We start from the raw sequence: 196,213 nt of genomic DNA, 5'->3' as shown, positions 1-196,213 counted from the left end.
GTCGAAATGGCTGCCCTCCTTGACCTGATCGGCGGGGGCGAGGTTGATCAGCAGCCGCTTGGCAGGCAGGGACAGGCCCATGGCGGAGAGCGCCGCCCGCACCCGTTCCCGCGCCTCCGCCACCGCCTTGTCGGGCAGGCCCACCACCTGGAAGGCCGGCAGGCCGCTGGCAGCCTGAGCCTGCACCTCGACCGGCACGGCCTGGATGCCCGAAAAGGCAAAGCTGCGAATGCGGACAACGCCCATGAAAACCCTACTCGTGTCGAACTTGCAACGATAAGCGTCGAACGGCGGCTTTGTCCACCTCCTGTCGGGAGGCTGCCCGGCTCAAGCTTCGCTTGTCGCGAGAGGTACAAGTCGCTAACCGGCGAGATCGCCCCGGGTCCGGGGTCGTGAAGCGGGAGCAAGGATGATGGGGTATCGGGTCGCGGTCGTAGGCGCCACAGGGGCTGTGGGACGCGAGATGCTCAAAACGCTCGCCGAACGGAATTTCCCCATCAGCGACATCGCGGCGGTGGCCTCCGGCCGCTCCTCAGGGGTCGAGATTTCTTTCGGCGAAGACCGCGTCCTCAAGACGCACAACCTGGAGAAGTTCGACTTCCGAGGCTGGGACATCGCCCTCTTCAGCCCAGGTGCATCGGTCTCGGCTGTCCATGCACCGCGCGCCGCCGCCGCCGGCTGCCTGGTCATCGACAACACGAGCCAGTTCCGCATGGACCCGGACGTGCCGCTGGTCGTGCCGGAGGTCAACCCCGGCGCACTTGCCGGCTGGCGGAAGAAAGGCATCATCGCCAATCCGAACTGCTCGACCATTCAGATGGTCCTCGCCCTGAAGCCGCTCCACGACGAGTTCAGGATCAAGCGCGTTTCCGTCGCGACCTATCAGTCGGTTTCGGGTGCGGGCAAGGAAGGCATGGACGAGCTGTTCAGCAACAGCCGGGCGCTGTTCGTGAACGACCCCGTCACGCCACAGCAGTTCACCAAGAACATCGCCTACAACGTCATCCCCCACATCGACGTGTTCATGGACGACGGCTCCACCAAAGAGGAGTGGAAGATGGTCGTGGAGACGAAGAAAATCCTCGACCCGTCGATCGCCGTCATCGCCACCTGCGTGCGCGTGCCGGTCTTCATCGGCCATGCGCTGGCGCTTCACGTCGAGTTCGAGAACGCGCTGACGGCCGGCGAGGCGCGGGCGACGCTCCGCGATGCGCCGGGCATCACCGTCCTGGATGTGCGCGAGGATGGCGGCTACGCCACGCCCGCCGAGATCGCCGGCGAGGACGATGTCTTCGTCAGCCGCGTCCGGAAGGACCCGACGGTGCCGAACGGCATCGCCTTCTGGTGCGTGGCGGACAACCTGCGCAAAGGCGCGGCGCTCAATGCGGTGCAGATCGCGGAGACGCTCGTGGCGCAGAACCTGCTGGCGGAGCCTCAGGCCGCCTGACGACCTACCGAAGCGCGAGGCCCCCGAGCTTCGCCTTCGGAATGTTCCGCCAGACGAGCGCGGCCACCACGACGGCCAAGCCATCCAGCGTGACCCAGAAGGACGGCCGCGGACCCTGCGGTCCCCAATGCCAGTTCGCCGCCAGCACCCGGGACGCGGGAACAAAGGTCGCGAGATCGTACCAGGCGTATTCCAGCGCGATCGTCCCGGCGCCTGCCACCAGTGCGAGAACCAGCAGCCCCGCGACCGTCCGCTCCGCGGCAGGAGGCAGTCCGCGCCAGAGCATCAGCCACAGGAACAGCCCTGTCGGCAGAACCGCCAGCGTCACGTCGATCTTCTGCGTCAGGAAGAAATGCCACAGCGACAACACCGCGATCGGATAGATGAGCTGGTGCAGCAGCTTCCAGCGCTTCCCGAGACTGCGGATCGAGGCATCGGTCGAGGTAATGGCGAGCACCACGAAACCCGCCACCGCGATGAAGCCGATGGTCAGGTAGAAGCGATGGATGATCTCTCCGACGACGAAGGGCAGGTTGAAACCCTCCATGGCGCCGTAGAAGATGAGATGCGCGACGGTGTAGGCGGCGGCGGTGAGGCCGAGCATCCGCCGCACCTGGATGAGTTTGGGCAGCGCGAATATGGAGCGGGCCGGGCTCACCGCGAGCGAAAGCAGCAGGAACCACACCGCCCAGACGCCGGTCATCAGCATCGCCTGATTGAGCGGGCGGCTGGTGAAGTCGCCCAGGCACCACTGGCCGGTCATATAGACGCCGGGCAGGACGCAGCCGCCGAGCACCAGGGTCTTCCAGGCCGAGAACCTGCCCGAACGATCCCTCCAGGGGGCGGTGAACCATCCAGCCGGTCCTGTCCGCCGGACAACCGACGCGCCGGGGGAACGCCGCGCGGCCGAAGGTGTCGCAGGCACGCTCGGGAGGCTCATGGGTTCGCTACTCCTGCAAGTCCGGGGATCAGGGCCCGGAACAGACTAGGCGGCAGATCGACCTCCTGCAGGCCGGCCGGCGGTCGGAACAGGGAGGGCGGCAGCGGCGCGTAGCTCACGGCGGTGGCCTGCAGATGACCCGAAGGGATCTGGCCGTGATCGTCGGGCCGGTCGCCCTGCCCCGCGCCCTCCAGAACAACGCCGTCACGGGTCACGCAGGCGTCTCCGCTTCCCGACGGCCCGACGACGTTCCAGACGGTACAGCCCTCGCCCGCTATCATGCGGTGCCCGGCGCGGGTGAACCGCAGCCCCGAATCAGGACCCAGCCGGCGATGCAGCATCCCCGCCGAAGAGACGACGAAGATCAGCCCTTTACCCGGCGAGACGAGCATCACCTGCTCGGTGGCCCGGTTCAGCAACAGATAATCCGATCCCTGGCCGAGTTGCAGGCGCGCGACCTGCTGGGCGGGATCGGCAAATGCCTGGATTTGCATCGGACCCGTCGCCGTGGACGAGAGATCATAGGTTATGGCAACCGGCCGCTGAGGCTCGATCGTCGGGAAGTCCTGCGCCCGGGCGCCTGACGAGACACCCAGCGGGGCAAGCACCGCCAGCGCCAGACCCGCCCAGATTTTGCTCGCGATCGTCATCCGCTCTCCTCGCGCATCTCTTCGACAGTATCCCGCCAATCGTTACCGACCTCGTCTCCGATCCAGACCGCCGGGGCATCGATGGCGTCCGCGAGGCTCCGGCGGTAGACCGCGCGCGGGACCTCCCGCGTGCCGAACTGAGCCAGATGCGTGGTGACGAACTGCGTATCGAGCAGCGTGAACCCGCCCATCCGCAGCCGCGCCACGAGATGCACGAGCGCCACCTTGGAGGCGTCCCTTGCCCGGGAGAACATGCTTTCCCCGAAGAACGCGCCGCCGATGGCGAGCCCATACAGGCCGCCTACAAGCTCCGTGCCGTTCCAGCACTCGATACTATGAGCATGCCCAAGCTCATGCAGCTCGACGAAAAGACGTTCGATGGTCGGGTTGATCCAGGTTTCCGCACGGCGTGGTCCGGACTCGGCGCAGGCGGCTATCACTACTTCGAAGGCCGCGTCCGAGGTGACACGGTAACGGTCCGAAAGCACCGTCCGCGCGAGCCGGCGCGGCAGGTGGAATGTGTCCAGCGGCAGCACGCCCCGCAATTCCGGGTCGAGCCAGTAGAGGCGAAAACCCTCCCGCGTTTCCGCCATCGGGAACAGGCCGGCGCGGTAGGCCCGGAGGAGAAGTTCAGGCGTGATATCCATCTGCTGACGCGGCATGCGGCGCATGTAGGGCTGGTCTCTCCCGGGTAAACAGTGCGGCGCGCCAGCATTCGGCCTTGTGTAGCGGCAGATCGTCATTGGCTGATCCCGACGATGCATCGCTACTGGCTGACCCAGACGATGCGGTGCATCCAGACGATCGCCTCCGTCCCTAGCCTTATATCGCCGCGTGCCGGGTTAAGCGACCGCGCATCGACGCCGCGCGGCGACCGGCGCACGACCTGGCGCACCATGACGCGCCCCTTCCGGTCCTTCAGAACGACGCGGTCGCCGCGCCTGACCGGCGCCAGCGGCGAGACGATCAGCATGTCCCCGTCCCGGTAGACGGGTTCGAGCGCGTCGCCGCTGACCTCGATCGCGAAGGCGTGGGGGTCGGACACCTCGGGCAGGCCGGCCTCGTCCCAATCCTTGCCGGAGGGATAACCCGAGTCGTCGAAAAAGCCGGGCAGCGCCGCCTGCGTCATCGCGATCATCGGCAGTCGCCGCGTCGTCGGCCGGCCGCCGGCGGGCAAGGCGCGGGCGCCGCTTACCAGGCTCGCGAACTCCTCCAGCGTCGCGTCCGCGGCCCCCAGAACCTTGGACACGCTCTCCGTGCTCGGCCACCTTGCGCGGCCATCCGGCGTCGATCGTTTCGATATATTAAAGGTTGTCGCGTTGAGGCCCGCCCGGCGCGCAAGGCCGGAGGCCGAGAGACCACGCTCCGCCGCGAGTGTGTCGATCGCGCGCCAAATATCTTCGTGCCGCATCAGGTTTCCATCGAATTCAAGGCCAAGGCGGGAGCAACAACCAAAAATGGGAATCTATCCCTATTTTTATTGCTAATTTGAATCTATTGCGTTAATGGAATTGATACCGAAATGGAAGTTGCGCGCCATTTCGCGGGATCACCTTGATCTCTGCGGAGCAGCCGACGACGACCGTCGGCACCCTTCGGGACCCCCAGACACGGATGTTTTCATGATCCAGAAAGAGAGAACGACAGGCCCTGCCAGCGGGCGGCAGCCCGTCGCCGGGCCCATCCCGCCGAGCCCGCGCGGCGTCTTCCGCGCACCCGGGCGCGGTGCGGCGCCAGCCCTTCGCGGCAGCGCGTCCGGCGGCCCGCACAGGCGCGGCCGGCCGTTCGCAGACGCCGAAGCCTGCATTATCTGGATGGTCCAGGCCCTGACGGCAGAGGCCGAGGACGCGCCGCGAAAGGCCGGGACGCGTCAGACAGCCGCTGCGATCTGCTCGCCGGCGGAAGTCGTGAAGTGCCTCGACACGCTCTATCGCCGGCGGCGAATCGACCTTCATCACGTCCGCATCCTGCGCCTCTGGGGCCACCGTGGCCGCGCCCCCGATGCCGCCAATCCGATGGAAAAGGCCGAAGGGCGCGTATGGAGAGAGGCGCTGGACCGGCTCGACTGGCCGCTTCGGTCGCTAGGCATAATTTCCTGATGCACACCACAGAGGACTTTAGTCCTCTACCACAAGGTGAGAGAACGACGATGTCTTTTGCACTCCGCAATCTATGCGTTCTGGCCTATGCGAACGGCTTCACGCTGTGGCACTATAAAGCAGGGGCCGACGCGTTGGATAATGTCTCGGAACAGGGCTTTTTCGCCGACGCGGCCGACATGCTCTCGGCCGGAGACATGATCATGATCTCCGCCCAGGACGGCGGCCGTATCGCCGGCGTCGCGGTGGCACAGGGAAAGCCCACGCTTACCGACATACATCTTTGAACGGGCATCTTTTCAGGTTGACGAGGCCTCGCGCGAGCAGACAACGCAATAGCGCGAGGCCGGGTGCCGCAAACGAACGCATCACGCTCTAACGATTGATGAAGAACCCGGAGGCATGACGAGCGGCGTCAGCCGGCCGGTCAGAGAACGACCACACCGGTGTGCTTCGCTTTCCGTTCGGGTTCCACATGGATGGTGACGATCAACCCCTCCATCTCCCGCATCAGCGCCGTCTCGATGCGATCGCAGATGTCATGCGCCTCATCCACGCGCATCGCGCTCGGCACGACGAGGTGGAATTGCAGAAACGTCAGCCGCCCCGCCTGCCGCGTGCGCAGGTCGTGCGCCTCGAGAGCGCCGTCGGCATGCAGGCTGACGGTCCGGCGGATGCGATCCAATGTTTCGTCATCCGGCGCGGCGTCCATCAGGCCGCTCAGCGATGAGCGCAGCATGCGGAGGCCGGTCCAGAGGATGTAGGCCGCCGTCGCCACTGCGAGCGCCGAGTCGAGCCACAGCGTGCCGGTCAGCAGCACGAGGACGAGGCCGAGCAGAATGCCCACCGAGGTCACCACGTCGGTGCCGAGATGGCGCGCATCCGCGAGCAATGCAGGAGACCGGAGGCGACGCCCCTGGCTCAGCAGGAGCCACGCCCAGCCGCCGTTCAGGATGGTCGCCGAGACGTTGAGCGCCATGCCACGGACCGGCGCGTCGAGCTGATGACCCAGCCGGAAGTTGAGCCAGACGTGGTGCAGGATCGACCCGGCCGCGAGGATGATGAGCACTGCCTCGACCACGGCCGAGAAAAACTCTGCCTTGTCATGGCCGTAGGGATGGTCGTGGTCCGCGGGCTTGGCCGCGATGCGGAGTGTCCAGAACGCAACGGCCGCGGTCGCGACGTTGACGACCGTCTCCAACGCATCCGAGTAGAGCGCGGCACTGCCCGTGATCCACCAGCCGCCCGCCTTGAGCGCCAGCACGATCAGGCCGACCACGATGCTGCCCGCCGCAAGGCTGAGTGCCGGCGGGCGCAGGCCGGCCGAAAGGTTGGACGGGACGTCTTCGTCGATCATCCTGAGGGCCGTTGCCGTTTCGGGTTCGTGCGGACGCCTGGGGGAGCCATTCTGGCGCCGCACCGACCCTTTATTCGCGCCGGAGCACGCGATCAACCATGAAGGCCGACAACCCACCCGCCACGAAATCCCGCTTTAACGCGGCTTCATCATATTCCGTGCTGACCCACTCCAGAAATGGGATGCGCCCTTCGGCCTGTTCGGCGTAGCGGTGAAAGAACGCGTCGAGAATGCCGGTGCGGGCCCGGCGCCAATGGCCGAACCGCCAGGAGAGCTGGCGCAAGGCGTCCTGGCTCGTGCCGCCGTTGAACATGAGGAACAGCCCTGCCGCGAGGCCAGCCCGATCTGCCCCAGACTTGCAGTGCATGACCGCCGGCTCATCCAGGTTCTGGCAAATATCGGCGAAACGCAGGATGCGGTCCCGGTGCGGAGCACCACGGCTCTCGAACGCCATGTCGATGTGGCGCAACCCGAGGCGATCCGCCGCCTCGCGCGACAGAGCGTCGGACCCGCAGAACCGCCGCCCGCGGAGATTGATGATGGTTCTGATCCCGAGCCGGCGCTTCGCTGCCGCCAGCCGCCAGGCCTGCGGATGGTTGCAGCGATACATGCGCCCCGGCACGACCTCCGCCCAGTTCGACCAGACGAGGCGGAACACGCCGTGGTCGACAAGAAGCGAGTCGGACCATGCGGCCGCCCGCCCCTTCGCGGTGCCGAGGCTACCCCTGAACATGATGAGCGGCCAGGGCGGTCAGCCCTGGCGCTGCACCATCAGCTTCTTGATCTCGCCGATGGCCTGCGCCGGATTGAGCCCCTTCGGGCAGGTCTCGGCGCAATTCATGATCGTGTGGCACCGGTAGAGCTTGAACGGGTCCTGCAACGCGTCCAGCCGCTCGCCCGTATGCTCGTCGCGGCTGTCGGCGATCCAGCGGTAGGCGGCCAGCAGCACGGCCGGGCCAAGGTATTTGTCGCCATTCCACCAGTAGCTCGGGCAGCTCGTGGTGCAGCAGAAGCACAGGATGCACTCCCACATGCCGTCGAGCTTCGACCGCTCCTCGACGCTCTGAAGGCGCTCGCCATCGGGGGGCGGCGGCGTCTCCGACTGCAGCCAGGGCTCGATGCTGCGATACTGCGCGTAAGCCTGACTGAGATCCGGCACCAGATCCTTGATGACGGCCATATGCGGCAGCGGGTTGATCCGCACCGCGGCCTTCACCTCCTCGATGGGCTTGAGGCAGGCGAGCGTGTTGGTGCCGTCGATGTTCATCGAGCAGCTGCCGCAGATGCCTTCGCGGCAGGAGCGGCGGAAGGTCAGCGTGCCGTCGACCTCGTTCTTGATCTTGATGAGAGCGTCCAGAACCATCGGTCCGCAGGCGTCGAGATCGATCTCGTAGATATCGGTGTGCGGGTTGAGTTCGTCGTCCGGGTTCCAGCGGTAGATGTGGAACTCGCGCACGCGTTTCGCGCCGGCCGGCGCCCGGTAGCGCTTGCCGGCGACGACCTTGCTGTTCTTTGGCAGGGTAAAGGTTGCCATATCAGGCTCCGATATTCGGGAGGCGTCTTAGTGAACGCGCTCAGTAAACGCGCTTCTGGGGCGGAAAGACCGAGACCTCGTTGGTCAGGGTCTGCATCTTCACCGGGCGGTAGCCGAGCTTGACGTTGCCGTTGGCGTCGCACCACGCGAGCGTGTGCTTCATCCACTCGGCGTCGTCCCGGTTCGGGTAGTCGTCATGCGCGTGGGCGCCACGGCTTTCCAGCCGCGCCTCGGCGCCGACCATCGTCGTCATGGCGTTACCCATCAGGTTCTGCAGCTCCAGAGCCTCGACGAGATCCGAGTTCCAGATCAGGCTGCGGTCGGCGACGCCCATATCCGACATTCCGTCCCAGGCGCGCCGCACCTTGGCGACGCCCTCCTTGAGGCTCGCCGAGCTGCGGAACACGGCGGCGTGCGACTGCATGGCCCGCTGCAGATCGACCCGCAGCTCGGAGACGCGCGTGTCGCCCTTGGCGTGACGCGTCGCATCGAAGCGGTCGAGCGAGGCCTCGCCGGCCTTCGGCGGCAGCGGCGCCTGGGAGGCTCCGGGCTGAATGATCTCGGCGGCGCGCTGGGCGGCGGCGCGACCGAAGACCACGAGGTCGAGCAGCGAATTCGTCCCAAGGCGGTTGGCGCCATGCACGGACACGCTGGCGCATTCGCCGACGGCCATCAGCCCACGCACGACGCGATCGGGGTCCGCCGCGGTCGGCGAGAGCACCTCGCCGTGGTAGTTCGTCGGGATGCCGCCCATGTTGTAGTGCACGGTCGGCAGCACCGGGATCGGCTCCTTGGTCACATCGACGCCCGAGAAGACGCGGGCGGTCTCGGAGATGCCGGGTAGCCGCTCATGGAGAAGCTCGGCGCCGAGATGCTCGAGGTGCAGCATGATGTGGTCCTTGTTCGGACCGCAGCCGCGCCCTTCGTTGATCTCGATGGTCATGGAGCGGGAAACGACATCGCGGCTCGCCAGATCCTTGGCGGTCGGCGCATAGCGCTCCATGAAACGTTCGCCAGCGGCATTGGTAAGATAGCCGCCCTCGCCGCGCGCGCCTTCGGTGATGAGGCAGCCGGCGCTGAAAATCCCCGTCGGATGGAACTGCACGAACTCCATGTCCTGCATGGGCAGGCCGGCGCGGATCGCCATGCCGTTGCCATCGCCGGTGCAGGTATGGGCGGAGGTGCAGCTCTGATAGGCGCGCCCGTAGCCGCCGGTGGCGAGCACCACGCTCTGGGCACGGAAGCGGTGGATGAGGCCGTCCTCGAGGCTCCAGGCGGTCACGCCGCGGCAGGTGCCGTCCTCGTCCATGATAAGGTCGAGGGCGATGAACTCGACGAAGAACTCGACCTCATGCTTGAGGCTCTGCTGGTAGAGCGTGTGCAGGATGGCGTGGCCGGTGCGATCGGCGGCGGCGCAGGCTCGCATGGCGGGGCGCTTGCCGTATTCCTGCATGTGGCCGCCGAAGGGCCGCTGGTAGATGCGGCCATCTTCCGTGCGGCTGAAGGGCACGCCGAAATGCTCGAGTTCGTAAATTGCCGGGATGGCGTTGCGGCACATGTATTCGATGGCGTCCTGGTCGCCGAGCCAGTCCGACCCCTTCACGGTGTCGTACATATGCCAGCGCCAGTCGTCCTCGCCCATGTTGCCGAGCGCGGCGCCGATGCCTCCCTGGGCCGCGACCGTGTGGCTGCGGGTGGGGAAGACCTTGGTGATGCAGGCGGTTTTGAGGCCGGCGGCGCCCATGCCGAGCGTCGCGCGCAGGCCGGCGCCGCCGGCGCCCACCACGACCACGTCATAGGTGTGGTCGACGACGTTGTAGGCACCGAGCGACGGCTTGGAGATCGCGTTCATCGTGGCGCCCTTTTCAGATGGCGAGTTTCAGCACGGCGAGCAGTGCCGCGAGGCCCAGCAGGTATAGAACTGCCTTCATTGTCAGGATGGCAGCGAGCCGCGGCATCTCCTCATGGATATAGTCGTCCATGATCACCTGCAGCCCGAGGATCGTGTGATGGAAGGAGGCGAGGATCAGAGCGATGAGCAGCACCGCCACCAGGGGATGGGAAATCCAGTGCGCGATCGCAGGCTGCGGATGCCCGGCGAGCGAGAGCACCGAGAAGACAAACCATAGCGTCAGGGGGATGAGCGCCACCGAGGTGACGCGCTCGGCCCACCAGTGGTGGACGCCGGTCTTGGCGGCACCAAGGCCCTTGACGCGGCCGAGTTGCGTCTGCCGCATCGTGACGGAGAGCTTTTCGTTCTGTGCCATGACGGAGATCCTCAGAGCCAGACGGCCAGGCCGATGATCCAGCTGATCACGGTCAGGACTACCGTCGCCGCGACGGTGATGAGCGCGGTCTGGTGCGAGGTCTTGACCCCGTAGCCGTAGCCGGCGTCCCAGACGAGATGGCGGATGCCGGCGCAGAAATGATACCAGAGCGCCACCGTCCAGCCGAACATCATGATGAGGCCGATGGGCGAGCCGATGAAGCCCTGGGCCGAGGCGAAAGCTTTCGGGCCGGTGGCGGCGGCGACGAGCCACCACACCATCAGGATCAGCCCGACCGAGATCGCGATGCCGGTGGCGCGGTTCAGGATCGACGTGACGGTGCTGACCTGCGGCTTGTAGATCTGCAGATGCGGCGAGAGAGGGCGGCGGACGAGCGAGCCGTCGCTACGCTTGCCGATAATCAATGCATCGCGCACGTCTGGCATAAGCGGTTCCAGTGGATTGTCAGGACTAATTAACCGGATGCGCGGGAGCGAAACAGAATCGCGGTTACGGCTCCGGAGGCGGTTTTGTCTCTCTTGGAGCTTCTGTAATCTGGCGATGGCGGACGGTCAACGCAGGTGCAGCATCAAGAATGCGAGGTCAGCCCAGCCCAGAGAACGCGGCAAACCTGCATCCGTTTCGCGATCGGGAAGTCCGCGCGGCTAGCCCGCGACTTGGGCCAGCCAATCCTGCAGGTTGTAGTAGTTGCTGATGCGCGCCACGCGGCCGTCTCGCAACGTGAAGAAGGCGCCCGCCGGCAGAACGTAGGTCTGGCCGCGGGCTTCGGGCAGGCCCTCGTCCGTCGCGAGATACTCGCCGACAACGGTGAACTCCGCCGCGCCCCGGTCGGGTGCCGGGCCGGTCAGGATCACGATATCCTCCAGCCGCTCCCGGTAGCAGCGCGTCATGTGGTCGACGAAACGTCCGAACGCTGCTTTGCCTGTCTGGCGCTCGCCCTGGTTGATGTCATGCGCCACATCCTCGGTCAGGAGATCGAGGAAGGCTGCCTTATCTCCCGCGTTGAAGGCTGCGTAATAGGCCGCGATCACCGCCGCCGCGTCGCTCATACCGCTGTCTCCGCTCTCTGCCTTGCAGCCTTGCTAAGCCGGCCGCGCCTTGCCCGAAGCCGGCGGGCACCGTAATGGAAGGCCCCCTTTGGCGAGCCCTCGGAAGCGCATGAACCTGACTTCGACAAGCCAGCGCAAGCCCCTGAGCTTTCAGGGGATCATTCTGCGGCTGCATGAGTATTGGGCCGCGCAAGGCTGCGTCATCCTCCAGCCCTACGACGTGGAGATGGGCGCCGGCACCTTTCACCCTGCCACGACCCTGCGCGCGCTGGGTAACAAGGCGTGGAAGACCGCCTATGTGCAGCCGAGCCGCCGCCCGACCGACGGCCGCTACGGCGAGAACCCCAACCGGCTGCAGCACTATTACCAGTATCAGGTGCTCATCAAACCGAGCCCGGCCGACGCCCAGGCGCTGCTGCTCGGCAGCTACGCCGCCATCGGGATCGATGTGAACGCGCACGACATCCGCTTCGTCGAGGACGATTGGGAGAGCCCGACGCTCGGCGCCTGGGGCCTCGGCTGGGAAGTCTGGTGCGATGGCATGGAGGTGACGCAGTTCACCTACTTCCAGCAGGTCGGCGGCATCACCTGCGCCCTGCCGAGCATGGAACTCACCTACGGGCTGGAGCGGCTGGCGATGTACGTGCAAGGGGTCGAAAACGTCTACGACCTCGACTTCAACGGCCAGGGCGTGAGCTACGGCGATGTGTTCCTCCGCGCCGAGCGCGACTACAGCGCCCATAACTTCGAGGTCGCGGATACCGGGATGCTGGCGCGGCACTTCGCCGATGCCGAGCACGAGTGCGGCCGGCTACTGGATGCGAAGCTGGCCCAGCCGGCCTATGACCAGTGCATCAAGGCGAGCCATCTGTTCAACCTGCTCGATGCGCGGGGCGTCATCAGCGTGACCGAACGCGCCGCCTATATCGGCCGGGTGCGGGTGCTGGCGCGCGGCTGCTGCGAGGCGTGGCTCGCCGGGGAGCAGGCGTGATGGCCGACCTTCTGCTAGAACTCTTCTCCGAGGAAATCCCCGCCCGCATGCAGGCACAGGCGGCAGACAACCTCGCCCGCCTTCTCGCCGAGGCGCTGGCGCCGCTGAAGCCTGACAACGCCCGCACGCTGTACGGGCCTCGCCGCATAGCCTGGATGGGCGAGGTTGCAGCCGAAGTGCCGGCCTCCACCGTCAGCGAGCGCGGACCTAAACTCGCCGCGCCCGAACAGGCGCTCGCGGGGTTCCTGCGCAAGCACGGCGCGACGCGGGACGATCTGCGGGAGGATGCCGGCTACTGGCTGCTGGAAAAGACGGTCGCCGGCCGCCCGGCCGGTGCGCTGATCGCCGAGGCGATCCCCGCACTCCTGCGGCGCTTTCCCTGGCCGAAGTCGATGCGCTGGGGCGGCACCAGCGCCTTTACCTGGGTGCGCCCGCTGCGCCGCATCCTCTGTGTGCTCGACGGCGCGGTCGTGCCATTCACCCTGGCGAGCGGCGACGATGACGGGCACGGGCTCGTCAGCGGCGACCTCACCGAAGGCCACCGCTTCATGGCGCCGGGCGAGATCCGCATTACGTCCTCGGCCCAATATGAGGGATCCTTGAGGGATCGCTGCGTGATCGCTGATGCGTCCGAGCGTCGCGCGCTGATCGCCGAGGGCATTGGCGCGCGAGCGGCCTCCGCAGGTTACTCGGTCGTGCCGGACGACGGGCTGCTCGACGAGGTGGCGGGTCTGGTCGAATGGCCGGTGGCGCTGCTCGGGCGGATCGACGACCGTTTCATGGATTTGCCGCCGGAAGTCCGGCAGGTCTCCATGCGCATCAACCAGCGCTACTTCGCGCTCACGGACGCCGCGGGGAAACCCGCGCCCGCCTTCGTCTTCGCGGCCAACATCGCGGCGGCGGATAAGGGCGCGGCGATTGTCGCCGGCAATGAGCGGGTGCTGCGGGCGCGGCTATCGGATGCGCGGCATTTTTGGGATCTCGACCGGCGCGAGACCTTGGAGAGCCGCGTGGAGGCGCTGAAGAAGGTCACCTTCCACGCCAAACTCGGCACACAACACGACCGCGTTGGAAGGCTGGCGCGCCTTGCCGATCATGTCGCGAAGTCGCTGGACGCCGATTGGCGGCTTGCCTTCCATGCCGCGACCCTCGCCAAGGCCGACCTCACGACCGGCATGGTCGGCGAGTTTCCCGAGATTCAGGGCGTCATGGGCGGCTACTACGCACTGCATGACGGCGAGCATCCGGAGGTCGCGGCGGCCATCCGCGATCACTACGCGCCCAAAGGCCCGAGCGACGCAGTACCGGCCGCCCCGGTCTCGATCGCAGTCGCCCTTGCCGACAAGATCGACCTGCTCGCGCAGTTCTTCGCGATCGACGAGAAGCCGACGGGCTCGGGCGACCCCTACGCCTTGCGGCGGGCGGCCCTCGGCATCATCCGCATTATTCGTGAGAACGGCCTTCGCCTGCCCCTGCGCCCGGAAATTCACTCCGCCCTCAGCGACACGAACGCGGACGAAGGCCGCAAGATCGCCGTGCGGGACGACGTTCTCGCCTTCATCGTCGAGCGTCTGCGCGTCCAGCTCCGTACCGAGGGCCGCCGGCATGACGTGCTCGCAGCCGCCTTCGCCGCCGCCAACGACGACGACCTCACCCGCCTCCTCCACCGCGCCGATGCCGTCGAGGCGTTGCTTGGAACCGCCGAAGGCGCGGACCTGCTCGCCGCCTACCGCCGCGCCACCAACATCCTGCGCATCGAGGAACGCAAAGGCCCGCCCGACACTGGCGAGGTCGATGCCGCGCTGTTGGAGGAACCCGCCGAGAAAACCCTCAACACAGTTCTCGCAGACGCCGATACTGCCGTCACAAAAGCACTCGCGGACGAAGATTATGCCGCCGCCATGACAAGACTTGCTGCCATACGGCCCGCGGTCGACAGTTTCTTCGATGACGTGACCGTTAATTCCGAGACGGCAGCTTTAAGAATTAATCGCCTGAGACTGCTGAAGCGGCTACGGTCGTTGACGGATCGCGCCGCCGACTTCTCGCGGCTAGAAACAACGGGAACCGCCTGATGAACGAAGTAACGACCAAGTGGGTTTATAACTTCGGCGCCGGCCACAACGAAGGCAGGTCCGAGATGCGCAATCTTCTCGGCGGCAAGGGCGCCAACCTCGCGGAGATGGCGACCATCGGCCTGCCCGTGCCGCCCGGCTTCACCATCACCACCGATCTCTGCACCGCCTTCTACAAGAACGGCAGCCGCTATCCGGACGACCTCGACGCGCAGGTCCGCGAGGCCCTCACCCGGGTCGAGGAAGCCGTCGGCCTGAAGTTCGGCGATGCCGAGAAGCCGCTGCTCGTCTCCGTGCGCTCCGGCGCCCGCGTCTCGATGCCCGGCATGATGGACACCGTCCTCAACCTCGGCCTGAACGACGAGACGGTCATCGGACTGGTTGCCGCCTCCGGTGACGAGCGCTTCGCCTGGGACAGCTATCGCCGCTTCATCCAGATGTTCGGCAGCGTCGTGCTCGGCGTCGACCACCATCGCTTCGAGGAAATCATCGAGCAGGCCAAGATCGACAGCGGCGTCATCGAGGATACGGAGCTTACCGCCCATCAGTGGCAGGAGGTCGTCGAGGCCTACCAGTCGCTGGTGCTCAACGAGACCGGCAAGCCGTTCCCGCAGTCGCCGACCGAGCAGCTGTGGAGCGCCATCGGCGCCGTCTTCGGCAGCTGGATGAACACCCGCGCCATCACCTATCGCCGCCTGCACGACATCCCCTCCGAGTGGGGCACGGCGGTCAACGTCCAGGCGATGGTCTTCGGCAACATGGGAACCGACTGCGCGACGGGCGTGTGCTTCACCCGCGACCCTTCGACCGGCGAGAACGTCTTCTACGGCGAGTTCCTGGTCAACGCGCAGGGCGAGGATGTCGTCGCCGGCATCCGCACGCCGCAACCGCTGTCCCGCGCCCGCGCCAAGCCCGGCGAGGTCAGCATGGAGGAGGCGCTGCCCGAGGCCTATGCCGAGCTGCTGACAGTCCGCGAGACCTTGGAGAACCACTACAAGGACATGCAGGACATCGAGTTCACCGTGCAGAGCAACAAGCTCTACATGCTGCAGACCCGAAGCGGGAAACGCACCGCGCCCGCGTCGCTTCGCATTGCCGTCGAGATGGCCGAGGCCGGGCTCATCACCCGCGAGGAAGCGATCACGCGCATCAACCCGGCCTCGCTCGACCAGCTGCTCCACCCGATGCTCGACCCGACCGCCAAGCGCACCCTGATCTCGCGCGGCCTGCCGGCGAGCCCCGGCGCCGCCTCCGGCCTCGTCGTCTTCTCCGCAGACGAGGCGGAGATGCGGTCGCAGAAGGGCGAGGCGGTCATCCTCGTGCGCGTCGAAACGAGCCCGGAGGATATCCATGGCATGCACGCGGCGCGCGGCATTCTCACCACGCGCGGGGGCATGACGAGCCACGCGGCGGTGGTGGCGCGCGGCATGGGCCGTCCCTGCGTCTCCGGCGCCGGCGGGGTTGGGGTCGATTACGGCGCGCAGACGCTCTCGGCCGGCGGAAAGACCATCCAGGCCGGCGAGGTCATCACCATCGACGGCGCGACCGGCGAGATTTTCGCCGGCTACGTGGCAATGATCGAGCCCAAGGTGTCCGGCCACTTCGGCGTCATGATGAGCTGGGCTGACGACGTGCGGACGCTCGCGGTACGCTCCAATGCCGAGACGCCGCTCGACGCCGAGACGGCCAAGCGCTTCGGCGCCGAAGGCATCGGCCTCTGCCGCACCGAGCACATGTTCTTCGACCCGACCCGTATCGGCGCCGTGCGCCAGATGATCATGGCGTCGGACGAGGAAGGACGGCGTTCGGCGCTCGAGAAGCTGCTCCCGTTCCAGCGTGAGGACTTCGTCGCGCTATTCCGGATCATGGCGGGCTTGCCCGTGACGATCCGCCTGCTCGACCCGCCGCTGCACGAGTTCCTGCCGCATGGCGAGCATGAGCTGGCGGAGGTCGCCTCGGCGCTCGGCGTCGACATGGCGACGATGCACCGCCGCGCGGCGGATCTCTCCGAAGCCAACCCGATGCTCGGCCATCGCGGCTGCCGCCTCGGCATAACCTACCCGGAAATCTACGAGATGCAGGCGCAGGCGATCTTCGAGGCGGCGATCCTCGTCGCCGAGGAGACCGGGGCCGCGCCGGTACCCGAAATCATGATCCCGCTGGTGGCGTCCAAGCGCGAGCTGGAGATCACCCGGGCTCAGGTCGACCGCATTGCGAAACAGGTGTTCGAGGCGAAGGGTCGCCGGGTCGAGTATCAGGTCGGCACCATGATCGAACTGCCGCGCGCCGCCCTGCTCGCGGACAAGATCGCCGAGGTGGGCGACTTCTTCAGCTTCGGCACCAACGACCTGACGCAGACCACCTACGGCCTCTCGCGGGACGATGCGGGCAAGTTCCTGCCCAAATACATCGAGAGCGGGATCTTTGAGAAAGACCCGTTCATCTCGCTCGACCGCGACGGCGTTGGCCTGCTGGTGCAGATCGCCGCCGAGAAGGGCCGGCAGACCAAGCCGAAGCTCAAGCTCGGCATCTGCGGCGAGCATGGCGGCGATCCCTCGAGCATCGCCTTCTGCCAGAGCATCGGGCTCGACTACGTGTCCTGCAGCCCGTACCGGGTGCCGGTCGCAAGGCTGGCGGCGGCTCAGGCGGCAATCGGTTCGCGTGCGGACCGAACTGCCTGAACTAAGGCGTCAATCATGGCGGCGAGGGCCATTTTCTGAGCATTTTTAAGGTGCTTCCTAGCATGATCGAGAGGGTGGCTGGCCGTTCTGGCTTGTCCACCCAATCTCCCGATCGCCGCGAAGGAGCCGCCGTTTCATGAGCCAGGCACTTAACCAGGGTTCTCTGTTGTCTCCGCACGGCGGGCAGCCGTTGATCTCGGTCGTCGTGCCGGTGCGGAACGAGGCTCCCAACATTCTCCCACTCATCGGGGAGATCCGCGCGGCACTCACCGACATCTCCTTTGAAATCGTCTATGTCGACGACGGCAGCACGGACGAGACGCCGCAACGGCTGCGTCAGGCGCTCGCCGAAGGCGCGCCTCTGCGCATCATCCGCCACAAGGCGAGCTGCGGCCAAAGCGCTGGCGTCATCACCGGCGTGAAGCATGCTCGCGGCACCTGGATCGCGACACTCGACGGCGACGGCCAGAACGATCCTGCCTCGATCCCCGGGATGCTCGCTCGTGGCCAGGCTGAGGAGCGCGTCGGTCCCCAGCCGATCCTCATGGCCGGTTGGCGGCAGAAGCGTCGCGACACCTCCGCCAAGCGTTGGGGCTCGCGCATCGCGAACAAGGTGCGCGCGTCGATCCTGAAGGATGCGACGCCAGATACCGGCTGCGGCCTTAAAGTCTTCCGGCGCGATGCCTTCCAGGACATTCCGCACTTCGATCACATGCACCGGTTCCTGCCGGCGCTGTTCATCCGCCAGGGCGGCCGCGTCATCTCCATGCCGGTGAATCACCGGCCGCGCATGGAGGGCCAGTCGAACTACAACAACTGGCAGAGACTGCGGGTTGGAATAGTTGACCTCGCGGGCATGTATTGGCTTCAGCGCCGCTGGCGCGGGCCGGAAATCGATGGTCAGATCATCGAGCCGCCGGTCGCCGCGATCGAGCGTCGCCTCTCCGAGGGGCTGGTGATTGAAGGCGATGTCGTGACTGCAGGAGGCAAGCCGTGAGCGCTGTTTCAACCCAATCCGCTGCCCGGCCCCGGGCTCAGGAGCCTTGGCGCCTGTTCGTCAAGCCTCTCGGCCTGCTGCTCGGCCTCGTTATCGCGGGCGTCGTGCTCAAGACGCTGGCAGGCGGCGTTCAGGGCGGGCTTCTCGCACAATACGTGATGGGTCACGGCATCGAAGGCGAGGCCTTCTTCGTCGCTGCCGGGGCGTTGCTGTGCGCCGCGGGTCTGCCGCGGCAGGCGGTCGCCTTCGCCGGCGGCTATGCCTTCGGCTTGAAGCTCGGCATCACCCTGGCGATGGTGGCGCAGATCCTCGGCTGCGTGACGGACTTCTTCTGGGCGCGAGCCTTTGCACGGGATTGGGTGCAGGGACGCATCGGCGCCCGGCTGGCCCGAATGGACGCCCAGTTGAGCGCGCAGCCTTTTATGGCGTCTCTCACGCTGCGTCTGCTGCCGGTGGGCAACAACGTGTTGCTAAGCCTGCTCGCCGGTCTGTCCTCGGTGAGCGCGCCGGCCTTCCTGGTGGCGTCGGCCATCGGTTACGTGCCGCAGACATTGGTCTTCGCGCTGCTCGGCAGTGGCGTGCAGGTCTCCCACACGGAGCAGATTGTGCTCGGTGGGGTGCTGTTCGTGGCCTCCGCCCTGTTGGGCGTCGTCCTCATGCGGCGCTGGAAACCAGCCGGGCAGTCTTCAGAGATCAAGACGGCGTAGTACATCCTCGACGGGCATGCCCTCCGCTCGCAGTTGACGCAGGCTGAGGGCGCCGTCCCGCTTCGAGAGCTTGGCGCCGGAGGCGTCCGTCAGCAGCGCATGATGCGCGTAGCGGGGCGCGCTCCACTTCATCATTGTCTGCAACAGACGATGAATGTGGGTAGCGGCCCGAAGCTCTTCTCCTCGCGTCACCAGCGTGACCCCCTGCACCCAGTCGTCATGCGTCACGCAGAGGTGGTAGCTGCCTCGACAGTCCTTGCGGGCTAGCACCACATCCCCGAATGCCTCCGGGTCGCAGCCTATCAGCCCCCGTCCCTCTTCCTCGTAATCCAGCGGCCCGGCGATCTCTGCCGCATGCGCCATGCGTAGCCTCCAGCAATGCGGTTCGCCCGCCGCTATGCGGGACAGCGCGTGGTCCCTCGATAAAAGGGAGCAGGTGCCGGGATAGACCGGACCGTCGGGACCATGGGGGGCGATGCCGGACCGGGCGATCTCCGACCGGGTGCAGAAGCACGGGTAGAGCAGATCACGCGCGCGCAGCTTGTCCAGGACCGCGGCATAATCGGCCAGATGGTCGCTTTGGCGGCGGACCGGCCCGTCCCCGACAATGCCGAGCCAAGCCATGTCCGCCATGATGGCGGCTTCGAACTCAGGACGGCACCGGGTAGCGTCGATGTTCTCGATCCGCAGGAGGAAGCGCCCGCCAGCCTCGGCGGCGCGGCGGGAGGCGATCAGGGCAGCGCGGGCGTGGCCCAGGTGGAGATAGCCGGTGGGGCTCGGCGCGAATCGCGTCACGATGGTGTGGGCTTGGGTCACGGCGGAACTGCTGTAGCATCGGCGCCTTGATGAAGCACGAGGCCAACGCATGCAGACTTTGAACGGACCGCGTTTTGGCCCGACAGCGCCCGGAGCGCCAAAACAGCTCGTGATCATCTGCCACGGCGTGGGCGCCAACGGCCAGGACCTCATCGCCGTGGGGCCGATGCTGGCGGCCGCCTTGCCGCATGCGGTGTTCGCGGCGCCGGACGGACCCGAGTCCTACGACATGATCCCTCCCGGCGATCCCACTGCAGGCCGGCAATGGTTCAGCCTGAAGGATTGGCGGCCCGAGGCGATGGCGGCCGGGGTCCGCGCCGCCTGCGCCGCGCTCGATCATTATATCGATGCGACGCTGACGGAGCTCGGCATTCCCCCGACCGAGTATGTGCTGGCGGGCTTCAGCCAGGGGGCGATGATGGCGCTGTTCACGGGGCTTCGCCGCCCTGTGCCACCGCGCGCCATCCTCGCCTATTCGGGCATGCTACTGGCACCTGCCGAGTTGCGGGACGAGATCGCCAACCGGGCGCGGGTTCTGCTCGTCCATGGCGCGAAGGATGAGGTGGTTCCGGCCGAGGCGTCGAGCGTCGCCGCCGATCTGTTGCGGTCCCTGGACGTGCCGGTGGAACTGCTGATGCGGCCGCAACTGGGGCACAGCATCGATCCAGAGGGGCTTACAGCGGGCGCGCGCGTGCTGCGGGAGGCCTTCGCGGCGACATGACGAGCGATGACCGAAGCGGCGGCCTGCATGAATCCCCGATGACACCGTCGCCGGGATGCTTGCCGAGCCGCGCGGGCTTTGCAATAGTCAAGACAGGAATTCAGCGGCGCTCCATATCTGGTTGAGTCAGTGGCGTTTCCTAACCTGATATGGTCGCTCGTTAAGGAGCGGCGATTGGCTTATGGCTCCCAGCCTGTTCACGCCACCAGCCCGGGATGGCAACCCGGCGCCGGTTCGGCAAATGCTCGGCCCGCGAGGGTAGTCCGGTGAGCCATATCTCAGCCGGCCTTCAAACTCTCGTGCTGAATGCGGATATGCAGCCGCTGAGCTGGGGTCCGCTATCGGTCTGGCCGTGGCAGGATGCGCTGGTGGCGGTTCTGCAGGACCGGGTGAGCCCGGTCATCAACTACGAGGCCGAAGTACACTCCGCCAACCAGTCCTTCCCCATCCCCTCGGTCGTCGCGCTGAAGCGCTACCATAAGCGCAAGCATGTCGCCTTCACGCGCTACCACGTATTTCTGCGCGACGGCTTCCGGTGCCAATACTGCGGCGAGACGCTGACGGCGAAGGAGCTGACCTTCGACCATGTGGTTCCGCGCTGCCGCGGGGGCACCACGGTGTGGCACAACGTCGTCACCTGCTGCCAGCGGGACAACCTGTTCAAGGGCAGCAAGTCATTGCGGGAGAGCGGGCTGCGGCTGCTGCGCTCGCCTTACGAGCCTAGCCCGCACCAGATCGACGAGTTCGCCAAGCGCCACTCGACGCGGGACAACCTGCACAAGACCTGGCTCGACTTCCTCTATTGGGATGCCGATCTGGAAGCCTAGCCGAGGCTCCGCAACAGGGCGGTCACGTCGCCCAGCCTCTCGACGAAATCGGACGGCGTCAGCGCGAGCGCGCCCTGGAAGGGGTAATTCAACAGGGCGACCAGGGCCAGGATGGCGCTGACGCAGATGGCGAAGGTCGTCACGAAAAGGGTCAGCCAGGAATAGCGCTCGATGCTGGAGAAGGCGACGAAGACCATCAGGACGAGGCTGAAGCCGATGAGCACGACCCACAGGATCGCCGGCAGGCCGTTCCGGGCCTGATACAGGCGCACTTCCCGCTCGGCATGGGCGGTGGACAGCAACTCCAGCAACTGGCCCTTCACGGGCGTGTCCGCTTCACTCGCGATCGGCAGCCGGGCCGCGGTCTGCATGAGTTCCGTGAGGGTGAGGATGGCTTTCCGGCTGCCGCGATGGTGGTCGCGCATCTCCGGCCAGTCGTTCGCGATGACATCGCGAAGGTAGGTACCCTCCAGATCCAGCATCGCGCGGGCCTCGGCCGTAGGCAGCGTGCTCTCGATCATCGAGGCCGCGTGCAGGGCGCCGCATTCGAGGTCGATCGCCTGCTGGGCCTCGCCATACTCGCTATATGCCTCGCTGAAGACGAAGGCGAGCAGCACTGCGAACAGCACGCCAAGCTGGAGAAAGACCGTCGTGCCGACCTCCTGATGGCGGCGGCGGGTATCGATATGGATGAGGTGGTGAACGAGATAGCTAAGGACAATCGCGCCCGCCGCGCTGAGGACGACGCTGAGGATGAAGGCGATGTAGCTCACGAGGGGCGGGGGACAGGGCGGGAGGTCACCCGGCCCAGCCCGGATCGAGACTGATCCATTGGGTGTCGTCCGAGCCCTGCACCAGCAGCAGCACCTGATTGCGGCGGGCCGCGCGCAGTGCCGCGATCCGCGAGAGGACATCGCCGATGCGCCCGACCGGAGCGCCGCCCAGCTCCAGGATCACGTCGCCGGCGGCCAGGCCCTGCCGAGCGGCGACGCTGTTGGGAGCAACCGCGGTAATCACGACGCCCTGCGTGCCGGAAGGGAGATCGAACTTGCTCTGCAGGCCGGGCGTGACGTTGGAGAGCGTCAGGCCTAGCCCGGCGACCGAGGCCGGCGCGGGTGGCGCCGGCGCCGCCGCGGGTTTGGGCGCCGGGGCGGCTGCAGGTTCGGCGGGCTCGTCGGCAATCGTCAGGGTCGCGCGGCCGGGGTGTCCGGAGCGCCAGTAATCGACCACGGCCGCATCGCCGACTCCGCTATCCTCGACCATGCGAGGGAACGCCTTCATGTCGGGCACGAGGCGGCCGTTGAAGCCCAGGATGATGTCCCCGGGCTGCAGATGCGCCTGCGCCGCCGGGCCGCCGGGAGCGACGGTGCCGACCATCGCACCGACGGCATCCGGCATGCCAAGCGCCGAGGCGATGTCCGGCGTCACGTTCTGCACCTGCACGCCCATCCACCCGCGGCGCGGCTTGCCGTAGAGGCGCAGCTGATCGACGACCGCCTCGACCTCGTCCGAGGGGATCGCGAAGCCGATGCCGACCGAACCGCCGGACGGCGAGTAGATGGCGGTGTTGACGCCGACGACCTCGCCGCTCATGTCGAACAGCGGGCCGCCGGAATTCCCGCGGTTGATGGCGGCGTCCGTCTGGATGTAGTCGCTCGCCCCGTCCTCATCGAGATCCCGCCCGCGGGCGCTGACGATGCCCGCGGTCACCGTGCCGCCCAGGCCGTAGGGATTGCCGATGGCGATCACCCAGTCGCCGATCCGCGCCGAGCGCGACGCGCCGAAATGCACCGCCGTCAGGGGATGCGCGGGATGGACGCGCAGCAGCGCGATGTCGTTCACCGTGTCGCGGCCGACGAGCGTCGCCGGCAGCGAGGTGCCATCCGCCAGGATCACGCTCATGGTCTCGGCGCCGTCGATGACGTGGTTGTTGGTGACGACGAGGCCCGAGGCGTCGATGATGAAGCCGGACCCGAGGCTTTGCATCTGGGTGCCGCCGCCGCTGGCATCGGGTGAGCCGGGCCCCTCGGCGCTGCTGAGGAAGGACTGGAAGTTCCGGTCGACCGGCGGCAGCGAGCCTGAGACGCCAGTCGACGCCGTCTGCCCGCCGGGCGCTGCGCCGGTTTGGGCGCCGGGTGTCGCTCCGCCGCCGGTGGTGTTGCCTTCGTTGTCGGCGCTGGCGCTCGCGGCGCTCTCGGTGCTGGCGATATTGACGACGGATGGCAGCAGCTGCGCCGCCAGATCGGCGAAGCCCGCCGGCGCGTCATGCGCCACCGCGGCAGCGGTCGGCGCCATGAGAGCGAAAGCAGAGGCGAGCAGAAGTAAACGCATGGGTTCTAGCTGGCTCTTCCAATGGACATTGGCAGCATGAAAAGGGATTGTGCCCATGCGAGCGCTCGATCACAAGCACGACGAGCAGCAGAACGCGGCGGACGTTTTCCCTCGTCCTGTTCAACCGGCGGAAGCATCCAGCATGTCCCAGTCAGACGACACGATAGCGCTTGCGGTGCGCCGCCTGCTGGCCGGCTTCCAGGCCGAGGATGCCGCCGGCGAAACCTTGGGCAGCGCGACCCTTGAGGGCGTGCTGGTGCGGGACGGGCTGGTGCAGGTGACGCTCGGCGTCGACCGCGCCCGGGCGGATGCGCTCGAACCCGCCCGCCGCGCGGCCGAGGGCGCCATTGCCCGCCTGCCCGGCGTCGCCAACGCGACGATCGTGCTGACCGCCCATCGCGCCTCCGCTGCTCCGGTGGCCACTCCCCAGCCGGCGCCTCCTCAGCCGGCCTCTCATCAAGCGGCTGCGCGGCCTCCGGCGCCGAAGCCGATGCCGATCCCGGGCGTTGCGCATGTCATGGCGGTCGCCTCCGGCAAGGGCGGCGTCGGCAAATCCACGGTCTCGGTCAATCTTGCGGTGGCGCTGGCCCGTCTGGGGCTCCGGGTCGGACTGATGGACGCCGACATCTATGGGCCGAGCCTGCCCCGCATGCTGGGCGAGCACCGACGGCCGGAGGTGCGCGGCGACCGGATGATCCCGGTCGAGGCCTGGGGGCTCCGGGCGATGTCCATGGGTCTGCTGGTGGAGGAGGACAGCGCGATGATCTGGCGCGGCCCGATGATCATGGGCGCCGTGCAGCAGTTCCTTGGCCAGGTGAATTGGGGCGAACTCGACGTGCTGGTGGTCGATCTGCCCCCCGGCACGGGCGACATTCAGCTGACGCTGTCCCAGCGGGTCCAGGTATCGGGCGCCGTCATCGTCTCGACGCCTCAGGATATCGCCCTCATCGACGCGCGCCGCGCCGTCCGGATGTTCGAGAAGGTGGAGATTCCCGTCTTCGGCGTCATCGAGAATATGAGCGTCTTCTGCTGTCCGAACTGCGGGCACCGCTCTGAGATCTTCGGTCACGGGGGCGCCCGCGCCGAAGCGCAGCGCCTCGGCCATGTGTTCCTCGGCGAAATTCCATTGTTGCTCGATGTCCGGTCGACTTCGGATGCCGGAACGCCGATCGTGGCCGCGGCCCCAATGAGCGAAGGCGCGCGCGCCTTCATGGCCATCGCCGAAACCTTGGCGAAACAGCTGAAGAAAAAGCATTGACCTGCCTGCGGTAAGGCTAAATGGGCCGCTTCGGCGCCGACGCGGCTTCATATCTTGCCCGAAGAACAGAGCGATCCCGGCGCTTGCTGTTCCCGGCGATCGAGTAAGTCATGGCTACAGCGTTACTGTTAAAGAAAGCATAACGTAACGCTTGTATTATAGACGGATGATGTCGGAGGCGTCTTTTGTTCCATGGCAGGAGGCCTCGCGGCAGCTGCAGACGGCTCGTTGCATCTCATACCGAGGCGCGGGAACAGCGATTGCGTAAAATCACCGAACAGACCCTTGCATTTTAAGCCGTTTCACTTCAAGTAATAGTTCAGCGAATCGACCAATTGCCTCGCGTTACATGTTTGTAATTTGCAGGGCACCAATTGTGTTTTTCCGGTTCCTTTTGATAGAGTACAGATGTCTTCCCAAAACCCAAATCTCGACCAGCCTCTAGAGCCCACGGACACCGCGGAAGCGCGTATGCGTCTTGCGCTGGGCCTTGGCACGCGTCCGGCCGGTTCCGGGCAACCCTCCTCCGCCGCGTCCGGCGCGGCGCCGGCATCCCATGACAGCGTCCGGCAACGCCGTCGTTTCGCGCAGGACGGCGATGTGCCCGTCGTCATGCTCCACCGTGGGCGGGACAATGATGCGGGCGGCGAAAACAAGGTCGCCGCCTTGACCGCGGATTTGCGGGAGGAACGTTCGGCGCGGCAGAAATCCGAACGGGCGCTGGACGAGGCGAACGTTTTGATCAGTTCCCTCAAGACCAAACTTAAACATGCCGAAATGTCTCTCGAGGAGAAGTCGCTGCACGAGGGCGAAGCGCGCGCCCAGTGGGACGCACTTCTGGCCGCGGAGCGCGAGGCTCGCCAGCAGGCCGAAACGCGAGCCGCGGAAGCGACGCTTGCTCTATCCATGCTGGAGAGGAAGGTCGAGGCCGCGGCTGCCCCGAAGCCTGTTCCGGCTGTCGCCGCTGAGCCCGCAGCGGCTCCGGCGGCTGATCTTTTCGGCGATACGGAGGTCTCGGCTGCCGCGCCGGTGCCGCAGAAACGACGGATGACCAGGAAGCCTGTCCCCGAGCCTGAGGTCGAGGTCGTCGCGGCAACCGTGAAGCCTCAGCAGGGACGGCGCCAGGTCGCTGAGCAGCCGGCTGTGGAGCCGGTAGTTCCGGCGGATGACGACGAGGACAAGCCGATCGAGTGGTGGCTGCCGAGTTTCCGTGCGGCTCGCAAGACGCCTGTCCGCCGGAAGCGCACGCCGAACTGAACAGCCGACGGCGCTGGCAACAAAGATTGGCGGCTCAAGCATCCGTTAAGTTATACTGACGAATGCCTCCGGCCTCATTCACACCCGATACCGAGCGCTTGCTTGATCAGGCCGAAGCCTTCTGTGAGCGGCGGCAGTTGCGGCTGACGGACCAGCGGCGTCTCGTTCTCGGCCTCATTCTGGATAACCCGCGTCCGTCGGGCGCCTATGACCTTCTCGACCGGCTGCGGGTAGATGGCCGTCCGGCTGCCCCGCCGACCGTCTACCGGGCGCTCGAATTCCTCACCGCACAGGGTCTGGTGCATAAGATCGAGCGCCTCTCGGCTTTCGTCGGCTGCTCCCACATGCTCGACCGCTGCGGACCCGATCATGCGCATCATGGCCTCGACGCCACCCAATTCCTCATCTGCACGTCCTGCAGCCGTGTCTTCGAGATGGGCGACAGCCGCATTCGCGTGGCAATCGACCAGGCGGCCGCAGCGAGGGGTTTCAGGCCCAAAGCCGCCACGGTCGAGGTGGAAGGCGTCTGCGCCGATTGCGTGGCAGATGCCGCACGGGCTCACCCCGCCGCCGCCGTTTCCTGATTCGCATTCGCGCGGAAATTCGGCCATAGACCGGCCATGAACGACACTGTGATACCGGCAGACGCCGCCCCGGATTACCGCAATACCGTCTTCCTGCCGCGCACCGCCTTCCCCATGAAAGGCGATCTGCCGAAGCGGGAACCGGCGACGCTGGCCGGCTGGGAGAAGCGGGACCTCTGGGACCACGTGCGGAAAAGCTCCGCCGGGCGCACGCCTTTCGTGCTGCATGACGGGCCTCCGTATGCGAACGGCAACCTCCATCTTGGCCATGCGCTGAACAAGGTGCTCAAGGACGCGATCAACCGCGCGCACCAGATGGCTGGGTTCGACGCTCATTTCATCCCCGGCTGGGACTGCCACGGCCTGCCGATCGAATGGAAGATCGAGGAGGAATATCGCAAGTCCGGCCGTAACAAGGACGAGGTGCCGGTCCTCCAGTTTCGTGCCGAGTGCCGCGCCTATGCCGAGAAGTGGCTCGCCATCCAGCGCGACGAGTTCATCCGCCTCGGCGTCATGGGCGACTGGGCCAACCGCTACGCGACCATGGACTTCACCTCCGAGGCCGCCATCGCCGGCGAGATCGGGCGGTTCCTGATGAACGGCGCGCTCTATCGCGGCCTCAGGCCGGTGCTGTGGAGCCCGGTCGAGAAGACGGCGCTCGCCGAGGCCGAGGTCGAGTATCACGACCTCAAGAGCGTCACCATCTGGGTGCGCTTCCCGGTCGTCTCAGGCGGCCCGGCTGAAATCGCCGATGCTTCGATCGTCATCTGGACGACGACGCCCTGGACGATGCCGGCCAACCGCGCCATCGCCTACGGTCCGGACATCGACTACCTTCTGATCGAGGTGAACGGCGCCGGCGAAGGCTCGCGGGCCCGCGCGGGCGAACGTGTCATGGTGGCGGAGGCGCTGCTCGCGCCCTTCGTGGCCGAGACCGGGATCACCGGCCATCGCGTGGTGGGGCGTTTCACGGGCACAGAACTGGCCGGAACCATCACGGCGCATCCGCTGCGCGGCCAGGGCTACGACTACGACGTGCCGCTGCTGCCCGGTGAGTTCGTGACGACGGAGGCCGGCACCGGCTTCGTCCATACCGCGCCGAGCCACGGCGAGGACGACTTCATTCTCGGCCGCGCGCATGGGCTGGAAGTGCCGGAGACGGTCGGCGACGATGGCACCTACAATTCCTGGGTGCCGCTGTTCGCCGGACTCCACGTCTTCAAAGCCGCGGAGCCCGTCTGCGCCGCGCTGGAAGCGGCCGGCGGGTTGTTGCACCGGAACGTGCTCGTGCACTCCTACCCGCACTCGTGGCGGTCCAAGGCACCGCTGATCTTCCGCGCGACGCCGCAATGGTTCATCCGCATGGACGGGCCGGAGGATATCCGCGGCCGCGCTCTGCAAGCGATCGCCGAGACGCGGTTCATCCCGGAGCAAGGCCGCAACCGCATCGCGAGCATGGTCGCCGCGCGGCCCGACTGGTGCGTGAGCCGCCAGCGCGCCTGGGGCGTGCCGATCCCCATCTTCGTCGACCGCCGCACCGGCGAGCCGCTGCGTGATCCGGCGGTGATGGAGCGCGTTGTGGCGCTCTTCAAGGCCGAGGGCGCCGATGCCTGGTACTCCCGTCCGGCTTCCGACTTCCTCGGCAACGGCTACGACCCCGCGCAGTACGAGCAGGTGCGCGACATCATCGACGTGTGGTTCGAAAGCGGCTCGACCCATGCCTTCGTGCTCGAGGCGCGCGGCATGCCCTGGCCTGCCGACCTCTACCTGGAAGGTTCCGACCAGCATCGCGGCTGGTTCCACTCCTCGCTGCTGGAAGCCGTCGGCACACGCGGGCGGGCGCCCTTCAAGGCCGTGCTCACCCATGGTTTCCTGGTCGACGAGCAGGGCCGGAAGATGTCGAAGTCGCTCGGCAATGGTGTCGAGCCACAGGACGTCATCGCCAAGCTCGGCGCCGATATCCTTCGCCTCTGGGTGATGTCGTCCGACGCGCGGGACGATCTCGGCATCGGGCCGGAAATCCTGCGCCAGCAGGGTGAGCTGTATCGCCGGTTACGCAATACGCTGCGTTGGATTCTGGGCAGCCTCGATGGATTTTCCGAGGCCGAGGTGCTGCCGGTAGCCGAACTGCCCGAACTGGATCGCTGGGTGCTGCATCGCCTGTCGGAACTCGACGAGCAGTTGCGCGTCGCGGTCGAGAGCCACGATTGGAACGGCGTCTATCCGGCGATCCACCATTTCTGCTCGACGGATCTCTCCGCCTTCTACTTCGACATTCGCAAGGACGCGCTCTACTGCGACCGGCCTGACAGCCTGCGCCGCCGCGGGGCGCGCACGGTGCTCGACCAGCTGCATCGCTGCCTGACGACCTGGCTGGCGCCCGTTCTGGTCTTCACCGCCGAGGAGGCCTGGGCTGCCCGCTTCGGTGCCGAGACCAGCGTCCATGAGCAGCAGTTCCCCGCCATTCCGTCCGAGTGGCGGGACGAGGCTCTGGCCGAGAAATGGGCGCGGGTCCGCGAAATTCGCCGTCTCGGCACGACGAAGCTCGAAGCCATGCGGCAGGCCGGCCAGATCGGCTCGTCGCTCCAGGCCGAGGTGACGCTGTTCTTCCGCGAGGGCGAGGACCGGCTGCTGTCGCCGGCTGACTGGGCCGACAACCTCATCGTCTCGAGCGTTGACTTCGGCACCTCCGATGCCGCGTTGACGGCGGACGCCGCCGTGGCTGGGGGCGAGAAATGCGCCCGCTGCTGGCGCGTGCTGCCCGAGGTCGATCCTGGCACGAAACTCTGTCTCCGCTGCACCGACGCCATAGACTCCGGGCTCGTCGGCCAGCCGGCGGCACGCGGGTGATGGTCGTCCGGAAGCCGCTGGCCCTCGCCGGCCTGCTCACCGCCGTCCTCGTGCTGGTGGCCGATCAGGCGAGCAAGTGGTGGATCCTGCACGGCCTGCACCTCGAGGAGGTCGGGCAGATCGTGCTGCTGCCCGTGCTTAACTTCACCATGGTCTGGAATCGCGGCGTGACCTTCGGGCTGCTGACCGGAGATAGCCCCGCCGCGCATCTGGCCCTCGCCGTATTCGCGGTCGCCGTGGTGGTTGTGCTGGCCGTCTGGCTCGCGCGGACCACGCGGCTCGCAATCGCCATCCCGGTGGGTGCGATTGCCGGCGGTGCTCTTGGCAATGTCGCCGACCGGCTGCATTACGGCGCCGTCGTCGATTTCATCCAGGCGCACGCCTTTGGCTATTCGTGGTATGTGTTCAATGTGGCCGATGCCGCCATCGTGTGCGGCGTCGCCGCGCTGGTCATCGACAATCTGTTGCCCGGGCGGTCCGAACAGGCCGCGCTCCGGGCCAAGCATCGCGGCTGAGGGACGAATGTCGAGGATGATGACGATGCGGCGGGCGCTTCTCGTGGCGCCGCTGGTGCTGGCCCCGCTGGGACTGTCGGCTTGCAGCAATGGCACGATGCAGACGCTCGGGCTCCAGCGCGACCCGCCGGACGAGTTCCGGGTCACCACCCAGCCGGCGCTTGCGATGCCGCCAGACCTCAATGCGGCTGCGTCCGCGTTGCCCGCGCCTGTTCCCGGCGCTCCAAGGCCGCAGGATGTCGCCGTGCCGCAGCAGGCCGAGGACGCCATGCTCGGCGGTGCGGCGCTGGAAGGGGGCACGCCGTCGACCGTCGGCGACCAGGCATTCCTGCAACAGGCAGGTCCGCCGCCGCCGCCCAGCATCCGCCAGGAGGTCAACACGCTCGCCGCGCGCGATGCCCGCAGCCAGACCCTCGGCAACCGGATGAACCCCTTCGGCGTGTCGGTGGCGAAACCCGCCTTGGTCGATGCCAGCCTGGAGCGTCAGCGGCTGCAGAAGAACGCGGCGCTCGGCATAAGCCCGGCCGCCGGCAGCACGCCCATCGTCAAACCGAAGAGCAACGGGCCGCTCGGCAACCTGCTCGACAGCATCTTCTGACGGATCTTCACATGTCGAACTTCGCGATCTACCCAAGCCTCGCCGGGCGCCGTGTGCTGGTGACCGGAGGCGCCTCCGGCATCGGCGCCGGTATCGTCGAGCACTTCATCGCCCAGGGCAGTCACGTCGGCTTTCTGGACCTGGACGGAGCCGCCGCCGACAGCCTGCTCGCGCGTCAGCCGGCGGACGCCGTGGTGCAGTTCGAGCGTGTCGATCTGCGCGACATCCCGGCGCTGCGCGCGGCGATCCAGTCCCTGCGCGAGAAACTTGGCGGCGGCTTCGATGTCCTTGTCAACAACGCCGCCCGCGACGACCGGCACGCGATCGATGACGTGACGCCCGAATACTGGGACGACCGGATGAACACCAATCTCCGTCACCAGTTCTTCTGCGCGCAGGCTGTGAAGCCCGACATGGTTGCGGCCGGCGGCGGCTCGATCATCAACATGAGTTCGAACAGCTTTCTGCTGGCGACCGGAAACATGCCGGCCTACACCGCGGCGAAATCCGCCGTCATCGGTCTCACCCGCGGCCTTGCGCGTGATCTCGGACCGCACCACATCCGCGCCAACGTGGTTTATCCCGGTTGGATCATCACCCAGCGCCAGCTCGACCTGTGGATGACGCCGGAAGCCGAGGCCAAACGCGCCGCGGGACAGTGCATTCCTGATCGGCTCTACGAAGCCGACGTGGCGCGCATGGTGCTTTGGCTGGCGGCCGATGACAGCCGCCTCGTCACGGCACGTGAGTTTATCGTGGATGGAGGCTGGTACTAGCCTCCATCTCTCCAGAGGAGGTTAGCATGGAACATCGACGTCTCGGCCGGTCCGGCTTCACAGTGCCGGTCCTCAGCCTCGGAACCGGTACGTTCGGAGGCAGCAACGAGTTCTTCAAGGCCTGGGGCAGCACGGACGTCGCCGAGGCCTCGCGCCTCGTGGACATCTGCCTGGAGGCGGGCCTCACCATGTTCGACAGTGCCGATGTCTACTCGGCCGGCGCCGCCGAAGAAATCTTGGGTCAGGCCATCAAGGGCCGCCGCGACAAGGTGATTATCTCCACCAAGGCGACGTTCCGCGCCGGCGATGAGCCGAACAACGTCGGCTCCTCGCGCTACCACCTTATCCAGGCCTGCGAAGGCTCGCTGAAGCGGCTCGGCACCGATTACATCGACCTCTTCCAGCTCCATGGCTATGACGCCGTCACGCCGGTTGAGGAGACGCTCTCGGCGCTCGACGACCTCGTGCGCGCCGGTAAGATCCGCTACGTCGGCGTCTCCAATTTCTCCGGCTGGCACCTGATGAAGTCGCTGGCGGTGGCCGAGAAATACAACCTGCCGCGCTATGTTGCGAACCAGACCTACTATTCGCTGATCGGTCGCGACTACGAATGGGAGCTGATGCCGCTCGGGGTCGAGCAGGGCGTGGGCGCCGTCGTCTGGAGCCCGCTCGGCTGGGGGCGGCTGACCGGCAAGATCCGGCGCGGGCAACCGCTGCCTGAGGGTTCGCGCCTCCACAAGACCGCCGAAATGGGGCCGCCGGTGCCGGATGAGCACGTCTATACCGTGGTCGAGGCGATCGATGAGGTTGCCGAGGAGACCGGCAAGACCGTGCCGCAGGTCGCCCTCAACTGGCTGCTGCAGCGCCCGACCGTCGCCAACGTCATTGTCGGCGCGCGGAACGAGGAGCAACTCCGGGCGAACCTCGGCGCGGTCGGCTGGAACCTGACGCCCGAGCAGGTGGCGAAACTTGATAAGGCAAGCGCCGTCACCCTGCCCTATCCCTACTGGCACCAGCGCGGTTTCACGGAGCGTAATCCGGCGCCGGTCTGATCATGCGTCAGGCACTGCATCGCCTGACGATTGCGACGCGCGGCCGCGGGCTGGTGGAGTTCACTGGCCCCGTGCTCGCGTGGGTCGCCGATCAGGGCATCGGCACCGGGCTGTTGACGCTGTGGTGCGCGCACACCTCGGCCTCACTGGCGGTAACGGAAAACGCGAGCCCCGAAGTTCTCGACGACATTCTTGCCGGCTTCGAGCGGCTGGTACCCGAGGGCGCCGGTTACGCGCATTCGCTCGAGGGACCGGACGACATGCCCTCGCATATCCGCACACTGCTCACCGGCCCCCAACTCACCATCCCAGTCGCGGATGGTCGCCCGACGCTCGGGACCTGGCAGGGGATTTTCCTCTTCGAGCACCGCAGCCGCCCGCATCGGCGGGAGGTCGTGCTGCACCTTCTCGGCGAAGACGGCTAACTCAGGCAGGTCAAGCCAAGACGTTGCGGTCCGCTGACTGCAACCGCATCATCTGCCGTTCCGTTTCGGTTATGTAATCACGAGCGAGCGGAGCAGCCGTTTGCTCCCTCGTGATCTGAATCTGGAAGTTCACGTGATCCTGATGACGAAAGGCAAGTTCCGACGCTGCAAGGTAGAACTCGAACATCCGGCAAAAGCGCTCGTCGTAAAGTGCGGCGATCGCGTCACGATTTGCAGCAAAACGTCGCCGCCAATGCCGAAGAGTCTCCGCATAGTGCAGGCGGAGAACTTCGATATCCGTAACAACGAGCCCGGAGCGCTCGATCGGCGTCATCATTTCGGAAAGTGCCGGCGAGTAGCCGCCCGGAAAGATATACTTCGCGATCCAGGGGTTGGTGGTGCCCGGTCCGTCGGTGCGGCCGATCGTGTGTATCAGCGCCAGGCCGTCCGGTTTCAATGCCTGCTTCACCACCTTGAAGAAGGTTCCATAATGATTGATCCCGACGTGCTCGAACATGCCGACGGACACCACGCGATCGAAAGTTTCGCGCACCGCACGGTAATCCAGCAGTTCGAATTTGACACGGTCCGAGAGGCCCTCCGCCTCGGCCCGGGCGCGCGCCTCCGCCAGTTGCTCGGTCGAAAGCGTGATGCCCGTGACCCGCGCGCCGTAATCCCGCGCCAGCGTCAGCGCCATCCCGCCCCAGCCGCAGCCGATGTCGAGCACGGTGAGATCGGGCCGGTCGAGCTTCAGCTTCGCCGCGATATGGTGCTTCTTGGCGATCTGGGCCTCTTCCAGCGTCTCGTCCCCGCGCGGGAAGTAGGCGCAGGAGTACTGGCGGTCGCGGTCGAGGAAAAGACTGTAGAGCCTGCCACTCAGATCGTAATGGTGGGCGACATTGCGACGCGCCCGAACCGCGGAGTTGATCTGGCGGAGGCGCCTGATCATCGTGCCCGCCACGATGCGCCCTTGCATCGTCGGCAACGCAGCCATGCCAACGGCTTTTAGATTTGATAAGAGAACGTCGAGCGCCTGGTAGATGCTGCAATCCTGCGGAACGAGCGTCTCGGCCATATAGGCTTCCCCGACGGCCAGCCCCGGATTGAGCACGATTGCGCGGACCGTCTTGTCATCGGTCAGCCTGATCGTCGGAACCTCGGCATTCGCACGCTGCGCGTCAGGACCGTAAACAGTTGTCTCGCCATTCGGCCAGATCACGCCCAGGGCACCGCTCTGGATCATGCGTTTCAGAAGACGATCAAGGATCTGTCGCATTGTCATTCTCTCGTCCGACGACGCGGGCCGCCGCAAAGCCACGCCCGCAGCTTACATTACCGACTCGATAATATGCTGGGACGAACTGTGCAAGCCGCGGGCCTGTGGACCGCTTTGCATGAAACATCAAAAAGCCGGTAGAAACAGAGTTCTACCGGCTTCTGCAACGATCTTGAACGGTCGGATCGCGTCGTGGGATCAGGCGGTATCGCCCGCCTCATCGGTGCCGAACAACTCGGCGGCTGTCGGTTCCGGCTCCTCGCCGGCAGCGCGGCCGACGGCCTCGCCACGGAGCTGCTTCTCGGCTTCCTCGGTGCTGCGCGCCACGTTGACCGAGACGAGCATGACGACCTCGGGGTGCAGAACCACACGCACCTGGCGGACACCGAGCGTCTTGATCGGGTGATCGAGCTCGACCTGCCCGCGGTCGATCTGCAGGCCGCCGGCGGTGGCGCCGTCCGCGATGTCGCGGCTGGACACCGAGCCGTAGAGGCTGCCTGAGTCACCGGCCTGGCGAATGAGCGTGACCGTAAGGCCATGCACGCGCTCGGCGATGCGCTCGGCTTCCTCCCGACGCTTGAGGTTCTGGGCTTCCAGGACCACGCGCTCCTGCTCGAACCGCGCGGCATTGTCTTTCGTCGCGCGCAGAGCCTTCTTCTGCGGCAGAAGGAAGTTGCGGGCGTAACCCGGCTTCACGCGCACGCGGTCGCCCATCTGGCCGAGCTTCGGAACCCGCTGCAGCAGGATCAGTTCAATGGCTGCCATGATCGGTCTCCCTCAGCTCAGAACGTAGGGGAGCAGCGCCAGGAAGCGGGCGCGCTTGATGGCCCGCGCCAGCTCGCGCTGCTTGCGGGCGGATACCGCCGTGATGCGCGACGGCACGATCTTGCCGCGCTCGCTCAGGAAGCGGGAGAGCAGGCGCACGTCCTTGTAGTCGATCTTGGGCGCGTTCGGGCCCGAGAAGGGGCAGGACTTCTTGCGCCGGTAGAACGGGCGGCGCGCGCCGACGGCGGCGCGGCGGGCAGCGGGGTTGACGTCCGTGCTGTCAGACATGATCAGATTTCCTCCTGCAGACCGCGCAGGCGGTCATCGTCATCGTCCCGGCCACCACGGAACTCCTCGCGGGCGCGGAACTCCTCCCGGTCGTCGTAGCGGCGGCGGCCGCTGTCGAAGCGCCCGGCGGGCTTCGGCCCGCGGAAGCCGCGATCATCGGATTTGCGCGCCAGAACGGCCGAGGGAACCTCGTCGATCTCGTCGACGCGGATGGTGAGGAAGCGGAGCACGTCCTCGTTCAAACGGAGCTGGCGCTCCATCTCGGTCAGCGCCGGCGCCTCGATATCGAGGCCGAGGAGCAGGTAGTGGCCCTTCCGGTTCTTTTTGATGCGGTAGGCCAGGCTGCGCAGGCCCCAGTACTCGCGCTTGCGCACGGTGGCGCCATCGGCTTCGACCTGGGCGACCACCGTGTCCGTCAGGGTGTCGACCTGCTGCTGGGTGATCTCGCTGCGTCCTATGACGACGCACTCATATAATGGCATGCTGTTCCCTCCGGATGTATCGGCCCGGAACTGCGGGGCCGGACACTCCGGGCGCAGGCGGGCACAGCCGGGGGAATGCCGCCCCCCGGCAGGGAGCGCGCAAAAGCGCAGATCCTGGGTGGTTTCGCAAGGCAAACCTGACCTGCAACGAACGGATCGGGCGTCATCCGGTTTTCGCAGGTGCAGCGTGCGGTGCTTGCGCTGGAACCTCGTCCGGGCGTAAGGCTCCGTATCGCCGGGTTACAGGCTGACACGCGTGACCGTTCCGCGCCGCATGAACGCGGCGAGGCCCGTCCGCCTTCTTGGGATGCCGATGGTCGAAGCTCACGCAAACTGCATTTGCCGCTGTGCTTCCATGTCGACCGCCGGCTCCCCGATCCCAACGGGCCTCGGCCGATAGAACGCATCTCATGAACAGCAGTACGGCAACGCCCGCACCCACCCCCGCAGATGCGACGACCCCGAACGCGACGACGACAACGACGGCTGGGGCCGCCGCCGCGCCCGCGCGTCACCGGGACCATGTGACGCTCCCACTTCTCCTTGGGGTGCTCGGCGTCGTCTACGGCGATATCGGCACAAGTCCGCTCTACGCGCTGAGCACCTGCCTCACCTTCTTCGGCCGGGCCGGAATGACCGAGACGACGGTCCTCGGCCTTCTGTCGATGATCTTCTGGTCGCTCGTCTCGGTGGTCACCTTCAAATACGTGGCCTTCGTCATGCGGGCGGATAATCACGGCGAGGGCGGCATCCTGACCATGATGGTGCTGGCCCAGCGGGTATGCCGCCGCCCGCAGGTGGCCTCGGCCGTCGTGCTCGTGGCCATCGTCGGTGCTTGCCTCTTCTTCGGCGACGGCATGATAACGCCGGCCATTTCCGTGCTTTCGGCCGTCGAGGGGCTGGAGGTCATCTCACCGGTCTTGAAGCCGGCTGTGCTGCCGTTTTCTGTGGTCGTGATCGGTCTGCTCTTCGCCTTCCAGTATCGGGGGACGGCCACGATCGGCCGTGTCTTCGGCCCGATCATGGCGTTGTGGTTCAGCTCGATCGGCATTCTCGGCGTGATCCAGATCATCCTCAACCCGATCGTTCTGCGTGCGCTGTCGCCAAGCTACATCGTCATATTCGCGATCCAGCACCGGTTCACGACCTTCATCATCCTGGGTTCGGTCGTGCTCGCGGTCACCGGGGCCGAGGCGCTTTACGCCGACATGGGCCACTTCGGGCGCAAGCCCATCCAGCGCTCCTGGACCTTCTTCGTGCTCCCGGCGCTCGCTCTGAACTATTTCGGCCAGGGCGCGTTGGTGCTGCGGGACCCGAATACGCTCGACAACCCGTTCTTTCTGGTCTGCCCGCCCTGGCTGCGGCTGCCGATGGTGTTTCTGGCGACCGCCTCCACGGTCATCGCCAGCCAGGCCATGATATCAGGCGCGTATTCGGTGGCCCGGCAGTGCGTGCAGCTGGGCTTCATCCCCCGCATGATCGTCCGCCACACGAGCGAGACCGAGGAAGGGCAGATTTACCTGCCACAGATCAACACGCTGCTGTTGATCGGCGTGCTGATCCTGGTGCTGGCCTTTAAAAGCAGCGCCTCACTCGCCTCGGCCTACGGTGTCGCCGTGACCGGCACCTTCACCTGCACCTCGATACTCGCGGCCCTCGTCTACCGGCGGCAGTTCAAGTGGTCCCGCCCCGCCACGATCTGCGTCTTCGGCCTGTTCTTCCTGGTCGATCTGGCGTTCTTCACCTCCAACCTTCTGAAGGTGCCTGATGGCGGCTGGGTGCCGCTCGCGGTCGGCCTCGTGCTGATGGCGGTGATGACCTCCTGGAAGCGTGGGCGCGAGCTTATGTTCCAACGCTGGAAGCAGGACAGCCTGCCGCTGAACTCCTTCCTGGCGCGGCTGCCCGCCTCGCGCATCATCCGCGTGCCCGGAACAGCGGTGTTCCTCACCGGCAACGGCGCCTACGTGCCGAACGCGTTGCTTCACAACCTCAAGCACAACAAGGTGCTGCACGAGCGGGTGTTCCTCGTCACCGTGCAGACGGCGGACGTGCCGGAGGTGGCGGCGGGGCAGCGCGTCGAGGTGGAGGAGCTGGCGCCTCAGGTGAACCGTGTCACGGTCAAGTACGGTTTCAAGGAAAGCCCCAATATTCCGCGCGCGCTGGAAGAGATGCGGGTGCTGGGCGTGCCGTTCGAGCCGATGCAGACGAGCTACTTCCTCGGCCGCGAGGTCATCGTGCCGGCCTTGGTGCCAAAGCTGTCGTTCTGGCGCCTCTGGTTGTTCCTGGTGCTGTCGCGCAACTCGGTGGCGGCGACGGAGTTCTTCCGCATCCCGAGCGACCGTGTGGTCGAGCTGGGCGTGCGCATCGCGATCTAGACGAATCTCGCGTCTAGTCCACCAGAACCGGCGCCTCGGGCTCATCCAGTTCGGTCGCCGTGGCCCGGCCCTCGAACGCCGCCGCAATCAGCGCCCGCGTGTAATCCTGCTGCGGGTCCGAGAAGATCTGCTCGGTGGTGCCCTGCTCCACGACCCGCCCCCGCCGCAGCACGATGATGCGATGTGCCAACGCCCGCACGATCCGCAGATCGTGGCTGATGAAGAGATACGCCAATCCATGATCCGCCTGCAGCCGCCGCAGCAGATCCACGATCTGCGTCTGCACTGAGCGGTCGAGCGCGCTCGTGGGCTCGTCCAGCACCACGAAGCGCGGCTCGAGCACCATGGCGCGCGCGATCGCGATGCGCTGCCGCTGGCCGCCGCTGAACTCGTGCGGATAGCGCTCGAGCGCGTTCTGCGGCAGGCCGACCTCGTCCAGCGCCGCAACGACCCGCGCATGCCGCTGCTCGCGCGACAGCTGCCGGAAATGCACGCGCAAGCCTTCGGCCACGATTTCCGCCACCGTCATCCGGGGCGACAGGCTCCCATAAGGGTCCTGGAACACGATCTGCATGTCGGCACGGAGCGCCCGCAGCTTGCGCTCGGTCATCCGCGCGATGTTCTGGCCCTTGAAGTGGATCTCGCCCTGAGCCTGCTCCAGCCCCAGCATGGCGAACCCCATGCTGGTCTTGCCCGAGCCGCTCTCGCCGACAAGGCCGACGGTCTCGCCTTCCCGCACGGTCACCGACACCCCATCGACGGCCGCGACATGCCCCACCGACCGACGCATGACCCCGCGGCGGATGGCGAAGTGCACGCGAAGATTGTCCGCGGCGATGACCGGCTTTGCCCCCGCGGGCACCGGCGACGGTCCGCCCTTGGGTTCCGAGGCCAGCAGCATCCGCGTGTAGGGATGCGCCGGACGGGCGAAGATCTGGGCCGCCGGGCCGGTCTCGACGATCCGCCCGTTCTTCATCACGGCGACCCGGTCGGCGTGCTGACGAACGACCCCCAGGTCATGGGTGATGAGCAGCAGCCCCAGCCCATGCGCTGCCTTCTGCGCATCGAGGAGCGCCAGGATCTGGGCCTCGATGGTCACGTCGAGCGCCGTCGTCGGTTCGTCCGCGATCAGCAGCGGCGGGTCGTTCGCGAGCGCCATCGCGATCATCACCCGCTGGCGTTGTCCGCCCGAGAGCTGGTGCGGGAAGGCGTCCATCCGATGCTCGACATCGGCGAAGCCCGCCTGCTCCAGCAGCATCACCGCGCGTCCCCGCAAAGCATCGCGGCTGAGGCCGGCCTTGGTGTGCAGCCGCACGGCCTCGGCCACCTGCCGCCCGATGCGGTGCAGCGGGTTGAGGCTCGTCATCGGCTCCTGGAAGATCATGCCCGCCTTGCCGCCGCGCAGCAGCCGAAGCTCCGGCTCGCGCATCGCCGTCACCTCCTCGCCGTCGATCTCGATCCGGCCGGAGGTGATCTTCGCATCCGGAGAGAGCAGCCGGAGGAGTGCCAGGGCGACCGTCGACTTGCCGGAGCCGCTCTCGCCCACCAGCGCCAGGGTCTCGCGGCGCTCCAGGGTGAAGGAGACATCCTGCACGACCGGCCGGCCACCGAAAGATACGGTCAGGCCCTCAACGACAACCAGGCTCATCGGAATCCTGTCTTCCGTGGATTGAAGGCATCCCGCACCGCCTCGCCGATAAAGATGAGCAGGATGAGCAACCCTCCCAGCACGACGAAGGCGGTGATGGCAAGCCACGGCGCCTGCAGATTGTCGCGTCCCTGAGAGACGAGTTCGCCGAGCGATGGCGAGCCCGGCGGCAGGCCGAAGCCGAGGAAGTCGAGGCTCGCCAGGATCGTCACCGACCCTGAGAGCGTGAACGGCAGGAAGGTGAGCGTCGCCACCATCGCGTTGGGCAGAATGTGCCGCCGCATGACCGAGAAGTCGGAGACGCCGAGCGCCTTGGCGGCTCGAACATAATCGAGCGTGCGGCCGCGCAGGAACTCGGCGCGCACGACGCCCGTCAGGTTGATCCAGTTGAACAGCAGCAGGAACAGCAGCAGGACCCAGAAGGACGGTGCGATGATCGAGGACAGGATGATGAGCATGAACAGGTCGGGCAGGCCGGACCAGATCTCGATGAAGCGCTGGAACAGCAGGTCGGTCAGCCCGCCGTAATAGCCCTGCACCGCGCCGGCGAGGATGCCGATGGCGGAGGCGAGCGCCGTCAGCGTGAAGCCGAAGAGCACCGATATCCGGAAACCGTAGATGACACGCGCCAGCACGTCCCGCGCCTGATCGTCGGTGCCCAGCCAGTTGCGCCAGCTTGGCGGCGAGGGCGCCGGGCCGCCGAGATTGTCGACCGTCGTGTCATAGCTGAAGGGGATGAGCGGCCAGATCATCCAGCCGTGGGCGCGGATGGCGGCGGCGACATCGGGGTCCGAATAGTCGGCCTCGGTCGGCATGAAGTCCGGCCCGAAGCGGTCCTCGCTGTAATCGTGCAGGATGGGGAACAGGTAATGGCCGTCGAAGCGGATGACGAGGGGCCGGTCATTGGCGACGAGGCCTGCGAACAGGCTCGCGCCGAACAGCACCAGAAAGATCCAGAGCGCATAGAAGCCGCGCCGGTGCGAACGGAAGGCCGCGAGCCGCCGGCGGTTGAGCGGCGATATCCATGGCCGCCGCTGGGTGGGCTCAGCGTCCACGCCGCTATCGCCGGGCGCTGAAGTCGATGCGCGGATCGACGACCGTGTAGAGGATGTCGCCCACGATCTGCATGATCAGGCCGAGCAGCGAGAACACGTACAACGTCCCGAACATGACCGGATAGTCGCGTTGCAGAGCCGCCTGGAAGCCGAGCTGCCCCATGCCGTTGAGCGAGAAGATGATCTCGATCAGCAGGGCCGAGGTAAAGAGGATGCTGATGAAGGCGGCCGGAAAGCCGGCTACGATCAGCAGCATGGCATTGCGGAAAACGTGGCCGTACAGCACCCGCTGGTTGCTGGCGCCCTTGGCGCGCGCCGTGAGCACGTATTGCTTGCCGATCTCCTCCAGAAAGCAGTTCTTCGTCAGCATCGTAAGGCTCGCGAAGCCGCCCACCACCATCGCGACCGTCGGCAGCACCATGTGCCACGCGTAGTCCAGCGCGCGGTCGGGCCAGGGCCAGGAGGCCGAGCCTACCGTCGTCAACCCCCGCAGCGGGAACCATTGGACGACGGTGCCGCCAGCAAAGAGCACGATGAGCATGATGGCGAAGAGGAAGCCGGGGATGGCGTAGCCGATCAGCACGACGAGGCTCGTCGCCAGGTCGAAACGGGTGCCGTCCTTCGTGGCCTTGGCGATCCCGAGCGGGATGGACACCATATAGATGAGCAGCGTCGACCATAGGCCGAGCGAGACGCTGACGGGCACGCGCTGGATGATGAGGGTCCAGACCGGCTGGCCGAGGAAGAAGCTCTTTCCAAGGTTGAGGGTCAGGTAACCCTTGAGCATCAGCCAGAAGCGGGTCAGCGGCGGCTTGTCGAAGCCGAACATGTGGCGCATTTCGGCCACCATGTGCGGATCGATGCCCTGCTCGCCGCGGTAGAGGCCTGCCGAGGGCATCGCCGCTTCGTTGCCTCCGCCGCCGAGGCCCATGGAGCCGCCATGGCCCTTCAGCTGGGCGATTTCCTCCTCCACCGGGCCGCCGGGGGCGAGTTGCACCACGATGAAGTTGATCGCGATGATGCCGAACAGCGTCGGGATGATGAGCAGCAGCCGGCGCAGGAGGTAAGCGGCCAAGGTCTAGCGGCTCATGAAGGCGGTTTTCGTCTCAAACCTCATTCGAGTGATGCCGCTGAGTGTCCGTCGCCCGCGCCAGCGTCTCGTCGACCCACCAGCTATCGATGTCGAAGCCTGCCCGCATCGGCGTCGCCGGGTAGCCGAACACGTTCCAGAAGGCGAGGCGATAGGCGCCAAGGTACCATTGCGGCACGACATACCAGCCCCAGAGCAGCACGCGGTCGAGCGCATGAACCGCGGCGTAAAGCTGATCCCGGTCGGTTGCCGCCACGACTTTCGCGATCAGCGCATCGACGACCGGGCTCGACACGCCCATGAGGTTGTTGCTGCCGGTGAGCTTGGCGGCGGCGGAGCCCCAGTAATCCCGCTGCTCGCTGCCCGGAACGTCCGATTCCGGAAACAGCACCACCGTCATGTCGAAGTCGAAATCGTCCATCCGCTGCTGATATTCCGATGGATCGATAACGCGGACGGTGACATTGACGCCGAGGCGCTTGAGGTCCTGCGCGTAGGGCAGCGTCACACGCTCGAAGGACGGGTCATTCAACAGGATCTCGAACGTCAGCGGCTGGCCCGCGGCGTTCTTCAGCTGGCGGTCCTTCACCGTCCAGCCGGCCTGTTCCAGGATGTGCAGCGCCGCGATCAGGGCGGGGCGGTTGTTGCCCGAGCCGTCATTCACCGGCAGGGCGAAAGGCTTGGTGAACAGCTCTGCGGGGAGCTGGGCGCGATAGGGTTCGAGCAGCGCGAGTTCGGCCCCGGTGGGCACGCCCGAACTCGCAAGATCACTGTTGCTGAAGTAGCTCGTGGTGCGCTGGTAGCTGCCGTAGAACAGCACCTTGTTCGCCCACTCGAAGTCGAAGGCCCAGGCCATGGCCTGACGGACCCGGGGGTCCGAGAACACCGGCCGCCGGCTGTTCATGCCGAAGCCCTGCATCCCGACCGGCAGCCGGTCCTTGAAGACCTGCTTGCGGACGAGCCCCTTCTGCACCGCCGGGAAGTCATAGCCGGTCGCCCAGTTCTTCGAGATGTTCTCGTTCCGGAAGTCGATGTCGCCGGCCTTGAAGGCTTCCATGGCGACCGAGGGATCGCCGAAGTACTCGTAGGTGATGCGGTCGAAATTGTAGAAGCCGCGGCATACCGGCAGGTCGGCCGCCCAGTAATCCGGCCGGCGACGGTAGGAGACCGAGCGGTTGAGCGCCGAGCTTTCCACCTTGTAGGGGCCGGAACCGATCGGCGCTTCGATCAACGGGGCGGTGAAGTCGCGACCCTTCCACCAGGCCTGCGGCAGCACCGCGAGCTGGCCGAGGATGAGCGGCATCTCTCGCGGAGCACCGGCATGAAGCTTGAAGACGACCTGGCGGTCACTCACCGCAGCAGGCGCCGCGACCGCCGCATAATACTGCTGAAAATACGGCTGACCCTTGGTGCAGAAGGTCTGGAAGCTCCAGACCACGTCGCTCGCCAGCACTGGCGAGCCATCGGAGAACTTCGCCTCCGGATGCAGGGTGAAGGTCACGCTGCCGTGGTCGGGCGCCACCTCGACGCTCTCGGCGAGCAGACCGTAGGCGACCGCAGCCTCATTATCGGACTGCCGCATGAGCGTGTCCCAGAGGTAGTTCGCGCCGGCCGCCGGGCTTCCGCGGATGATGAAGGGGTTGAAGCTGTCGAAGCCGCCGATCTCGCTGAAGGTCACCGCGCCGCCTTTAGGCGCATTCGCGTTAACGTAGGGGAAGGACTGGAACCCCGCCGGAAGTGCCGGCAGACCGGTGACACCGACGCCGTAGCCTCCCTTCGGCACTGCCTGAGCGCGCGCAGTTAAAGGCGAGGTCAACAGCCCAGCCGTCGCGCCGAGGAAGATCCGTCGCTTCATCCATACTCCCTTGCAACGTTCGACGTTACATGGGGCGCATTAATGCGGGTTTCCGGCGCGGACCGAAAGCCCCCCTGGATGGCCGTGGCCTGACGGTTTATTCAGGCCAGAAGGCGGACGGCTTCGTCGAGGAGGTTGGGGTCCCCCAGCGCGAGGATGTCGCCTGGTCCCTCGAGCCGCAACGGATTGCCCGCCCAATCGGTGACGCTGCCGCCAGCGCCCTCGATCACGGGCACGAGCGCCGCCCAGTCCCATGGCTTGAGCCCGCTCTCGACGATCACGTCGATCTGCCCCAGGGCCAGCAGGCCGAAGCCGTAGCAATCTCCGCCCCAGCTCGTCCGGCGGACAGCCGCGCGCAGCCTGTCGAAGCCGGGCCGCGTCTCCGCGGTGAAGATGTCGGGGCTGGTGCAGGAAAGCTCCGCCTGCCCGAGCGATCCGCAAGGCCGGCAGCCCGCCTTTCCGCCCAACGGCCCGGTGAACACCGTCGGGCGGCCAGCGACGCCCACCCAACGCTCGCGCGTGATCGGCTGGTCGATGACGCCGATAAGCGGCGTCTCATCCTCGACAAGCGCGATCAGCGTGCCGAAGGTGGTGCGCCCGGTGATGAAGGCGCGCGTGCCGTCGATCGGGTCGAGCACCCAGCGAAGGCCCTCGCCCGCGCCGGTCGCACCGAATTCCTCGCCGATGATGCCATGGCCGGGGCAACGCTCGCCGAGCACTGCCCGCATCGCCTGTTCGGCGGCGCGATCGGCGAGCGTCACCGGGCTGTCGTCGGATTTGTCGTCTGCCGTCAGACCCGTGCGGAAATAAGGGCGGACGGCTTCTGCCGCCGCATCGGCAGCGGCCAGCGCGACATCGAGGTAGTCCGTCGGGGCGCTCATGATGCGGGCTCTATTCAGGGATTGGCAGCGGCCGGCAGCGGCACAGGCTTGTCCGAGAGGGTGCGGAGGTAGGCTATCACATCGGCCCGCGTTGGGGTGTCCTGGATGCCGGCATAGGACATCAGGGTGCCGGGCGCGAATGCCGCCGGATCGAAAAGCCAATGGTTGAGACGCTCGTAGGTCCAGATGCCCCCGGCTTTCCTGAGCGCGGCCGAGTAGTCATAGCCGGGGCTCTCGGCCACGCGGGCCCCGACCACGCCGTAAAGGCTGGGCCCCACCATCGCAGGCGCGCCGGCTTCGAAGGCGTGGCAGGCCCCGCACTCCTGCGCGACCGTCGATTGGCCAAGGGCCACGTTGGCGCCCGCGAGCAACGGCAGGATGCTCGGGACGCCGGTCGCGGGTGCGGGTGCGCCGTTGGTCGCGTCCTGATCGGCGGCGGCGTTTCTTTTCACTTCAATGGGGTGGATCAGCACGTCCACCGCGAAACCAGCGATCATGACCACCACGCCGGCAGCCAGTGTCGCGACGAAGGCCTTGTTGCCTGCGATGCTCGCCATGCGCCTTCCCAGGGTCTTCACCTTAATGGTGGGATGATCACCGCAAAGGTGCCGAAGTGGCCGCCGCGCGCCGCGGTCGGCTCGCCGGAACTTGCCCGCACCATAGGGAATGGCTACCCCTGCATCAACCCGCCGCCACGGCGGCGCTATTCGCGACACGCAGGGGCAAGCTTCGATGAGCATGGGCACGATCGCGTTCCAAGGCGTGCCGGGCGCCTACTCGCACCTCGCCTGCCGCTCCGCATTCCCTGATATGACGCCGCTGCCCTGCGAGACCTTTGAAGCCGCCATCGAGGCGGTGCGGGATGATCGCGCCGCGCTTGCCATGCTGGCCTGCGAGAACAGCCTCGCCGGACGGGTGCCGGACATCCACGCGCTGCTGCCGGATAGCGGCCTCTCCATCGTCGGCGAGCATTTCGAGCGGATCGAGCATTGCCTGCTGGCGGTTCCGGGCGCCCGCCTCGGCGGCATCCGGCGCGTCCACAGCCATGCCGTGGCGCTCGGCCAGGTGCGGCGCCTGCTCCGCGAACACAACATGACGCCAGTGGTCGAGGCCGACACCGCCGGCAGCGCCGCCCTCGTCGCCCAATGGGGCCGGAGCGAGGATGCGGCCATCGCCTCATCCCTGGCTGCGGAACTCTACGGGCTCGACATCCTGCTGCGGAACGTGGAGGACGCGGCGCATAACACGACGCGGTTCTATATCGCTGCCCGCGAGCCCCGGCTGCCGCCACCGGACACCGCCGGCCTGATGACGACCTTCGTGTTCCGGGTTCGCAACGTGCCGGCGGCGCTCTACAAGGCCCTGGGCGGCTTCGCCACCAACGGCATCAACATGACGAAGCTGGAGAGCTACATGGTCGGCGGGCAGTTCACCGCCACCCAGTTCCTTTGCGATGTCGAGGGCCACCCCGAACACCCCGACCTCCGCCGGGCGCTGGAGGAACTGGCGTTCTTCTCCCGCGAGATCAGAATCTTGGGCGTCTATCCGGCGGCGCGGTTCCGGCTGGCGCAGAACATGGCGGAGTAGGCACGATGCGCGTGGTGCAGCTGCTGGCGGCGGACCCGGCGGATTTTGAAACTCACCCGGTCGAGGAGCTCGACCTCTCGCTGACGGGCATCGCCGGCGACCGCCATGCCGGCGCGAGCCACCCCGCCAATGCGCGAACGCCCTGGCATCCTCGCGGCACGCCGATCGCCAATACCCGGCAGCTCTCCTTCGTCTCCGTCGAGGAATGCGCCGACGTGGCCGTGCTGCTCGGTGTGCCCGAGGTCGATCCCGGCTTGCTTGGCGCCAACCTGGTGCTGGAAGGCTTCCCCAAGCTGAGCTTTCTGCCGCCGGCGACCCGGCTGCAGTTTCCCTCAGGTGCCACGATCTTCGTGACCGAGCAGAACGCCCCCTGCATCCATCCGGCGCGCAAGCTCGCCGAAGCATTCGGACAGCCTCGGCTGGCGGCACTGTTTCCGAAAGCCGCCATCGGACGGCGCGGCCTGGTAGGACTGGTCGAGCGGGATGGCCTGGTGCGGAGGGGCGATGCTGTGCGGGTCATCGCGCCCCCCGGAGCGGTCAGCCAGCGGCAGCCCCTGCCCGCAGCGGCGCTGCTGTAGCCGCCTCTGGCCGCCTCGCCTCGTTGGGCGCCTGCGTGGGCTCGTAGCGCTCCACACGCCGCGCCACCAAGGAACCGAGGCGACGGAACGGCTCCTCGATGCAGAACCAGGTCACCGTTCCCATCGCGAGCACGATGACAAGCACCATCAGCGTCCAGACAATGCCGTTGAGGTGGTGGCCGAAGGGGAGCCGGCTCGCCGGGAAGTGCGGCCAGACGAGGCCGATGACTTCCTCATGGAGAAGATAGACCGAGAACGAGATCCTGCCGAGCCAGAGGCACCAGCGGGCATTGAGACCCCACGCCACGATGCCGCGTTCGTAGGACAGGCCGAGGATGAGCACCGCCGCGAACAGCGGGATGAAGGTGCCGTCCCCGATGCTGGCAGAGAGCACGACGCCGGCAACCCCGGCGATCTCGAGCAGGCTGGCGAGCGCGGCCGAGGGGACTGGGCAGCGCTCGCTTGCCAGCCGCAGCGCCATGCCGAGGGCGAACCCGACGACGCCTCGGGCAATGGCGCCGTCTCCCCAGACATAGAGATCGTACGTCTGCAGGTGCCGCTCGATACCGGCACAGACGAGGATGATGGCGATGAGGATCGGGAGCGCCGCGTGCCGCACGCGCATGATGACGATCGGGAACAACAGGTAGCAGACCAGCTCCATGGAGATGGACCAGCTCACGGCGTTCCACATCAGACGGTGATAGACGAAGGGCTGCAGGAGCAGAGCGCAGACCGGCAGCCATCGCAGCTGCTGCGCCTCGTTATGGACCCCGAAGCGGAGGTAGGCGTCGATCCAGACCACGAGCATTCCCGCCAGCACGGCCAGATGCATCGGGTAGACCCGGAAGACCCGGCGGATCAGGAAGGCCCCAACCCCTCGCCATTCGATGCCGCGATAGACGGCGGTGAGGATGAACCCGCTGAGGATGAAGAAGATGTCGACGCCTGCGTAGCCGTAATGGGCGAGCCCGGGCCATAGGCTATAGCCGACATCCGCCATGCCAAGCTGGAAATGCATGGCGACGACCCAGAGGGCGGCGAAGCCACGGATGGAGGTGAGCGCAACACTTTCCTGCCGCATGGCGCGGTTTGACGCCTAGCCGCCGGTGCCGTCAATGGAGTATGAGGCGCAACGAAAAAAGGCGGCGCACCCTATGGCGCGCCGCCTTTTCTTACACCCGGAACCCAGGGTTACGCGGCGGCAGGCGCGGCGCCGATCAGTTCCACACGACCGCCAGCCTTCTCGATTGCGGCCACTGCCGCCACCGAGGCGCCGGACACGGAAACCGTCAGCGCCCGGGTGACTTCGCCGCGAGCCAGCAGCCGCACGCCGTCGACCTTGCCGGTGCCGATCAGGCCCGCGGCCTTCAGGCTCGCCTCCGTGATCGTCTGCGCCGCATCGAGCTTGCCCGCTTCGACAGCCTTCTCAAGCACGTCGAGGTTCAACGGCGCGTAGACCTTGCGGAAAATGTTGCGGAAGCCGCGCTTCGGCAGACGACGATAGATCGGCAGCTGGCCGCCTTCGAAGCCGTTCAGCGACACGCCCTCACGCGCCTTCTGGCCCTTCACGCCCTTACCGGACGTCTTGCCCTTGCCGGAGCCGATGCCGCGGCCGAGACGCTTGGACTTGGGCCGCGCACCCGCGTTGTCGCGCAGTTCATTGAGCTTCATGGTTCAATCCTCAAGCGCTGACCTGCGTCAGGCTTTCTCCTCAACCTTGATCAGATGAGCGACCTTCCGGATCATGCCGCGCACCGAAGGCGTGTCCTCGAGCGTCCGCACGCGGCCGATCTTGTTCAGGCCGAGCCCGACCAACGTCGCCTGCTGGCCGGGCTTCTGCCCGTTTCCGGAGGCGATCTGCGTTACGGTGACGGTGTTTTCAGCCGGCATCTGCCAGTTCCCCCCCAACCACTTCGCCGGGCGCTTCGCCCACGGCGTCGCGCTTGCCCAGGATGTCCGACACCTTCTTGCCCCTGCGGGCGGCGACGGAGCGCGGGCTCGCGCAGTTCTGCAGAGCGTCGAATGTCGCCTTGATCATGTTGTGCGGGTTGCGGCTGCCCATGGACTTCGCCACGACATCGCCGATCCCGAGCGTCTCGAGCACGGCGCGCATCGGGCCGCCGGCGATGATGCCGGTGCCGGCCGGCGCCGCGCGCAGGATGACCGAACCCGCGCCGTAATGGCCGAGACTGTCATGATGCAGCGTGCGGCCTTCCTTCATCGGCACCCGGATCAGGCCGCGCTTGGCCCGCTCGGTCGCCTTGCGGATCGCCTCGGGCACTTCGCGCGCCTTGCCGGCGCCGAAGCCGACCCGGCCCTTCTGGTCGCCCACCACCACCAGGGCTGCGAAGGCGAAGCGCCGGCCGCCCTTCACCACCTTGGCGACGCGGTTGATGGTCACCAGCTTGTCGATGAACTCGTCATTGTGTTCGCGCTCGCGCTCACGCCCGCCGCGGCCACCCTCTCTCGGTTCCCGTGCCATTGCCTGGTTCCCCTTAGAAGGCCAGACCGCCCTCTCGGGCGGCCTCGGCCAAGGCTTTCACGCGACCGTGGTAAAGATAGGAGCCACGGTCGAACACAACTTCTTTGATGCCCGCCGCCAGCGCCCGCTCGGCAACCAGCTTGCCCACCGCGGATGCGGCATCCTTGTCGGCGCCGGTCTTAAGGTCGGTCTTGAGCGACTTGTCGAGGCTCGACGCCGCGGCGACCGTGCGGCCAGCCGCATCGTCGATGACCTGAGCGTAGATATGCTTGCTCGACCGGAACACCGACAGCCGCACCCGGCCACCGGACTTCTGGCGCAGCTGGTAGCGCAGACGCGCTTGCCGGCGCTCCCGGAGATCCTGGTTCCCGCTCATCACTTCTTCTTACCTTCTTTCCGACGGATGGTCTCGTCGGTGTATTTCACGCCCTTGCCCTTGTAGGGCTCGGGGGGACGCTTCGACCGGATCTCAGCGGCGACCTGGCCGACCAGACGCTTGTCGACACCCTCGACCTTGATCAGGGTCGGCCGCTCGCAGGTGATCTTGATCCCCTCGGGGATCGGGTAGATCACATCGTGCGAATAGCCGAGGTTGATGACGAGGTTCTTGCCCTGCACCGCAGCGCGATAACCCGTGCCCGTCACTTCCATCGACCGCGAGAAGCCGATCGACACACCCTGGACCATCGACGCGACGAGGGCGCGCGTGGTGCCCCACATCTGACGGCTCGGCGTCGCCTTCGACTTCGGGATGACCGTAACGCGGCCATCGGCGACCGTCGTGTCGACGAGGTCGGTCAACGCGAGCGTCAGCTGCCCTAACTTGCCGCGAGCGGTGAGGATGTTGTTGGCGATGGCGACCTCGACCCCGGCGGGGATCGTGACCGGATACTTGCCTACACGTGACATTGCCCCAGCCTCCTCAGAACACGCGGCAGAGGACTTCGCCGCCAACATTGGCAGCGCGAGCCTCCTGATCGCTCATCACGCCGCGCGGCGTGGACAGGATCGAGACGCCGAGGCCGCTATAGACCCGCGGCAGCTCCTTGATCTTCGAATAGACGCGCCGGCCGGGGCGGGAGATGCGCGTGATCTCCTTGATGACCGGCTGGCCCTCGTTGTACTTCAGCTCGATGCGGAGCTGCGAGACGCCCGGCCGCAATTCCTCGGACGAGAAACCGCGGATGTAGCCCTCACGCTTCAGCACATCGAGCACGTTGGCGCGCAGGCGCGAGCCGGGTGCGACGCAAGACGTATGGTTGGACCGCTGCGCATTCCGGATGCGGGTCAGCATATCCCCCAAGGGATCGGACATGGACATGGAAGATCCCCTTTCCTACCAGCTCGCCTTGACCATGCCCGGGATCTGCCCGGAGCTGGCGAGGTCGCGCAACGCGATGCGGCTCAACCGGAACTTCCGGTAGTTCGCGCGTGCCCGGCCGGAAATCTCACAACGCAGCTTCACCCGCGTCGGCGAACCGTTCCGCGGGAGCTGAGCCAGTTTCACCGAAGCCTCGAACCGATCTTCCACCGGAAGCTCGCGGTCCTTGATGATCGACTTCAGCGCCGTCCGCTTGGCCTTGTCGCGCACCACCATTTGCATGCGCCTGGCGTTGCGGTTGACCTGGGAAGTTTTGGCCATCCTGTTTTACCCTCCGGAACCTATCGGCCGTCCACAGAGTGGATGCCGCGGTTTTCCAAATCTCGACGAGTTAAGCTCAGTTCGCGAACGGAATGTAGAAGCCCTTGAGAAGGGCCTTCGCTTCCGCATCGGTCTTGGCGGTGGTCACGAACACAATGTCCATGCCCCGGATCGCGTCGACCTTGTCGTAGATGATTTCCGGGAAAATGATCTGCTCCTTGACGCCCATGGCGAAATTGCCACGACCATCGAAGCCTTTGCCCGTCACGCCGCGGAAGTCCCGCACGCGCGGCAGCGCGATCGTCACCAGCCGGTCGAGAAACTCATACATCCGCGCCGAGCGCAGCGTGACCTTGCAACCGATCGGCAGACCCTTGCGGATCTTGAAGCCCGCGATCGCCTTCTTGGCGACGGTCTTCACCGGCTTCTGGCCGCTGATCAGCATCATTTCGGCAACCGCCGAATCGAGCTTCTTCTGGTCCGCGGCGGCTTCGCCGACGCCCATGTTCAGCACGATTTTCTCGAGGCGCGGCACCTGCATGGTGTTCGTGTAGCTGAACTCCTTCTGCAGCGTGGCGCGCACAACCTCGTTGTAATGCGCCTGTAGCCGTGGCCTAGCCGTCACGTCGTCGCTCACCCCTGCCTCCTCAGCTTTCGATGACAGCGCCGGTCTTCCGGACAACGCGGACTTTCGTCCCGTTCTCCAGAATCCGGAACGCCACCCGGGTCGGCTGATCGCTTTTCGGGTCGATCAGCATAAGATTGGACAGGTCGATCGCGCGCTCTTGCCGGATCAAACCGCCCTGCTGGCCCATGCCCGACGGCTTCTGGTGCTTCACGGCAATCCCGACGCCCTCGACCACGGCCCGGTTCAGCTTCGGCATAACCTGGCGAACCTCGCCCCGCTTGCCCTTGTCCGAACCCGCGATGACGACAACGCGGTCGCCCTTACGAATACGCGCAGCCATGATCAGATGACCTCCGGCGCGAGGCTGATGATCTTCATGAACTTGCGGGCGCGCAACTCGCGCACGACGGGCCCGAAGATGCGTGTGCCGATCGGCTCGTTCTGCTTGTTGATCAGAACGGCGGCGTTGCGGTCGAAGCGGATGGCGCTGCCGTCGGACCGGCGCACCGGGAACGAGGTGCGCACGATGACCGCCTGATGCACATCGCCCTTCTTGACCTTCCCACGGGGAATGGCGTCCTTCACGGCGACCACGATGACATCGCCGACCGAGGCGGTCTTCCGCTTCGAGCCGCCGATCACCTTGATGCACTGAACGCGACGAGCACCGGAATTGTCGGCCACGTCGAGATTGCTCTCTGCACTAATCATTGGACGCTCCTAGACCTGAGCCGAAGATGAAGCCGGCTCGGCAACGGGCGTTTCGACCGGCGAGCCAGTCTCGGCGCCAGTTGTCGCATCAAGCTCCGGGAACAGGTTCTGGCCGTTCCGCTCGATCACCATCCACGCCTTGCGCTTGCTGATCGGGGGGCATTCCTCGATCCGCACCACGTCGCCCGTCTTGCAGATGTTGTCGCCATCGTGCGCGGCATACTTCTTCGAACGCCGGATGAACTTCTTGTAGAGGGGGTGCATCACGCGACGTTCGACCAAAACCGTGCAGGTCTTGTCCATCTTGTCGCTGACCACTCGCCCTGACAGGACGCGCCTTGACATCGCCCTTATCTCCTCAGGACTTGGCGGAAGCGCGTGCGCGCTCCGCAATAATCGTCTTCACGCGGGCGATCTCGCGACGCACCACGCGCACACGGCCGACGCTCTCGTTCTGGCCTGTCGCCCGCTGGAACCGCAGGTTGAACTGCTCACGCCGCAGATCGACCAGCGAGGCCTCCAGCTCGTCCGGGCTCTTCGCCCGCACATCCGCCGCCTTGTTCACAGCCATGATCACGCCTCCCCGATTCGGGTGACGAACTTGGTCTTGATCGGCAGCTTGGCGGCGCCGAGCGTCAGCGCTTCCTGCGCGATCTCGGTCGAGACGCCATCGATCTCGAACATGATGCGGCCTGGCTTCACCCGAGCCACCCAGAACTCGGGGCTGCCCTTGCCGGAGCCCATGCGGACTTCGGCCGGCTTCACCGACACCGGAACATCCGGGAAAATGCGGATCCACACGCGGCCGGCGCGCTTCATGTGGCGCGTGATGGCCCGGCGAGCGGACTCGATCTGACGCGCGGTGATGCGCTCCGGCTCCATGGCCTTGAGGCCGAAGGCGCCGAAGTTCAGCTGCGTGTTACCCTTGGCAAGGCCGTGGATACGGCCCTTATGCGCCTTGCGGTATTTGGTGCGCTTGGGTGAAAGCATTGTCTCTGTCCAATCCTTACCGCTGCGGCGCCTGTTCGGCGGCCTTGCGGTCCTGCGCCATCGGGTCGTGAGCCAGGATCTCGCCCTTGAAGATCCAGACCTTCACGCCGCAGGTGCCATAGGTCGTTTTCGCCGTTGCGACCCCGTAATCGATATCCGCGCGCAGCGTGTGCAACGGCACCCGGCCCTCGCGATACCACTCCATCCGCGCGATTTCCGCGCCGCCCAGACGGCCGCCGCAATTGATGCGGATGCCCTGTGCGCCGAGACGCATCGCGGACTGCACGGCGCGCTTCATGGCGCGACGGAAAGCCACCCGACGCTCGAGCTGCTGAGCGATGTTCTCGGCGACGAGCGTCGCGTCGATTTCCGGCTTGCGGATCTCCATGATGTTCAGCGAGACCTCGGCCTTCGCCATGGCCGTCAGATCCTTGCGCAGAACCTCGATGTCCTGGCCCTTCTTGCCGATCACCACGCCAGGGCGGGCGGCATAGATCGTCACGCGCGGCTTCTTCGCAGGACGCTCGATCACCACGCGGGAAACGCCCGCACCGGAGAGCTTCTTGCGTAGATGCGTGCGCAGCTTGAGATCCTCATGCAGCAGCTTCGCGTAGTCCTTCCCGGCGAACCAGCGGCTCTCCCAGGTGCGGTTGATCCCGAGGCGAAGGCCGATCGGATTGACTTTGTGACCCATGATTACACGGCCTCCTGCTCGGCGTTCGGCGTTTCCTGCGCGTGCTCGGCGACGATGTCCTGAGCGCGCTCCGCCACGACGATCTTGAGGTGGCTGAACCACTTCTCGATGCGGGACGCGCGGCCCCGGCCACGCGCATGGAAGCGGCGCATGACGATGGAACGCCCGACTTCGGCCCGCGTCACCACCAGCCGATCGACATCGAGCTGATGGTTGTTCTCGGCATTCGCAATCGCGCTCTGCAGCGCCTTACGAACGTCCTGCGCGATGCGCTTCTTGCTGAACGTCAGCTGAGCGACCGCGAGCGACGCCGGCTTGTTGCGGATCAGGCCCGCCACGAGGTTCAGCTTGCGCGGGCTGACGCGGATGTTGCTGACCATGGCCTGCGCCTCGGTCTCGGCCAGCTTGCGCGGATGTTTCGGCTTGCTCATCGGATCAGCCCCGCTTCGCCTTCTTGTCGGCCGAGTGGCCGGTGAAGGTCCGTGTCGGCGAGAATTCGCCGAACTTGTGACCAACCATGTTCTCGTTCACCTGAACGGGCAGGAACTTGTGCCCGTTGTAAACACCGAAGGTGAGGCCGATGAACTGCGGCAAAATCGTCGACCTGCGCGACCAGATCTTGATGATCTCGTTGCGGCCCGAGGCCCGTGCGGCCTCGGCCTTGTTCAGGAGGTACCCGTCTACAAACGGGCCTTTCCAAACGGAGCGTGACATGATCTCAGCCCTTGCTCTTATTGCGCCGGCGGATGATGAGCTTGTCCGTCCGCTTGTTGACGCGAGTCTTGTAGCCCTTGGTCGGCTTGCCCCACGGCGTGACCGGATGACGGCCACCTGAAGTCCGGCCCTCGCCGCCACCATGCGGGTGATCGACCGGGTTCATGACGACGCCGCGGTTATGCGGGCGACGGCCGAGCCAGCGTGAACGACCGGCCTTGCCGATGTGAATGTTCGAGTTGTCGGGGTTCGAAACCGCCCCGATCGTCGCCATGCACTCGGCGCGCACGACGCGCAACTCGCCAGACATCAGCTTGACCTGAGCATAGCCCGAGTCTTTGCCGACCAGCTGCGCGAAGGTGCCGGCGGACCGGGCAACCTTGGCGCCCGCGCCCGGCTTCATCTCGATGTTGTGGATGATGGTGCCGACGGGGATCCCCGCCAGCGTCATCGCGTTGCCCGGCTTGATGTCCACGCGCACGCCCGACACCACCGTATCGCCAACCGCGAGGCGCTGCGGCGCGATGATGTACGAGAGCTCACCGTCCTGATACTTGATCAGCGCGATGAACGCCGTGCGGTTCGGGTCGTATTCGAGCCGCTCGACCTTCGCCAGCACATCGAACTTCCGGCGCTTGAAGTCCACCACGCGATACGTCTGCTTGTGTCCGCCGCCCCGGAACCGCACCGTGGTGCGGCCGTGGTTGTTGCGGCCACCGGAAGACGACTTGCCCTCGGTGAGGCCCTTGACCGGCTTGCCCTTCCACAACCCGTCACGCGACACCAGAACGGTGCCGCGGAGGCTCGGGGTAACGGGATTGAATTGCTTAAGCGCCATAATCTATCCCCACAGCCTCAGGAGAGGCTCGTCGTGAAGTCGATCGACTGGCCGTCCGCCAGTTGCACGATCGCCTTCTTGACATCAGCACGCACGCCGGGCCGGCCACGGAAACGCTTGGTCTTGCCCTTCGTGATCATCGTGTTCACGCCCAGAACCGTCACGCCGAACAGCTTCTCGACCGCTACCTTGATCTCCGGCTTCGTCGCGCCGATGGCGACCCGGAAGGAGAACTGACTGCGCTCGCTGAGCGCGGTCGCCTTCTCGGTGATGACCGGGCTGCGAATGACTTCGTAGAGCGACTCTTGAGACATCTTCTCGGCGCGCTTCCGCGCGTTGAAACCGGGGGTGCTCATGCCGCGTTCTCCACAGCCGGGCCGCTCTTGACCGAAGAGGTAGCCGAAAGCCGCGTCTTGAGGCCTTCCAAACCGGCCGAGGTGATGACCAGCAAGTCATGGCGCAAAATGTCGTAGACGTTGGCGCCGATCGTCGGCAGCACGTCCACACCGTGAATGTTCCGGCTCGCCCGCAGGAACATCGGGTCGACCGCCGAATCGACGATCAGCGCCGAGGTCCAGCCGAGCACGCGCAGCTTGGCGTTGAGGTCCTTCGTCTTCTCGACGCCGCCGGCGCTGTCGATGACGACGAGCTTGCCTTCTGCCCGCTTCTGCGAGAGCGCCGAGATCAGACCCAGGCGACGCACCTTCTTGGGCAGGTCGTAGCCATGGTCGCGCACGACCGGGCCATGCACCACACCACCCGTGCGATACTGCGGCGCGCGCAGGCTGCCCTGACGAGCGTTACCCGTGCCCTTCTGGCGATACGGCTTCTTCGTCGTGCCGGAAACCTCGGACAGACCCTTGGTCTTGTGCGTGCCGGCGCGGCTGCGAGCCTGCTGCCAATGCACCACACGAGCCATGATGTCCGCCCGCGGCTCGGCGCCGAAGATCTCATCCGCGAGTTCGACCGAGCCGGCCGAACCATTGTCGAGGGTTCTGATATCAATCTGCATCGTAGCGATCCTCAGCCGGCCAGCGCGGCGGGATAGGCGGCATCCGCCGGGCGCGTCTTCTTGATGGCGTCGCGCACCAGGACGAAACCACCGACGGCCCCGGGCACCGAGCCCTTCACCATGATGATCCCGCGCTCGGCATCCACGCCCGCGACCTCGAGGTTGAGGGTCGTGATGCGCTCCTGCCCGAGATGACCGGCCATCTTCTTGTTCTTGAATGTCTTGCCCGGATCCTGACGGTTACCCGTCGACCCCAGGCTGCGATGGCTTACGGAGACGCCGTGGCTCGCTTCGAGACCGGAGAAGTTCCAGCGCTTCATGCCGCCGGCGAAGCCCTTGCCCTTGGACGTGCCGCAAACGTCGATCTTCTGCCCGACCAGGAAATGCTCGGCGGAGATCACCGCGCCCGGCTCCAGCAGGGCGTCGGCGGCGACGCGGAACTCCACGGTCTTCTTCGGCGGCTCGACCTTGGTCTTGGCGAAGTGGCCGCGGTTAGGCTGGGTCACGTTCTTCACCTTGGCGAGGCCCCAGCCGAGCTGAACCGCCGTATAACCATCGGTCTCCTGCGTACGGGTGGACACCACCCGCACCTGGTCGAGGTGCAGAACAGTGACGGGAACATGGCTCCCGTCGTCCTTGAAAAGCCGGGACATGCCCAGCTTCTTGGCGATCACTCCGGTGCGCATAGACACGGTCTTTCCAGCCTCAGATCTTGATCTCGACATCGACGCCCGACGCAAGGTCGAGCTTCATCAGAGCGTCCACCGTCTGCGGTGTCGGCTCGACGATGTCGAGAAGGCGGCGATGGGTCCGGATTTCGAACTGCTCGCGGCTCTTCTTGTCGACGTGGGGCGAACGGTTCACGGTGAACCGCTCGATATGGGTCGGCAGCGGAATCGGGCCGCGAACCCGGGCACCTGTACGCTTCGCCGTGTTTACGATCTCCTTGGTGCTGGCATCCAGCACGCGGTGATCATACGCCTTCAGGCGAATGCGGATGTTTTGATTGTCCATCGTCAGGCTTCCAGTTTCGCGGCTTCAATCTCGTTCGTCGGTGTTTACGCGACGACCTGTGCCACCACGCCGGCGCCGACGGTGCGGCCACCTTCGCGAATGGCGAAGCGCAGGCCGTCATCCATGGCGATCGGCGCGATCAGCTCCACATCCATCGACACGTTGTCGCCCGGCATCACCATCTCGGTGCCGGCCGGCAGCGTCACCACGCCCGTCACGTCCGTCGTGCGGAAGTAGAACTGCGGGCGGTAGTTGGTGAAGAACGGCGTGTGACGGCCGCCCTCTTCCTTCGTCAGGATGTAGGACTCGGCCTTGAACTTCGTGTGCGGCGTGATCGAGCCGGGAGCCGCCAGAACCTGGCCGCGCTCGACATCCTCACGCTTCGTGCCACGCAGCAGCGCACCGATGTTGTCGCCGGCCTGACCCTGGTCGAGCAGCTTGCGGAACATCTCGACGCCCGTGCAGATCGTCTTCACGGTGTTCTTGATGCCCACGATCTCGACTTCGTCGCCGACCTTCAGAATGCCGCGCTCGATACGGCCGGTCACGACCGTGCCACGACCCGAGATCGAGAACACGTCTTCGATCGGCATCAGGAACGGACGGTCGATCGGACGATCCGGCTGCGGGATGTAGGTGTCGACCGTCTCCATCAGCTTCAGGATCGCCTGCTCGCCGATCTCGGGGGTCTTGTCCTCGAGTGCGGCCAGAGCGGAACCCTGGGTGATGGGGATATCGTCGCCGGGGAACTGGTAGGACTTCAGAAGCTCACGAACCTCGAGTTCGACAAGCTCCAGCAGCTCCGGATCGTCGACCATGTCGACCTTGTTCATGAAGACCACCAGGGCCGGCACACCAACCTGGCGGGCGAGCAGGATGTGCTCGCGCGTCTGCGGCATCGGGCCGTCGGCGGCCGACACGACCAGGATCGCGCCGTCCATCTGGGCGGCGCCCGTGATCATGTTCTTCACGTAGTCGGCGTGGCCGGGGCAATCGACGTGCGCGTAATGGCGCGCCTTGGTTTCGTACTCGACATGCGCGGTCGAGATCGTGATGCCACGGGCCCGTTCCTCGGGTGCCTTGTCGATCTGGTCATAGGCCGTGAAGGTCGCGCCACCGGACTTCGCCAGCACCTTCGTGATGGCCGCCGTTAGCGAGGTCTTCCCATGGTCGACGTGACCGATGGTGCCGATGTTGCAGTGAGGTTTGTTACGCTCAAATTTGGCCTTGGCCATCGTCTTCTCTCCGTGAGCCGACTTGCTACCGACGTGTTAAAGTCTGACCCGATCCCAGGTCAGGCTCGGTGTTACCAGCGGTAATGGCTGAAAGCCTTGTTGGCTTCGGCCATCCGATGAGTATCTTCGCGCTTCTTCACGGCGGCGCCGCGATTGTTCACGGCATCCAACAACTCGTTGGACAGCCGGTCTTCCAAAGTGTGCTCGCCGCGCTTGCGCGCCGAGTCGATGATCCAGCGGATCGCCAGAGCCTGGCGCCGCTCCGTGCGTACTTCGACAGGCACCTGGTAGGTGGCACCACCGACGCGACGCGACCGCACCTCGACGGTGGGTTTCACATTGTCCAGCGCTTCGTGGAACATCCGCACCGGATCGGCGCCGGACCCGCCACGCCGCTTCAGCGTGTCGAGGGCACCGTAGACGATGCTTTCCGCGATGGACTTCTTACCATCATACATCAAAACGTTCATAAAACGAGTGATGACGATGTCGCCGAACTTTGCGTCCGGCAGGATTTCGCGTTTAACCGCGCGGTGACGACGACTCATTGCCCAGCCCCTTACTTCGGACGCTTCGCGCCGTAGAGCGACCGGCGCTGACGGCGCTTGGCAATGCCCTGGGTATCGAGCACGCCGCGCAGAATGTGATAGCGCACGCCGGGAAGATCCTTCACTCGCCCGCCGCGGATCAGCACGACGCTGTGCTCCTGCAGGTTGTGGCCTTCACCCGGAATGTAGCTCACGACTTCATAGCCGTTGGTCAGGCGCACCTTCGCCACCTTGCGAAGCGCCGAGTTCGGCTTCTTTGGCGTGGTGGTGTAGACGCGCGTGCAGACGCCGCGCTTCTGCGGGCAGCCCTGCAACGCGGGCACCTTGTTGCGAGCCTTGTTGGGTTCGCGCCCTTTAGCAATCAACTGGTTGATCGTCGGCATAGACCTCGTTTCCGATCTTCACATCCCGCCAAGGCCGACCAGCATTCGCACCAAAGGCCGCAAGACGGAGGCTTGTCCCCGCGAGCGGTCTTCTTCCTTGCAGCGGTCTGAGCCACGGGCGAAACTTTGCCCAGGCGGCACCGCAGCAGCGGATGATACGAATACGGGCCTGAACCCAGACAAGCAGTCCGGGGTCCGGCCGAGGGCGCGATACCTACGGGCGGGGTCCGCCTGAGTCAAGCGCGGAGCCAGCATTCCCGGCAGCCAAAGCCTCCATGCGCCGGGCAGGTGATATGCAGGACGTGATATGCATCGGTCCATGATGCTGGGAAGGCTCGGCGCGCTTGCGTTCGGCCCCGGAGGTGCGCCTCGCGGTAAGCTGCGCTATGGCAGGGTTGGGCGAAGAACGGCCTTTGAAGGAGATGGAGCGCATGGACCTGCCCCAGCCGGACGACCAGGCGTCCACGGCCGCCGGGGCGGCTGAGCCCCCCGCGGCAGCGCCAGCCCCGGCCGCCCCGCAGGAGCAGCCCGACGGCAACATGCTTGCTCATATAAGTATGCGCGGCAACGTCATGGGCCGCGCCGGTGCCTGGGTGGGGGAACCCGGCAGCGGGCTCGCCATCGAGGCGCTCCTGCTCGCCCCGGCCGCGCCAGGGCCGCCGCAACTGTCGCCCGCGCCCGAGTGCCAGCTGATCTATCAGCACGGGCTCAAGACGCCCTGGATGGCCGGCGGCGCGCCTGCCGGCAGTTCCGGCTTCGCCCTTGCCTGCCGGGGCATCCGCTTCCGCCTCAGCCCGGAGACCGCCGCGTTCTTCGACTGCCGCTACGACATCGCCTTCACCGACGGCACCCGGCAAGACGACGTGCCCGGCGCCACCGTCGCGCTGTCGCCCTCGGGCGCGGCCGTCGAGGCAATCCGGCTGCACATCATCCAGCGCGCGCCCACGCCCCTGGTCGTGCTGAACGACCTTTCCGCCGAGCCGGCTCCGGGGGAGAGCGACACCCTGGGACCGGACCCGACCGTGCGGCTCCGCCTTCTGTCGCCGGCCTTCGCCACCCGCAAGCCGGACATCCGGAACGCCGCCTCGATCCCGGCCGGCTCGTGGGAGTCGATGGCGGTTTCCTTCAACCGCCGCGTCTTCGGGGGGCGGAACGTCACCTTCCGCGTGATCGACGACGCGATCGTCGCCGGAGAGGGCATCGTCTTCGACCACGACCTGAACCTCGTGAGCGGGACGAGCCGTCTGATGGACGACGATGCCGTGCAGCGCTTCCGGGAGATGGCTCAGGCAACTCCCCTGCGCCGGATTGCCGGCCTGAGCGTGCTCTGCAAGACGGCCAACCCGAACAATTACGGCCACTTCCTGATGGAGATGTTTCCGAAGGCCTGGCTCACGTCACAGCTGCTGAGCGACCGGCCAGCCACCTACATCGTCCACCAGACCAACATCCTGAAGGTAACCCAGGACGCCCTCACCGGCATTGGCATCAATCCCTTCGCCATCTCCGTCACCGACCACGTGCCGGTGCGGTGCGCGCAGCTCATCGTCATCGACGGCCTCACCTCGCACGGGATCTATCAGTCGCCGATCTGCGCCCAGGCGCTGACGGAGCTGGCGGCGAGCGTTCCCCCCGCCCCCTACCCGAAGGTGTTCGTCAGCCGCCACTCGCGGGACCGCCCCCTGCTCAACCAGGAGGCTGCCGAGACCGCCCTCAGGGACAGGGGCTTCGCCATCGTCGACCCCGCGGTGATGACCTTGACGGAGCAGATCTCGCTGTTCAAGGGCGCCAGCACGGTGGTCGGGCCGCTCGGCGCGGCGCTCACCAACATCGCCTTCTGCCCCAGGGGCAGCAAGATCGTGGCCCTCACCTCCCAAAGCTTCCCGGATACCTTTTTCTGGTTTCTCAGCCAGCATCGCGACCACGATTACAGCGAGGTGCGCTGCCAGAACGCCGCGGGCAACCCGGACGAGGTTGGCTCCTGGCACGCCGGCTTCACGCTGGCCGACGAAGACCTCGCCTTCCTCGCCACACTCTGAACCCAGTCCCGAGAGAACCAGTCCCGAGAGAACCATGTCCGCAGGGAGATAGGCAGGCGGGACACTAGGTCCGGGGGAGTTCCTGTTCCACCAGCGCCGCCCAGACCGACGCGCCGATCGGCAGGATCTCGTCGTTGAAGTCGTAGCGCGGATGATGCACAGGCACCGCGCCGCGATCCTGACCTGCCTGGCCGATGCGGACGAAACAACCCGGCACCGCGAGCGCCATGTAGCTGAAATCCTCTGCGCCCATCACCGGCGGCCGCTCGCGGATGATCTTCGCCTCGCCCAGAACGCGCGCCGCGGCCGTCGCCGCCCGCTCGGCGGCCAGTCCGTCATTGACCACGCATGGGTAGCCGCGTTCGTATTCCACCACCGCTTCCGCGCCGTGGGCGCGGGCAGTGACGGTCGCGATCTCGGTCAGCAGGCGCTGCATCTCCTCCCGCACATGCGGCTGCAGCGTACGCACGGTGCCATTGAGGGACGCCCGCTCGGGGATCACGTTATCGGTTGTGCCGGCATGGAACTGGCAGATCGAGAGCACGGCCGCTTCGAGCGGATTGGTGCGGCGCGAGACGACGCTCTGCAGCGCGAGCACGATATGGGAGCCGATGACGACGGGGTCGATGGCGCCCTGCGGCCGGGCGGCATGTCCGCCCGTGCCATGTATGTGGATCCAGAACTGGTCGGCCGCGGCATTAACCGGCCCCGCGACGGCGGCTAGCTGGCCCACCGGCAGGGTCGTGTCGTTGTGCGCGCCGAAGACCATGTCGCAGGGAAAGCGCTCGAACAGCCCTTCCTCCACCATGACCCGGCCGCCGCCCGGGCCTTCCTCAGCCGGCTGGAAGATGAAGTGGACGGTGCCGTCGAAGTTGCGCGTCTCGGCGAGGTAGCGCGCCGCCCCCAGCAGCATCGTCGTATGCCCGTCATGGCCGCAGGCGTGCATCCGGCCTGGGTTTTGTGATGCGTAGGGCAGACCCGTCGCCTCCTCGATCGGAAGCGCATCCATGTCCGCGCGGATGCCGATGGCACGTTGGCTGCTGCCGCAGCGCAGCGTGCCGACGATCCCGGTCTTGGCGATGCCGCGCGTGACCTCGATACCCCATTCCGCGAGCTTCGCGGCGACCACGTCGCTCGTCCGATTCTCCTGGAATCCAAGTTCAGGATGCGCGTGGAGGTCGCGGCGCCATTCCGTCAGATCATCCGCGTAGCCGGCGATACGGTTGTGGACAGGCATCGGTCGCTCCCTGAAAGTGTGTTGTCAACGTTATGCCGGCTCCGACGCTATGTCAGCCCACACCGCGCGAACCGGAGTGCAATTAGATGTAAACTCGAACCGAATCGGATAGTTGTTTCGGCTAATTATCGGAAATGGTAACGACTGCGTGTGATTGAGAATACTGAGGTATATCAACCATGATTGCAAACGCGTTTATGTGATAAGTTTGCCACAGAGGACAGTGTTTATGTGATCTTCTTGTTGCAGTAGAAGCGCAACGCTATTAATCGAAAGGTCGTTGAGGAGCGTTGCAGCCACAAGACAGGCGGCGCGGGAAACATAAAACTCGGCTAAGAGGAGATCGATATGAAAAGACTGCTGTTGGGCTGCGCGGCAACGCTCACGGGCATGATCGGCTATGCCGCCATCGATGCCGCCATGGCGCAGACAGCGCCGGAATCACCCGGCTCGATCACCGTCCGGTTGAACGGTCGCGTGAACTGGTACGCCGGTGTTGAGGCGTCCTCGGTCGATAGCAATAGTTCGACCGGCAACAAAACCAGCACTGACAACTTCCTCGGCTACCTCCGCCTCTATCCGGGCTTTGACGGTGTCGCCTCCAACGGCCTGCACTACGGCGCCGCCGCCGAAATCCGCATCAACGGCGGCCAGAGCGCCGGTAACGAGACGCTCTATGTCTTCCAGGCCTACGGCTACTTCGGGCTGCCGCAGATCGGCCAGATCAGCTTCGGCCAGGAAAACGGCCCCTCGGTCATCTTTGAAACCGGCACCTTCGAAGGCTTCAACGACGGCGGCTGGAACGGCGACATCGAGGGTATGATCCCGACGGTTGCGAACCCGGTCTATCCGTTCCCGGACAGCGGCTCGCAGTACGATCAGGCGACCAGCAAGATCGTCTACCTCTCGCCGACGCTCGCCGGCTTCCAGTTCGCCTTCGGCTTCACGCCGAACCAGACCGCCGAGAACTACACCGACGCACCCACCTCGGTCACGACGCCCATCATCGGCGGCCAGCCGCGCAACCTGCTCGACATCGGCGGCCAGTACACCAAGACCTTCGGACCCCTCGGCGTGCAGATCGGCGCCGACTACACCAACGCCGGCCAGGTTGCCTACAACGGCGGCCCGACCACCTCCGTGACCGCCTACAAGGATCTGAGCATCCTCTCCGGCGGCGCCACGGTGACGGTCGCGGGCTTCACCTTCGGCGGCAACTCCTCCTACGGCGCGTTCAACATGGCCGACGGCGACACCTTCACCCTCGAGCCCGATGCCGGCACCAAAGCCCTCGGCTGGCTGGTCGGCGGTCAGTACACCGCAGGACCGTTGGTCTTCGGCGCGAGCTTCTTCCGCTTCACCGACACCGGCGATCTGCCGGGCGGCGTCGATGCTGGAAGCGGCGCCACCATTACCCCAGCCGGCCTCAGCACCGGTCAGCAGCAGAACGACGGCGTGGCGGCAGGCGCCACCTACACCCTCGTGCCGGGCGTGAGCCTCTTCGCCGACTACCTGTACGGCCTGCGCCAGCAGGGCGGCTACGACTTCGAGACCGGCGACGCCGGCACCGCCCACAACTACGTGCAGTCGCAGCTCTTCGGCGTCGGCACGCAGATCCAGTGGTAAGCGCTTAACGACGACCGGCTACACATCGGGGGGAGAAGCCACACGGCTTCTCCCCCTTTGCTTTTGCGCCGCGCCGCGCCGTGCGGCCTCGGCGCGCTAAAGCTTGTAGGCCTTCTTCGCCAGGTTGTAGGCGAGGTCGATGGCAAGCTCATGCGCCTCGTCCTCGTCGAGCCGGTGCTCGGCCACGAGATTGCCGAGGAAGCCGCAATCGATCCGGCGCGCCATGTCGTGCCGCGCGGGGATCGAGAGATAGGCCCGCGTATCGTCGTTGAAACCGACGGTGTTGGCGAAGCCGGCCGTCTCGGTCGTGAGTTCGCGGAAGCGCCTCATCCCATCCGGGCTATCGAAGAACCACCACGGCGGCCCCAGGCGCAGGCACGGATAATGCCCGGCCAGCGGCGCCAGTTCGCGGCCATAGCTCGTCTCGTCCAGCGTGAACAACACCAGCGTGAGGCGCGGATCGTTGCCGAGCGCATCCAGCAGCGGCTTGAGGGCGTGGACGTAATCCGTCGCGGTCGGGATGTCGGCGCCCATATCGGGACCGAAGCGCCGGAAAAGGGCCGGGTTGTGGTTGCGGAAGGAGCCGGGATGGAGCTGCATCACCAGCCCGTCCTCGATGCTCATGCGGGCCATCTCGGTGAGCATCTGGGCGCGGAACATCTCGCATTGGGCCGGCGTCGCCTCGCCGCCGATCACCGCCTCGAACAGCGTGCTCGCATCTGCCTCGGCAAGATCGGCCGTGCGCGCGCTCGGGTGGCCATGATCGGTCGCGGTGGCGCCCATCGCCTTGAAGAAGTTCCGGCGGATGCGGTGCGCCCCCAGATAGCCTTGCCAGGTCATGGGCGAGCCGGTGAGCGCCGCGAGACGGGCGACGTTGTCGCGAAAGCCGGCGCGTTCGGGATCGACCGTGAAATCCGGCCGGTAGCAGGGTAGAACGCGGCCCCGCCACCCCGAGCCCACGATCGCCGCGTGGGCGGCCAGATCGCTCAACGCGCTGTCGGTCGTCGCGATCGCCTCCAGGTTGAAGCGCTCGTAGAGAGCGCGCGGCCGGAACTCGGGACGCGGCAGGGCCTCGGCGATCCGGTCATAGAGGCGGTCGGCATTGGCCTCGCACAGGCGCTCCTCGATGCCGAACAGGTCCTCGAGCGACTGCTCGAACCAGATCCGGGTCGGGGTGCCCCGGAACAGGCCGAAGTGCCGGGCGAACAGGCGCCAGATCGCCCGGGTGTCGGCCTCCGCCGCGGCGCCGCCGGGCACGCCGTCCCGCGCCGGTATGCCGAGCGTCTCCAACGCCACGCCCTGCGAGTAGAGCATGCGGAAGATGTAGTGGTCGGGCTGGACGAAGAGCGTCGCCGGGTCCGGGAAGGCGGCATCGTCGGCATACCAGGCCGGATCGGTATGACCGTGCGGCGAGATCAGGGGCAGGTTCGCCACCGCCTCGTACAGGCGGCGGGCGATGGCGCGCGCGCCGGGGTCGATCGGCAGCAGCCTGTCCGGGTGAAGAGCCATGATCGTCGTCTCCTTCGTCATGCTGCCGGGACGATCGGCGCGGACGCCCGGCCGGCAGTTCGCCAGCGGTCAGCCGTCACGCCCCACCGCCGACCTGTCAAGGCGGCAGGCGGCGAAGACCGTCCGAAGGCGTAGAACGCCACCTCAAAGGGATAAGGCACGGGCCTCTTCGCATAAGGCGACAGCCTCAAGGCGACAACGGTACATTCACGACAGTTGAGCCACACCCTGTGGCGAACGAGCACCGATCCAAATTGAAGGACGCCCGCGGTGACAGATTGCCTCATTATCGGAGCCGGACCATACGGCTTGTCTTTGGCAGCGCATCTTTCCGGGCGCGGCCTCGACTTCAGGATCGCCGGCACGCCGATGGGCGCCTGGATCTCGACGATGCCGGATGGAATGTACCTCAAATCCGAGGGCTTCGCCACCACACTGTTCGAGCCGCGTGGCGAGTTCACGCTCGGGGCCTACTGCGCCGCGGAAGGCATTCCCTACGCGGATACCGGCGTGCCGGTAAAGAAATCCACCTTCGTGGCCTACGGCCTCGCATTCCAGCGCCAGTTCGTGCCGTCGCTGGAAGAACGCACGGCCGTCGCGGTCACCCGTCGCGGTGATGGCTTCATCACGGAGTTCGCCGACGGTGGACGCATCACCTCGCGCCGCGTCATCTCGGCGGTCGGCGTCGAGCGCTACGCGCAGCTCCCCGCTCCCGTGCAGACGCTGCCATCGACGTTGTGCAGCCACAGCTCGAAGCACAGCAGCTTCGCGCAGTTCGCCGGGCAGAATGTCGTTGTCATCGGCGGCGGTTCTTCGGCCATGGATGCCGCCGCGGCGCTCCGCCGGCGTGGAGCCCATGTTTCGGTCGTCGCACGGCGCAGCTCGGTTCGTTTCCAGAGCCCACTTGGAAAGCGCACGCTGCGCGACAAGATCCGCGCGCCGATGACGGTGCTCGGGCCGGGATGGAAGTCGGTTCTCTGCACCCGCGCACCGCTGTTGTTTCATCATATGCCGGACAACTTCCGGACCCAGGTGGTGACGCGCTACCTCGGCCCGGCGCCGGCCTGGTTCGTCCGTGACGAAGTCGAGGGGCAGGTGCCGATCATCACCGACACCACCGTCGTCGGCGCGGAGGCCCAGGAGGGCCGCGCTCTGCTGACGTTGCGCCGCCATGACGGCACGATGAGCACGATGGTCGCCGATCACGTGATCTGCGCCACCGGCTTCAAGATCGCCGTGGACCGCACCCCCTTCCTCGACCGTCAGCTGGCAGCCGAGATCGCGCATGTCGATGGCGCGCCGAAGCTGTCGCGCAACTTCGAGAGCTCGGTGCCCGGGCTGCACTTCGTCGGCCCCGCCGCCGCCAACAGCTTCGGGCCCATGCTGCGCTTCATGGCGGGCGCCGGTTTCGCCTCGCGCCGTCTGTCGCGGCACCTTGCGGCGACGCAGGCTTCCCGGTCGAGCCGCCGTCCCGCCGCCGTTCCGGCAGATGCCCGCGTTGTGGACGCCTGAGGAATGAACGGGATGCCCAGCCTCGACGACACCGCGCCGCGGAAGCGCGAGCCTCGCATTCTGTTCGTGGCTCTGGTCAACGACATCGGAACGGATCGCTTGCCCGCGGCGCTCGCCCGCGCGGGTGCTGCCTGCGGCGTGCTCGCGCCGCCGGAGTTCTACTGCGCGGCGCCCCGTGGGGTGCGTCGCTGGTTCCCCTTGCCTGCGAACCGCAGTCTGTGGCTCGCGGTGCCCTTCCTCCGTCCGCGGCTGGAGAGCGCGAGCCGCGAGTGGAACGCCGACCTCATCGTGCCTCTCGACAACATCGCGGCGCAGTGCCTGCGCGTTCTCGCCGTGTCCTCGTCGGTCACGCCACAGCTGCGGCTATTGCTGGAGCGGTCGTTCGGCTCGCCGACCGGTTACGACGCGGTGGTGAGCCGTTCGGGCCTGATGCAGGTTGCCAGCCAGCTCGGCGTGCACCTGCCCCACTTCTGCGTCTCCTGGGATACGCCGGAGCTGCTCGCGCGTGCTCAAGCATGGGGCTTTCCGGTCGTTCTGAAATGCGAGAACACCTGCGGCGGCCACGGCGTCACCATTGCCAGGACGGCCGACGAGTTGCGTTCGGCAGTGGCCAGCCTCCAGTCCGGCTCCGTCGTCCGCCGGGCGCGCCGCGGGATGGGGCGCGCCTTGTGGCGCGTGTCCGGCTTCGGCGGAACCAATGGCGCGCCGCCCCTGCTGCAGAGCTTCATGCCGGGCGTCCCGGCGATGCGGACGGTTGCCACCTGGCAAGGGCAGGTGCTCGACGGCGTCAGCTTCGTGGCCGAGCAGACGCATCCCGGTCCGACCGGACCCAGCACGATGGTGCGCTACGTCGAGAACCCCGAGATGGCGGATACGGCGCGGCGCCTCGTCGCGGCCCTCGGATGTTCGGGCTTCATGAGCTTCGACTTCATGCTCGATGAGTCGACCGGACGTGCGGCGCTCATCGAGGCCAATCCGCGGCCCATCGGCACGAGCTATCTCGGGCGCCTCTTTGGACACGATCCCTGTGCACCGCTCATCGCCTGCCTCACCGGCGAGCCCGCGGCTCCGGTGCAGCCCCCTGCGCGAAAGCCCGAGGTCATCGCGCTGTTTCCGAAGGAGATCGAACGCGACCCGAAGAACCTCCGCCGGCTCCGCCGGGATGGCATGCATCATGACGTGCCGTTGGACGAACCGGCGGTCATCGCGATGTATCTCGCGCGGCTGGGCCGCATCCACCCGAAGGACCTGCCCGCAATCAAAGAGGCGGTGGAAGCGATGACGTCGGAGACCCGCATGAACACGGAGGTCGCCGACAAGGGGCGCGCACCGCGACGCTCCCTGATTGGGACGTTCGTGCGCCAGTAAGCCAGTTCCGGGGGGCGCCAGGAACGATCAGCCGAGGGCGCGGGCGCGCGTCCCCGAAGCTTCACTTGCCTAGCTTCGGTTGCATCCTCCATGTTTCGATGGCGGATGTCGACAAGGGGCTGGCCATCGATGAGCAACGAACAGACCGTCCTCGGCCATGCAACCGTGGCCAGCATCCGCGAGGAGCTTCTCGACAGCTACGACGAAGAGCTTGAGATGGAGATGGATGAGGCGCGGCTTGACCGGCTGGCGCGCTCATCGTCCGAGGATGCTCCCGTTGGCGCCGGCATGGACCGCAGGCTCTACTTCCGGGAGCTGTTCCGGCTTCAGACCGAACTTGTCAAGCTGCAGGATTGGGTCTCCCACAACAAGCTCAAGGTCGTCGTCATCTTCGAGGGCCGGGATTCCGCCGGCAAGGGCGGTGTCATCAAGCGCATCACGCAGCGGCTCAATCCGCGCGTCTGCCGCGTCGTCGCCCTGCCCGCGCCCAACGAGCGCGAACGGACCCAATGGTATTTCCAACGCTACGTCGCGAACCTGCCCGCCGGCGGCGAAATGGTTCTGTTCGACCGCAGCTGGTACAACCGCGCCGGCGTCGAGCGCGTCATGGGGTTCTGCACCGAGCAGGATGTCGAGGAGTTCTTCCGCAGTGTGCCCGAGTTCGAACGCATGCTGGTCCGGTCGGGCATCATCCTGATCAAGTACTGGTTCTCGATCACGGATGACGAGCAGCAGTTGCGGTTCGAGATGCGCATCCATGATCCGATGAAGCAGTGGAAGCTCAGCCCGATGGATCTGGAATCGCGCCGCCGGTGGGAGCAGTACACCAAGGCGAAGGAGGCGATGCTGGACGCGACCCACATCCCGGAAGCGCCGTGGTGGGTTGTCGAGGCCGTGGACAAGAAGCGCGCCCGGCTCAACTGCATCCATCACCTGCTCAACCAGATCCCCTACGGAGAGGTGCAGCACGACACGATCATCCTACCCGATCGCGTGCGCAACCCGACTACATCCGCGGGCCGATCCCGCCGGAGATGTTCGTCCCGGCGATCTATTGATCTGTCACTGGCTTACGGCAGAAACGGGTCCTCGTCGCGCGGCCAGTATGGCCCGGACCGTTTCGTATAAACAATTTCCGTGTAGTTCTGCGAGAGCGCCCCAGGCGAGGACGCATACAGGATCTCGCTCGCAATCGGGGCGAAGCCCGCATGGAAATGCTGGATCGACTTCACCACGATGATGCGCAGGGTCGTGGGGTCGAGGCCCAGCGCCGCCATGCCCTCGGGGTGAAAGGTCTGCGTGCGCAGGCTGATGAGCACGAGGTCGATCCCGCCAGCCCGCACCCAGGCCGAAGGGCCCATCGCGACAGGCGCCGTGCCGAAACGCTGCGTCACCTGCTCCGCGAGCCCCATCACGGTGACGCGCAGATCCACGGGCTCGCCCGAGGCCACGCCGCATTTGCCGCCGATGCGAAGGTCGAGCGTCGCCCCAAGCCCCGCCTCGAAACAGAAGCGCACCGCGATCGGGTCCCAGAAATAGCCCAGCATGATGCCGGCGATCCCACGCTCGCAGACCGCTCGCAGAAAGAATGTCGCGTCGCCCGGCGCGCCGCCGCCCGGATTGTCGGCGACATCGGCAATCACCACCGGACCGGCACCCGCCTCCACCGTCAGGTCCAGCGCGACCTCCAAGGCAGCGTCGACGGTGAGAAAAACCGGCGCCGCCTCCTTCCGCAGCGCGAACAGGGCCTCGCCGTAATGCCGCGCCACGGCGGCCGCGCGATCATGGTCGCCATCGGCGACGGCCAGCATCTTCACGCCGACATCCGCCACGTCGCCCCAGGGGAAGCCGTGCGCCAGCGACAGCGACAGGATGCCGTCCCGCCCTTCATGGGCGATCATGTGGTCGACGAAGCCGCGCATCGGCTGGGCCGTCGGCCGGAACGACCCGATCATCCGGCAGTCGAAGGCGGCCATCACCGGCTTCGTCCGCCCCATCACCGCGTCCGCGATCAACGTGAACAGATGCTCGGCGCGCTCGGGGATGTCGATATGCGGATATTCCTTGTAGGCGACGAGCACGGTCGCCGCCCGCATCATGGCATCGGTGAGGTGGCAGTGGAGATCGAGTTCCGCGCCGACCGGCACATCGGGCCCGACGATGGCGCGGACGGCGGCGAGCAGGTCGCCTTCGCAGTCGTCGTAGCCGTCGGCGACCATCGCGCCATGGAGCCCGAGCAGCACGGTATCGACCGGCATGGCATGGGTGAGGTCGCGGAGGATTTCGTCGCGAAACGCCTCGTAGACGGTCCGCGCGGTAATCCCGCCGGGCTCGGCATAGGCGCAGAGGCTTTCCGCCACATCCCAATCCAGGGCCTCGGCGCGGCGGCGCCAGACATAGAGCTGGGCCGAACAGTAGTTTTCCGGCAGGGAGGTGGCGTTGCCGTGGGCGACGAACCCTTCCGCGAAGGCGAGGGCGCCGGTCGGCAGCGGGGCGAAGGTATTGGTTTCGGTGTCGAGGGCGGCCATGAAGATCTTCATGACCGTTTCCCTACCCGGCCCCTACTTGCCGTAGAAGACCGTGAAGCTCGTTTTCTCGATCGTCGCGAAGTGCAGATAGTAGCCCACCTGGGCGCTCGGTGCATCCGCGGTTAGGGGCAGAGACGGTTCCTTCAGCGCGTGCAGCGTGAAGATGTAGCGATGCGGCTTGTCGCCTTCCGGCGGACAGGGGCCGCCGTAGCCCGCGGTCCCGAAATCCGTGCGCGCCTCCACGGCGCCCGAGGGCAACCCGGATTTGATCGGATGGCTTGCGCCCTCGGGGATGGAGGAGGCCGTGGGCGGGATGTTCACCACGGTCCAGTGCCACCAGCCGCTGCCCGTCGGTGCATCGGGGTCATAGACCGTCAGGGCGAAGCTCTTCGTCTCGCTCGGTGCGCCAGACCAGTGCAGCTCCGGCGAGAGGTTACCGCCCGTGCAGCCGAAGCTCGAGAAGACGTGCTTTTCCGGAACGGTTCCACCATCCTGTAGGCTGCTGCTGGAGAGCGTAAAGGCCATGAACGACTAATCCTTCTTCGCAGGTGCACAAGAAGGTGATGTCATGCGGGAGCATAGGCAGCGTCAAGGGAAGGTAGCGGCAGCTGGGTCTGGCTCTCGCCTTTTTCATGGGCCAGCAGCCATGCTTTCCGGGCCAGTCCCCCACCATACCCGGTGAGCGCCGAGTTCGCGCCGATCACCCGGTGACAGGGCACCACGATCGCGACCGGATTGGCGCCATTGGCCAGCCCGACGGCGCGGCTCGCTCCCGGCCGGCCGATTGCGGCGGCAAGCGCCCCATAGCTTTGGGTCGCGCCGGGACGGATACGCCGCACCGAGGACCAGACCTGACGTTGGAAGGGGGTGCCGCCGGTCGCGACGGCGACCCGGTCCAACGCTGCCCAGTCGCCCGCGAAAAACGCGTCGAGAGGAGCCCGGATGGCGGTCGGTGCCGGCGCTTCGGTCAGGACGACCGACCCGTAATGCAGCCGCAGCAGCCGGTGCATGCGCGGCTCGTAATCCCAGAAATCGAGCGCGCGGAGCGTGTCGCCCTCGAAGACGAGCAGGATCTCGCCGAGCGGCGAGGCGAAGCGGTCAAGCGACAGGGTCATCTGCAATACTTTCGATCTTCTGGGCGGAGTTGCCGGCGAGACCGAGCGCCACCATCCAGAGATGCATGACGGCGTAGGCGCGCCAGGGGCGCCAGTGTTCGGCACGGGCCATCAACTGCCGGTCGGTCAGGCCGAGCGCGCGCTGCAGGCCGACATCGCGCGGCGGGAAGGCGTCCGGCTCGCGCAGCGCGAACAGCGCGATGCACTGCGCGGTCCAGGGTCCGATGCCCGGCACGGCGCAGAGACGGCGCACGGACGCCTCCAGCCCTTCGCCGCGCTCCAGCAGATCGGGCGCATCGGCCACGGCGCGGGCAAGGTTGACGATCGCGGCCGCCCGCGCCCGCGGCATGTTGAGGTGGAGGCTCAACTCATCCGCCTCCGCCACCAGCCGTGCGGGCGACGGAAACAGGCCGGTCAGCCCAGGAATTGCTGTCTCCACCGGTGTGCCGAACAGCGCCACCAGCTTGCCTGCGAGGCGGCTGCCTGCAGCCACGCTCACCTGTTGCCCGAGGATCACCCGCACGGCCAATTCAAAGCCGTTCCAGGCGCCGGGCACGCGCAGGCCGGGGCGCGCGGCGATCAGCGGCGCGAGGCCGGGGTCGGCCGCCAGCACATCGTCGACCGGGCCAGGATCGGCGGCGAGATCGAAGATGCGCCGGAGGTTGGCGACGATCCGCGGCAGGAAGCGGAGTGCGGGAAAGTCTATCTGCGCCGCGAGGCTATCGCCGCCTCCGGGTGACACCACGACGGTGCCGCGATGGCCGCCGAGGGTGATGATCCGCGCATAGGCCTCGTCCGTCACCACTTCCACGCCTGGAATGGCATGGGCTTTGAGAACGGCGACGATCCCCGGCCAGTCGTACGGCGGACGGTAAGGCAGGCTGAGGGTGAGTCCGCGCTGATCTCGCGGCCGCGCGGCAGAACGACGCATCCCGCTTGGCGGCTTGCCGTAGAGCGTCAGGAAGACGTGGTTGAAGCGCCTCAGGCTGTCGAAGCCAGCCGCGAGCGCCACCTCGGTCAGCGGCAGTTCGGTTTCCACCACCAACTGCCGGGCGAGCAGATGGCGACGCGTCTGCATCACGGCCTTCGGGCTGGCGCCCAGATGAGCGGCGAAGAGGCGTCGGAGCTGACGCTCGCCGACACCCAGCCGTTCAGCGAGGCCCGATCCATCGAGACTGGGTCCGTCGGGGTCCTGGCCCTCGGCGATGATGGCCATCGCCCGCTCGACAAGGGGATGGCCCACCGTGGAAGAGGGCGCCCGTTCTGGCCGGCAGCGGAGGCAGGAGCGGAATCCGGCCACCTCGGCGGCGGCGGCGCTGGGGTAGAAGGTGACGTTGCCCGGCTTCGGGGTCTGCGCCGGGCAGACCGGCCGGCAATAGATGCCGGTGGTGCGGACGCCGGTAAAGAAGCGCCCATCGAAACGCACGTCGCGCGTCAGCAGCGCGCGATAGCAAATCTCCGGGTCGAGCGGGCCTGACAACGGGTGCATGGCGGCATCATGCCATCACCGGCACCGCCCCGCTCGCCGTTTTCGGACATCGCTGCCCCGGCCGGCTACAGCAGACGGCCGACCGCCGTTCCAGGCTCCACCACAGTATTCTGTTCCGCGAGAATGGTGAGAACCCCAACGCCAGGGGACATGATCTCATGCAGCGAGCTTTCGATCCGCACCTCGGCGATGCGCTCGCCGACGGTGACTGTCGTGCCGTCATCCACCAGCCAGCGTTCCAGGATGCCCTCGGGAAGCATGCTGTTCTGCCAAAGGTCCTCGTCGAGATGGATCATGGTCATGGCGCTCTCCTTCAGGAAGCCGAGAGGAAGCTAGATCGTTCCGGCTGGGAATACTTTGATCAGGATCAACCGCCTGCCTCCACGCTTTTGACCGCTGCCGCGAGGCGGCCGACGGCCTCCACGATTTCCGCCTCGTTCATGCTGGCGAAACCGAGCCGGGCGCCGTTGGTCGGCGCATGCCCGCCGGAGAAGAACGCCGCCCCCGGCAGGAAGCCGACCCCACGCGCTTCGCTCGCCGCCGCGATCGCCACCGGATCGAGACCTTCGGCAAAACGCACCCAGATCGCGAGGCCGCCCTCCGGCCGCGAGAACTCGACGGCCGAACCGAGCTGGGTCCGCAGGGCCTCGGACAGACAATCCCGTCGCGCCGCATAGACCCGCAGCACCTTGCGCGTGTGGCTTTTGACCGCGCCGCTCACCATGAGGTCGGCGGCCGCCATTTCCGTCACCGGATCGCCTTGCCGGTCGATCATCATGATTTCGCCGGCAGCACGCAGGGTTACGGCTTCGGCCGCCACGAGGTAGCCGATCCGCAGGCTGGGCGAGAGCAGCTTCGACAGCGAGCCGATGTAGAGCAGCTTGCCCCAGCCGCTGAGGCTGGCGATCGGCAGCATCGGGCGATGGGCGAAGTGGAACTCGTGGTCGTAGTCGTCCTCGACCACCGCGAAACCGAACTGCTCGGCGAGCGCCAGCAGCCGGATGCGCCGCTCCGGGGGCAGCAGAACGGTTGTCGGGAACTGATGATGCGGCGTCACATAGACGGCGCGCACCCGCTGGCGGCGGCACAACGCCTCCAGCTCATCGACGCGCATGCCCTGGTCGTCCATGCCGACGCTGATGATCCTGGCGCCTGCCGCGCGGAACGCCTCCCGCGCCGGCGGATAGGTCAGGCTCTCCACCACCACCGCGTCACCGGGCTCCGCCACCAGACGCGCCGACAGGTAAATGCCCATCTGGCTGCCGCGGGTCAGGCAGATATTCTCGGGTCCGCATTCCAGGCCACGGTCGAGCTTCAGCATTTCGGCCACAGCCTGGCGCAGGCCGAGGCTGCCGCGAGGATCGCCGTAGCCGAGCCGGTTGTGGCGTGACGCGTCGAGCAGAACGCGCCGGTATGTTCGCGCGAGAAGCTCCGCCGGCATCAGCCGCGTATCGGGCGCGCCGTCATCGAAGATCAGCTGGCCCGGACGCGGCAGCATCAGCGGCAGATCGGGCAGCGTGCGGCGCAGGGTGAACTCCGGCGCTTGGCCGGCAGGCACCGGCATGTTCGGCGGCGGCACCGCGTCGATCACCGGCAAGCGCGCCGAAACGAAGGTTCCCCGCGTCGGCTCGGCCGTCAGCCAGCCTTGGGCGACCATTTCATCATAGGCCTGCTCAACCGTCTTTCGATTGACGTTGAGGCGGGTCGCAAGGTTGCGGGTGCCGGGTAAAGCGCTTCCCGAAGCGAGCCGTCCCTTTCGGATCGCTTCAATCACCGCATGGGTGATCTGGAGATAGGCCGGCGTCGGACCGTCGCGGTCGATGGAGATTTGCAGATGCCAGGGCCGTAACATGGAGACCTTCTGCTGGACCAGCCAGCTTCCGAAAACTGGATGTTCCTTACCATCCACTAGCACAATAAGTTGTTCATCAGAATTTAAGGGGCAAAGATCCCGCTTCTACCAGGGCAGGCTTCGCTAGCGTCACCCGGCGTCATCTTCACAAGCAAGGTCCGCGTTCACGCGGCCGGCCAGGTAAGGGATGTCGCCCATGGTATCGCCAATACCCGCAATGCGGGCGCTGAAGGCCAACTGTCTCGGTCCCTACGAGCTGCTCGCGCAGAACATCGCCCTGATCTCCCCGACCATGACCGCCGCGCTGATCATTCCGGTCATGTTTTCAAACACCGGGAACTGGAGCTGGCTGTCCTACGCGCTCGGCACCGTCATGCTGTTGTTCGTGGCCTTCAGCCTCAACCAGTTCGCATCGCGCTCGGCCAGTTCCGGCTCGATGTACGGCTATATCCGCAAGGGTCTCGGGAACAGCGCGGGCGGCCTCGGCGGCTGGTCGCTGATCTGGGCCTACATCGGCATTTCCATCGCCGGCGCCACCGGCTTCGCGATCTTCGCCGGCACGCTGCTCACGATGATGGGCATGCACGTATCGCCCATCGTCCTCTTTGCCCTCTGCGTCTTGATCTCCGGCTATTGCGCCTGGAAGAACGTTGCCCTGTCGGCGAAGGTCATGCTTATCTTCGAGGGCGTCTCGATGACGCTCATCACGCTGCTCTGCCTCGTGGCGCTCGCCCGGCACGGCTTCACCCTCGATCCGGCGCAGGTCGACACCAAGCATCTGCCGTTTTCGAGCCTCGGCCTCGGCGTCGTCGTCGCCATCTTCAGCCTTGTCGGGTTTGAGTCTGCAACGGCTTTCGGCGACGAAGCGCGCGATCCGCTGAAATCCATTCCGCGTGCCGTCTGGCTAAGCCTCGTCCTCGCCGGCATCTTCTTCGTGTTCGTCACCTACGTGATGGTGCAGACGACACACGGCTACAAGACGACGCTCGACCAGATCGACGCGCCGCTCAACGTCATGGCGCAGCTCGTTCATCTGCCGTTCCTGCAGGCGCCGCTGTCAGCCTGTGCGATGATCAGCTTCTTCGCGCTCAACCTCTCCTGCCTCAATGCTGGTGGACGGGTCATCTACAGCATGGGCCGTCAGGGGCTGTTCCATCGTTCGACCGCCGAAAGCCACCACCGGAACGAAACACCGCACGTCGCGGTGCTCATCATGGGTGGCTTGTCGTTCCTCCTGCCGACGATCTGCGTGTTGCGCGGCATGGCGCCGCTCGATGTCTTCAACGACGCCGGAACGATGGCCGCCTTCGGCTTCCTCGTGCCCTATATCCTCGTGTCCATCGCTGCTCCGGTCTATCTGAAGGCGATCGGCGAGATGAAGCCCTGGCACCTCGGCCTCGCCGCCGTCTCGCTGCTGCTGCTCGCCGTGCCCACCATCGGCAGCGTCTATCCGGTGCCGCCCGCGCCGGTGAAATACTTCCCCTATCTCTTCCTCGCCTACCTCATCGTCGGCGGCGTCTGGATCAGATTCCGTCACAGCCGCCTGCCCGAGACCGCTGGCTTCGCGTCGATGGGGCCCCAAGATGCCTGACGGCGTCCTTACCATCCGTCTCGGCGAGGCGGAGGGCGCCAGCGTCAAGGCCGAGTGTGGGGAGACGCTGCTCGCCGCCCTCATGCGGGCTGAGACCGGCATCCGCCACATCTGCGGCGGACGCTGCGCCTGCGGCACCTGCCGCATCGCCATCGCACCGGACTGGATCGGTCGCCTGCCCGCGCCCTCCCGCAACGAGGCGCGCCTGCTGGGGGTGCTGCCGGGCGGGACACCCGCCCACCGGCTCGCCTGCCAGATCACGCTCGACGAGCAAACCGACGGCCTCGCCTTCCGTCTCGATACGCCGGTCAACCGGCGGACGGCTGCTTCGCCTTCAACCAAAGCAATGGAGACCAATCCATGAACGACCTGATCGACAACCAAGCGGCGCTGGAGGCGGTGGGTCCCGCCTTCGCCCGCGAGACGATGCTCAAGGTTCGCGGCATGACGCGCGCGACGATCCACGCCATCGCCTCCCGCGTTCGGCCCGGCATGGTCGAGGAAGATGCCGTCGAGATGGCGCGCGACATCCTCGCCGAGCAGGACATGGTGCGCGGCTGGCACGACATCTACGTCCGCTTCGGCACCAACACGCTGAAGACTTTTGGCGCGGCGTCGGACCCCGGCATCGTGCTGAAGGACACCGACATTTTCCTGATCGACATCGGCCCGGTCTGGGGCGAGTGGGAGGGCGATGGCGGCGACACCTTCACCGTCGGCGACAATCCCGACATGGCCCGTTGCGCGCGCGACGCGAAGACGTTGTTCCACATCGTCCGCCGCAAGTGGGAGAGCGACAAGTCGAGCGGCAAGGTGCTGTATGACTTTGCAACCGCCGAGGCGCGCGCGCTGGGCTGGGAGCTCAACCTCGATCTTTCCGGCCACCGGCTCTCGGACTTTCCGCACGCGGCGGTCTATGACGGGCCGATGATGGATGTCGAGTTCACGCCCTCGCCGCTGCTGTGGGTGCTGGAAATCCACATCCGCCACCCGACCGATGGCTACGGCGCCTTCTATGAGGACATGCTGCTCGACGACAGCTACTTCCCCGATCTCGCCGCCGCCGCTTGATATAGGGCCGGAAAGCGACGAGTTGCCGGCCGGCAACTCGTTCGCAGGTACTGTCGTTCCGGCCGGAACCTCCTGCTATCGTTATCTAACAAGAATGACTTCGCGAATCAGTGGTGATGCGCGTGTGTTGTGGCCGCGGCAGGTTGAGCCGCCGCGCCGGATTTGGCTCCATGATGAGCGCAGCAATGGGCGTGTTGCATCTGCATCGGGTTCCGCTTCGCCAGGATGACCAGCCCGACCGCTATCAGCCCGAAGATGAGGTTGAGCCAGAAGGTATAATTGATCGAAAAATGAACCATCGTGGCCTGCATGTTCGGGTGGTGGCGCGGTATCCAGCCGAGCGCGCCCCAGGCGAGTTCCATGATGAGCGCTGACACAACCATCGTCGCGTAGAAGACGCCGCCGATATAGGCGGCCATTTTCCAGCCGTAGGTGCGCCGGTAGACGTCCAGCAGCGGCAGCACGATGAGGTCGGCGAACAGGAAGGCGAGCACGCCGCCGAAGCTCACGCCCGAGCCCCAGAGCACCGCCGCCATCGGCACATTCCCGATCGAGCAGACGAAGGACAGCATCGCGACGATCGGCCCGAGCAGCGCGTTCGCCGGCACCTGGATCCATGGGCTGGCCCCTTTGACGAACAGCGCCTGCCAGACGCCGTCCGGCACGAAGGCACCGAGCGCCCCGGCGATCACGAAGCCCAGCACGACATCTTTCCACAGCATCGACCAGTCCATGACGAAGCCGTGCGCTACCTGCACCCAGGTCTCCTGCCGGGCGAGTTTCTGCCAGACTGTGCCTGACGCCTCGGCCATGTCGCCGTGGTCGTGCCCGCCGCCGCCCGCCTCGGGGAAGTGGCGCGCCTCCTCGACGAGCCGGCGCGGATAGGTCGCCCGGACGATCAGGCTCATGACGAGGATGAGCACGATGCCCCCGACCCATTCGCCGGCCATGAACTGCCAGCCCATGAGCAGCAACAGGACGATCCCGAGTTCGACGACCAGATTGGTGGAAGCGAGCAGGAAGGCGAGGCTCGGGACGAGCGCCGCGCCCTTCTTGAACAGGGTGCGGCTGACCGAGGCCGAGGCGTAGGAGCAGCTTGAACTGGCGGCGCCCGCTAGCGTGGCGATGACGACCTCTCGGAGGCCGTTGCGTCCCAGCGCCGCGCCCATCGCCTTTTTCGAGACGACGGCCTGGAGGATGGCGGAGATGGCGAAGCCGAGCACGAGGCTCCACCCCACCTGCCAGGCCATGCCGAAGGCGAGGAGCAGCGCATGCCAGATATGGGTCACAGCGTCGGTCATGGTCGCGATCCCTATCGAGATACCCACAACCTAAACCTTCCCATACTGGCAAGGTCCAGGCGCAACATGGGGATGACGACGCTCAGCCGCTATGTCATTCCTGAGGCCGCAGCACGACCCGTCCGGAGGCGCCCGCGGCGACCTTGGCATAGGCCGCCCGCGCGTCCCCCAGCCCGCAGGTCTCGCAGATCGGCGCCGCGCAATAATCCCCCGCCAGGAACCCCGGCGTTAGTTCATCCAGCACCTCGGCAGACGCGGTGAGATCGCGCTTCAGTGTATCGACGCCGAACAGCCGGCTCTCGTTGTGGTAGAAATCGGCGAGGTCGAAGCTCACCTCGCGCTGGCCGGTCGCGGAGATCGCCACCAACCTGCCACGCAAAGCGAGGCTGTTGACCGCGCTGCGAAACATCATCCCGCCGACCAGATCGAACACGACATCGGCGCCGCGCCCATTGGTCGCCGCCCGAACCGCAGCAGGCAGGTCGTCCGCGCCGATGATGAGCGTTTCGGCGATCGCGTGGATCGGCGCGTCGGGCGATGGCATTTTCCGGTTGACGCCGACGACACGCGCTCCGCGCCGCCGGGCGATCTGCGCCGCCGCGCTGCCGACACCACCGCCGGCGCCGATCAGCAGCACCGTTTCACCGGCGGTCAGGCTCGCCGCCTCCAGACCGCACCAGGCCGCCAGGTAGTTGACGCCGACGGATGCCGCTTCGTCGAAACCGAGGGTCTCGGGCTTCCGCCGGAGGCTCGCCACCGGAACCGCGATGAGTTCGGCATGGCTGCCGTCGCGGGTGAAGCCGGTATCGCCGCCGGTGCCCCAGACCTCGGCGCCGATCCAGCCGGCGGGCCCCGCCTCCACCACGCCGGCGAAATCCCGGCCCGGGATGCGCGGCAACGTCGTCTGGTGCATGGCGCCGGCGACGTTCTTCACGTCGCTCGGGTTGATCGACGCCGCCATTACCCGCACCAGAGCCGCATCGGGGTCGCTGACCGGCGCCGGAACCTCGACGAGGTTCAGCAATGAGGGACCGCCGAAAGCCTCAAACTGAATTGCCCGCACGTTCGTCTCCACCGCCTCGTTCATGTCCATCGCGGCTGGCCGGCGGCTCAGCCCATCAAGAGGTCAGACCTTGAGCGGCGCCACCCCCACCAGGGACGCAAGGCCCGGAAAAACCTCGGGCGCGCCGGCCGCCAACGCGTGCCCGCGCCACATGCCGTCATTGGCCAGGAAGTCGCTGACGACGCCGCCAGCCGCCTCAATCATCGCCAGCGCGGCGAGGCAGTCCCAGCTGTTGATGTACTGCTCGATGTAACCGATGAGCCGCCCGCAAGCGACATCGCACAGCATCAGCGCGCCGGAGCCGCTGCGGACGAACATGCCGCCTTGATCCAGCAGGGTGGCCAGCAAAGGCAGGAACTCGCCCGGAGGTGTGCGGCTGGAGTAGCCGAGCCCGACCAGCCCATCTGTCATCCGTGCGGCAGGGCGCACCGCGATGGGCGCGCCGTTAAGGGTTGCGCCATGACCACGGCGGGCGATGAAAAGCTCTCGCCTCGCCGGTGCCGCGACGAAGCCCAGCTCCGTCCGCCCGTCCAGCACGAAGGCGATCGACACGCACCAGTTGTGCATGTTGCTCACGAAGGGCTGAGTGCCGTCGATCGGGTCCACCACCCAGATGCCGCGCGCGCCAGCCACCGCGTCCGTCCGCCCGGTTTCCTCGCCGAGGAAGGCATCCTCCGGGAACGCCGCCGCGAGACGGTCGCGGATGAGGATCTCGGTGTTCAGGTCCGCCTCGCTGGCCATGTCCTGCGGACCCTTGCTCTTGATCGTGAGGCTGCCGAGCCGCTGGAAGTAGCTCATCGCCAACTCGCCAGCCTCGGAGACGAGGCGGGTGCCGAGGTCGAAGCGCGCATCGAGATCGAAGGAGGCCATGAGGGTCCGCTTTCCATCGTTGAAAATGCCGTGGTGCCCTATGCCGCCCCTGCGGCTCTTTGTCACCTGACCCCATGGCGTCGCAGCTTGAGCGGCCGCTGGCCATCGGCTAGGCACAGGCATGGCCGACATCACGCAATTCCTGCCGCACGCCACCATTCATCTACACCGCCACGACCTGCCGCCGGACCTCGACCTCGGACCCGTCATCGCCGTCGATACCGAAACCATGGGGCTCGATCCGCGCCGGGACCGCCTCTGCCTGATCCAGCTTTCCGCCGGGGACGCGACCGCGCATCTGGTGCAACTCATCCCGCCCTCGCTCGGCGGCCAGGGCTATGACTGCCCCAACCTCAAGGCGCTGCTGGCCGACACCGCGCGCCTCAAGCTCATGCACTACGCCCGCTTCGATGTCGCGATGCTGTTCCACGCGCTGGGCATCCGCGCGACCCCCGTCGTCTGCACCAAGATCGCCGCCAAGCTCGTGCGGACCTTCACCGAGCGCCACGGGCTGCGCGATCTATGCCGCGAACTCCTCGGCGTCGAGATCTCCAAGCAGCAGCAGACCAGCGACTGGGGCGCGCCGGAGCTTTCCGCCGACCAGCTTGCCTACGCGGCCTCGGACGTGCTGCATCTCCATGCCTTATGGGCGCGGCTGGAGGCCCTGCTGATCCGGGAAAACCGTCTCGCCATCGCCCAGGCGTGCTTCGACTTCCTGCCTGCCCGCTGCGAACTCGACCTGCTCGGCTATGATGCACCCGACATCTTCGCCCACCAGGGCTAACATCTCTGAGGACTGTGTTCAGTCATGACCCTAGCGGATTACGAGGCTTTCGACGCCGCGCCGGTAGCGAGCGACCCCTTCACCCACATCGTGGTGGAGAACTTCATCCCGCCGGCGGCCCTCGCCGAGGTCGTCCGGGGTCTGCCCAAGCTGGATAAAGGCGGCTCCTTCCCCATCGGCTCGCTGCGGCTCGGGACCGAGGCTCAGGCGCTCATGAAGGAGCTCGAGGGGCCGAGGTTTCGCGAGGCCGTCGCCCGCAAGTTCGATCTCGACCTCGAGGGTGCGCCGACGATGGTGACGCTGCGCGGCGCCTCCCGCGAGAAGGATGGGCGCATCCATTGCGACAGCCACACCAAGCGGGTGACGATCCTGCTCTACCTGAATCCTGAGACCGAGGCCTGGGCGCGGCGCGAGGGCTGCCTGCGCCTGTTGCGCGGGCCGGACGACATCGAGGACTTTGCCGTGGAGGTGCCGCCCGTGAACGGCACGTTGCTGGTGTTCCCCAACGGTCCCACCACCTGGCATGGCCACAAGCAGTTCGTCGGCGCGCGCTACGTGATCCAGCTCAACTACATGACGACCGACGGGACTGCCCGCTCCGAGATGCGCCGCCACAAGGTCTCGGCCTTCGTGAAGCGCCTCACCATGGCATCCTGACCGATGGCGGACGAAAGCCCGATCCGGAACCTGCGCGAGACGGTTCTCTCGGACGAGAAGTACCTGCTGCGCCGGCTCGAGTTCGAGCAGCGCCGCCGCGACGGCGGCTGGCAGCCCCTGCGGCGCGAGCTCTACGACCACGGCAACGCCGCGGCGATCCTGCCCTATGATCCGGCTCGTGGCACGGTGCTCCTGGTCCGGCAGATCCGGTTCGTGACCTACCTCAACGGCTATCCGCATCCGTTGCTGGAAGTCTGCGCCGGCATGCTGGACCAGGACGACCCCAAGACGGCCATCATCCGCGAGGCCGAGGAGGAGATGGGCTACCGCATTTCCAACCCGCGCCACGTCTTCGACGCCTTCATGAGCCCGGGCTGCTTCAGCGAGCGGCTGTCCTTCTTCGTCGCGACCTACAGCGCCGAGGACCACATCGGCCGCGGCGGCGGCTTGGCTGACGAAGGCGAGGATATCGAGGTCGTCGAGCTGACGCTGGACGAGGCCGTCGCCATGATCGGGGAGGGTCGCATCGTCGACGCCAAGACCATGCTGCTGCTGCAATGGGCCAAGCTACACGGCATCTCGGCCTGAGCCTTACTCTCCGGCGATGCGGACGGCGCGGGCGGTGCCTTCGTCTCCGGCGAAGATGGCCGCAAGGCTGGCGAGCATCGGCTCGGCCTCTTCCATGAAGCGCCAGGGCGGGTTGACCACCAGCAGGCCGCAGCCGTTCAGCCGGTCGGCGTCGGTCGGCTCGCGCAGCAGCAGTTCCACCGCCACCACGTCGCGGATGCCGGCCTCGGCCACCGCCGCGTGAAAGGCGCGAGCCGGCGCGCGGTGCTTGATGGGATACCAGACGACCAAAATTCCTGAGGGGAACCTGATGCATCCCTGACGAAGCGCCTCCGTCAGGCGGGCAAACTCGTCGGGCGCTTCATAGGGTGGATCGATGAGCACAAGCGCCCGGCGTTCGCGCGGCGGCAGGAAGGCCCGGATCGCCTCATAGCCGTCGCGAAGATGAACCGAGACCTGGGGATGGCCACGCATGAGAGCGCGCAGCCCGGCCTGATCCTCGGGATGCAGTTCGCAGCAGACGAGCCGGTCCTCTGGGCGCAACAGCGCCTCGATCAGTGCGGGCGAACCGGGGTAGAGCCCACTGCCGAACAGATCCGGGCGGTCAACCAGTCCGAGGTAGTCGCCGATCCCCTCCGGCATCGAGAGACCCGCATCGCGCGCCGCCAGCAACCGGCCGATGCCGCCGCGCCACTCGCCCGTGCGCGAGGCTTGGTCGCCGCCGAGGTCGTAGCGGCCGAGGCCGGCATGGGTGTCGAGCGCCATGAACCCCGCCGGCTTCCGGGCGAGCGCCCGCAGCATCCAGACCAGCAGCACATGCTTCATGCAGTCGGCGAAGTTGCCGGCATGGAAGGCGTGGCGGTAGTTCAACGGGCCTACAGTCGGGAGACGGCGGTCGCTTCCTCGATCGCCGGAAGTTCGCTCAGGCGGGCGACCACCGCCTCGGCGCTGCCCAGCACCTCATAGAGACCACGGGCATGATCAGGCGCGAAACCCTGGGCGATCAAGGCCTCGATCAAGGCCAGGAACGGCCCGGCCCAGCCGCCCGCGTCGCAGATGATGATGGGCTTGGAATGCAGGTCGAGCTGCCGCCAGGTGATCATCTCGAAGGTCTCGTCCAGCGTGCCGAGGCCGCCCGGCAGCGTCACGAAGGCATCCGAGAGCTCGAACATCCGGCGCTTGCGGCTATGCATGCTGTCCGTCACAATCATTTCGGAGACGGAAGTATGAGCGATTTCCCTCCGCGCAAGGAAATCCGGGATGATGCCGATGACTTCACCGCCTTCGCCGAGCGCGCCATCGGCGACGGCGCCCATCATGCCGATGCTGCCGCCGCCGAAGATCACCGTGATCCCGGCTCGCGCCAGCCCCCGGCCGAGCGCGAGTGCGGTTTCGCGGCAGACGGGGTCAAGGCCAGATGCCGCACCCCCGAAAACAGTGACCGCTTTGATCGCCGGCATCGCACTTGTCCTTTGCATGATTGAGGTCCGACAGGCGGCTGCCCATCAAGACGAGAATGCCGCCTCTGCGAAGGGGGTTTCTATGGCCTTGGTGGCAGGGCCACCCTCGGGATGCAACCCTCGCACACCGGAAGAGAGACATCCGATAACGTAAAGACCGAGCAAGCCTCACAGGATCGTGGTATTTAGATTCTCTTAAGTTATGGCTTCGCAAGAAAGTCGGGATGCAGAACTAATGACCCAGGCTACTCAGCCAAATCCGGCTCCTGCGGCGCGCGGCGGACGATCCTTCGCCGTGCTGGCGCTCGTGGTGGTCTGTGCGGCAGCGGCAGGCGCCGGCTACTTCTTCGAGGCCGACCATGCGGAGCCCGTTGTCGGGCACCCGGCGCAAACTCCGGCCGCCAGTGCCGTTCAGGCGCCGCCCGCGCATCCCGTGGCGGTCGCGGCCAAACCTCCACCGTCCGCCCCGGCTGTTCAGAAAGTCCAGGAAGCGGCCTTGCATCCGGCACAGGCGGTTCCGGCAGCGCCCGTCAAGCTGGCGGCGACCCAGGCCGCCGCGCCTCCCAAGCCAGCCCCCAAGCCGGCCCCCAAGCCGGCGGTCTCCCACACGGCCGCGCCGAACGTCGATGTTGTGCGCGTCGACAAGGACGGCGCGCTGGTGATGGCCGGCCAGGCCCAGCCGGGCGAAACGCTCACCATCCACAGCGGCGTGACGATCCTCGGCACCACGACGACCGACACCAACGGGCAGTGGGTGTTCCTGCCCAACGCCGGGTTGCCCTCCGGCGTCCATCAGCTTTCGGTCGGCGACGCGAAGGCGGCGGCCGGCGACAAGGCCGCGCAGACGACGGTTCTTCTCAGCCTGCCAGGCCAGCCGGCGAAAGCTGCGGCGGTCGCAGGCGTTCCCGGCGCGCAGCTCAAGTCGGGCCCGATGGTGGTTCTGACCCAGGGCGATGGGCCGCCTCGCCTGCTTCTGGCGCCGCCCGGCAGCCACCCCGGGCCGGTCGGGCTCGACATCGTCCAGTATGACGATCAGGGCCGCATCCGCTTCACCGGCCATGCGGCCTCGGCCCGGACGGTTCGGCTCTATGTGAACAACCACGCGGTCGGCGACGCGGTGGCGGACGCCCAAGGCGTCTGGACGCTGGCGCCCCCCTCGGACATGCCTCCGGGCATCTACAAGCTGCGCACGGATGAGCTGGCGGCCAGCGGTGCGGTGGTGGCGCGCAGCGAGGTGCCCTTCGCCCGCGCCAGCCTCACCAGCGCCCTGGCGCCGGGGCAGGCTGTGGTGCAGCCGGGCGATTGCCTCTGGACCATCGCCCGTCACAGCTACGGTCGGGGCGTTACCTACACGGCAATCTTCGCGGCGAACCGGAGCCAGATCCGCGACCCGCGCCGCATCTACCCGGGCCAGGTGTTCCATATGCCGACGGCGGCCGAAGCCTCCCAGGCGCCGCTCCCTCCCGCGCTGGCGCGGCTTTATCGCCACCCGTACAAAAGCCGGCTGCGGCACGGCGAGAGGCACATGAGCGGGGCGTAAGCCTTCCAGAGGGGCCGGGCGCCAATGGGTGAGACGAGCCCGCCGGATCGGAGCGCGCCCGTGCAGGGGAGACAAGCCGGGGGTAGACCTGATAACACCCCGCCATCATGGCTCATGGCAGTGCTTTCCGTTACGTCCTCTCTCCGCCGCATCCGGCGGCAAGGCCTTTTCTGGTCATCGGCGCGATCCTGGTCCTGGCCGGGCTCATCTTCGCCAGCTGGATCGCCTGGATCGGCGTCGTCTTCATCCTGTTCTGTCTCTACTTCTTCCGCGACCCCGAGCGCTTCCCGCCGCCGCGCCCCGGGGCGCTCCTCGCCCCGGCCGACGGACATATCGTCAGCATCGCCCTTGCCGCCCCGCCGCCTGAACTCGGCCTCGGCATCATGCCGCGCTGGCGCGTCGCGATCTTCCTCTCGGTGCTCGACGTGCACGTGAACCGCATGCCGGCGGACGGCACGGTGACGCGCATCGCCTACCGGCACGGCAAGTTCCTGAGCGCGAACCTCGACAAGGCCTCCGACGAGAACGAGCGCAACGCGCTCGCCATCCGGCTGCCGGATGGGCGGGAGATCGCCGTCGTGCAGATCGCCGGCCTCATCGCGCGCCGCATCCTCTGCGACGTGAAGGAAGGCGACCATGTTCAGGCGGGAAGCCGCTTCGGCATCATCCGCTTCGGCAGCCGCACCGACATCTACCTGCCCGCCGGCGTTCTGCCCCTGGTCACCGAAGGACAGACCATGATCGGCGGCGAGAGCGTGATCGCCGAACTCTCGGGCGAGCCGGAGCCGGAGCCGCCCGTCAGGCCGGAGCCCCCGACCGTCGCCGATCCCACGCCCTCGCCCCTGGCCGAGCCCGATGCCGACGTGAAGCCGCCGTCGGCGCTGGATCCGACGATGGGGGCGGAGCCCGACCCCGGGATGATATGAGCGAGCCGCGCGCCGCCGGTGCGCCGGATGGCCGCATCTGGCCGGCCCGGCGCCGACGCCGCCTCAAGCGCCCAGCCCACCGCCCGCGCTTCAAGGGCCCGTCCTTCAACCGGGTCCTGCCCAATCTGCTCACCATGCTGGGGCTCTGCGCCGGGCTGACCGGCATGCGCTTCGGGCTCGACGGCCGCTTCGACGCCGCCGTCATCGCGATCGCGGTCGCCGCCGTCATCGACGGGCTCGACGGGCGGATCGCGCGCCTGCTGAAAGCGACCTCGCGTTTCGGCGCCGAGTTCGACAGCCTCGCGGACTTCCTATGCTTCGGCGTCGCGCCCGCCTTTCTGCTCTACCTGTGGTCGCTGCGGCTCTATGGCGGCGTCGGTTTCATCCCGTCGCTCATGTTCGCCGTCTGCATGGCGCTGCGCCTCGCGCGCTTCAACGCGGCGCTGGATGCGACGCCCGTCGCCACCTATACGGCAGGCTTCTTTACCGGCGTTCCAGCCCCCGCCGGGGCGCTGCTCGCGCTGTTTCCCATCTTCGTCGGGCTGGAGGCGCGGTCGCTCGCCCTGCCCTGGCTCGAGACGCTCTCGCATTCGCCGGCCATCGTGGCGCTGGTGGTGATCGGCACCGCCATCCTGCTCGTCTCCACCGTGCCGGTCTGGAGTTTCAAGAACTTCAAGGTCCCGGCCGAGGTCGTGCTGCCCCTGCTGCTCGGCACCGGCGCCTTCGCCGCGATCCTGCTGGCCGAGCCCTGGGCCGCTCTGGCGGCGGCCGGCATTCTCTACGTCGCCATGCTGCCTTTCAGCACCCGCAGCTTCCGCCGGCTGCGGCAGGAGGCCGAGGTCATGCGCGGCGAAGACGTGGCCGACGGCCCGTAACGTCAGCCGTCGAACGTCGGCGGCAGGTTGAAGGGCGTGATGACCTGAACGGCGGAGAGCGTGGCCTCGACCTCTCGCAGCGCGCCATGGGCGTGCATGATGTGGCGGCAGGCGATACGCATATCCTGCCGCAGGTCGTGGTGCAGCACGGCGCGGATGCGGCCTTCCTTCAGCAGCAGGGCGTTATCCGCGTCAAGGTCGTGCGCGATGAAGACCATGCACACGCGGCCGGCCTCCGCGAAGGCGGCCAGCACCGCCGTGTTGCCGCCGCCGATCGAATACGCGCCCACGATCATGCGGTCCTCCATGAGCGCCTGACGAGCGAGCGCGACGGTCTCCCGGTCCATGCCGTGGCCCTCGCTGATCTCGACGATGCCGATATTCGGGTGCCGCCGCCGCAGCGCCTGCCGGAACCCCGCCTCGCGTTCCTCCTCGCCCCGGAACCGGCTGCTGCTGATCGTGACGAGGACACGGCAGCGCAACGTCCCGAGCCAGGCTCCGATGAGATAGGCGGCGGTCTCACCGGCTGCCCGGTTGTCGATCCCGACATAGGCCCGCCTGCCGGAATGCGGCAGGTCGGTCGCGATCGTCACGACGGGAATGCCCGCCTCGACCAGGCGGCCCACGGCCGCCACCACCTCGGGCACGTCGGGTGCCTTGAGGATGACGCCGTGGCTGCCCGTCTCCCGGATCTGGTCGAGCGCCTGCGCCATCGCCTGAGCGGGCAGCGTCTCCCAAAGGTGGAAACGAGACCGGAAAACCGCCGGCTCGAGCGTCGGCAACTCGGCTTCCAGGGCGGCGCGCACCTCGTTGGTAAAGCGCACCGGCGCCTCCATCACCAGGTCGATGATGAACTTGCGCCCGGTCAGCGCGCGCTGACGGTTCTGCGTCTCCAGTTCGCGGATGGCTTCGGCGACGCGCTGCTGCGTGAGCGTCCGCACGCCGGGACGGCCATTCATCACCCGATCAACGGTTGCCACGCTGAGGCCGGCCTGGAGAGCGATCTCCTTAATCAGGAAGTCTCGGGACATGAGAGATCGTTACGGGAGTCGCTGCATCATGGCGAGGGGGACCGCGCGCGAATCAGGAAGAAAGCACTTCTTTTTTGAAGGAGGAGGGAAGATCTTCATTCCAAGGGCGGCGCGGAACGGCCCGGCGGCTTGATGTATTTCTGATGGGTTTCTGATCTTCCAGCGTCCCTCGGCCGCTCTATGCTGAGCCCACAATCAAAATCGGGAGCAACGATCATGAAGACCGACAACATCACCCAGCGGCGCGGGGATCGGGTTTATCTCGCAGCCGACCGCGTCTGGCTCGACGACCTCAGAGCCTGCACCTACACCGAGACGGTGCTGGGGGACTACCCGTTTGCCGCCGAGGTCGTCTCCCGCGTCCTCATCTACGATTGCGACGCCGTGCGCCTCGCCATCGCGACCCCAGACGGCCGCCGAGCATTGCTGGCGGAATGGGCCGAGGCCCTGATGACGGGCCCGGGCATCATCGTGCTCCGCCGCGCATTCGCCGATCTCGCCCCCGTCGATGCCGCGAGCGAGGTGTTTCGCACCATCATCGACGAACAGCACGCGACGAACACCGGCGGCGGCGATCATTTTGCCAAGGCGGGGGCCAACGACCGGATTTGGAACGCGCTCGAGAAACTGTGCCTGCGCGCCCCGGAGGTCTTTGCCGCATACTACAGCAACGAGATCCTGGCGGCGGTCAGCGAGGCTTGGCTCGGTCCGGCCTACCAGTTCACCTCACAGGTGAATGTCGTGAACCCCGGCGGCGACGCGCAATCGCCGCACCGCGACTACCACCTCGGCTTCATGACCCCGACGGAGATGGCACGGTATCCGGCCCATGTTCACAGGCTGTCGCCGGTTCTGACATTGCAGGGGGCGGTCGCCCACTGCGACATGCCGGTGGAAACCGGCCCGACCCTCTATCTGCCCTACTCCCAGGCCTACGAGCCCGGTTATCTGGCTGTCACCACCCCTGAATTCCGCGACTATTTCCAGACGCACCATGTGCAGCTGCCGCTGGCCAAAGGCGACGCCGCCTTCTTCAACCCGGCGCTGTTCCACGCGGCCGGCACCAACCGTTCGGCCGATGTGCGGCGCATGGCAAACCTGCTCCAGGTTTCGTCCGCTTTCGGACGCGCCATGGAGAGCGTCGACCGCACCCGGATGAGCACAGCGCTCTATCCTGTGCTCAAGGCGATGCTGGCAGACGGACGGATGACGATGGAACGCGCGGCCGATGCGGTGGCTGCTTGTGCGGAGGGGTATGCGTTCCCGACCAATCTCGATCTCGACCCGCCCATCGGGGGCCTCGCCCCGCCAAGCCAACAAGCACTGATGCTCGGCGCGTTACGAGATGGCATCCGGGACGAAAATTTCGGTTTCGCGCTGGCGGCGCAACATAAAAAGCGCCTGACGTAGGATCGGCAAACGAACCGGCGGCGAGCTTGCGCTCGTCACCGGCTGGTTTAACTTTAGGTCAGCGGCTCTTCTTGTAGAGCTTTGTCGCGATGTCGAAGATTTCCTCGGGCGCGTAGTCGGGTGCGAAGGCACCGTAATTACCGAGAAGCTCCGGAATCTTGCCGCCTTCAGGATGACCGTCGACGACCTCGAGCTTGCCCGGCGGATCGCCCGGCAGCGCCACCTCGTCGTTGGACCAGATGCCTGCCATCTCCGAGTAATCGTGTGGGCTGAACTTGTACAGGCGGCGATGGCTGCCTTCGTTCAGATACTTCTGGCACTCGGGAACGCGGTCGAGATTAATGTTCGGCGTCGGCAGCATCTTCTCGATCTCGACGCCCGTCAGCTTCTTGAGGGCGAGCGCATAGGCATGGGCATGCACGGAACCGCGCACGAGCAGGTAGCCGCAAACCTCGCGACCGGTGGGCTCCGTCATCGTCTCGTACACGCGCAGCTTGTGAATCCGGGCGCCGCATTCAAGGTGGAAATTGTGCAGAAGGTCGATGATCAGGTTACCGGTCGTGGTGACCATGTCCATGTTCCAGGACGCGGCATTGCTGTTCATCGGCATCGAGCCGCCGCCGTTGCTCAGGAAACTGCCCGCGAGACGGACATCCTGCATATCCTCGAAGGGAGCCTTGGATATGTCAACGTCAGGCGTCGGGTCGCCGGGGCCATTGTTCAGCATGGAGATGCCGGTGCTGACCAGTTCGACATGCCCAAGTTCTTCGGCAAAGATGCTCGACACAAGGCTGTAGAACGGCTTCAGCTTGGTCTTGTTGCGAAAGTTGAAGCTCTGGAACATGTAGTTGCCGAGCGTCGACATCTCACCGTATTTGCCGCCAAGCAGCTCCTGAAGTGCCGCGGCCGCGTTGGGCTCCGGCTTCTTCGGTTCCGGAAGTTCCGCCTGTAGCTTATCGATGCGCATGAACATTAGCGATCTGCCTTGTTGTTGTTGAGCACCGGTGATGCAGCTTCGGCGCGAAGAAAGGCGGTAGCCGGGCTGCTGCCGTGACGCTCAGCCGGGAAGCTAGTCCAAACGCGTTCAAAATAATCGCGATGGCGTCATCACGTCTTGATGAGGGTGAACACGGAACTGAGTACATCTCAACCGGGCGCGGATCCCATCACGCAGACTGAAGTGCGACCTCACCATCGTCCATTCCGTTCCAATAGTGTACGCGGGTCGCGTGAACATGGATCATGACGATGCCGGTCGTGTCGATCCCGTCCTTGAACCATACATCGAGATCTTTAACCCAATGTTCTTTGAACGCCTGCTTGTCGCGAACGAGTTCCGCACGGCCTTCGACGGAGATGAACACCGGCGGCTTGCCGAGAAGTCCCTTGCTGCCAACGAAAGACAAGCCGACCCGCGCATCGCGCTCGATATCCGCAACGGTATGCGCGTGCTCCCAGGTGAAGAAATACGAATCGCCCTTGAATTCCACGTCGCCGTTGTTGCTCATCGGACGCGCGGCTATATCCCCGCTCTCGGCCCGCGTGGAGAGCATCGCAAAATCGATTTCGCCCATCGCCTTCGAGACGTCAGCCAAGGTCATCTCACTCATGCACGCTGCTCCTGATAATTCTGGTCACGCCATTGCGAGCGTTTGTCTTTCCACATCTGGTATGTGTTGCGGCATGAGCAGCGGCGCCTATCCGATTGTTGACCCCGGCCGATGATGGCGCGCCGGTCCGGCAACCGTTAGGCAGCCATATAACTAGAGGACGCCTCATGAAGAGCTTCACGAAAATTCTCCGCAGCGCCCTCGTCTCCGGGACCGTCGCCAGCCTCACGTCGACCGTGGCCCTGGCGGTTGTGGCCCGGATGGAGGGCCGCAGCGCGCTTCAGCCGATCAATGCGACCAGCCACTGGCTCCACGGCCCGCAGGCCGCCGCCTTCCAGGGTGCCGACCTGAAGCGGACGGGGACCGGCTACGCGACGCATCACGCCGCGACCATCTTCTGGGCGCTGTTCTTCGCACGCTGGGTCGCGCTGGACGGGACGGTGAAAGTGTTGCCGCTGGCGAGGGACGCTGTCCTCATGGCGGCGATCGCCGCCGCCGTCGATTACGGCGCGACGCCCAAGCGCTTCACGCCCGGCTGGGAACTTGTCCTGTCCAAGCAGGCGATGGCGGCCGTCTATCTCGCGATGGCCGCCGGGTTCGCCGCCGGAACGCTACTCGACCAGAAACTGGCCGATAACGAAGCTTAGGCGAGCGTCTCGGAGAACAGCTCCTGCAAAGACGCCCAGGAGCGCGCATCGGCCTCCGCGCTGTAGCGGATGGCGTCCGGCATGTTGCGCTTCGCCGCCATCTGGTTGGTGAAGCTATGGACGGTCTTGCCGTAGAGATGCATCTGCCAATCGACGCCGGCGTCGCGCATCTCGGCTTCGAACTCCGCGCGCTGCTCAGGCGGGATCAGCGGGTCATCGGCGCCGATGCACACCAGCACACGCGCCTTGATGTTGCGCGCGTCCGTCTTCGGCGCCGTGGTGGCGAGGCCGCTATGGAAGCCGACGACCGCCGCCAAGCCGGCCCCCGAGCGTGCCAGCTCAAGCGACATGGTGCCGCCGAAGCAGAAGCCGATGGCCGCGATCCGCGACGCGTCGACCTCGGCGCGCGCCGTCAGCGCCTGCAACGCGCCGGCCGCGCGGGCGCGCGTCTTGGACGGGTCCGCGTACATGGGCTGGAGAAGACCGATCGCCTGTTGCAGGTCATCGACCAACTCGCGGTTGCCGTGCAGATCGCAGGCCAGGGCCACATAGCCGAGAGCCGCCAGACGTTCGGCCCGCGAAATCGCATGCTCGCCGAGGCCGAATGCCTCCGGGAACACCAGCACGCCGGCGCGCGGCTCGGCCGCGGGCTCGAAGAACAGCTCGCTCTTCATCGTGAGATTGTCGGCCTGATACGTCAGCGTTTCGTGCTGCATGGCGGTTATCCCAGAGTTTGATGAGGAGGTTGGACCACCTCCCCGAACCCTCCGCAAGGCCCAGGCGCGTTAAATGGCATGACAATGTTGCTCACAGGCCTGCCTCGCACGCCCCTGGACTTACGCCAGTAACGAGTGCCGGTTCTCGCTCCAGATGAATGTCGTTGAACTGAATATTTCGCCGTAAGCCGGTTCAGGAAGAAGAGCCAAGTATGCGGTTCGAGTTCGGACAGACAGTTCTAGCGCTCCGTGCCACTGTCGAGGCCGGACAGCTGCGCGAGGACCTGATAGACGACCGCTGAGTCCATCGCACCCTTGCCCTGAGCCCGCGCCGTCTCGAGCATCTCCAACGCCGCGGCCCCTACGGGCGCCGGGGCACCCAGGCTGTCGGCAAGACGCAGCGCCGTCGACAGATCCTTGTGCATGTTGTCCGTCGAGAAATGGGGTGAGAAATCTCCCGCGATCATGCGAGCCCCGCGCGTCTCCATGGCCCCGGTGCGAGCGCCACCGACACTCGTGATCTGCCGCACGCAGTCGGGGTCGATCCCGGCCTTGCGGGCGAGCACCAGCGCCTCCGCCACCGCCTCGATGGCCACGCCGAGGATGAGGTTGTTGACGAGCTTGAGCGTCGAGCCCGCGCCCGACGGACCGGCATGGACGATGACCGCCGACAGCGCCTCGAGCACAGGGCGAACGCGGTCAAGCACCGCCGCATCCCCGCCGACCATGATGCCGAGCTTGGCCGCGCGGGCGACGTTCGGGTTGCCGGTCACCGGAGCGTCGAGCAAGGCCACGCCCCGCGCCGCCGCCCGTTCGGCGAGGGAGCGCGACATCTCGGGCGCGATCGAGCCCATGTCGATGAGGATCGTCCCGTTCCTCGCGTGGTCGAGCACGCCATCAGGTCCGCAGATCACCGCCTCGGAGGCTGCCGCGTCCGTCACCATCATCATCACGATGTCCGAACCGCGGGCGAGATCGCCGATGGTTTCGGCACGGCTGGCCCCGGCCTCGACCGCCGCCGCCAGCTTCGGCTCCGAGCGGTTCCAGACAGTGACCGCAAATCCGCCGTTCAGGAGGTTGAGCACGATGGGCGTTCCCATCAAACCAAGCCCAATGAAACCGATGCGCATGATCTCTCCCCTCCGTTGATCTTGTTCGGTGCAGACCAATTGAAGCCAATTTGGTGCACGCGAGACATGCGGCCTGTCAATAGGCGGCCGAAGCCGATCACTCGCCGAACATGTATGACCGGACGTAGAGAATATGCTCGCGCATCTGAGTGCGCGCGGCGTCCCGGTCGCGGTCCTGCAGGCTCGCCACGATCGTCGTATGCTGGTTGTGGAGGGCGCGGCGGTGCTCCGGCGTCATGCTCCGCGCCTTGAGCTGTCCCCACTCGCCACGGGTGCGTACGACCGCGAGCGCGCGCGCCATTGCAACGATGGTCTGGTTGTGGGTTGCCTGCGCAATCGCCTCGTGCAGCGCACCGTCCCAATGCTCGAACTCCTCGACGTTCGCGGCTGCGGCCCCACCTTTCAGGCAAGCGGCCAGGCGTTCAAAATCGAGCGGGGTGGCGCGAGCGACCGCGAGCGGCGCCATCTCCGGCTCGAAGATCAGCCGGCATTCGACGACGCTGGCGGGGCTGAGCGAACCGGCGCTCGGCAGGAAGGCGTCTTCCGCCGACAGCCCGCTCCCGGCCTTGAAGGTGCCGCGCCCGACGTGGCGGACGATGAGCTTCTCCTGCTCCAGCACCTGCAGCGCACGCCGCACGGTATTGCGCGCCACGCCGTAGGTTTCGCCGAGTTCGCGCTCCGTCGGCAGCTTGTCGCCCACCCGCCAGCGCGATGAGCCGATCTCGCGCCCGAGCAGCTTTCGCAGGCTCTCGGCATCGCCACGCGCCGGCCCCTCGGTCGGAGGAGCAGCCTCGCTATCATGTGTGTCGGACGTCATGGCGCGGACTTGACACCGCTAAGCCAATGACTGCAACTTGGTTCTCGATTGGGAGCGTAAACAAGAATATTGGTCTAGAATTGGATCACCAATGAAATTGGCTACTATCTTGCACCAAGGGCGTCCGACGGTTTCGATCGTCGATACACATGACGATCTCTATTGGCCGCTCAACGAGGCAGTCTCGGGGTTGCCCGAGCGGATCGCGTTCGACATGGTTGCGGCAATCGCACATTTTGGACCGGTGGCTGCCTCCGCCGCGCCCGCGGCGGGGGGTCACACCCTGCAAGGCGCGCGCGTGCTGGCGCCGATCCCCAACCCGCCGCACAACATCATGTGCGTCGGCAAAAACTACCATGCTCACGCCCATGAGTTCACCAGGAGCGGCTTCGATGCGGGGGCAAAGCCCGAGGACGCGATCCCCGAGCACCCGATCATCTTCACCAAGCCGTCGAGTTCCATCACCGGCCCGGGCGACGACATCCCGCTGTGGCCGGGCGTCGATGCGGCGGTCGATTATGAAGCCGAACTCGCGGTCGTCATCGGCCGCGGCGGGCGCATGATCTCGCGCGAGGACGCGCTGCGCCATGTCTTCGGCTACACCATCCTCAACGACGTGACGGCGCGTGACCTCCAGCACCGGCACAAGCAGTGGTTTCTCGGCAAGGGCATCGACGGCTTCGGCCCGATGGGCCCCTGGATCGTGACGAAGGACGAGGTCGACGGCAGCAAGCTGGCGATCCGTTGCCGTGTCAACGGCGAGATCCGCCAGGATTCCAACACCGCCGACCTCATCTTCGACGTGCCCGCGCTGATCGAGGCGATCTCGAAGAGCGTCACCTTGTCGCCGGGCGACGTCATCGCCACGGGCACGCCGGTCGGCGTCGGCATCGGCTTCGATCCGCCGAAGTTCCTGGCGGACGGCGACGTGGTGGAAGTCGAGATCGAAGGGATCGGCATTCTCCGCAATGTCGTGCGGCGGGCAGCCGTCACGGCGCCCAGCCTGGATCAGATGGCAGCACAATAGGGAGATACGGCCATGGCGTTTGGCAACGGTCGTTTTTACGAAGAATTCGGCAATCAGGGCGAGACGCTTGTCCTGGTTCACGGCCTCGGCGGCAGCACCAATACCTGGTATCCGCAGACGCAGATACTGAAGCGCGACCTGAAGATCGTGGCCTATGACTTGCCCGGCTCTGGCCGCACTCCGGTCCGCGACGACGTGACGATCGATAGCCTCGTCGCCGACCTGCACGAGGTGGTGGAGCAGTCCGGCAGCGGACGGGTGCATCTCGGCGGTCATTCGCTCGGCACCATCATCTGCCAGCACTATGCCGCGCGTCATCCGGACAAGGTGGCGAGCCTGGCACTGGTCGGCGCGTTTCCCGAACCGCCCGAGCCCGCTCGCAAGGCCCTGAAGGACCGCGCCGCGAAAGTTCGCGCCGAAGGCATGGCATCGATCGCCGACGCCATCGTGACGGCGGGCACCTCGGACGACACCAAGGCGAACAACCTCGTTGCGGCGTCATTCGTGCGGGAAAGCATCATGGCGCAGCCGGCGGAAGGTTATGCCCGCGCCTGCGAGGCGCTCTCCGCACTCACACGCGCCGATCTCTCGAAGTGGCATGGGCCGGCGCTGCTGCTCACCGGCGACCAGGATCGCACGTCGCCGCCCGATACCGGTTCGGCGCTGGCGGCGAGCATCGAGGGTTCCGAGTTCCGCGTGCTGGACGGCTGTGGGCACTGGGCAACGATCGAGCGGGCGAAACAAGTCAACTACGCGCTCACCCTGTTCTACTCGCGGCAGCGTGCCGCCAAGGCGGCATAGGCGGCTGTGGCTCGGGTATTCATCTGCACGACCTGCAACCGTTACGATCCGCCCGCGGCGGGCGAGGATGCGCCCGGGCTGCAACTCGCGCGGGCGATGAAGCGCGCGGCGGCCGCAAACGGCAGCACCGTCGCAGTCCGGATGGTGGAGTGCCTCAACACGTGCCCGCAGCCCTGCGCGGCGACATTGCGGGAGCCGGGCAAGATCGTCATCCGCTTCGGGCAGCTGGGCCTCGACGATGCGCCGGCTCTGCTAGCCGCCGCCGAAACCTATGCGCGGACGGCAAACGGCGAGATTGCCGAAAGCGCGATGCCTGAGCGTCTTCGGCGAAAAGTCACCGGGCTTGTAACGCTTGGTGTTCCGGAAGCGGCATCTGTGTAGGATAATCAGGACCTGACCTGAACGTCAGGACATCGGCGACGGCACCAATAGAATTGGCCGCGCAAGAAACGGGAGACGACAATGGCGAAAACGCTGTTCAAGAACGTGATGATCTTCGAAGGGACCGGCAAGACGCTGGTGCCCGGTGAAGTGCTGGTGCAGGGCAACCGCATCCAGGCGGTATCCGGCCCCGGCGAGAGCCTCAATGCCGAAGGCGCTCAGGTGCTGGACGCCGGCGGTGCGACGCTCATGCCCGGCATGGTCAATACCCACGCCCATCTGACCTACAACAACGGAACATCCGTTGCCGCGCTGACCGCCATGCCGGTCGAAGAGCATGTGCTGATGACCATGCATCATGCGAAGCTCGCGCTCGACATGGGGTTCACGGCGGTGATGGGCGCAGCCTCCGCCAAGCCGCGCCTCGACATCGTCATCCGGAACGAGATCAACGCCGGCAAGATCCCCGGCCCGCGCATGCTGGCGGGTTCGCCCGAACTGACCGTGACCGGCGGCCTTGCCGACGATAACCAGCTCGATGCGAAACACCCGTCGATCTCGATCATCTGCGATGGCGCCGAGGAGTTCCGCAAGACCGTGCGGATGCTCATCCGCGAGGGCGTGGATGTCATCAAGTTCAACAATTCCGGCGACAGCTTCTGCTATCCCCGGATGGCCGCCTACGACAACCCGATGACGGATGCCGAGGTCGCCGCGATCTGCGACACCGCCAACAACATCGGCAAGCGGCTTGCGGCGCATGCCCACGCGGACAGTTCCGTGCGGCAGTGCATCAAGCACGGCGTCGAGTTCATCTTCCACGCCAGCTTCGCCACCGACGAGACCATCGAGATGCTGGAGCGCGTGAAGGACAAGCACTACATCTCGCCCGCCATCGCCGCCCGGTACAACACCACCTACGAGGCGAAGGATTGGGGCATCACCACCGATGTCGCCGAGATGATCGGCAACAAGCGCGAGCTTGAAGAAGGCATCAAGGTGATGAAGAAGATGCACGCCGCTGGCATCAAGGTCGTGCCGTTCGGCGATTACGGCTTTGCCTGGCTGCCGCACGGCACCGAGGCGCGCGACCTCGAGCACTTCGTCAACCTGTTCGGCTTCGAGCCGTGGGAAGCGCTGCGCTCCGCCACCGCCTATGGCGGCGAGGCCTGGGTCGGCAAGTCGGGCGAGAAGATGGGGCGCATCGCGCCGGGTTACCTCGCCGACATCCTGCTGGTGGACGGCAACCCGCTGCTCGACCTCAGCCTGCTGCAGGACCGGCACTCCCTGCTCGCGATCATGAAGGACGGGCAGTTCCATAAGTCGTTCCAGGGGCGGGTCGCGGCGGACCGGCAGATGGCGGCGGACTGACGTTCGCAGCCTCAACACAACAACAAGAAAAACAACCGGAGGATCGGACGGCTAATGGATCGGAGACAGTTTCTGGGTGGAATGGCGGCGGTCGGCGCCGGTGCGGCGGGCCTCGGCTCGGCGCTGCCGGCGCAAGCCGCGGATGTCGTGATCGGCCTGTCGAACGGCTATTTCGGGTCTGAGTGGCGCGACCAGATGGTGGCCGGAGCGCAGGCTCAGTTCGATATGTACAAGAGCGAGGGGAAGGCGTCCAAGCTCATCGTCCAGCAGGCGGGCGCAGACATCAACCAGCAGATCCAGGATGTCCGCAACATGATCCTGCAGGGGGTTTCCGTCATCACGATGGACCCCAACTCCGGCACCGCGCTCGATAGCGTCATCAACGAGGCGAAGCGGTCCGGCATTCCGGTGATTGCGTTCGACCAGGCGGTGAAGAACCCCTACGCGCTCAGCATCACGGTGAACCACTACACCTGGGCGACCCGCTACGCGGACTGGGTCGCCAAGACGCTGAACGGCAAAGGTAAAGTCGTCGTCATGGACGGCATTCCCGGCAATCCCGCAGCCGAGACCCGCCGCCGCGCCGCGCACGATGTCTTCGCCAAGTATCCGGGCATCGAGATCGTCTGGTCCGGCTATGGCTACTGGGACCAGGCGAAGGCGCAGAACGTGATGGCGACGGTCATCGCCGCGCAACCGCAGATCGACGGCGCATTCGTCGAGGACAGCATGGGCCTCGGCGTGCTGCGCGCCTTCCAGAACGCGCGCCGGCCGATCCCGGTGATGACGGCGGAGGCGCAGAAGGCGTTCCTGCTCGCCTGGAAGAAGGAACTTGCCGGGGGCACCAACATGCAGGCGTTCGCCCAGCCCAATCCGCCCGACATCAGCCGCAATGCCATCGGCGTGGCTGTGCGTCTCGCGGCGGGCCGCAAGCTCAAGCCGCAACCGGACAACACGGTCTACTATCCGATCCACTTGGAGGTGACCCGCGACAACCTCGACCAGACGCTGGCGGGCATGAAGGACAAGCCCGACAGCTACTTCCTGGCCGAGTGGTTCTCGGAACAGCAGCTTGACGCTCTCTTCACCTGACATGCTGGTGGCGACGGCGGCCGAGCCCAAAACGCTCGGCACCTCGACGCCCGCGCTGATCCAGGTGCGTGGCGTCACCAAACGCTTCGGCGGGGTCGTGGCGCTCGACGGCGTCGATCTGACCCTGGCGCCCGGCCGTGTGCTCGGGCTGCTCGGCGCCAATGGATCGGGGAAGAGCACGCTGTCGCGCATCATCGCCGGCGAGGTGACGCCCGATGCCGGCACGATGGAGATGGAGGGCGCGGTGCTCCGCCATGCCTCGCCGCACGCGGCGGCCCGGCGCGGCATCATCATCGCCCATCAGCACCCGAGCCTCGCGCCCGACATGCCGGTGTGGGAGAACATCTTCCTCGGCGCAGAGCTGTGCCTTGCCGGCGGCTTCATCGACCGCGCGGAGGCCCGTCGCCGGGCAGGCGCGCTGCTCGCAGAACTCGGCAGCAGCATGGACATCGGCAGCCCGGCCGGAAGGCTGTCGGCTGCCGGGCAGCAGCTCGTCGAGATCGCCCGCGCGCTCGCCCGGAACCCGCGCCTGCTGATCCTGGACGAGCCAACGGCCGCGCTCGCATCCGCCGAGGTCGCGAAGCTCTTCGCCGCCATCCGCCGCCTGACCGCACAGGGCATCGGCATCATCTTCATCTCCCACCGGCTCGCCGAGATCGAGGAGATCTGCGACGACATCCTGGTGATGCGAAACGGGCGGACGGCCGGCGCCTGGACGACCTCCGGGCGGCTGGACGAGGCGCGCATTCTCTCGCTGATGACTGGCGACCCCGACGCCGTGTTGCGCCCCATGGCGCGGCGCACGATCGGCGAGACGGTGCTCAAGCTGCAGGGGTTGCGATCAGGAACTGCCGTGCGCGGCGTCGACCTGGAATTGCGTCGCAGCGAGATCGTCGGCCTCGCCGGTTTGCAGGGCCAGGGTCAGGCCGAGCTGCTGGAGGCGATTGCCGGGCATCGGCGGATCGAAAGCGGCACGCTCTGGCATCGGGACGGTGCGGTGACGCCGTCTCTTCCGCGCGACATGATCCAGCGCGGCGTGTGCCTGGTGCCGGACGACCGGCTGCGCCAGGGCCTGTTCAGCGGCGAGAGCGTCGGCGAAAACCTGGGCTACGTGAAGATCGCGCTCACGAAACGACCCTGGACGCTGCCGCTGGCGGACCTCGGACGGCTGGCGGCTGATGCCATCCGCAGGCTGCTCATCAAGACCGAGGGCCCAAACCAGCTTGTGTCGGCGCTCAGTGGCGGCAACCAGCAGAAGGTCGTCATCGGCAAATGGCTGGCGACGGAGATCGAGGTCCTGCTGCTCAGTGACCCGACCAAAGGCGTCGACATCCATGCCCGCTCGGAGATCTATTCCATCATCGGCGAACTGGCGGCGGCCGGCACGACGGCGCTCATCTTCGCCTCCGAGATCCAGGAGCTGCTGCTGCATTGCGACCGCATCCTGGTCATGTACGAGGGCCGCATCGTCGCCGACCTGAGCGGCGAGGCGATGACCGAGCCGCGCATCATGGCGGCGGCGTTCGGCCGGGCGCGCGGCCCTGGAAACCGCGTTATGATGCGGGCGCTGCGACACGCCGGGATCATCCCGAGCCTGCTCATGCTGGTGGTGGTGATCGCGCTCAATGCCCGGTTGCAACCGCACTTCTTCGGGTTGCCCTCGGTCGAGGACAACATCGCGACCTTCACGCCGACGATCCTCATCTGCCTCGCGCAGGCGGTGATCGTGCTGAGCCGCGAACTCGACCTTTCGGTCGGCGCGGGGGTTTCGCTCATCAACTGCTTCCTGGCGACGGTGCCCTCCAGCGCGGTCGGCGGCCCCTGGGGGCTCATGGGCTGCGCGTTGCTGCTGGCCCTGGCGCTGGGCGCGGTCAACGGCGTCATCGTCACCGTCTTCGGATTGCCCTCGCTCATCGCGACCTTCGCCACGGGCGCTGTCTGGTATGGGCTGGCGCTCGCCCTCATGCCGCAGCCGGGCGGGCAGATCGACGAGGTCATCGGCAACTTCTACTCGGACACCGTGTTCGGCCTGCCGGTGCCCTTGCTGATCGTGGTCTTCGGATTGCTGCTCTGGACGGTGCTCGGGCGGCATCGGCTGGGCCGGCGGATCGTGGCCGTCGGCAGCAACCCCGTCGCCGCCTTCCAGGCCGGCATCGGCGTGGCACGGGTTAAGTTCACCGCCTACCTCGTCGGCTGGCTGCTGGTGGGGCTCGGCGCCATCTCGATCTCGGCGCAGACCCTGTCGGGCGATGCGGGCGTCGGCACCGCCTATACGCTGACCTCGGTCGCGGCGGTCGTCATCGGCGGCATCTCGCTTGGCGGTGGGCGCGGCACGCCCTGGGGCGCGCTCATCGGCGCGCTGGTGCTCGGCGTCGTCACCAACGTCATCTACTTCGCCGGCATCCCCAGCATCTGGCAGGAGTTCTTCAAGGGGCTCGTGATCGTGGCGGCGCTTGGCTTCATGGTGCTCGAACAAAGACGGACGGCCATCGCATGAGAAGCTTTGCTCTCGGGCGTCCGGCGCTGCTGCTGGGGCTGACCATCGCCCTGCTGGTGGTGGGCGAACTCGTGCTGCCGGGCTTCGTGGGCTACGGCCAGATCGGCAACCAGCTCAAGATCGCCTCGTTCCTCGGGCTGTTCGGCCTGTGCCAGACCGTCGTCATCGCGGCTGGTGGCCAGGGGCTGGACCTCTCGGTCGGCGCGGTCGCGACGTTGGGCGGCATTCTCGGCGCTGGCCTGATGGCCGGCAGCAACCTGATGACGCCGCTCGGCGGATTGGCGGCTGTGGGCGCCGGCCTCGGCGTCGGCTTTCTCAACGGCATGGGCGTCGCCGTGCTCGGCGTCCCACCGCTGGTGGCGACCCTCGCGCTCTCCAGCGTCGTCGATGGCGCGCTTATCGTCGGCGTCTCGCTCGCCCATCCGGCGGATAATGCGAGCCCGGCGCTGGTGGCCTTGGCCGGCCGCGGCTTCGCCGGCGTGCCCAGCGTAGCCCTGCTGTGGGCGGCGGTCGCGGCCATCGCGATCTGGCTGCTGTCGCGCTCGGCCTGGGGGCGGCAGCTCTGCCGCACCGGGGCCAATCCGGTCACCGCCCGGTTGAGCGGCACCAACACGGTGCGCGTCCGCGTCGTCGCCTACATGCTGAGCGGCGCGGTGGCCGCCCTCGGCGGATTTCTCCTCACCGGCTACGTCGGGCAGGCGTTCCTGGGGTTGGGCAACGCCTATGTGCTGACGAGCATCGTCGTCGCCGCCATCGGCGGGGTCACGCTGGCTGGGGGAAAAGCGCCCTACGGCAGCGTCGCCTGCGCCGCGATCCTGATGACAGTCCTGGTGAGCCTGCTGACGGCGATCAACATGGGCGAGAGCGGCCGCCAGATCATCTTCGGCCTGACCCTGCTGGTGTTCCTGATGATCGACCGCCGCCTCGCGACGTAGGTCCGGACCTGCCATCACCGCCCTGTGATTAAATGGTCATCGAACCCGGCTTGCGTAGTGGAGGCAGCCTCCGCGATGCTGTAAGCGGGTCACGTCCTTGTACCCCCGCCGCCGCCAGGGCCTCGTCTCGCGCGGCGCGCTTCCAGTTTCAGATCAGGAGGCTCCATGAGCCTGACCATCGCCCTCACCGTCAACGGCGTCCAACACGAGGTCGCGCTCGAAGATCCACGCGTCACGTTGCTCGACCTGCTGCGCGAGCGCCTCGACCTCCCCGGCACCAAAAAAGGCTGCGACCGCGGCCAATGCGGCGCCTGCACCGTCCTCCTCGACGGGCGGCGCGTGAACTCGTGCCTCGCGCTCGCCGTCAGCCACGACGGGGCGGAGATCGTGACAATCGAGGGCCTCGCCACCGAGGATGAGCTGCACCCGGTCCAGGCCGCGTTCATCGCCTGCGACGGCTTCCAGTGCGGTTTCTGCACGCCCGGGCAGATCATGAGCGCCGTCGGCCTGATCCAGGAAGGGCATGCTGGAGACGACCCCGAGCGCATTCGCGAACTCATGAGCGGCAACCTGTGCCGTTGCGGCGCCTATGCGGGCATCACCGAGGCGGTGCTCGAAGCGACGCACACCCTCGAGCAGTCGGACCGGAAGCAAGCGGCATGAAGACCTTCGAATACATCCGGCCGGCCACGATCGCCGAAGCGATCGCCGCCGCCGCCCATCCGGGCGCCAGCTACCTCGCCGCCGGAACGAACATCGTCGACCTCATGAAGGGCAACGTGCTGCGCCCCGGCCGGCTTGTGGACGTGACCCGCCTGCCCGGCCTCGACAGCATCGACCACCTCGACGACGGCGCCGTCCGCATCGGGGCCTTGGTCAGCAACGCCGACCTCGCCTACGACACCGAGTTCGCCCGCCGCTTCCCGTCCGTCGCGGAGGCGCTGCTGTCGGGCGCCTCGGCGCAGCTGCGGAACGCCGCGACCGTCGGCGGCAACCTGCTCCAGCGCACCCGCTGCGCCTACTTCTACGACCCCGCGAGCGCCTGCAACAAACGGAGCCCCGGCGCCGGTTGCGATGCTCATGGCGGCGAGAACCGCCAGCACGCCATCCTCGGCTGGAGCGAGGCTTGCATCGCCACCCAGCCGTCGGACTTCTGCGTGCCGCTCGCGGCGCTCGGCGCCATCGTCGAAATCGAGGGCGCCAACGGACGCCGCGAGGTGCCCTTGGAAGCGCTGCACCGCCTTCCCGAGCAGTCGCCCGAACGCGACACCGTGCTCGAACCCGGCGAACTGATCGTCGCCGTCCGGCTGCCGGCGGAGGCCGCAGCCTTCGCGCCCCATGCGCGCTACCTCAAGGTGCGGGACCGCACCTCCTACGCCTTCGCCATCGTGTCGGCGGCGGCGCATCTCCGCATGGATGGCGGCCGGATCGCCGAGGCCCGGATCGCGCTCGGCGGCGTTGCCCATAAGCCGTGGCGGGCGTTCGAAGCCGAGGCGGCGCTCGCCGGGGCAACCCCTGGACGCGACGCCTACACGCGGGCTGCCGAGGCGGCGCTTGCCGCTGCCCGGCCCTCCGGCGACAACGCCTTCAAGATCGAGCTGGCACGCCGGATCATCGTTCGCGCCCTCGCGCTCGCGGCCGCCGGCACGCCGGATCGCATGCCGGCGCTGCCGGCTTCGCCCTTTGCCATTTCCACCGGAGCGTCCGTCCATGTCTGACACCAACACGACCCGGATGCCCGCCAATATCCGCCATGGTTCCAGCATCGGGCAGCCGCTGACCCGGCGCGACGGCCTGCTCAAGGTTACCGGCCGCGCCCGCTACGCCGCCGACAACCACCCGCCCGGCATGCTGTATGCCGTCTGCGCCGTCAGCACGATCTCGCGCGGGCGCGTCACGGCGCTCGACGTGGCGGCAGCCAAAGCTCATCCCGGCGTGGTCGAGGTGATGACCCCGGCCAACCGTCCGGCCGTCGCCCATGATCCGGACGAAAAAAGCGGCATGTTCGACTTCAAGCTCGACCTGCTGCAATCGGACCACGTCCGCTACGCCAACCAGCCGATCGCCGTCGTGATTGCCGAGACGTTCGAAGCGGCTGTCGAGGGCGCGACCCTGCTCGCCCCACGCTACGAGATCGAGACACCGAGGGTCGGGCTGGATGCGGGCGAGAGCTTCGCGCCGCCGGTGGTGGGCGTCGGCCTGCCCACCGAGACGCATCATGGCGACATCGGCGCTGGCCTCGCGGGCGCCGCCCATCGCATCGACGCGACCTACGAGACGCCGGCCCAGTACCACAACCAGTTGGAGCCGCATGCCGTCGTCGCTGTATGGGACGGCGACAACGTCGTGATCGACACGCCCACCCAGGGCCTCGGGATCATGCAGGACCGCATCGCGCGCCTGCTCGATATTCCGCACGAGAACATTCACATCCGCTCGCCATTCCTCGGCGGCGGGTTCGGCGGCAAGGGCCTGGTCGCCGGGCCGCAGCTGCTCGGCATCATCGCCGCCCGCATGGTCGGCCGCCCGGTGAAGCTCGTGCTGCCGCGCGACCAGATGTTCGGAATGGTCGGCCACCGTGCGCCGACGCGGCAGAAGCTGCGCCTGGGCAGCGACGCGGACGGCCACCTCACCGCGATCGAGCACCATACCCATACCGCGAGCAGCACCTACGACGACTTCTATGAGGCGGCGGCCGAGATCGCGCATGTCCTCTATGCGAGCCCGAACATAGCGACCGCCCATACCGCCGTGCGTCTCGACACCGGGACGCCCACCTTCATGCGCGCGCCGGGAGAGGCGCCGGGCAGCCTCGCGCTGGAATCGGCGATCGACGAGATGGCGGAAGCCTGCGGCATGGACCCGCTCGCCTTCCGCCTCGCCAACTACGCCGAGACCGACCCGATCTCCGGCAAGCCCTACTCGTCGAAAGCGCTGCGGGAATGCTACGCGCAGGGCGCGGCGCGCTTCGGCTGGGCCGGCCGGCCGCTCGCATCCCGGCAGACGCGCGACGAGAACGGCCTGCTGGTCGGCTGGGGCATGGGCACCGCGACTTATCCCGCGCACATGTTCCAGGGCAAGGCGCGCGCCGTCATCCGTCGCGACGGCTCCGGCCTGGTCGAGACCGGGGCGCATGACATGGGCCAGGGCGCCTGGACGGCACTGGCGCAGATCGCCGCCGACGGCCTCGCGCTGCCGATGGATCGGCTCGAATTCCGCGCCGGCTCGTCCGACCTGCCGGATGCCGGCATCGCGGGCGGCTCCGGCCACACGGCGACCGTCGGCATGGCCATTCATAACGCTGGCGCCGCCGTCATTGCCCGCCTCGCAGAACTCGCGATGCGCGACGAGCGCTCGCCTCTGTTCGGCGCCGGCAATGCGGGTTTGGCAGCCCGCGACGGGCGCCTGCACCGCCTCGACGACGAATCCCGCAGCGAGAGCTACAGCGAAATCCTCGCGCGGGCGGGTCTCGACGAGGTGGACGGAAGCGGCACCGGCGCCGCCGACGAGGCGACGCACGAAGCGTATGCGATGCATGCGCACGGCGCCGTTTTCGCGGAGGTCAAGGTGGACCCGGATCTCGGCCAGATACGCGTGAGCCGCATGGTGGGGGCATTCGCCGCCGGCCGGATCATCAACCCGCATCTGGTACGCAGCCAGTACTACGGCGGCATGATCTGGGGCATCTCCTTCGCACTCCACGAGCGCGCGATCATCGACCCGCGCACGGGCCGGCCGATGAACACCAACCTCGCCGAGTATCAGGTGCCGGTGAATGCCGACGTGCCCTCGCTCGAGGCGATCATCGTCGATGAGGTGGACCCGCACGTGAACGCGCTCGGGATCAAGGGCGTGGGCGAGATCGGCATCACGGGGAGCGCCGGCGCCATCGCCAACGCGGTCTACCACGCAACCGGAATCCGGGTGCGGCAGTTCCCGATTTCGCTGGACCGGACGATGTCCGCCGCCGCCTGAACGCGGAGACGCCCCCAGCGGTGCGGGGGGCGTCTCGCTGCTTCTACCCCATGAATTTCGGCAGGTTGTTTGCGCCGTCATCTGGGGCGGAGCGCTTCACTGAGGGTGAGCACCATCCGCCGTCATTGAAGCTTAACAGACAGTAACCATAGCAACCCGATAATCACATTCCTGTTCGAAGCGGTGACCCAGCTTCTCAGGAGTTGTTGCTATGGTCAGGAACAATCACCTAACGGCGGCGCTTTTGTCTGCCACGATGCTCGCCACCCTCGTGCTTCGTCCGCACGAGGCTGCGGCGCAGTCGGCCGCGCAGCTGCAGGCGATCGAAAGCCAGATCAACGCCCTGCAGGCCGAGATCCGGGCGATGAAGGTGCAGATGGCCCGGCGCGACAGCGCCTTGAGGCAGGCGCAGGCCGAGGCAGCGGAAGCGCGCAGCCAGGCCCGCCTTGCCGCTGTGCATACGCAGCAGATTGAGACGACGGTATCGCATGCTCCGGCCCCGACGATCGTGTATGCGGCGCCGCCCCCGGCCGCCCCGGCGCCGCCGCCGCTGCCCACCGGGTCCTTCCGCCTCGGTGCCGTCACCGTGACCCTGGGCGGCTTTGCGGCGGCCGAAGGCGTCTACAGGTCGCGCAACGAAGCGGCGAGCATCGACACGAACTTCAACACGGGCATTCCGCTTCGGAACTCGCCCAACTATCACGTCCCGGAATACCGCGAGACGGCGCAGCAGAGCCGCTTTTCCGTGCTGACGCAGGCAAAGCTCGACGATTCAGAGAAGCTCACAGGCTACCTGGAAACCGACTTCCTGAGCGCCGGTTCGTCATCGAACTCGAACCAGAGCAACAGCTACACGCTCCGGCTGCGCCAGTTCTGGGGCGAATACGACAACAGCTACCTGGGACTGCACTTCGTCGGCGGTCAGGGCTGGAGTTTGGCGACACTGTACAGCAAAGGCCTGCTGCCGCGCAGCGAGAACGTCCCGCTCACGATCGATGCGCAATATGTGGTGGGTTTCGACTGGGCGCGACAGACCGAATTCCGGGTCGTCAAAGACTTCGACAACCAGAAATACTGGCTCGGTTTCTCGGCCGAGGAACCGCAAACCACCTTCAGCGGCAATGCCGGCCCCAACTGTCTGACCGGCGCCGCGGCGCCCACCGCCATCGGCGGTTCCGACCTCGAATACACCGCCTGCGGCGGTTCCAACGTCAACTCCATCCAGGCCTACAGCGATAACAGCGCGCCCGATCTTATCGCCAAGTTCGCGGCCGACCCCGGCTTCGGGCACTACGAGGTCTATGGGCTTCTGAGCTTCCTCGGTGGCCGGGTCTCCAACCCCGCCAGCGGGACGGGTACCAACTACAACACGACCGGTGAGGGTGTCGGGGCCGGCATGATCCTGCCCGTCATCCGGAACAAGCTGAACTTCCAGGTCAGCGGCCTCATCGGCGACGGTGTCGGGAGATACGGCACCGCACAGCTTCCTGACGCGACATTCAACACGACCGGAAAGATCGAGCCGATCCCGGCCTACTCGATCATGGGCGGATTTGTTGCCCACGCAACGCCCAAGCTCGATCTTTACACCTATGGCGGCGCGGAAGGGGCGAAGGCGAAATACTATACCACCGGCACCACCACCAGCGGCTATGGGAACCCCAACGTCAACCTGTCAGGTTGCGCGCTCGAACTTGGAACGTGCAACGCCACCACCTCCGCGGTGGTCGAGGCTACGATCGGCGCCTGGTATCGCTTCATCAAGGGCAGCTTCGGGACATTGGAATTCGGCGCGCAGTACGAACACATCCAGCGCAACACCTTCGCGGGTGTCGGTTCAACCAAGGGCAGCACTGTCAGCCCGTCGGCGGATGAGAATGCCGTGCTGATCAGCTTTCGCTACTTGCCGTTCAACTAGCCGTCCGAGCCAGCGTCTGGCGCTCTCTGTTCCGCTTCGCCGATTGAGAATGCGGCGTGGACGAGCGCCAGATGACTGAGCGCCTGGGGCAGGTTGCCAAGCATCTCGCCCGATCGCGCATCGATCATTTCGGTGAGCAACCCGAGGTTGGTGCCGCAACGCTCCAGCATTCCGTCCATCTGGCGCCGGGCGGAAGCCAGATCGCCGAGCAGGGCAAACGCTTCAACCAGCCAGAAGCCGCAGGCGGTGAAGGTGCCTTCCTCGCGCTCCATGCCGGAGTAGCGATAGACCAACGGTCCTCTCGCGAGTTCCTGGACAACGGCGTCACGCGTGGCCGCAAGCCGGTCGCGCCGCTCGAAGCCGAAACGCGTCGCGAGCAGCAGCGCCGCATCGAGGCGCTCCGTGCCGGGATGCATGGTGTAGGACTGCTTCGCATCGGACCAGCAGTTCGCATCGACCCAGTCGCGGATGCGGTCGCGCTCGCGGCGCCAGCGACCGGCGTGCTGCACGTCGATCTGATGCTTCTCCGCGAGGCGGACACCACGGTCGAGCGCCGTCCAGCAGCCCATCTTGGACATCGTGTAGTGCTCGACCTCATCGAGTTCCCAGATGCCGGCGTCCTTCTGCATCCACATGTCGGCGCAACGATCGACGAGCTCGCCGAGCAGGCGGCGCGTCAGCAGATCGAGGACGTGACCGCTTTCGACAAACAACGCCGCCGTTTCGAGAATGTCGCCGAAGGTGCCGAGCTGAAGCTGGTCCCGCGCCTTGTTGCCGAGCAGCACGTCCCGGCTGCCGCGATATCCTGGAAGGTCGAGCGTCTCCTGGGCGGGAGCCACGTCGCCGTCCAGCCGGTACATCGTGTGAAGCGGCATGCCGTGCCGGCGGATCGTGCCCATGAGCCAGGAGAACGCCGCCTTGGCCTCCTCGGTCGCGCCGACCCGCAGGAACGCCTTGATCGTGTAGGCCACATCGCGCACCCAGGCGTAGCGGTAATCGTAGTTCTTGGTTCCGCCCAGCCGCTCCGGCAGGGAGTTGGTCGCGGCAGCGGCGGTGGCCCCGCTTGGCGAGAACAGCAGCAGCTTGAGCGCCAAGGCGCTGCGGCGCACCGTGCTGGCATAGGGCCCGTCGATCTTGAGGTTGCGCGCCCATTCCTGCCAGGAGGCGCTGGACCGGTCGAGCCGGGCGTCGATGTCCGCCAGAGGCGGCAGGATGAGGGGCTCGTTCCCCGAGGCGAGAATAGCGACGAGGCTGCGCGAGCCCGGCGAGGTCACCAGACTGCAGACGAGGTGGCGGTCGTCCCGCGTGACCCGCTCCACGTCGTCCGTCGCCCGGAACGCCGCGATGACGCCGTCGATATGCAGCACGTCGCCGTGCGGGCTGTCTTCGCGCCACGGGTTGCCGTGCCCCAGCCGGTGACCGGGCCGGCATTCGATGCGAAACTCGACCTCGCCCTCAAGGCCTTCGATGCGACGGGCCAACTCGCTCCATGGCAACCGGCCGGAGATGCCGCTGTTCAGCCCATCCGTCAGCCGTGCGCGGCCCGAGGCCGTGGTGAAGGTCTGGACGAGCACGTTGCTGTCGGGGAGATAATCTCGCGCGACCTCGAACGCGTCCACGGGCGTCACGGAAAAGCGGCCGCCTTCCCATGGGTCGAGGAGGCGGTCGAAGAACGGAACGCTGTCCATGTGGGGGACGCACCACCAGTCGATCGAGCCATCGGCGCCGACGATCGCGACCGACCGCCCGTCGCCGATCGCCGCATACCGGTCGAGCGGCAACTCCCCATCGAGGCGTGCACCGCTCATTCCGCGCACATGGCTTCTGCGGTGGCTCTCATCCGGCGGCTCTCCATCCGGCTAGTCAGTATTGGAGTGGCGACCCCGCATACAAGGCCCGACGCTCTAAACGTCCCGGCGGCGAAGCAGGTAATCGAGGCCGCCAACCCGGTACCACCGGTAGCCGTATGGCTCGAGCAGAATGCAGTGGCGCCCGTCGTCGCCCGGCTCGCTGTTGTTGTCCGACAACAAATTGACCAGCAGACTGTCGTGGGTGCCTTCGGCGCCGGGGGTCAGTCTGATCTCGAGCGGCATATCGCTGAAGTTGTGGATGAACAGCGCCGCGTTGCCGCGCCAGTCATAGCGGATCGCCAGCACATCGTTCCGGCCTGTCCGCAGGATGGTGGGAATGCCCCAGCCGACCTCCGGCACCTCCTTCCGCATCCGCAAGATGCGCTCCATCCAGTTCAGCAACGAGTCCGGGTTCCGCCGCTGCTCGGCCACGTTGACGTGCGCGAAACCGTAGGGCCCATCGTGGATCGGCGGCAGCACCGGTGTGTCGCTCAGGGTAAAGCCGCCTTGGCGCTCGACCGACCATTGCATCGGGGTGCGGGCGCAATTGCGCTCGGGCAGCGACAGATCGTCGCCCATTCCTATTTCGTCTCCATAACGAATGACCGGCGTGCCCGGCAATGTGACCATGAGGCTGTAGGCCATTTCCAGCCGGCGGCGATCGCCCTGCAGCATCGGGGCCAGGCGCCGCCGGATGCCGCGTCCGTAGAGCTGCATGGTCTTGTCGGGGCCGAAGGCCGCGAACACCGCCTCGCGCTGCGCCTCCGTGAGGCGGCCTAGATCGAGTTCGTCGTTGTTGCGCAGGAACTGCCCCCACTGCGCCGTCGCCGGACGCGCCTCGGTCGCCTTGAGAGCCTTCGCCAGAAGCCGGGTGTCGGCGGTCGCCAGAGCATGGAACAGGTGCTGGTTGACCTGGAAGTTGAACATCATCTGCATGCGCTCGCCGGTCTTGCCGAAATAATTCATGTCGGTGTCCGGCAGGACGTTCGCCTCGCCGAGGATGACGGCGTCGCCGCGCCGCCACTGAAGAAACTCGCGCAAGGCCCGCAGCATTTCGTATTGCTCGTGCTGGCCGTGCACGTCGGCGCCCTTGCGGGAGATCACGAAGGGCACTGCATCCATGCGAAAGCCCGAGACGCCGAGCTGCAGCCAGAACCCCATGATGCGAAGGATCTCGGCCAGCACCTCCGGGTTCGCGGTGTCGAGGTCGGGCTGGAAATCGTAGAAGCGGTGGAAGTACCAGGCTTTCGCGACCGGGTCCCGCGTCCAGGTGGATGTCTGCACACCGGGGAAAACGATGCCGTCGGCGGCGTCCGCGGGCTCCTTGTCCGCCCACACATACCAGTCGCGGTAGCGGGATTTCGGATCGGCGCGCGCCTGCTGGAACCACGGGTGCTGGTCGGAGGTGTGGTTGACCACGAGGTCGATCAGCACGCGGATGCCGCGCTGCTCGCAGCCATGGGTGAACTCCACGAAGTCGCCGAGCGTGCCGTAGCGTGGATCGACACCGTAATAGTCGGCGACATCGTAGCCGTCGTCACGCCGCGGCGAAGGCTGGAAGGGCATGAGCCAGATGGCGGTGACGCCGAGGCCCTGCAGATAGTCGAGGCGTCGGATGAGGCCCTTGAAGTCGCCGATGCCGTCGCCGTCCGCATCCATGAACGTATCGACCGACAAATTATAGATGACGGCGTTCTTGTACCAAAGATCGTTGATCATCCGCTCGTACCCGCCATCTCTAAGGATCACATCCGGTTGGTAACTAACATGGGATTGGCGTGGTGGCAGAGCGGGATCGTCTATCAGGTCTATCCGCGCTCCTTTCAGGACGCCAACGGGGACGGGGTCGGCGATCTGCGCGGCGTTGCGCGGCGGCTCGGCCATCTGCAGGCGCTGGGCGTCGATGCGCTGTGGCTCTCGCCCATCTACCCCTCGCCGATGGCCGATTTCGGCTACGACATTGCCGATTACACCGGCATCGACCCGCTGTTCGGCACCATGGAGGATTTCGACGCGCTGATCGCGCAAGCGCATGGCCTCGGGTTGAGGCTCATCCTCGACTTCGTGCCGAACCACACCTCGGACCGGCACCCCTGGTTCCTCGAGAGCGCATCGAGCCTTAGGAGCCCGAAGCGTGACTGGTATCTGTGGCGCGACCCGGCACCTGACGGCGGGCCGCCCAACAACTGGCTGAGCAACTTCGGCGGCCCCGGCTGGACGCTGAACGAGCGCACCGGCCAATACTACTACCACTCGTTTCTGCCGCAGCAGCCGGACCTCAACTGGCGGAACCCCGCCGTCGTCGCCGCCATGCACGACGCCTTGCGCTTCTGGCTCAAGCGCGGCGTCGACGGGTTTCGCGTCGATGTCATGTGGATGATGATCAAGGACGACCGGTTTCGCGACAATCCGCCGAACCCGGACTACCACCCTGGCGGCTCGTCGCACGACCGGCTGCTGCCGCTCTACACCGCCGACCGGCCGGAGGTGCACGAGGTGGTCGCCGGCCTCCGCTCGGTGCTCGACGAGTTCGGGGACCGCGTGCTCATCGGCGAGATCTATCTGCCGATCGACCGGCTGGTGACCTACTACGGGCCGCATCTCAACGAGGCGCAGCTGCCCTTCAACTTCCAGCTGCTGCTCATGAGCGGCTGGAGCGCCGAGACGATCGCGCGGATCATCACGGATTATGAGGGCGCGTTGCCGCCGGGCGGCTGGCCGAACTGGGTGCTCGGCAACCACGACCGGCCCCGCATCGCGAGCCGGATCGGGCGCGCCCAAGCCCGGATGGCGGCGATGCTGCTGCTGACCCTGCGCGGCACGCCGACGATCTATTACGGCGAGGAGATCGGCATGGCGGATGTGGCCATTCCGCCCGATGAGGTGCAGGACCCAGCCGAGAAGCGCGAGCCCGGCAAGGGGCTTGGCCGTGATCCGGAGCGGACGCCGATGCCCTGGGACGCCTCCGCCGGCCACGGCTTCACCACCGCCAAGCCTTGGCTGCCGTTCGGCGCGCAGGAGGCGGATGTGGTGGCCGAGGCCGCCGATCCGCAGTCCATGCTGAACCTCTATCGCGGCTTGATCGCTCTCCGGAAGACGAGCCCCGCGCTGCTGCACGGAGAGACGGAGGGGGTGCATGTCGAAGGCACGGTGCTGTCCTATGAGCGCCGGGCGCCGGAGCAGCACCTTGCGGTCCACCTCAACCTCGGCGAGGCGGCGCAGACGGTCACGGTGAAGCCCGGCCGCATCCTTTTCTCCAGCGGCCTCCATCACGATGCCGTTGCCTCGCCGCTGACATTGGCGGCGGCGGAAGGCGTGGTGGTCGTCATCGAGAAGCTTTGACCGAAGGTGAAGGTTGTTCGCGTTGGAGGGTCCTGGTGGCGACCGCATGTAGCGGTCCCGGCTGGCATCGATGTCAGCCACCTCAAGCGGAACAGAGCGCATGACCCAGGATCCGACGACCCTTTACAAGCAGCCCCCGTTCCCGGTGCAGCAGCAGAGCTTCCCCGGGAAGCGTGCCGAGATGAACCCGAAGCCGGATACCGGCGAGGACAGCTACCAGGGGCATGGCCGTCTGACCGGCAAGGCGGCGCTCATCACCGGCGGCGATAGCGGCATCGGCCGTGCCGTCGCCATCGCTTTCGCCCGCGAGGGCGCGGATGTCGCCATCGCTTATCTTGCCGCCGAGGAAGCCGATGCGCGCGAGGTCGAGGCGCTCATCACCAAGGCCGGGCGGCGCGCCCTGCTGCTGCCGACCGACATCTCGAAGTCGGCCGACGCGCGCGCCATCGTCGAGCAGACGGTCAAGGCGTTCGGCAAGCTGGATGTGCTGGTCAACAACGCGGCCTACCAGGCGCCGACGCCGTCGCTGGAGGAAACCAAGGACGAGGATTGGGAGGCGATGTTCGCCACCAACGTCCATGGCACCTTCTATGTGACGAAGGCGGCGGTCGGGGTGATGCAGCCCGGCGGCTCGATCATCAACACGGCCTCGGTCAACACGAAGCACCCGACGCCGAGCCTGTTCGGCTACTCGGCGACCAAGGGCGCCATCGGCAACATGACCGTTTCGTTCGCGCAGCTGCTTGCCGAAAAGGGCTTGCGCGTCAACGCCGTCCTGCCCGGCCCGATCTGGACGCCGTTCATTCCGGCTGGAATGGAGGAGGACGCCATCAAGAACTTCGGCTCGCAGACGCCGTACGGACGCCCCGGCCAGCCGGTCGAGGTGGCGCCGCCCTATGTCATGCTGGCCTCGGACGAAGCGAGCTACATCTCGGGCGCGCTGATCACCGTCGCCGGCGGCATGCCGATTTTCTAAGGCGAGGGAGGGGGCGGAGCGCCGCCCCCTTCGGAAGGCTAGGCGGCGACGATCTCGATACCGGCAAAGAAGAACGAGATCTCCGTCGCGGCGTTCTCGAGGCTGTCAGACCCGTGCACCGTGTTGGCCTCGATGCTCTCGGCGAACAGGGCGCGGACGGTGCCGGCCGCCGCCTTCTTGGGGTCCGTCGCGCCCATCAGGTCGCGATGCTTAAGCACCGCATTGTCGCCCGACAGAACCTGCGCCACGACCGGCCCGGAAATCATGTAGCCGACGAGGTCGTTGAAGAAGCCGCGCTCCTTGTGCACCGCATAGAATGCCTCGGCCTCGGCGCGGGTGAGCAGGATGCGCTTCTGCGCCAGGATAGACAGGCCGGCCTCCTCGAAGATCTTGTTGATGCTGCCCGTCAGGTTGCGGCGGGTGGCGTCAGGCTTCAGGATGGACAGCGTGCGCTCGATAGCCATGATGGCGTTTCTTTCTTTGAAGGGACGGTGCGCGCGCCTTTAGAGGCTCCGCCCCGGTCGGGCAAGTTCCGCCCGCACGCTTTTCCCGCTAAATGACGCCTCATGAGCCTTCTCACCATCCGCAACCTCTCGATCTCCATCAAAGGCCGCCCGCTGCTGGAGAACGCCGAGCTGAGCGTCGATCCCGGCCGCCGGATCGGCCTCATCGGCCGTAACGGGGCCGGCAAGTCCACTTTGCTGCGCGCCATCTCGGGCGACCTCATCCCCGATGGCGGCGACATCCGCCTTGCCGCCCGCGCCCGCATGGGCGCCGTCGCGCAGGAAGCGCCGGGCGGCGACCTCACGCCCCTCGCCGTGGTCCTCGCCGCCGACCGCGAGCGCACGGATCTGCTGGCCGAGGCCGACGCGCCGGACACCGATCCCATCCGCCTCGCCGAGGTCCATGAGCGCCTCCGCACCATCGGCGCCGAGAGCGCACCCGCCCGCGCCGGGGCCATCTTGGGCGGCCTCGGCTTCAGCCGGGAGAAGCAGGACGCGCCGATGAGTTCCTTCTCGGGCGGCTGGCGGATGCGCGTGGCGCTGGCCGCCGCGCTGTTCGGCAATCCGGACCTGTTGCTGCTCGACGAGCCGACGAACCATCTCGACCTCGAAGCGTCGCTCTGGCTGGAGGGGTGGCTCGCGAAGTTCCCGGGTGCCGCGCTGATCGTTTCGCATGACCGCGGGTTGCTCGATAAATCCGTCGAAGCCATCGCTCATCTCGACCGCGGCAAGATCGCGCTGAGCACCGGAGGTTTCGCCGAGTTCCTGCGCCTGCGGGCCGAGCGCACCGCCCAGCAGCGCCGCATGGTCGAGAAGGTGACCGCCGAGCGCGAGCACATGCAGGCCTTCGTGGACCGGTTCCGGGCCAAGGCCTCGAAGGCGCGGCAGGCGCAGAGCCGGTTGAAGGCGCTCGAACGGCTGCCCCCGCTCGAGACCATCATCGAAGACGCGCCGACGCGCTTCGAGTTCCCCGAGCCGAAGCAGTTGGCGCCGCCGATCCTGACGCTCGATCGCGTTTCGGCGGGCTATGGCGGCAGGACGGTGCTGCGGAACATTTCGCTCAGCCTCGACATGGACGACCGGGTGGCGCTGCTTGGCGCCAATGGCAACGGCAAGTCGACGCTGGCGAAGATCATCGGCGGCACGCTTGCACCCATGGGCGGCGAGATGCGGCGGGCGCCCGGCCTGAAGGTCGGCTACTTCGCCCAGGATCAGGCCGAGCGGCTGGTGCCGGACGAGAGCCCCATCGACCACATGGCACGCGCGCTGCCCCGGGCGCTGCCGCCGCAGGTGCGCGCGCAGCTCGCGCGGTTCGGGCTGGATGCCGCGCGGGCGGAGACGAAGGTCTCGGAGCTTTCGGGCGGCGAGAAGGGCCGCCTGCTGCTGGCGCTCGCCACGCGGGACGCGCCGCATCTGCTCATCCTCGACGAGCCGACCAACCACCTCGACATCGACGCCAAGGAGGCACTGATCCGGGCGCTCGCCGACTATACGGGTGCGGTGCTGCTGATCACCCACGATCCGCATCTGGTGGAGTTGGTGGCGGACCGGCTGTGGCTGGTCGCCGATGGCACGGCCACTGCCTTCGACGGCGACATGGACGAGTACCGCGCCCGGCTTTCGGGCATCATCGCGGCGCAATCTGCCCGGCCCGAGGCGGCAGCCGTCAGCCGGCAGGACGACCGGCGCGAGCGGGCGGAGGCGCGGGCGGCGCTCGCGCCCTTGCGGCGGATCGCGCAGGAGGCCGAGAAGCGCATCGCCAAGCTCACCGCCGAGCGGGCGCGGGTGGAGGCGATCCTCGCCGACCCGGATTTCTACGCGACCCGCAGCGGCGCCGATGTGACGAAGGGGCAGATGCGGCTGGCGGCGCTGACCCGCGACATCGAGGCCGCGGAGGAGGAATGGCTGGAAGCCTCCGGCGCGCTGGAAGCGGCGCAGTGACACGCGTAAATCAATACTTCACATAAAGATATCTGCATGTCCTTTCGCTCCCTCTATCGTCACGGCTTCGCGCGTGTCGCCGCATGCACGATCGACAGCCACCTCGCGGACCCCGCGGCCAACGTCCGGGCCATCCTGGACGAGGCCCGCCTCTGCCACGAGGCCGGCGCCGTGCTCGCGGTGTTCCCGGAACTGTGCGTCTCCGGCTACGCGATCGACGATCTGCTCATGCAGGACGTGCTGCTCGACGCGGTCGAGGACGCGCTGCTCGCGCTGACCGAGGCCTCGCGGGACCTGCTGCCGATCCTGCTCGTCGGCGCGCCGCTGCGCGTCGGGAGCCGGCTGTTCAACACCGCCGTCGCCATCCATGGCGGCAGCATCCTCGGCGTCGTGCCCAAGATCCACCTGCCGAACTACCGCGAGTTCTACGAAAAACGCCACTTCGCCTCCGGGATGGGCGTCGAGGGCGGCGAGATCGCGCTGGGTGATGACGAGGACATCCCCTTCGGTACGGACATCATCTTCGAGGCCGAGGACCTGCCCGGCTTCGCGCTCCACGTCGAAATTTGCGAGGATGTCTGGGTGCCCGTCCCGCCCAGTTCGCACGGCGCGCTCGCGGGCGCGACGGTGCTGGCCAATCTCTCGGCCAGCAACATCACCATCGGCAAGGCGGACACGCGCACGCTGTTGTCGGCCTCGCAGTCGGCGCGCTGCCTCTCCGCCTATCTCTACGCCGCCGCCGGCGCGGGGGAATCGACGACCGATGTCGCCTGGGACGGTCAGGCCTCGATCTTCGAACTCGGCGAGACGCTGGCCGAGACCGATCGTTTCCCGCTCGCGGCGCAACGCGCGATCGCCGATATCGACCTCGACCGTCTGCGGCAGGAACGCCTTCGGATGGGCAGTTTCGACGACAATGGCCGCGCCATCGGGCTCGACACCGAGAGCTTCCGCCGGGTGGTGCTGCGGCTGGACCCGCCGGAAAGCGATCTCGGGCTGCGGCGGCCGTTGCAGCGTTTCCCCTTCGTGCCGAGTGACCCCGCGCGGCTCCACCAGGATTGCTACGAGGGCTACAACATCCAGATCGCGGGCCTCGTGCAACGGCTGCGCGGCATCGGCGGCCAGCGGATGGTGATCGGCGTTTCGGGCGGCCTCGATTCCACGCACGCGCTGATCGTCGCCGCGCGCGCCGCCGACCGGCTCGGGCTGCCCCGCCGCAACATCCTCGCCTTCACCCTGCCCGGCTTCGCCACCAGCGACGAGACCAAGGCCAACGCCATCCGCCTCATGGAGGCGCTGGAGGTGACGTGGCGCGAACTCGATATCCGTCCCGCTGCCCGGCAGATGCTGGCGGATATGGACCATCCCTTCGGGCGCGGCGAGCCGGTCTATGACGTGACGTTCGAGAATGTGCAGGCGGGATTGCGAACCGACTACCTGTTCCGCCTCGCCAACCAGAATGATGCCATCGTGATCGGCACTGGGGATTTGTCCGAACTGGCGCTCGGCTGGTGCACCTATGGCGTCGGCGACCAGATGTCGCACTACAACGTCAACGGCGGCATTCCGAAGACCCTCATCCAGCACCTCATCCGCTGGGTGATAAGCTCAGGCCAGTTTTCACCCGAAGTCGGCACGACGCTCGACGCCATCCTGGCGACCGAGATTTCACCGGAACTGGTGCCGGCGGGCGAGGGCGAGAAGCCGCAGAGCACCGAGGCGAAGATCGGCCCCTATGCGCTGCAGGATTTCACCCTGTTCCATGTCCTGCGGTATGGCTTCCGCCCATCGAAGATCGCCTTCATGGCGCTGCTGGCCTGGGAGGATGCGACGCACGGCGACTGGCCGCCGGGGTTCCCGGAGGATCGGCGGCAGGAATACACCCTCGCCGAGATCAAGCATTGGATGGCCGTTTTCCTGAGGCGGTTCTTCGCATTCAGCCAGTTCAAGCGCTCGGCCATGCCGAACGGCCCCAAGGTCAGCGCAGGCGGCAGCCTCTCGCCTCGCGGGGACTGGCGCGCCCCCTCGGACGGCAACGCCGCCGCCTGGCTGCGCGAGCTTGAGACTGCGGTCCCGGACAGCCCTGGAGAGTCCAAACTATTGCCTTAGCGGGCATTGTCTGGTGGAAGACGCTCATGGACCAGCGCAAAGATTTGACCGGCCTTCGCGTTCTCGTCCTCGAGGATGAGGCTCTGCTGTCCATGCTCCTGGAAGACGTTCTGGGCGAACTCGGCTGCGCGCTCGTCGGCCCCTACGGGCACACGGAGGAGGCACTGACCTTCCTGAAGGCGCACCCCGACGAGGTCGATTTCGGCGTCCTCGATGTCAATGTCGCCGGCCAGCGCAGCGACGGAGTGGCCGCGGAGTTCGACCGGCTCGGCCTGCCTTTCGTCTTCAGCACCGGCTATGATGAGTCCGCACTCGATCAGCGTTGGCGCAGCAAGCCTTGCCTCCGCAAGCCGTTCCGCCCGGCCGATCTCGAACGCATCCTGCGCGAGGTCTCGCCGCCACGGAGAGGTAGCCTGCCCGGCTAGTCCTCCTCGTCGTGAGTGCGGCGCACCAGCACCTCACGCTTGCCGACATGGTTCGCCGGGCCGACGATCCCTTCCTTCTCCATTTGCTCGATCAACCGCGCCGCGCGGTTGTAGCCGATCTGCAGGTGCCGCTGGATGAAGCTGGTGCTCGCCTTGCCCTCGCGCGCCACCAGCGCGACCGCTTGATCGAACAATCCCTTCTCGCCTTCGCTGGCGCCGGGCATCGACGCGATCGGGTTGCCGCCGCCCGACGCGTCTTCGGTGGCCTCCGTGACCTCGTCCATATAGTTCGGCTCGCCCTGCGCGCGGAGGAAGGCAACCGCGTCCTCGACCTCGCGGTCGGTCACGAAGGGTCCGTGCACACGGGTGATGCGCCCGCCGCCCGCCATGTAGAGCATGTCGCCCTGGCCCAGCAGCTGCTCGGAGCCCTGCTCGCCGAGGATCGTGCGGCTGTCGAACTTGCTGATGACCTGGAAACTGATGCGCGTCGGGAAGTTCGCCTTGATGGTGCCGGTGATGACATCCACCGACGGCCGCTGCGTCGCCATGATGACGTGGATGCCGGCGGCGCGCGCCATCTGCGCCAGCCGCTGCACCGCCGCCTCGATATCCTTTCCCGCGACCATCATGAGGTCGGCCATCTCGTCGATGATGACGACGAGGAACGGCAGCGGCTCGAGCGCCAGCGGCTGCTCCTCGAAGATCGGGCGGCCGGTCTCGGCGTCGAAGCCCGTCTGCACGCGCCGCGTGACCACCTCGCCGCGTGCCCGCGCTTCCGCCACCCGCTCGTTGTAGCCGCCGATGTTGCGGACGCTGAGCTGGCTCATGGCGCGATACCGCCGCTCCATCTCCCGCACCGTCCACTTCAACGCCGTGACCGCCTTGGCAGGCTCGGTCACCACGGGCGCCATCAGATGCGGAATGCCGTCGTAGACGGACAGTTCGAGCATCTTCGGGTCGATCAGGATGAGGCGGCAATCCTCCGGCGAGAGGCGGAACAGCAGCGACAGGATCATCGCGTTGATGCCGACGGACTTGCCGGAGCCGGTCGTGCCGGCCACCAGCAGATGCGGCATCCGGGCGAGGTCGACGATGACAGGCGCCCCGCTGATGTCCTTGCCGAGCGCCAGCGGCAGACGGCCCGCGTGGCTGCCCCACTCCTCGACCTGCAGCAGCTCGCGCAGGAACACCGTCTCGCGCTTGGCGTTCGGCACCTCGATGCCGATGACGTTGCGGCCTGGGACGGTCGCGATGCGGACGGCGGTGACGGAGAGGCTGCGCGCCACGTCGTCGGCGAGGCCGATCACGCGCGCCGAGCGGATGCCGGGGGCCGGCTCCAGCTCATAGAGCGTCACGACGGGACCGGGACGGATCTCGACGATGCTGCCCTGGACACCATAGTCGGAGAGCACCGTCTCCAGCAGGCGGGCGTTGGCCTGCAGGACCTCGGCGCTGACCCCCACCTCGTGCTGCGCGGGCGGGTCGAGGAGCAGGGAGATCGGCGGCAGTCGCCAGCCGACCGGTTGCGGCGACGGCGCCTCGGGGCGGGTCGCAGGCCGCGGTCCCTTCTGCACGCGGATGCGCGCCTCGGCTGTGGCGCCTGCGTTAGGGGCCGCCAGACCCGCAGCGCCGGAGGCGGGCCCAGCCACGGGACCGGCGACGCTGGGCTCGCGCCGCATCTCAGTGCCGGCTGCGGGCGCCATGTCCTCCTCCGGGTCCATTGGCGGAAGATTGAATATCGGGTGCGGCGTCGGCTCAGGCGCGTGGGGAGCGCGACCCCAGTCCGGCAGGCGCGCAAAGAGCCCCGAGAAGCGCCCCCCCAACCGATGGGTCACGCCGTCCATGCCGAAGGCGAGGCGGCGCCCGGCGCGCCCGGACAGCACCGCGGCGCCCAGCGCGCCGGTGCGTGCCCGGCTGCCGGCGGTACGCCATTCCAGCGCCGTCAACCCGAAGCCGAAGGCGGCCAGCCCGATGCCGGCGATCATCTCCACCACCCAGCCCAGAGCCGTGCCGAGCGGCCCGAAGGCGGCATGCGCACTCCCGACAATGAGGTTGCCCATGCCGAAGCCGACGGCGCCACCCCAGCCGGCGGCGAGCCACGCGGAACTGCCGCCGAGCGGCACCGGCAGGCCGGCGAGGCCGCCCGCCAGCAGCGGCATGGCGAGCGCCAGCGCGAGCAGACGCACCATGACATGGGTCAGCCGACGTTGCTCGGCGATGCGCCAGCCCCAAAGCAGCATGACGCCGACCGGCAACAGGCCGATCACGCCGAAACCCTGCCACGAGAGGTCGGCGACAATGGCCCCCGTGGAACCGGCGAGGTTCCGCACGACGGTGCCCGCAGTATCGAAGGATGCGTCGGAGGGGTGATACGAGGCCAGCGCCACGCCGAGGCCGATCCCGGCCAGACCCAGCAGCAGGCCGGCGAGCGACGCCAGCCGGCGACGAACCAGCGCCATCATGGTGGGAGAAATCAGCCGGCGCGCTTCGGCGATGGCAGCCATCGGAGTCCCTTTCGATACCGGTTACGCAAACCGGCCGGGCAACCTCTGGGGCGTGCGCGACCTGGCGGGTCCGGCCTCGTGCCCGAGTCGATCCCGTTTTATGTTAGCCGATGGCCGCGTCTGCGCGCGAACCGGACGGGGGCAAAGCCGCCCGCCCAGACGCCTGACCCCCGGACGCCTGACGCCTCAGAAGATGCTGCCGATGCCGTGCGCGATGTTGCCGAAGAACCCGTGGCCCTGCACGGCCGCCGGAGCCGTCGCGCTCTGCTGTGCCACGACGGTCTGGCCCGAGGCGGTCGTCGTCGTCACGGCCTGCACCAGGGTCGGCTGATAGACCGGACGATGCGGCACACCGCAAATGTCGTAGTCAATCGGCTGCAGCATCGGCTTGTCGTTGGCGAACGTCATCAGATCCTTGGGGGACTTCAGCGCCAGAACCTGGTCGAACAGCCCTACATTGGCCTGGCAGAACTGCGTTCCCTCTCGAATGCCGGCCTCGGACTGCGTGTTCGCGAGTTGGGTGATGTAGTCGTCGTGCTCGGAGCGCCAGCTGCGACCGTAATGACGCAGGAAGTAGCTGTTGAGGGCTGTGTCCTCGTGCTGCAGCGTCGGCCGGAAGGTGAGCACGAAGTCGTTGTAGCGGTCCCGCGTGTCGCAGGAGAGCGCCGTCACCATCAGCTGGCTCTTGAGACCGGCGATGTTGATCGCTGTTCCCTCATAGGGTTTGAGGCAGGTGGCCGACGCGATGCCGGGCGCGATAAGCGCGGCGGCGACCAGGGTGGCGACAAAGCGGCTCATGGTGAACTCCGGGCCATAAAAGCAGACTTGGGGCAGTCGGTGACGCGGGAAGACGAACGGCGATGCGTGTGAGGTAAAGCCGGTATTCCACGGATTTGCAAATAAATTTCAGCCACCGCACACAGTTTACGTTCTGTTATGACAAGGTGGCCGCCACCTGTCCGATCCTCGGCTGACACTGGCAGGCCTTCGATAAACCGCTTATAGCCGGAACGGCGTCAAATCAGCGCAGGGGTGGCGATTATTCCACAGGATCTCTTCTCGGACTGCGATCCAGGCGCCTTCATATGCGAGCTCTCACCAGGCCGGGTCGGCGATAACGGAGCGGCGCAGACGGTGCGGGACCGGATTTGCGCCATCGGGCTGGAAGGGCTTCGCGCCCGCGCCACAGCCGCCGAGAACGACCTCATGAGCCTGGGGGTCACCTTCACCGTCTATTCCGACGCCAACGCCATCGACCGCATTCTTCCGTTCGACTGCATCCCGCGGATCATCACCGCGGCCGAGTGGCGAAAGCTGGAGACGGGGGTGCAGCAGCGCGTCGCGGCGATCAACTGCTTTCTCCATGACATCTACCATGAGCGGCACATCATCCGTGACGGCATCATTCCCGTCGACCTCGTGCTCGGGAACCCGAACTACCGTCCGGAGATGGAGGGTTTCCCGGTCCGCTTCGGCACCTACGTCCATATCTGCGGCATCGACATCATCCGCGACCAGCAGGGCGACTTCCGCGTGCTGGAGGACAATGCCCGCACGCCCTCCGGCGTCTCCTACGTCGTCGAGAACCGGCATCTCATGCGCCGCGCCTTTCCCGATCTTCTCGCCGGCATGTCGCTCATGCCCGTGGACGACTACGGTCGCAGGCTGCGCGAGGCGCTGACCGAGATCGCCCCGGAAGGAGTGCTCGACCCGCAGGTCGTCCTGCTCTCGCCGGGCATCTACAATTCGGCTTATTTCGAGCACGTCTTCCTGGCGCGCGAGATGGGCGTGCCGCTGGTCGAAGGCGCCGACCTCACGGTCGAGGACGACCGCGTCTACATGCGCACGACGGCCGGCCTCCGCGCCGTGCACTCCATCTATCGCCGGCTGGGCGACGATTTTCTCGACCCGACGGTCTTCCGGCCCGACAGCCTGCTCGGCGTCCCCGGGCTCATCCGAGCCTGGCGCCAAGGCAATGTGGCGATCGCCAATGCGGTCGGCACCGGCGTCGCCGACGACAAGGCGGTCTATGCCTACATGCCGCGGATCATAAAATACTACCTCGACCAGGAACCGATCATCGCCAACGTCGAGACCCATATCTGCCGCGAGGCGGAGGGGCTTGCCTACACCCTCGACCACCTGCCCGAACTGGTGACCAAGCCGGTCGGCGAGTCTGGCGGCTACGGCATCACCATCGGACCGCGCGCCAGCCAGGGCGAGTTGGAAGCCTCCCGCGCCGCACTGATCGCCAACCCCGCGAACTGGATCAGCCAGCCGATGATCGGGCTGTCGGTCGGGCCGACGCTCTGCGACGAAGGGATCAGGCCGCGCCATCTCGATCTGCGGCCTTTCGCGGTCACCGGACGCAGCACCTGGGTGTTGCCGGGCGGCCTCTCCCGCGTGGCCCTCAAATCCGGCAGCCTGATCGTCAACTCCTCGCAGGGCGGCGGCTCGAAGGATACCTGGGTGCTGGCCGAAGAGACCCGGCGATGAACGCGCAGGCGCCCCTCCTCGCCCGCTATGCAGAGAGTTTGTTCTGGATGGCGCGCTACATGGAGCGCCTGGAGAACCTCGCCCGCCTCATCGACGTGACCCAGACCTTCGAGAGCCCCGGCCTGGAGAACGAGGCCTGGGACGCGCTGGTGCGGATTCACGCGGACGAGACGCATTTCGCGGAAGCCTACGGCGCGCCGGGCCCCGACAACGTGAAACGCTACTACCTGCTCGACACGGTGAACCCGAATTCCATCCGCGGATCCATAGAAGGCGCGCGGATGAATGCGCGGACGCTGCGGCCTCTCATCAGCACGGAGATGTGGAAGCACCTCAACGTCTTCCACCGCGACCTGCTCGAGGTGCAGGAACACGAGCTCTACGGCGACAGCCTGTCCCGCCTCTGCACCCGGATCAAGGAGGGCGTTCAGGCCCATACCGGCATCACCGAGGGCACGCTGTTCCGCGACCAGGGCTGGCACTTCTACGAGATGGGCCGGCTGATCGAGCGCGCCGACCAGACCACCCGGCTGCTCGACATCAAGTTCCACCGCCTGGCGCCGAACGGCCAGGAGGAGAAGCGGCTGGAGGAGCGCACGCAATGGGGCGGCATCCTGCGCGCCGTCGCGGGCTACCACGCCTTCCGGCGTATCGCCCCCGTGGATTTCGGCCCGGAGGATGTCGTCGCATTCCTGCTCGCCGACCCCTGCTTTCCTCGAAGCGTCCACCTCTGCCTGAGCCAGACGGAATGGCACCTGACCCAGCTGCGCACCAGTTACGGGCTGCGCGGCACCCGCAAGCCGCTGGAGCAGATCGAGGATATGCGGGCGGCGCTGCTCGACCGCTCGGCCGAGAAGGTCATCGAGTCTGGGCTGCACGAGTTCCTCGACGGTATGCAGCGGGACCTCATCACGCTGGCCGGGGAAATCGGCACCGCGTTCTTCCGCGATTGGCGCCCCAACGCGCTGCCGCCCGCGGCAACGCAGAGCCAGGGACAGACGGTGGGCACGCTGCCCGAGGTCGGACCCGCTATCGCGCCATAAGGCTGCAAAAGAGAAAGCGCCGCGCTTCTTTGTGAAAAAAGAAGCAAAAACTTTCCTTCCCTGGTCCGTGTCTTGTCGGCCAAGCCAAAACCCCCTTTATGGCGCCCATGATCCCTGTTTCCCTCGACCCGCGGGCGCTGACGGTCGCCCTGGCCGGACACGGCTCCGCCGCCCTCCGGCGCTGGCGCCTGCTCCAGGAAGCCGGCGCCGCCTCGGCGATCTGCTACGTGGACGAGCCCGACCCGGCGCTGGAAGCCGAAGCCGGCAGCCGCTATCGGTCCGGCGTTCCCGACGACGCGGCCCTCGCCGCCATCGATGTGCTCTGGGTCGTCGGCATCCCGGACGATAAGGCCGGCGCGTTGGCCGCGCAGGCGAGGCGCCACAAGGTCCTGGTCAATGTCGAAGACCGGCGGGAGCATTGCTTCTTCCACAATACCGCAGAACTTCGGCGTGGGTCATTATTGCTGACCGTTTCCACCGGAGGACGTAGCCCCGGCCTCGCTCAGCGCATTCGCGCGCATCTGGCGCAGGAATTCGGTCCCGAATGGGCCGACCGGCTGCAGGCGCTCGGCGATAAGCGGGATGAGTGGCGCCAAGGCGGAGACGACCTGCCGGCGCTGGCAGCCAAGACCGAGACCTTTGTGAAGCAGAACGGCTGGCTCGCTGAGCCTGCGCCGCACCGAGAGTGACAGTTTCCACCATGCCAAGCCTGCCCCTGTTGCCGAACTCCGCCCCGTTCCGGCCCGAGGAGATCGCCGCGCTCAACGGCGTCATCACCAAGACCTCGCCCGAGCAACGGGCCTGGCTGAGCGGGTTTCTGGCTGGCTTCCAGGCCGCCACATCGGGCACCCAGGCGGCAGTGGCCCCGGCCGCCCCGCCCGCCAAGAAGGCGCCGCTGCTGATCCTGTTCGCGACGGAATCCGGCAACGCCGAGACGCTGGCTGCGTCGACGAGAAAGGCGGCGCAGAAGATGGGCTTCGCCGCCCGCACCGCGGATGTCGGCACCATCACGGTCGCCGAGGCGGCGAAGGCCGAGAACCTGCTGATGATCGCCAGCACCTGGGGCGAGGGCGACCCGCCGCAACGCGCCGCCGACTTCTACAACGCCATCCTCGCCCCCGATGCGCCGCGCTTCGACAAGACGCGCTTCAGCGTGCTGGCGCTCGGCGACCGGGCCTATGTCAACTTCTGCTCCACCGGCCACACCTTCGACGAGCGGTTCGCCGCCCTCGGCGGCCGTCGCCTCGCACCGATGGTGGAGTGCGATGTCGACTATGCCGCCCCCGCCAATGCCTGGATCAAGTCGACGCTCGAACTCCTCAGACAGGAGACCGAGGCCGATGAGGGCGCCGTCATCCACGTCGATTTCGCCCGCAGCGTGGCGGCCCAGCCCGCCGATGAGGACGATGAGGACGCCGAACCCGCCTACACCCGCCACCGTCCCTTCGAGGCGTCGATCAACGAACTCATCAACCTCAACGGCAGCGGCTCATCGGCCGAGACCTACCATGTCGAGCTGTCGCTGGAGGGGTCGGGCCTTGCCCATGAGCCGGGCGACGCGCTCGGCATCGTGCCGGAGAACGACCCATCGCTCGTCGAGGACATCCTCACCCTCACGGGGCTCTCGGGCGACAACGATGTGCGCACGACGCTGAGCGGGGAGCAGGACATCACGACGCTCACCCGGCCGCAGATCGAGGCTTACGCCAAGCTCGCCGACAGCAACGAGCTGAAGACGCTGGCGGCGGACCCTGACGCGCTCAAGGAGTGGCTGCCGGGCCGGCAGGTGATCGACCTGTTCGAGACCGCGCCGATGAAGCTCGACGCCGCCACGCTCACGGGCCTGCTGCGGCCCCTGCCCGGCCGGCTCTATTCGATCGCCTCGAGCCGGGCCTTCGCCGAGGATGAGGCGCATCTGCTCATCTCCGCCGTGCGGTATGAGACGCACGGCCGCCGCCGGACCGGTGTCGCCTCGGTCGATATGGCCGAGCGCCGTAAAGCCGGGGGGACGGTAAAGGTCTATCTCAAGCCGAACCCGCATTTCCGCCTGCCCGCCGACCCGGATCGCGCGGTCATCATGATCGGGCCGGGGACGGGCGTCGCGCCGTTCCGCGCCTTCATGCAGCAGCGCGAGGCGACGGGCGCCACGGGACGGAACTGGCTGTTCTTCGGCAACCGCCACTTCACCCACGACTTCCTGTACCAGCTCGAATGGCAGGACTGGAAGAACAGCGGGCTGCTGACCCGGATCGACACCGCCTTCTCCCGCGACCAGCGCGAGAAGGTCTACGTCCAGCACCGGATCTGGGAGCAGCGGCGCGAACTCTTCGCCTGGATCCAAGATGGTGCCGCCGTCTACGTCTGCGGCGACGCCAATGCGATGGCCAAAGACGTGAACACGGCGCTGGTGCGCGTCATCGCCGATCAGGCTGGCCTTGAAGAGAGTGCCGCGGCGGCCAAGCTCGACGAGATGCGCCGCGATGGCCGCTATTTGCGTGATGTGTATTGAGGGGTTTTTGACGTGTCGGACACATCAGAGAAGAAGCTATCCCGCAACGAGCACATCAAGGCCGAGAGCCACGGCCTGCGCGGCGGCATCGCCGAGGGCCTGGGCGAGGTCATCACCGGCCAGCTCGACGAGGACGACACCCAGCTCACGAAGTTCCACGGCATCTATCAGCAGGACGACCGCGACCTTAGGCCCGAGCGCGGCCGGAAGAAAATGGAGAAGGCGTTCAGCTTCATGGCCCGCGTGCGGGTGCCCGGCGGGCAGATGACGCCGGCGCAGTGGCTGGCGCTGGACGACATCGCCGAGGAACGCGCCAACGGCACGCTGCGCATCACGACGCGACAGGCGATCCAGTTCCACGGCATCATCAAGAGCAACCTGCGGCCGGCCATCAACAGCATCAACAAGGCGCTGCTGGACACGCTGGCCGCCTGCGGGGACGTGAACCGCAACGTGATGTGCGCGGTCAACCCGTATGAGACGGCGCAGCATGCGGCGGCGCTGAAGCTGGCCGAGGATCTCAGCGACCACCTCTCGCCGCGCACCACCGCCTATCACGAGATCTGGGTCGACGGCGAAAACGTCGTCGATACGTCGCGTGACGCGGGTGAGGAAGACGAGCCGATCTATGGCCGCACCTACCTGCCGCGAAAGTTCAAGATCACGGTCGCCGTTCCGCCGCAGAACGATGTCGATGTCTACGCCCACGACCTCTCCTTCGTGGCCATCCTTCAAGACGAGCAGATCATCGGCTGGGACGTGCTGGTCGGCGGCGGCATGGGCATGACCCACGGTGAGACCGATACCTTCCCACGCACCGCGGACCATCTTGGCTCCTGCACGCCCGAACAGGCGGTCGATGTGGCGGAGAAGGTCCTGATCGTGCAGCGCGACTATGGCGACCGCTCGGTGCGGAAGCATGCGCGGCTCAAATACACGATCGAGACGCACGGGATCGACTGGTTCAGGCGCGAGGTCGAGCAGCGGCTGGGTTACACGCTCGGGCTGGCGCATGTGCCGGTCTTTACCGGGCGCGGGGACCGCTACGGCTGGGTCGAGGGCGATAACGGCGCATGGCATGTGACGCTGTTCATCGAGAGCGGGCGCATCAAGGACTGGACCACGAAGCGCATCCAGAGCGGCATGCGCGCGATCGCCCGGATGCTGGATGGCGGCGTCATCATCCTGACGCCGAACCAGAACCTCACCATCGCCAACATTTCGGCCGCGCAGAAGCCGGTGGTCGAGGCGCTGCTCGCCGAGCATGACATGGCGACCACGGCCGATACCGGCCTTCGCCGCAACGCCATGGCCTGCGTGGCACTACCGACCTGCGGGCTCGCCCTTGCCGAAAGCGAGCGTTACATGCCCGAGTTGCTGACGGTGCTCGAAGGTGAACTCGCGGGCGCGGGTCTGCGGGAGGACGAGATCGTCATCCGCATGACGGGCTGCCCCAATGGCTGCGCGCGGCCCTATCTCGCCGAGATCGCCTTTGTCGGTCGCGGTCCGGGGACGTACAACCTCTACCTCGGCGGCAGCTTCAACGGGGACCGGCTGAACAAGCTGTACCGGGCCGATGTCGGGCAGGACGCCATTGTAGCGGCACTTGGGCCATTGTTCCGCGACTACGCCGGGCAGCGCCAGCCAGGCGAGCGTTTCGGCGATTTCGTGATCCGCACCGGGCATGTTGCGGCAACGACGGCGGGCAACACCTTCCATCAGGATGTCGCGGCTTAAGTTCACGCCCGAGGATGGCGCTGAGCCATGCACTGACGTGGCTCGTCGTGCTGGTGGCGACAGCCGGCGTCATCATTCGCCCATGGCGGCTGCCCGAAGCGGTTTGGGCCGTCAGTGGCGCGGTGCTCCTCGTCGTCGCGGGCCTTCTGCCGTGGCGGAACGCGCTCCAGGCCGTCGGACGCGGAACCGACGTCTACCTGTTCCTCACCGGCATGATGCTGCTGAGCGAGGTCGCCCGGCGCGAGGGCCTGTTCGACTGGCTGGCCGCCTTCGCCGTGCGCCGATCCGGTGGGTCCGCGCGACGGCTGTTTCTGCTCATCTACGCGGTCGGCACCGTGGTGACCGCCTTCCTGTCGAACGACGCGACCGCGGTGGTGATGACGCCGGCAGTCTTTGCCGCCGCCAAGCGGGCGCAGGCCAATCCGCTGCCCTACCTCTTCGTCTGCGCGTTCATCGCGAATGCGGCGAGCTTTCTGCTGCCGATCTCCAACCCCGCCAACCTCGTGCTGTACGGCAATCACATGCCGCCGCTGGGGCTTTGGCTCGGTCATTTCCTGTTGCCGTCGGTGCTCTCGATCGGTGCGACACTCGGCGCGTTGCTGGTGATCGAGCGGCGCCACCTGTCCGGGAGCGTCGACGCCGAAGTCGAACAGCCGGAGCTTTCCCGAGGCGGCTTGGCGGCGGCGATCGGGATCGGCGTGACCGCAATCGTGCTGCTCGCGGCGTCAGCGGCTGACGTCCAGCTCGGTCTGCCGACGGCGCTGGCGGGCGGGGCCACCGCCATCTTCGTTCTGTGGCGCAAGCGCGAGGCGCCGTGGGAGACGCTGCAGGGCATCTCCTGGCTGGTGCTGCCCCTGGTCGCGGGCCTGTTCGTGCTGGTCGAGGGTCTGCGTCACACCGGCGTGCTGACGCTGCTCGCGAACCGGATGCACGCGGAGGCGCAGCACGCGGCGCAGGCCACGGCCTGGGGCGCGGGCATCGTGATCGCGCTGGTCTGCAACATCATGAACAACCTGCCGGCGGGGCTCATCGCGAGTTCCACCGTCACCACCGCACATCTGCCTCGGACGGTGACCGACGCCCTTCTGGTGGGGGTCGATCTGGGGCCAAATTTGTCGATTACGGGCTCGCTGGCGACGATCCTGTGGCTGACGGCGATCCGCCGGGAGGGCGAGGACGTGACGTTCGCCGCCTTCCTCGCGCGCGGCGCCATCGTCATGCCGCCGGCCCTGCTGCTGGCTCTGGCGGGATTGCTAGCGCGCTGAACGTCTCGCCGCGGTCAGCGTGTTCCGCAGCAGACAGGCGATCGTCATCGGCCCGACACCGCCCGGCACCGGCGTGATGCGTCCGGCAACCGTGAGCGCCTCGGCAAAGGCCACGTCGCCGACCAACCGCGTATTGTTGCCCTCGGTGGCGACCCGGTTGATGCCGACATCGAGGACCGTCGCGCCCGGCTTGATCCAGTCGCCGCGCACCAGCTCGGGTTGACCGACTGCCGCCACCAGAATGTCGGCCCGCCGGCACTCGTCGGGGAAGTTTCGGGTGCGGGAATGCGCGATGGTAACCGTGCAGCTCTCCCGCAGCAGCAGCGCCGCCATCGGCTTGCCGACGATGTTGGAACGGCCGAGAACCACGGCGCGCGCGCCGGAAAGGTCGCCGAGTTCCGCCTTCAGCATGAGCAGACAGCCCAAAGGCGTGCAGGGCACGAGGCCGGGCAGGCCCGCCGCCAGCCGCCCGGCGTTGATGACATGGAAACCGTCCACGTCCTTGTCCGGCGAGACAGCATCGAGAACACGCGCGGTGTCGATGTGTCCCGGCAGCGGCAGCTGCACCAGAATGCCATGCACCGCGGGATCGTCGTTCAGCTCGGCCACCAACGCCAGCAGCGCCGTCTCGGCGGTATCCTCCGGGAGACGATACTCGAACGAGGCCATGCCGGCCTCTTTCGTCCTGCGCGCCTTGTTGCGCACATAGACCTGGCTCGCGGCGTCCTCGCCTACCAGCACCACGGCCAGCCCCGGCACGATGCCCATGGCGGCCAATGCCGCCGTCTCCGTCGCGACCTCGGCCAGAATGCCGGCCGCGAAGGCCCGGCCGTCGATGATCCGTGCCGTCATCGCCTCTATTCCGTGAAGACGACGGTCTTGCCGCCGTTGAGGATGACGCGCCCGTCGAGGTGGTAGCGGACGGCGCGGGCCAGCACCCGCCGCTCGATGTCGCGGCCCTTGCGCACCAGACTTTCGGGCGTGTCGGCGTGGCTGATCCGCTCGACGTCCTGCTCGATGATCGGACCTTCATCGAGATCGCTGGTGACGTAGTGGGCGGTGGCGCCGATCAGCTTCACCCCGCGCTCATACGCCTGGTGGTAGGGCTTGGCGCCCTTGAAGCCCGGCAGGAACGAGTGGTGGATGTTGATGCATCGGCCACTCAGCTTGGCCGTCAGCCCGTCCGAGAGCACCTGCATGTAGCGGGCGAGCACGACGAGATCCGTATCCGTCGCCCGCACCAGATCCCAAAGCTCGGCCTCCTGCTCCATCTTGGTCTGGCGCGTCATCGGCAGATGGTGGAAGCGCAGGCCGGAGAAGTCGACGTTGGCGTAGGTCTCGCGCGGGTGGTTGGCGACGATGGCGGTGATGTCCATAGGCAACTCGCCGATCCGCCAGCGGTAAAGGAGATCGACCATGCAATGATCGAACTTCGAGACGAGGATCATCACCCGCCGTTTTTCCCGCCGGTCGCGGAGCGCCCACTCCATGCCGAACCGCTCGGCGATGGGGGCGAACCGGGCGCGGAACTGCTCGGCATAGGCGGCGGTCTCAGCCGCCTCGGCCACGAAGACCACGCGCATGAAGAAGCGGCTGCTCTGCAGATCGTCGAACTGCTGGGCCTCGAGGATGTTGCCTCCGGCCTCGAACAGGAACGAGGTCACCGCGGCGACGATGCCCGGCCGGTCGGGCGATGCGATCGTCAAAATGTATTGCGGCTGAAGGCTGGATGGCGGGGCCATGGGGACTTTCTTCGGGGTAGACGGGCAGGCGGCGCAGGATGCGCGTTGGCCGACGGCCTTGTGCGGATGGATGCGACCCGCGGCTTGCCTATTTGCGCCCGGAGATCACTCCGCTGGCTCGTCACCGGGGCTTGCGCCGCGCAGGATGGCGGCCGGGTCGATCATGTGCCGGTGCTCGAACTTCGCCTGGAGATAGGCCCGGTTCGCATCCGTGACATAAACGCCGGTGCGGCGGACCTCGGCCACGTCGATGCCCGCGGCGGTCAACTGCGCCACCTTGTCCGGGTTGTTCGTCATGAGCCGGATGCGCTCGACGCCCAACGCCTGCAGCATCCGCGCGCCGACGGTGTAGTTCCGGGCGTCCTCCGGCAGGTTCAGCCAGCGGTTCGCGGTGTAGGTGTCGATGCCCTTGTCCTGCAGCCGGTAGGCGTCGAGCTTGGCGTAGAGGCCGATGCCGCGGCCCTCCTGCCGCAGATAGAGCAGGATGCCGCCCTCCTCCGAGAGCAGCTCGATCGCCTCATGCAGCTGCCGGCCGCAGTCGCAGCGGGCCGAGGCGAAGATGTCGCCGGTGAGGCATTCGGAATGCAGCCGCACCAGAACCGGGCGGGACGCGTCCGGGTGGCGGCCGGCGAAGCGGATCGCGACGTGCTCGAGGCCATCCAGCCCGTCGAAGCCGACGAACTCGGCAGGGACGCCCGCAGGGCCGATCGGGATCATCACGGGCATCCGGGGATGGCAGTCCAGCATCGGCTCCGTCGGTGAAGGGATAGGCTGCAGATGGGTCATGCAGAGGTTCCAGAAGACACGGCGGATACGGGTTCGGCGCCTATTTCACGCTCAGGAGGAGGCGTTAAAAGTTCATACGTTTCCAGCACGTCCTCTGCATACTCCTGCCGCGACAAAAGACGCAGTCGAAATGCGTCTGCCAGCCTTTCGACGCCAAGGCCCTCTATCGCCGGCAGCCCGCCATCGCCCAGCAGCAACGGGGCGCGGTGCCAGGCCAGCCGATCCACGAGACCTGCTCTCAGCAGGGCGCCCGCCATGCGACCGCCGCCCTCGCTCAGAATGGACGTCAACCCGATTTCGCTCAATCGTTTCAGGGCTGCGACGAGATCGATACGTCCGGACGGCTCGGTCTGGGTATGAAGAATGGTGACGCCCGCCTCACGCAGCAAGCGCGCGGTCTCGGCCGGGGCATCGGGGCTTGCGAGCAGGATGAGAGCATGCGTCCGCGCCGCCCGCACGATCTGGCTGCCGAGCGGCGTGCGGAGCTGGCTGTCGGCCACCACGCGCCAGCGCGGGCGGTCGCCCAGACCGGGAAGCCCGCAACGCAGACCGGGATCGTCGGCGAGAACTGTGCCGATGCCGACGAGGATGGCGTCATGCTCCGCGCGCATCTGCTGGACCACGCCGCGCGCCGCCGGGCCGGTGATCCAGCGGCTCTCACCGGTTCTGGTGGCGATGCAGCCGTCGAGCGTCACCCCGAGCTTCAGCGTCACCCAGGGCAGCCCCTGCGTCACGCTTTTCACAAAACCGGCGAGGATGGCGGCGGCTTCCTCGGCCATGAGGCCGGTCTCGACCTGAAGGCCGGCAGCCCGCAGCCGGGCGATGCCGCGCCCCTGGACGCGCGGATCGGGGTCATGCGCATGGGCGACGACCACCCGCACCACGCCTGCCGCGATCAGCGCATCGGCGCAGGGCGGCGTGCGCCCGTGATGCGCGCAGGGTTCGAGCGTGACGTAGGCGGTAGCGCCGCGCGCCGCCTCGCCCGCATTGGCGAGAGCCACGACCTCGGCATGCGGCCGGCCGCCCGGCTGCGTCGCGCCGCGCCCGACGATGCGGTCACCCGACGCGATCACGCAGCCGACGGCGGGATTGGGCGCCGTGATGCCGAGAGCCGCGCGCGCCAGAGCGAGCGCCTCGGCCATCAGCAGCCGGTCCGTGGTCTCGTTCATACGACAGGTTCGGCAGCGTGCGGCGCCAAAGCGGGCATGAGCAGCGTTGCGCGACCGCAGGCGAAGCCGAGGTAGCCGCCGGCGATGACGTCGCCGAGGAAATGGTAGGTGTCTGCGACGAGCCCCGCCGCAGTGAGCACGACGAGCAGCGCCCACAGCCAGCGCAGCCCCGGCGCCCGCCACCAGAGGACGCCGGCGACCGCGCCGATCGCGGCGGTATGGCCGGAGGGGAAGGATGCCCAGCCCTCGCCGCCGTGGAAGGGCGAGAAGCCGTAGGCGCCGTTGCCGACCAGCGACGGGTTGCTGCCGAGCCAGGGCTCCGGCCAGGTGCGGCCGAAGGCGAATTTCAGCGCCGCCTTGGCAGAGCCCGCGATGACGACGGCCACGGAACAGGCGACGATGGACCAGCCCAGGCGCCCCGGCCGCCAGCCGAACCAGCCGGCCAGAGCGGCAACGATCAAGGCGGGCCCCGCAAGCGACTTGGGGATTTGGCCGATGCCGGCCAGGGGCAGCAGCCAATGGCTGCGATGGAAAAGCCCGTGCATGAACAGCGCGAGCGGCCGGTCGACGAAGGCGATGGAGACGACGACCAGCACGACGCACGACAGCAGGGCGATCACCAACCCCGACGGCCGGGCGATGCCGAGCCGTGCGACCTCAGCGGTCATCCCTTGTTGCGCATCAGGCGGGCCTTGTCCCGCTGCCAATCCCTCGCCGCGACGGCGTGGCGCTTGTCGGCCTTCTGCCGGCCCTCGCCGACGCCGAGCAGCACCTTGGCGCGCCCGCGATCGTTGAAGTGGATCTGCAGGGGCACGAGGGTGACGCCGTTGCGCGCCACCTGGCCCGACAGCTGGTTGATCTGCTTGTGCTTGAGCAGCAGCTTGCGCGGCGCCCTCGGCTCGAACCGCGACAGCACGCCCGCCTGATATTCGGGGATGTAGGCGTTGAACAGCCACAACTCGCCGTCGCGCTCGCCGGCCCATGCCTCGGTGAGGGTCGCGCGGCCATGCCGCAGGGACTTCACCTCCGCGCCCTTGAGGACGATGCCCGCCTCGACCGTCTCCTTGATCGTGTAGTCGAAGCGCGCCTTGCGGTTCTGGGAGGCGATGCCGTGCGAGATCAGTCCGGACTTGGATTTGGTTTCTGCCATGTCAGTTGAGGAGACCGACCTCTACCATCGCCGCACGGACCTGCGTGCGGGTTGCCTGGCTCACCGGGGCCAGGGGCAGGCGGCAATCGGCCTCGCCGAAGCCCAGCAGATGGGCGGCGTATTTCACCGGTCCGGGATTGGTCTCGACGAACATCGCGTCATGCAGCGGCACCAGGCGGTGCTGGATGGCGATGGCCTCGGCCACGTCGTCGCGCTGCCAGGCCGTATGCATCGCGCTGAGCAGGCGGGGCGCCACATTGCCGGTGACGCTGATGCAGCCGACGCCGCCGGAGGCGAGGTGGGCCACCGCCGTGTGGTCCTCGCCGGACAGCTGGCAGAAATTCTCCCCGCAGGCGCGGCGGACATGGAGCGGGCGCGAGAGGTTGGCGGTCGCATCCTTCACGCCGACGATGTTGGGGTGCTTCGCCAGCCGGGCCATGGTCTCGGTAGTGACATCCACCACGCTGCGGCCCGGCACGTTGTAGACGATGATGGGAATGTCGGCGCTGTCCGCTATCGTCTTGTAATGCAGGTAGAGACCCTCCTGGGTCGGCTTGTTGTAATAGGGCGTGACCACGAGAGCCGCATCGGCCCCGGCCCGCCGGGCATGGCGGGCGAGATCGATCGCCTCCGCCGTGCTGTTGGAACCGGCCCCCGCAATCACCGGCACGCGGCCACGAGCGACGGCGATGGTGATCTCGACCACCCGCCGGTGCTCCTCATGGCTGAGCGTCGGCGACTCGCCGGTGGTGCCGACAGGAACCAGCCCATGCGTGCCCTCGGCGATCTGCCAGTCGACGAAACGCTCCAGGGCGGGCTCATCGACCGTGCCGTCGGCCCGCATCGGGGTAATCAGGGCGACAAGCGAGCCCTTGAACATGGTCGTATCCTCGGCTGAGCGGGTGCGGCGATCGGGCGCGTTGAACGGTGGAAGGTAGGACCGGCGGCGGCGGGTCGCAAGCCGCTAGCGGACGCCCCTCCTGCAACGGAGGAACAAGTGGGAACGCCCACGACATGAATTAGCCCAGCGTGGGTGGATCGTGCTCTTTGCGAACCGCCTCCATTGGGCGATGATGGCCTGACACAAAAGGATTAGGCCGGCTGTGACGAGACTTCTGGTAGCCCTCGCCTTCGTCTCCCTGTCGCTCCTCCTCCCTTCCGCCGCCGAAGCTCAAGCTCCAGTTGAAACCCCGATGGACGCGGTCGCGGCCCGTGACTGGGCGCAGGCGAATGCCATGGCGGCGCAATACGCCGATCCCGTCGCGGCTAAACTCGTCACCTACTATCGTCTGCTTACCCGCGGCGAAGCGAGCGCCGCCGAGATAGGCGCCTTCATGCAGAACAGTCCCGACTGGCCCCAGCAGGGCCTGCTGGAGACCCGCTGGGAACAGGCGCTGACGGATGAGCCGGATCAGCCGACGGCGCTCGCGCAGTGCAAATGGCGCCTGCCGGTGGGCGCGCCGGCGTTGCTCCGCTGCGCCGACGCCTTCACCGCGGCCCAGGACACGAAGGACGCCGCCGAGGCTGCGCGACGTGCCTGGACCGGCACGGGCATCACCGATGAGGCGGATGTCGGCGTCTTCCTCGGCCAGTGGGGCAGCACGCTGCAACCCGCGGACGAATGGGCGCGATTCGTGGCGCTCGCGCGGGAGGCGTCGCCGGCGGCGGAGGCCCAGATCACCCGCCTCTCGTCCGCCGATCAGCCCGAGGCCCAGGTGTGGGTGGCGCTCAACGCAAATAATCCGGACGGCGAGGCCCTGTTGGCGGCCCTGCCCGCCGCGCGCCAGCAGGATCCCGGGCTGTTCCTGGCGGCCGTGCGCTTCCTGCGCCACAACGCCAGCGACCCGGATGCCTATGCCTTCTGGCTGAGCCGCGGGAACGCCGCCATGGCCGCCGGACTGCCGGTGCAGCAGCATGCGCTATGGAGCGAGGCGGCCCACCTCGCCCGCGCTCTGGTGACCGACAACGACCTCGCCCAGGCCTACACCCTCGCCGACCTCATCAAACCGCCCGCCCCCGCCGATCGGGGCGACGAGGAGTTCCTCGCCGGCTTCATCGCGCTGCGCATGCTGCATGACACGGGAAAGGCCGAGCCGCATTTCCGCACGCTCGCCAGCCTGTCCTCCGCCGTCATTACCCAGGCGCGCGCCCACTACTGGCTCGCCCACACGCTGGCAGCCGAGGGCCGCACCATGCAGGCGGCAGCCGAATACCGGATTGCCGCCGGTTGGCCGACCACCTTCTATGGGCAGCTGGCGGCATTGGCCCTCGGCGACACTCCCGCCGCGCTGAACGCCCGCATCCTGGCGGCGCCCGCACCGGGCTGGAGCACCACCGACGCGCTGGACTTCGCAGGCCGCGAAGTGGCGCGCGCCGCCGCCTACCTCGTGGCGTGGAACGAGCCCCGCCGCGCCGGCACCTTCCTGCTCGACATCGGGACCATCGCGCCCGACCCCGCCGATCTGGCGATGACGGCCGATCTCGCGCTCGGGCTGCAAACGCCGGCCGCCGCCGTCGGCATCGCCCGCTTCGCCGGACTGCACGGCACGATGCTGGTGGCCGACGGATGGCCGACGCCATTCCAGCCGCCGGCCAGCGCCGGCGTCGAACCCGCGGTCGCGCTCGGCCTCATCCGGCAGGAGAGCAGCTTCGATGTCGCGGCCGAAAGTCCGTCGGGCGCGCTCGGCCTCATGCAGCTGATGCCCGCCACGGCGCGGCTCGTGGCGCAGCAGCAGGGCGTCGCCCTCTCGGAAGGACAGCTCACGCAGGACCCGGATTTGAACATGACGCTGGGGAGCGTCTATTTCTCGGGGCTTCTGGCGCAGTTCGACAACTGCCTGCCGCTGGCCATCGCGAGTTACAACGCCGGGCCGAACCGGGTCGAACAATGGCTCGCGCAGAACGGGGACTTCCGCGCGCCCGGCGGCCCCGACGTGCTCGACTGGATCGAGCTCATTCCTTTCGACGAGACGCGCAACTATGTGGAGCGCGTCATCGAGGGCATTGGCATCTACCGCGCCAAGGAAGGGCAGGCCGTGACATATCCGCTGCAGCCGTGGCTGCACTGACCACTGGCCGCCCGCAGGGTGTCGCCGCCGGCCGGACGATCGCGAGCGCCTGCGGCATCGGTTTCTTTCCGTGGGCGCCCGGCACGGCGGCCTCGGCGGTGGCGCTTCTCGTCGGCGCGGCCCTCCTTCGGTACGGCGGCCACGGGGTTTTGGCACTGGCGGCGGTCATCGCGGCGGTAGGCGGCGTGTTGGCCATCCGCGCCGCCCGGGCGAACGACGACCCAGGTTGGGTCGTGATCGACGAGGTCGCCGGGCAATGGATCACCCTGCTCGGGCTCGCCCATCTTAGCTTGATCGGAGTGGCCGCCGCCTTCGCCCTGTTCCGGCTGCTCGACATCACCAAGCCGGGGCCGATCGGCTGGGCGGACCGCGTTAACTCCGCCTTCGGCATCATGGGCGATGACGTCATTGCGGGCGCAGCCGGGGCCGTGATCCTCTGGGCGCTGCTGCTCTGGAAACCCATGCTCTTTGGATGAGGAGGCGGTTTTGTTCCCACAGGAGATGCTGGCGGAAGCCGAAGCGGTGCTCGCTGGCGCCCGCGCGCGAGGCTGGCGCATCACGACCGCCGAGAGTTGTACCGGCGGCCTCATCGCCGGGCTGCTGACGGCGATCGGCGGCTCCTCCGATGTCGTCGACGGCGGAGCGGTGACCTATTCCAATGCCGCCAAGACACGAATGCTCGGCGTGCCGCCCGAGCTGATCGCGAGCGAGGGCGCGGTCAGCGAGGCTGTCGCGCGGGCCATGGCGGAAGGCGCACGCCGCTCGGCCGAGGTGGACCTCGCCATCTCCGTGACCGGCGTGGCGGGGCCCGGCGGCGGAACGGCGACGAAGCCTGTGGGGCTGATCTGGTTCGGCGTCGCGTCACCTACCCAGACCATTGCGAAGTCGCGGAACTTCCCCGGCGGCCGCACGTCCATCCGCATGGCGACGGTGCGCCACGCCATGGCGCTGCTGCGCGCCGAGCTTGCCGAAAAGACCCGTTACGCCTGAAGCCGGAAGCGCGTCCTACCCCAGCATCGCCTGCCTGACCTTCTCCGCCGTCAACGGTAGATCGCGCATACGAAGGCCCGTCGCATCCGCGAGGGCGTTGGCGATCGCGGCGGGGGTCGGGCCCATGCCGGCCTCGCCGGTGCCGAGAAACGGCTGCCCAGGCCGGTTGATGACATGCACCTCGACGCTGTCCGGCACGTTGTCGAACCGCATGATGGGATAGCTGCTCCAGTCCCGGCTGGTGATCTCGGTCTCGCTCCAGGTGACGGATTCGTAGAGAGTCCAGCTCGAGGCCTGCATGATGCAGCCCTGGATCTGGTTCTGGATGCCGTCTGGGTTGACGGCATTGCCCGCGTCGACGGCGGCGACGGCCCGGACGATGCGGATCTGTCCCGTGTCGGAGTTCACCGCGACCTCCACGGCGACGGCGCAGAGGGCCTTGATCGTCTCGTAGACCACAAACCCGAACCCCTTGCCGTGGCCGGGTGGCAGCGTCTGCGTGTCGGACCAGCCGAACTTCTCGGCTGCCATCTCCACCACGTCGCGGGACCGCTGGGCCGGCAGATGCCTGAGCCTGAACGCCACCGGGTCTGTTTTGGCCGCGAGCGCCAGCTCATCCATGAAGCTTTCGACTGCAAAAACGTTCATGTAGCCGCCGAGGGAGCGCAGCGCCGACACCCGGAGCGGCATCTCCGGGATGTAGTGGTAGATGATGTTCGTGTTCGGCAGCGCGTAGGTAGGGACGGCGTTGCGATCGCCGCCGCCGCTCGGCAGCGGGATCTGCGCGCCCTGCGAAGGCCCCGCCGGCGCCGGGAGATACCAGGCCGGCATCAGGTTGGCGGCCTTCCCCGAGGGGCGGGTCATGAAGGTCATGCTCCACAGCTCGTAGTCCCAGCCGGCGATCATGCCGCTGGCGTCGAGCGTGCCACGCACCTCGGCGATCATCGGCGAGCCGTAGGGCTCCCAGCCATGCTCGTCCTCGCGCATCCACTGCACCCGCACCGGGCGGCGGGGGAGCGCCATCGCGACGATGGCGGCATCGGCGCCCACGTCGTCTGCCCCATTGTGGCCGTAGCAGCCGGAGCCCTCGACGAAGACGCAATCCACCTGGTCCTGCGGCATCCCAAGCATGTCGGCGATCGTGTTCCGAAGCGGGTAAACGCCCTGAGTGTGGGTCCAGACAGTGAGGCGCTGGCCGTCGTATCGGCCAACCGCGCAGGACGGCCCGATGGAGGCGTGCATCATGTAGGGCCGCGTGTAGCGCGCCTGGATGACATCGCCACCGGTGATCGCGCCGCCGCCGCGGTGATCGAGCACCTTCGTATCCGCCTTCATGGTTTGGAGGCGCGGAACGATCGTGTTCATGTCGGGCAGGATGTCCGGCACTCGCCATTGCGCCGCCTGCTGCAACGCGCGCATCGCCACGACCGCCTGATATTCCCCCTCGGCGATGACGGCGAGATAGTTGTTCTGGCGCACCACCTTGATGACGCCCGGCATTCTCTCGATGGTGGAGGTGTCGACGCTAACCAGAGTCGAGCCGTAATTGGGCGGGCGCACGATCCGCGCGTGAACCATGTTGTCCAGGCGCATGTCCTGGACGTAGATGGGCTCGCCGGTGAGCTTGCGCGGGATATCGAGCCTCGGCACGTTCTTGCCGACGATCCGGTATCGTTCGGGCGGGATGAGGCTTGGCTGATTGCTCGCCTGCACATGCAGCGAGCGGCCCTTCACAAGATCGCCGTAGGCGCGGCGCTGGCCTTGGGGGGCGGTGACGATGCCGTTCTCCGCCCTCAGCTGGGATACGGCCACGCCGAGGTCGGTCGACGCCCATCCCAACAGGATCTCGCGCACCTGAGCGGCAGCGTGGAAAATCGCGGTGCCGCTCGCCATCATCGAGTCGCTGCCTGCGGTGTAGCCCTCGTTCAGCATCCGTGTGGTCGACGCCATCAGCATCGTGATCGATGATCGCTCAACCGCAAGCTGTTCGGCGGCGCATTGCATGAGCGCGGTCTCCACGCCTTGGCCCAGCTCCGCCTTGCCGGAATAGACCGTCACCGCGCCGTGCTCGTCGATGCCGATCCAGGAGTCGAGATACGGGTACAGCTTCAGGTCCCCGAACGGTGGGCCTTTGGGCGGCGCCGCTTGCGCATGAGCATGGCCGCCGAGCAGCGAGAAGCTCACGAGAAGGCCGCTGCCGGCCAGGAAGCCGCGCCGTGACAGCGCCGCCGTCGGGCCGTTGGGGTTCGCCGCGGGGGTTCTCACGCGGCAACCTCTCCGGCTGCTCGCCGGATCGCTTTTATGATGCGCATGTGAGTGCCGCACCGGCAGAGGTTCGGCTGCATCCAGTCCCTGATTTCCTGGTCGGTCGGCGACCGGTTCCGCCGGAGCAGAGCCTCGCTGCGCATGATCATGCCCGGAATGCAGTAGCCGCATTGCGCCGCCTGCTCCTCGATGAAGGCCTTCTGCACGATGCCCGGCTGGTCCGCGGTGCCCAGGCCCTCGAGCGTTGTGATCGACCGGCCTTCGAGCACGGAGATCGGCACGACGCAGGAGAACACCGGGTCGTCGTCGACGATGACGGTGCACGCGCCGCACTGGCCGAGCCCGCACCCGAACTTGGCGCCGTTGAGCCTGAGTTCGTTGCGCAACACGTAGAGCAAAGGAGTTGTCGGATCGGTGCCGATCCGGTGCGTCACACCGTTGACAGTGAGCGTGATCACCGCTGTGCCTCCTTCTCGATGCGCGCGACAGCATCGCCGACCTTGGTCCAGGCCGGCTCATCGGTGAAATGATGACGCACATACTGCGCGAGCAGCACGATCTGCGATGGGGTCAGCACCCCTGCGAAGGGCGGCATCCATCGCTCTTCCGCGCCCGGCGGCGGCTGCACGCCGTGCAGCACGATCTGGATGAAGTTATCCGGGTCGGGGGCATGCGTGACGCTGCTGAGCCCCGACGTGACAGGCCGGTAGAACGGCTGGTTGCCACCGAGGAAATGGCAGGAAGCGCAGGCGCCCGCGTAGATCGCCTCGCCGCTGGTTGCCGGACCTTGCAGGCTCATCTGCTGAGCGGTTGCAGGGCGGTAGGCAACCCTGTCGGCTGCGGCGACGGCCTCAGCCGTTTTGCCAGGCGAAGGTGGCGGCTCGAAGGAACCGATGTAGGTCGCCAACGCATCGAGATCGGATCTCGGCAGGCGTTGCAGATTTTCGGTGACGTTCTGCATTGGACCCGCCGCAAGGCCGTGGTTCTGTACAAAGCCGTTGCCGAAGTAGGTTGCCAGCTCATCCTCGGTCCAGGGAGCGGGTGCCGGGGAGCCGTGGTTCAGGGCCGGTGCGAGCCAGCCATCGCTATGACCGCCGGCATATTGCGCCGAGGCGATTTCTGCCCCGAAGGCATTGTGCGGCGTGTGGCAGGCGGCGCAGTGGCCGAGACCCTCGGCAATGTAGGCGCCACGGTTCCACGCGGCGCTCTGTTTCGGCTCCGGTTGAAAACGACCCTCATGCAGAAACAACAGGTTCCAGCCTGCGAGAACCAGGCGGATGTTGAGCGGGAACGGAAGCTGCGGAGCCGGCACCCGATGGTTCGCCGGAGCACGCGTCATCAGATACGCATAGAGCGCAGCGACATCGTCGTCGCTGACCAGGGTGAAGTGGTTGTAGGGGAAAGCGGGATAGAGGTGCTCGCCGTTCCGGGCGATGCCCCTGTGCATGGCTCTGCGGAACGCCGCTTCCGACCAACTGCCGATGCCCGTCTGCATATCGGGCGTTATGTTGCTGCCGTAAATGGTCCCGAACGGGGTCGCCACCGGATAGCCGCCCGCGAACGGAGCTCCACCCGGCGCGGTATGGCACTCCGCGCAGTAGCCGGTGGACGCAATCAGCGCGCCCTTCGCCACAGTCGCCTTGCTGAAGGCGGACGGCGGCGGCGGCGGCGCCGCGTCGATCGCCGGCTGACTGGCCCAGGCGAAAAAGCCGCCCGCGCCAAGCAAGACCACCAGAAGCGCAAGTCCGAAGAGGCGGACAGGCGTGAAGAGCATGCATCCTCCGCCGTCCCGGCTAGGTCATTGTTCGGGAGCCCAGCCTCAGGCGGCGCGGTAGCGCTCGAGCCAATGGGCATAGGGAGCGGGCAACGTCCAGGCCGCCTTCTCCACGCCAAGCGCCCGCGCGGCCAGGTAAGGCCAGTGCGGATCTTCCAGCAACGGCCGCCCGAGCATCACGATATCCACCTTGTCATCCCGTACCAGCCCATCGGCTTGCTCGGGTTGAGACACGTACCAGCTTGTGGAAGCAGCGATGCCGACCTCATGCTTTATGCGCGACGCGATTGGCGCCATGAACGCCGGCCCCCAGGGGATCTTCGCTTCCGGCGTCGAAAATCCGATGCTCACATCGATAAGGTCCAGCCCGCGCTGCTTCATCTCCCGGATCAGACCGATGCTGTCCTCGAGCGTCTGATCGTTGCCGTCGAACTCGGTCACGCCGAAGCGCGCGGTCAACGGCAGGTTCTGCGGCCAGACGCGGCGAACCGCGTCTACAGTCTCAAGGATAAAGCGGCCGCGGTTCTCGACGCTGCCGCCGTAGTCGTCGTCGCGCTGGTTCGAGTAGGCGGACCAGAAGCTTTGGCCGAGGTAGCCGTGCGCCATATGCAGCTCGAGCCACTGGAACCCCACATCCCGGGCGCGCTCCGCCGCCGCCACGAAATCCCGCTGGACGCGCGCGATGTCGTCTTTTGTCATCGCGTGTGGAACCTTGGGAAGATTGGCGCCGAACGGAATGGCCGAAGGCGCGATCGTCTCCCACGCGCCAGGTTGACCGGCGAGAATATGATCGTCGCCTTCCCAAGGACGGTTTGCGCTCGCCTTGCGTCCCGCATGGGCAATCTGGATGCCAGGAACGGCCCCGGTCGCCTTCATGGCTGCAACAATCGGCGCGAAGGCCGCGGCGTGGGCGTCGCTCCAGATGCCCGTGCAACCGGGCGTGATGCGCCCTTCGGGCGAAACCGCAGTGGCCTCGACGATCACCAGACCCGATCCGCCGCGAGCAAGACTGTTCAGATGCACATGGTGCCAGTCGTTGATGATGCCGTCATCGGCGGAATACTGGCACATCGGGGACACCGCGATGCGGTTCTTGAGGGTGACCGACTTGAGCGTGAAGGGGTCGAAAAGCGATGCCATGAAGCCAATCCATCCAAAGGGGCAGACGCCCGGCGTCTGCCGTGTGAGGACCGTTGTTCCACTTTGGTCGAACATTCGCAACCTGCGGGTCCCTGTCCGCAGTCAACAGTTGCGTGTGCTCCCGCCGTCCCGGCTAACCGGCAGATCCTCGGCCGAGGCCATCCTGGGCTGCCCAATCCTCGGCAAGCAGGCGCCCCTCCTGCTGCCAGAATTCCCGATCCGCGAGCAGCACGCGGGTCGCGGCGTTTTCAAGGTGGGCATGGGCCGCAGCGCGAGCCTCCTCTGGGTTCTGGCGCCGGATGGCGTCGAAGATGAGCCGGTGCTCCTCCGCCACATCGGACGCGAAGTTGCGGCTCCGCGCTTCGTTGGCGCGCGTCAGGCGGATCGCTGCGCGCATCGGCTCCGTGAACAGCCGCACGAACTGGTTCCAGTAGGCATTCGAGGTGGCACGGCCAATCGAGAGGTGGAAGCTGAGATCTTCCTCGACGCCCGGATTAGGCTCGTCAGTCGACCGGCTGATCGCCAGCATCGCCTCGTGAATCTCTTGGCATTGCTGTTCCGTGCGCCGTTCGGCGGCCAGGGCAGCCATCTCGGCCTCGATCGCGCGCCTCACCTCAAGAAAGCCAAGCAGCCCGTCGATGGAGCGCGGGATGGAAAGCGCGCCATCCTGCAACACCTTGACCGCGCGCACCCGCGCGGCGGCGCCCTTCCGCGTCTCGATCAGGCCGTCCGCCTTCAACCGTGTGACCGCCTCGCGGACAACGGTGCGGCTGACCTGGAAGTTGGCGGCGAGAGCTTGCTCTGACGGCAGCTTGGACCCGACCGGGAAATGGCCGCGCCCGATACGTGCGCGCAACGCTTCGGCCAGTTGTTCCGTGCGGCTGCGCGATCGCATGGTGTCGTCCTTCCTCCCCATTGGCGCCGGACGGTTGTTACTTCAAGTCGCCCGCGAGCTTAGCTCCTTTTCGCGTCTGAACGGCAAGTCTGTTCGGTGCCGGCGCGCCAGAGGCGTCGATTACAAGACCGGACGGATGACGGCGGGAACATTTGCGTCAATCACTGTCCGTCATTCAAATTGCTCTTGCGCCCTCAGCCGGAGCCGCTAACGTGTCATACAACTTGCATCTGGCCTAGACCAGAACGGAGGAAAGCAGACTGTCGGATGGTTGGTATCGTCGCGGCGCCACCCGTCCAGAATGTTCGATCTGAGTGAGATGTTGCGCTGCCGTGTCTTCGCGCGTTCGCACGCGACAGACGTCCGTCGGCCGGATGAACGAGCCTGAAGTGACACTCAAAATAAAAGGCGACGATGGAGGATGGTGATGAGCACCAGTCGGCGTGGCAGACGGAGCCGGCGGCCGCTTCGGTAGAGGGCAAGAAGTTGGGCTACAGGACAATCCTGCTGACGCAGGACTTCATTACGATTAAAGAACTACGGGACGCTCAACAGCTTATCGTTGAGCAGGTTGGGGGCGGCGTATCGAATGTTGCCGATCAACTATTTCCGCTGGGAGCCTCTGTGGCTGCACATTGCTAAGATGTTCGACATGGACGTGGCGTATCCCGTGCCGGCGCCGCTGCAAGTATGGCCTCCAGCCGATCGACTAAAAAACGCGCGTGTCCTGGCCGTTCGGCGATTTAATTCTCAACAGCGGCTTCGACAATATCTCGAGCACGGGATAGCCCACTTGCGCGCGCCTGCCGGAACTGACAACAACAGGAAAATCAGAGGGGGATGACGTCATGAGACTGTACAAGAAACTCGCATCGGCTGCGGCAATGCTGGCGCTGATGAGTGTGCCGGCCCTGGCCCAGAGCTATTCCTGGCCCAACAACATCCCGCCTGACGCGAAAGCGCTCCTGGCGCCGTTGCCTCTGACGCCGACGGGCCAGGTCGTGCCTGGCTTTCCAAAGGGCGCACCGGCCTCGTCTCCGGACGTGTTGCAGTTCACGCCCGATCAGATCGCCAAGCTCAAGGCCGGCAATTTCACCGCCGGCATCGTCATGCATACGATGGCCGCAGGCTGGCCGTTGCTGCAGGTCCAAGGCATCAAGCAAACTCTTGCCGGATTCGGCATCAAGGTCGTTGCGGTCACGGATGCGAAGTTCCAGCCGGGAACGCAGATCGGCGACCTCGAGGAAATGGTCGCGCGCAAGCCGAGCGTGATCTTCTCGATCCCGATCGATCCGAAGAGCGAAGCCGCGGCTTATGAGAAGGCGGCGGCGGCCGGCATCAAGCTCGTGTTCATGGACAACGTCCCCGTCGGCATGGCGCCCGGCAAGGACTACGTTTCGGTGACTGCCTCGGACAACGAGAAGAACGCCTATTTTGCGGCGAAGCAGCTCGCTGACTCCATGGGCGGGAAAGGTGAAGTCGGCGTCATCACCCTCGTCTACGACTACTACTACTCGGTGTACGTGCGGAAGGTGGGTGCCTTGAAGGCCTTCGCCGAATATCCCGGCATCAAGGTCGACGGTGTCGGCACATTCGCAAGCCCGGAGGCTGCCTACAGCGTCGCAACCGCCATGATGACGGCACATCCCAAGCTCAAGGGCTTCTTCGTGGCCTGGGACACGCCTGCCGAGCAGGTCGTGGCCGCGGCGGAAACACTTGGCCGCCATGTCACCATCACGACCAACGACCTCGCGCCGGACAGCGCCTTGTTCGTGGCGCGCGGCCAGTTCCTGGCAGTGGGGGCGCAACGTCCCTTCGACCAGGGCGTGGCCGAAGCGAAGTCCGCCGCGATGGCGTTGCTGGGCGAGAAGGTGCCTCCCTACATCGAAGTGCCGACGCTCCGCGTGAAGAAGCTGGACCTGCTGAGTGCACTGCAGATTGTCACGCATGAACCGCCGCCGCACAACGTGATCGCCGCCTGCGCGGGAAAGTGCTTCTGACGGGCGGTCGTAGCCTCATCATCCCCGGGAGCACGGCGTGCCACTGATCGAGATGCGCGGCATCAGCAAAAGCTTCGGGCAGAACCGCGTTCTGTCCGAAGTGGATTTCTCGCTGGACGCCGGCGAGGTGCACGCGCTCCTCGGCGAGAACGGAGCCGGAAAGTCGACGCTCATGAAAATACTCATGGGCGTCCATCGCCAGGATGCCGGCACAATCGCGCTCGATGGTCAGTCGATCGCCGGGGGATCGGTTGGAGAGCACCTGAGCCGGGGGATCGCGATGATCTTCCAGGAGCTCAGCCTGGTGCCCAACGGCACCGTCGCCGACAACATCTTCCTCGGGCGCGAGCCGAAGGGGTTCGGCTGGAGCGTTCGCCGGCGAGCGATGCGCCGCGAGGCCGCGAAGCTGATCGCGCTCTATGGCTTCCCGCTCGACCTGGATGCGGAAGTCGGGCGTCTGCCCTTCGCGCAACGGCAGATGGTGGAGATTCTGAAGGCGGTCGCGCGCGGGGCACGTGTCCTCATCATGGATGAGCCGACATCCTCTCTCACCGTCAGCGAAGAGGTCGTGCTGGTGCGGATCATCACCGAACTCAAATCGCGTGGGATCGGCATCATCTATATCAGCCACCGGATGGCCGAGATCTTCTCCATCAGCGACCGGATCAGCCTCATCAAGGATGGCCGGCTGATCGGGCCGATGCGCCCTGCGGAAACATCGGTGTCCCACATCTCGGCCCTGATGTCGCGCAGCACCGCGATCGCCGAAGCACGGGGCGCTACTGCCGCGAAAGCCGGCACCGCGGCGCTCGAGGTACGCGGCCTGAACACCGGGCGGAAACTGCGGGACCTGAACTTCACGGTGGCTGCCGGAGAGGTGGTGGGGATCGCGGGCCTCGTCGGCAGCGGCCGCTCGACGCTTGCGAAGGCGCTGGTGGGCCTCATCCCGGACCGTGTCGGCGAGGTCAGGGTCGAGGGCCGCATCGTGCCGCCCGGCAATCCCGCGCATGCCGTGCAGGCGGGCCTGGCTCTGGTGCCGGAGGATCGGCGGCGCGAAGGTCTGGTGCTGGACCAGGGTCTGGCCGCGAACATCTCGCTGCCCAACCTCAAGCGGCTGCGCGTGGGCGGCAACTGGCCCGCCTACTCCCGCACCAAGGCCGACGGTCTGTTCACCCGCTTCCGCAGCGCTCTCGCCATCAACGCGCGTGGACCGCGCCAGGCGGCGTCCGAGTTGAGCGGCGGCAACCAGCAAAAAGTTGTCTTCGCAAAGTGGCTCGCCACCGCGCCGAGGGTACTCGTCCTCGACGAGCCGACCTCGGGCGTCGATGTCAACGCCAAGGCCGAGATGCGCGCGCTCATGCGGCGAACCGCGGCGGGGGGCGTCGGCGTGTTGTTGATCTCTTCCGAACTCGAGGAACTGGCGACGACCGCCGACCGTATCCTGCTGATGATCGACGGGCGTATCACGCGCGAAGTGGAGCCGGGTCTGGACGAAGCCGGATTACGGGCGCTGCTCCAAGAAGAACTCACAGCCTCAAAGAATCCGGTGATTGCATGACTAGCCAAGGCTCAAAGCTACTCGGGCTGCTGCGCGACTACATTACCTACGTCATCTTCCTCGGGGTCACGATCTTCTTTGCGATCTTCGCGCCGAACTTCGCAACCATGGCGACTGTCAGCGCCATTCTGCGCATCACCGCCATCGTCTCCGTCATCGCGATCGGTATGACCTTTGTCATCATCTCGGCCGAGATCGATCTTTCGGTCGGGTCGGTCGCCAGCTTTTCGGGCATGATCCTGGCGCTGCTCCTTGATGCGGGCGTGCCGGCATGGCCGAGCGCCCTGCTGACGCTCGCCATGGGCGCCGCGATCGGCGCCATCAACGGATTGCTGGTGACGCGCCTGCGGATACCGTCGTTCCTGGTGACCCTCGGCATGCTCAGCGTCTTCTCGGGCGCGGCCCTCACCGTCACCAACACGATGCCCGTGCCGATCGTGAGCGACGGCATCAACAACGCGTTGTGGAACGGTAGTTTCCTGACGGTTGCCTCGCCCGTCTGGTGGACGCTGCTGGTTGTGCTGTCCGGCTTTTACCTCCTGCATGTCTCGCTCTTCGGGCGCCGTGTGCTGGCCGTCGGCGGCAATGCGCTGGCTGCGAACTTCTCCGGCATCAACGTGAACAGGACGAAAGTCTGGGCCTTCGTCCTGAGCGGCACCACGGCGGCGCTCGCCGGCATGATGCTCGCCGCCCGCAGCACCGCCGGCAATCCGAGCCTTGGTTCGGGCCTGGAGCTCGATGTCATCGCAGCGGTCATCATCGGGGGCACCAGCCTGTTCGGCGGCTACGGCACCATCATCGGGTCGGTGATCGGCGCCATCTTCATCGGCATCATCGGGTTCGGGCTTCTGGTGATGGGGTTCTCGACGAGCGTGCAGGAGATCATCAAGGGCGCCATCATCATCTTCGCGGTGTCGGTCAACCGACGATAAAGGGACTTGGGGGAAATCAATGGCCGCAATGAGCGAGAAACTCGCCTATCACGCAAACTGCTGGGGACCGCTGGGCGGACATCCGGTCGGTGTCACCTCGGTCAAGGACCTGTTCTACGTGACCTTCGGCGACATGCGTCGCGCCTTCGCCGACATCGCCGCCGCCGGATATCAGGCGGTCGAGGTGTTCGACGGCAATCTGCTGGAGCACGCCGGCGACATCGGCCAATTCCGCCGCCTGTTGTCCGATCATGGTCTGTCCCTGCTCTCCGTCTATAGCGGCGGCAACTTCATCTATCCCGACATTCTGGACGACGAGTTCTGGCGGATCGAAAAGGCGGCTGCTTTGGCGGCCGAAGCGGGCGCGGTGCATCTCGTCGTCGGCGGCGGTGCGAAACGCGCCGGCGGCGTGCGGGACGGCGACTACGAGCGGCTTGGCGCGGCGCTCGACCGGGTGGCGGATGTCGCCGCAAAACATGGTCTCTCCGCGCATTACCATCCGCATCTCACGACGATGGCCGAAACGCCGGACGAGATACGCCACGTGTTCGCCCATACGCGAATCGGCTTCTGCCCCGACACGGCGCATCTGGCGGCCGCTGGCGGCGACCCGGCGGCGCTGATCGAGGAGCACTACGACCGCGTCACCTACGTGCATCTGAAGGGCTGGCAGCGCGACCCCTTCGCGTTCACCCCGATCGATCGCGGCGATCTCGATCTACGGCCGACGCTCGAGGTTCTGGATGCGCGCGGGTTCGACGGCTGGATTGCGGTCGAGCTGGACTTCTGGCCCGATCCGCTGGACGGCGCCCGCGCCAGCCGCGCCTGGCTCCAGCAACATTCCAAAGTCTCCTGAAGAGGATCACGCTCATGCAGCGTCTCAATGTCGGCATGATTGGCGGCGGCTTCATGGGGAAAGCCCATGCCCTGGCCTATGCCGCGATGCCGATGTTCTTCTGGCCAGCGCCCGCCATTCCCGTGCGGCACACGATCGCCGATGTCAGCGATGAGCTGGCGACGGACGCCGCCAACCGGCTCGGTTTCGCCAAGGGCGTTTCCGACTGGCGTCGCGTCATCGACGACCCCGAGATCCACATCGTCGATATCGTGACACCCAACAACAGCCACGCGGAGATCGCCATCGCCGCCGCGCAGGCCGGGAAGCATATCATCTGCGAGAAGCCACTGGCGCGGACGGCGACCGAGGCGAAGACTATGCTGGATGCAGTGGAAGCCGCCGGCGTCATCCACATGGTCGCCTTCAACTATCGCCATACTCCCGCGGTGGCGCTCGCGCGAAAGATCATCGAGGACGGACGTATCGGCACCGTCCTCAACTTCCGTGGCACCTACCTGCAGGATTGGTCCGCCGATCCTGCAGGCCCGCTGTCCTGGCGGTTCCAGAAGAAGATCGCGGGCTCCGGCGCGGTCGGCGACATCGCAACGCACGTCATCGACATGGCCCGCTACCTCGTGGGCGAGATCGCTGCCGTCAACGCCGTCACGCGCACCTACATCACCGAACGCCCGATGCAGAACAGCGCTACCGACAAGCTGGGCGCCGCAACAAGGCTCTCGGGAGTTCCGACCGCGCCCGTCGATGTCGACGACGAGGTGATCACGCTCCTCCGCTTCGAGGATGGAGCCGTCGGTTCACTGGAGGCGACGCGCAACGCCTATGGCCGCAACAACTACCTGACCTTCGAGATCCACGGCAGCACGGGTTCGATCGTCTTCAACTACGAGCGGCGAGACGAGCTGCAGGTGATGTTCGCCGAGGACCCGGCCGATCTCCGCGGGTTCCGTACGATCTATACGGGGCCGGCGCATCCGCATGGTGAGGGCCTATGGCCGATCCCGGCACTCGGCATCGGCTACGGCGAGACCAAGATCATCGAGTGCCATCTGTTCATGAAGGCGATCGCGGAGGGGCGGCAGCCATCCCCGAACTTCCGCGACGGCTACCTCAACGAACTGGTGGCCGATGCGATCCTGCATTCGGCCGACGCGCACGCCTGGGTCGACATCCAAGGCTGAACCACCGGGCGTGGTGAAAGGTCAGGCGTCCTGCAATAGGTAGACGTCCGCCTGGGCCATGATGTGCGTGACCTTCTCACGGAACTCGTTGAGCGCGGCGCCCTCGTTATGGGCGTCGAGCGCCGCCTGATCCTGCCATTTCTCGATCACGACCACGGCGTCGGCGCCGAATTTGGCCGGGGAGTGATCGAGGTCGATCACCGCCTGATACTCGATGCAGCCGGGCTCCCTGTGGACGGCGGGCACGATCGACTTGAAGGCCGCGAGCAAGGCGGCGCGGTGGCCCATCTTGGCGGTGAGAACTGCGACGATATGAATCATGGTGCGTCCCTCGGTGCTGGTGGCCGCACCTTCTCCCGGGACATCGTCGCTGTCTACCGCGCCGACCACCGGGGCAGCATGCGTTGCAGCACGTGATCGTGCAGGATGTAGCGATGCGCCAGAGCGATCGCCGCATGTCCACCCGCCAGTATTATTATGATCCAGGCGACCTTGTCGTGCAGGTAGGCGATTTCGTGATGGGCGGTCTTGCCGATGACGAGCGGGGACGGGATGCCGAAAAGCCCGAAGAACCCGATTGGTCCCTCGGCCCAGCGGAACAGGAAGCCGAGCACGATCTGGACCGCGAGCAAGCCATAGAGGCCGTAATGCACGGCCAGCGCTGCGACATGCTGCAAACCGCCGACTACGGGCGCCACCCGGCGGGCGCCCGTGTTGCGCCAGACCAGCCGCACCAGAAATACGGCGGCGAGCATCAGCCCGAGCGAAATATGGATCGACTGCATGCCGTGGCGCAGCGGCGTGCCGCGCGGCAGGAAGCCCCAGGTCTCGGCCAAGGCAAACAGCGTGACCACCAGCAGCGCCGTGATCCAGTGCAGCGACATCGCCAGCCCGTCATACCCGACGGGAAGTCCGGCCGCCTCCCGAGAGGCTTTAACATCGACAGTCGCCATCGGTGTCTCCTGAACCGCACCCGGAACGTGGGGGCCGGCCCTCGACCGGCAAGGTGGGAGGCTTACTCTCGTCCGTCGAGCGTCAGCAGGCTGCGGTAGAGGTCGGGCCGCCTGTCCCGGAACAGGCCCCAGCCAGCGCGCAGCCGGGCAATTGCATCCAGATCGAAAGTTGCGGTGAGGACCGCCTCGGTTACGAGGTCGGCCTCGGCCAGAATTTCCCCGGTCGGGCCGGTGATGAAGGAACTGCCCCAGAAGCTCTTGGAGGTGCCCTGGCGGCCCTCTTCCACGCCGATGCGGTTGGCGGCGATGACCGGCATGATATTGGCCGCCGCATGACCCTGCATCACGCGCCGCCAATGAGCGATCTGGTCCGCAGCCGCTTCGTCCGGCGCGCAGCCGATGGTCGACGGATAGAGCAGGATCTCCGCGCCTTTCAACGCCATGATGCGCGCCGTCTCCGGGAACCACTGGTCCCAGCCGATGCCGACGCCGATGCGTCCCACCGCCGTGTCCCAGGCGCGGAATCCGCTATCGCCCGGCGAGAAGTAGAACTTCTCGGAAAAGCCGGGCTCGTCCGGGATGTGGCTTTTCCGGTAAGTGCCGAGCATGGCGCCGTCGGCGTCGATGACCACGACGCTGCTGTAAAAGGCAGGTCCCGACCGCTCGAAGAAGCTGACCGGCAACACCACGCCGAGTTCGCGCGCCAGATCGGCGAACCGGGAGAGCAGCGGGTGGTTCTGAAAAGGCGCGGCCAGATCGAAGAAGGACACCAGCTGGTCCTGGCAGAAGTAGGGGGCCGCGAACAACTGGCTCAGCACGATCAGGCGGGCGCCGCGCCCATGCGCCTCCCGCACCAGCCGCTCCGCCCGGTCAAGATTGGCCGGAAGTTCCCAGGATGCACTCATCTGCGTCGCCGCAACCGTCACCTCGCGCATCGGCCTTCCCCGTCGTTTTGCGATCGAGATAGCCTAGCAGAGCCGCCCGGAAGGGCATGAGGCTTTTGTAGCGTTCCATCTCTACCGGGACGCCGCGCACGGCGGCGGCCAGCCTGCCAGCCTCGCCCGGCACGGCGACAACCTCGGCCAGCGGCGTCACATGCGTGCGGATACCGAAGACCACCACGCCGCTCTCCGGCAGCAGGCGGAAGGTCTGCCGCTCCACCCGCAGCCACAGCGCCTCACCGGCATTCTCGGGTGTGATGCCGGGGTCGAACTCGCCGCGTCCGTGGCCGGTCGGCTGGAACAGGGTCGGGTCTTCATGGACCGACCAGTTGTAGCGCACCGCGAGCCGGCCGGGCTTGATCGCGCCCATGAAGCGATCCACCGGCCGGCCGAGCGTCTCGGCATAGGTCGGCACCGGCTTATGGATCGCCAGCAGCGGGCGGCCGATCTTCTCCGCAAGCCGCCAACGGCTGGGAAAGCAGAGGATGGCAGCGATCAGAACCGGCCCCTCGGGCCCGGGGCGGAGGAGGCAGAAATCCTCGGCCACCCAGGCGCAGATCGTCGCCAGCGGATGCTCCGCCGGATCGGTGTCCGGTGGCGCCCATCCGGGCCAGTGGGTAGTGAGGTGAGCCGCCAGCATGGCGCGAAGCTCGCCGCAGGCGGCCCCGGCGCCTGGCGTGTCGGCGAGGATATCGGCGCGACGCTTGGCCAGTAGCCGCACGCGCTCGGCGATCTGCGGGCGACTTTGGGCGTCACGCTCGAGCCAGGCCGCTTCGGGGATCGCGGTCAGGCCCAGCGCCATCCGCTGCGGACCAGCCTCGTAGGGCAGATGGAGAGCCGGCGGCGGGAGCACGTCGTCAAGCATGCCCAGCCGTCGCGCCCTCGAGCGGAAAATGGCAGGCGACGCTGTGCTGATCCTCCAGAGGCCGCAGCAGCGGCACCTCGACCTGGCACCGCAACTGCGCGATCGGGCAGCGCGTATGGAAGCGGCAGCCGGGCGGCGGGTTGGTCGGGCTTGGCGGCTCGCCGCGCAGGATCGTCCGCGCCTTGATGTTGCCCTGAGGGTCGGGCTCCGGCACCGCCGAGATGAGCGCCGCCGTGTAGGGGTGGGCCGGGCGGTGCAGCACCCGGTCGGTCTCGCCCAGTTCCACGATGCTGCCGAGATACATCACCGCCGTCCGGCTCGCGATCTGCCGCACCACGCTCAGGTCGTGGGCGATGAAGACGTAGGTGAGGCCGAGCTTCTGCTGCAGGTCCATGAACAGGTTGACGATCTGCGCCTGCACCGAGACATCCAGCGCCGAGACCGGCTCATCCGCGACGATCAGGCTCGGGGCCAGAGCGATGGCCCGCGCGATTCCGATGCGCTGGCGCTGGCCGCCCGAGAACTCGTGCGGGAAGCGCGTGAGGAACTCGGGGGCAAGGTTGACCAACTCCATCAGCTCCTGAAGCCGCCCCTGCACCTCCCGCTCGCTGCGCTTGCCGTGGACGCGCAGCGGATCCGCGATGAGGTCGCCTACGCGGCGGCGCGGGTTGAGCGAGGCATAGGGGTCCTGGAACACCATCTGCATGTCGGCGCGCAGCGGCCGCAGCTCGCGCTGGCTGAGCCGCGTGATGTCGCGCCCCTGGAAGACGATGCGCCCATCGTTCACCTCGTAGAGCCTCAGCAGGGTGCGGCCGAGGGTCGATTTGCCGCAGCCGGATTCCCCGACAAGGCCGACGGTTTCGCCGGGGAAGACATCGAGCGAGACATTCGTCAGCGCCTGGACCTGCTGGATGCCGCCGGCGCGGAAGCGGCTGCCGACCTGGAAGGTCTTCGTCACACCCGTCGCCTGCAACATGGGCTGCTGCCCGCTCATGCGGCGGCGCCTTTCGCCTGGATCGCCCGCTCGCGGGGCCAGTCGGGCAACCCGTTCTCGGCGAGGTAGCAGGAGGCCTCCTGCTCGCCATTGCGGAACAGCGGCGGCCGCGTGCCGCAGGGCTCGTAGCGGAACTCGCAACGCGGCTGAAAGGGGCAGCCGGCGGGACGGCCCATGGGCGTCGGCGGGCTGCCGGGGATCGAAGGCAGCCGATGCGGCCTCACCCCATGCATCGGCGGAATGGAGTTGAGGAGGCCGAGCGTGTAGGGATGGCTCGGCTGGGCCAGCACCGGCCCCTTCGGCCCGCGCTCGGCGATGATACCCGCATACATGACCATCACGCGGTCGGAGACCGTCGCCACCACGCCCATGTCGTGAGTGATGAGAATGACCGACGAGCCGAAATCGCGCCGCAGCCGCTGGATGAGTTCGAGGATCTGCGCCTGCACGGTCACGTCCAGCGCCGTCGTCGGCTCGTCGGCGATGAGCAGCGACGGGTTGCAGGACAATGCCATGGCGATCATCGCGCGCTGGCGCATGCCGCCCGAAAGCTGATGCGGGTAACGCTGCGCCGCGCGCGCCGGAGCGGGAATGCCCATCTCGCCGAGCAGTTCGACCGCGCGCGCCCGCGCCGCCTTGTGCGAGAGCCTCTGATGCGCGCGCAACTGCTCCTCGATCTGCCAGCCGATGGTGTAGACCGGCGTCATCGCCGTCATCGGGTCCTGGAAGATCATCGCGATCTCGCGCCCGCGCAGATCGCGCATCTCGCGAGCGTTCAGTTCGAGAAGGTTCCGGCCCTTGTAGGTGATCGTCCCGGTGATGATCGCGTTGGGGTCCGTGATGAGCCGCATGACGGCAAGCGAGGTCATGCTTTTGCCCGAGCCGGATTCTCCGACGATGCTGAGGATCTCGCGTTGCCCGACCGTAAAGGAGACGTTCTCCAGAATCCGGATGGTGCCGCGTTCCGACCGGAAGGAAACGCAGAGGTCGCGCACGTCGAGCAGCGTGTCGGTCGTGGTTGCGCCGCCTGTGGCGGAAGCGGGAGTTTCAGCGGGCATCGCGCACCCTCGGGTCAAGCCAGGCGTAAGCGATGTCGACGATCGCGTTGGCGACGACGACGAAGAACGATGAATACATGACTGTCGCCATGATGAAGGGCAGGTCGAGGTTCTGCAGCGCCTCATAGGTCAGACGGCCGACGCCCGGCAGGTCGAACACCACCTCCGTCAACAGCGCGCCACCGCCGACAAGCGCACCGAAATCGAGCCCGAACATCGAGACGAAGGTGATGAGCGAGGTGCGGAGCGCATGGCGGAACATGATCCGGGATTCCGACAGGCCCTTGGCGCGCGCGGTGCGGATGAAGTCCTCCTGGTAGGCCTCGACGAGGTTGGCGCGCAGCACACGGCCGTAAAGCCCGATGTAGAGAATGGCGAGTACGACCCAGGGGATCACCAGGCTCTTGAACCACAGCCACGGGTTCTGGGTGAGCGGCGTGTAGCCAAGCCCGGGCACCCAGTGAAACAGCCAGGTGTCGTGGAAGCGCGATTGGGTGATGAGGTTCGCGACCGAGCCCACCCAGAAGACCGGCATGGATACGCCGACGAGGCCGAGCAGCATCAAGCCACGGTCGATGACGGTGCCGCGCGTGGCCGCCGCGGTCACGCCGACCCAGATGCCGAAGATCACCCAGATGATGGCGGCGCCGAGAACGAGCGAGAGCGTCACCGGCGTCGCCTCGATGACCGCCGGAATGACCTTCTGACCGCGATTGACGAAGGAGGTGAGGTCCCGCGAGATGAACAGCTTCTCCATCACCTTGAGGTATTGGATCGGCAAGGGCTGATCGAGGCCGAAGGAATGGCGCACCTGGGCGAGCGTCTCGGGCGTCGCGTTGCGGCCGGCGATGCGCGCCGCCGGATCGGAGCCCGGGGTCGCGAAGAAGATCAGGAACACGACGATGCTGATGCCGAGCATGACGAAGATCATTTCGGCGAGCCGGCGAAGGGTGGGAAGCAGCATTGTGCCTCAGCCCTTCCGCACGCGCAGCTTGGCGCGCGGATCGAAGGCGTCGCGCACGCCGTCCCCCAGGAAGTTCAGCGCCAGCACGGTGACGATGATGGCAAGGCCGGGCGCGATCGCCACCATCGGCTGTGTGTAGAGCAGGTCCTCGCCGTCCTGGATGATGGTGCCCCAGCTTGCCGCCGGCGGCTGCACGCCGATCGACAGGAACGACAGCGCGGACTCGGTCAGCATGTTGAGCGCCATCATGAGGGGGGCAAAAACAATCAGCGTGGTCGTCACGTTGGGCAGGATGTCCCGCAGCAGAACGCGGCCCGCGGGCACGCCGAGGCAGCGGGCGGCGAGCACGAAGTCGCTGCGGCTGAGCGACAGCACCTGTCCGCGGATCGGGCGCGCGACATAAGGCACATAGACAATGCCGATGATGGCGATCGGGATGAGCAGGCTGTTCGATGGGATGTTGATCGGCCCGATCTGCAGCCCCTTGGCGATCAGCACGATCGAAAGCGAGATCGCGAGCAGATAGATCGGAAACGCCCAGAGCACGTCGAGCAGTCGCGCGAGCACGATGTCCACCCAGCCGCCAAGGAAGCCGGCGACCGTGCCGACAATGGCCGCGAGCACGAGGCAGATGACCGTCGCGACAAAGGAGATGAGCAGCGAGTTGCGGCCGCCATAGAGCATGCGGGCCATGACGTCGCGCCCCTGGTCGTCGGCGCCGAGAAAATATTTGCTGTGCCAGGTCGGCCCGATAGGCGTCACGCCGAGGCCGAGGCCCGCGGTGTCGGCCTGCATGATGTCGAGCGTGTTCGGCCCGATGGTGATCTGGCCGTCGAGATTGGATTGGAACGGGTCGCTTTGCGACATGTGGGTGGCATACCAGGGTGCCGCGATGCAGGCGAGAATGATGAGGACGAGCACCACGACGGCGGTCATTGCCGTGCGGTCCCGCCGCAGCTTGCGCAGGCCGGCCTGCCAGGGACCTTCCGCAGGGGCAGCACGCGAAGCCGTCGTCGCCGGATCAGGTTCGCCCATGCCGCCACCGGAGAGGTCGGCCGGGGCCAGGGTATCGATCGCCTGATCAGACATCGCGCATGGCCATCCTGGTGCAAGAGAGTGTTGATGAGATCATTCGTATTGGGCCTCAAAACGGCCGGCGGTGGAGGGCGACGCCGCCGCTCCACCTTCTGCTATCCGCCCGAACCGGGCGTCGTCATGACAAGTCGCCGTCAGAACCTACTGAACCCAAACCTGAGAGAAAATCATCTTGAACTGGTCGCTGAAGGTGTAGTTGCCGAGGCGTGCCGATACGAAGTCGAGGTTTTTCGGCGTGAACATGGTGACCCAGGGCGCCTGGTCGGTCAGCTCATGGTCGAGCACCGCCCATTCGGTTGCCGCCGCCGCCGGATCGGTCACCGCCGTCACCAGGTTCTTCTGGATCTGCGCGTCGATGCTCTTGTCGCAGAAGCCGGAGATGTTGATCGAGGCGTCGGAACCCGGATGGAAGGAGCCGCAGCTCAGCAGCACGTTGATGAAGTCAGAGGCCGCGGGATAGTCCTGATACCACTGGCTGACGCTGATCTGGACGTTGTTCTTGGTGTTCTGGATGTAGGTGAACTGGATGTTCGCCGAGATCACCTTCAACGTGGCCTGGAAGCCGAGCCCGTTCAGCACGCTGACGAGATAGGTTCCGAGCTGCGGATCGACGTTCTGGTCGTCGGCAATGACCGTGACCTTCTGGCCGGCCTGCCCGGAGGACGCCATGAGCGACTTGGCCTTGGCCATGTCGGGCGCCGTCCACTTCGTGCCCGGGTTCATCGTGTACGGGCAGTAGGGCTTGTAGCCGGGGAAGCCGGGCGGCAGCACCTGGCAGTTCGGCACGGCGAGCCGCGGCCCACCATAGATGTTGACCGCGGACCGGCGATTGAAGGCGTAGTTCACCGCGAGCCGCGCATCCTTGTTGTTGAAGGGCGCCATGTTGACGTTCATCGGCGCGTAGAAAATCGCGAACAGCGGCTCGATATGAATCTGGTTCGGGTATTTCTTGCTCATCTCCACCAGGCGGTCCGCCGGCGGGCTGTCGAACATCCAATCCTGCTCGCCATTCTCGATGGCAGAGACTTCGTCCTCGGGCTTCGTGCCGAAGGTGTAATCGATCTCATCGGCGTAGCCCGCAGGCTGCGCCGTCTCGCTCCACTGCTTGAAATACGGGTTCCGCTTCAGGATCATTTCCTTCTGCGGGTCGTTGGTGACGATCATATAGGGGCCGGTGGCCGGGGCCGGGGTGGTGCCGAGGTCCTTGGCCGGGGTGCTTGCCGGCACAATGTCGCCGAACGGCACGGCCAGCTTGTCGAAGAACTCGGAGTCCGGCTGCTTCAGGTGGAAGGTCACGGTATTGGCCGCATCGTCGGCGACAACGCCACCGGCGAGGGTGCAGGTCGCCGGCGTCTTGAGGCACGCGTCGGAGCCCACGATCACGTTGTACCAGGAAGCCGCGTTCGGGCTGCTGACCTTGAACAGCCGCTGATACGTTGCGACGACATCCTCGGGCGTCACATCCTTGCCGGTCGAGAACTTGATGCCCTTCCGCAGCGTGAAGACGTAGGTCTTGCCGCCATCTTCCGGTTTCGGGACCTCGGTCGCGAGGTCCGCGACGATCGAGTTGGAAGCGGCACCCTTGGTGTGATCGAAGGCGACGAGGCCGTCATTCGTGACGAAGAGGACCTGCCAAAACTCCGCTGTATAGTTGATGCCGGGGTCCACCGTGCCCGCGGCCGAAGTCGAGGTCAGTTTCAGCGTGCCGCCCATGTGGTCGGCCGCCAGTGCCGCGCCCGGCTGCGCGAGGGCAAGGCCGGTCGTCGCCAGCAGCGCCACGGCAGAGGATTGAAGCCATCGTTTCAAGGTCATGGTCGTCTCTCCGGTCTTTTCGGTCGCGGGTTTCAGGCGTGGTCTCTCCGCATCGAGAAATTCGGCGACGGCCGCGAGGCACGCCCCCTTTCCACGAGATGCGGCATGTGGCTGGATTGCTCGAAGATGTTCCAGCGTACATTCGGGACGCAACGGGCGCGCAGAGGATCGCGTTTCAATCCTACTGCACCCAAACCTTGCTGAAGATCATGTGGAACTGGTCGCTGTACACATAGTTCCCGAGCCGCGCCGAGACGAAGTCCAGCTGCTTTGGCGTGAACATGGTGACCCAGGGGGCCTGGTCGGTCAGTTCATGGTCGAGAACCGCCCATTCGGCATTCGCCGCTGCGGGATCGGTGACCGCGGTCACCAGATTTTTCTGGATCTGCGCGTCGATGCTCTTGTCGCAGAAGCCGGAGATGTTGATCGAGGCGTCGGAACCCGGATGGAAGGAGCCGCAGCTCAGCAGCACGTTGATGAAGTCAGAGGGGGCAGGATAGTCCTGATACCAGTCGGTCACGCTGATCTGGACGTTGTTCTTGGTGTTCTGGATGTAGGTGAACTGGATGTTCCCCGAGATCACCTTCAGCGTCGCCTGGAAGCCGAGCCCGTTGAGAACGCTGGTAAGGTAGGTGCCCAGCTGCGACAGACTGCTGCGGTCGCTGGCGATGACAGTCACCTTCTGACCCGCCTGACCGGACGCCGCCATCAGCGCCTTCGCCTTGGCCATGTCAGGCGCCGTCCAGGTCGTGCCAGGGTTTTTCGTGTAGGGGCAGTAGGCCTTGTAGCCGGGGAAGCCGGGCGGCAGCACCTGGCAGTTCGGCACGGCCAGCCGCGGCCCACCATAGATGTTGACCGCGGAGCGGCGGTTGAAGGCGTAGTTCACCGCGAGCCGCGCATCCTTGTTGTTGAAGGGCGCCATGTTGACGTTCATCGGCGCATAGAAAATCGCGAACAGCGGCTCGATATGGATCAGCTTCGCGTATCGCTGGCTCATCTGGCCAAGGCGGTCGGTCGGCGGATTGTCGAACATGAAGTCCTGCTCGCCATTCTCGACGGCCGAGACCTCATCCTCGGGGGTCAGGCCAAAGCTGTAGTCGATCTCGTCGACATGCCCGGCCGGCTGGGCCTCGGCACTCCATTGTTTGAAATCGGGGTTTCGCTTCAGGATCATGTCCTTCTGCGGATCGTAGCTGGTGATCATGTAGGGGCCGGTGGCCGGGGCCGGCACGGTGCCAAGGTCCTTGGCCGGGGTGTCGGCCGGAAGAATGTCGGCGAAGGGCACGGCCAGCTTGTCGAAGAATTCGGCGTCGGGCTGGGCAAGGTGGAAGGTGACCGTATAGGCCTTGTCGTCCGCCACCACGCCGCCCGCCAGCGCGCATGTCGCGGGCGTCTTGAGGCATGCGTCGGAGCCCACGATCACGTTGTACCAGGAAGCGGCGTTCGGGCTGCTGATCTTGAACAGGCGCTGGAAGGTTGCCACGACATCGTCCGGCGTCACCTCCTTTCCATTCGAGAACTTGATGCCGCGACGCAGCTGGAACACGTAGGTCTTGCCCCCATCCTCGGGCTTCGGCACCGCCGTCGCAAGATCGGGCACGATCGTGTTCGAGGCGGCGCCCGAAGTGTGGTCGAAGGCCAGCAGGCCGTCGTTGGTGACGAAGAGGACCTGCCAGAACTGCACAGTATAGTTGATGCCCGGGTCATCCGTGCCGGTGGCGGTCGCGGAGGTCAGCTTGAGCGTGCCGCCCGTATGGTCCGCCGCCTGAGCCGTGCCAGGCGTGCCGAACGCTGCGAGACCCGTCGCGGCCAGCAGCGCCATGGCGGATGTCTGGAGCCATCGTCGCAGGGTCATGGTCGTCTCTCCTGTCAGCTTCAATCGAGGGTTCACTGGCAATCAGCCGGCATCGAGAAATTCGGCGACGGCTGCGAGGCACGCCTCCTTTTCCTCGACATGCGGCATGTGGCTGGATTGCTCGAAGATTTTCCAGCGCACATCTGGGATATGATCGGCGTAGGGCTGCACGCAGAGCGGCGTCGCCTCATCGAAATGGCCGGAAACGAGCAGCGTCGGAACAGTAATGGCGTGCAGCCGGCTCTCGATCGTCCAGTCCTTCATCGTGCCGATGACATGGAACTCGGTCGGGCCGTTCATCGTCCGATAGACGGTCGGGTCGTCGATCATGGCCTGATCCGTCCGCAGAACCTCGTCCGGTTTCGGCACCAGCCGGCAGACATGACGCCGCTCGTAGACCTTCGCCGCATCGAAGTATTCCTGGTCGAAGGTACCTGCGTCTTCGTGACGCTGCAAAACCTCCTGGATGTCGGGCGGCAGATCGCGGCGCAGTCGGTTCGCTTCCGCGACCCAGGTTTTGAACGAAGCCGGCGAGTCGGCGATGACGAGGCGGCGCAATCCGGCGGGCTGGCGCACGGCATGTTCGGCGGCGAGCATGCCGCCCCATGACTGGCCGACGATGTCGTAGCGCCCGGCGATACCGAGGTGGTTCAGAAGCCGGTCGAGTTCGTCGAGGAACAGCGACACGGTCCAGAACTCGGCGCCCTTGTCCCGCAGATGGGTGGAGCGGCCATTGCCGATCTGGTCATAGTGGATGACGGCGCGGCCTGTTGCCGCGAGGTCCTTGAAGCTATCGACGTAGTCGTGGGTGCAACCGGGCCCGCCATGCAGCACGACAAGAGGAGGCTTGGCGGCGGTCACATCACCGGTAATCTTGTACCAGGTGCGGCCGAACGCGCCCTCGACGTAGCCTTCGGTACAAGCCATGAGCCCTCTATTCATCCGCGACGCCTAAGACCACGATTGGTGCAAGACCTGTTCCACAAGCTGCTAGGCTCTGGCAAGTCGGGTATCTTCGAAAAGACGGTCGCGGCCGGTTGTCCCAGCCCGCTGCAAAAGACGAAGTTCGACGCCATCTGCCGAACAGCAATTCTCGAAAGGTCGCGCGATCCATGGAACAGAGACAGCTCGGCCTATCCGAGATCGTCGTCCCGCCGCTCGTTTTCGGCGGCAACGTCTTCGACTGGTCAGCCGACAAGGCGACCTCTTTCAAGCTGCTCGACGCGCTGGTCGAGGCCGGACTCACCGCCATCGACACCGCCGATGTGTATTCGAGGTGGGCGCCCGGCCATCAGGGCGGCGAGTCTGAAACGGTCATCGGCGAGTGGCTGGCCTCCCGCGGCGGCCGGGACAAGGTCGTCATCATGACCAAGGTCGGCATGGACATGCCCGAGGGCGGCGGGCTCTCCGCCGCCTGGATCAAGACCTCGGTTGATCACTCGCTGAAGCGGCTGCAGACGGACGTGATCGACCTCTACCAGTCCCACAAGGATGACGAGAAGACGCCGCTGGAGGAGACGCTCGGCGCTTATGCCGACCTCATCAAGGCTGGCAAGGTGCGGGCGATCGGCGCTTCCAACTACACGGCGCCGCGCCTGAAGGAGGCTTTGGCCGTGAGCGACGCGCATGGCCTGCCCCGCTACGTTTCGCTGCAGCCGCACTACAACCTGGTGGAGCGGCCGCTGTTCGAGGATGGGCTGGAGGCCGTCTGTGTTTCGGAAAAGCTGGGCGTGATCCCCTACTTCTCGCTGGCGGCGGGGTTTCTCAGCGGCAAGTACCGGTCCGAGGCCGATCTCGGCAAGAGCGCGCAGCGCGGCCAGGGCGTGGCGAAGTATCTGACCGGCCGGGGCCCCAAGGTGCTGGCGGCGCTGGATACCGTGGCGGCGGAGACGCGAACGACACCCGCTCAGGTGGCGCTGGCTTGGCTGATCGCACGGCCCTCGATCACGGCGCCCATCGCGAGCGCCTCGCGGATGGAGCAGATGGACGATCTGGTGAAGGCATGCTCGTTGAGCCTGTCGCATGCGCAGCTCGCGGAGCTGGACTCCGCAAGCGCGTAAGCTCCGGCGCCCGCGGACCTGCGTTCGCGGGCGAACCTTCTTGACTCCCGACAACCCTCGGCGCAGAAGCCGCCTCCTCTGATCCGTCGCTCCGCGAGTGTTCGCGCAGCGGCGCGATATCGTTTTGGAAGCCCGGATGTTCGAAAGCCTCTCCAACCGCCTCTCCTCGACCTTCGATCGCCTCCGTGGCCGCGGAGCGCTGACCGAGACCGAAGTGCTGGAAGCCATGCGCGAAGTGCGGCTGGCATTGCTGGAGGCCGACGTCGCGCTGCCGGTGGTGAAGGAGTTCGTCACCAAGGTCCGCGACCGCGCCGTGGGCGCGGAGGTGACGCGCTCCGTCGCGCCCGGCCAGCAGGTCGTCAAGATCGTCAACGACGTGCTCATCGAGAGCCTCGGCGGCGAAGGTGCCGTTCCGCTCAACCTCAACGTTCCCGCCCCTGTTCCCATCCTCATGGTCGGGCTCCAGGGCTCCGGCAAGACCACCACCGCCGGCAAGATCGGCCTCATGCTGCGGACGAAGGAACGCCGCCGCATCCTGCTCGCCAGCCTCGATACACAGCGCCCGGCGGCGCAGTTGCAGCTCGCCCAACTCGCGGAACGCGCGGGCGTCAGCAGCCTGCCCATCGTCCAGGGCCAGACGCCGGTGCAGATCGCGCATCGCGCCATGGAAACCGGACGGCGCGAAGGCTTCGACATCGTCATCCTCGATACCGCCGGCCGCCTCTCGATCGACGAAGTCCTCATGGACGAGGTCCGCGAAATCCGCGACGCGACCAACCCCGCCGAGACGCTGCTCGTCGTCGACGCGATGACCGGCCAGGACGCGGTGAACACCGCCCGCGCCTTCAACGACGCGCTCGGCGTGACCGGCATCGTCATGACCCGCATGGATGGCGATGCGCGCGGGGGCGCCGCACTCTCGATGCGCTTCATCACCGGGGCGCCCATCAAGCTCACCGGCTCGGGCGAGAAGCTGGACGCGCTGGAGCCCTTTCATCCGGAGCGGGTCGCCGGCCGCATCCTCGGCATGGGCGACATCGTCGGCCTCGTCGAGCGCGCCTCCGAGACGATCGACCGCGAGGACGCCGAGAAGCTCGCGGCCAAGATGGCCAAGGGTAAGTTCGACCTCGAGGACTATGCCTCGCAGCTTCGCCAGATCACCAAGATGGGCAGCCTGTCGGGGATCATGGGCATGCTGCCGGGCATGGGGAAGATCAAGGACCAGCTGGCAGGCGCGAACCTCGACAACACGGTGCTCAAGCGTCAGGCGGCCATCATCGGCTCGATGACGGTGAAGGAGCGGCGCGACCCCGACATCATCAAGGCGAGCCGCAAGAAGCGCATTGCCTCCGGATCGGGCGTCACGGTGCAAGAGGTCAATCAGCTGCTCAAGCAGTTCGACCAGATGACCACGATGATGAAGCGCATGAACAAGATGGGCCAGAAGGGCATGATGCGTGGCGGCCTCGCCTCGCTGATGGGCCAGATGGGCGGCCCCGGCGGCGGCGGCAGACCGGGCGGACCCGGCGGCCGGCGGCCCTTTTAACGTATTTCCAACAGACACGACGGAGACCAGCAGACCATGTCTTTGAAGATCAGGCTTGCCCGCGCCGGCGCCCACAAGCGCCCGTTCTACCACATCGTGATCGCGGACAGCCGCAGCCCCCGCGACGGCCGTTTCATCGAGAAGGTCGGCAGCTACAACCCGATGCTGCCGCAGGAACATGCCGACCGCATCCGCCTCGAGAACGAGCGCATCACCCATTGGCTGAACCATGGCGCGGTGGCGACCGACCGCGTCGCCCGCTTCCTCGGCCATGCCGGTCTGGCGCCGATGCCCGCCTATCGCGAGCAGCCCGTGCAGTCCCTGCCGAAGAAGAAGGCGCAGGAGCGCGCCAAAGCCAATGCGACCGCCACCGCCTGAAGCAGCTGACACTTGCCCGACGAGCGCATCCTGATGGGCGTGATCGGCCGGCCGCACGGCGTGCGGGGGCTGGTCCACGTCCAGAGTTTCACGGCCGATCCCGAAGCCCTCGCCGAGTATGGGGTGCTGGAGGACGAGCGCGGCCGGAAATTCACGCTGCACTGGCAGAGCGAGGGCATCGCCCGGATCGCCGAGCGCATCGGCGGTCGCGACGTGCCGCTAGCCGACCGCACCGCCGCCGAGGCGCTGACGAACACCCGCCTCTATGTGCCGCGCGCCGCGCTGCCCGCCGCCGAGGAGGATGAATACTACCTCACGGACCTCATCGGGCTGCGGGCGGAAAACGCGGCGGGCGAGGTGCTTGGGCATGTCGCCATCGTGCATGACTACGGGGCCGGGACGAGCCTTGAGATCGCCTTGGAGCGAGCCGGACCGGCGCTGATACTGCCATTCACCGCTCGCGCGGTGCCCGTGGTGGACGTGGCCGGCGGCCGGATCGTGGTCGACCCGCCGGAGACGACGGACGGCGAACCACAGGCGGGTGTAGAAGGCATGGAGGCGCGGCCATGACCTGGCACGCCACCATCCTCACCTTGTTTCCCGGCATGTTCCCGGGCCCGCTTGGCGCGTCGCTCGCCGGGCGGGCGCTGGAAGACGGGCTCTGGCGCCTCGACACGCATGACATCCGCGACCACGGCCTTGGCCGCCACCGCAACGTCGACGACACGCCGTTCGGCGGCGGCGCCGGCATGGTGATGCGCCCCGATGTGATTGCCACGGCCTTGGCTGCCGCACGCGCGCCCGAGGATACCCGGCCACTTATATATCTGACGCCGCGCGGCAAACTGCTGACCCAGGCGGACGCCGCCCGCTGGGCCGCCGGGCCGGGCCTCGTCCTGCTCTGCGGTCGCTACGAGGGACTGGATCAGCGCCTGATCGATGCCAGCGGCGCCGAGGAGATCAGTGTCGGCGATTACGTGCTCTCAGGCGGAGAGCCCGCGGCGCTGGTGCTGCTGGACGCCTGCCTGCGGCTGCTCCCCGGCGTGATGGGCGGGGTGGACTCCGCCAGCGAGGAGAGCTTCGCCGACGGGCTGCTCGAATATCCCCATTACACGCGCCCGGCCGAGTGGCAGGGCCGCACCGTGCCGCCGGTCCTGCTCTCCGGCGATCATGCCGCCATTCGCGCCTGGCGTCAGGCACAGGCCGAGGATGCCACGCGTCTGCGTCGCCCGGACCTCTGGGCCACCCATCTCTCCGCACGCATGGCTGGGCGTAGCACGCCCGGCGATCCGCGCGGATCTGTTGCAACGTCTTCGGCCGAACCGTAAAAGCCGCTTCACGAGAGGATTTCCCATGAACCTTATGCAAACCATCGAGGCCGAGCAGGTCGCTCGTCTCGTCGCCAATCGAGCGGTCCCGGAGTTCGAGGCTGGCGACACGCTGCGCGTCTCCGTCCGTGTGGTGGAGGGTGAGCGCACCCGGACCCAGGCCTTCGAGGGCGTTTGCATCGCGCGTTCGAACAAGGGCCTGAACAGCAACTTCACCGTCCGCAAGATCAGCTATGGCGAGGGCGTCGAGCGCGTGTTCCCGCTCTACGCGCCGAGCATCGCCGAAATCCTCGTCGTTCGCCGTGGCAAGGTGCGGCGCGCGAAGCTCTATTATCTGCGCGATCGCAGCGGCAAGTCGGCCCGTATCGCCGAGCGCCCGCGCGACCTGACGGCGGTCGAGACCAAAGGCCAGCCGGCTCCTGCTACGGCCCCCTCGGAAGAGGCCGGCGCCGAAGCGAACTGAGAACTTCACCGGCCTGCCGTTTCGGTAGGCCGGGTTTGACTTGAAGGTCCTGGCGGATAACGGCGCACTCACCCATCTTGGTCCGGCTGTGCCGTGTGGCGCAGCCGTTCCCCTCAGCCGGGACCGATCTTGGAACCGTTCTCTGGGAGAGCCATGATGTCTGCCATCCGCGCGCGCACGCTGTTCGACAAGATCTGGGACGATCATGTCGTCGAGCGGCTCGAGGATGAGACCTGCCTCCTCTACATCGACCGCCACCTCGTCCATGAGGTGACCAGCCCGCAGGCTTTCGAGGGTCTGCGCGCCTCTGGCCGCCGCGTGCGTGCGCCCAGGCGACCATCGCCGTCGTCGACCACAACGTTCCGACCAGCGACCGCCGCAACGGCATCAAGGAGCCGGAAAGCCGCCTTCAGGTCGAGACGCTGGAGGAGAACGTCGCCGAGTTCGGCGTGCCCTTCTTCCCGGTGCTCGATGCGCGCCAGGGCATCGTCCATATCATCGGCCCGGAGCAGGGCATCAGCCTGCCCGGCATGACGATCGTCTGTGGCGATAGCCACACCTCCACCCACGGCGCGATGGGCGCGCTGGCCTTCGGCATCGGCACCTCCGAGGTCGAGCATGTGCTGGCGACGCAGACGCTGCTGCAGAAGCCGGCCAAGAACATGCTGGTCGAGGTCAACGGCACGCTGCCGCCGGGCTGCACGGCGAAGGACGTGGTGCTCGCAATCATCGGCCGCATCGGCACCGCGGGCGGCAACGGCCACGTCATCGAATATGCGGGCTCCGTGATCCGGGCGCTCGACATGGCGGGGCGCCTGACCGTCTGCAACATGTCGATCGAGGGCGGCGCACGCGCGGGCCTGATCGCTCCCGACGAAACGACGTTCGCCTACATCGAGGGCCGCCCCTATGCGCCGAAAGGCGAGGATTTCGACCGCGCCGTCGCCTACTGGAAGACGCTCCCCTCCGACCCTGGCGCGCATTACGACACCGTGGTCCGCATCGACGGCTCCGAGATCGCGCCGATGGTGACCTGGGGCACGAGCCCCGAGGCGGTGCTGCCCATCACCGGTTCGGTCCCCGATCCCGCCGATGTCGCCGACGAAGCCGCGCGCGGCCAGATGCAGCGGATGCTCGACTATATGGGCCTGACCGCCGGGACCAAGCTGACCGACATCCCCGTCGATGTCGTCTTTGTCGGCAGCTGCACCAACGCGCGCATCGAGGATCTCCGCGCTGCCGCCGCCGTCGCCCGGGGACGGCGCGTCGCCGACAACGTCCGCGCGCTCATCGTGCCCGGCTCCGGTCTCGTCAAGCTGCAGGCCGAGGCGGAAGGGTTGGCGCAGATCTTCCTCGACGCCGGCTTCGAGTGGCGCGAGCCCGGCTGCTCCATGTGTCTGGCCATGAACCCGGACAAGCTGATGCCCGGCCAGCGCTGCGCCAGCACCTCCAACCGCAACTTCGAGGGGCGGCAAGGCCAGGGCGGCCGCACGCATCTCGTCTCGCCCGCCATGGCCGCCGCCGCCGCCGTGACCGGGCGCCTCACCGACATCCGGGAGCTGGTGTGATGCGGGCCTTCACCGAACTGACGGCCATCGCGGCGCCACTGCCGCTCGCGAATGTCGACACCGACAAGATCATCCCGGCGCGGTTCCTCAAAACGATCAAACGCAGCGGCCTCGGCAAGTCGCTGTTCGCGGGGCTGCGCTATGACGACCAGGGTGGGGAGCGCCCGGAGTTCGTGCTCAACCGCGAGCCGTTCCGTGGGGCTGAGATCCTCGTGGCGCATGAAAACTTCGGCTGCGGGTCCTCGCGCGAACATGCGCCCTGGGCCTTGCTCGACTTCGGTATCCGTTGCGTCATCGCCCCCAGCTTCGCCGATATCTTCCACGGCAACTGCTTCAAGAACGGCATCCTCCCCATCGTGCTGCCGCGCGCCGTCTGCGATCAACTCATGGAAGACGCGCGCCTCGGCGCCAACGCCCGCATCACCGTCGATCTGGGGCGGCAAGTGGTCGTGCGACCGAGCGGCGAGGAGATCCCGTTCACGGTCGACCCTTTCCGCCGCCACATGCTGCTGAACGGCCTCGACGAGATCGGCCAGACCATGCAGCGCACCGCCGCCATCGATAGCTACGAGACGGCGCGGACCGCCAAACCGTGGCTGCCGTCGATCGCGGTCTGATTTCTCCGTAAGAGGCGATCATCATGCCTGCCAACAAGAAGCTGCTCATGCTGCCCGGCGACGGCATCGGCCCCGAAGTCATGGCCGAAGTCTCCACCGTCCTGGAGTGGCTCGACCGGAAGAACATCGCCAGCTTCGACATCGCGCAGGGGCTCGTCGGCGGGGCCGCGATCGACGCCGAGGATACTCCGATCACGCCGGAGACCGTGGCCCGCGCGAAAGCCAGCGACGCGGTGCTGTTCGGCGCCGTGGGCGGCCCGAAATGGGACAAGCTCGGCTTCGCCATGCGGCCGGAGATCGCCATCCTCACGCTGCGCCGCGAACTCGGGCTGTTTGCCAACCTGCGGCCGGCGACCGTGCTCGACCCGCTCATCGACGCGAGCACTCTCAAGCCGGATGTCGTGCGAGGGCTCGACATCATGATCGTGCGGGAGAGCACGGGCGGGATTTACTTCGGCGAGCCGCGTGGTGTGGAGACGCTGCCAGACGGCCAGCAGCGCGGCGTCAATACTGAGGTCTACACGACGAGCGAGATCGAGCGCGTGGCGCGGGTTGCCTTCGACCTCGCGCGTCAACGGCAGGGCCGGGTATGCAGCGTCGAGAAGGCTAACGTGATGGAGAGCGGGCTGCTCTGGCGGCAGGTGGTGACGGCGCTCGGCGCTAGAGACTATCCGGATGTCGTGCTGTCGCACATGTACGCCGACAACTGCGGCATGCAGCTCGTACGCAATCCGAGGCAGTTCGACGTGATCGTCACCGGCAACCTGTTCGGCGACCTGCTGTCCGATCTGGCTTCGATGCTGACCGGCAGCCTTGGGATGCTGCCCTCGGCGACACTCGGCGCGCCGGATGCGTCTGGGCGGCGCCTGGCGCTCTATGAGCCGATCCATGGGTCGGCGCCCGACATCGCCGGACAGGGTGTGGCGAACCCCCTCGCCCAGACGCTGAGCCTCGCGATGCTGCTCCGCTACTCCTTCGACATGAAGGAGGAGGCGGCGCTGATTGAGGGCGCCTGCCTCGCCACCTTGGAACGTGGGCTGCGCACGCCCGATATCATGCAGCCGGGCATGACGCGCGTGACGACCAAGGAGATGGGTGCGGCGGTCATGCGCGAGCTGGAGCGTCTGGCGGCCTGATCTGCGTGCGGTGAGGGTCCCGGCGCCGGAAGCGGGGGTTGCGGCCTTCCGCGCATTTCGCTACATCCCCGCCTCGGCGTTGCACCCGTAGCTCAATTGGATAGAGCACCAGACTACGAATCTGGGGGTTAGGAGTTCGAGTCTCTTCGGGTGCGCCAAACTGCCGATTTAGTGGTCCTCGGCAGGTCGGCCCGGTGGCGCCACTAATCCAGCGGATGCCGGCTGAGATCGGGGCGGAAAGCCTCGGACATCCTCATGCTCTCAACCACATTAGCACCGCGCTGATCGGTCGGCCTCGCGCGATCGCAGGCGATAGCACTCACTACCTTGTTGTTTAACACAGACGGTAGACAGCTCATGTTATGTTGCCGCGACACAAACATGATTGTTTGCGATCCTGAGGCAACTGACAAGGGTAAGAGACTTGACCTCACGCGATGAAGAACTCCGTCAGCTGAGCGAGGACTTGTTCAGAGCGAGAGTGTCACGCCACCTGTACATCAGCGAGAGCACGGTCGACAACTTTGTCGCAGAATTCGAAGGCGGAAACTTTGTCTATAGCTCCCATTTGTCGGGTGCGATCCGCATGGGCGTACATTCGTATGTTAACCCAGGATGTCGCTTGAGACACGTCAACGTCGGTCGATACTGTTCGATTGCTGATCGTGTCGTGCTCTCACCTGAACAGCACTCGATCCGGATGGTGTCGTCTCACCCGCACATGATCGTAAAAAGCTCTGCACCTGACACGAGCTTGAAGCATGCCGAGACAAAAGTGGGGCATGATGTTTGGCTCGGCGTTGGAGCCGTTGTCATGTCCGGCGTCACCATTGGCCACGGAGCCGTTGTCGGAGCCGCTTCAATCGTTACGAGTTCTGTCCCCCCCTATGCCGTGGTTGTCGGGAGCCCTGCCCGCGTAATCAGGTTGCGGTTTCCTGAGAAGATCGTCGAGCAACTGTTGTCTCTTGAGTGGTGGAATTACTCGATGAGCAACCTGAAGCCTATGGATCTGACGGACGTCGAAGCGTTCATTGAGCATATCCAAACTATGATTGCCCAGGGAGATCTAGCACCGCTGGTTATCCATCCAGCGCACTTGCGATACAGCGGCAAAGGGCGATTAGACAACTTCTCTTCGGTAGTGACTACCGGCTGACAAGTTCTCGAGGACCTGAACCTCATTTGACAAAATTGCCCTCAGGCCATTGCGGGCACTTCCGAGACACCGATGAATGCAAGTAGCTTCTCGCTCAGTTTTAGCTCGTTCTCCTCAAACAGCAGACAGTACTGCTTCGCCAGCCTGACACGGACTTCATCATAGCTCTCCAGAGCACCAAGGCATCGGTCAGCCAACTGCCCATAGGACGAAGCACGAAGGAAGGTTGGGAGAGCGATATGTGGAACGCTCAACGTTTCGGCCAGCTCTTTAGTCCGTTCATCATGAACGACAACGAGCCCCGGAACACGCCCTTGGATCGCCACGATATTCCCGTGCAGCCGCATCCCGACGGAGAAGTCATAAAGCCGCATTTCATCCAGCCAATGCTCTAGCGAAAAATACGCTCTGATCTTCTGTCTCGCGAATTCAAGTGGCGTCTGAGTTCCGTCCCAGCCAAAGCCTAGCCGCAAAGTCTCTTTATCCCTTTCACTGAAGCTCTCGTTCCTCGTCTTCCTAGCTAGTTCGATATAATCAAGCGGCGATTGAACGAACATCTTCGTGCTTGCAACCGTACCCTCAAGCTCCTTGAACTTTTCGATGACTGGCGCCTGATGGGCAACGTCCATCAACTCAAGATGGACCGCAACGTCGCCCACAGCCGGCCTGCTATGGAGCGTGTCCCTTCCCAGGTTCGGATCCAAGTTTATGAAGTTCGACGGGCATCCTATGATGCGAAAATTGTCTATACCGACGCTGGATAGATAACGCGCCGCCGATTGTCCACGAACCCCAAAACTTACGCTCTTTTCAGAGATAAGATGAAGAAAACGAAGTGTAGAGGGGTGAAGATCAAACTCAAGCGCTCCAACAGGACCCTGAACGCCGATGCTCACCGCCGAAACAGGCACTTGCAGCTGTTCGATACCTGCACATAGACGATCAAGATTGATATATGGATTGATCATGTTGGCGCAGACCAAAAAAGCGAAGTCAAAGTTTTCATTTACGTAGGCAGGATCGAAATCCCAGTCCATCCACTCCTTTTCCGCAACAAGGTGCCCATCAACCGCGTTGATAAACGCGAGGTTGCCGGTGTTGTTGCCCACCGCCTGGAACAAATCGAAAGCTTCTCTATCGTACACGTTCCCGATGATCGGAGCCTTCGAAATCACAGCAATCTTCATCGTAACCCCAAGCTCTAGGCATCTGTGAAAGAGCAGCGTTGGTAGCTGTCATTGAACCTAAGCCAACATCCACCGTCGAACATCTATCACCGCAGTCAGCGGCCGATACTCATGTCAGCCAAGGCGAGAGTATCATTAGCCAAAGGTGTTCTTGATGCCCTGGCGTGCGTGAGCTCAAGATGAGCAGCTCTCGCGCCTCTCAGGCGCGCCTCGTTTTCCGCCATCCGTCGTTCTATGACTGTCTCCTCGACCCCGTGAGACCTTCCCCAGGCGATATCATGCATGTTTGACCTCCGGAGTTGATCCTCAAACGGCTCCCCGGAAAAGACGTCATAGCCAAACTCTCTTGCAAAAAACAGAGCCTCGGTCTTCGACCGTTCCTCCCATGCCTGTGAGGCGTAGTCGTGGGAATGGTAGACGACGGAAGCCGGCGCATAGACGCGTTCATGACCGGCTTCTACGATCAAGTTCGCCCAAACCTGATCTTCCCCAAATTCGATATCGGGATACGGGATTTTCTCCCATACCGTACGACGGAGGCAAGAGTTGTTGTCGCTGAAAAAATGCAGAAACTGTCGCCATCCGGTGTCTCCGGAAGACCATTTTGCTGGATCCGTGAACTTGGATACGGCCAAGGGGTATTTCAAAAAGCCCTGGAAGTGGTTTTGTAGATCGCGCTGCGTGTAGGGGGACGCGTCGGGCCACGCAAGATGGCGACCAAATGCTCCTCCGGCCTGCGGGCAGCGCTCCATGATGGCGACCATGTTGTAGAGCCAGGAATCGTCAACCGGCAGAGCATCCTGCGTAAGAAAGAGCACGTACTGGCCCGCTCCGAGTTCTGCGCAGAGGTTCCTTGTACGTCCGTGACCAAACTGGTTCTGCGGGATCTGTCTGAAAATCACATCCGACGCACCGCGAAGGAAGTCTGTGCTGCCGTCATCCGAACTACTATCCACCACAACTATTTCATACGGCCAAGGTGAGGACTGGCTTCTGACACGCTCGACCACAGACTGTAGAAGCGAGCCGCCATTGAATGTCGGGATGCAGACCGTCGCCTTGGCCTTCTGGTTCACATAGCGCCGTGTGGGTTGCTTCGTCTCTTTATGTCCCTTTTCACGCAACCGCTCGAGAAACGCCGCCTCAATTGTCAAACTTGATGATTCCCAGGAGAACTGGCGCACCCAATTCAGAGCTTTGGCCGCCTGTGCTTGTCGCCCCAACGGATCGGAAAGCAGCAAACGGATGTCTTCGGCTACCTTAAGAGGACTTGGTCCCGAAAAGGTCACAACCTCAGGTGGAAAGATGCTGCGCGTACTTTCTACGTCCAGTTCCACGACAGCCAGCCCGGAAGCCATCATCTCCTTGGGAACAAGAGAGTAGTTAGTCGCCGAAAAACAAATACCGATGTCGCATTGCCGGTAGAGTTCAGCAAGCTGAGTGGCCTCAAGAATACCATGTGACGTGCAGGAGAAACTTGCTTCGACATGCTCCAGGTCGGCACCGAACAAATCGGCATGAAACTCGAAGCCCTGGTGGGCGAGATATTGCAGTGCGACGAAAGCCAGTTCCACTGCCCGTCGAGCCGTGGTGACGCGACTATAGACGGCTATTCGTGGAATTCCGGCTTGGCGCTGATATCCTTCGACGGCGGGAGCGTAGATCGTGCTATCGAAGGCTAGAGAAAAAGCCCTTGCCCAGCGATGATATTTATCCCGCATAACCTGCGCCAACCAAGGACTGGCGCATACGCATGCGAAATCACACGTCCGGTAGGACTCCTCAATCACGAGCGAGTAGCTTCCCGTGGAGTAGAAGTTCGACTCAAGGTCCTGCACGAAGTAGAACCTCTCGCGGAACCATCTGGCATTGCCGACCGCCGCCACCGTGTGCCACGATGTTGCTATAATGATATCACCGCGCGCGTGCTGGAAACTCTCGTCGAGAAGTTTGACCTCCGCCGTTATAACCTGAAAGTCCTTTATTATCGAGTCGGCCGCCTCCGCTGCGGACTTATGCTGATCTGGATTGTGAAGCCAGATCGAACACTTGTGCCCAAACATCTCGAGGTGGCGAATAACGCGGAAGATCGTCATGTGCCCGCCGCTCCCGGGCGAAAAATCGGGAATAACCCAATGTATGTCGAGTCTCTTGCAGTCGAAACGCCCGCCTACCGTTGCTAGGTCTCGCGGGGGATAGACCATCAGATCAAGCAACGATCTATCAACGAGCGACGCGCGCTTGTTGAGGATTAGATTCCTTGGTCCGTCGGCGGCGGCAGGCCACACCCGCCGCTTCTGGGCTCGACCCATCGTCAGATAATGAAAAAAAGGGTTCCCCTGCACATCCTTGTGGAACTTTCGATAGTAATTCACTGAAAACCAAGGGGCTGGATCTCGACCTTCCTTCCAGCCAAAGGTGCAGAAATGATCGAGAGGATCCAAATTATTGGCGCCGATGTCCGGATATGTATTCAGGTAATAATCGCGATCGAATTCTTCGCCAACAACAGTGACTTCATCCACGCCGCCGAAGGTGGTGACGGCTGTTGGGATGGCCTCGGCACCTTCTTGTCTGCTCGTGGTGAGGTAGTGAAAGAAGGGGTTGATCTGATCTTTAGCTAAATCTGGGTGGCGTTTCGCATATGCCTTCGTATCGAACCAAGCGGCGGGGTTCCGGCCTTCCTTCCAACCATACAAACAAAAATGGAGGAGGGGATCAACCAGCGTCGCATCTATGTCGTCGTAGGTCTTGAGATAGTAGTCTTTATCGAACTCCCTCTCGATTGCCTGGATGTTCTCATCCACCAGCTCGGCACGAGCAGGAACAGACGTAGATGCAGGCGCCAATGAACGACCTTCGTCGCGCCCCTCGCAGATGTAGTGAAGGAAGGGGTTAAGCCCACTTCGCTCCACGTCTGGATTGGCTTGCTGATAAGCCTTCGTGGAGAACCAGATTGTCGGATCCCGTCCCTCCGACCAGCCCGTCACACAGTAATGCTCCGCTGCAGGAATGCCTTGTTGAGCAACATCCGGGTAGGCGGCGTAATAGAAGTGTTCATCGAACTCGGGTTGGAGACGCGCCAGCTCGCCCGATAGACCGCAAGCAAGTGCAGGCAGCGCGATGCGGCCCGATTCGCGACCTTTTGTGAGGTAGTGAACAAATGGATTGATGTCAGTCGTTCTGACGCTTGGGTTCGCGCCGAGATAACGCCTGGTTGAAAACCACACGGCGGGGTCACGCCCCTCTTTCCAACCGATCCGGCAGAAGTGCTCGAGGAGATCGATGTTGTCGGCGACTATGTCCGGGTAGGCAGAACTGTAGAACGAAACATCAAACTCGGGTGCCACGACACGTAGATCGTGCGCGCCTGGACCTTGAAGAGAGCAAAGGCAGATCCGGTTTTCGTTGATGCCCATAGTGAGGTAATGGACGAATGGGTTCTGACCGGCCGACGCAACATCTGGATACCAATTCAGGTATCGCTCCACCGAGAACCAAGGCGCCGGATCGCGGCCCTCGCGCCAGCCAACCTCACAAAAGTGCTGCACGAGGTCCGCCGGACCGTCTGCGTTGTTATCCCAACCATCCCGATAGAACGATGCATCAAACCTTGGGGATACAACCGCGACTTCATCCTCAAGCGACTGAATTATCGAGCTTTCCATGCGACTCATCACGGCTCAGTTAGGGGTAGGTCTACATACCTTTGATCTACCTACTATGGATCCCTAGTGTTTGCCAGTAGTTCCGAACGACGTAGTGCACCTTGCACTAACGCTGGTGTGGCGTGGCGCGCTGCCATAGCCACCTCCGGCCGTACTGCCCGTCCAGCTCACAACCATGTCGTCGTGAAATGGCCCAGCCAAAGGCGGATCAGGTGAGCTCGTTCGTCCAGAACCAGATGATCCCGCTGACGATAAAAATCGCTGCCGGGGTTAGGAGGATGAGTGTTGCAGCGTCCATCGGTCGGAATCCTGTCTCGGGGCGGAGTTTGCGCCGAGCCATGAGTTAGTGTGCTGCCTGAGGAAGCTAACCCGCAGCAGGCGCATAGATGGGACGAAGTTCGGGGAGAGCAGCCACTGTCGTCGGTGCGGCGAGCGGCGAGACGCCAGCGCAGTATCGGGTCGCAGCGCCGGCTGAGAACGGCGTCATTACAGCGAGTGAGCGGCGGCGATCCTTAGGCACTTTATCTTCGGAGGCCTGCCTTTGCCCATGCCGCAACGTGCGTAAGCTCATCGGAACGCCGCGGTTAGGGAGGATCGCCTTGTGTTGGGCCGCCCTGCCCAAACTGGAGGAATGGCCTCTCCCGAGAGTGCTTCTTACCTGTGCCGCATGTCGCCGCAGAGCAACCCGGCGTCGTGAATAACATCCATGCGTGCCTCCCGTTGAATGAAATATGTTGCTCCGGCTTCCGGTCTCGGCACTAATTCATCTGCGCGACGCAAGCGCTGAGACTGGGCCGTGCTACGCACTGCCCGGAGCAGAATGAGCCCGAAATCATGAGCCTGGACACTATGCGTGGCCTCTAGGAGAACCCCCCCGAGCCGCACGGCCTTGTACAACTCCGGCATCGGGCTTTGGCCAGGCTTGTCCCTCGGTAGCAAGCGTCTCATCGCCGTCGGCGCTGCTCTTCTGCTGGCGATGGTGGCGGCGGTCGGAGTGGCCGTCTGGAACATGCGTGTGGTCGCGCTGGAGGATGCGCGGCAGAACGACGCCAAGCTTGGCACCGCAATTGCCGAACAGACGGCGCGAGCGATCCAGGCGGTCGACCTCATTCTTCTGCAGTTGCGTGCGCAGGTGGCGCAGCAAGGCAATGCGTCGGAAGCAGCATTCAGACACGCTCTGCAGACGCAAACCTTCCAGCAGGAGCTCAGCCGGCTGCAGCACTCCCTGCCCCAGTCGGATGCCTTTTCCGTCATCGACGCTCAGGGACGCCTCGTCAACTTCTCTCGCCGCTGGCCGGTGCCGCGGATCGACGTGTCCGACCGCGTCTACTTCAAGTTTTTACGGGATCATGACGAGTCGGCTGCCCTGGTCACGTCGGTGATGCGCAACCGGCTGACCGGCGCCTGGACCTTCTACGTCGTGCGAAGGTTGGACGACGCCCATGGGCAGTTCCGCGGGATGGTGCTCGGCGCGGTCGATCTGAGCTACTTTCAGGACTTCTACCAGGCGCTCTCGGGCGGCGGAGATCTCGGCGTTGCCTTGTTCTCCCGGGACGGCGGCCTGGTGACCAGCGTGCCCAGAGACGCGCCGGTCGGTCACCAACTTCGTCCGCACAACGTCGCCTGGGACAGGATCGTCGCCAGCGGTCATGCCGGCTTCTTCGAGACGAAGGGTGTTCTGCGGCCCGGAGAGCGTTTGGTCTCGGTCAACCCGCTGCGGGACTACCCCCTCGTGGTCGATGTCGCCGTTTCCAAATCCAGTTCCTTGGCTCATTGGCGCCAGGAGGCGGTGCTCGCGGCTGTCGGCACCGCCTGCGCGGCGCTCTGCATCGCGCTTCTGCTACGCGCTCTGACTTGGCAGTTGCGTCGGTTGGAACGCTCCGAAACCTCGCTCGCGGAACGCAACGCCAATCTGGAGGCGGCCCGGCACAGGATGGAGAGCCAGGCCGAGGCCTTGCGGGCGAGCGAAGCGCATCTGGCCGAGAAGTCGGCTGCGCTCACAATGACCCTGGACAACATCAGTCAGGGCATCTGCATGGTGGATGCCCGCGGCCGCGTCGGCGTCTGGAACGCGCGTGCGCTGGAGTTGCTCGATCTGCCTGCCGACCTCATCGCATCCCGGCCATCTTTCGAGGCCGTCCTCGCCTATCAGCGGGCGACGAACGAGTTCGTCGTTGAGGGCGTGCCGGTCGGCGTGCTGGAGGCCGTCGACGCCCGGATGTCGGTCATCTACGAGCGGATGCGGCCGAATGGCACGATCCTGGAGATCCAGAACATTCCGCTCGCGGATGGCGGGAACGTTGTCACCTATGCCGATGTCACGGCGCGGCGACGCTACGAGGACAAGATCCGGCATCTCGCGCACCACGATCCTCTGACCGATCTCGCCAACAGAACCCTGTTGCAGCAGCGTCTGGCCGAGGGCATAGCGCGGGCCCAGGCTCAGGCGGCGCAACTGGCGCTCCTCTACCTCGATCTCGACGGCTTCAAGATCATCAACGACACGCGCGGTCACGGCACTGGCGACGCGCTGCTGGTGCAGGTGGCCCAGCGGCTGATGATGGCGGTGAACGAGGGAGAAACAATGGCGCGGACGGGCGGTGATGAATTTGCGATCGCCGTGCCGGTGGACGGACTGGCACGATCTCCCGCCGCTCTCGCCCGCGATATCATCACCCGGATCCAGACGCCGTTCGAGATCGGCGGCACGCTGTGCCGCGTTGGCGTATCGGTCGGCATCGCGCAGTATCCGGATCATGCCGACGATGCGAGCGATCTGCTCCGCAACGCGGATATCGCCCTCTACAAGGCCAAATCCGACGGCACCGGTCAGTTCTGCATCTTCGACAGCGGGCTGGAGGCGCGGCAACGGCGGCTGTTCGCGCTTGAGCAAGACCTCCGTTTCGCTCTGGAACGCAATGAACTTTCTGTTGTGTATCAACCGATCATCGAAACGCAATCGGGATACACGGCGGGATGCGAAGCGCTGTTGCGCTGGCACCATCCTCGTCATGGACAAATCTCGCCGGCCGAGTTCATCCCGCTGGCGGAGCGGCTCCGGCTGATCGTGCCCATCGGCTGCTGGGTGCTGGAGCAGGCTTGCGGCGAGGCCGCCTCCTGGCCGGAGACGACGCATGTGGCAGTCAACCTGTCCCCGGTCCAGATGAACCACGACACACTGATCGCCGATGCGAAGGGCATCCTCGAGCGGACAGGCCTTGCGCCCGAGCGCCTTGTTCTAGAGGTCACGGAGGGTCTCCTGCTGGAAGAGAGCAGCACCGTGCTCAGCACAATGCAGGCGCTCCGCGCGCTCGGTATCCGGTTCAGCCTGGATGATTTCGGCACCGGGCACTCGGGGCTCGGCTACCTCCGCCGCTTCCCGTTCGACATCATCAAGATCGACAAGCTATTCGTGCAGGACATGGTGGATCAGCCGGACGCCGAGGCCATCGTCGGCGCGCTGCTGGCCGTCAGCACGGCCCTCAACCTCGATGTCATCGCCGAGGGGGTGGAAACCGAGGCACAGCTGGCCGCTTTGCGCCGGAGACGGTGCCGCCATGTTCAGGGCTACCTGCTGGGGCGGCCGGTGACGGCGGCCGAGATCCGCCCTCGCATGATGGGAAGCCGCATTACGCGGCTGCAGCCAAAGGCGCTGCGGGGCTGAGCGCAACGAATGCCAGGCGCCGCCTTGCAGAATGCGCTGCCAATAATGTTTCCTTAATGGAACGCTCTATACACGCGACGGTAATCTCCGGCCGGTAAACGTCCTTGGCCGCGGGCCCGGTAGCCCCTTGGCCGGAAGAAACGCGTGTTTGCGATAGGATCGTTGCGTGAAAAATACGCCAATTCTCGTCAAGTTCCTCCTGATCATGAGTATCTTTGGCGTCTTCGCCGTCGGGGTGGCTATTTATGCAACCTCGCGCATGCGGATGATCGATACGTCCTACAGTGCCCTAATGATGGGTAGCGATCGAGCCGCGTTTTCGGTGGTTCGCGCAAACCGGTTCTTTCAGCAGGCGCGGGCTGGAGTTGCGGAAGAGACGATCGCCAACACCAGCGACATGAACAAGGCGGCGGACGCAGTTTTGTCGACGAGCACCAAGAAGTTCGCGGCTGCTCTGGACGACGCGAGCTCGGCGATGCCGGCGCAAGCGCCGGAATTCACGACGCTCAAGGCAAGCGCATTCAACGTGCTTAATAATCTTTGTGCGAAAGCGCGATCCATGGGCGAGAGCGCGAGTACGATCGCCGGCGATCTTGCCGCTCAGAGTGAGTATCTGAATCATTGCTCGCCACTATTTGGAGCAGTCTCCACCGCTCTCGCCAGCGAGGCCGATACGATTTCGAGCGAGGCGCGTCAGAGCGACGATCAACTCACCTCGATTACCGACAGAACCATCCTCATCACCTATGGCGGCATCATCGGCGGTCTCATTTTGGTGCTTGGCATCGGGTTCGTAGCGATCCGGCGTTGGGTAGTGGCGCCGGTTCAGCAGCTCGAGCTACGCATGACCCGGTTGGCCAAAGGCGACTTTCAGGTCGACGTGCCGGGCGGAGAGCGCCGGGATGAGATCGGCGGCATGGCTCGCGCCGTGCTGGTGTTCAAGGAGTCCGGGCTCGAGAAGATCAAGGCGCAGGCTGAGGTGGAGGCGCTCGCGGCCCGCGTGGAGGCCGAGCGCAGCGCCGCGCGCGCCACACTCGAACAGGCGGCGCTGGAAGTACGGTTCGCCATGGAGGCTGTTGCCTCTGGCCTGGAACGGCTTGCGGACGGCGATCTCGTGTTTCGCCTCGAGGAGAAATTCGCCGGCGGCTACGAGAAGCTGCGCGGCGACTTCAACGTCGCGGTGGAAAAACTGCAAGACACCATGAGGTCGATCGCCGCGACCACTCAGGGCGTGCACTCGGGAGCGACCGAAATCAATCAGGCCTCGGACGATCTGTCGAGGCGCACGGAGCAGCAGGCCGCGAGCCTGGAGGAAACCGCCGCGGCTCTCGACGAGATTACCGCGACCGTTCGCAGAACTGCCGAGGGCGCCAAGGAAGCGCGGGATGTCGCCGGCGCCGCGAAAGACGAAGCCGAGCGGTCCGGCGCGGTCGTGAAGGATACCGTGGCGGCGATGGCGAGCATCGAGGGTTCATCGCGGCAGATCTCGAACATCATCGGAGTGATCGACGAGATTGCCTTCCAGACCAATCTGCTTGCGCTCAATGCCGGAGTCGAGGCAGCGCGCGCAGGTGATGCAGGACGAGGCTTCGCCGTCGTCGCCACTGAAGTACGCGCGCTGGCGCAGCGCTCGGCCGATGCCGCCAAGGAGATCAAGGCGCTCATCTCCGCCTCCGGCAAGCAGGTGGATTCCGGGGTGAAACTCGTGGGGGAGACGGGATTGGCGCTCGGCCGGATCGTCGAACAGATCAACCGGCTGAGCACGCTGGTGACGGACATCGCGGGGTCTACGCAGGAGCAGTCCACCGGCCTCAGCCAGGTCAACTCCGCCGTCAACCAGATGGACAAGGTGACCCAGCAGAACGCTGCCATGGTCGAACAGGCGACGGCCGCCAGCCACGGCCTGTCCAGCGAGGCCGAAGCACTCGCTCGGCTGATCGGGCAGTTCCAGATCGAAGCGGGCGCCTCGGCGAGCGCTCCGCGAAGGGCAGGAGCCGGCAAACCTGCCAGCAAGCTGGCGCTGGTTTAGATCGCCTCAGTCAGCTTCTCAGCGAGGCCATGTCGATGACGAAGCGGTAGCGTACGTCGGCCCGCTCCAGCCGGACAAAAGCCTCGTTGATCTGCTCCATGCGGATCATCTCGCAATCCGGCAGGATGTTCCGCTCCGCGCAGAAGTCGAGCATCTCCTGCGTCTCGGCGATCCCGCCGATGGGGGAGCCGGAGATGCGGCGGCGGCCCGTGAGGAGCGGCAGGCTGCTGAACTCGCCCATGGGCCCGAGTTGCCCTACCAGAACCAGCGTGCCGTCGATATCGAGCAGCGGCATGTAGGCGTCGACATCGTGGCGGACGGGCACGGTGTCGATGATGAGGTCGAGGCTCGACGCCGCGGCCTGCATGGCGGCCGGATCCGAGGAGACGAGGAGCCGCGTGGCGCCGAGTGCGAGGGCGTCGGCCTCCTTGTCCGGACTGCGGCTGAGGACCGTGACCTCCGCCCCCATGCCGGCGGCGAGCTTGACCGCCATATGCCCGAGGCCGCCGAGGCCAATGACCCCGACGCGGCTGCCCGGACCGGCCTTCCAGGTGCGCAGCGGGGAGTAGGTGGTGATGCCGGCGCAGAGCAATGGCGCAACACGGGCGAGGTCGAGGCCCGAGGGCACGCGCAGCGCGAACTCCTCGCGCACCACGAGATGCTTCGAGTATCCGCCGAAGGTCGGCTCCTTCGTTATCCGGTCGCGGTCGTTATAGGTCTGGGTGCAGGCGAAGCGGCAAAGCTGCTCCTCGCCCCGGCGGCACTGATCGCAGTCGAGGCAGCTGTCGACCATGCAGCCGACGGCCACCGTGTCGCCCGGCCGGTAGCGGGTGACCGCCGGCCCCACCTCCGTCACGCGGCCGACGATCTCATGGCCGGGGACGAGCGGGTAGCTGCTCCACCCCCAATCGTTGCGGGCCTGATGAAGGTCCGAGTGGCAGATGCCGCAATAGAGCACCTCCATCGCGACATCGTTCGGGCGCAATGACCGGCGATCGAAATCAAACGGAGCGAGCGGCGCTTCGGGCGACTGGGCGACATAGCCGAAGGTTTTCATGGCGGGGGATTATCCGGACAGGGTGAAGCGGCGACGACACTTCTACCGTGCGCGGAAGGTTGTGATTAGCTAATAGATTAAGCACGAACCTATGAGGTGCGCTCACCAATGCTGCGCGAGAACGCGAACGACCTCCTCGCCTTCCTGTCCGTCGCTCGTGAAGGAAGCTTTACGCGGGCGGCGGCGAAGCTGGGCGTTTCGCAATCCGCGCTGAGCCACGCGGTTCGCGGGCTGGAGGAGAGGCTCGGGCTGCGGGTGCTGACGAGGACAACGCGCAGCGTCTCGCCGACAGCGGCGGGCGAGCGCCTGATCGAGCGCATCGGGCCGCGGTTCGAGGAAATCGAGGATGAGTTGGCGGCGCTCAGTGCGCTACGCGACCAGCCTGCGGGCACGATCCGCATCACGACGGGCGAACATGCGGCGGCGACGATCCTCTCGCCGGTCCTGCAGCGCCTGCTGCCGGCCTACCCGAAGATCAGCGTCGAGGTCGCAGTCGACAACGAGTTCAAGGATATCGTCGCCGAGCGCTACGACGCGGGCATCCGGCTCGGGGAGCAGGTGGAGCGGGATATGGTGGCGGTGTGCATCGGGCCGGACCAGCGGATGGCCGTGGTCGCCGCGCCATCCTACTTCGCGGCGCACCCCCAGCCCGTCCGGCCGCAGGATCTGACCCAGCACAACTGCATCAATTTCCGGCTGCCGACCCGGGGCGGACTCTACGTGTGGGAGTTCGAGCGCGACGGCCGCGCGCTGAAGGTGCGGGTTGAGGGGCAGCTCGTCTTCAACACGCTCGCCCCTACCCTGGAGGCGAGCCGAGCGGGCATGGCAATTGCCTACGTGCCTGAGGACGTGGTGGCGGCGGATCTGGCAGCCGGGCGGCTCGTGCGGGTGCTGGAGGATTGGTGTGCGCCATTTCCGGGCTACCACCTCTACTACCCAAGCCGCCGGCAGACCTCGCCCGCCTTCGCGCTCCTCGCCGAGGCGCTGCGACATCGGGAATGACGACGCCATCGCCTCATTGTTCGGGAACCGGCGGCGGTATGCCGAGCTCCTCGCGCAGATGGCCGAAGCGATCCGGGTCGAGATAGCGGCCGTCCTCATAGAGTGTCCGTAGCGCCAGCAGCCCGGTCTGGGTGAAATAGGCGCGGCGGCCGAGATCCTCGGCCGGCATGTCCATCAGACCGCGCTCGATGAGCCCTGCCAGAACCGGCGAAATCTTCGGCTCGCCACGCTTCGGCCCGCTGGTCCAGGTCGTGAGCCGGATGCCCGCGGCAAGCGACGGGAACACACCGAAAGCGGCGGCGAGTTCGCCCCGGATGAAGGTGCGTTCGGCCGGGGTGAAGGCGATTGCACGCTCGGACGGCGACGTCATCGGGCGGTATCGGCGATCAGGAGGGCAACCAGCCCGGTCCAGCCCGTCTGGTGCGAGGCGCCGACGCCGCGGCCGTTATCGCCATGAAAGTACTCGTAGAAGAGCGGCAGGTCGCGAAAGTGCGGGTCGTTTTGCAGCAGCGGATGGTCGCCGTGGACCGGGCGCCGCCCCCTCTCGTCCCGCAGGAACAGCCGCGTGAGCCGGCGGGACAGCTCGTCGGCGATCTCGGCGAGGCTCAGCATCGTGCCGGAGCCTGTCGGGCATTCCACGCGGAAGTCATCGCCGTAATAGGAATGGAATTGACGAAGGCTGTCGATGATCAGGTAGTTCACCGGCATCCAGACCGGCCCGCGCCAGTTCGAATTGCCGCCGAACAGCCCCGAGTGAGACTCCGCCGGCCAGTACGGCAGCGTGAACTGCTGCCCATCCAGCGCGAACACGTAGGGCTTCGCCTCATGCGCCTTGGAGACCGCACGCACGCCATGCGGCGACAGGAACTCGGTTTCGTCCAGCATACGCCGCAGCAGGCACTTCATGCGGTGGCCGCGCAACATCGACATCAGCGCCAGATGCTGCTGCCCCGGCTGGTTCCAGTTCGAGACGAGGGCCCGCAGATCAGGACGATGATCCATGAACCAACGCAGCCGCTCGACCATCTCCGGCAGGCGCGGCTGATCCGAGGTCCGCAGGATTTCGACCGCGAACAGCGGGATGAGGCCCACCATGGTGCGGGTGCGGATCGGGATCTGCTTGCCGTCCGGCATCTCCAGACAGTCATAGAAGAACTCGTCCGTCTCGTCCCACAACCCGCCATGCTTGGCGGCGGCTTCCGCGATGTAGAGGAAATGCTCGTAGAACTTGACCACCATGTCCTGATAGGCGCCGTCCACGAGGGCGAGCTCGATCGAAATGCGCATGAGGTTGAGCGCATACATCGCCATCCAGGCGGTGGCGTCCGACTGGCTGAGCGTGCCGCCCATGGGCACGGGCGCCGACCGGTCGAAAAGGCCGATGTTGTCGAGGCCCAGGAAGCCGCCCTGGAAGATATTGCGTCCGCCGGCGTCACGCCGGTTGACCCACCAGGTGAAGTTGAGCGCCAGCTTGTTCAGTATGCGCTTCAGGAACGTGTAATCGGGGTATCCTGTCCGCTCGCGGTCCATCAGGAAGACGCGCCAGGCGGCCCAGGCGTGGACCGGCGGATTGGCATCCCCGAAGCCATATTCATAGGCAGGCAGCTGCCCGTTCGGATGCATGTAGTTGTCGCCGACCAGCAGCAGCAGCTGATCCTTGGCAAAGTCCGGATCGATCATGGCGAGAGGCAGCGTCTGGAAGCCGAGGTCCCAGGACGCGTACCAGGGGTATTCCCACTTGTCGGGCATCGAGATGATGTCGGCGTTGCGCAGGTGCAGCCAGTCGATGTTACGGCCCTTCCAGCGGCTTTCGGGCGGCTTGGGCTCGGCAGGATCCCCGATCAGCCAGTCGCGCACATCGTAGTTGTAGAGCTGCTTGGACCATAGCACCCCGGCAAGGGCCTGCCGCTGCACCAGTCGCGCATCGGGGTCCGTCACGCTCTCCTGCACCACGGCGTAGAAGGCATCGGCCTCCGCCTGCCGGGTTGCGAAGACACGGTCGAAGTCGGCGAAGGGGTCATCGCCGCGGCCACTGGCGCGGAAGCGGAGTTTCAGCACGGCCTCGCCGCCTGCGGCCACGTCGATCACGTGGTGGGCGGCGCATTTCGTGCCGCTCCCGGTGCGGATGGCCTTCGCGTCGCCCTGCACCACGAAGTCGTTGATGCCGTCCTTGAAGGGTCCGGGCGCATCCGCCTCGCCGAACAGCCGGCGGCAGTTGGTCTCGTTGTCGCAGAAAAGTAAGGTCGCCGGCTGGCCGACATGGAGTTCCATGTCCGGCAGTTCGGGATGCTTCGCCGAGGCCTCGCTCGCCGAGACGCTCGTGATGACCGGGCGCTCGGGACGGTCGCTCCAAGCCCAGACATTGCGGGCCCAGAGCTGAGGCAGAACATGCAGACGGGCCGCATCGGGGCCGCGGTTGGCGATGGTGATGCGCATGAGGATGTCGTCCGGCGCCGCCTTGGCGTAGTCGACAAAGACATCGAAGTAGCGGCCCTCGTCGAAGAGGCCTGTGTCGATGAGCTCGAACTCCGGATCGTCGTAGCCGCGCTTGTGGTTCTCGTCGACGAGACGCTGGTAAGGGTAGGCCGCCTGCGGATACTTGTAGAGCATCCGCATGAAGGAGTGCGTGGGTGTGCCGTCGAGGTAGTAATAGAGTTCCTTCACATCCTCGCCATGGTTGCCCTCTTCGTTGGCGAGGCCGAAGAGCCGCTCCTTGATGATGGGGTCCTGCCCGTTCCAGAGCGCGAGGCCGAGGCACCAGCGGAGATGCCGTTCGCCGAAGCCCGCGAGACCGTCCTCGCCCCAGCGATAGGCCCGGCTGCGGGCATGGTCGTGGGTGATGAAGCTCCAGGAGGTGCCGTCGGGGCTGTAGTCCTCGCGGACCGTGCCCCATTGGCGCTCGCTGAGGTAAGGCCCCCAGTTTCGCCAGGCGGGAGTTGTGCGGGCGGCGACGAGCCTCTGGCCCTCGGCGGTATCGAACAACGCGGAGGGGTTCGATGTCATGGTGATCTCCGGGAAGGTCTTGCTCTGAGCGCTCGACCGAAGGCTCCTATATCGGGACCCGGGCGATCACGGAACAGGAGCAGCTATACCTGGAGATTGACACCTCCAGGTATCCGCGATGGCTCCGGCGTTTGCCCATCATGCCGCCTCATCACGCGGCGCTGCCGCTGCATCACCGGGATCCATTCGACCATCTGCTGATCGCTCAGGCGATCACCGAGGACGTGATCTTTCTTTCGAAGGACCGGCACGCGGCCGCCTATCCGGTCCAGCTTCATCGGTGTAGCGGGTAAGCCACGAACGACGCGCGCCGGCTTTCGCATGACCGCGGCGCCTGTTGCGGATATGCGGCGCCACTTGGCGAGCCAGCCGCCGCGGACTATTGCAGCGCAATATGCGGCCGCGCCGCGGTTCCTCTCGGGGTATGACGATGTCCGGCCATTCCATCTATCGCCGGGCGACCGTGCTTGGACTGACCATCGCCGTCGGCGCCTTTGCCATCGACATGTACATCCCGGGTTTCGCCGCCATCGCCCGCGACCTCAAGACCGACCCCGGCACGGTCGAGCTCAGCATGACCAGCTTCTTCGTGGCGACCGCCATCGGCCAGGTGATCTACGGGCCGGTTTCGGACACGCTCGGCCGCAAGACGCCCATCTTTGTCGGCCTCGCGATTTTCGCCGTCGCCTCCGTGTGCGCGGCGTTCGCCCCGAACATCGGCGTTCTCATCGCGTCGCGCTTCTTCCAAGGGCTCGGCGCCGCCGCGACGGCCGTCATCCCCATGGCCGTCATCCGCGACGAATACACCGGCCCCGATGCGGCGCGGCTGCTTTCCCTCGCCATGGTGGCGCTCAGCGTCTCGCCCATCCTGGCGCCAGTCTTCGGCGGCCTGCTGGTGCAATACACCTCCTGGCGGCTCATCTTCGTCATGCTCATCGTCATCACCCTGACCGTGTTCGTCATGGTCTGGAAGATGCTGCCCGAGACCCTGCCGCCGGCACAGCGGGTGAGCGGCCGGCCGCTCGCGATCCTCAGCACCTACAGCCGCCTGCTGCGCAACCGCAATTTCATCCTGCCGGTGTTCATCGCCGGCTTCGGGCAGGCGGTTCTCTTCTCCTTTATCGCCGGCTCGCCTTTTGTCGTCGTCACCCTCCATCACGTGGCGCCGACGACGTTCGGCATCCTGTTCGCCATGCACGCCATCGCGGTGATCGGGATGAGCCAGTTCAACGCGCCCATGATGCGGCGTTTCGGCGCCCGCCGGCTGATCGGTGCCGGTGCCGCCGCGCTGGCCGGCACCTCGCTGCTGCTGGCGGCGCTCGTCTTCGGCGGCATGAACGCCCTTTGGCCCCTCATCCTGCTCACGATCACGCTGTTTCTCTGTCTCGGCGTTATCCTGGCGCCGGCCTTCCTCACCGCGATGGAGCCCTTCGGCTCAACCGCTGGCGCCGCCGCGGCGCTTGGCGTCGGCATGGAATTCACCATCAGCTCAGTGACGACGGCGTTGATGGGCTTCACCGCGGATGGCACCGCGCGGCCCATGGTGGGCTTCATCGCGCTCGTCTCCTGCTGTTCGTTTTGCACATGGGTCGTCTTCATGAAAACACCGCAAGCAGCGCCGCACGTCTCTTGAAGGGCGCGGGCGAATTGCGATGTCATTGAGCACTGGCACCATAAGGACAACGAGGAAAACCATGTCCGACAGTCACGACGAACACACAGCCGACGGGGACCGCCTGCAACGCGTCCGTGAAATTGCCTACAGCCTGTGGGAGAAGGAGGGCAGTCCCGAGGGGCGTCACGATGAGTTCTGGCTCCGCGCCGAGGCCATTGTGGAGCAGGACGATCATCTCCCCCTCGCGCCTGCCGAGCCGGCCACTCCCCACGAGAGCGTCGATGTGGAGAGCGAGCATAGCTTTCCGGCAAGCGACCCACCATCCTTTACGCCATCCAAGACTGGTGGCACCGAGGATAAGGCCGCGTAAGCTTATCCCATCGTTGCGTTGAAGGCGCCGCCGTCGAGCAGGAGGTTCTGCCCAACGATGTAGCCCGACGAAGCTGAGCAGAGGAACGCACAGGCGCGGCCGAATTCGTCCGGGTCGCCAAACCGGCCCGATGGATTCTGCTCCGCCCGCGCGGCAATCTCCGCATCCAGCGATCGGCCGGACTGCGCCGCGGCGGTTGCCATGGTCGTCCGTAACCGCTCGGTGACGAATGGCCCGGGCAGTAGGTTATTGATCGTCACGTTGTGGCGAGCCACCTGACGCGCGAGCCCACCGACAAATCCAGTCAGACCCGCCCGCGCTCCGTTGCTCATGCCGAGTTGGGCGATCGGCGACTTCACCGATGCTGACGTGATATTGACGATGCGCCCGAAGCGCCGTCCGATCATGCCGTCGACGACGGCTTTGATAAGGGCGATCGGCGCCAGCATGTTGGCGTCGAGAGCATGTAGCCAATCCTCGCGCTCCCAGTTCCGGAAGTCGCCGGGCGGCGGACCGCCCGCGTTGTTCACAAGAATGTCCGGTTCCAGACACGCGGCGAGCGCCGCCGCCCGCCCGCTTTCGGTGGAGATGTCGCCCGGCGCCACGCTGATCTGGCTGCCCGTCTCTTGAGCAATTGCCCGGGCAGTCTCTTCAAGGGTTTCCCGGTCCCGTCCCGTTATGACGACCGCTACGCCTTCATGAGCCAGAGCGGTGGCACAAGCGCGGCCCAGGCCTTTGCTCGCGGCGCAAACAATGGCTCGCCGGCCTCGCAACCCTAAATCCATGGTCTGTATCCTTCTCCAATCGCCTGTCAGACGGTATTGCTGGGAGATCAGGGGCGGGCGGACCGGACTGTCAACGCCGCCGGGCCCGCTCAAAGCCACATGGGGAGGAAAAGGCCTTGGTCACACTCAGCAACGTCGCGCTTGGTGCCTTGCCGGCGGGGATCGCCTGGGCAGGGTATGACCGCACCCGCGTCACGCCGGGGATCGTTCATTTCAGCGTTGGAAATTTCCATCGCGCGCATCAGGCGAACTATGTCGACCGTCTCATCGCGGCCGGCGGGCACGATGGCTGGGGGTTCTGCGGCGTCGGGCTCATCGACGATCCGCGCGAGCGCGCCAAGGCCGCAGCTTTTCCGCAGCAGGATGGCCTCTACACCCTCACTGAATGCCCGCCCTCCGGCGCCCCGACCATCCGGGTGATCGGCTCCATCGTCGAGTATCTCTTCGCGCCTGACGACCCCGAGGCGGTGCTGGCGAAGCTCTGCGACCCCGCGATCCGCATCGTGACGATGACGCTGACCGAGGGCGGCTACAATATCGACGACGAGACGCACGCCTTTAAATTGCAGGCGCCGGAGATCGTTCACGACCTCGCCCATCCCGCCACACCACGCACCGCCTTCGGCTATGTCGCGGAGGCCCTCAGCCGACGCCGGGCGAAGGGAATGGCGCCCTTCACCATCCTCTCCTGCGACAACCTCCGCCACAACGGGGATGTCGCGAAGATCGCCTTCACCAGTTTCGCCCGCGCGCGCGACCCCGAGTTGGCGGCGTGGATGGAGGCGGAGATCGACTTCCCCAACAGCATGGTGGACCGCATCACCCCGGCCACGAGCGATGCCGACCGCGAGCGCCTGAACGCCGCGAGCGGTATCGAGGACCAGATCCCGGTCTTCAGCGAAGACTTCATCCAATGGGTGATGCAGGACCACTTCCGCTACGGCCGGCCTCGCTTCGAGGAGGTGGGTGTCGAGATCACGGAGGATGTTTGGGCCCATGAGCAGATCAAGCTGCGGATGCTCAATGCCTCGCACAGCATGCTCGCCTTTCCCGGCACCATCGCGGGCTATCGCCTCGTGCATGAGACGGTGGCCGATCCGCTGATCCACGAGCTGCTGATGCAGTTCTGGAACCTCGACGTGATCCCGCTGCTGACGGCGCCGCCGGGTATGTCGCTGACCGGTTACCGCGACAAGCTGATGGAGCGCTACCTCAACCCGGCGACGCGCGATCAGACGGTCCGCATCGCGACCGATGGCGCGTCCCGCATCCCCATCTTCGCGGGCGATACGATCCGGTCCATCATCGAGAAGGGCGGCGACGTGCGCCGCGTCGCCTTCCTGCTCGCGGCCTTCGCCCGCTGCCTCGGCGGCATCGATGATAAGGGCGAGCGCTACACCTCGACGGAACCGCGCCTTACGGCGGCCGAACGCGCGACTGCGCTCGATCCCGATCCGCGCGTGTTCCTGTCCCTGCCGGTCTTCGCGGGGTTGGGGATGAACACGTCGCCAGCCTTTGTCGAGGCCTTCGAGGCGAGCCGCCGCTCGATCGCCGAACGCGGCACACTGGCGACGCTGGCCGAGCTCCTGAGGAGCTGACGCCTCAAAGAAGCGTCAGAGACGCATCGGGAAGGCTGGCCGGAGGGATGGTGCGGACGGCGGGGATCGAACCCGCACTCCCGTCCGGGAGGCAGATTTTAAGTCTGCTGCGTCTACCGGTTCCGCCACGCCCGCATCTGAGAGGCACTCTACCCTTCGGCGACCCGCTTGGCGATGTCCAGACCCTTGCGGATGAGGTTTTCCGCAGCCTCGGGCGTGTTGAAGGCGTCATGCGAGGTGAGCGTGACGTTGGGCAGCGTCGTGAGCACGTCCCCGGGCGCCAGGGGCTCCGCGTCGAAGACGTCGAGCGCGGCGTGTCGGATGTGGCCGTCGCGTAGACTGGCGACCACGGCCCCCGTGTCGATGAGCCCGGCCCGCGCCGTGTTCACCAGGATAACCCCAGGCTTCATCGACGCGATGTGGCTGGCGTCGATGATGTGCCGCGTCTCGTCCGTGAGCAGCAGATGGAGCGAAAGCACGTCGCTCTCGGCGAGCAGGGTCGGGATGTCGACGAACTCGACGCCCGGATAGCTGCGCGGCGTGCGGTTCCAGGCGATGACGCGCATGCCGCTGCCGACCGCGATGCGGGCGACCTCGCTCGCGATGCCGCCGAAGCCGAACAACCCCAGCGTCTTGCCGGTGAGTTGCAGCGCATTGCCGCGCGGCCAGCCGCCGGCGCGCACGCTGCGGTCGAGCCAGGCGATGTTGCGCGCGGCGGCCCACATGAGGGCGATGGTGTGCTCCGCAACTGCCGTGTCGCCGTAGCCGCGAATGGTGTGGACGGTGATGCCCAGTCGTTCGATCGCCTCGACATCCATGTAGGAACGCGCGCCGGTGCCGAGGAAGATGACGTGCTTCAGGTCCCGGACCTGAGCCATGGCCTCGGTCTGGAGGAAGGTATGGTCGTTGAGCATGAAGTCATGGCCGGAATAGAGGTCGGCGAACTGCTCGGGCAGGATGGTCTCGTGCTCATAGACGGTGACAGGCGGATCATCCGCCCGGTAGACGCGGGCAAAAACTTCCGCCAAGCCGCCGCTCGCATCCGCATAGATGCCCTTCATGCCCAACTCCCGATCATGTTCGAGCGTCTAGGCTGCGGTGTGGCGACGATTTCGGCAAGAGGCCGGGGCGAGCGGCTCGTTAGCTGAGCAGATACTCCGTCGCGCAGCGGGGATCGCCTTTGAGCCTCCGGACATCGGCTTCCAGAAGCCGGATGCGTTTGACGAGGACGCTGATCGTCTCGTTGACGGTGCTCAACTCTTCCCGCGTGCCGTCGCAGGCCCGGCGGATCTGGTCCGTCGCC

188 protein-coding genes, 2 tRNA genes and 3 pseudogenes (1 of these 193 cut by a window edge) are annotated in these 196,213 nt (G+C 66.2%); 87 read left to right on the top strand and 106 right to left on the bottom strand.

Going from position 1 to position 196,213, the window contains the following annotated elements; genetic code table 11:
* On the bottom strand, window positions 1–246 hold a 246-nt coding region (locus ACOEQ1_RS18365), incomplete at its 3' end, for a magnesium chelatase domain-containing protein (protein WP_419760660.1).
* Between the two features lie 166 nt (window positions 247–412).
* Here ACOEQ1_RS18365 and ACOEQ1_RS18360 point away from each other — a divergent pair.
* Complete coding sequence (locus tag ACOEQ1_RS18360) at window positions 413–1,447, top strand: aspartate-semialdehyde dehydrogenase (protein ID WP_419760743.1); 1,035 nt, start codon at window positions 413–415, stop codon at window positions 1,445–1,447.
* 4 nt (window positions 1,448–1,451) lie between these two features.
* Here the strand turns inward: ACOEQ1_RS18360 and ACOEQ1_RS18355 are convergent, their stop codons facing one another.
* The 4 genes from ACOEQ1_RS18355 to ACOEQ1_RS18340 form a co-directional block, all read right to left on the bottom strand.
* Window positions 1,452–2,387: a sulfite oxidase heme-binding subunit YedZ gene (locus ACOEQ1_RS18355; RefSeq protein ID WP_419760659.1), complete on the bottom strand. Its 936-nt coding sequence runs from the start codon at window positions 2,385–2,387 to the stop codon at window positions 1,452–1,454.
* Complete coding sequence (locus ACOEQ1_RS18350) at window positions 2,384–3,037, bottom strand: hypothetical protein (RefSeq protein WP_419760658.1); 654 nt, start codon at window positions 3,035–3,037, stop codon at window positions 2,384–2,386. The genes ACOEQ1_RS18355 and ACOEQ1_RS18350 overlap by 4 nt, the downstream gene beginning before the upstream one ends.
* Window positions 3,034–3,699: a leucyl/phenylalanyl-tRNA--protein transferase gene (gene aat / locus ACOEQ1_RS18345; protein WP_419760742.1), complete on the bottom strand. Its 666-nt coding sequence runs from the start codon at window positions 3,697–3,699 to the stop codon at window positions 3,034–3,036. The genes ACOEQ1_RS18350 and aat overlap by 4 nt, the downstream gene beginning before the upstream one ends.
* A gap of 104 nt (window positions 3,700–3,803) precedes the next feature.
* Entirely contained in the window at window positions 3,804–4,448 is a 645-nt protein-coding gene (locus ACOEQ1_RS18340) for a S24 family peptidase (RefSeq protein WP_419760657.1), read from the bottom strand.
* A 211-nt stretch (window positions 4,449–4,659) separates the two neighbouring features.
* On the opposite strand from ACOEQ1_RS18340, the gene ACOEQ1_RS18335 reads away from it, so the two are divergent.
* Both ACOEQ1_RS18335 and ACOEQ1_RS18330 read left to right on the top strand, forming a co-directional pair.
* Window positions 4,660–5,136: a hypothetical protein gene (locus tag ACOEQ1_RS18335; protein ID WP_419760656.1), complete on the top strand. Its 477-nt coding sequence runs from the start codon at window positions 4,660–4,662 to the stop codon at window positions 5,134–5,136.
* 50 nt (window positions 5,137–5,186) lie between these two features.
* The gene (locus ACOEQ1_RS18330) at window positions 5,187–5,423 is read left to right on the top strand and encodes a hypothetical protein (protein WP_419760655.1); all 237 of its coding nucleotides are present in this window, start codon (window positions 5,187–5,189) and stop codon (window positions 5,421–5,423) included.
* A gap of 140 nt (window positions 5,424–5,563) precedes the next feature.
* On the opposite strand, the gene ACOEQ1_RS18325 is transcribed toward ACOEQ1_RS18330, so the two are convergent.
* The 7 genes from ACOEQ1_RS18325 to ACOEQ1_RS18295 all read right to left on the bottom strand — a co-directional run bounded on the left by ACOEQ1_RS18325 (window position 5,564) and on the right by ACOEQ1_RS18295 (window position 11,364).
* On the bottom strand, window positions 5,564–6,493 hold the full coding sequence (locus ACOEQ1_RS18325) for a cation diffusion facilitator family transporter (protein WP_419760654.1): 930 nt from the start codon (window positions 6,491–6,493) through the stop codon (window positions 5,564–5,566).
* A 70-nt stretch (window positions 6,494–6,563) separates the two neighbouring features.
* On the bottom strand, window positions 6,564–7,226 hold the full coding sequence (locus ACOEQ1_RS18320; protein ID WP_419760653.1) for a tyrosine-protein phosphatase: 663 nt from the start codon (window positions 7,224–7,226) through the stop codon (window positions 6,564–6,566).
* An 18-nt stretch (window positions 7,227–7,244) separates the two neighbouring features.
* The gene (locus ACOEQ1_RS18315; RefSeq protein WP_419760652.1) at window positions 7,245–8,027 is read right to left on the bottom strand and encodes a succinate dehydrogenase iron-sulfur subunit; all 783 of its coding nucleotides are present in this window, start codon (window positions 8,025–8,027) and stop codon (window positions 7,245–7,247) included.
* A gap of 40 nt (window positions 8,028–8,067) precedes the next feature.
* Window positions 8,068–9,879 (bottom strand): succinate dehydrogenase flavoprotein subunit, encoded by a 1,812-nt coding sequence (sdhA, locus tag ACOEQ1_RS18310; protein ID WP_419760651.1) that lies wholly within the window; start codon window positions 9,877–9,879, stop codon window positions 8,068–8,070.
* Between the two features lie 13 nt (window positions 9,880–9,892).
* Window positions 9,893–10,294: a succinate dehydrogenase, hydrophobic membrane anchor protein gene (sdhD, locus tag ACOEQ1_RS18305; RefSeq protein ID WP_419760650.1), complete on the bottom strand. Its 402-nt coding sequence runs from the start codon at window positions 10,292–10,294 to the stop codon at window positions 9,893–9,895.
* A gap of 11 nt (window positions 10,295–10,305) precedes the next feature.
* Window positions 10,306–10,740, bottom strand: coding sequence for a succinate dehydrogenase, cytochrome b556 subunit (sdhC, locus tag ACOEQ1_RS18300; RefSeq protein ID WP_419760649.1), 435 nt, complete (start codon window positions 10,738–10,740; stop codon window positions 10,306–10,308).
* Between the two features lie 219 nt (window positions 10,741–10,959).
* Window positions 10,960–11,364, bottom strand: a complete 405-nt coding sequence (locus ACOEQ1_RS18295; RefSeq protein WP_419760648.1) for a ketosteroid isomerase-related protein — start codon at window positions 11,362–11,364, stop codon at window positions 10,960–10,962.
* Between the two features lie 109 nt (window positions 11,365–11,473).
* Here ACOEQ1_RS18295 and ACOEQ1_RS18290 point away from each other — a divergent pair, with 109 nt between their 5' ends.
* From ACOEQ1_RS18290 to ACOEQ1_RS18270, 5 genes are all read left to right on the top strand, one after another.
* Window positions 11,474–12,355, top strand: coding sequence for a glycine--tRNA ligase subunit alpha (locus ACOEQ1_RS18290; RefSeq protein WP_419760647.1), 882 nt, complete (start codon window positions 11,474–11,476; stop codon window positions 12,353–12,355).
* A complete protein-coding gene (gene glyS / locus ACOEQ1_RS18285) occupies window positions 12,355–14,430 on the top strand; it encodes a glycine--tRNA ligase subunit beta (RefSeq protein ID WP_419760646.1) in 2,076 nt (691 codons plus the stop codon). Before ACOEQ1_RS18290 ends, glyS begins: the two co-directional genes overlap by 1 nt.
* Window positions 14,430–17,111, top strand: a complete 2,682-nt coding sequence (gene ppdK, locus ACOEQ1_RS18280) for a pyruvate, phosphate dikinase (protein WP_419760645.1) — start codon at window positions 14,430–14,432, stop codon at window positions 17,109–17,111. Before glyS ends, ppdK begins: the two co-directional genes overlap by 1 nt.
* Window positions 17,112–17,247: 136 nt before the next feature.
* Window positions 17,248–18,108 carry a glycosyltransferase family 2 protein gene (locus ACOEQ1_RS18275; protein WP_419760644.1) on the top strand — a complete coding sequence of 287 codons (861 nt, stop codon included), beginning with the start codon at window positions 17,248–17,250 and terminating at the stop codon, window positions 18,106–18,108.
* Window positions 18,105–18,815, top strand: a complete 711-nt coding sequence (locus ACOEQ1_RS18270) for a TVP38/TMEM64 family protein (RefSeq protein ID WP_419760643.1) — start codon at window positions 18,105–18,107, stop codon at window positions 18,813–18,815. The genes ACOEQ1_RS18275 and ACOEQ1_RS18270 overlap by 4 nt, the downstream gene beginning before the upstream one ends.
* Here ACOEQ1_RS18270 and gluQRS read toward each other — a convergent pair.
* Window positions 18,795–19,631 (bottom strand): tRNA glutamyl-Q(34) synthetase GluQRS, encoded by an 837-nt coding sequence (gene gluQRS / locus ACOEQ1_RS18265; protein ID WP_419760642.1) that lies wholly within the window; start codon window positions 19,629–19,631, stop codon window positions 18,795–18,797. The two genes, ACOEQ1_RS18270 and gluQRS, sit on opposite strands and share 21 nt — an antisense overlap.
* Before the next feature lie 49 nt (window positions 19,632–19,680).
* Here gluQRS and ACOEQ1_RS18260 point away from each other — a divergent pair, with 49 nt between their 5' ends.
* Complete coding sequence (locus ACOEQ1_RS18260) at window positions 19,681–20,352, top strand: alpha/beta hydrolase (protein ID WP_419760641.1); 672 nt, start codon at window positions 19,681–19,683, stop codon at window positions 20,350–20,352.
* A gap of 314 nt (window positions 20,353–20,666) precedes the next feature.
* A complete protein-coding gene (locus tag ACOEQ1_RS18255; protein ID WP_419760741.1) occupies window positions 20,667–21,179 on the top strand; it encodes an HNH endonuclease in 513 nt (170 codons plus the stop codon).
* Here the strand turns inward: ACOEQ1_RS18255 and ACOEQ1_RS18250 are convergent.
* Together ACOEQ1_RS18250 and ACOEQ1_RS18245 are read right to left on the bottom strand one after the other, a co-directional pair.
* Window positions 21,176–21,952 (bottom strand): hypothetical protein, encoded by a 777-nt coding sequence (locus tag ACOEQ1_RS18250; RefSeq protein ID WP_419760640.1) that lies wholly within the window; start codon window positions 21,950–21,952, stop codon window positions 21,176–21,178. The genes ACOEQ1_RS18255 and ACOEQ1_RS18250 overlap by 4 nt on opposite strands.
* 25 nt (window positions 21,953–21,977) lie before the next feature.
* Window positions 21,978–23,510: a Do family serine endopeptidase gene (locus ACOEQ1_RS18245; protein ID WP_419760639.1), complete on the bottom strand. Its 1,533-nt coding sequence runs from the start codon at window positions 23,508–23,510 to the stop codon at window positions 21,978–21,980.
* 142 nt (window positions 23,511–23,652) lie between these two features.
* On the opposite strand from ACOEQ1_RS18245, the gene ACOEQ1_RS18240 reads away from it, so the two are divergent.
* The 9 genes from ACOEQ1_RS18240 (at window position 23,653) to ACOEQ1_RS18200 (ending at window position 32,825) form a co-directional block, all read left to right on the top strand.
* A complete protein-coding gene (locus ACOEQ1_RS18240) occupies window positions 23,653–24,768 on the top strand; it encodes an Mrp/NBP35 family ATP-binding protein (RefSeq protein ID WP_419760740.1) in 1,116 nt (371 codons plus the stop codon).
* 471 nt (window positions 24,769–25,239) lie between these two features.
* Entirely contained in the window at window positions 25,240–26,025 is a 786-nt protein-coding gene (locus tag ACOEQ1_RS18235) for a hypothetical protein (protein ID WP_419760638.1), read from the top strand.
* Between the two features lie 62 nt (window positions 26,026–26,087).
* Window positions 26,088–26,609 (top strand): Fur family transcriptional regulator, encoded by a 522-nt coding sequence (locus ACOEQ1_RS18230; protein ID WP_419760637.1) that lies wholly within the window; start codon window positions 26,088–26,090, stop codon window positions 26,607–26,609.
* 36 nt (window positions 26,610–26,645) lie between these two features.
* On the top strand, window positions 26,646–29,459 hold the full coding sequence (ileS, locus tag ACOEQ1_RS18225) for an isoleucine--tRNA ligase (RefSeq protein WP_419760636.1): 2,814 nt from the start codon (window positions 26,646–26,648) through the stop codon (window positions 29,457–29,459).
* Window positions 29,459–29,974 carry a signal peptidase II gene (gene lspA, locus ACOEQ1_RS18220; RefSeq protein ID WP_419760739.1) on the top strand — a complete coding sequence of 172 codons (516 nt, stop codon included), beginning with the start codon at window positions 29,459–29,461 and terminating at the stop codon, window positions 29,972–29,974. The genes ileS and lspA overlap by 1 nt, the downstream gene beginning before the upstream one ends.
* Window positions 29,975–29,999: 25 nt before the next feature.
* Window positions 30,000–30,572 carry a DUF3035 domain-containing protein gene (locus ACOEQ1_RS18215; RefSeq protein WP_419760635.1) on the top strand — a complete coding sequence of 191 codons (573 nt, stop codon included), beginning with the start codon at window positions 30,000–30,002 and terminating at the stop codon, window positions 30,570–30,572.
* A gap of 11 nt (window positions 30,573–30,583) precedes the next feature.
* Window positions 30,584–31,348, top strand: coding sequence for an SDR family NAD(P)-dependent oxidoreductase (locus ACOEQ1_RS18210; RefSeq protein ID WP_419760634.1), 765 nt, complete (start codon window positions 30,584–30,586; stop codon window positions 31,346–31,348).
* Between the two features lie 26 nt (window positions 31,349–31,374).
* Window positions 31,375–32,400, top strand: coding sequence for an aldo/keto reductase (locus ACOEQ1_RS18205; RefSeq protein WP_419760633.1), 1,026 nt, complete (start codon window positions 31,375–31,377; stop codon window positions 32,398–32,400).
* A gap of 2 nt (window positions 32,401–32,402) precedes the next feature.
* Window positions 32,403–32,825, top strand: a complete 423-nt coding sequence (locus ACOEQ1_RS18200; protein WP_419760632.1) for a secondary thiamine-phosphate synthase enzyme YjbQ — start codon at window positions 32,403–32,405, stop codon at window positions 32,823–32,825.
* 10 nt (window positions 32,826–32,835) lie between these two features.
* Here the strand turns inward: ACOEQ1_RS18200 and ACOEQ1_RS18195 are convergent, their stop codons facing one another.
* The 4 genes from ACOEQ1_RS18195 to rpsF all read right to left on the bottom strand — a co-directional run bounded on the left by ACOEQ1_RS18195 (window position 32,836) and on the right by rpsF (window position 35,636).
* Entirely contained in the window at window positions 32,836–34,101 is a 1,266-nt protein-coding gene (locus ACOEQ1_RS18195) for a class I SAM-dependent methyltransferase (RefSeq protein ID WP_419760631.1), read from the bottom strand.
* 198 nt (window positions 34,102–34,299) lie between these two features.
* On the bottom strand, window positions 34,300–34,866 hold the full coding sequence (gene rplI, locus ACOEQ1_RS18190) for a 50S ribosomal protein L9 (protein WP_419760630.1): 567 nt from the start codon (window positions 34,864–34,866) through the stop codon (window positions 34,300–34,302).
* 12 nt (window positions 34,867–34,878) lie between these two features.
* Window positions 34,879–35,154 carry a 30S ribosomal protein S18 gene (rpsR, locus tag ACOEQ1_RS18185; RefSeq protein WP_419760629.1) on the bottom strand — a complete coding sequence of 92 codons (276 nt, stop codon included), beginning with the start codon at window positions 35,152–35,154 and terminating at the stop codon, window positions 34,879–34,881.
* 2 nt (window positions 35,155–35,156) lie between these two features.
* A complete protein-coding gene (gene rpsF / locus ACOEQ1_RS18180; protein WP_419760628.1) occupies window positions 35,157–35,636 on the bottom strand; it encodes a 30S ribosomal protein S6 in 480 nt (159 codons plus the stop codon).
* Between the two features lie 410 nt (window positions 35,637–36,046).
* On the opposite strand from rpsF, the gene ACOEQ1_RS18175 reads away from it, so the two are divergent.
* Entirely contained in the window at window positions 36,047–38,011 is a 1,965-nt protein-coding gene (locus ACOEQ1_RS18175) for a potassium transporter Kup (RefSeq protein WP_419760627.1), read from the top strand.
* 13 nt (window positions 38,012–38,024) lie between these two features.
* Here ACOEQ1_RS18175 and ACOEQ1_RS18170 read toward each other — a convergent pair whose 3' ends face one another.
* The 6 genes from ACOEQ1_RS18170 to ACOEQ1_RS18145 form a co-directional block, all read right to left on the bottom strand.
* A complete protein-coding gene (locus tag ACOEQ1_RS18170) occupies window positions 38,025–39,659 on the bottom strand; it encodes an ABC transporter ATP-binding protein (RefSeq protein WP_419760626.1) in 1,635 nt (544 codons plus the stop codon).
* A complete protein-coding gene (locus ACOEQ1_RS18165) occupies window positions 39,656–40,681 on the bottom strand; it encodes an ABC transporter permease (protein WP_419760738.1) in 1,026 nt (341 codons plus the stop codon). Before ACOEQ1_RS18165 ends, ACOEQ1_RS18170 begins: the two co-directional genes overlap by 4 nt.
* A gap of 37 nt (window positions 40,682–40,718) precedes the next feature.
* The gene (locus tag ACOEQ1_RS18160) at window positions 40,719–41,789 is read right to left on the bottom strand and encodes a microcin C ABC transporter permease YejB (RefSeq protein WP_419760625.1); all 1,071 of its coding nucleotides are present in this window, start codon (window positions 41,787–41,789) and stop codon (window positions 40,719–40,721) included.
* Window positions 41,790–41,820: 31 nt separating this feature from the next.
* Window positions 41,821–43,659, bottom strand: a complete 1,839-nt coding sequence (locus ACOEQ1_RS18155; RefSeq protein ID WP_419760624.1) for an extracellular solute-binding protein — start codon at window positions 43,657–43,659, stop codon at window positions 41,821–41,823.
* 101 nt (window positions 43,660–43,760) lie between these two features.
* Entirely contained in the window at window positions 43,761–44,540 is a 780-nt protein-coding gene (locus ACOEQ1_RS18150) for an inositol monophosphatase family protein (RefSeq protein ID WP_419760623.1), read from the bottom strand.
* Between the two features lie 14 nt (window positions 44,541–44,554).
* Window positions 44,555–45,097 (bottom strand): c-type cytochrome, encoded by a 543-nt coding sequence (locus ACOEQ1_RS18145; protein WP_419760622.1) that lies wholly within the window; start codon window positions 45,095–45,097, stop codon window positions 44,555–44,557.
* A 175-nt stretch (window positions 45,098–45,272) separates the two neighbouring features.
* On the opposite strand from ACOEQ1_RS18145, the gene ACOEQ1_RS18140 reads away from it, so the two are divergent.
* Window positions 45,273–46,127, top strand: a complete 855-nt coding sequence (locus tag ACOEQ1_RS18140) for a prephenate dehydratase (RefSeq protein WP_419760621.1) — start codon at window positions 45,273–45,275, stop codon at window positions 46,125–46,127.
* A gap of 5 nt (window positions 46,128–46,132) precedes the next feature.
* Window positions 46,133–46,705 (top strand): MOSC domain-containing protein, encoded by a 573-nt coding sequence (locus ACOEQ1_RS18135; RefSeq protein WP_419760620.1) that lies wholly within the window; start codon window positions 46,133–46,135, stop codon window positions 46,703–46,705.
* On the opposite strand, the gene ACOEQ1_RS18130 is transcribed toward ACOEQ1_RS18135, so the two are convergent.
* From ACOEQ1_RS18130 to rpsL, 25 genes are all read right to left on the bottom strand, one after another.
* A complete protein-coding gene (locus ACOEQ1_RS18130) occupies window positions 46,665–47,789 on the bottom strand; it encodes an acyltransferase family protein (RefSeq protein WP_419760619.1) in 1,125 nt (374 codons plus the stop codon). The genes ACOEQ1_RS18135 and ACOEQ1_RS18130 overlap by 41 nt on opposite strands.
* Before the next feature lie 110 nt (window positions 47,790–47,899).
* The gene (gene rplO, locus ACOEQ1_RS18125) at window positions 47,900–48,379 is read right to left on the bottom strand and encodes a 50S ribosomal protein L15 (RefSeq protein ID WP_419760618.1); all 480 of its coding nucleotides are present in this window, start codon (window positions 48,377–48,379) and stop codon (window positions 47,900–47,902) included.
* 27 nt (window positions 48,380–48,406) lie between these two features.
* Window positions 48,407–48,598 carry a 50S ribosomal protein L30 gene (gene rpmD, locus ACOEQ1_RS18120; RefSeq protein ID WP_419760617.1) on the bottom strand — a complete coding sequence of 64 codons (192 nt, stop codon included), beginning with the start codon at window positions 48,596–48,598 and terminating at the stop codon, window positions 48,407–48,409.
* Window positions 48,588–49,190 (bottom strand): 30S ribosomal protein S5, encoded by a 603-nt coding sequence (gene rpsE, locus ACOEQ1_RS18115; protein WP_419760616.1) that lies wholly within the window; start codon window positions 49,188–49,190, stop codon window positions 48,588–48,590. Before rpsE ends, rpmD begins: the two co-directional genes overlap by 11 nt.
* Before the next feature lie 13 nt (window positions 49,191–49,203).
* Window positions 49,204–49,566, bottom strand: a complete 363-nt coding sequence (gene rplR, locus ACOEQ1_RS18110) for a 50S ribosomal protein L18 (protein ID WP_419760615.1) — start codon at window positions 49,564–49,566, stop codon at window positions 49,204–49,206.
* A complete protein-coding gene (gene rplF, locus ACOEQ1_RS18105; RefSeq protein WP_419760614.1) occupies window positions 49,566–50,099 on the bottom strand; it encodes a 50S ribosomal protein L6 in 534 nt (177 codons plus the stop codon). The genes rplR and rplF overlap by 1 nt, the downstream gene beginning before the upstream one ends.
* A gap of 13 nt (window positions 50,100–50,112) precedes the next feature.
* Window positions 50,113–50,511: a 30S ribosomal protein S8 gene (gene rpsH, locus ACOEQ1_RS18100; protein WP_419760613.1), complete on the bottom strand. Its 399-nt coding sequence runs from the start codon at window positions 50,509–50,511 to the stop codon at window positions 50,113–50,115.
* A gap of 15 nt (window positions 50,512–50,526) precedes the next feature.
* Window positions 50,527–50,832, bottom strand: coding sequence for a 30S ribosomal protein S14 (rpsN, locus tag ACOEQ1_RS18095; RefSeq protein WP_419760612.1), 306 nt, complete (start codon window positions 50,830–50,832; stop codon window positions 50,527–50,529).
* Between the two features lie 76 nt (window positions 50,833–50,908).
* Window positions 50,909–51,469, bottom strand: a complete 561-nt coding sequence (gene rplE / locus ACOEQ1_RS18090) for a 50S ribosomal protein L5 (protein WP_419760611.1) — start codon at window positions 51,467–51,469, stop codon at window positions 50,909–50,911.
* Between the two features lie 10 nt (window positions 51,470–51,479).
* On the bottom strand, window positions 51,480–51,800 hold the full coding sequence (rplX, locus tag ACOEQ1_RS18085; RefSeq protein WP_419760610.1) for a 50S ribosomal protein L24: 321 nt from the start codon (window positions 51,798–51,800) through the stop codon (window positions 51,480–51,482).
* Between the two features lie 2 nt (window positions 51,801–51,802).
* A complete protein-coding gene (gene rplN / locus ACOEQ1_RS18080; RefSeq protein WP_419760609.1) occupies window positions 51,803–52,171 on the bottom strand; it encodes a 50S ribosomal protein L14 in 369 nt (122 codons plus the stop codon).
* A gap of 9 nt (window positions 52,172–52,180) precedes the next feature.
* Entirely contained in the window at window positions 52,181–52,516 is a 336-nt protein-coding gene (rpsQ, locus tag ACOEQ1_RS18075) for a 30S ribosomal protein S17 (protein ID WP_419760608.1), read from the bottom strand.
* A gap of 13 nt (window positions 52,517–52,529) precedes the next feature.
* Window positions 52,530–52,736 carry a 50S ribosomal protein L29 gene (gene rpmC, locus ACOEQ1_RS18070; protein WP_419760737.1) on the bottom strand — a complete coding sequence of 69 codons (207 nt, stop codon included), beginning with the start codon at window positions 52,734–52,736 and terminating at the stop codon, window positions 52,530–52,532.
* 8 nt (window positions 52,737–52,744) lie between these two features.
* Window positions 52,745–53,161, bottom strand: coding sequence for a 50S ribosomal protein L16 (gene rplP, locus ACOEQ1_RS18065; RefSeq protein WP_419760607.1), 417 nt, complete (start codon window positions 53,159–53,161; stop codon window positions 52,745–52,747).
* Window positions 53,162–53,177: 16 nt separating this feature from the next.
* The gene (gene rpsC / locus ACOEQ1_RS18060) at window positions 53,178–53,855 is read right to left on the bottom strand and encodes a 30S ribosomal protein S3 (protein ID WP_419760606.1); all 678 of its coding nucleotides are present in this window, start codon (window positions 53,853–53,855) and stop codon (window positions 53,178–53,180) included.
* A gap of 2 nt (window positions 53,856–53,857) precedes the next feature.
* Window positions 53,858–54,286: a 50S ribosomal protein L22 gene (gene rplV / locus ACOEQ1_RS18055; protein ID WP_419760605.1), complete on the bottom strand. Its 429-nt coding sequence runs from the start codon at window positions 54,284–54,286 to the stop codon at window positions 53,858–53,860.
* 4 nt (window positions 54,287–54,290) lie between these two features.
* Complete coding sequence (gene rpsS / locus ACOEQ1_RS18050) at window positions 54,291–54,569, bottom strand: 30S ribosomal protein S19 (RefSeq protein ID WP_227307419.1); 279 nt, start codon at window positions 54,567–54,569, stop codon at window positions 54,291–54,293.
* 4 nt (window positions 54,570–54,573) lie between these two features.
* Entirely contained in the window at window positions 54,574–55,407 is an 834-nt protein-coding gene (rplB, locus tag ACOEQ1_RS18045) for a 50S ribosomal protein L2 (protein ID WP_419760604.1), read from the bottom strand.
* 17 nt (window positions 55,408–55,424) lie between these two features.
* Window positions 55,425–55,721 (bottom strand): 50S ribosomal protein L23, encoded by a 297-nt coding sequence (locus ACOEQ1_RS18040; protein ID WP_419760736.1) that lies wholly within the window; start codon window positions 55,719–55,721, stop codon window positions 55,425–55,427.
* A gap of 38 nt (window positions 55,722–55,759) precedes the next feature.
* On the bottom strand, window positions 55,760–56,419 hold the full coding sequence (gene rplD, locus ACOEQ1_RS18035; protein ID WP_419760603.1) for a 50S ribosomal protein L4: 660 nt from the start codon (window positions 56,417–56,419) through the stop codon (window positions 55,760–55,762).
* Between the two features lie 11 nt (window positions 56,420–56,430).
* Window positions 56,431–57,105, bottom strand: coding sequence for a 50S ribosomal protein L3 (gene rplC / locus ACOEQ1_RS18030; protein ID WP_419760602.1), 675 nt, complete (start codon window positions 57,103–57,105; stop codon window positions 56,431–56,433).
* A gap of 19 nt (window positions 57,106–57,124) precedes the next feature.
* Window positions 57,125–57,433 carry a 30S ribosomal protein S10 gene (rpsJ, locus tag ACOEQ1_RS18025; RefSeq protein WP_227307423.1) on the bottom strand — a complete coding sequence of 103 codons (309 nt, stop codon included), beginning with the start codon at window positions 57,431–57,433 and terminating at the stop codon, window positions 57,125–57,127.
* A 44-nt stretch (window positions 57,434–57,477) separates the two neighbouring features.
* The gene (gene tuf / locus ACOEQ1_RS18020; protein ID WP_419760601.1) at window positions 57,478–58,668 is read right to left on the bottom strand and encodes an elongation factor Tu; all 1,191 of its coding nucleotides are present in this window, start codon (window positions 58,666–58,668) and stop codon (window positions 57,478–57,480) included.
* A gap of 71 nt (window positions 58,669–58,739) precedes the next feature.
* The gene (rpsG, locus tag ACOEQ1_RS18015; RefSeq protein WP_419760600.1) at window positions 58,740–59,216 is read right to left on the bottom strand and encodes a 30S ribosomal protein S7; all 477 of its coding nucleotides are present in this window, start codon (window positions 59,214–59,216) and stop codon (window positions 58,740–58,742) included.
* Between the two features lie 11 nt (window positions 59,217–59,227).
* Window positions 59,228–59,599, bottom strand: coding sequence for a 30S ribosomal protein S12 (gene rpsL, locus ACOEQ1_RS18010; protein WP_011631258.1), 372 nt, complete (start codon window positions 59,597–59,599; stop codon window positions 59,228–59,230).
* Between the two features lie 431 nt (window positions 59,600–60,030).
* Here rpsL and ACOEQ1_RS18005 point away from each other — a divergent pair, with 431 nt between their 5' ends.
* Window positions 60,031–61,638, top strand: coding sequence for a glycosyltransferase family 61 protein (locus ACOEQ1_RS18005; protein WP_419760599.1), 1,608 nt, complete (start codon window positions 60,031–60,033; stop codon window positions 61,636–61,638).
* Between the two features lie 64 nt (window positions 61,639–61,702).
* On the opposite strand, the gene ACOEQ1_RS18000 is transcribed toward ACOEQ1_RS18005, so the two are convergent.
* A complete protein-coding gene (locus tag ACOEQ1_RS18000) occupies window positions 61,703–62,875 on the bottom strand; it encodes a M20 aminoacylase family protein (RefSeq protein WP_419760598.1) in 1,173 nt (390 codons plus the stop codon).
* 348 nt (window positions 62,876–63,223) lie between these two features.
* On the opposite strand from ACOEQ1_RS18000, the gene ACOEQ1_RS17995 reads away from it, so the two are divergent.
* Complete coding sequence (locus ACOEQ1_RS17995; protein WP_419760597.1) at window positions 63,224–64,501, top strand: porin; 1,278 nt, start codon at window positions 63,224–63,226, stop codon at window positions 64,499–64,501.
* 96 nt (window positions 64,502–64,597) lie between these two features.
* On the opposite strand, the gene uxaC is transcribed toward ACOEQ1_RS17995, so the two are convergent.
* Window positions 64,598–66,010 (bottom strand): glucuronate isomerase, encoded by a 1,413-nt coding sequence (gene uxaC, locus ACOEQ1_RS17990; RefSeq protein ID WP_419760596.1) that lies wholly within the window; start codon window positions 66,008–66,010, stop codon window positions 64,598–64,600.
* 270 nt (window positions 66,011–66,280) lie between these two features.
* Between uxaC and ACOEQ1_RS17985 the strand changes: the two genes are divergently transcribed.
* From ACOEQ1_RS17985 to ppk2, 3 genes and pseudogenes are all read left to right on the top strand, one after another.
* Window positions 66,281–67,522, top strand: a complete 1,242-nt coding sequence (locus ACOEQ1_RS17985) for an NAD(P)-binding domain-containing protein (RefSeq protein WP_419760595.1) — start codon at window positions 66,281–66,283, stop codon at window positions 67,520–67,522.
* Between the two features lie 12 nt (window positions 67,523–67,534).
* Window positions 67,535–68,890, top strand: a complete 1,356-nt coding sequence (locus tag ACOEQ1_RS17980; protein WP_419760594.1) for a hypothetical protein — start codon at window positions 67,535–67,537, stop codon at window positions 68,888–68,890.
* Between the two features lie 129 nt (window positions 68,891–69,019).
* Window positions 69,020–69,948: pseudogene (ppk2, locus tag ACOEQ1_RS17975) on the top strand (polyphosphate kinase 2).
* 12 nt (window positions 69,949–69,960) lie between these two features.
* Here the strand turns inward: ppk2 and ACOEQ1_RS17970 are convergent.
* The 6 genes from ACOEQ1_RS17970 to ACOEQ1_RS17945 all read right to left on the bottom strand — a co-directional run bounded on the left by ACOEQ1_RS17970 (window position 69,961) and on the right by ACOEQ1_RS17945 (window position 75,874).
* Window positions 69,961–71,430, bottom strand: a complete 1,470-nt coding sequence (locus tag ACOEQ1_RS17970) for a M81 family metallopeptidase (RefSeq protein ID WP_419760593.1) — start codon at window positions 71,428–71,430, stop codon at window positions 69,961–69,963.
* Between the two features lie 21 nt (window positions 71,431–71,451).
* A complete protein-coding gene (locus ACOEQ1_RS17965) occupies window positions 71,452–71,943 on the bottom strand; it encodes a YbhB/YbcL family Raf kinase inhibitor-like protein (RefSeq protein WP_419760592.1) in 492 nt (163 codons plus the stop codon).
* A 41-nt stretch (window positions 71,944–71,984) separates the two neighbouring features.
* Window positions 71,985–72,533: a methylated-DNA--[protein]-cysteine S-methyltransferase gene (locus ACOEQ1_RS17960; RefSeq protein WP_419760591.1), complete on the bottom strand. Its 549-nt coding sequence runs from the start codon at window positions 72,531–72,533 to the stop codon at window positions 71,985–71,987.
* Window positions 72,517–74,022: an AlkA N-terminal domain-containing protein gene (locus tag ACOEQ1_RS17955; protein ID WP_419760590.1), complete on the bottom strand. Its 1,506-nt coding sequence runs from the start codon at window positions 74,020–74,022 to the stop codon at window positions 72,517–72,519. The genes ACOEQ1_RS17960 and ACOEQ1_RS17955 overlap by 17 nt, the downstream gene beginning before the upstream one ends.
* A 65-nt stretch (window positions 74,023–74,087) precedes the next feature.
* The gene (locus ACOEQ1_RS17950) at window positions 74,088–74,324 is read right to left on the bottom strand and encodes a lipoyl domain-containing protein (RefSeq protein ID WP_419760589.1); all 237 of its coding nucleotides are present in this window, start codon (window positions 74,322–74,324) and stop codon (window positions 74,088–74,090) included.
* Window positions 74,325–74,389: 65 nt separating this feature from the next.
* A complete protein-coding gene (locus tag ACOEQ1_RS17945; RefSeq protein WP_419760588.1) occupies window positions 74,390–75,874 on the bottom strand; it encodes a PLP-dependent aminotransferase family protein in 1,485 nt (494 codons plus the stop codon).
* A gap of 196 nt (window positions 75,875–76,070) precedes the next feature.
* Between ACOEQ1_RS17945 and ACOEQ1_RS17940 the strand changes: the two genes are divergently transcribed.
* The 3 genes from ACOEQ1_RS17940 to ACOEQ1_RS17930 are packed head-to-tail and all read left to right on the top strand — an operon-like array spanning window position 76,071 to window position 78,536.
* The gene (locus ACOEQ1_RS17940) at window positions 76,071–77,465 is read left to right on the top strand and encodes an APC family permease (RefSeq protein ID WP_419760587.1); all 1,395 of its coding nucleotides are present in this window, start codon (window positions 76,071–76,073) and stop codon (window positions 77,463–77,465) included.
* Window positions 77,458–77,829 (top strand): 2Fe-2S iron-sulfur cluster-binding protein, encoded by a 372-nt coding sequence (locus ACOEQ1_RS17935; RefSeq protein WP_419760586.1) that lies wholly within the window; start codon window positions 77,458–77,460, stop codon window positions 77,827–77,829. The genes ACOEQ1_RS17940 and ACOEQ1_RS17935 overlap by 8 nt, the downstream gene beginning before the upstream one ends.
* Window positions 77,826–78,536: a M24 family metallopeptidase gene (locus tag ACOEQ1_RS17930; RefSeq protein WP_419760585.1), complete on the top strand. Its 711-nt coding sequence runs from the start codon at window positions 77,826–77,828 to the stop codon at window positions 78,534–78,536. The genes ACOEQ1_RS17935 and ACOEQ1_RS17930 overlap by 4 nt, the downstream gene beginning before the upstream one ends.
* 107 nt (window positions 78,537–78,643) lie before the next feature.
* On the opposite strand, the gene ACOEQ1_RS17925 is transcribed toward ACOEQ1_RS17930, so the two are convergent.
* From ACOEQ1_RS17925 to ACOEQ1_RS17915, 3 genes are all read right to left on the bottom strand, one after another.
* Window positions 78,644–79,837 carry a permease gene (locus ACOEQ1_RS17925; protein WP_419760584.1) on the bottom strand — a complete coding sequence of 398 codons (1,194 nt, stop codon included), beginning with the start codon at window positions 79,835–79,837 and terminating at the stop codon, window positions 78,644–78,646.
* Between the two features lie 94 nt (window positions 79,838–79,931).
* Window positions 79,932–80,930 (bottom strand): quinone oxidoreductase family protein, encoded by a 999-nt coding sequence (locus tag ACOEQ1_RS17920; protein ID WP_419760583.1) that lies wholly within the window; start codon window positions 80,928–80,930, stop codon window positions 79,932–79,934.
* A gap of 33 nt (window positions 80,931–80,963) precedes the next feature.
* Window positions 80,964–81,770 carry an inositol monophosphatase family protein gene (locus tag ACOEQ1_RS17915; protein ID WP_419760582.1) on the bottom strand — a complete coding sequence of 269 codons (807 nt, stop codon included), beginning with the start codon at window positions 81,768–81,770 and terminating at the stop codon, window positions 80,964–80,966.
* Between the two features lie 121 nt (window positions 81,771–81,891).
* Here ACOEQ1_RS17915 and ACOEQ1_RS17910 point away from each other — a divergent pair, with 121 nt between their 5' ends.
* Genes ACOEQ1_RS17910 through ACOEQ1_RS17900 form a run of 3 tightly spaced genes read left to right on the top strand, consistent with a single transcriptional unit; the run spans window position 81,892 to window position 83,799 of the window.
* Window positions 81,892–82,554 carry a ribonuclease D gene (locus ACOEQ1_RS17910; protein ID WP_419760581.1) on the top strand — a complete coding sequence of 221 codons (663 nt, stop codon included), beginning with the start codon at window positions 81,892–81,894 and terminating at the stop codon, window positions 82,552–82,554.
* Between the two features lie 24 nt (window positions 82,555–82,578).
* Window positions 82,579–83,211 (top strand): 2OG-Fe(II) oxygenase, encoded by a 633-nt coding sequence (locus tag ACOEQ1_RS17905; protein WP_419760580.1) that lies wholly within the window; start codon window positions 82,579–82,581, stop codon window positions 83,209–83,211.
* Window positions 83,212–83,214: 3 nt separating this feature from the next.
* On the top strand, window positions 83,215–83,799 hold the full coding sequence (locus ACOEQ1_RS17900) for an NUDIX domain-containing protein (protein WP_419760579.1): 585 nt from the start codon (window positions 83,215–83,217) through the stop codon (window positions 83,797–83,799).
* A gap of 3 nt (window positions 83,800–83,802) precedes the next feature.
* On the opposite strand, the gene ACOEQ1_RS17895 is transcribed toward ACOEQ1_RS17900, so the two are convergent.
* On the bottom strand, window positions 83,803–84,648 hold the full coding sequence (locus tag ACOEQ1_RS17895; protein WP_419760578.1) for a 23S rRNA (adenine(2030)-N(6))-methyltransferase RlmJ: 846 nt from the start codon (window positions 84,646–84,648) through the stop codon (window positions 83,803–83,805).
* Between the two features lie 5 nt (window positions 84,649–84,653).
* Window positions 84,654–85,238 (bottom strand): TIGR00730 family Rossman fold protein, encoded by a 585-nt coding sequence (locus ACOEQ1_RS17890; RefSeq protein ID WP_419760577.1) that lies wholly within the window; start codon window positions 85,236–85,238, stop codon window positions 84,654–84,656.
* A gap of 235 nt (window positions 85,239–85,473) precedes the next feature.
* Between ACOEQ1_RS17890 and ACOEQ1_RS17885 the strand changes: the two genes are divergently transcribed.
* The 3 genes and pseudogenes from ACOEQ1_RS17885 (at window position 85,474) to ACOEQ1_RS17875 (ending at window position 88,579) form a co-directional block, all read left to right on the top strand.
* On the top strand, window positions 85,474–86,778 hold the full coding sequence (locus tag ACOEQ1_RS17885; RefSeq protein WP_419760576.1) for a LysM peptidoglycan-binding domain-containing protein: 1,305 nt from the start codon (window positions 85,474–85,476) through the stop codon (window positions 86,776–86,778).
* Between the two features lie 107 nt (window positions 86,779–86,885).
* Window positions 86,886–87,548, top strand: a pseudogene (locus ACOEQ1_RS17880) (phosphatidylserine decarboxylase); the annotation flags it as partial.
* 152 nt (window positions 87,549–87,700) lie between these two features.
* The gene (locus ACOEQ1_RS17875) at window positions 87,701–88,579 is read left to right on the top strand and encodes a CDP-alcohol phosphatidyltransferase family protein (protein WP_419760575.1); all 879 of its coding nucleotides are present in this window, start codon (window positions 87,701–87,703) and stop codon (window positions 88,577–88,579) included.
* A gap of 2 nt (window positions 88,580–88,581) precedes the next feature.
* Here ACOEQ1_RS17875 and ACOEQ1_RS17870 read toward each other — a convergent pair whose 3' ends face one another.
* Complete coding sequence (locus ACOEQ1_RS17870) at window positions 88,582–89,610, bottom strand: LacI family DNA-binding transcriptional regulator (protein WP_419760574.1); 1,029 nt, start codon at window positions 89,608–89,610, stop codon at window positions 88,582–88,584.
* A gap of 216 nt (window positions 89,611–89,826) precedes the next feature.
* Between ACOEQ1_RS17870 and ACOEQ1_RS17865 the strand changes: the two genes are divergently transcribed.
* A complete protein-coding gene (locus ACOEQ1_RS17865) occupies window positions 89,827–91,020 on the top strand; it encodes a phytanoyl-CoA dioxygenase family protein (protein WP_419760573.1) in 1,194 nt (397 codons plus the stop codon).
* A gap of 58 nt (window positions 91,021–91,078) precedes the next feature.
* Here the strand turns inward: ACOEQ1_RS17865 and ACOEQ1_RS17860 are convergent, their stop codons facing one another.
* Both ACOEQ1_RS17860 and ACOEQ1_RS17855 read right to left on the bottom strand, forming a co-directional pair.
* Window positions 91,079–91,987 carry a manganese catalase family protein gene (locus ACOEQ1_RS17860; RefSeq protein WP_419760572.1) on the bottom strand — a complete coding sequence of 303 codons (909 nt, stop codon included), beginning with the start codon at window positions 91,985–91,987 and terminating at the stop codon, window positions 91,079–91,081.
* Between the two features lie 199 nt (window positions 91,988–92,186).
* The gene (locus ACOEQ1_RS17855) at window positions 92,187–92,630 is read right to left on the bottom strand and encodes a pyridoxamine 5'-phosphate oxidase family protein (protein WP_419760571.1); all 444 of its coding nucleotides are present in this window, start codon (window positions 92,628–92,630) and stop codon (window positions 92,187–92,189) included.
* A 167-nt stretch (window positions 92,631–92,797) separates the two neighbouring features.
* Here ACOEQ1_RS17855 and ACOEQ1_RS17850 point away from each other — a divergent pair, with 167 nt between their 5' ends.
* Window positions 92,798–93,277 (top strand): hypothetical protein, encoded by a 480-nt coding sequence (locus ACOEQ1_RS17850; RefSeq protein ID WP_419760570.1) that lies wholly within the window; start codon window positions 92,798–92,800, stop codon window positions 93,275–93,277.
* Here the strand turns inward: ACOEQ1_RS17850 and ACOEQ1_RS17845 are convergent.
* From ACOEQ1_RS17845 to ACOEQ1_RS17835, 3 genes are all read right to left on the bottom strand, one after another.
* Window positions 93,274–93,993 (bottom strand): dienelactone hydrolase family protein, encoded by a 720-nt coding sequence (locus ACOEQ1_RS17845; RefSeq protein WP_419760569.1) that lies wholly within the window; start codon window positions 93,991–93,993, stop codon window positions 93,274–93,276. The genes ACOEQ1_RS17850 and ACOEQ1_RS17845 overlap by 4 nt on opposite strands.
* Window positions 93,994–94,232: 239 nt before the next feature.
* A complete protein-coding gene (locus tag ACOEQ1_RS17840; protein ID WP_419760568.1) occupies window positions 94,233–95,123 on the bottom strand; it encodes an NAD(P)-dependent oxidoreductase in 891 nt (296 codons plus the stop codon).
* 97 nt (window positions 95,124–95,220) lie between these two features.
* Window positions 95,221–95,940 (bottom strand): FadR/GntR family transcriptional regulator, encoded by a 720-nt coding sequence (locus tag ACOEQ1_RS17835; RefSeq protein ID WP_419760567.1) that lies wholly within the window; start codon window positions 95,938–95,940, stop codon window positions 95,221–95,223.
* Between the two features lie 91 nt (window positions 95,941–96,031).
* Between ACOEQ1_RS17835 and ACOEQ1_RS17830 the strand changes: the two genes are divergently transcribed.
* The 11 genes from ACOEQ1_RS17830 (at window position 96,032) to ACOEQ1_RS17780 (ending at window position 109,937) form a co-directional block, all read left to right on the top strand.
* Complete coding sequence (locus ACOEQ1_RS17830) at window positions 96,032–96,967, top strand: fumarylacetoacetate hydrolase family protein (protein WP_419760566.1); 936 nt, start codon at window positions 96,032–96,034, stop codon at window positions 96,965–96,967.
* Between the two features lie 12 nt (window positions 96,968–96,979).
* Window positions 96,980–97,768 carry an alpha/beta fold hydrolase gene (locus tag ACOEQ1_RS17825; RefSeq protein WP_419760565.1) on the top strand — a complete coding sequence of 263 codons (789 nt, stop codon included), beginning with the start codon at window positions 96,980–96,982 and terminating at the stop codon, window positions 97,766–97,768.
* 6 nt (window positions 97,769–97,774) lie between these two features.
* Window positions 97,775–98,149: a DUF1636 family protein gene (locus tag ACOEQ1_RS17820; RefSeq protein ID WP_419760564.1), complete on the top strand. Its 375-nt coding sequence runs from the start codon at window positions 97,775–97,777 to the stop codon at window positions 98,147–98,149.
* 81 nt (window positions 98,150–98,230) lie between these two features.
* A complete protein-coding gene (locus ACOEQ1_RS17815) occupies window positions 98,231–99,520 on the top strand; it encodes an amidohydrolase family protein (RefSeq protein ID WP_419760563.1) in 1,290 nt (429 codons plus the stop codon).
* A 54-nt stretch (window positions 99,521–99,574) separates the two neighbouring features.
* Window positions 99,575–100,612 (top strand): substrate-binding domain-containing protein, encoded by a 1,038-nt coding sequence (locus ACOEQ1_RS17810; RefSeq protein WP_419760562.1) that lies wholly within the window; start codon window positions 99,575–99,577, stop codon window positions 100,610–100,612.
* Window positions 100,593–103,109, top strand: a complete 2,517-nt coding sequence (locus tag ACOEQ1_RS17805; protein ID WP_419760561.1) for an ATP-binding cassette domain-containing protein — start codon at window positions 100,593–100,595, stop codon at window positions 103,107–103,109. Before ACOEQ1_RS17810 ends, ACOEQ1_RS17805 begins: the two co-directional genes overlap by 20 nt.
* Window positions 103,106–104,044 carry an ABC transporter permease gene (locus ACOEQ1_RS17800; protein ID WP_419760560.1) on the top strand — a complete coding sequence of 313 codons (939 nt, stop codon included), beginning with the start codon at window positions 103,106–103,108 and terminating at the stop codon, window positions 104,042–104,044. Before ACOEQ1_RS17805 ends, ACOEQ1_RS17800 begins: the two co-directional genes overlap by 4 nt.
* 165 nt (window positions 104,045–104,209) lie before the next feature.
* The gene (locus ACOEQ1_RS17795; protein ID WP_419760559.1) at window positions 104,210–104,707 is read left to right on the top strand and encodes a (2Fe-2S)-binding protein; all 498 of its coding nucleotides are present in this window, start codon (window positions 104,210–104,212) and stop codon (window positions 104,705–104,707) included.
* Window positions 104,704–105,762, top strand: a complete 1,059-nt coding sequence (locus ACOEQ1_RS17790; RefSeq protein WP_419760558.1) for an FAD binding domain-containing protein — start codon at window positions 104,704–104,706, stop codon at window positions 105,760–105,762. The genes ACOEQ1_RS17795 and ACOEQ1_RS17790 overlap by 4 nt, the downstream gene beginning before the upstream one ends.
* Entirely contained in the window at window positions 105,755–108,019 is a 2,265-nt protein-coding gene (locus tag ACOEQ1_RS17785; RefSeq protein WP_419760557.1) for a xanthine dehydrogenase family protein molybdopterin-binding subunit, read from the top strand. Before ACOEQ1_RS17790 ends, ACOEQ1_RS17785 begins: the two co-directional genes overlap by 8 nt.
* 211 nt (window positions 108,020–108,230) lie before the next feature.
* On the top strand, window positions 108,231–109,937 hold the full coding sequence (locus ACOEQ1_RS17780) for a hypothetical protein (RefSeq protein WP_419760556.1): 1,707 nt from the start codon (window positions 108,231–108,233) through the stop codon (window positions 109,935–109,937).
* Here the strand turns inward: ACOEQ1_RS17780 and ACOEQ1_RS17775 are convergent.
* Together ACOEQ1_RS17775 and ACOEQ1_RS17770 are read right to left on the bottom strand one after the other, a co-directional pair.
* Window positions 109,934–111,745 (bottom strand): glycoside hydrolase family 15 protein, encoded by a 1,812-nt coding sequence (locus ACOEQ1_RS17775; protein ID WP_419760555.1) that lies wholly within the window; start codon window positions 111,743–111,745, stop codon window positions 109,934–109,936. The genes ACOEQ1_RS17780 and ACOEQ1_RS17775 overlap by 4 nt on opposite strands.
* 96 nt (window positions 111,746–111,841) lie before the next feature.
* Window positions 111,842–113,506: an alpha-amylase family protein gene (locus ACOEQ1_RS17770; protein WP_419760554.1), complete on the bottom strand. Its 1,665-nt coding sequence runs from the start codon at window positions 113,504–113,506 to the stop codon at window positions 111,842–111,844.
* A 36-nt stretch (window positions 113,507–113,542) separates the two neighbouring features.
* Here ACOEQ1_RS17770 and ACOEQ1_RS17765 point away from each other — a divergent pair, with 36 nt between their 5' ends.
* Both ACOEQ1_RS17765 and ACOEQ1_RS17760 read left to right on the top strand, forming a co-directional pair.
* Window positions 113,543–115,129, top strand: coding sequence for an alpha-amylase family glycosyl hydrolase (locus ACOEQ1_RS17765; protein WP_419760553.1), 1,587 nt, complete (start codon window positions 113,543–113,545; stop codon window positions 115,127–115,129).
* A 100-nt stretch (window positions 115,130–115,229) separates the two neighbouring features.
* The gene (locus ACOEQ1_RS17760) at window positions 115,230–116,105 is read left to right on the top strand and encodes an SDR family oxidoreductase (protein WP_419760552.1); all 876 of its coding nucleotides are present in this window, start codon (window positions 115,230–115,232) and stop codon (window positions 116,103–116,105) included.
* Between the two features lie 38 nt (window positions 116,106–116,143).
* Here the strand turns inward: ACOEQ1_RS17760 and ndk are convergent, their stop codons facing one another.
* On the bottom strand, window positions 116,144–116,569 hold the full coding sequence (gene ndk, locus ACOEQ1_RS17755) for a nucleoside-diphosphate kinase (protein ID WP_419760551.1): 426 nt from the start codon (window positions 116,567–116,569) through the stop codon (window positions 116,144–116,146).
* Between the two features lie 102 nt (window positions 116,570–116,671).
* Here ndk and ACOEQ1_RS17750 point away from each other — a divergent pair, with 102 nt between their 5' ends.
* From ACOEQ1_RS17750 to ACOEQ1_RS17740, 3 genes are read left to right on the top strand one after another with little or no spacing between them, the layout of a single operon-like run.
* Window positions 116,672–118,549 carry an ABC-F family ATP-binding cassette domain-containing protein gene (locus ACOEQ1_RS17750; protein WP_419760550.1) on the top strand — a complete coding sequence of 626 codons (1,878 nt, stop codon included), beginning with the start codon at window positions 116,672–116,674 and terminating at the stop codon, window positions 118,547–118,549.
* Between the two features lie 36 nt (window positions 118,550–118,585).
* Entirely contained in the window at window positions 118,586–120,658 is a 2,073-nt protein-coding gene (locus ACOEQ1_RS17745) for an NAD(+) synthase (RefSeq protein WP_419760549.1), read from the top strand.
* Between the two features lie 26 nt (window positions 120,659–120,684).
* Window positions 120,685–121,083: a response regulator gene (locus ACOEQ1_RS17740; protein WP_419760548.1), complete on the top strand. Its 399-nt coding sequence runs from the start codon at window positions 120,685–120,687 to the stop codon at window positions 121,081–121,083.
* Here ACOEQ1_RS17740 and ACOEQ1_RS17735 read toward each other — a convergent pair.
* Together ACOEQ1_RS17735 and ACOEQ1_RS17730 are read right to left on the bottom strand one after the other, a co-directional pair.
* Window positions 121,080–123,587 carry a DNA translocase FtsK 4TM domain-containing protein gene (locus tag ACOEQ1_RS17735; RefSeq protein WP_419760547.1) on the bottom strand — a complete coding sequence of 836 codons (2,508 nt, stop codon included), beginning with the start codon at window positions 123,585–123,587 and terminating at the stop codon, window positions 121,080–121,082. The genes ACOEQ1_RS17740 and ACOEQ1_RS17735 overlap by 4 nt on opposite strands.
* Window positions 123,588–123,773: 186 nt before the next feature.
* A complete protein-coding gene (locus ACOEQ1_RS17730; RefSeq protein ID WP_419760546.1) occupies window positions 123,774–124,385 on the bottom strand; it encodes a hypothetical protein in 612 nt (203 codons plus the stop codon).
* A 222-nt stretch (window positions 124,386–124,607) separates the two neighbouring features.
* On the opposite strand from ACOEQ1_RS17730, the gene ACOEQ1_RS17725 reads away from it, so the two are divergent.
* The 6 genes from ACOEQ1_RS17725 to ACOEQ1_RS17700 all read left to right on the top strand — a co-directional run bounded on the left by ACOEQ1_RS17725 (window position 124,608) and on the right by ACOEQ1_RS17700 (window position 132,637).
* Window positions 124,608–126,083: a circularly permuted type 2 ATP-grasp protein gene (locus tag ACOEQ1_RS17725; RefSeq protein ID WP_419760735.1), complete on the top strand. Its 1,476-nt coding sequence runs from the start codon at window positions 124,608–124,610 to the stop codon at window positions 126,081–126,083.
* On the top strand, window positions 126,080–127,126 hold the full coding sequence (locus ACOEQ1_RS17720) for an alpha-E domain-containing protein (protein WP_419760545.1): 1,047 nt from the start codon (window positions 126,080–126,082) through the stop codon (window positions 127,124–127,126). Before ACOEQ1_RS17725 ends, ACOEQ1_RS17720 begins: the two co-directional genes overlap by 4 nt.
* Before the next feature lie 107 nt (window positions 127,127–127,233).
* Window positions 127,234–127,815: a precorrin-2 dehydrogenase/sirohydrochlorin ferrochelatase family protein gene (locus ACOEQ1_RS17715; RefSeq protein ID WP_419760544.1), complete on the top strand. Its 582-nt coding sequence runs from the start codon at window positions 127,234–127,236 to the stop codon at window positions 127,813–127,815.
* A gap of 11 nt (window positions 127,816–127,826) precedes the next feature.
* Window positions 127,827–129,635: a diflavin oxidoreductase gene (locus ACOEQ1_RS17710; protein WP_419760543.1), complete on the top strand. Its 1,809-nt coding sequence runs from the start codon at window positions 127,827–127,829 to the stop codon at window positions 129,633–129,635.
* Between the two features lie 12 nt (window positions 129,636–129,647).
* Window positions 129,648–131,372, top strand: coding sequence for an NADPH-dependent assimilatory sulfite reductase hemoprotein subunit (locus ACOEQ1_RS17705; RefSeq protein ID WP_419760542.1), 1,725 nt, complete (start codon window positions 129,648–129,650; stop codon window positions 131,370–131,372).
* 14 nt (window positions 131,373–131,386) lie between these two features.
* Window positions 131,387–132,637, top strand: a complete 1,251-nt coding sequence (locus ACOEQ1_RS17700) for an arsenic transporter (RefSeq protein WP_419760541.1) — start codon at window positions 131,387–131,389, stop codon at window positions 132,635–132,637.
* On the opposite strand, the gene ACOEQ1_RS17695 is transcribed toward ACOEQ1_RS17700, so the two are convergent.
* The 7 genes from ACOEQ1_RS17695 to dapA form a co-directional block, all read right to left on the bottom strand.
* A complete protein-coding gene (locus ACOEQ1_RS17695; protein WP_419760540.1) occupies window positions 132,626–133,489 on the bottom strand; it encodes a bifunctional 5,10-methylenetetrahydrofolate dehydrogenase/5,10-methenyltetrahydrofolate cyclohydrolase in 864 nt (287 codons plus the stop codon). The genes ACOEQ1_RS17700 and ACOEQ1_RS17695 overlap by 12 nt on opposite strands.
* 5 nt (window positions 133,490–133,494) lie before the next feature.
* Window positions 133,495–134,379, bottom strand: coding sequence for a formyltetrahydrofolate deformylase (purU, locus tag ACOEQ1_RS17690; RefSeq protein ID WP_419760539.1), 885 nt, complete (start codon window positions 134,377–134,379; stop codon window positions 133,495–133,497).
* 105 nt (window positions 134,380–134,484) lie between these two features.
* Window positions 134,485–135,165, bottom strand: coding sequence for a GTP cyclohydrolase II (locus tag ACOEQ1_RS17685; RefSeq protein ID WP_419760538.1), 681 nt, complete (start codon window positions 135,163–135,165; stop codon window positions 134,485–134,487).
* Window positions 135,162–136,334 (bottom strand): bifunctional diaminohydroxyphosphoribosylaminopyrimidine deaminase/5-amino-6-(5-phosphoribosylamino)uracil reductase RibD, encoded by a 1,173-nt coding sequence (gene ribD, locus ACOEQ1_RS17680; protein ID WP_419760537.1) that lies wholly within the window; start codon window positions 136,332–136,334, stop codon window positions 135,162–135,164. Before ribD ends, ACOEQ1_RS17685 begins: the two co-directional genes overlap by 4 nt.
* On the bottom strand, window positions 136,331–137,002 hold the full coding sequence (locus ACOEQ1_RS17675; RefSeq protein WP_419760536.1) for a phosphatase PAP2 family protein: 672 nt from the start codon (window positions 137,000–137,002) through the stop codon (window positions 136,331–136,333). Before ACOEQ1_RS17675 ends, ribD begins: the two co-directional genes overlap by 4 nt.
* Window positions 136,999–137,484 carry an SsrA-binding protein SmpB gene (gene smpB / locus ACOEQ1_RS17670; RefSeq protein ID WP_419760535.1) on the bottom strand — a complete coding sequence of 162 codons (486 nt, stop codon included), beginning with the start codon at window positions 137,482–137,484 and terminating at the stop codon, window positions 136,999–137,001. The genes ACOEQ1_RS17675 and smpB overlap by 4 nt, the downstream gene beginning before the upstream one ends.
* A gap of 1 nt (window position 137,485) precedes the next feature.
* Complete coding sequence (gene dapA, locus ACOEQ1_RS17665) at window positions 137,486–138,364, bottom strand: 4-hydroxy-tetrahydrodipicolinate synthase (RefSeq protein WP_419760534.1); 879 nt, start codon at window positions 138,362–138,364, stop codon at window positions 137,486–137,488.
* A gap of 223 nt (window positions 138,365–138,587) precedes the next feature.
* Here dapA and ACOEQ1_RS17660 point away from each other — a divergent pair, with 223 nt between their 5' ends.
* Genes ACOEQ1_RS17660 through ACOEQ1_RS17650 form a run of 3 tightly spaced genes read left to right on the top strand, consistent with a single transcriptional unit; the run spans window position 138,588 to window position 141,542 of the window.
* Window positions 138,588–140,552 carry a transglycosylase SLT domain-containing protein gene (locus ACOEQ1_RS17660; RefSeq protein WP_419760533.1) on the top strand — a complete coding sequence of 655 codons (1,965 nt, stop codon included), beginning with the start codon at window positions 138,588–138,590 and terminating at the stop codon, window positions 140,550–140,552.
* A complete protein-coding gene (locus ACOEQ1_RS17655; protein WP_419760532.1) occupies window positions 140,540–141,028 on the top strand; it encodes a phosphatidylglycerophosphatase A in 489 nt (162 codons plus the stop codon). The genes ACOEQ1_RS17660 and ACOEQ1_RS17655 overlap by 13 nt, the downstream gene beginning before the upstream one ends.
* Before the next feature lie 10 nt (window positions 141,029–141,038).
* Window positions 141,039–141,542 carry a CinA family protein gene (locus ACOEQ1_RS17650; protein ID WP_419760531.1) on the top strand — a complete coding sequence of 168 codons (504 nt, stop codon included), beginning with the start codon at window positions 141,039–141,041 and terminating at the stop codon, window positions 141,540–141,542.
* A gap of 15 nt (window positions 141,543–141,557) precedes the next feature.
* On the opposite strand, the gene ACOEQ1_RS17645 is transcribed toward ACOEQ1_RS17650, so the two are convergent.
* The 5 genes from ACOEQ1_RS17645 to ACOEQ1_RS17625 form a co-directional block, all read right to left on the bottom strand.
* Window positions 141,558–143,807 (bottom strand): molybdopterin cofactor-binding domain-containing protein, encoded by a 2,250-nt coding sequence (locus ACOEQ1_RS17645; protein WP_419760530.1) that lies wholly within the window; start codon window positions 143,805–143,807, stop codon window positions 141,558–141,560.
* Window positions 143,804–144,265, bottom strand: a complete 462-nt coding sequence (locus ACOEQ1_RS17640) for a (2Fe-2S)-binding protein (protein WP_419760529.1) — start codon at window positions 144,263–144,265, stop codon at window positions 143,804–143,806. The genes ACOEQ1_RS17645 and ACOEQ1_RS17640 overlap by 4 nt, the downstream gene beginning before the upstream one ends.
* The gene (locus ACOEQ1_RS17635; RefSeq protein WP_419760528.1) at window positions 144,262–145,581 is read right to left on the bottom strand and encodes a c-type cytochrome; all 1,320 of its coding nucleotides are present in this window, start codon (window positions 145,579–145,581) and stop codon (window positions 144,262–144,264) included. Before ACOEQ1_RS17635 ends, ACOEQ1_RS17640 begins: the two co-directional genes overlap by 4 nt.
* 45 nt (window positions 145,582–145,626) lie before the next feature.
* Window positions 145,627–146,721: an NADH:flavin oxidoreductase/NADH oxidase gene (locus ACOEQ1_RS17630; protein WP_419760527.1), complete on the bottom strand. Its 1,095-nt coding sequence runs from the start codon at window positions 146,719–146,721 to the stop codon at window positions 145,627–145,629.
* Window positions 146,722–146,854: 133 nt separating this feature from the next.
* Window positions 146,855–147,616, bottom strand: coding sequence for a FadR/GntR family transcriptional regulator (locus ACOEQ1_RS17625; RefSeq protein WP_419760526.1), 762 nt, complete (start codon window positions 147,614–147,616; stop codon window positions 146,855–146,857).
* 414 nt (window positions 147,617–148,030) lie between these two features.
* On the opposite strand from ACOEQ1_RS17625, the gene ACOEQ1_RS17620 reads away from it, so the two are divergent.
* The 6 genes from ACOEQ1_RS17620 to ACOEQ1_RS17595 all read left to right on the top strand — a co-directional run bounded on the left by ACOEQ1_RS17620 (window position 148,031) and on the right by ACOEQ1_RS17595 (window position 154,143).
* A complete protein-coding gene (locus ACOEQ1_RS17620; protein WP_419760525.1) occupies window positions 148,031–148,258 on the top strand; it encodes a hypothetical protein in 228 nt (75 codons plus the stop codon).
* A gap of 206 nt (window positions 148,259–148,464) precedes the next feature.
* Window positions 148,465–149,616, top strand: a complete 1,152-nt coding sequence (locus tag ACOEQ1_RS17615; protein WP_419760524.1) for a substrate-binding domain-containing protein — start codon at window positions 148,465–148,467, stop codon at window positions 149,614–149,616.
* 37 nt (window positions 149,617–149,653) lie between these two features.
* Complete coding sequence (locus ACOEQ1_RS17610) at window positions 149,654–151,174, top strand: sugar ABC transporter ATP-binding protein (protein ID WP_419760523.1); 1,521 nt, start codon at window positions 149,654–149,656, stop codon at window positions 151,172–151,174.
* Entirely contained in the window at window positions 151,171–152,106 is a 936-nt protein-coding gene (locus ACOEQ1_RS17605; protein ID WP_419760522.1) for an ABC transporter permease, read from the top strand. The genes ACOEQ1_RS17610 and ACOEQ1_RS17605 overlap by 4 nt, the downstream gene beginning before the upstream one ends.
* Before the next feature lie 28 nt (window positions 152,107–152,134).
* Complete coding sequence (locus ACOEQ1_RS17600) at window positions 152,135–152,962, top strand: sugar phosphate isomerase/epimerase family protein (RefSeq protein ID WP_419760521.1); 828 nt, start codon at window positions 152,135–152,137, stop codon at window positions 152,960–152,962.
* A gap of 14 nt (window positions 152,963–152,976) precedes the next feature.
* Complete coding sequence (locus ACOEQ1_RS17595; protein WP_419760520.1) at window positions 152,977–154,143, top strand: Gfo/Idh/MocA family protein; 1,167 nt, start codon at window positions 152,977–152,979, stop codon at window positions 154,141–154,143.
* A 21-nt stretch (window positions 154,144–154,164) separates the two neighbouring features.
* Here ACOEQ1_RS17595 and ACOEQ1_RS17590 read toward each other — a convergent pair whose 3' ends face one another.
* From ACOEQ1_RS17590 to ACOEQ1_RS17540, 11 genes are all read right to left on the bottom strand, one after another.
* Window positions 154,165–154,464, bottom strand: coding sequence for a putative quinol monooxygenase (locus ACOEQ1_RS17590; RefSeq protein ID WP_419760519.1), 300 nt, complete (start codon window positions 154,462–154,464; stop codon window positions 154,165–154,167).
* 53 nt (window positions 154,465–154,517) lie between these two features.
* Complete coding sequence (locus ACOEQ1_RS17585; protein ID WP_419760518.1) at window positions 154,518–155,096, bottom strand: cytochrome b; 579 nt, start codon at window positions 155,094–155,096, stop codon at window positions 154,518–154,520.
* A 62-nt stretch (window positions 155,097–155,158) separates the two neighbouring features.
* Window positions 155,159–156,031, bottom strand: a complete 873-nt coding sequence (aguB, locus tag ACOEQ1_RS17580; RefSeq protein ID WP_419760517.1) for an N-carbamoylputrescine amidase — start codon at window positions 156,029–156,031, stop codon at window positions 155,159–155,161.
* Window positions 155,967–156,902: a heme-dependent oxidative N-demethylase family protein gene (locus ACOEQ1_RS17575; RefSeq protein WP_419760516.1), complete on the bottom strand. Its 936-nt coding sequence runs from the start codon at window positions 156,900–156,902 to the stop codon at window positions 155,967–155,969. The genes aguB and ACOEQ1_RS17575 overlap by 65 nt, the downstream gene beginning before the upstream one ends.
* Complete coding sequence (locus ACOEQ1_RS17570; protein WP_419760515.1) at window positions 156,895–157,896, bottom strand: ABC transporter ATP-binding protein; 1,002 nt, start codon at window positions 157,894–157,896, stop codon at window positions 156,895–156,897. Before ACOEQ1_RS17570 ends, ACOEQ1_RS17575 begins: the two co-directional genes overlap by 8 nt.
* Complete coding sequence (locus ACOEQ1_RS17565; RefSeq protein WP_419760514.1) at window positions 157,893–158,954, bottom strand: ABC transporter ATP-binding protein; 1,062 nt, start codon at window positions 158,952–158,954, stop codon at window positions 157,893–157,895. The genes ACOEQ1_RS17570 and ACOEQ1_RS17565 overlap by 4 nt, the downstream gene beginning before the upstream one ends.
* Window positions 158,944–159,918, bottom strand: coding sequence for an ABC transporter permease (locus tag ACOEQ1_RS17560; protein WP_419760513.1), 975 nt, complete (start codon window positions 159,916–159,918; stop codon window positions 158,944–158,946). Before ACOEQ1_RS17560 ends, ACOEQ1_RS17565 begins: the two co-directional genes overlap by 11 nt.
* A gap of 6 nt (window positions 159,919–159,924) precedes the next feature.
* Window positions 159,925–160,953 (bottom strand): ABC transporter permease, encoded by a 1,029-nt coding sequence (locus ACOEQ1_RS17555; RefSeq protein WP_419760734.1) that lies wholly within the window; start codon window positions 160,951–160,953, stop codon window positions 159,925–159,927.
* Between the two features lie 201 nt (window positions 160,954–161,154).
* Complete coding sequence (locus ACOEQ1_RS17550) at window positions 161,155–162,825, bottom strand: ABC transporter substrate-binding protein (protein WP_419760512.1); 1,671 nt, start codon at window positions 162,823–162,825, stop codon at window positions 161,155–161,157.
* Window positions 162,826–163,006: 181 nt separating this feature from the next.
* Window positions 163,007–164,680 carry an ABC transporter substrate-binding protein gene (locus ACOEQ1_RS17545; RefSeq protein WP_419760511.1) on the bottom strand — a complete coding sequence of 558 codons (1,674 nt, stop codon included), beginning with the start codon at window positions 164,678–164,680 and terminating at the stop codon, window positions 163,007–163,009.
* Between the two features lie 42 nt (window positions 164,681–164,722).
* Window positions 164,723–165,607 carry a proline iminopeptidase-family hydrolase gene (locus ACOEQ1_RS17540; protein ID WP_419760510.1) on the bottom strand — a complete coding sequence of 295 codons (885 nt, stop codon included), beginning with the start codon at window positions 165,605–165,607 and terminating at the stop codon, window positions 164,723–164,725.
* Window positions 165,608–165,792: 185 nt separating this feature from the next.
* On the opposite strand from ACOEQ1_RS17540, the gene ACOEQ1_RS17535 reads away from it, so the two are divergent.
* The 11 genes and pseudogenes from ACOEQ1_RS17535 to ACOEQ1_RS17485 all read left to right on the top strand — a co-directional run bounded on the left by ACOEQ1_RS17535 (window position 165,793) and on the right by ACOEQ1_RS17485 (window position 174,932).
* Window positions 165,793–166,740, top strand: coding sequence for an aldo/keto reductase (locus ACOEQ1_RS17535; protein WP_419760509.1), 948 nt, complete (start codon window positions 165,793–165,795; stop codon window positions 166,738–166,740).
* A gap of 136 nt (window positions 166,741–166,876) precedes the next feature.
* Window positions 166,877–168,286 carry a signal recognition particle protein gene (gene ffh / locus ACOEQ1_RS17530; RefSeq protein ID WP_419760508.1) on the top strand — a complete coding sequence of 470 codons (1,410 nt, stop codon included), beginning with the start codon at window positions 166,877–166,879 and terminating at the stop codon, window positions 168,284–168,286.
* A gap of 36 nt (window positions 168,287–168,322) precedes the next feature.
* The gene (rpsP, locus tag ACOEQ1_RS17525; protein WP_419760507.1) at window positions 168,323–168,664 is read left to right on the top strand and encodes a 30S ribosomal protein S16; all 342 of its coding nucleotides are present in this window, start codon (window positions 168,323–168,325) and stop codon (window positions 168,662–168,664) included.
* A 12-nt stretch (window positions 168,665–168,676) separates the two neighbouring features.
* Window positions 168,677–169,234 carry a ribosome maturation factor RimM gene (rimM, locus tag ACOEQ1_RS17520; protein WP_419760506.1) on the top strand — a complete coding sequence of 186 codons (558 nt, stop codon included), beginning with the start codon at window positions 168,677–168,679 and terminating at the stop codon, window positions 169,232–169,234.
* Window positions 169,231–169,992 (top strand): tRNA (guanosine(37)-N1)-methyltransferase TrmD, encoded by a 762-nt coding sequence (gene trmD / locus ACOEQ1_RS17515; RefSeq protein WP_419760505.1) that lies wholly within the window; start codon window positions 169,231–169,233, stop codon window positions 169,990–169,992. Before rimM ends, trmD begins: the two co-directional genes overlap by 4 nt.
* Window positions 169,993–170,017: 25 nt before the next feature.
* Window positions 170,018–170,455 (top strand): 50S ribosomal protein L19, encoded by a 438-nt coding sequence (gene rplS, locus ACOEQ1_RS17510; RefSeq protein ID WP_419760504.1) that lies wholly within the window; start codon window positions 170,018–170,020, stop codon window positions 170,453–170,455.
* Window positions 170,456–170,611: 156 nt separating this feature from the next.
* A pseudogene (gene leuC / locus ACOEQ1_RS17505) lies at window positions 170,612–172,023 on the top strand (3-isopropylmalate dehydratase large subunit).
* Window positions 172,023–172,640 carry a 3-isopropylmalate dehydratase small subunit gene (leuD, locus tag ACOEQ1_RS17500; RefSeq protein ID WP_419760503.1) on the top strand — a complete coding sequence of 206 codons (618 nt, stop codon included), beginning with the start codon at window positions 172,023–172,025 and terminating at the stop codon, window positions 172,638–172,640. The pseudogene leuC and the gene leuD overlap by 1 nt, the downstream one beginning before the upstream one ends.
* Window positions 172,641–172,663: 23 nt before the next feature.
* Window positions 172,664–173,776 (top strand): 3-isopropylmalate dehydrogenase, encoded by a 1,113-nt coding sequence (leuB, locus tag ACOEQ1_RS17495; RefSeq protein WP_419760502.1) that lies wholly within the window; start codon window positions 172,664–172,666, stop codon window positions 173,774–173,776.
* An 81-nt stretch (window positions 173,777–173,857) separates the two neighbouring features.
* Window positions 173,858–173,934 (top strand) — tRNA-Arg (locus tag ACOEQ1_RS17490).
* A 266-nt stretch (window positions 173,935–174,200) separates the two neighbouring features.
* On the top strand, window positions 174,201–174,932 hold the full coding sequence (locus ACOEQ1_RS17485; protein WP_419760501.1) for a CatB-related O-acetyltransferase: 732 nt from the start codon (window positions 174,201–174,203) through the stop codon (window positions 174,930–174,932).
* A gap of 41 nt (window positions 174,933–174,973) precedes the next feature.
* Here the strand turns inward: ACOEQ1_RS17485 and ACOEQ1_RS17480 are convergent, their stop codons facing one another.
* Both ACOEQ1_RS17480 and ACOEQ1_RS17475 read right to left on the bottom strand, forming a co-directional pair.
* A complete protein-coding gene (locus ACOEQ1_RS17480; RefSeq protein WP_419760500.1) occupies window positions 174,974–176,119 on the bottom strand; it encodes a polysaccharide pyruvyl transferase family protein in 1,146 nt (381 codons plus the stop codon).
* 95 nt (window positions 176,120–176,214) lie between these two features.
* The gene (locus tag ACOEQ1_RS17475; protein ID WP_419760499.1) at window positions 176,215–179,787 is read right to left on the bottom strand and encodes a glycosyltransferase; all 3,573 of its coding nucleotides are present in this window, start codon (window positions 179,785–179,787) and stop codon (window positions 176,215–176,217) included.
* 922 nt (window positions 179,788–180,709) lie between these two features.
* Here ACOEQ1_RS17475 and ACOEQ1_RS17470 point away from each other — a divergent pair.
* Window positions 180,710–183,451: an EAL domain-containing protein gene (locus tag ACOEQ1_RS17470; protein WP_419760498.1), complete on the top strand. Its 2,742-nt coding sequence runs from the start codon at window positions 180,710–180,712 to the stop codon at window positions 183,449–183,451.
* 166 nt (window positions 183,452–183,617) lie between these two features.
* Complete coding sequence (locus ACOEQ1_RS17465) at window positions 183,618–185,480, top strand: methyl-accepting chemotaxis protein (protein ID WP_419760497.1); 1,863 nt, start codon at window positions 183,618–183,620, stop codon at window positions 185,478–185,480.
* Window positions 185,481–185,490: 10 nt separating this feature from the next.
* Here the strand turns inward: ACOEQ1_RS17465 and ACOEQ1_RS17460 are convergent, their stop codons facing one another.
* Window positions 185,491–186,537 (bottom strand): NAD(P)-dependent alcohol dehydrogenase, encoded by a 1,047-nt coding sequence (locus tag ACOEQ1_RS17460; protein WP_419760496.1) that lies wholly within the window; start codon window positions 186,535–186,537, stop codon window positions 185,491–185,493.
* A gap of 108 nt (window positions 186,538–186,645) precedes the next feature.
* Here ACOEQ1_RS17460 and ACOEQ1_RS17455 point away from each other — a divergent pair, with 108 nt between their 5' ends.
* The gene (locus tag ACOEQ1_RS17455; protein WP_419760495.1) at window positions 186,646–187,539 is read left to right on the top strand and encodes a LysR family transcriptional regulator; all 894 of its coding nucleotides are present in this window, start codon (window positions 186,646–186,648) and stop codon (window positions 187,537–187,539) included.
* Window positions 187,540–187,552: 13 nt separating this feature from the next.
* Here the strand turns inward: ACOEQ1_RS17455 and ACOEQ1_RS17450 are convergent, their stop codons facing one another.
* A complete protein-coding gene (locus ACOEQ1_RS17450; protein ID WP_419760494.1) occupies window positions 187,553–187,909 on the bottom strand; it encodes a hypothetical protein in 357 nt (118 codons plus the stop codon).
* On the bottom strand, window positions 187,906–190,542 hold the full coding sequence (locus tag ACOEQ1_RS17445) for an MGH1-like glycoside hydrolase domain-containing protein (RefSeq protein WP_419760493.1): 2,637 nt from the start codon (window positions 190,540–190,542) through the stop codon (window positions 187,906–187,908). Before ACOEQ1_RS17445 ends, ACOEQ1_RS17450 begins: the two co-directional genes overlap by 4 nt.
* A 140-nt stretch (window positions 190,543–190,682) precedes the next feature.
* Between ACOEQ1_RS17445 and ACOEQ1_RS17440 the strand changes: the two genes are divergently transcribed.
* From ACOEQ1_RS17440 to ACOEQ1_RS17430, 3 genes are all read left to right on the top strand, one after another.
* Entirely contained in the window at window positions 190,683–190,835 is a 153-nt protein-coding gene (locus ACOEQ1_RS17440; protein WP_419760492.1) for a hypothetical protein, read from the top strand.
* A gap of 137 nt (window positions 190,836–190,972) precedes the next feature.
* Window positions 190,973–192,175, top strand: a complete 1,203-nt coding sequence (locus ACOEQ1_RS17435; protein WP_419760491.1) for a multidrug effflux MFS transporter — start codon at window positions 190,973–190,975, stop codon at window positions 192,173–192,175.
* A 61-nt stretch (window positions 192,176–192,236) separates the two neighbouring features.
* Entirely contained in the window at window positions 192,237–192,527 is a 291-nt protein-coding gene (locus ACOEQ1_RS17430) for a DUF2934 domain-containing protein (RefSeq protein ID WP_419760490.1), read from the top strand.
* A gap of 2 nt (window positions 192,528–192,529) precedes the next feature.
* Here the strand turns inward: ACOEQ1_RS17430 and ACOEQ1_RS17425 are convergent, their stop codons facing one another.
* Window positions 192,530–193,312, bottom strand: coding sequence for an SDR family oxidoreductase (locus tag ACOEQ1_RS17425; protein WP_419760489.1), 783 nt, complete (start codon window positions 193,310–193,312; stop codon window positions 192,530–192,532).
* A gap of 116 nt (window positions 193,313–193,428) precedes the next feature.
* Here ACOEQ1_RS17425 and ACOEQ1_RS17420 point away from each other — a divergent pair, with 116 nt between their 5' ends.
* Complete coding sequence (locus tag ACOEQ1_RS17420; protein WP_419760488.1) at window positions 193,429–194,910, top strand: mannitol dehydrogenase family protein; 1,482 nt, start codon at window positions 193,429–193,431, stop codon at window positions 194,908–194,910.
* Window positions 194,911–194,958: 48 nt separating this feature from the next.
* On the opposite strand, the gene ACOEQ1_RS17415 is transcribed toward ACOEQ1_RS17420, so the two are convergent.
* The 3 genes from ACOEQ1_RS17415 to ACOEQ1_RS17405 form a co-directional block, all read right to left on the bottom strand.
* Window positions 194,959–195,045, bottom strand: a tRNA-Leu gene (locus ACOEQ1_RS17415).
* Window positions 195,046–195,059: 14 nt separating this feature from the next.
* Complete coding sequence (locus ACOEQ1_RS17410) at window positions 195,060–195,971, bottom strand: 2-hydroxyacid dehydrogenase (RefSeq protein ID WP_419760487.1); 912 nt, start codon at window positions 195,969–195,971, stop codon at window positions 195,060–195,062.
* A gap of 79 nt (window positions 195,972–196,050) precedes the next feature.
* On the bottom strand, window positions 196,051–196,213 hold the 3' portion of the coding sequence (locus tag ACOEQ1_RS17405; protein WP_419760486.1) for a hypothetical protein. The gene runs 200 nt beyond the window's last position; only the last 163 of its 363 coding nucleotides appear in the window; the start codon falls outside the window, past its right edge; it ends in the stop codon at window positions 196,051–196,053.

It is taken from the genome of Acidisoma sp. (genome assembly GCF_965199065.1).
In the GTDB taxonomy this organism is placed as follows: Bacteria; Pseudomonadota; Alphaproteobacteria; order Acetobacterales; family Acetobacteraceae; genus Acidisoma.
Note: the sequence above shows the minus strand (reverse complement) of the source record. Positions and strands in the feature narration are given on the sequence as shown.

Coding starts and splice junctions, on each gene's coding strand:
- ACOEQ1_RS18360 (WP_419760743.1), top strand. CDS start 413: ATGGGGTATCGGGTCGCGGTCGTAGGCGCCACAGGGGCTGTGGGACGC.
- ACOEQ1_RS18355 (WP_419760659.1), bottom strand. CDS start 2,387: ATGAGCCTCCCGAGCGTGCCTGCGACACCTTCGGCCGCGCGGCGTTCC.
- ACOEQ1_RS18350 (WP_419760658.1), bottom strand. CDS start 3,037: ATGACGATCGCGAGCAAAATCTGGGCGGGTCTGGCGCTGGCGGTGCTT.
- aat (WP_419760742.1), bottom strand. CDS start 3,699: ATGCCGCGTCAGCAGATGGATATCACGCCTGAACTTCTCCTCCGGGCC.
- ACOEQ1_RS18340 (WP_419760657.1), bottom strand. CDS start 4,448: ATGCGGCACGAAGATATTTGGCGCGCGATCGACACACTCGCGGCGGAG.
- ACOEQ1_RS18335 (WP_419760656.1), top strand. CDS start 4,660: ATGATCCAGAAAGAGAGAACGACAGGCCCTGCCAGCGGGCGGCAGCCC.
- ACOEQ1_RS18330 (WP_419760655.1), top strand. CDS start 5,187: ATGTCTTTTGCACTCCGCAATCTATGCGTTCTGGCCTATGCGAACGGC.
- ACOEQ1_RS18325 (WP_419760654.1), bottom strand. CDS start 6,493: ATGATCGACGAAGACGTCCCGTCCAACCTTTCGGCCGGCCTGCGCCCG.
- ACOEQ1_RS18320 (WP_419760653.1), bottom strand. CDS start 7,226: ATGTTCAGGGGTAGCCTCGGCACCGCGAAGGGGCGGGCGGCCGCATGG.
- ACOEQ1_RS18315 (WP_419760652.1), bottom strand. CDS start 8,027: ATGGCAACCTTTACCCTGCCAAAGAACAGCAAGGTCGTCGCCGGCAAG.
- sdhA (WP_419760651.1), bottom strand. CDS start 9,879: ATGAACGCGATCTCCAAGCCGTCGCTCGGTGCCTACAACGTCGTCGAC.
- sdhD (WP_419760650.1), bottom strand. CDS start 10,294: ATGGCACAGAACGAAAAGCTCTCCGTCACGATGCGGCAGACGCAACTC.
- sdhC (WP_419760649.1), bottom strand. CDS start 10,740: ATGCCAGACGTGCGCGATGCATTGATTATCGGCAAGCGTAGCGACGGC.
- ACOEQ1_RS18295 (WP_419760648.1), bottom strand. CDS start 11,364: ATGAGCGACGCGGCGGCGGTGATCGCGGCCTATTACGCAGCCTTCAAC.
- ACOEQ1_RS18290 (WP_419760647.1), top strand. CDS start 11,474: ATGAACCTGACTTCGACAAGCCAGCGCAAGCCCCTGAGCTTTCAGGGG.
- glyS (WP_419760646.1), top strand. CDS start 12,355: ATGGCCGACCTTCTGCTAGAACTCTTCTCCGAGGAAATCCCCGCCCGC.
- ppdK (WP_419760645.1), top strand. CDS start 14,430: ATGAACGAAGTAACGACCAAGTGGGTTTATAACTTCGGCGCCGGCCAC.
- ACOEQ1_RS18275 (WP_419760644.1), top strand. CDS start 17,248: ATGAGCCAGGCACTTAACCAGGGTTCTCTGTTGTCTCCGCACGGCGGG.
- ACOEQ1_RS18260 (WP_419760641.1), top strand. CDS start 19,681: ATGCAGACTTTGAACGGACCGCGTTTTGGCCCGACAGCGCCCGGAGCG.
- ACOEQ1_RS18255 (WP_419760741.1), top strand. CDS start 20,667: ATGCAGCCGCTGAGCTGGGGTCCGCTATCGGTCTGGCCGTGGCAGGAT.
- ACOEQ1_RS18245 (WP_419760639.1), bottom strand. CDS start 23,510: ATGCGTTTACTTCTGCTCGCCTCTGCTTTCGCTCTCATGGCGCCGACC.
- ACOEQ1_RS18240 (WP_419760740.1), top strand. CDS start 23,653: ATGTCCCAGTCAGACGACACGATAGCGCTTGCGGTGCGCCGCCTGCTG.
- ACOEQ1_RS18235 (WP_419760638.1), top strand. CDS start 25,240: ATGCGTCTTGCGCTGGGCCTTGGCACGCGTCCGGCCGGTTCCGGGCAA.
- ACOEQ1_RS18230 (WP_419760637.1), top strand. CDS start 26,088: ATGCCTCCGGCCTCATTCACACCCGATACCGAGCGCTTGCTTGATCAG.
- ileS (WP_419760636.1), top strand. CDS start 26,646: ATGAACGACACTGTGATACCGGCAGACGCCGCCCCGGATTACCGCAAT.
- lspA (WP_419760739.1), top strand. CDS start 29,459: ATGGTCGTCCGGAAGCCGCTGGCCCTCGCCGGCCTGCTCACCGCCGTC.
- ACOEQ1_RS18215 (WP_419760635.1), top strand. CDS start 30,000: ATGCGGCGGGCGCTTCTCGTGGCGCCGCTGGTGCTGGCCCCGCTGGGA.
- ACOEQ1_RS18210 (WP_419760634.1), top strand. CDS start 30,584: ATGTCGAACTTCGCGATCTACCCAAGCCTCGCCGGGCGCCGTGTGCTG.
- ACOEQ1_RS18205 (WP_419760633.1), top strand. CDS start 31,375: ATGGAACATCGACGTCTCGGCCGGTCCGGCTTCACAGTGCCGGTCCTC.
- ACOEQ1_RS18200 (WP_419760632.1), top strand. CDS start 32,403: ATGCGTCAGGCACTGCATCGCCTGACGATTGCGACGCGCGGCCGCGGG.
- ACOEQ1_RS18195 (WP_419760631.1), bottom strand. CDS start 34,101: ATGCGACAGATCCTTGATCGTCTTCTGAAACGCATGATCCAGAGCGGT.
- rplI (WP_419760630.1), bottom strand. CDS start 34,866: ATGGCAGCCATTGAACTGATCCTGCTGCAGCGGGTTCCGAAGCTCGGC.
- rpsR (WP_419760629.1), bottom strand. CDS start 35,154: ATGTCTGACAGCACGGACGTCAACCCCGCTGCCCGCCGCGCCGCCGTC.
- rpsF (WP_419760628.1), bottom strand. CDS start 35,636: ATGCCATTATATGAGTGCGTCGTCATAGGACGCAGCGAGATCACCCAG.
- ACOEQ1_RS18175 (WP_419760627.1), top strand. CDS start 36,047: ATGAACAGCAGTACGGCAACGCCCGCACCCACCCCCGCAGATGCGACG.
- ACOEQ1_RS18170 (WP_419760626.1), bottom strand. CDS start 39,659: ATGAGCCTGGTTGTCGTTGAGGGCCTGACCGTATCTTTCGGTGGCCGG.
- ACOEQ1_RS18155 (WP_419760624.1), bottom strand. CDS start 43,659: ATGAAGCGACGGATCTTCCTCGGCGCGACGGCTGGGCTGTTGACCTCG.
- ACOEQ1_RS18150 (WP_419760623.1), bottom strand. CDS start 44,540: ATGAGCGCCCCGACGGACTACCTCGATGTCGCGCTGGCCGCTGCCGAT.
- ACOEQ1_RS18145 (WP_419760622.1), bottom strand. CDS start 45,097: ATGGCGAGCATCGCAGGCAACAAGGCCTTCGTCGCGACACTGGCTGCC.
- ACOEQ1_RS18140 (WP_419760621.1), top strand. CDS start 45,273: ATGAGCATGGGCACGATCGCGTTCCAAGGCGTGCCGGGCGCCTACTCG.
- ACOEQ1_RS18135 (WP_419760620.1), top strand. CDS start 46,133: ATGCGCGTGGTGCAGCTGCTGGCGGCGGACCCGGCGGATTTTGAAACT.
- ACOEQ1_RS18130 (WP_419760619.1), bottom strand. CDS start 47,789: ATGCGGCAGGAAAGTGTTGCGCTCACCTCCATCCGTGGCTTCGCCGCC.
- rplO (WP_419760618.1), bottom strand. CDS start 48,379: ATGAAGCTCAATGAACTGCGCGACAACGCGGGTGCGCGGCCCAAGTCC.
- rpmD (WP_419760617.1), bottom strand. CDS start 48,598: ATGCCGGCTGAAAACACCGTCACCGTAACGCAGATCGCCTCCGGAAAC.
- rpsE (WP_419760616.1), bottom strand. CDS start 49,190: ATGGCACGGGAACCGAGAGAGGGTGGCCGCGGCGGGCGTGAGCGCGAG.
- rplR (WP_419760615.1), bottom strand. CDS start 49,566: ATGAGCGGGAACCAGGATCTCCGGGAGCGCCGGCAAGCGCGTCTGCGC.
- rplF (WP_419760614.1), bottom strand. CDS start 50,099: ATGTCACGTGTAGGCAAGTATCCGGTCACGATCCCCGCCGGGGTCGAG.
- rpsH (WP_419760613.1), bottom strand. CDS start 50,511: ATGTCCATGTCCGATCCCTTGGGGGATATGCTGACCCGCATCCGGAAT.
- rpsN (WP_419760612.1), bottom strand. CDS start 50,832: ATGGCCAAAACTTCCCAGGTCAACCGCAACGCCAGGCGCATGCAAATG.
- rplX (WP_419760610.1), bottom strand. CDS start 51,800: ATGGCTGCGCGTATTCGTAAGGGCGACCGCGTTGTCGTCATCGCGGGT.
- rplN (WP_419760609.1), bottom strand. CDS start 52,171: ATGATTAGTGCAGAGAGCAATCTCGACGTGGCCGACAATTCCGGTGCT.
- rpsQ (WP_419760608.1), bottom strand. CDS start 52,516: ATGTCAAGGCGCGTCCTGTCAGGGCGAGTGGTCAGCGACAAGATGGAC.
- rplP (WP_419760607.1), bottom strand. CDS start 53,161: ATGCTTTCACCCAAGCGCACCAAATACCGCAAGGCGCATAAGGGCCGT.
- rpsC (WP_419760606.1), bottom strand. CDS start 53,855: ATGGGTCACAAAGTCAATCCGATCGGCCTTCGCCTCGGGATCAACCGC.
- rplV (WP_419760605.1), bottom strand. CDS start 54,286: ATGAGCAAGCCGAAACATCCGCGCAAGCTGGCCGAGACCGAGGCGCAG.
- rpsS (WP_227307419.1), bottom strand. CDS start 54,569: ATGTCACGCTCCGTTTGGAAAGGCCCGTTTGTAGACGGGTACCTCCTG.
- rplB (WP_419760604.1), bottom strand. CDS start 55,407: ATGGCGCTTAAGCAATTCAATCCCGTTACCCCGAGCCTCCGCGGCACC.
- ACOEQ1_RS18040 (WP_419760736.1), bottom strand. CDS start 55,721: ATGTCTCAAGAGTCGCTCTACGAAGTCATTCGCAGCCCGGTCATCACC.
- rplD (WP_419760603.1), bottom strand. CDS start 56,419: ATGCAGATTGATATCAGAACCCTCGACAATGGTTCGGCCGGCTCGGTC.
- rplC (WP_419760602.1), bottom strand. CDS start 57,105: ATGCGCACCGGAGTGATCGCCAAGAAGCTGGGCATGTCCCGGCTTTTC.
- rpsJ (WP_227307423.1), bottom strand. CDS start 57,433: ATGGACAATCAAAACATCCGCATTCGCCTGAAGGCGTATGATCACCGC.
- tuf (WP_419760601.1), bottom strand. CDS start 58,668: ATGGCCAAGGCCAAATTTGAGCGTAACAAACCTCACTGCAACATCGGC.
- rpsG (WP_419760600.1), bottom strand. CDS start 59,216: ATGAGTCGTCGTCACCGCGCGGTTAAACGCGAAATCCTGCCGGACGCA.
- rpsL (WP_011631258.1), bottom strand. CDS start 59,599: ATGCCGACGATCAACCAGTTGATTGCTAAAGGGCGCGAACCCAACAAG.
- ACOEQ1_RS18005 (WP_419760599.1), top strand. CDS start 60,031: ATGGACCTGCCCCAGCCGGACGACCAGGCGTCCACGGCCGCCGGGGCG.
- ACOEQ1_RS18000 (WP_419760598.1), bottom strand. CDS start 62,875: ATGCCTGTCCACAACCGTATCGCCGGCTACGCGGATGATCTGACGGAA.
- ACOEQ1_RS17995 (WP_419760597.1), top strand. CDS start 63,224: ATGAAAAGACTGCTGTTGGGCTGCGCGGCAACGCTCACGGGCATGATC.
- uxaC (WP_419760596.1), bottom strand. CDS start 66,010: ATGGCTCTTCACCCGGACAGGCTGCTGCCGATCGACCCCGGCGCGCGC.
- ACOEQ1_RS17980 (WP_419760594.1), top strand. CDS start 67,535: ATGCCCAGCCTCGACGACACCGCGCCGCGGAAGCGCGAGCCTCGCATT.
- ACOEQ1_RS17970 (WP_419760593.1), bottom strand. CDS start 71,430: ATGAAGATCTTCATGGCCGCCCTCGACACCGAAACCAATACCTTCGCC.
- ACOEQ1_RS17965 (WP_419760592.1), bottom strand. CDS start 71,943: ATGGCCTTTACGCTCTCCAGCAGCAGCCTACAGGATGGTGGAACCGTT.
- ACOEQ1_RS17960 (WP_419760591.1), bottom strand. CDS start 72,533: ATGACCCTGTCGCTTGACCGCTTCGCCTCGCCGCTCGGCGAGATCCTG.
- ACOEQ1_RS17955 (WP_419760590.1), bottom strand. CDS start 74,022: ATGCACCCGTTGTCAGGCCCGCTCGACCCGGAGATTTGCTATCGCGCG.
- ACOEQ1_RS17950 (WP_419760589.1), bottom strand. CDS start 74,324: ATGACCATGATCCATCTCGACGAGGACCTTTGGCAGAACAGCATGCTT.
- ACOEQ1_RS17945 (WP_419760588.1), bottom strand. CDS start 75,874: ATGTTACGGCCCTGGCATCTGCAAATCTCCATCGACCGCGACGGTCCG.
- ACOEQ1_RS17940 (WP_419760587.1), top strand. CDS start 76,071: ATGGTATCGCCAATACCCGCAATGCGGGCGCTGAAGGCCAACTGTCTC.
- ACOEQ1_RS17935 (WP_419760586.1), top strand. CDS start 77,458: ATGCCTGACGGCGTCCTTACCATCCGTCTCGGCGAGGCGGAGGGCGCC.
- ACOEQ1_RS17930 (WP_419760585.1), top strand. CDS start 77,826: ATGAACGACCTGATCGACAACCAAGCGGCGCTGGAGGCGGTGGGTCCC.
- ACOEQ1_RS17925 (WP_419760584.1), bottom strand. CDS start 79,837: ATGACCGACGCTGTGACCCATATCTGGCATGCGCTGCTCCTCGCCTTC.
- ACOEQ1_RS17920 (WP_419760583.1), bottom strand. CDS start 80,930: ATGGACATGAACGAGGCGGTGGAGACGAACGTGCGGGCAATTCAGTTT.
- ACOEQ1_RS17915 (WP_419760582.1), bottom strand. CDS start 81,770: ATGGCCTCCTTCGATCTCGATGCGCGCTTCGACCTCGGCACCCGCCTC.
- ACOEQ1_RS17910 (WP_419760581.1), top strand. CDS start 81,892: ATGGCCGACATCACGCAATTCCTGCCGCACGCCACCATTCATCTACAC.
- ACOEQ1_RS17905 (WP_419760580.1), top strand. CDS start 82,579: ATGACCCTAGCGGATTACGAGGCTTTCGACGCCGCGCCGGTAGCGAGC.
- ACOEQ1_RS17900 (WP_419760579.1), top strand. CDS start 83,215: ATGGCGGACGAAAGCCCGATCCGGAACCTGCGCGAGACGGTTCTCTCG.
- ACOEQ1_RS17890 (WP_419760577.1), bottom strand. CDS start 85,238: ATGCCGGCGATCAAAGCGGTCACTGTTTTCGGGGGTGCGGCATCTGGC.
- ACOEQ1_RS17885 (WP_419760576.1), top strand. CDS start 85,474: ATGACCCAGGCTACTCAGCCAAATCCGGCTCCTGCGGCGCGCGGCGGA.
- ACOEQ1_RS17875 (WP_419760575.1), top strand. CDS start 87,701: ATGAGCGAGCCGCGCGCCGCCGGTGCGCCGGATGGCCGCATCTGGCCG.
- ACOEQ1_RS17870 (WP_419760574.1), bottom strand. CDS start 89,610: ATGTCCCGAGACTTCCTGATTAAGGAGATCGCTCTCCAGGCCGGCCTC.
- ACOEQ1_RS17865 (WP_419760573.1), top strand. CDS start 89,827: ATGAAGACCGACAACATCACCCAGCGGCGCGGGGATCGGGTTTATCTC.
- ACOEQ1_RS17860 (WP_419760572.1), bottom strand. CDS start 91,987: ATGCGCATCGATAAGCTACAGGCGGAACTTCCGGAACCGAAGAAGCCG.
- ACOEQ1_RS17855 (WP_419760571.1), bottom strand. CDS start 92,630: ATGAGTGAGATGACCTTGGCTGACGTCTCGAAGGCGATGGGCGAAATC.
- ACOEQ1_RS17850 (WP_419760570.1), top strand. CDS start 92,798: ATGAAGAGCTTCACGAAAATTCTCCGCAGCGCCCTCGTCTCCGGGACC.
- ACOEQ1_RS17845 (WP_419760569.1), bottom strand. CDS start 93,993: ATGCAGCACGAAACGCTGACGTATCAGGCCGACAATCTCACGATGAAG.
- ACOEQ1_RS17840 (WP_419760568.1), bottom strand. CDS start 95,123: ATGCGCATCGGTTTCATTGGGCTTGGTTTGATGGGAACGCCCATCGTG.
- ACOEQ1_RS17835 (WP_419760567.1), bottom strand. CDS start 95,940: ATGACGTCCGACACACATGATAGCGAGGCTGCTCCTCCGACCGAGGGG.
- ACOEQ1_RS17830 (WP_419760566.1), top strand. CDS start 96,032: ATGAAATTGGCTACTATCTTGCACCAAGGGCGTCCGACGGTTTCGATC.
- ACOEQ1_RS17825 (WP_419760565.1), top strand. CDS start 96,980: ATGGCGTTTGGCAACGGTCGTTTTTACGAAGAATTCGGCAATCAGGGC.
- ACOEQ1_RS17815 (WP_419760563.1), top strand. CDS start 98,231: ATGGCGAAAACGCTGTTCAAGAACGTGATGATCTTCGAAGGGACCGGC.
- ACOEQ1_RS17810 (WP_419760562.1), top strand. CDS start 99,575: ATGGATCGGAGACAGTTTCTGGGTGGAATGGCGGCGGTCGGCGCCGGT.
- ACOEQ1_RS17800 (WP_419760560.1), top strand. CDS start 103,106: ATGAGAAGCTTTGCTCTCGGGCGTCCGGCGCTGCTGCTGGGGCTGACC.
- ACOEQ1_RS17795 (WP_419760559.1), top strand. CDS start 104,210: ATGAGCCTGACCATCGCCCTCACCGTCAACGGCGTCCAACACGAGGTC.
- ACOEQ1_RS17790 (WP_419760558.1), top strand. CDS start 104,704: ATGAAGACCTTCGAATACATCCGGCCGGCCACGATCGCCGAAGCGATC.
- ACOEQ1_RS17785 (WP_419760557.1), top strand. CDS start 105,755: ATGTCTGACACCAACACGACCCGGATGCCCGCCAATATCCGCCATGGT.
- ACOEQ1_RS17780 (WP_419760556.1), top strand. CDS start 108,231: ATGGTCAGGAACAATCACCTAACGGCGGCGCTTTTGTCTGCCACGATG.
- ACOEQ1_RS17775 (WP_419760555.1), bottom strand. CDS start 111,745: ATGAGCGGTGCACGCCTCGATGGGGAGTTGCCGCTCGACCGGTATGCG.
- ACOEQ1_RS17770 (WP_419760554.1), bottom strand. CDS start 113,506: ATGATCAACGATCTTTGGTACAAGAACGCCGTCATCTATAATTTGTCG.
- ACOEQ1_RS17760 (WP_419760552.1), top strand. CDS start 115,230: ATGACCCAGGATCCGACGACCCTTTACAAGCAGCCCCCGTTCCCGGTG.
- ndk (WP_419760551.1), bottom strand. CDS start 116,569: ATGGCTATCGAGCGCACGCTGTCCATCCTGAAGCCTGACGCCACCCGC.
- ACOEQ1_RS17750 (WP_419760550.1), top strand. CDS start 116,672: ATGAGCCTTCTCACCATCCGCAACCTCTCGATCTCCATCAAAGGCCGC.
- ACOEQ1_RS17745 (WP_419760549.1), top strand. CDS start 118,586: ATGTCCTTTCGCTCCCTCTATCGTCACGGCTTCGCGCGTGTCGCCGCA.
- ACOEQ1_RS17740 (WP_419760548.1), top strand. CDS start 120,685: ATGGACCAGCGCAAAGATTTGACCGGCCTTCGCGTTCTCGTCCTCGAG.
- ACOEQ1_RS17735 (WP_419760547.1), bottom strand. CDS start 123,587: ATGGCTGCCATCGCCGAAGCGCGCCGGCTGATTTCTCCCACCATGATG.
- ACOEQ1_RS17730 (WP_419760546.1), bottom strand. CDS start 124,385: ATGAGCCGCTTTGTCGCCACCCTGGTCGCCGCCGCGCTTATCGCGCCC.
- ACOEQ1_RS17720 (WP_419760545.1), top strand. CDS start 126,080: ATGAACGCGCAGGCGCCCCTCCTCGCCCGCTATGCAGAGAGTTTGTTC.
- ACOEQ1_RS17715 (WP_419760544.1), top strand. CDS start 127,234: ATGATCCCTGTTTCCCTCGACCCGCGGGCGCTGACGGTCGCCCTGGCC.
- ACOEQ1_RS17710 (WP_419760543.1), top strand. CDS start 127,827: ATGCCAAGCCTGCCCCTGTTGCCGAACTCCGCCCCGTTCCGGCCCGAG.
- ACOEQ1_RS17700 (WP_419760541.1), top strand. CDS start 131,387: ATGGCGCTGAGCCATGCACTGACGTGGCTCGTCGTGCTGGTGGCGACA.
- ACOEQ1_RS17695 (WP_419760540.1), bottom strand. CDS start 133,489: ATGACGGCACGGATCATCGACGGCCGGGCCTTCGCGGCCGGCATTCTG.
- purU (WP_419760539.1), bottom strand. CDS start 134,379: ATGGCCCCGCCATCCAGCCTTCAGCCGCAATACATTTTGACGATCGCA.
- ACOEQ1_RS17685 (WP_419760538.1), bottom strand. CDS start 135,165: ATGACCCATCTGCAGCCTATCCCTTCACCGACGGAGCCGATGCTGGAC.
- ribD (WP_419760537.1), bottom strand. CDS start 136,334: ATGAACGAGACCACGGACCGGCTGCTGATGGCCGAGGCGCTCGCTCTG.
- ACOEQ1_RS17675 (WP_419760536.1), bottom strand. CDS start 137,002: ATGACCGCTGAGGTCGCACGGCTCGGCATCGCCCGGCCGTCGGGGTTG.
- smpB (WP_419760535.1), bottom strand. CDS start 137,484: ATGGCAGAAACCAAATCCAAGTCCGGACTGATCTCGCACGGCATCGCC.
- dapA (WP_419760534.1), bottom strand. CDS start 138,364: ATGTTCAAGGGCTCGCTTGTCGCCCTGATTACCCCGATGCGGGCCGAC.
- ACOEQ1_RS17635 (WP_419760528.1), bottom strand. CDS start 145,581: ATGCTCTTCACGCCTGTCCGCCTCTTCGGACTTGCGCTTCTGGTGGTC.
- ACOEQ1_RS17630 (WP_419760527.1), bottom strand. CDS start 146,721: ATGGCATCGCTTTTCGACCCCTTCACGCTCAAGTCGGTCACCCTCAAG.
- ACOEQ1_RS17625 (WP_419760526.1), bottom strand. CDS start 147,616: ATGCGATCGCGCAGCCGCACGGAACAACTGGCCGAAGCGTTGCGCGCA.
- ACOEQ1_RS17620 (WP_419760525.1), top strand. CDS start 148,031: ATGGAGGATGGTGATGAGCACCAGTCGGCGTGGCAGACGGAGCCGGCG.
- ACOEQ1_RS17615 (WP_419760524.1), top strand. CDS start 148,465: ATGAGACTGTACAAGAAACTCGCATCGGCTGCGGCAATGCTGGCGCTG.
- ACOEQ1_RS17605 (WP_419760522.1), top strand. CDS start 151,171: ATGACTAGCCAAGGCTCAAAGCTACTCGGGCTGCTGCGCGACTACATT.
- ACOEQ1_RS17600 (WP_419760521.1), top strand. CDS start 152,135: ATGAGCGAGAAACTCGCCTATCACGCAAACTGCTGGGGACCGCTGGGC.
- ACOEQ1_RS17595 (WP_419760520.1), top strand. CDS start 152,977: ATGCAGCGTCTCAATGTCGGCATGATTGGCGGCGGCTTCATGGGGAAA.
- ACOEQ1_RS17590 (WP_419760519.1), bottom strand. CDS start 154,464: ATGATTCATATCGTCGCAGTTCTCACCGCCAAGATGGGCCACCGCGCC.
- ACOEQ1_RS17585 (WP_419760518.1), bottom strand. CDS start 155,096: ATGGCGACTGTCGATGTTAAAGCCTCTCGGGAGGCGGCCGGACTTCCC.
- aguB (WP_419760517.1), bottom strand. CDS start 156,031: ATGCGCGAGGTGACGGTTGCGGCGACGCAGATGAGTGCATCCTGGGAA.
- ACOEQ1_RS17575 (WP_419760516.1), bottom strand. CDS start 156,902: ATGCTTGACGACGTGCTCCCGCCGCCGGCTCTCCATCTGCCCTACGAG.
- ACOEQ1_RS17570 (WP_419760515.1), bottom strand. CDS start 157,896: ATGAGCGGGCAGCAGCCCATGTTGCAGGCGACGGGTGTGACGAAGACC.
- ACOEQ1_RS17565 (WP_419760514.1), bottom strand. CDS start 158,954: ATGCCCGCTGAAACTCCCGCTTCCGCCACAGGCGGCGCAACCACGACC.
- ACOEQ1_RS17560 (WP_419760513.1), bottom strand. CDS start 159,918: ATGCTGCTTCCCACCCTTCGCCGGCTCGCCGAAATGATCTTCGTCATG.
- ACOEQ1_RS17555 (WP_419760734.1), bottom strand. CDS start 160,953: ATGGGCGAACCTGATCCGGCGACGACGGCTTCGCGTGCTGCCCCTGCG.
- ACOEQ1_RS17550 (WP_419760512.1), bottom strand. CDS start 162,825: ATGACCTTGAAACGATGGCTTCAATCCTCTGCCGTGGCGCTGCTGGCG.
- ACOEQ1_RS17545 (WP_419760511.1), bottom strand. CDS start 164,680: ATGACCCTGCGACGATGGCTCCAGACATCCGCCATGGCGCTGCTGGCC.
- ACOEQ1_RS17540 (WP_419760510.1), bottom strand. CDS start 165,607: ATGGCTTGTACCGAAGGCTACGTCGAGGGCGCGTTCGGCCGCACCTGG.
- ACOEQ1_RS17535 (WP_419760509.1), top strand. CDS start 165,793: ATGGAACAGAGACAGCTCGGCCTATCCGAGATCGTCGTCCCGCCGCTC.
- ffh (WP_419760508.1), top strand. CDS start 166,877: ATGTTCGAAAGCCTCTCCAACCGCCTCTCCTCGACCTTCGATCGCCTC.
- rpsP (WP_419760507.1), top strand. CDS start 168,323: ATGTCTTTGAAGATCAGGCTTGCCCGCGCCGGCGCCCACAAGCGCCCG.
- trmD (WP_419760505.1), top strand. CDS start 169,231: ATGACCTGGCACGCCACCATCCTCACCTTGTTTCCCGGCATGTTCCCG.
- rplS (WP_419760504.1), top strand. CDS start 170,018: ATGAACCTTATGCAAACCATCGAGGCCGAGCAGGTCGCTCGTCTCGTC.
- leuD (WP_419760503.1), top strand. CDS start 172,023: ATGCGGGCCTTCACCGAACTGACGGCCATCGCGGCGCCACTGCCGCTC.
- leuB (WP_419760502.1), top strand. CDS start 172,664: ATGCCTGCCAACAAGAAGCTGCTCATGCTGCCCGGCGACGGCATCGGC.
- ACOEQ1_RS17480 (WP_419760500.1), bottom strand. CDS start 176,119: ATGAAGATTGCTGTGATTTCGAAGGCTCCGATCATCGGGAACGTGTAC.
- ACOEQ1_RS17475 (WP_419760499.1), bottom strand. CDS start 179,787: ATGGAAAGCTCGATAATTCAGTCGCTTGAGGATGAAGTCGCGGTTGTA.
- ACOEQ1_RS17460 (WP_419760496.1), bottom strand. CDS start 186,537: ATGAAAACCTTCGGCTATGTCGCCCAGTCGCCCGAAGCGCCGCTCGCT.
- ACOEQ1_RS17455 (WP_419760495.1), top strand. CDS start 186,646: ATGCTGCGCGAGAACGCGAACGACCTCCTCGCCTTCCTGTCCGTCGCT.
- ACOEQ1_RS17450 (WP_419760494.1), bottom strand. CDS start 187,909: ATGACGTCGCCGTCCGAGCGTGCAATCGCCTTCACCCCGGCCGAACGC.
- ACOEQ1_RS17445 (WP_419760493.1), bottom strand. CDS start 190,542: ATGACATCGAACCCCTCCGCGTTGTTCGATACCGCCGAGGGCCAGAGG.
- ACOEQ1_RS17440 (WP_419760492.1), top strand. CDS start 190,683: ATGCCGCCTCATCACGCGGCGCTGCCGCTGCATCACCGGGATCCATTC.
- ACOEQ1_RS17435 (WP_419760491.1), top strand. CDS start 190,973: ATGTCCGGCCATTCCATCTATCGCCGGGCGACCGTGCTTGGACTGACC.
- ACOEQ1_RS17430 (WP_419760490.1), top strand. CDS start 192,237: ATGTCCGACAGTCACGACGAACACACAGCCGACGGGGACCGCCTGCAA.
- ACOEQ1_RS17425 (WP_419760489.1), bottom strand. CDS start 193,312: ATGGATTTAGGGTTGCGAGGCCGGCGAGCCATTGTTTGCGCCGCGAGC.
- ACOEQ1_RS17410 (WP_419760487.1), bottom strand. CDS start 195,971: ATGAAGGGCATCTATGCGGATGCGAGCGGCGGCTTGGCGGAAGTTTTT.